Here is a 202,995-nt window from a genome sequence, read left to right on the forward strand (position 1 = left end):
TGTCCGCCAAAAAGGCCGCTCTGGCCGATGCCGCGCTGGATGAGCGTCTGCGCACCGAATGGCTGGACGTCACCCTGCCGACCCGCGCGCGCCGTCAGGGCTCGATCCACCCGGTCAGCCAGGCGACCGAGGAACTGACCGCGATCTTTGCCGAACTGGGTTTCTCTGTGGCCGAAGGTCCGCGGATCGAAACCGACTGGCACAACTTCGACGCCCTGAACATCCCCGGCCACCACCCCGCGCGGGCCGAGATGGACACGTTCTACATGCACCGCGCCGAGGGCGACAATCGCCCGCCGCATGTGCTGCGGACCCACACATCCCCTGTGCAGATCCGGTCGATGGAGAAACAGGGCGCGCCGATCCGCGTCATCTGTCCGGGCGGCGTCTATCGCGCCGACTATGACCAGACCCACACGCCGATGTTCCATCAGGTCGAAGGGCTGGCCATCGATAAGGACATCTCGATGGCGAACCTGAAATGGGTTCTGGAAGAATTCGTGAAGGCGTTCTTCGAGGTCGACGATGTCGAACTGCGCTTCCGCGCCTCGCACTTCCCCTTCACCGAGCCGTCGGCCGAGGTCGATATCCGCTGTTCCTGGGACAATGGTCAGCTGAAGATCGGTGAGGGCGACGACTGGATGGAGATTCTGGGCTCGGGCATGGTCCACCCCAAGGTGATCGCCGCCGGTGGCATCGACCCCGAGGTCTATCAGGGCTTTGCCTTTGGCATCGGCATCGACCGTCTGGCGATGCTGAAATACGGTATTCCCGATCTGCGGGCGTTCTTTGATTCCGACCTGCGCTGGCTGCGCCACTACGGGTTCGCAGCGCTGGATATGCCGAACCTGCATGGTGGTTTGAGCCGGTAAGTGTACCCGTTGGGTTTATTTCTGGCGCGTTATGTCGATTGGTGCAAAAGGCGCGCCAAAGGTATTCGGTTGTGGCAAATATTTGGATTGTTCACGCTCTCATTTGTCGCAATGCTCTTGGTTTTCGGGTTTGGCGGGGAGTTGTTCGGCTACTTGTTCACAGTCGTAGTTGTTCTTCCTGTAATGCACTTTCTGCAAATCGCCGGGGACGTTTGGTTAAAGGACAAAACTCGCCGCCAAGACGAGAATGAGCAGCTTCAGAAGACTAGAAAGCTCTTGAAAGATTTCCGGAAGTAGAATGCGCGGAGCAAAGGCCGATAGGCCGCCGCGCTATCGCCAGACCGCCCGTACGGGCTGGCGATTTGTCTCCGCAAGTACAACGCTCGAACAGCGCGCGGATTTGGCAATCATAAACCGCCCAACTCAAACCACGGATCGCCACCCCGCGGTCTGGCGACAGCGCGGCTTGTCACAATCTCGCACGGGGTTGTGACGTGACAGCGGGCGCAGGCTCGTTAGGGTTCGGCAGATGATTTACCGACTGCTCTGCCTTCTCCTGCTGACCGCCACCCAAGCCGTTGCCGTGGATACCTGCCACGATGATACCGCCTGTCAGGTCGGGGACCGCTCGTATCATGTGTTGGAGCCGGATGGGTGGGACGGCGAAACGCCTCTGCCGGTGTTGCTACATTTCCACGGTTGGGCACGGCAGGGGACCGTGGTGGTGAACCACGAGCGCATCGCCGGAGCCACAAAGCTGCGCGGTGTGCTGCTGGTGGCTCCGAACGGGTTGGGCAAAAGCTGGGATTTCTGGACCTCGGACACGGGCGACGTGCCTTTTGCTGATCGGGTGCTTGAGGATGTAGCCCAACGCTATCCGATTGACCCGGATCGCATCTATGTCTCGGGCTATTCCTTTGGCGGCGCGATGGCGTGGCGTTATGTCTGCCAGTCGGGCAATGACACTGCCGCGCTCTTGGGCATTGCAGGCACCATTCGTCAGACTGAGCACTGCCCGCAGGCCCCGGCCGAGGTGCGCCATGTGCACGGAACCAGCGATACCGTAATGGACTTCCCCTTTGGCCCGGGAGGGGACACGACCTATCCGGTGGCGCTGTGGCGGCAGAAATTCGGCTGCGAAACAGCGACGCCGCGTGGCGATTGGAGCGTGGTGCCGATCCTGACGCTCAGCCGGGTGGAGTGGACCGATTGCACGCAGGGGCAGGTTTCACTGGACACGCATCCGGGTGGGCATTTCATCCCACACGGCTGGATCGGACGGCAGCTGGACGAGCTTTTGGGCCGCACCCCTACCTATCCGTGACGCAGGGCGCTTGCACCCCGGCCCATTCTTTGTCATTGCCTGTGCCGACTGGATATCTGCCAAAAAAGGCCCCGAGCAATGAAATTCACTCTGTCCTGGCTGAAAGACCACCTCGACACCGATGCGTCGGTTGATGAGATCACTGAGGCGCTGACCGACCTTGGCCTTGAGGTCGAAGAGGTCATCAACCCGGCTGACAAGCTCAAGGACTTTACGCTGGGCTATGTGAAACACGCGGAAAAACACCCTGACGCCGACAAGCTGCGTGTCTGCAAGGTGGACACGGATGAAGGCGAGTTGCAGATCATCTGCGGCGCGCCAAACGCCCGCGAAGGGATCACTGTCGTCGTCTGTAAACCGGGCATGTATATCCCCGGTCTGGACCTGACGATCAGCGTCGGCAAGATCCGCGGCGTCGAAAGCTTTGGGATGATGGCTTCCGAGCGCGAGCTGGAATTGTCGGACGAACATGACGGCATCATCGAATTGCCCTCGGGCGAGGTCGGTGACAGGTTCGTTGATTGGCTTGCCGAGAATGACCCGTCGAAAATCGATCCCGTGATCGAGATCGCAATCACTCCCAACCGGCCCGATGCGCTGGGCGTGGAAGGCATCGCGCGTGATCTGGCGGCGCGTGGGATCGGCACTTTGAAACAGCGCGACTACGTGCCGGTGCCCGGAGATTTCGAAAGCCCGATAAAGGTGACGATTGACGACGACACGCTGGACGGCGCGCCGCATTTCACCGGCCGTCTGATCCGTGGTGTGAAGAATGGCCCCAGCCCGCAATGGTTGCAGGATCAGTTGAAGGCGATCGGTCTGCGTCCGATTTCGGCGCTGGTGGATATCACCAACTATATGACCTTTGACCATAACCGCCCGCTGCATGTGTTTGACGCGGACAAGGTGCAGGGCAACCTTCGCGTTCACCGCGCCAAAGGCGGTGAAACCCTGGTGGCGCTGGACGAGAAGGAATACACGCTACAGCCCGGCATGATGGTTATTTCCGATGACAAAGGCCCGGAATCCATCGCAGGCATCATGGGCGGTCAGGAAACTGGCTGCACCGAGGATACTGTGAACGTCTTCCTGGAAAGCGCGTTCTGGGATCATGTGCAGATCGCGCTGACGGGTCGGGCGCTGAAAATCAATTCGGACGCGCGGTATCGGTTCGAACGCGGCGTGGACCCTGAATACACGCTGGAAGGGCTCGAGCACGCAACCCAGTTGATTCTGGACATCTGCGGCGGCGAAGCGTCCAAAGTGGTCGAGGCGGGCAAAGCGCCGAACCACGCGCGTGCGTACAAGCTGGATGCCGAACGGGTGCAGTCTCTGGTCGGGATGGACATTCCCGAAAGCGAGCAGCGTCAAACGCTGACCCGTCTGGGTTTCCGTCTGGAGGGCGAGATGGCCCACGTGCCCAGCTGGCGCCCCGATATCATGGGTGAGGCCGATCTGGTGGAAGAGGTCGCACGGATCGCCTCGTTGACCAAGTTGCAGGGCAAACCCTTGCCGCGTGTCACCGATGGTATTCCCAAGCCGGTGATGACACCGACGCAGCGCCGCCAGTCCATGGCGCGGCGCACCTGCGCCGCGCTGGGTTACAACGAATGCGTCACCTATACGTTCATCGATCAGGCTTCGGCTGCTTTGTTCGGTGGCGGGGATGACGCGAGCATGCTTGAAAACCCGATCTCGTCCGAGATGAGTCACATGCGCCCCGATCTGCTGCCCGGATTGTTGCAGGCCGCAGCCCGCAATCAGGCACGCGGATACGCCGACGTCGCCCTGTTCGAGGTTGGCCCCGTTTTCCACGATGGCGAACCCGGCGACCAGAAAACCCAGATCGCCGGCCTGCTGGTTGGCCGCAACGGCCCCAAGGATGTGCACGGGGCCTCGCGCCCGGTGGATGTCTTTGATGCCAAGGCGGATGCCGAGGCCGTTCTTGCGGCGATCGGAGCACCGGCCAAGGTGCAGATTCTGCGCGACGGCGATGCCTGGTGGCATCCGGGTCGTCACGGCAAGATCTGTCTGGGTCCCAAAAAGGTGCTGGGTGTTTTTGGTGAGCTGCACCCGCGCGTGTTGCAGGTGATGGATATCAAGGGTCCGGCAATGGCCTTTACGATCTGGCCCGACGAGGTTCCCTTGCCCCGCAAGTCCGGCGCCACACGTGCCGCATTGGAATTGCGTGACTTGCAAGCGGTTGAACGTGACTTTGCCTTTGTCGTTGATGACAACGTCGAGGCGCTGACATTGGTGAACGCGGCGGCAGGTGCCGACAAGGCGCTGATCGAAGATGTACGTGTCTTTGACGAATTCATCGGCGGCAGCCTGGGTGAAGGTAAAAAATCGTTGGCCATAACGGTACGTTTGCAGCCGACAGAGCAGACGCTGAAGGAAAAGGACATCGAAGCGGTGGCCGAAAAGATCATCGCCAAGGTTACCAAGGCAACCGGCGGTGTTCTGCGGGGCTGATGCAGGACCGCCTCCGGCGGTAGTATTTCAGAAAAGATGAAGGGGCGGTGGCGCCCTTTCCGTGTTTACGGAGGACGAAAGATGCTGAACGTGTACCTCTCTGGCGAAATCCACACCGATTGGCGCGAACAGATCATCGACGGCGCGCAGGGGTTGGACATCACATTCAACAGCCCGGTGACGGACCACGCGGCAAGCGACGATTGCGGCGTTGCCATTCTGGGGGAAGAGCCGAACAAATACTGGCATGACCACAAGGGGGCGATGGTCAACGCGATCCGGACCCGAAAGGGCATTTCGGATGCCGACGTGGTGGTTGTCCGGTTTGGCGACAAGTACAAACAGTGGAACGCGGCTTTTGATGCGGGCTATGCCGCAGCGCTGGGTAAATCCATTATCGTGCTGCACGGTCCCGAGCATCAGCACGCGTTGAAAGAAGTGGATGCAGCCGCGCTGGCCGTGGCGGAAAAGCCCGCGCAGGTTGTTGAAATCCTGCGGTATGTGCTGACGGGCGCACTGCCGGGCTGAGTTTTGCAATGCGGGTGCCGGTTTCGGCACCCCGTCGATTGCGAAGCAGATCAAGCGCGTGCGGGTATGGTCTTGCCGCGCTGCACCGCCGGGCGCTGCATGAAACGGTCGACATAGGCGACGACATTGGCGTAGCCGTCCCAGCCAACAACCTCTTTCGCGCCGTAGAAGTCCAGAGCATTCAACCAGGGGGCAAGAGCGATATCGGCGATGGAGTAATCGCCGGCGATCCAGTCTTTCCCTTCCAGTTGCGTGTTGACCACGTTCAAAAGGCGTTTGGCCTCGTTGATATAGCGTTCGCGCGGTCGGTGGTCTTCGATTTCGCTGCCCGCGAATTTGTAGAAAAAGCCAAGCTGGCCAAACATTGGCCCCACGCCCCCCATTTGGAACATCAGCCATTGCGTAATGCGATGCTTGTCTGCTGCGCTTTGTCCCAGCAACATGCCTGATTTCTCGGCCAGATACAGCAGGATTGCCCCGCTTTCGAACAGGGCCAGCGGCTCACCGTCCGGCCCGTTGGGATCGATGATGGCTGGGATTTTGTTGTTTGGGTTCAGCGACAGAAACTCGGGGCTTTTGACATCCGCATCCGACAGCGTCACCAGATGGGGCTCATAGGGCAGGCCGGTTTCCTCCAGCATGATCGACGCCTTCACGCCGTTTGGAGTCGGATAGGAATACAGTTGAATCCTGTCCGGGGATTGCGCGGGCCAGCGCGCCATGATCGGATGCGGTTTGTTGTCCAGCATTGGGGGCTCCTGTTTGGCTGTCCCTGTAAAAGCTAGGGGCCACGCCTGATTTATTTAAGCCCTTGGCGATGTGCATTTCTGGTCAGGCCGTGTTTTCTGACGAACAAAGGGGAAATCCCACGAAACTCGCACCTAGACCGGAAGCCAAACTTGGCTCACAATCTGGTGACCCCCGCGAAAACCTCGCGGGTTTCTTGCTGTTGAAAGGAGATGGGCGTGGATGAGGTCGTAACACAGGTGGGTGCATTTGCCCCGCTGATCATGAGTGCCGTCAAGGCGCTTGTCGTTCTGATCCTGGGCTGGATCGTGGCTGGTGCAATCGGGGGCATGGTTCGCCGCCGGATCAATTCGACGCCGCATATTGATCCGACGCTTGGGAACTTTATGGCAAGCCTGGTCAAATGGGCCATTCTCGCCATGGTTCTGGTTGCGGTTCTAGGCATCTTCGGAATTGAAGCCACCAGCATCGTCGCCATTCTGGGTGCTGCGTCCCTGGCTATCGGCCTGGCGCTGCAAGGCACACTCAGCGATCTGGCGGCCGGTGTGATGCTGGTTGTCTTCCGGCCCTACAAGCTGGGTCAATTTGTTGATATCGGCGGCACGTCGGGCACCGTAAAGGACCTGAACCTGTTCACCACCGAACTGGTGACGCCGGACAACGTGCAAATCATTGTTCCGAACGGTCAGGCATGGGGCTCGATCATCACGAACTACTCTGCCCATGACACGCGTCGTGTCGATCTGGTATTCGGAATCGACTATGGTGACAGCGCTGACAAAGCCATGCAGATCATTCTGGATGTGGCCAAAGCGGACAGCCGCATTCACAGCGACCCGGAACCCTGGGTTCGGGTAACGAACCTGGGTGACAGTTCGGTGGATCTGACGGCACGGCTGTGGTGCTCGGCGCCAGACTATTGGGATGTCAAATTCGAGCTGACGAAAACGATCAAAGAAGCCTTTGACGACAAGGGTATTTCGATCCCTTACCCTCATTCTGTGGAGATCCAGAAACAGGGGTGACGGCTCCCGCCCGTCGATCGGGCATTCGAAAATGCCCTCCTCCCGTTGGGCCGGGCACCGCGCAAGGGCGCGGTGCCCTTTTCTTTGTTCAAACCATCGCTTTGAGTCCAACCGCGCCACGCCTGTGGCGTGGCGCTATGCCCAACGCTGGAAACCGCTTTTCAAAAACGATTTCAGGGGCAGGAGTGGTTACGACTTGACGATCACGTTGGGCGAGACGACGTCAATACCAAGGGCCTTGCCGACCGCATAGTAGGTCAGCTTGCCAGCGTGGACGTTCAGACCTTCCAGCAGATGCGGATCGTCCTGACACGCCTGTTTCCAGCCTTTGTCCGCCAGAGACAGCATGAACGGCATTGTTGCGTTGCCCAGGGCGATGGTCGAGGTGCGCGCCACCGCGCCCGGCATGTTGGCAACGCAGTAGTGCATGATGCCGTCGACGTCGTAGATCGGGTCGGCATGGGTGGTGGCTTTCGACGTTTCGAAGCACCCGCCCTGATCGATGGCAACATCGACAAGTACGGCACCGGGTTTCATCGTCGACAGCTGGGCGCGCGAGACAAGTTTTGGGGCCGCAGCGCCGGGGATCAGAACGGCACCGATGACCATATCGGCATCCTGGATCAGCTCGGCCGTGGCACCTGCGGTCGAATACTGGTTCTTGAAGGTGCCGCCAAAGACGTCGTCCAGATAGCGCAGCCGCGGCAAAGAGCGATCCAGAACGGTGACATCCGCGCCCATACCGGCGGCGATCTTCGCCGCATGGGTTCCTACGACGCCGCCGCCGATTACGACCACTTTGGCAGGGCCGACACCGGGTACGCCACCCATCAGCACGCCGCGCCCGCCATTGGCCTTTTGCAGGGTCCACGATCCGACCTGAGGGGCCAGACGACCGGCGACTTCGGACATCGGTGCCAGCAGGGGCAGGCCGCCGTTCGCATCGGTCACAGTTTCATAGGCGATGGCAGTACAACCCGATTCCAGCAGGTCATGCGTCTGATCCGGGTCCGGAGCCAGGTGCAGATAGGTGAACAGCAGCTGCCCTTCGCGCAGCATCTTGCGTTCCACGGCCTGGGGTTCTTTGACCTTGACGATCATGTCGGCGGTGGCAAACACCTCTTCCGCAGTGTCGATGATACGTGCGCCAGCCGCGACATAGGCGTCGTTGTCAAATCCCGCGCCGATGCCTGCGCCGGATTCGATCAGGACTTCGTGACCACGTGCAACTGCTTCCTGAGCAGCATTGGGCGTCATCCCGACGCGGAATTCCTGAGGTTTGATTTCCTTGGGGCAACCGATTTTCATTGGGCTCTCCGTTCATAAGCTGCTTAAATTATGTGCATTTTGTCGCGCAATTTCTGTGAAAGAAAACGTGTCAATGCGTTTTTTTTTGGAAGAATTTCGCGCAATGTGTAAAAATATCGCAAAGGACTTGCGCAAATGAGCTTGGATACGACTGATCGAAAGATTCTGGCGGCACTGCAAAAAAACGGCAGGATGTCGAATTCGGAATTGTCTGAACAGGTCAACCTGTCTCCGTCGGCTTGCCACCGGCGTGTTCAGCGGCTGGAGGTTGAAGGCTACATTCGCAACTACGTGGCGCTGCTGGATGCGCGGAAGATGAACGTGCCGACAACGGTCTTTGTCGAGATCACGCTACAGGGTCAGGCCGAAGAGGTTCTGGATGCGTTTGAAAAGGCGGTAGCCCGGATACCGGATGTGCTGGAATGCCATCTGATGGCTGGTACGGCGGATTACATTCTGAAAGTTGTGGCGGAAAACACCGAAGATTTCGCCCGCATCCATCGGCAATACCTGTCGCGCCTGCCCGGGGTGGCGCAAATGCAAAGCTCGTTTGCCTTGCGTACCGTGTTCAAGACCACTGCCTTGCCCGTCTGATTGTCATAAAGACCCGGGATAGGTGAACAGAAAAAGGTGGGTCAGGTTGAACCCAAAATGCATCATCACAGGCACCCACAGGCGTCTGGTTGCATAGTATCCCAATCCGCAGGCCAGCCCGAGAATGGAAGCAAAAACCACCAGCGCCGTACCCCCGGCGACATGGGCCAGTCCGAACAGCAGGCTGGCTGCGATCACGCTGCAAGCGGCCCCGAAGCGCGAGGAGATGGCTGATTGCAGATAGCCACGAAAGAAGGCTTCTTCCGTCAGGCAGGTCAGAAACAGGTTGGACAGGGTAAATACCAGCCACCAGGGCGGGACCGAAAATTCCGGCTGCACCGCGCCAAAGGCAAGCCCCAACAGAAACAGCCCCGGCAAGAGCAGCAACCCTGCCAGCAAAGCCGTGCGTTTGATCTGCGTTTTGCCGCGCAGCATCCGGGGCCAGGCCAGAAGAACGGCAAAGAAGACCATCGGTTTGTCCAGGTTCAGATGCAGGGTGAAACTGGCGCTTCCCGCACCTGCCTGTACCTGATCCAGAATTTTCAAATTTTCGAATCCCGGCAGCAGATGGGCACCCATGACCAGGCACCACAGGATCAACAACAGGTGTCCGGCGACAGCAGGCCACCCTTTCAGATGGGGCAGCAACGAAGCTCCGACCAGACCAAAGGCCACCGCGGCGATCGCCATGGGTGACATCAATCCTGTCGCCGAAGCAATGCTGATGAACAAAGCCAGCAACGAAAAGCCGATGCCTGTCCGCCGGGTCAGCACCATCAATTGCGCTAATATCAGAACAAGCCAGGGCCAGATCGCGGGCATCACGGAAAGAAGGAATGTCACAATCGCCTCGTCTTTGTCATGCGCACCGTGATGCCGCACCAAAACGAGGCAATGCAAGCAGCCATGGCCAAGCGCCGTGCATTGCGTCAATTCAGACGCTTGTATCCCGCGGGCCAGATGTACAAATTCAGGGGAAAGACCGTATACCCGCGCTGGACCTGATTTGTAGGCGTGACAACAGCCGCAGGACTCGTGACCCTCGCATCAATTCATCTGGTGACATCAGACGGTAACACGGGCCCGATATGGTCCGAACCCGAAGACCGAGAAGGAGCTGACCTTGGACAACGAAAACACTGGCGCCCCCAAAGACTGGCTGGAAGCCGAGCTGGAGGACACGCTGGACGAAGATTTCGAGATAGAATTCAGTGAGCCGATGCTGTCGATGGAAGTCCGCAAAATCTATCGGGAACAGCATCCGGACATGTTGGATCGCAAGGTTTACTTCCGCAACCTGCTGCGCCTGCAAGCCGAATTGATCAAGGTTCAGGACTGGGTACAGCATACCGGAGCCAAGGTCTGTATCCTGTTTGAAGGCCGTGACAGTGCCGGTAAAGGGGGCGTGATCAAGCGGATCACCCAGCGTCTGAACCCGCGCGTCGCGCGCGTGGTGGCATTGCCGGCACCCAGCCGCCGAGAGCAAAGCCAGTGGTATTTCCAGCGCTACGTACCGCATCTGCCGGCGGCGGGTGAAATCGTTCTGTTCGACCGCTCCTGGTACAACCGGGCCGGCGTCGAGCGGGTGATGGGTTTTGCGTCCGAGGACCAGGTTGAACAATTCTTTCAGGACGTTCCGGAATTCGAACGGATGCTGGTGCGGTCAGGGATCATTCTGTTGAAATACTGGTTCTCGATCACGGATGAGGAACAGCAGTTGCGATTCCTCATGCGTATTCACGATCCGATGAAGCAATGGAAGCTGTCACCGATGGATCTGGAATCCCGCATCCGCTGGGAATCCTACACAAAGGCCAAAGAGGATATGCTTTTCCGAACCAATATTCCCGAGGCCCCGTGGTACATCGTCGAAGGCAATGACAAAAAACGCGAAAGGCTGAACTGTATCGAGCATCTTTTGACAAAAATCCCTTACGAGGACGTGCCTCAAGAAAAGGTCAATCTGCCCGATCGCAAGTACAACCCGGAATACGAACGCCGCGTTTTGCCGGATGAACTATATGTACCAAAGATCTACTGAAGCAAAATCAGGCTCTGAGCCGGAATATGCGAGGCCGACACGGCCGGCCTCGCACAGGGTCAACTGATCAGGCTGCATCCATCATGCAGTCAAAGTGGAAGAAGTTGACCATTGTGATGTCACAGTCATCGACGTCGGCTGTTTCGGTACCCGCAGGCTCGGATTCCGTTTCCGGCGTGACGTCGACGGTCGGCATCATGTCGATATCATCGGTGTCCGCCACGTCCGTGTCGCCGTTCATATCGTCACCCCAGTTGAACTCGTCAAACTGCGCTTGCAGGTTTTCGAGGAAACTGGCGATTTCATCCAGGAAGGCCTGAACGTCAAAGCAGAACGTCTCGGCCTCACCGCCGTCAACCACGTCCACGTCCGGCGTTTCGGGCTCCGGTTCCTCGGTCTCGGTGACGTCGGTGTCGGGTGTTTCGGGCTCCGGTTCCTCGGTCTCGGTGACGTCGGTGTCAGGTGTTTCGGGTTCCGGCTCTTCTGTCTCGGTGACGTCGGTGTCAGGTGTTTCGGGCTCCGGTTCCTCGGTCTCGGTGACGTCGGTGTCAGGTGTTTCGGGTTCCGGCTCTTCTGTCTCGGTGACGTCGGTGTCAGGTGTTTCAGGTTCCGGCTCTTCCGGAACGGCAACTTCGTCCGGCGTGGTTGGCGGAACGGGCGGTGTGTTCGTATTGCCGTTGTCCAGCATGACTGCCGCGTCGGTTGCGGCAAAGTTCTGGGTGACCATCACCGCATCAAAACCCTGCATATCGCCGGTTTCGATACCGATCCCGATATATTTGAAATCCGGGTTCAGAATATTGGCGCGGTGGCCCGGGCTGTTCATCAGGTTCTGGTGCAACTGAGCCACGTCATCGCTGATGCCGGGCTGCCCGCGTTCGGACTGCCATGCGATGTTTTCGCCGGTTCGCCAGTTGCCCTCAAGATCGAACCCGGCGTTTTGCATCCGCTGGGTCGCACTGGAACCGCCCGAACCGGTGTGGCTGAACGTGTCTGTGTCCAGCATCCAGGTGCTGTGATCTTCGGATGAATCGTTCAGCTGCGTCTCAAGCTGAAGCGGGTTGAGCCCGCGGGATGTGCGTTCCTGGTTGATCAGCTCCAGCATCTCGCGTTCGAATGTACTTGCAGTCGACATTTTTGCCTCCGTTTGTGTTTGTGTCCTTCCGGACGGGCTCACTTAGAGGTCGGGATATCGATGGTGGTAGGGGGCGGTTCACTTCAGGCGAGTTTTGGCGGCGCGATGCTACCGGTGCGGGATTCGCTGCGCTGCAAAATGCCGGGCAAAATGTTGCTGGTGAGGAAATGGCGGCTTGCCGCACAGCCGGTACCACGAGTCGGCGGATTGAAACCGATCCCCGAAACGACAAACCCCCGGGCGATGCCTCGGGGGTCGTCAAATAGTGTCATCCAAAGCTGGACGAGACCAAAGGTCTTAGAGCAAACCTTCGCGCTGTGCTTTCTTACGTGCCAGTTTACGGGCACGACGGATCGCTTCAGCCTTCTCGCGCGCTTTTTTCTCGGACGGTTTCTCGAAATGTTGCTTAAGCTTCATTTCACGAAACACGCCTTCGCGCTGCAGCTTTTTCTTCAGGGCACGAAGCGCCTGATCGACGTTGTTGTCGCGAACACTAACCTGCATGTGGTTGTCACCACCTTTCTAGATAGAGTTGCAAGGAAATTGCAGGAGTTGGCCGTATAGCAAAGCCGCTCTAACTTGTCTAGTACTGGGCCCGACAACCGGAGAACCGCCATGACGACCACATATGAAGATGCAAAACAGCAGCTTTTGGATGCGATGCTGATCCATGTTCCCTTCGATGGGTGGTCGGAATCCAGTTTCCGCGCCTCCATTTCCGACTGTGGTCTGGATGACGGTCTGGCACGCGCGATTTGTCCGCGCGGCGCGGTGGATCTGGCGCTGGCCTACCACGCGCGCGGGGATCAGGCGATGCTGGACCGCATCAGGTCCGAGGACCTGAGCGAACTGAAATTCCGCGACAGGATTGCAGCTGCGGTTCGGTTCCGGTTGCAGGCCGTCGAGGACAAAGAACTGGTGCGCCGGGGCATGACGCTGTTTTCCCTGCCAACCCATGCGGCCGACGGTGCCAAGGCGGTTTGGCAGACCTGCGATCTGATCTGGGATGCGCTGGGCGACAGTTCGGATGATGTGAACTGGTACACGAAGCGGGCCACTTTGTCGGGTGTCTATTCCTCGACCCTGCTGTTTTGGCTGGGCGATGACAGCCCGGATCATCAGAATACGTGGGAGTTTCTGGATCGCCGGATCGCAAATGTCATGGAGTTTGAAAAGCTCAAGGCGCAGTTGCGCGACAACCCGGTGTTGAAACCGTTCCTGGCGGTTCCGAACTGGCTGGCGGGTCAGGTGAAGGCTCCGGTAAAAATGCGGGCCGATCTTCCGGGAATGCTGAACCCCCGAAAGTAGCGCGTCTTGGTGCTGGGCCTTGGCCCTGATGCCTGCTAGGCATTGGGCAAAGGAGGTGCCTATGACCCAGATGATGCGCGCTGTTGAGATCACCGAACCGGGTGGTCCCGATGTTTTGCAACTGACCGAGCGACCGATTCCCGAACCGGGTGCGGGGCAGGTCGTTCTGAAAGTGGCCTATGCCGGTGTGAACCGTCCGGATGCGTTGCAGCGCGCGGGCGCTTACGATCCGCCGCCCGGCGCCAGCGACTTGCCGGGGCTTGAGGCTTCGGGCGAAGTGGTCTCGATCGGGGCCGGGGTCGAAGGACTGTCCGTCGGGGATCAGGTCTGCGCGTTGCTGCCGGGCGGCGGCTATGCCGAATATGTCGCCACCCCTGCTGCCCATTGCCTGCCGGTTCCTGCCGGCATGGGAATGAAAGAGGCGGCCTGCCTGCCCGAGACCTTTTTCACCGTCTGGTCCAACGTGTTTACGCGGGGCGGGCTGAAGGCCGGTGAACGATTTCTGGTCCATGGCGGCTCGAGCGGGATTGGCACGACGGCCATCCAGTTGGCCAATGCCTTTGGCGCCCGCGTTTTTGCCACCGCAGGGTCGGATGAAAAATGTCAGGCTTGCGTCAAGCTGGGTGCGGAAAGGGCGATCAACTACCGCGATGAGGATTTTGTGGCCGTCATGCGGGCCGAAGGTGGGGCAAACCTTATCCTCGACATGGTCGGAGGCGACTATATCCCGCGCAACGTCAAAGCTCTGGCCGAGGATGGGCGGCTGGTCCAGATCGCGTTTCTACAAGGCCCGGTGGTCGAGCTGAACTTTGCGCTGATGATGGTCAAGCGCCTGACCCTGACCGGCAGCACCCTGCGCCCGCAAAGCGATCTGGCCAAGGCCCGGATTGCGCAGGACCTGCGCGAAGCTGTCTGGCCTCTGCTTGAGGCTGGCAAGGTTGCGCCTGTCATGGACAGCGAATTTGATCTGGCCGAGGCTGCGGCCGCCCATGCACGCATGGAAAGCTCGGGCCATATTGGCAAGATCGTCCTGAACGTGGCAGGCTGAACTCTGCGCGCGCGGGGCAGACCCGCGCGTTCACGCAACCGCGCGGCGGTACAGGTGCCATGTGGCATGGCCCAGAACCGGCATCACTATGATCAGGCCCAACAGCATCGGCAGGGCACCCACAAACAGAAGGGCCGCCACGATGAACCCCCAGGTCAAGATGACGCCGGGGTTGTGACGCAACACGCGAAACGACGTCACGACCGCCACCGGCAATCCGACTTGCCGGTCCAGAAGCAACGGAAAGCTGACGACGCTGATCGCCAGAGCGCAAAGAGCGAACACGAACCCAACGGCGAGTCCGACAACCATCATGGTCCAGCCTGCAACCGTAGTGACGGCCTGCTTGGCAAAAGTGCCAAGTGACGCGGGGGCTTCTGGTCCCATTGTATGCGTGTAAATGCTCTGCGCCACCATCAGCCAGATCAGCAGAAGCATCACCAGATAGAAGCCCAAAACCAGAATTGCGCCGAAAGCCGGAGAGCGGAATACACCGAACGCATCCAACCAATGCACCGTGCTGCCCTGTTCTCGTTTGCGGCTGATCTCATACAGCCCCACAGCTGCGACTGGACCGATCAAGGCAAAACCGGCGATCAGAGGCGCCAGAAGTGGCACCATGTTGACGTTCAGGGCAAAGCCGAACATCAAAAGTCCCGCGATCGGGTAGATCAGCACGATGAATATGGCATCCGCCCGTGTTTCGACAAAGTCGTGATACCCCGCCTTCAGGCAGGCGCGCAGATCTTGCATCGTCAATGTCTGCACCATCGGCAAATGCTTGGTATCTGCGCTTCCGAGTTTTGAAACGCTATCCGAGACATGATCACTGGCCGCCCCCAGATTCTGGGCTGCCCAACTGATCGGATTTCCGATTGTTTTAGCCATTTTCATCCCCTTTCCTGGCGAGATTTGCGCCGCGGAATGGATCCGGCATAAAGTTGTCCGTGGCCGGACCAGCCGACAACGCCTGATCGCAGTATAGCACAGTTTGGCGGAATCCTGATCAACACTCTGATATCGGACGATTGCTCCGCATCGCAGTCATGTTAGCTTGATGTCAGGCAAGAGGAGGTCAGGATGCAGACAACAGCGAAAACGGTGGTATTGCACGAATTCGGCGGGCCCGAGGTTCTGCGGATCGAAGACAGGCCATTGGGCGACCCCGGACCGGGTGAAATACGTATCCGTCATCATGCCTGCGGTCTAAACTTTATCGATGTTTATCAACGCACTGGATTGTATCCCCTGGAACTCCCCCATGCGTTGGGGATGGAGGCGGCGGGTGTCGTCGAGGCCGTTGGGGAAGGGGTAACGCACCTGCAACCCGGTCAGCGGGCCGCGTATGCGGCAGCCCCACCCGGCGCGTATTGCGAGGCCCGCGTAATGCCTGCGGCACAGGTGTGCCCTTTGCCGGATGGCATCTCTTTCGACGCTGCTGCGGCAATGATGTTGAAGGGTTTGACAGTTGAATACCTGTTTCACCGAACCACTCCGCTGAAACGCGGGGATACGGTGCTGTTCCACGCAGCGGCGGGTGGGGTCGGACTGATCGCCTGCCAATGGGCGAAGTCAGAAGGGATTACTCTGATTGGCACGGCGGGAACCGACGAGAAATGCAGCCTCGCCCGGTTCAACGGGGCCGCGCATTGCATCAACTACCGCTCTGAGAATTTCGCCGAACGGGTGGCCGAGATCACCAAAGGCAAGGGTGTGGATGTGGTTATGGATTCCGTGGGGGCGGACACGTTCGAAGGATCGTTGAACTGCCTGAAACCCTTGGGAATGATGATTTCCTTCGGCAACGCCTCGGGGCCGGTGCCGCCATTCGATATTGGTGTTCTGGGCCAGAAAGGATCGCTCAAGATCACCCGCCCCACTTTGTTCACCCATATTGCGGACCACTCCGTCTGTCAGGCAATGGCGCGCCGCTTGTTCGGCAAGGTCGAGGGCAGAGAAGTCAAGATCCACATCGATCAGCGCTTTGCACTTGACCAGATCGCCGATGCACATCGCGCGTTAGAAGCGCGGCAGACGACCGGCAGCACAATTCTGGACCTGTGAACTGAGACCCGGCTTGAAAAGCCGGGTCCAATAAGCAGGTCAGAACCGGTAAGAGACACGAACCTGCAATGTGGTTGCGTCGACATCCACATTGTTTCCGTTGAAGTTATCGAATTCGTGGTACAGCAACTCTCCACCGACGCTCACGTTCGGTGCTACGATCTGTTCATAGCCTGCGCCGATGAACCACCCGTCATCACTGCCCAAGGTGTCGGTGCTCGCTTCGGCGTAGCCTGCCGTGCCGTACAGCAGACCTTGCGGGTTTACCTTGTAGCCGGCGCGCGCTTTCAGCCGCCAGACATCTTCGACAGTTGCGGCGCCGGACAGACCCACGTCAGTCCAGTCATAGTCAAATCCGCCGCCAACGACCCAGTCGCCCAGATCATAATCATAGCCCAGGATGATACCACCGATCACGCCATCGCCATCGACACCCGACAGGCTGGTGTCTACATCGGCATAACCCAGTTGCAGACCGCCATAAAACCCGGTCCAGTTGCCCGAGGATTGTGCCATTGCCGATCCCGCGACCACGGTTGCGACAGTAGTGATGAGAGCCAATTTCAAAGTCATCTCATTTCCTTTCGATTGTCACTCTGCTCCAGTGAAATTCGGTTCACTTGTGCAGACAGTTACGATCCGCGAACGTCATCGGATCAGTGATACCTACGAACCCCTGCCCGAATTCTGCCTCTGAAACGTGAAAAGACACGCCGGGGACCTTTGAAGTCGGGCACTTCTGATACTGATGAGATAGGTAGAGATGAGAGGTCTTCAAACGATATACGGCGGCGGAACATTCCGCCGCCGACACATCTGAAGATTTAGGCGGATTATTGCTTTTGCAATTCAGCAGGGGTCTTGTCCGCGATGTTTTCCCAGTTTGCGCTTGCGCTTTCGATAAAGCCCGGGATGTCGCCTTCCCAGCGTTCCTGGATGTCTTCCGACAAGTTCAGGTACAGTTTGTTGTCGACGATTTTCCAGTGGTTCGGGTCACCGTCGAATTTGAAGCCCATGGCTGTACCAAAAGCACAATAGCCGCCATAGGCAGGCAGGTAAGCTTCCGGGTTGGCTTCGAAGGCGGCTTTGTTCTCCTCGGACGAGAAACGGTACAGCGCATCGTCGTGCAGCGTGGTGATGCGGTAGTCACCCTTGGTCGCTTCACCGACGGTGAAATAGGCAACCGGGTCATAACCCTGCATGGCCAGACCGGTCGAGCTTGCGTTGATGTCCACTCCAGCGGCCAGAGCGGATGTTGCCAGTGCAACGGACAGAGCGACGCCACCGATCAGAGATTTAAACTTGTTCATTGTTCCACCTTTCGTGAAAGGAGCCTCGTCTGTGTGCCGATCGAAGGCTCCGGATTGTTGTCCTGTGTGGCCCGTAATTGACCGTCACGACAGCGATCTGGGAAGCAGACGGATCACGTTCAAAACAATGAATCGTGATTGTGCGTCAGAGAGGAACGTCTGTTCAAAAATGCAGGCCTGACATTACGCGTCCGGTTCAAAATCCAGAACAAACGCGATGACTTTGCACGCCGCCATTTCACAAGGCCTCAGCAGCGTGCCGCTGATGCGTGTCTGATACAGGTTCATGCTGATATAGTCGGTGCCGCCCAGTTCGTGCGCAACCAGCTTGTGGGATTTCCCCTTTGCCAAATGTTGGCGCACGACGACATAGCGCCGATCCCCCGATGTACCGGTAAAACTTCCTTCGGGCAGTGCGAAAAACGCGGAAACGAAAGCGTCCGGCGGTGTCACGACTTTCCGATTTTCGGTTCAGTTCCGGCCTTGATCCGTGCGACATTGGTGCTGTGACGCCAGTAGATCATAAGGGTCAGGATAATCCCAAGGATAAAGGAGTGTCCGTTTGTCAGAACCAGTACCCAGGTCGTTGAAAGCGCGGCCGCAGCCAGCGCGCCGACCGAAGATATCCGCCAGATCGCCGCCGCCACCAGCCAGCTGAGACAGCACGCAACTCCGACGCGCCAGTCCAGCGCCAGCCAGAGGCCCAGAAAGGTGGCCACGCCTTTTCCGCCCTTGAAACCCAGCCAGATGGGAAAGCAATGACCCAGAAAGGCAAAAAGGGCTGCGATCTGCGCGGCGTCTTCTCCGGCATAAGCACGGGCAATCAGAACCGCGACCGCGCCCTTGGCCGCGTCGAACAGCAAGGTCAGCGCCGCGGCGGCTTTGTTGCCGGTGCGCAGGACGTTGGTCGCGCCGATATTTCCGGATCCGATTTCGCGCAGATTTCCCAGCCCCATGACCTTTGCAAGCAGCAGGCCGAAGGGAATGGAGCCCAAGAGATATCCAACCACCGCCCACTGGAGCAGTTCGCTAGTCGAGTTGTCGATCGGGGGCATCAGGAACTCCGGAACACTTCTTTACCTGCAACATAGGTCGAAATGACCTTACCTTGCATCCGCTGGCCGTCAAATGGCGTGTTCTGAGATTTGGATTTTAAGGCAAAGCGATCAAGCACAAAAGGCACATCCGGGTCGAACAGAACCAGATCCGCCGGGGCGCCTTCCGACAATCGGCCGCTTTCCAGACCAAGCCGTTTGGCCGGGTTCAATGCCATCGCCCGGAACAGGGTCGGCAGGTCCAACTGGTCGGCATGATACAGGCGCAATGCCGCCGGCAAGAGCGTTTCCAGCGCCACCGCGCCCGAAGCCGCCTCTTCAAACGGCAGGCGTTTGCTTTCCTCGTCCTGTGGGGTGTGCATTGAGCTGATTGTATCGATCAACCCGGTGCGAACCGCTTCGATTACAGCTTGTCGGTCATCCTCGGATCGCAGCGGCGGCTTGACCTTGAAGAAGGTGCGATAGTCGGCCACGTCCAGCTCATTCAGCGTCAGGTGGTGGATCGACGTGCCCGCAGTGATGTCCAGACCATTTCGCTTGGCCCGCTCCAGCGCGGGCAGGGCGCGGGCGGTGGTGATCTGGTCGGCGTGATAAGCGGCCCCGGTCATCTCCAGCAAGGCGATGTCGCGATCCAGCCCCATCCGCTCGGCCATTGGCGAAACAGCGGGCAGGCCACGCAGCACGGCGAACTTGCCGCTGGTGGCCGCGGCGCCATGGCTCAGGCCCGGATCCTGTGGGTGGGCAATCACCAGCGCTCCGCAGGATTTTGCATAGGTCAGGGCGCGGGAAAACACCTTGGTATTGGTGATGACGTGATCGCAATCGGTGAAGGCCACGGCGCCTGCGTCCTGCAAAAACCCGATTTCCGTCATCTCTCGCCCGTCGCGCCCTTTGGACAGCGCGGCCATCGGCAGAACATTGACCGGCGCATCCGCCTGCGCGCGCCGGGTCGCGAATTCCAGCGTTTCCGGCGTATCGACCGCGGGCAGTGTATCCGGGCGGGTGACAATGGTGGTGACACCACCGGCTGCGGCAGCGAGGCCTGCGGATTTGTAGCTTTCCTTGTGCCGTTCGCCCGGCTCACACACCTTGACGCCGATATCGACGATGCCGGGGGCGAGGCACTTGCCGCCGCAGTCGATGACCTGGGCGTCAGCGACGGGCACGTCCCCGTTGCCCTTGCCCTGAATGAGGCCGTCAGCAATGTGCAGCCAGCCGGGACTGTCCGTGCCGCTATCAGGGTCGATCAGGCGGGCATTGGTGAAGATCAAGGTGGTCATGGAATGGCCCTTTCAATCGCGGCTTTGGTGGCGGCCGGGTCTGACTGGTACTTGATCAGATGCTTGTCGCCGGTTTTGGTGACAACCTGGACGAAGCTGCCCATGATATTCACGGCGGTGATCTGGTTCAGCGGCATGCTGCGTCCGCCGGGACCGGTCAGTGCGGTGTCTGACAATTGCCAATTGGCGACCATCTCTTCCGAGGCCAGATACCAAGCGCGTATGCCAATGGCGGCAAGGCCAGCAGGCGCTCCGGTCCAGACGTAAGGATTGCCGATCAGCCACAAAACGATCATCGCACCGGCCATAGCAACAGCAGCCAGCCATGCATTTGTGCGGATATAGGCCCCTTTGTCCGGGGTGAAGATCACAGGATCAGCCATAAGATGCCTCCGATGACCAAAAGCGCGACCAGTGCCAGAATGGCCGATCCTACGCGGCGGGGGGTGTCACCCGCTGTGACGGTTTGCGGGGCGGAAAAGGGTTTGGCGCTTTCGGTTTCGATGATCCCCCCGGTCCAGTTCGTGGCTTCTTCCGTGAACAGGCCGATCAGGCGCAGGCGCGGATCGGGGTTCAGCGTCGCCGGGTGTCCGTTGAAAGCCGCGCTGCGAAGCACCATGACCCAACCGTCGACAGAGGCCAGAGCGTTCCGGTCCAACTGATCCGCAGACACGCCGCAGCCCTCGGTCAGATAGCCGTAAAGCCCGAGATCTTCGAGGTCGGAGACCGGGAAAATATCGATATGGCTGGAATCCAGCCCGTCGACCCCAAGCACCTGATCGGCGGCACCCGGTTCGCGCAGGAATTTCGCCTCTTCCGGGCGCATGTCCAGCGTGAACAGGCGCAAAACGCCGCGTTCATGGGGGGCGACGGTCAGATCGCTCATGCGGCCTCGCGCAGGTTGCGGGCCAACAGATCCATCGCCGCCATGCGGACGGCGACACCCATTTCCACCTGTTCCTGAATGACGGATCGGTTGATATCATCGGCCAGCGTACCGTCGATCTCGACCCCGCGGTTCATCGGGCCGGGATGCATCACGATCGCGTCCGGCTTGGCCTGCGCCAGCTTTGCGGCGTCCAGCCCGTAGCGGTGGTAATATTCGCGTTCCGAGGGGATGAACCCGCCATCCATCCGCTCTTTCTGAAGGCGCAGCATCATGACGACGTCAACGTCCTTGAGGCCCTCGTTCATGTCGTCATAGATTTCGGCCCCGAACTCGGCGAACTGGCTGGGCACCAGCGTCGGCGGGCCAATCAGGCGGATGCGGTTTTCCATCTTGCCCAGCAGAATGAGGTTCGATCGGGCGACGCGGGAATGGGCGACATCGCCGCAAATGGCAATGTTCAGTCGGTGCAGGCGACCTTTGGCCCGACGGATGGTCAGGGCGTCCAGCAGGGCTTGCGTGGGGTGTTCATGTTTGCCGTCACCGGCGTTCAGAACGGCGCAATTGACCTTCTGCGCCAGCAGATCGACCGCGCCGGAATGCGGGTGCCGCACCACCAGAAGATCCGGGTGCATCGCGTTCAGCGTCATCGCGGTGTCGATCAGGGTTTCACCCTTTTTGATCGAGCTGGCCTGCATCGCCATGTTCATCACATCCGCACCCAGACGCTTGCCTGCCAGTTCGAAACTGGCTTGCGTGCGCGTCGAGTTTTCAAAGAACATGTTGATCTGGGTCAGCCCCGACAGCACGTCGGAATGCTTGGTCGACTGGCGGTTCATGGCGACATAGGTCTCGGCCAGATCCAGGATTTCGGTGATATCGGATTGGGACAGATGCTCGATGCCAAGTAGGTGACGATGGGCGAAACGCATGGGCGGGCTCCTGTCTGACAATCGCGCCGCTTATAGGAAGCCGGGCGGCGCAAGGCAACCTAAGGTTCCGTACCCTCAGGCAGTTTTTCGCAACCGCCGTCGGGCAGGCATTGCTCACCCGGTTTGCACCACTTGCCATAACCGCAGTCGATGGCCTTGATCGGTACGCAGCCTTGATGCGCCGAGCATTTGAAACCGGGGCGGCATTGTGATCCGGTTTCCTCGCACAGGAACCACCCCGGACGAGAGCAGCCCCCGCCGGGCAGGCAGGCCGATCCGCGTGCGCAGGTTCTGCCATCAGCGCATGTGGTCGGTGGCGTCGTATCCAGTTCGGGTGCGCTTCGTTCACACTCGCCACGGCCATTGCAGAAACTGTCGCCGGGACAATCCAGCCGTGATGCGCATTTGTTCAGGCCAGCGGGCGCACATCTGAGTCCACCGGCAACGCAGCGTTCGAACGGACCGCAACTGCGCCCGCCGCCGCAATAGGTGCCGCCCAGTGGAATGCAATGGCCATCAAAACTGCATCTTTGCCCGCCTGAACAACATGTGCTGCCACATTTGAACTGACCCGCACGGCACTGCCCGTGTTTGTCATGAAATGTGGCCCATGCCGGATCATCGGTGACAACCAGCACTAATCCAATGATGAGGAATCGCAGAAATCTGAGCATCGCATGCCGATGGTCGGCGCGACAGAGCGACCGATCAAGCCCTATTCGCTTTCCCTCAGCCCTCAGGCGGGTAAGTTATCCCTATGGAATCGGGCTTGGACTATTATTCTGCGCAGGCGCTGCTGGAATGGCAGATCGAACTGGGTGTGACCGAGGCAATCGGTGATGCGCCGGTTGACCGGTACGCGTTGCCCGACACCACGGCCAAACCCAGGAAACCGGAAACGTCCGCCGCCGCCCCGGCAAAGCCAAGGGATGTGGACCCGGTAGAAATCGCTGGATCCGCAGCACGGGGCGCGGGATCGCTGGATCAGCTGCGCGCAGCGATGGACGCGTTCGAACATTGCGAGCTCAAGCGCGGTGCGCGGCAATTGGTCTTTGCCGACGGGACCCCCGGCGCGCGCGTGATGATCATCGGCGAGGCGCCGGGTCGCGATGAGGACCGCGAGGGCAAACCCTTTGTCGGCCGTGCGGGTCAGTTGCTGGACCGGATGCTGGCGGCAATTGATCTGGATCGTCGCGAAAACGTCTATATCACCAATGTGCTGCCATGGCGGCCCCCGCAGAACCGCGACCCCAAACCCGAAGAGATCGGGATGATGAAGCCGTTTCTGGAACGCCACGTGGCCCTGGCCAGACCCGAGGTTCTGGTTGTGATGGGGAATATCAGCTGTCAGGCGGTGCTGGGCAAACGCGGCATCACCCGCCTGCGCGGCAAATGGGATCAGGCAATGGATCTGCCGGTGATTCCGATGTTCCACCCGGCTTATCTGCTACGACAACCGCAGATGAAACGGCAGGCCTGGGCGGATCTGCTGGAACTGAAAGCGCGGCTGCGAGGTGCAACATGAAGGTTCTGGCATTCTCTGATCTGCACATGGCGCGCAACCGGGCAGCCGATCTTGTTTCCGCCAGCGCCGAGGCTGATCTTGTCATCGGTGCCGGTGATTATTGCAATTCGCGTCAGGGGCTGGACGAGGCGATGCAGATGCTGTCCGGCATTTCGACGCCGCTGGTCCTGATCCCTGGGAACGCGGAAAGTGCAGAAGAGCTGGGCAATGCGGCCCCGAACGGTGTCCATGTCCTGCATGGGTCTGGCATGACCATAGACGGCTTGCGCTTGTTTGGTCTTGGCTATGGCGTACCACCGACCCCGTTCGGAGACTGGTCCTGTGACCTGACAGAAGGTGAGGCGACCGAGATGCTCGACCGGTGTGAAACGGCGGATGTCCTGATCGTTCATTCTCCGCCCAAAGGGTATGGGGATCAGACATCGCAAGGCCTTTCGGTCGGATCGACTGCCATACGGGATGCGGTGGAACGCCTTCAGCCGGGATTTGCGTTCTTCGGTCATGTGCATGAAAGCTGGGGCTATCGCGGTTCCCTGGGGCGAACGCATTTGGCCAATCTGGGCCCGATGCCAAGTTGGTTCGAGGTGGATACGTGATCGAATTCCAGACCTTGCTGGTCTTTGTTCCAGCGGCACTGGCACTGAACCTGACGCCCGGTGCTGATATGATGTTCTGCTTTGGCCAAGGGCTGCGATCCGGGGCGTGGCCTTCGGTATCGGCAAGCGCCGGCGTGTCCGTGGGTTCGATGATTCACGTGCTGCTGGCAGGGCTTGGACTGGGCGCTGCGGTGTCGGCGCTGCCCTGGCTTTTTGAAGTGATCCGCTGGATGGGTGCCGCTTACCTGATGTATCTGGCTTGGGGTGCGGTCCGGCATGGCGCTTCGACGGGGGATACGCCTGTGCGGTCGACGCGCATGGCCTTTCGGGATGGGATGTTGGTCAACCTGACCAATCCCAAGGTCATTCTGTTCGTGCTGGCGTTCATACCGCAATTCGTCGACCCGACCGCGGGATCGGTTCTGGTGCAGTTCCTGATCTTCGGGCTGATCATCGCGTTTGGCGGGTTCTTGGTGAACGGGCTGGTCGGGGTTTTTGCCGGCGGGGCAGGCAAGGTGCTAATCGGCAACCCGCGCGCCGCGCGTATTGTTGGTTGGATCACGGGGGGTATTTTTTCCGCCCTTGCGATCCGGCTTGTCATGATGGAAAGGGCCTGACGCAAGATGTCGCGCATTGACGAAACCAAGGAGTTCATCCCCGTCAGAATTGCCGTTCTGACCGTTTCGGACACCCGATCGATGGACGAAGATCGCTCGGGGCAGACATTGGTGGACCGGATCGAAAAAGCGGGCCATGTGGTTGCGGACCGCCAGATCATCCGGGATGAGCGCGACCAGATCGCCGATCAGTTGCGGGCATGGGTGGCTGATGAGCAGATCGATGTCGTGATCTCGACCGGTGGAACGGGTCTGACCGGGCGGGACGTGACGGTCGAAGCGCATCGGGACGTGTACGAAAAAGAGATCGACGCATTCGGTACTGTCTTTACCGTCATTTCGATGGAGAAAATCGGCACTTCGGCGGTGCAGTCCCGCGCAACCGGGGGGGTTGCGGGGGGAACATACCTTTTTGCATTGCCCGGCAGCCCGGGGGCCTGCAAGGATGCGTGGGATGGGATTTTGGAAAAACAGTTCGATTACCGGCATCGCCCCTGCAATTTTGTGGAAATAATGCCCAGATTGGACGAACATCTGCGACGGAAGTAGACTGGTCGTACGTTCAATTCCGTATAACCGCTTTGTGGCTTGGCATAATTCGTGATCCGGCTACATGTTGTGGACGGCAGCTTGGTGCAACCGGGGTAACTGTTTGATGCGATTTCTACGGCAGAGTCTTGTCGGTATCTTTCTGGCGTTCCTGACGCTTGCTCTGCTGTTTGTTGCCGCGCAGATCATCATGGGTGCCGTTCAGGACGTCCTGACGCGTGAGGACCAGGCGCCCGCGGCCCGCGAACGGGTCTTCGCGGTTGCCGTACGTCAGGCCGAGGCGGAAACCGTAATCCCATATCTCGAAGCATTCGGAGAGGTCCAGAGCCGGCGCAGGCTGGAATTGCGCGCGGCACTGGGTGGCCGCGTTGTCGCCCTGGCAGAGGATTTCGTGGATGGCGGAACGGTAACTGCCGGGGAAGTTCTGGTTGAACTGGATCCGGCGGATGCCCAATCCGCGCTGGATCGGGCCAAGTCCGATCTTTTGGACGCACAATTTGAAGAACGTGATGCCGAACGGTCTTTGCTGCTGGCGCAGGACGAATTGAAATCGGCCGAGGCGCAAGCCGAACTGCGGGAACGGGCGCTGCAACGGCAACGCGATCTGGAGTCCCGAGGGGTAGGCGCGGCTGCCAGCGTGGAAGAGGCGGAACTGGCGGCTGCTTCGGCACAACAGGCCGTGCTGGCGCGTCGTATCGCGCTTGCACAGGCTGAATCTCGCGTCGATCAGGCAACGACGTTGTTGGCGCGCGCGGTGATTGCCTTGGAGGCAGCGGAACGCGATCTTGACGATATGACCATTCGGGCCGGATTCAGCGGTACGCTGACCGATGTGACGCTTGTGGAAGGGCGGTTGGTGTCGGCGAATGAAAAACTGGCTGAACTGGTTGATCCAAACGCTCTTGAAGTGGCGTTCCGGGTGTCGACGGCACAATATGTACGTCTGTTGGACGAGAATGACAGGCTGATCAACGCACCGGTCACGGTTTCGCTTGAGGTGACGGGCACCGATCTGACCGCGACTGGTCATATCAGCCGCGACAGCGGTTCTGCGGGCGAGGGTCAGACCGGACGTTTGATCTATGCGCGTCTGCAAGAGGCGTCCGGTTTCAAGCCCGAAGATTTCGTCACCGTCTCGGTTCAGGAACAACCGCTTGCCAATGTGTTCCGCTTGCCGTCTTCGGCATTGGATGCATCGGGAACGGTTCTGGTGCTGGGTGCGGATGACCGCCTGGAAAGTTTGCCGGTGCAGCTTGTCCGCAGACAGGGTGACGAGGTTTTGCTGCGGGGCGAAGGGTTGGAAGGGCGCGAGGTTGTGATCGGACGCACGCCGTTGCTTGGATCTGGCGTGCGGGTGCGCCCCTTGCGGCTTGAGGCCGGGGCAGACCCGGGCATGGTCGAACTGTCAGATGCGAAACGCGCTGAACTCGTGGCCCGGGTCGAGGCCAGCGAATTCATGCCTCAGGATGAGAAAACTCAGGTTCTCGGTCAGTTGCGCGAAGCGCGCGTCCCTTCATCTCTGGTGCGGCGCATTGAAACCAAGGCCGGGGGCTGAGCGTCATGATGCGCGAGATACCTGGCGCAGCGGGTGGCCTTCTCAGCTATTTCACACGGCACCGGACGGTGGCCAATTTGTTGTTGCTGGTGATGCTGGTTCTGGGTGCGGCAGCTATCCCGAACATGCGGGCGCAGTTCTTTCCGGATGTCATTCTGGAACGCGTTGATGTGACCGTCTCGTGGGAAGGTGCAGGCCCCGAGGACATGGATGCCGGTATCGTGCAGTTGTTGGAACCTGCGCTGCTGGCCGTTGAAGGGGTAACCAGTACCGAGGCCAGTTCCCACCCAGGTTGGACCCGCGTCAGACTGGAGTTTGAGCCGAACTGGGACATGTCCCGCGCGGTCGAAGACGTCCGGACCGCGATAGACAGTGTGACGGATCTGCCCGAAGGCTCGGAAGAACCTGAAATTCGACGCGGCGCTTGGCGGGATCGGGTAACGGATGTCGTTATCAGTGGCCCCACCGACACCAATCAACTGGCGAAGCTGACGGATGAGTTCATCAACCGTTTGTTTTCGGCAGGGGTTACGCGAACCGAAATCAGGGGCATTGCCGCGCCTCAGATCATTGTCGAGATCACAACGGCGCAATTGATCGCCAATGACATCACCATGGAAGAGATCGCGTCCGCGATTGCGGCCGAGGTCAGCACCGATCCCGCTGGTGAGGTTGAGGGCGCAGGTGCGCGTATCCGGGCCGGAACCGAAAAGAGGACCCCGGAGCAGATCGAAGACATCGCGCTGCGGACCTTTGCCAACGGGTCGAAGCTGAAGGTCGGTGATATTGCCAGGATTCGGGTCGAAGGTGTCACACGGTATCGCAGTTATTTCGTCGGCGACGATCCGGCCATGTCCATCCGGGTTGATCGGTCAAATCTGGGCGATGCGATAGACATCCAGCACACGGTCGAAGATGTTGCCCGTGAAATGCAGGCCAGCTTGCCCGAAGGTGTGAAGATTGAGCTGATCCGCACCCGCGCCCAGGCCATAACCGACCGATTGAACATCCTGGTCAACAACGGGTTGATGGGTCTTGGCCTTGTCGTCTGCCTGCTGTTCTTGTTCCTCAACGCGCGCATCGCCTTCTGGGTTGCGGCGGGTATCCCCGTGGCGATGTCGGCCGCAATCGCATTGATGTATCTGGGGGGCTTGTCGCTGAACATGGTCTCGCTGTTCGGCCTGATCATCACGCTGGGCATCGTGGTTGATGACGCCATCGTGGTGGGGGAACACGCGGATTTCCGCGCCCGGCGTTTGGGTGAGCCGCCTGTTGTGGCTGCGGAACGTGCGGCGCGGCGGATGGCCATGCCGGTTCTGGCTGCGACTGTCACGACGGTAATCGCGTTTTTCGGTCTGACCCTTGTGGGCGGACGTTTCGGAGAATTGATCCGCGACATTCCCTTTACGGTGATCGCCGTTTTGATCGCTTCGCTGGTCGAATGCTTTCTGATCCTTCCCAATCACATGGCACACGCCATCGCGCATTCGGCCAAGGAACACTGGTATGATCTGCCCAACCGGGTCGTCAATCGTGGTTTCCGTTGGGTTCGGGATCACCTGTTCCGTCCCTTGATCGCCTGGGTGATATGGGCACGCTATGTCGTCGTGGCGCTGATGATCGCGGTACTGGCCAGCCAGGTTGCACTGTTCATTCGCGGCGACGTGAACTGGCGTTTCTTCAATGCACCAGAGCGAAGTTCCGTGACCGGCGGCTTTATCATGCGCGAAGGTTCGACGCGATCGGATACGCTGGAAATGATGCGCCTTCTGCAAAAGGCGGTCAATGACCTGGGCCAGATCTATGAAGAGCGTCATGGGCGCAATCCGATCGACTATGTCCTGGCCGAGGTTGGCGGCAATGCAGGCCGCCAGCTGGCTGCTGCGGATGGCAAGGATGGCAGTTTGTTGGGTGGTATCTCGATCGAACTCATCGATGCCGATCTGCGCCCTTATTCGAGTTTCGAATTCGTCGGAGAGTTGCAGGAATTCGCGCCGCGCCATCCCAAGCTCGAAGTGATCAGCTTCCGGGGGTGGCGCTCTGGACCGGGTGGCGACGCCATCGACGTGCAGTTTTTCGGCTCTGACGTGAGCGTTCTCAAGGCGGCGTCCGAAGACTTGCAGGCCGAGCTGTCGAAATTTCCCGAAGTCTCGGCGCTGGAAGACAACCTGGCTTATGACAAGGAAGAGTTCATCCTGGACCTGACTGCACAGGGAGAGGCGCTGGGATTCCGGATTGAAACGCTTGGTCGCGCCCTGCGCAATCGCCTGAACGGTATCGAAGCGGCAACTTTCCCGGACGGGCCGCGCAGTGCCGAGATCCGTGTGGAACTGCCTGAAGGCGAACTGACGGCAGATTTCCTCGAGCGTACACTCATGCGGTCTCCTGACGGCGTTTACGTACCGCTGGCCGACATCGTTTCGGTCGAGCGTGAATCCGGTTTCTCGACGGTTCGGCGCGAAAACGGCCTGAGGGTTGTTTCGGTCTATGGCGACATCTCCGAGGATGATCCGGCCCGCGCGGCTGAAATCGAACGGGCGATGCAGGAAGAAATTCTGCCGAATATCGCTGCCGAACGGCAAGTCGAGTGGCGCATGTCGGGCCTGAGCGAACAGGAAAATGAATTCCTTGCCGAAGCCCGCACCGGTTTGATCCTGTGCCTGACAGGTATCTACCTTGTTCTGGCCTGGGTGTTCGCCAGCTGGACACGGCCAGTGGTTGTCATGGCAATCATACCCTTTGGCCTCGTTGGTGCGATCTGGGGCCACTACATCTGGGATGTGCCGCTCAGCATGTTCACGGTGGTCGGGTTGCTGGGCATGACGGGGATCATCATAAACGACTCGATCGTTCTGGTGACGACGATAGATGCGTATCAAAAAGACCGTGGTCTGGTTCCGTCCATTGTCGAAGGTACCGCAGACAGGTTGCGTCCCGTGATGCTGACCACTTTGACCACGGTTCTTGGACTTGCACCGTTGCTTTATGAAGGTTCGCAACAAGCGCAATTCCTCAAGCCGACCGTGATCACGCTGGTTTACGGGCTTGGGTTCGGGATGTTGCTGGTTCTGATTCTGGTGCCTGCCCTGCTGGCGATCCTCAATGACGTGGCGCGTCCGATGACAGCCATGCGCCGTGCCGCGCGGGCACCCGACCGGGTGGTTCGCGGGGCGCTGGCGGCAACCGGTGCCGCATTGGCTGTTTGGTTCGGCCTGACGATGATTTGGCCCGCGGTTTCAGGCGCGCCGCTTGGCGTGCTGCAAGGCCTCTATGCGGGTGGAGATGGCATTGCGGTGCTGCGAATGGGGTTGGGTGCATTCCTGGCCGGGGCGATTCTGATCGTGGTCCTGAGCGTGATCCTGTCAGGTTTGCTTTATGGGCGGCTGACAAGATCGGCCGATGCCTGATCCGCGCGGATCGCGTGTTCCAATAGGTCGATGACCCGCGCGCTCATCGGCAGGTCGCCCCGGCGTATCTGCTCGATGGCAAACCAGTGGGCATCCAGCGCGTCATCACCAGCCTGTGGTGTGCCGGACTGATAGCGGCAGGCAACGCCGACCAACAGGTAATGGGACAAAACCTGCCCCGCCTTGTCGTGACGCAGCAGATCCAGATTTCTCAGGTAGTGTGACGGTTCCGCAATCACCGAGGTTTCTTCCCGCAACTCACGCTGCGCCGCCTGCAGAACGGTTTCACCCCACTCTACGTGGCCGCCGGGGAACCCCCACAGCCCTTTGTCCGGCTGTTTGCTGCGCTGAACCAGAAGAACCTTGTCCTGATGCAGAACAACCGCCAATGCACCGATCTTGGGGGATTGGCTCATGCATTCAGCCCGCGCTACAGCCCAGAATATCCACCGCGTGGTCAGACCCCAGAACGGTGATCCGGATCTCGGACCGGTCCAGCGCAAAAGGTGCACCTGATGCGTGTATGATTTCTGCTTCGGCCACCAATGTATCCCCCTGCCTTAGAGATACGGGTTGCGAGGCCCAAAGCGAAGGATTGCCGGGTTCGATCACGGCGACTTCTCGACCGCCCGCGGACGGCATCGTCATCCGCGCCTCGATCCGCATCCCATCTTTCGTGGGCGTCAGGTTGCAGGTGGTCTTGGTGACACGGGCTTCGCGCGCGGAATAGGGCCTTTGCGCCATCGCTGCGGCAATCGCCGGGTTGCGATCAGCTTCGGCGTCCAGCGTGTGGTCGAAATCCAGGCGTTCCGGGATGCAAACGTCTTTGCAAACCCCCAAATCCATCTTGCCTTTCAGACGGACCGGTTTTGCCGGGTTGCGCGGAGTGACCTTGATGGGCAGGACCAGCTGATTTTCATAGCCAATCGATTGCAGTCCATTCTGATCAAAGATTTCGGGCGAGGGCCAGATGATTTCCACCTGGCCGACATTTCTGGATCGCTTCCAGTCGAACTCGGGCGGGATGCCGGAATCTCCTGGCGCGCGCCAGTAGGTTTTCCAGCCATCCTTGAGCGTCAGTTTCAACGCGGACATATAGGTGCCGTTGGCCGTCCGACCACCATCCAGAACATCCAGCCGAACCACGTTGTCCAAATCTTGCGCGGCAACTGGAACGGACAGGCTCAGACACGCGAGCGCGGCGACGGCGGTGGGTTTGATCGGCATCTTCATACCCCATAAATGCGCGTCGATGGCGCGGATTCCAAGTCACGATCCGGTCACCGCGCTGAAATCTGTCGAAATACGGGTTGGTCTCTTGCAAACTGGGGTGCGGCAGGGCCATTGTTGACGTGAACGGACAAAGAGATGAAGGCCCATGGACCTGACCGGAAAACTGTTGATTGCGATGCCCGGAATGGGCGATCCGCGATTCGACCATTCGGTGGTGTATATGTGCAGCCATGGCGACGATGGCGCCATGGGATTGATCGTGAACAAGCCTTCGGATCTGCGAATCAAGACGTTGCTGGGGCAACTGAACATCGCCTGCAGTATCCCGGTGATCGGAGAGCGCCTTGTGCATTTCGGTGGCCCGGTCGAGATGTCGCGCGGATTTGTCCTGCACAGCGCCGATTACGAGGCCAATCTGCATTCGATGCATATTTCCGCGGATTTCAGCATGACGGCGACGCTGGATGTGCTTGAAGATCTGGCCTCTGGCAGCGGACCACTGAATTCGATGCTGACGCTGGGCTATTCCGGCTGGGGGCCAGGTCAGCTTGAGGACGAAATCGCGATGAACGGCTGGCTGACCACCGAAGCGACGACGAAACTTGTCTTCGACGTGCCTGATGACGAAAAATGGGAAGCTGCCTTGGCGACGCTCGGGGTGGACCCTCTGACGTTGTCCGCCAGCGCAGGCCGGGCCTGATCAGCTGTCGCGTGGCGCAGCGGCGCGGCGCAGCCTGTCGTTGATTGCAGCCCCCAATCCGGTGTTCGGGATCGGAGATACGGCAATGGGTCGCCCGGTCTCGTTCAACCTGTGAAGGGCTGCAAAGAGGTTCGCGGCCGCCTCGGTCAGACGTCCTTCGACAGACAGGTTCAGGTCGCAATCCACCGCTCCAAAGCCCAGCAGAACCTCATCCCCGTGACGCGCAGTGGCGTTCAGGCGGACCGGGGCGTCGGGCGCATAATGCGACTGCAACTGTCCCGGAGCGGTCAGCAGATCGCCGGATTGGTGCAGGTGCAGGTGCAGGTTCAGCACGCTTTCGATCCGGTCCAACGCAACGCCGCCCGGACGCAGCAATGTGAGCTCTCCGGCCAGACCGACAATGGTGGATTCCAGCCCCACCGCACAGGGGCCGTCGTCCAGAACAGCCGCGATCCTTCCGCCAAGACCGGACCACACATGAGCCGCCGTCGTGGGGCTGATCTGACCCGAGGGATTAGCCGAAGGGGCCGCGACCGGTCCGTCAAAGTCGGCCAGCAGCGCACGCGCCGTCGGATGCGCAGGCACCCGCACGGCCAGAGTGTCCAGCCCGGCGGTCACCAGCGAGGAAACCCCGTGCCCTTCGCGCAACGGCAGAACCAGGGTCAGAGGACCGGGCCAGAAGGCCTGTGCCAGCTGCTCGGCCAGATCCGACCATTGCACAAAGCGCTGGGCCGCTTCGACCGAGGCGACATGGGCGATCAGCGGGTTGAAGCTGGGCCGTCCCTTGGCCTCGTAAATCGATGCGACGGCCTGTCCGTTGCGGGCATCGCCGCCAAGGCCATAGACCGTTTCGGTCGGAAAAGCGACCAGAAGACCCTGGCGCAAAAAATCGGCAGCCTGCGCGATGCCGCCGGGATCTGCCGTCAATTCCTGTGTGCCGGATGAGATCATATCTGATGACGCCGCGTTTTGGTTGCCTGGAACTTGAGGTAAGGTACGTAATCGGTTCAGGCCCACACGCTTACCGGCGCTTGCATTTGATTCCAAGCCCGCCGATGTATTCTGATCCGTTAGACCCCGAGAGAAATCATGCCATATCGCGCCCCAATCTCAGATTATCAATTTCTGCTGGACCATGTCGTCGGGTTCGACCAGGTCGCCGCCACCGAGATTTTCGAAGATGCCAGCGCCGATGTCGTCACGGCCATCCTGACCGAAGCGGCCAAGATGAGCGAAGAGGTTCTGGCCCCGTTGCAGCGTGCCGGTGATCTGGAACCGGCTCGGCTTGAGAATGGCGTGCTGCGCAGCTCTCCGGGTTATGCCGATGGCTGGAAGGCGATTGCCGAAGGCGGGTGGATCGGGATCAGCGCTGATCCCCAATTCGGCGGAATGGGCCTGCCGATGGCTGTCACCACTGCCGTGAACGAGATGATGAGCGCCGCTTGCCTTTCGCTGCAACTTGCTCCGCTGATGGCGCAGGGCCAGATCGAGGCGTTGGAACACCATGCCAGCGACGAATTGAAGTCGCTGTATCTGCCCAAAATGATTTCGGGTGAGTGGTCTGCGACCATGAACCTGACCGAAGCTCAGGCCGGATCGGATGTGGGTGCGCTGACCTCGAAGGCCGAGCCAAATGGTGATGGCACATACTCGGTGACCGGGCAGAAGATCTTCATCTCTTGGGGCGACAACGACTTTGCTGAAAATGTCTGCCATCTGGTTCTGGCCCGTCTGCCGGATGGTGTGCCCGGCACCAAGGGCATTTCCTTGTTTCTGGTGCCGAAATACATCCCCGATGCGGATGGCAATCCCGGCCTGGCCAACGACCTTAAGGTTGTTTCCGTCGAACACAAGATGGGCCTGCATGGCTCACCCACCTGCGTGATGCAATATGACGGCGCCAAAGGATGGCTTGTCGGTAAGGAACATGGCGGTATGGCGGCCATGTTCACCATGATGAACAACGCCCGCCTGGGCGTGGGTGGCCAGGGTGTGGGCGTTGCGGAAGGCGCCTATCAGCACGCTTTGGCCTATGCGCTGGAACGCAAGCAGGGCAGGACGCCTTCTGGTACGATCATCGATCATGCGGATGTGCGTCGCATGATCATGGATATGCGCGCCGATATCTTTGCCGCTCGGGCTATTCTTCTGGCCAATGCGACCGCGATTGACATGGCGAAAGCCACCGGCGACGCCGATTGGGCCGCGCGGGCCGCGTTGTTGACGCCAATCGGCAAGAACTTTGGGGCCCGGACCGGGATACGCGTGGCCGAAACCGGCGTACAGGTGCATGGCGGAATGGGCTTTGTCGAAGAAACAGGCGCGGCGCAATATTCCCGCGATGTTCGCGTGACCGCGATTTACGAGGGAACCGACGGCATTCAGGCCATGGACCTTGTTGCACGCAAAATGATGGACGGGGGCGAGGCGGCGTCGAACCTTCTGGACGAGATCGAAGAACAGGCCGAGCGCGCGCGCGCGACGATGCCCGATCTGGCCGGTCCAGTGTGGGAGGCAACAGAAACCCTGCGCGAGGCAACCGAATGGTTGGTGGCACAAGACGACATGAACGACCGATTTGCAGGCGCAACGTCCTATCTTCAGGCGTTTGCCCGGGTTCTTGGCGGGCATTATCACCTGTCCGCGGCTCTGGCCGATCCGGAAGGACCACGGGCCAAACTGGCGCGCTACTACATCAACGCCTTGTTGCCCGAGCATTCCGGGCTTCTGACGCGGGTGCAAAGCGGTGCGGGTGACCTCTTTTCGCTCAGCCCGGATGAGTTGGCGGCGTGATGGACGGGGATCGCGTATCGGGGATCAGATATCCGTGGGCTGAACCGCCCGCGCCGGGTGAAGCCGTCGAAGTTGCCGAGGGTGTACTGTGGATGCGCCTGCCTCTTCCGATGGCGCTGGATCACGTCAATATCTACGCGCTGGACGATGGCGAAGGTTGGACGGTGATTGACACCGGGCTGTCGTCAAACAAGACGCGGCGTATCTGGGAAACCCTGATGGGCGGGCCTTTGAAAGGCAAACCGATCACCCGTGTTGTGGTGACGCATCATCATCCAGACCATGTCGGCAATGCCGGGTGGTTTCAGTCGGAACACGGGGCTGAGCTGGTCACAAGCCGCACCTCATGGCTGTTCGCGCGGATGCTGACGCTGGATGTGCAAGAGACATGGCCGCAGGAAACGCTTGATTTCTATCGCAGCGCCGGCATGGCACCCGAGGTTCTGAATGCGCGGATGAAGGATCGTCCGTTCAACTTTGCCGACACGGTTTACCCCATGCCGCTGGGCTTTGCCCGGATCAAGCAGGGCGACGTGATCCGAATGGGAGGGCGCGACTGGGATGTGCATATGGGCAATGGCCACGCGCCGGAACACGCCACCTTCTGGAGCCGTGACGACAATCTGGTGTTGAGCGGCGATCAGATTCTCAGCTCGATCAGTCCCAATCTGGGCGTCTATGCCACGGAACCGATGGCCGATCCGGTTTCAGCGTGGCTGGAAGCCTGCGAGCGGTTGCAGACGCTTGCCCGGCCCGATCATCTGGTTCTGGGCGGGCACAAGCTGCCGTTTTCGGGCCTGCCGCTGAGGATGAAACAGCTGATCGACAACCACCACGGCGCGTTGGGCCGCCTGTTGAAACATCTGGATCAACCCAGAGCGGCCGCAGATTGTTTTCTGCCCCTGTTCAAACGCACGATCCGCGAAGGCGAATATGGGCTTGCGCTGGTTGAGGCGGTTGCGCATGTGAATCATCTCTACCACATTGGTGCGGTAACCCGGACGCAACGCGCTGACGGGGCATGGCTGTACCAGCGCAAAGGGTAGAAGAATGCAGGACCAGATCGAAACCTCGGCCGAGGCTGCCGAAGCCGCCGCTTTGCCGCGGTGTCACGAGGTGCACGCGGATCCCAATGCCGAATCCGGAGCCAAGGACCTGCCCGAGGGGTTGAAGAAGCCAGTTGCCAACAAAAGCCCGGCGCAATGGGCTTACGAGCGTCTGATCATGTATATCCAGAACTTTGAAAAGACGCTGGACGGCGATCACGAAGTCGCCATGGGCTTTACCGGGGGCGATGCCGGCGTTATGCGGATCGAAGGGATGGGGTATTTCGACCCCGACATGATCACCTTTTACGGGTCCGACGGAACCGGGGCCCGCACGCAATTGGTGCAGCATGTCAGCCAGTTGAACGTGATGCTGCGCGCCCTGCCCAAATCGGTCGAGGACAAACCCGCCAACCGCATCGGTTTCCGTCTGGCGGCGGATCTGGAAGACAGCTGACTTGCAATTCACGCTTGCGCGCCTTTGAATGACTGCATCAGTCCGGAGGCGCCCACGTGACAAGATTTTTTCAAGCAGTAACACATGCCTATGCAGGTGCCTGGGAACGGCGCCGGGTCTTTGTGCCAATTTATGTCGCTGTGCGCTTGCTGCTGGTGGCGCTGATCGCGCCGGGTGTGGCTGTGGCTGTCAATCTGGCGGTCTCTCTGTCAAATCAGACCGCTCTGACCGATCAGGACATTGCGATGTTCCTGCTGTCTCCGGCAGGGTTCATTGCGGGTGTTGCGGTGCTCAGTCTGTTTTTGCTGGCTGAGGTTATTGTGTTCGCGGTCATGGCCGGGTCCTTGCGTATGGGAGAAAATGACCCTTGGCGCGCAGGCAGTGCGGCACTGGCACTGAACCTGTCCCGCTTTCCGGCGCTGTTCGGATTTGCCGTTCGGTTCATCCTGCGCGTCCTGCTGCTTGCCCTGCCGTTTGTGGCCGTCGCGGGGTTGATCGCATGGTGGACGCTGACGGAATATGACATCAACTATTACCTGACATTCCACCCTCCGGCCTTTCAGGTGGCCGTGGTACTGATCGGGCTTGTCGTTCTTGCGTTGGCATGGGTGTTGATCCGCCGTCTGTCGGGATGGGCGCTGGCGTTGCATCTGGTCCTGTTCGAGGGGGCCTCACCACGCGGAGCATTTGCGAAAAGCGAACAAAAGATGGAAGGCAAGCGCGGGCGTTTGAAGATCGAGCTTGCCCTTTGGCTTGGACTGCGGCTTGTGATTGCAGCTTTGATTGCGGCGGTGGCCAGTCTGTTGTTTGCAGTTGTGCCCTTGCAGGAAGGCGGCAGCCTCAGACTGGCGTTGATCCTCAGCCTGATCATTGCGGGGCTTTGGTCCCTGGCGGGGTTGGTTCTGGCGGCGACGGCGCTGGGCGCATTGGCGGTCTTGCTGGACGGCTTCTTTGAAGCTGAGACCAAGGACGTTCCCCATCCCGAACCCCGAAGGATTCGCGTGCCGGTTCTTGTCACTGTCGCGACGGCCTTGGCCGCATTGGGCGTGGGCTTCTGGCTTGGGCAAAGCTTGCTGGAACGCGTGCAGGCGCCGGATCAAGCCGAGGTCATCGGCCATCGGGGCGCCGCGGCTTTGCGACCTGAAAACACAATGGCCTCGGTCCTGAAAGCGATCGAGGATGGAGCGGACTGGGTTGAGATTGACGTTCAGGAAACGGCGGATGATGTGGTTGTCGTGGCCCATGACAGCGATTTCATGAAGTTGGCCGGCGTCAACCTGAAGGTCTGGGATGCGACGATGCAGGATGTTGCTGATATCGACATTGGCAGCTGGTTCGGACCGGAATACGCCGCAGAGCGGACCCCGACCCTGCGAGAGGTTCTGGAAGCGGCCAAGGGCAAGTCGAAGGTTCTTATCGAGCTGAAATATTATGGTCACGACGTCGATCTGGAAAATCGGGTGATCGGCCTTGTCGAAGAGCTAGGGATGCAGAACGACGTTGCCACCATGTCGCTGAAATACCCGGCCGTGCAAAAGATGGAAAAGTTGCGGCCCGACTGGCGCTCTGGTGTGCTGGCGGCCACGGCCATTGGGGATCTGTCGGGGCTGGAAGGTGAATTTGTCGCCGTCAATGCAGGCATGGTTACACCTGGGCTGATCCGCAAAGTGCAGGACGCTGGTAAGGATATCTATGTCTGGACGGTGAATGATCCGTTGCAGATGTCCAGGATGGCCTCGATGGGTGTGGATGGTTTGATTACCGACCGCCCGGCCATGGCCAATGAGGTTTTGCGCGTCCGCGCTGAAATGGGGCCGGGCGAGCGGCTGTTGCTGTGGCTGGCAACCACCTTTGGATTGCAGGTCGATACAGAGGCAATGCGCGATGAAAGTCCTTAACATGGCGCTGTTTCTGTCTCTGCTGCCACTGTCGGCATGGGCACAGGATCTGATGCGCGGATTTGAGATGCCGGGCCACCGCGCCCTGATCGAGCAAAGCAAGGACGCCGAACTGACGCCGTTTGAAACCGATGGCTGTTCAGGCGGGTTGTCAGCCAGTTGGCGCTGGGTGGCAAAGCAATTCCCACAGGTTGGCGCGCTATATCAAGAGCACCCGCCGTGGGAGTACTGCTGCGTCATCCACGACCGGGCATATCACAATGCTGGCGGTGCAGAGACAGCCAGCGAAAGCTATGAGGCACGTCTGGCAGCAGATGACGCCTTGCACGCCTGTGTGGTGCAGCACGGAGACAACCATGCCGAGGACTATGCCGACCAGTACGACATGTCGCCTGAACAGATTCGCAGCGTGCACGCGATCACTGCGGATGCAATGTACGGGGCGGTGCGATTCGGTGGCGGGCCGTGCAGCGGCCTGCCCTGGCGGTGGGGGTTCGGGTATCCCGGTTGTTCGGTTCTCAAGTAACAGCGTCCTGCGCGCGAATGACGTGGTGACAGGCGTTCTGTTTTCTATTATCCAACAGATCAAACACGCGAATTGGGAATCTGAGACTCATGGCTGAACACAAGCACGGCGAAATGGACATCACGGTCCAAACCAAGACATTCAACGGTTTCATCAAAGCCACCACGTGGTGTGTGGTCGCCATTGCCTTCCTGTGCCTGTTCCTGGCGGTTTTCGCCTCCTAATTGTTTCGGGGGCTGACTTGCTCAGGATATTGATTGCTTGCTTGCTGGCAGCGACAGTGGCGGGCTGCGCCAATTCGAACCGACCACAGGCGGATCGGAACGAAATCGTGTCCCGGTCCTACCGTGATCCGGGGCCAGCGACCCTGACGCTGTACACAATGATCAACACACGCACCGGATCGGGCGCGCATACGTCGCTGATGATCTCGGGCAGCGAGCGGGTGATCTTTGACCCTGCCGGTTCGTTCCGGGCGGATGTGGTTCCGGTGAAGGATGATGTGCTTTACGGCATTACCCCGGCGGTCGAACGAGCTTATCGCAGCTCGCACGCGCGTGAGACGCATTATGCCCGCATACAGACCATTCAGGTGAGCCCGCAACAGGCTGAAATCGCCTTGCAACTGGCAAAGCAATCCGGTCCGGTCGCTGGCGCGTTCTGCACCAACTCGACTGCCCAACTGTTGAAGCAGGTACCGGGGTTCGAGCAGATTGATGTGACGTTCTATCCGGTGAACCTGTCGGAACAGTTCGCGCAGATTCCGGGCGTCGTGACTGAAGAATATCGGGAAAATGACGATGCGGATCTGCAAAAAGGTTTGGCGGCAAACAATGCGCGTCTCAACCAGCTCGACGCTGTCTCAACTCAGTAGATAAAGCAGACCATAGAGCGTGGCGGCCCCGGAAAAGATGGCCGCTATCACGTTTTTGCTGATCACTCCCACCGCCAGGGCAACGGCTGCCGCCGACATTCGTGGCAGATCAGGTTGCCCTTCGGTGGCAGAGGGCCAAACGACCAGCGGTGCGATCAATGCAGGAAGGATGGCCACTGCTGTATATCGCAGGTGACGCAGCAGCCAAGGCGGCATCGGGCGATCACCCACAAAACCGATAAAGACAAAGCGCAGCGCATAGCTGCCGATGGCAAGCCCGATGATAATGGCCCAGATGGTGACGGAATTGGGCTGAGTCATAACTGCGTCTTTCTACGTTCGAGGATCAGTTCCGCCTGTGCTCCGGCAATCATTCCAGCGCATCCGGCGATCAACAGGCCCAGATTGAACGGGATTACGACGGTCAGCAAAGATACCGCAATGGCCACAAGGGCCGCGACCACATGTGCAAAGGTCCGCATCATCGGCCCTATCATGGCCAGAAAGGTGATCGGCAGGGCAAAATCCAGTGCCCAGCTTTCCGGTATTTGCGCACCCAGCACTGCGCCCAGATAAGTGCCCAGAATCCAGAGCGGTGTGATCGGCGTGACAGAGCCCACGAAATAAGCCATCCGTTGCGGCACTGACAGGTCGGGCTCTTTCTCGAACCGCACGATCGAGCAGGCATAAGATTGATCCACGGTCAGGTATGCCGCAAAGGCACGCTGCCACATGGGCGCGGAACCCAGGTAAGGTGTCAGTGATGCGGAATACATCGCCATACGCAGATTCACAGCCAGCGCCGAGACTATGATGATCACGGTCGGGGTGTTGTCCTGCAACAATTGCAACGCCGCGAATTGCGCGGCACCTGCAAAAACGGTCGATGTAAAAGCCATCGTCTGGACAAGGGTCAACCCGGCTTCGGTCGCAAAAACACCGAACAGAAGGCCAAAGGGCACGGCGACGAAGACAAACGGCGTCCCATCCCGAAAACCTTTCCAGAAGTATGACTTGGATGTGGCAGAGGCCATGGCTAAATCCTATGGTGATTCATGCAGCAGTAACTGTCTTGGGAAGGGGTTGCAATTGGCCACGGAATTCGATCTGTCGGACTATCTTATCGCCCCTGATCCGGCTGCGATGCGCCTGACCCGAGCGGTCGAGGGTGTGGATCAGAACGGTGAAATCAGCCAGATATCTGTGGTCGAGGAACGCCCGCTTACGATCTTTCTCAATTCGCAGGAAATCGTGACGGCGATGACGATTGGCGATTATCCCGAATATCTTGCGCTGGGCTTTCTGCGCAATCAGGGGATGCTGCTGTCGGATGATGAAATCACGCGCGTGGAATATGACGACGACCTTGAAACCGTGATCGTCCGAACCGCGCGCGAAACATCTTATGAAGACAAACTGAAGAAAAAGACCCGCACCAGTGGGTGTGCCGTGGGTACTGTGTTTGGCGACATGATGGAGGGCCTGGAAGACGTACAACTGCCACAGGTTCAGGTGCGAACTTCCTGGCTGTATGATTTAGCCTCGAAGATCAACCGCACTCCGTCGCTGTACCTCGAAGCCGGAGCGATTCACGGCACGGTCCTGTGCCGTGAAAACCGCCCGCTGGTCTATATGGAGGACGTGGGCCGCCACAACGCCGTCGACAAGATCGCAGGTTGGATGTTGTCCGAAGGCGAGGGTGCGGTGGACAAGATCCTTTACACTACAGGTCGCCTGACATCCGAGATGGTGATCAAAACGGCTATGATGGGTATTCCTGTATTAGCGTCTCGTTCGGGTTTCACCGCTTGGGGCGTCGAGATCGCGCGCGAGGTTGGGCTGACTTTGATTGGTCGGATGCGCGGACAGCGCTTTGTCTGCCTGTCGGGCGAGGACCGCCTGTTGCGCGACGTGGATCCGTCAACCGTTGCGGTCGAAGACAAGAAGCATCGTCGGAAGAGTGCGGGATGAGCGCGATGTATTTCTTTCTCTTGATCCCACCGTTTGTGATTTCTATCGGGTTGCTTTGGCTGATGCTCCGCGCCCATCGTCGCTATGAACTCTTTAAAAAAACGCTGGTCGATGGCATGGGAGTGCTTGATGAAGACACGCTCAGTGTTTTGGGCTGGAAAAGCCGCAGGTTCGTAAGTGGCTGGGAAACCCTTGCCGTATGGATGCCTGGATGGCAGTCCGTTGGGCTAGACTACCAACTGCAACAGCAAGACCTTCAGCGCGTGGCGATACAAGGGTTGCCAAAAGCAATTGCCCACATTCCAACAGTAGAACTATCAGCGCGGATGTATCGCTTGGTGTTCTGGTGCTTTGTAGCTCCTGGAACGTTCATAGTTCTAACTTTTGGATCGGTGCACATTGCGCAATGGCTTGACGCTTCTTTGTCAATTTCACCAAGAGTTTCTTATTTGGTTCTTTTGGTTGTCTTTCTCGTTTCTGTTCTTTTGCCTATGACCAAGTTCAAAAGATGGCCTGACATCGAGGACCAATCATGACCAAACCCCTCGGCATTATCCTCGCAGGTGGACAGGCGACCCGGATGGGCGGCGGTGACAAGGGCCTGTTGCAGATCAATGGGCAAAGCTTGCTCTCACATGTGATTGACCGTTTGTCCCCACAGGTCAGTGGGCTGGCTCTGAACGCCAACGGCGACCCCGAGCGGTTTTCGGACCTGAACCTGCCTGTGCTTCCTGACACAATCGAAGGGTTTGCGGGGCCTTTGGCCGGGGTTTTGGCCGGGCTCGACTGGGCGGCAGAGCGAGGCGCGGACAGCATTGTGACCGCCGCTGCAGACACGCCATTCTTCCCGCGCGATTTAGTGGTGCGGTTGCAAGATGCGGCAGCGGGGCAGGTGCACCCTCTGGTTCTGGCCACAACCCCGCGCACCGAGGACGAGGCGCTGAAATCCGGCGGTGGCAAGCGGGTTAACCGGCATCCGACCTTTGGCCTCTGGCCGGTAGCGCTGCGCGACGATCTGCGGGTGGCGCTGACGGACGGGCTGCGCAAGGTGGTGCTGTGGACCGATAAACATGATGGGCGCGAGGCTTTGTTCGACGCCGACCCGTTTGACCCGTTCTTCAACGTCAACACGCCTGAAGATCTGGATCGTGCCCGAACACTGTTGGAGCAGGCATGAGGGTCTATGGCGTCACGGGCTGGAAGAATGCCGGCAAAACCGGGCTGATGGAACGGCTGGTGGCCGAGATCACAGGCCGGGGCTTTACGGTCTCTACGGTCAAGCACGCGCATCACAGTGTCGATGTGGATCAGCCGGGCACCGACAGTCACCGGCACCGCGTTGCGGGGGCCAGCGAGGTGCTGCTTGCCTCGGGGCAACGCATTGCTTTGATGCAGGAATTGCGGGGCGCGCCTGAACCGCCGCTGGCCGAGCTGTTGGCGCGGCTCTCGCCGGTCGATCTGGTGTTGGTCGAAGGGTTCAAGCGCGAGGTCCACCCCAAGATCGAAGCGTATCGCGCCGCGGCGGGCCATGTGCTGATGGCACCTGAAAATGGCACCATCCGCGCCGTGGCCAGCGACACTCCGCTGGATTTGGACCGCCTGGTCTATGATCTGGACGATACTGCCGGGATTGCTGACTTCATCCTGAAAGAGGTTGGTTTGTGAGCCTGTTCCAGACCTTTGCAATGGTGGATTGGTCTGGCGGAAACGACACCGGGCCGACCCCGCGCAAGGATGCGATCTGGGCCTGCATTGCACGAAACGGAAAAGCGTTTGACCCCGAATACCTGCGCAACAGGCGGATAGCCGAGCAGAGGTTGGATGCTCTGATCCGGGCCGAGCTTAAGGCCGGTCGCCGTCTGCTTCTTGGGTTCGATTTTCCTTTTGGATATCCTTGCGGCTTCGCACGGGCGATGACCGGAACGGACGATCCGCTGGTGTTGTGGGATTGGTTCGACCAACAAGTCGAGGATTCTCCGAAGGCCAACAACCGCTTTGATCTGGCGGGTCGGATCAACCTTCAGTTTGGCGGCCGTGGTCCGTTCTGGATGAATGGATTGCGCCGAGATATTAACGGCCTGCCGCGTACCAAATCGGACTATTCCAACCCGTTCCCGAACCGTCGTGTCGTTGAGACTTTGGCAAAAGGAAGCTTCACCTGCTGGCAGATGGCAGGGGCAGGCGCGGTTGGTGGCCAAGTCATGATGGGGCTGCCGATTCTGAACCGGCTTCGCCACCGGTTTGCCGGGCAAATCTCGGTCTGGCCGTTCGAGCCGCTGGATAAACCTGTTGCCTTCGTGGAAATCTGGCCGTCTTTGACCCTTGGCGCTGCACCGGATGGGCGGATCAAGGATGCCTGGCAGGTTGAACAGGTCGCCTTGACTCTGTCGCGTTTGACAGAGCAGGAGTTGGATGCGCAATTGAACGTCTCAGCGGCAGAGGAAGGTTGGATATTGGGTGTACCTCAGGACAAGCCGAACATAGCCCCGCCCCCGTTGCGGAACGATTGCTTCGCGTTGCCCGCCGGGGTCAACTGGACACCGGTGGATGAGGCGCTGGCCTGTTTGCGTGACAGGCTGCACCCGATTACCGCGTCTGAGACGATGGCGCTGACCCTGGCATGCGGGCGCGTTCTGACCGGGGATGTGGTCGCCCGACGCTCGAATCCGCCGCAACCGAATACGGCCGTGGATGGGTACGGGTTTGCCGGTCCCGCCCCTGATGGCCCACAGATCATGCCATTGGTTGACGGGCGCGCGGCGGCAGGGATCCCGTTCGACGGTGACGTGCCTGAAGGCCGGGCCTTGCGCGTGCTGACGGGGGCGGCGCTGCCCGCCGGTGTCGACACGGTCATTCTGGAAGAGGATGTCACGGTCAAGGACGGCCACATAGCCTTCCACGGCCCGCTGAAAAAAGGCGCCAACACACGGCGCGCGGGAGAAGATGTGGCCGCAGGCGATATCGCCCTTCCTGCCGGGCGCAGGCTGACCCCTGCCGATCTTGCGCTGCTGTCTGCCGTGGGGATTGCCGAAGTCAACGTGCGCAAACCGCTTCGCGTGGCCGTGGTCTCTACGGGCGATGAATTGGTCGAAGCCGGAGAGAACGCTGGTCCGGGTCAGATTTTCGACGCCAATCGCCCGATGCTGCTGTCCTTGATCGATCGTATGGGGTTCGTACCCGTGGATATGGGGCGTGTTTCGGATGATCGGGACGCCTTGCGGGATCGATTGGATCAGGCCGCAGAGCAGGCGGATGTGATTTTGACCAGTGGCGGCGCGTCAGCGGGTGACGAAGACCATGTTTCGGCCCTTTTGCGTCAGGCCGGAGCGATGCAGCACTGGCGCATTGCGTTGAAACCCGGGCGGCCGCTGGCTTTGGGTTTGTGGTCTGGCGTGCCGGTGTTTGGCCTGCCCGGAAATCCGGTTGCCGCCATGGTCTGTACGTTGATCTTCGCGCGTCCGGCCTTGGGGCTGATGTCCGGCGAAGGCTGGGCTGAACCGCAAGGTTTCGAAGTGCCTGCCGCCTTTGAAAAGCGCAAGAAGCCAGGTCGCCGGGAATATCTGCGCGCCCGAATGCGGGACGGGCGGGCCGAGGTCTTCCACTCGGAAGGATCAGGCCGGATCAGTGGCCTCAGCTGGGCTGAAGGGTTGGTTGAAATCGAGGACGGTGCGCGCCATGTCAAACCGGGCGATATGGTCCGGTTCCTTCCTTATGGAAGTTTCGGGTTGTGACGGTCACGATTTCCAGAGGGTTCGCCGATCAGGAACGCGCGCAAGCGGCGGCACTGTTCTGGCAGGCATTTGCGGCAAAGCTGGGCAAAGTCATGGGGCCGGACGAAAAAGGACTGGCTTTCTTTGAAATCGCATTGAACCCGGATTTCGCGCTGGTTGCACGGGATGAAGCGGGCCGGATGCTGGGGCTGGCAGGTTTCAAGACACGCGACGGCTCTTTTGCGGGGGGCAAAATGTCTGATCTGGCGCGGGTCTATGGCTGGTTCGGGGCGACCTGGCGCGCCTTGGTTCTGAGCGTGCTGGAGCGCGAACTGAAACCGGGCGTGTTCCAGATGGATGGTATTTTTGTCGCTGCCGAGGCGCGCGGCAAAGGAGTGGGCACGGCATTGCTGAATGCCATCAAGTCCGAGGCCCGCAACCGAGACATCTCAGAGGTTCAGCTTGATGTCATCGACACGAACCCCCGCGCCCGCAGCCTTTACGAGCGCGAGGGATTCCAGCCCCGGGGTCAAGAAAAAACCGGACCGCTGAAGTATCTGTTCAATTTCAGCAGCGCGACCAAAATGTCGTGGATTGTCGGGGCGGATTAATCAAACGTGCCCGCCACGCGACCCAGCAACATGAATGCGCGGGCCGTTCGGGTTTCACCCAGTTCACTCAGTTCCGCATCGCTTGCCGTGGGTTCGAACTCGGCCATCATCTTGTCAAACCGGCGCAGGAAATGGTGCGCGGCGTCGCGGAAAATCGGATCCTGTTTCATCCGGGCTGCCGTCAGCGCAAGTGAGGATCTGTCGCGTACCCCCCCCAGCGCCGCCACGGCGCGCCCGCGTGTGCCCTGGGCGAACTGGCGCCAGATTTCTGGTCGGGCCTTGTCGGGCCGCAGGTCATCCATGTAGATGCCTTCCTGGCTGAGCAGCGTCAGAACATCCTGCGAAGCTTGCACAAGCTGTGCCGTCTTGCGGTCCTTCAATGCAACACGCAGCGCATTGAACCCCTCGGTGTCATCCTGCGTTTCGGGGAAGTTCAGGGCGCGGATGAAAACCTCGGTACTCAGCGGCGGTGTGATCTCTTCCGCAGGTGTGCCCAGCTCCAACGAGGTCTGGTCGCCCTGAGCGGAACTCTGCGCGGCCGTTGCAGAGCGCGCTGTGCGTTTGGTCGAGAACGTTGCCAAGGCGTCTTCGGTTTTCCGTGTGGCCGCAGCGATTTCATCCAGCTTTTTTGTCACCGCAGGTTCATAGGTGCTGGAGGCGCGCTGCTGCTGCGCCACATAGGCCTGCCGGATCGCGTCGATTGCCGTTTGCAACCGCGCACTTTCCTCTCGCATCACACGGCTGGCGCGCATCGCGGTGGCCGCAACCCAGATCATCGCCACGGGCATGAACACGGCCAGAAAGGCGACGACAAAGCCGCCGTTCTGCCCCTGACCGGGCAGCACGAGAAAGACGACCGACACCACCAGCCAGATCAGGCTGAGTACCAGTGCGGCAATCTCGATTTCGGTGACAGCCGGAGTCTTCGGGCGATCATAGATGCCCAGCGACGTCGGCTTTTCGGTTTCCGGGTCAGGTTTTGGCCCCGACATTACATGCGCTCCGGTCAGGCGTACTCGATACTCAGGATTTCGTAAGAGCGCACGCCTCCGGGGGTGCGCACTTCGACACTGTCCCCTTCATCTTTGCCGATCAGGGCGCGGGCGATGGGGGATTTGATGTTCAGCAGGCCGTTTTCGATATTGGCCTCGTATTCACCAACGATCTGCCAGGTCTTTTCTTCATCAGTATCTTCGTCGACCAATGTGACTTTTGCGCCAAACTTGACCGCACCCGACAATTTTGCCGGATCGATGACATCGGCCAGCGACAGAATACCTTCCAGTTCCTTGATGCGACCTTCGATGAAGCCCTGTTTTTCGCGGGCTGAATGATATTCGGCGTTTTCCTTCAGGTCCCCCAGCTCGCGCGCCGAGGCGATGGCTTCGATGATCGCCGGGCGTTCAACGGATTTGAGGTTCTTCAGCTCAGCCTCGAGCGCGGCATTGCCCGCAGGCGTCATCGGGATCTTTTCCATACTCTCTACGTCCACGCATAAATTGAGTCGCCCCGCCGCACAGGAGCGTCGGGGCGAATGTTAGATTGGCAGTTACCTGACCCAAATGCCACGTGAATTGCAAGAGGTGACAGCGTCAGCAGCGGTCAATTCGCGACTTCGCGCCGTTTTGATTTGGGGTGGGGCCTGTGCCGATGATCCGGATGCCGCGACCTGCGCCAACGCTGCGATGGGGTGCAAAGCCAAATCATCTCAATCATATTGCACCACTTCGAACTCGATCCCGTTGTCATCGCGAAAATAGAACCGGCGCCCTGGTTCGTAATCGGCATGGTTGTGGGGCTCGAATCCTGCCTTGCGAACCTTGTCTTCGGTGGCATCGATGTCTTCGACCAGAACACCCACGTGGTTCAGCCCGCCGATCACATCATAGCTGCTTTCATCCGACTGTTTCGGGTCATCAGGTTTGTAAAGCGCCAGATACGTATGGGCCGAGCCGACATGCACGGTGTATCCGCCGGCAATTGCGGGGCCTTCCCAACGGGTCTTCCAGCCAAAGACCTTTTGCATCCAATCGGCCGAGGCTTTCGGGTCGCGGACAGTAAAGTTGGTGTGTTCAAGCGTCGCCATCATGGGATCTCCTGTGTTTTTTGGCTTGTCCCGACTCAGCTTAATTTCTAAACCTAACTTTAGGTCAAGGAATTTTTCATGAGGGTTTGATGGCGGTATCAGAGGGGCTGGCGATTGGCGCATTAGCCCGGCGCACAGGTCTGGCCGTGTCGGCCATCCGGTATTACGAAGCGCAGGGTCTGATTTCGCCCTGGCGCAACGCGGGCGGACAGCGACGCTATCAGCGGGCCGATATTCGGCGACTGAGCTTTGTCATGATTGCGCAGCAGTTCGGTCTGACCCTGCCTGAAATCCGTCAGGTGCTGTCGGGCCTGCCAGGAAACCGCACGCCGACGCCCCAGGACTGGAAGGCAATCAGTGTACAGCTGAGGGCCCATCTGGATCAGCGAATCGACACCCTGATGCGGTTGCGCGACAATCTGGATGGCTGCATCGGATGCGGGTGTCTGAGCCTGCCGAAATGCGCGCTCTACAACCCCGATGACCGGGCAAAATCGCATGGTAGCGGTCCCAGGTACCTGATGGGGGATGCACCAGAGGGGTGATGTGTCGAATAGCGCCCTTGTTACGCCGTGTTTCGATTGACCAATGTCTTTCCGACCATGTAATCAGCCGTGAAACAAAATTGCGCAGATCATGCGGTGACAGCGCCAATTCGGAAAGTTAGCTAGGGAGCCCGCGATGGCCGAGATTGAACGCGAAGCGATGGAATACGATGTGGTGATCGTGGGTGCAGGACCTGCGGGCCTGTCGGCGGCCATCCGTCTGAAACAGCTGGATGCCGACCTGAACGTTGTCGTTCTGGAAAAGGGTTCCGAGGTTGGCGCGCATATCCTGTCGGGCGCGGTTCTTGATCCCTGTGGTCTGGACGCGCTGATCCCGGATTGGAAGGAAAAAGGCGCGCCGCTGAATGTGCCCGTGAAGGACGACAAGTTCTACATGCTGGGTGAAGCAGGCCAGGTCCGCATCCCGAACTTCCCGATGCCGCCGCTGATGCACAACCACGGCAACTACATCGTTTCGATGGGCAATGTGTGCCGCTGGATGGCGGAACAGGCCGAAGAACTGGGTGTCGAGATCTTTCCGGGCATGGCGTGCTCGGAAATGGTCTATGGCGACAATGGCGAAGTCAAAGGCGTGGTAGCAGGTGTTTTTGGTCTGGAGGCAGACGGTTCCTACGGCCCCAACACCGAACCGGGGATGGAGCTGCACGGCAAATATGTCTTCCTGTCAGAAGGTGTGCGCGGGTCGCTGTCCAAGGAAGTGATCGCCAAATACGACCTGTCTGCGGGCAAAGAGCCGCAGAAATACGGTGTCGGCATGAAAGAGATCTGGGAGATCGACCCTGCCAAGCACAAGGAAGGCAGCGTGACGCACACGATGGGCTGGCCTTTGGGCAGCAACGCAGGCGGCGGATCCTTCATCTATCATCTTGAAAATAATCAGGTCTATGTCGGCTTCGTGGTGCACCTGAATTACAAGAACCCGCATCTGTACCCCTATATGGAGTTCCAGCGTTTCAAGCACCATCCCATGGTGGCCGATCTGCTGAAAGGCGGCAAGCGGGTCGCTTACGGCGCCCGTGCGATTACGGAAGGCGGCTATCAGTCGATGCCGAAACTGGTCGCGCCGGGCGTGGCGCTGTTGGGCTGTTCGGCGGGCATGGTCAACGTGCCGCGCATCAAAGGCAACCACAACGCGATGCTGTCGGGCAAAGCTGCGGCCGAGGCTGCTTTCGAAGCGATCAAGGCCGAGCGTTCGGGCGATGAGCTGACGGCTTACGAGACCGAAGTTCGCAATGGTGCGATTGGTTCCGACCTGAAAAAGGTTCGCAATGTCAAGCCGATGTGGTCGAAATGGGGTCTGACCGCCAGCCTGATGTTGGGTGGTCTGGACATGTGGACCAACACGTTTGGCTTTTCGCTGTTCGGCACGTTGGGCCATGGCAAGAACGACGCGGAATCGACCGAGGATGCCAGCAAGCACCAGCCAATCGATTATCCAAAGCCGGATGGAACGCTGTCCTTCGATCGTCTGACGAATGTCTCGTTCGCAGCGACAAACCACGAGGAAAGCCAGCCCTGCCACCTGCGTCTGGCCGATCCCGAGATCCCCGTGAAGGTCAACCTGCCTAAATACGATGAGCCGGCACAGCGGTATTGCCCGGCAGGTGTGTATGAAGTGGTCGAGGATGAGAACGGCCCGCGATTCGTCATCAACTTCCAGAACTGCGTTCACTGCAAAACCTGCGACATCAAGGATCCCAGCCAGAACATCACCTGGACCACACCGCAGGGCGGCGACGGTCCAAACTATCCGAACATGTAAGCAAAAAACGGGCAATGGCTGCGCTGTGAAGGCTCTGCCATTGCCTCTTGCCTGCCGAAGCCCTAGCTTACCCCTCAGTCAACGATAGCAAGGCAGGATTTCGGTGTTTTCCCTGGTTCGTCGCGCGGCTTTGTCCGTGCTGTTCATGTCGTCGGTCGCAGTTCCGGCCTATTCGGAAACGGGCGCCGGGTCTTATCTGGCCGGGCGGCAGGCGATTTACGAAAACGACTATTCTGCCGCTGAAAGATACTACGCTCAGGCTCTCAGGTTTGATCCCCAAAATGCGCTGTTGCAGGAAAGCGTTGTCGTTGCACGCATCGCCTTGGGGGAAGTGGCGCGCGCGCTGCCGATCGCCCAGCAGATCGAGGAAGCAAACCTGCCCAGCCAGGCTGCGCGTATGGTAATTTCGGCCAATCTGATCACCGATGGGAAATTTGACGACCTGCTGGCCCGTGACCCTGAAACACAGGGTGTTGGCCCCCTTGTTGACGGCCTGATGATCGCCTGGGCCCATCTGGGGCAGGGTGAGATGACCAAGGCGATGGAACAGTTCGATTCTGTCGCGACACAGGATGGTCTCAGGGAGTTCGCGCTTTACCACAAGGCGATGGCATTGGCGTCTATCGGTGATTTCGAAGGCGCCGAGGCGATACTTGCCGACAATGATGGAACGGTTGCCCGGTTCTCTCGTCGTGCTGCTTTGGCCCGCACCGAGATTCTGTCGCAGCTGGATCGCAACGAAGACGCCGTTCAGTTTCTGGACGATGTGTTTGTGGCGGGCAGTGACCCGACCATCGAGTCGTATTTGAGCCAGTTGGCGGCGGGTGAAACATTGCCGTTCACCCATGTCCGATCCGCTCAGGACGGCATGGCCGAGATTTTTTTCACCGTCGGTGCCGCATTGAACAGCGAAGCATCAGCCGATTACGTTCTGCTGTACGCACGCCTGGCCAGTTTCCTGCGCCCCGATCATGTGGATGCCATTTTGCTGAGCGCGGATCTGCTGGACAACTTGCAGCAATATGATCTGGCGGTTGAGGCATACCGCCAAGTCCCGGCGCACAGCAACGATCACCATGCGGCCGAATTGGGCCGCGCCGAAGTTCTGGACCGTTCGGGAAAAACCGATGCGGCCGTCGAGGTGTTGCAGAACCTGGCTGCGCAGGATCCTGATTTTCCGGGTGTGCATGTCGCTTTGGCAGATTTGCAGCGTCGACAGGAAAACTATGCCGCTGCCGTGGCCTCTTATGACACTGCGATCGCGCTGACGGATAGCGCGGCGGGTGGGAATTGGTTCCTGCATTACGCACGTGGCATCAGTCATGAAAGGCTGAAGCACTGGGATCAGGCCGAAGCTGATTTCCGCCGGGCGCTGGAACTAAACCCGGATCAACCTCAGGTTCTGAATTACCTTGGGTATTCTCTGGTTGAGCGCAAAGAAAAGCTGGATGAAGCATTGGATATGATCGAGCGCGCAGTAGCTGCGCGTCCGGACAGTGGCTATATCGTGGACAGTCTGGGCTGGGTACTGTTCCGTCTGGGGCGTTATGACGAGGCCGTCGAACACATGGAACGTGCGGTTGAGCTGATGCCGGTGGATCCGGTGGTCAACGATCATCTGGGTGACGTCTATTGGGCTGTCGGGCGCGCGCGCGAGGCCGAGTTCCAGTGGAGTCGCGCCTTGTCCTTCATCGACCCGGAAGACACCGACGGCGAAGCCGATCCGGATCGAATCCGGCGCAAGATCGAAGTCGGGCTGGATGCCGTTCTGGCCGAAGAAGGTTCGGAGCCATTGAAAGTCGCCAATGGAAATTAAGGCGTTTGCGCCCGCCAAGATCAACCTGACCCTTCATGTGACTGGCCGTCGAGACGACGGCTATCACCTATTGGATTCGCTGGTTGTATTCGCCGATCTGGGTGATCGGCTGACATTCACCCCCGGCCCCGAATTGTCCATGGACGTGCGCGGCGAGTTTGCCGGCGGAGTTCCCACGGACAGCCGAAATCTGGTCTGGAAGGCGGCAGAAGCTGTCGGTTGGACCGGTCATATTCAACTGACCAAGTCCTTGCCCCATGGGGCGGGCATTGGCGGAGGGTCGTCTGATGCCGCGGCCACGCTTGGGGCCCTGGCAGATCAGGGCCACGACCTTCCGCGGGGCCTGCCGTTGTCATTGGGGGCGGATGTCCCCGTCTGCCTGGAAGGTCGGGCGATCAGAATGCAGGGCATTGGCGATCGTTTGACGGCGGTGAACCTTCCGCACCTGCCCGCCCTTTTAGTCAACCCAAATGTCCAGGTGCCCACCGGTGCCGTTTTCAACGCGCTGGCGTCCAGAGACAACCCGCTAATGCCTGAAAGCATGCCTGAGTTTGACAATGCTGATGAGTGCGCCCAGTGGCTGCGCAATCAACGCAACGATCTGCAGGTGCCCGCCATGAACATCGCACCTGAGATCGAGCAGGTGTTGGACGAGTTGCAGATGACCAATCGCGCGCTCATGGTGCGCATGTCAGGGTCAGGATCAACCTGTTTTGCGTTGTATCCGACGATGAAAGACGCGCATTTTGCGGCCTATGAGATCGGCGCAGCCCATCCTGATTGGTGGTGCCGCGCCACGCAGCTCAGTTGAGACGTGAAACCACGTAATCGGCCAATTCGCGCAGCAGACTGCGAATATCGTGGTCAGGCAATACATCCAAAGCGGCTTTGGCCTTGTTTGCCCAACCCAAAGCGTCTTGCCGGGTTTCTTCCAGCGTGGCGTATTTGTTCATCAGACCCAGCGCCTGATCCAGATCCCCGTCCTGTTGGCGGCCCTTTTCGATCGTACGTTCCCAGAAGGCGCGTTCTTCCGGCGTGGATTGCGCCACGGCTTTGATGACGGGCAGGGTCAGTTTCCGTTCACGGAAGTCATCGCCAACATTCTTCCCGGTTGCCTTGCTGTCGCCCTGATAATCCAGCAGGTCATCGGCAATCTGGAACGCGATGCCCAGTGAATCGCCATAGTCGAAAAGCGCTTTGACCTGCGCTTCCGAGGCACCTGCGATCACGCCGCCCACTTCGGTCGCGGCTGAAAACAATGCCGCCGTCTTGCCGCGCACGACCTGAAGGTAAACGCTTTCATCCGTACGCAGATCGGTTGCAGCCGTCATTTGCAGCACTTCGCCTTCGGCAATGGTTGCAGAGGCATTGGCCAGAATATCCAGAACGCGCAGCGAGCCCGTTTCCACCATCAGCTGGAAACTGCGTGAAAACAGGTAATCGCCAACCAGAACACTGGATTTGTTGTCCCAAAGCAGATTGGCGGTCGGGCGGCCCCGTCGCTGTGCGCTTTCATCCACGACGTCGTCATGCAGCAGGGTGGCGGTGTGAATGAACTCGACCGTCGCGGCAAGGCGCACGTGATGGTCGCCGGAATAGCCAAACAGGCGTGCTGCGGCCAGTGTCAGCATCGGGCGCAGGCGTTTTCCACCTGCTTCGACCAGATGCCGCGTCACTTCCGGGATGCGTGGCGCATGGTCCGATGCCATCCGCGTGCGGATCAGCCCGTTCACGGCCTCCATCTCGCCCGCCAGAATTTCAGCGAGACGCTCATGCGGTTTTGAGATCATGTCGACGGTCATCACACTCCTGATACAAGGCTCGACTTTCGCCTCGCCTTGCCCTTACATCCATCCCCATGAAAGAACTGTTGCGCAGTACCGATCCGACAATCCTGGCCTTTGCATCCGCTCTCCTTGAGGGCGAGGATATAGACTGCTTTCAGATGGACGTAAATATGAGCATCCTCGAAGGTGGTATCGGGATTTTCCCTCGTCGGCTGATGGTTCGGTCCGAAGACCTGACCCGGGCCGAGCGTGTGATGCGCGACAACGAGATCCCGCTGGGCCGATGATGCGCTTCGACGACAATGAATTGACGTGCAACGATTTCCTTGGTGGCCGGGTGCGATTGCTGCAACCTGCGTCAGGTTACCGCGCCGGGGTAGACCCTGTTCTGCTTGCCGCATCGGTCCCTGCAAAGGCCGGGCAATCCGTGCTTGAACTGGGATGTGGCGCGGGGGCTGCCATTTTATGCCTGTCCGCGCGGGTGGCGGGGCTGCAAATGGTTGGGATCGAATTGCAACCGGCCTATGCGGATTTGGCCCGCCGCAATTCGGAAATCAACGGCTGTGATCTGGACGTGATCGAGGCTGACCTGAACGCTTTGCCTGATGACCTCCGACAGCGGCACTTTGATCACGTAATCGCGAACCCGCCCTATTACCGTTCTGGGGCGCATAGCCCCGCCAGCGACACAGGGCGAAGCATTGCACTGGGCGAAAATACGCCTCTGATCGACTGGATCACCGTTGCGGCCAAACGCCTTGCCCCTCGGGGGTTCCTGCACGTGATCCAGAAAGCCGACCGTCTTCCCGATATGCTGACGGCTTGTGAGGGGAAACTGGGTTCAATCGAGGTGCTGCCGCTCAGCGCGCGGGTGGGCCGCGAGACCGAACTGGTCATCCTGAGCGCCCGCAAAGGGGGACGCGCGGCATTTCGCCTCCATGCGCCGTTGATTCTGCACGCCGGTGAGCGCCACGAAAAAGACGGTGAAAGCTATACCGAGGCGGTCTCAGCCGTGCTTCGACAGGCCGCTCCGTTGCCTCGGAACTTGTGCCATCGGCAATGACCAGCCGAATTTGTCGGATTTGTTACAGATTCTGTGCGTCTGCAGCGTGACAGGGTGGAAACGATGTGGTCAAATTCTTACGTGACATACAGACACATAAACAAGGAGGATCGCAATGAGCGTGAGCGCACATCTGACGGAACTGAAGAAAAAGCACGAATCTCTCGGTCTAGAAGTGGAACAAGCCCAACGCTCGCCAGGTATCGATGATCTCCATATTGCTCAGTTGAAAAAGCAGAAGCTCAAGCTGAAAGAAGAGATCGAACGCCTGTCCGCTTAAGTTTTCAGGCTGGCGCGGGCCGCTATCAAGGCCCCGCCGGTGATCAGAAAGGCCGCGATCGCAAGCCCCCAGGACGGGGTCGCGATCCCGGCCACCACCAAAGCAAGGGTCGACAGTAACGGGGCCGCATAGGATGAGGTTCCGAGGATTTGGATGTCGCCTTGCTTGACGCCAATGTCCCAGACGTAGAACGCCAGCCCGACGGGCCCAAGGCCGAGTGCCAGCACCGACGCCCAGCCCAGTGCCGTATCGGGCAGTACAGTGTCTTCCACCGCCAGATGAAGCAGTCCCGAAGCCGATGCAGCCGCAAGGCAGAAAATTGCGACGGAACTGGTCGGCGTGCCCTCCAGTTTGCGTGATAGAACGGAATAGCCCGACCATGTCAGTGCGCACAGCAAGGCCAATGCGTATCCGGGCAGGTATTGGGCCTGAAAGCCCGCGCCGCCACCCCCGGCAATGATTACAGCGGCCCCTGCGAATCCAAGGCATGCCCCGATCAGGTGGCCGATACGCAGATGCTCACCCGGAAGCAGGCCCGACAGAAGCACAATGAGCAGAGGCCAGAGATAAGCGATCAGCCCGGCCTCGGCAGCCGGCGCCATGCGCAGGGCCGAAAAATACAGCGCGTGATAGCCAAATAGGCCCAATGCGCCAAACAGGTAGGTCGTCCAGGGAACTTGCTTTAGATCGCTCAAACCACCTGTCGCCGTTGCCCAGACAAGCCCAAGCGCACCACCAATCGAAAAGCAGATCGTGTTCAGCAGCAGGGGCGGCGTGGGCGCCGACCCGACAGTGAACAACGCCAGCAAGGCCCATAGCAAGACAGCCACGAAGCCGATGGCCGTTGCGCGCATTTTGGTCATGGGCGGGAAACCTCTTCAATCGGTACAATTTTGAACTCATCCGATATATGCGCGGTTTTTTCAATCTCGGTCAGGAACCAATCGCGAAACGCCGCGATCTGAGGTTTCTTTTCAGCCCCCGGCAGGCACAAAAACCGGAACCGGCCTTGTGTTTCCAGGGCCACCTTGAACGGTGCAACCAGGCGGCCTTCGGTCAGGTCCTTGAGAATCATGGCGCGTCGCCCCAGTGCCACGCCGACACCGGCAACAGCGGCATCAATCGCGTGATCGGCATTGGAAAAATGCGCGCCATGGGTCGGAGTAAAATCCACCCCCACGGCACGGAACCAAGCGGGCCAATCGCAAGGCGGGGTCAGAAAGCTGATCGAATCGTCATGGATCAGCGGGGCGTCGCGCAGGCTGTCTGGCGTGGTGAATTGTTCTGCAAGTTCCGGTGTCATGACCGGGGTCAGCCATTCCTTTCTGACGGGAACGGAATACAGCCCGTCATCGGCCGAATTCCCGAACCGGATGGCGACGTCCACGTCGTCCCGCTCCAGATCCATGTTGCGCAGCGTGGCCGAGAATTTCAGATCGATCTCGGGATGCGCCCGAGCAAATTCGTAAAGCCGCGGCGCTAACCACTTGGCGGTCAAAGCTGGGCCCGCGGTGACGGTCAGGCTTGTGTCATCTTCCTGTCTGCGCACCGCACGCCATGCGGCTTGCAAGGTGGTAAACCCTTCTGCCGCACCAGGCGCAAGGGCACGGCCCGCCTCGGTCAGTTCTACGGCGCGGTTCAGACGACGAAACAGCGGCCGCCCAAGGTGTTCTTCAAGCGACTTGATCTGAAAGGACAGGGCGGCTGGCGTCACATGCAGCTCTTCCGCCGCCTTCGAAAAAGACATGTGCCGGGCTGCGGCGTCAAAAGCACGCAACGCGGTCAGCGGAGGCAGATAGTCACTCATAGTGAAGGAAAACTTAACTGAAGTCTCAAGAAAGCTCGTTTGTCGTGTTTGTTTTTAGCCTCCATATTCACATCAGGTCAAATAAAACTGATTTGAAAAGGAGGCTGTCATGATCGAGATGACAACAAATCCCGCCGCCCAGATGGCGATCCTGCGTGCCCACCAAGAGCGCAGCAGGGTGATCTGGCAGTTTTGGGGATGGATATTCGGTTCCCGCTGATCGCAGCGCGCGCGTTCTTACGGGATCAGAAAGGGCCGGCCCAAAGGGACCGGCCCGTTTTTAGTTCACAACTCTGGATCAGACGAAGAACTGCGCACCGTTGGCCGAGATCGTCGAACCGTTGATGAACTGCGAATCGTCCGATGCCAGGAAGACCACGCAGCGCGCGATTTCCTCTGGCTCACCAAGGCGGCCGGCCGGGATTTGGCCAATGATGGACTCGCGCACCTTCTCGGGCACAGCCATGACCATTTCGGTTGCGATATAGCCGGGGCAGATCGCGTTGGCAGTGATCCCCGCCCGCGCGCCTTCCTGCGCCAGGGATTTTACGATGCCCAGGTCACCTGCCTTGGTCGCTGCATAGTTCACCTGAGCGAACTGGCCTTTCTGACCGTTGATCGAGCTGATGACGATGACACGACCGAACTTGCGCTCTCGCATGCCGGGCCAGACAGGGTGCACCGTGTTGAACACGCCGGTCAGGTTGGTGTCGATCACGTCTTTCCACTGATCAGGTGTCATTTTGTGGAATGGTGCATCGCGGGTGATGCCGGCGTTGGCGACGACCACATCGATGGGGCCAACCTCGGCCTCAACCTTTTCAATACCTGCTTTGGATTCGTCATAATCGGCGACGTTCCACTTGTAGGTCTTGATCCCGGTTTCGTCAGTGAAATTTGCGGCGGCTTCGTCATTTCCCGCATAGGTTGCCGCAACGTTGTATCCTTCGGCTTTGAGCGCCTTGGAAATTGCTGCGCCAATGCCGCGGGAACCGCCGGTAACGAGTGCTGTTCGTGCCATTTATGACTCCTTCAATTATAGTCGTCTTAGTAATGCTGTTACTCTGAGAGATGGTTGTGCGCAATATTGTTTCGTCTTGAATCTTGGATTCCGGGCGGCAATATCGTCGCATCCAACGGTTGGAACCTCAATGTAACAAAAAAAGGCGCCCACCGGGCGCCTAATTCTATTTGATTGCCAACGCGCTTAGTCGCGCTCCACACAAAGGGCAACGCCCATGCCGCCGCCGATGCACAAGGTCGCCAGACCCTTTTTCGCATCGCGACGCTTCATTTCGAATAGCAGGGTGTTCAAAACACGGCACCCCGAAGCACCGATCGGATGGCCGATGGCAATGGCGCCGCCGTTTACGTTCACGATCGACGGATCCCAGCCCATATCCTTGTTAACGGCGCAGGCCTGTGCGGCAAAGGCTTCGTTGGCTTCGACCAGGTCCAGATCGTCTACCGACCAGCCTGCTTTTTCCAGTGCCTTGCGCGATGCATAGATCGGGCCGACGCCCATGATCGACGGGTCCAAACCGGCGGTCGCATAGGACGCGATGCGCGCCAGAGGTTCGATTCCCCGCTTTTCAGCGTTTTCGGCTGACATCAGCAACGTCGCGGCCGCACCGTCGTTCAATCCCGAGGCGTTGGCAGCTGTGACCGAACCGTCCTTGGTGAAGGCTGGACGCAGTTTGGCCATGGCTTCCATGGTTGCGCCATGACGGATGTATTCGTCCTTGTCCATCACGATGTCGCCCTTGCGGGTCTTGATGGTGAAGGGCACGATTTCGTCTGCGAACTTGCCGGCCTTTTGTGCTGCTTCGGCCTTGTTCTGCGAAGCAACGGCGAATTCATCCTGCATCTCGCGGCTGATCTGCCATTTCTCTGCAACATTCTCGGCAGTCTGACCCATGTGATAGCCGTTGAAAGCATCCCACAAGCCATCGCGGATCATTGTGTCGATATACTTCATGTCGCCCATCTTGTGACCGGCGCGCAGCGCGGCGGCGTGGGGCGACAGCGTCATGTTTTCCTGACCACCAGCAGCGACGATTTCCGCGTCTCCCAGCTGAATATGCTGGGCGCCCAAAGCAACGGCGCGCAGGCCCGAGCCACAAACCTGGTTGATTCCCCAGGCCGCGCTTTCCTGCGGCAGACCGGCGTTGATATGGGCCTGACGTGCGGGGTTCTGCCCCTGGGCGGCTGTCAGAACCTGCCCCATGATGGTTTCGCTGACTTCGCCTTTTTCCACTCCGGCGCGCTCGACAACTGCTTCCAGAACGGCAGCGCCCAGATCATGGGCAGGTGTGTTCGCAAACGAACCACTGAAGCTGCCAACACCTGTTCGTGCGGCGGATGCGATTACTACGTTGGTCATATGATCAGTCCTTTACCGTCATGGGACAGCGGAATTTCTGACGGCGCAGGTCGAAAGATGTCCTCTCGAAACAAGAGCGCCCCGTGATCCCCCGCTCAAGTACTCTTGCAATAGCGTAACGCTGCACATGCAGCAACGGGCAGCTTGTCTCAGTGTCGGAAATGGTAGGAAAATGTCGATGAACAGGCAATCAACTGCCTGTTTTTGATCTGTTTTCCTGCTTCCAGGGTTCCGCAACACTGGGTGCGCCATACAAGAATCCTTGCAGGCAATCCACGCCAGTTGCCACCAAGAAAGCGGCATCCTCCTGCGTTTCAACCGATTCGGCCGTGACCAGAATTTCGAATTCACGGGCCACCGCGATCAGGGCCCGCACCAAAGTCTGGTTGTCGGGGTCGTTGCTGATGCCCCGCACGAACTGGCCATCGATTTTGGCTGCGTCGAACAGAAACTCGCGAAAATGGCGAAAGCTGAAATTGCTGGCGCCAAAGTCATCCAGCGCAAAAGCGATGCCGCGATCCTGCAAGCGGTCCATGAAGTCGACAACCAGCTCAGGCACTTGCATGGCCGAGCTTTCGGAGATTTCGAGGATCAAGCGTTCGCCCAATCCGGCATCTCGTTTCAGGAATCTGTCCAGTATTCTGGACCAGTTGGAATAACCGATCGAGCGCGCAGACATGTTGATCGACAGGCGTATTTCCGGGTTCCTCGCCAATGTGCGCAACCCAAGCTCCAACGCGACGCAGTCCAGATCGCGGCCGATAGGAGTGTTTTCGACCTGAGGCATGAATTCTCGCGCCGGGATGACGCGGCCGGTTTCGTCCAGAACCCGAATGAACCCTTCGTAAAACGCGACTCGGTACGGGGCGTGCGCCTGTATCACCGGCTGAAAAGCCAGTTTGCACTGCTTATGCTTCACTGCATCGGTTGCCATCTGCACAACCGAACGATCCCGCGTCGAAACGGCCGTATTCAACGGACTTTCCGACCCCTCAGGCAGATGTGCCAGTTTTTTATTTCCCATAAGCGCGGATTCCCATGTGTCCGGGACAGGTGTCCGGTCACAGTCTCGGGGCAAAGAGATGAATCTGCGGTTAAGGGTTCGGAAAAATTTCCGTCTCGCGGGCTCAGCGGGTGGATTGCCACGCGCGTGTCAAAGAAGCTGCCGCGCCAAGTATCGCGCCCATCGCACCTAGCGCCATCATTGCAAAACCCAATGCGATCAGGGCTGCAACGGCGCCCCCAAGGGCTGCGAGCATGGCCATCAACAGGCCGAACAGGCCGAAAAAGGTTGAAATGGTTGTCAAACGATTCATACAGACCCTCGCTCACTCACACACGGCGACTGTCGTCTGATATGGCGCTCAATGGCCGAGATTCAAGGCACAATCAGGGTGCAGCCGGCTGTTTCAAGCCTGTTCTGCTTGTCCGCTGGGCAGCTTTTTGTCCAGATGCTCAAAACCGGGCGTTCCGCGGTCTTCCGGGTGGCGCGCCAGATGCTTGGCCTTGATCTGTTCCGAACTGTCCCGGCTGCCGTCATGGCTGTACCCAGGTGGGGCAAAGCAGTAGGCCAGCCGCTGTTTCAGGGTCAAACCCGGCTGGGTCGCGTCGCGCCAGACGGCCACCCATTCGTGAAAGGCCACCCGCAGGGGATTGAAAGTGCCGATATTGTGCACCAGGCCATAGTCCACCCGGTCGTCCTCCTGCTCGGGGACGAAGGTGCCGAACAGCTTGTCCCAGATGATGAACACCCCGGCATAATTGCAATCCAGATAGCGTGCGTTGCGGCCGTGATGGGCGCGGTGGTGACTGGGGGTGTTCATTACCGCCTCGAACCAGCGGGGCATCTTGCCGATGGCCTCGGTGTGAATCCAGAACTGATAGATAAGATTGAGGCCACCGACGAACAAAACCATCGCAGGATGGAACCCAAGCAGGATCAGTGGGGCGCGTACGACCATCATGAAAGTAAACGTATAAGTCCAGGTCTGCCGCAGCGCGGTCGTCAGGTTGTAGTGCTGCGAGCTGTGATGGTTTACGTGGCTGGCCCAGACCCAGCGGATGCGATGGCCAAAGCGGTGGACCCAGTAGTAACGCAGATCGTCCAGGACAAAGCACAGGATGATAACCGGAATTGACGTACCCAGGTTCATCGGCGTGATCTGCCAAAGCCACATGAAAAACGCATAGGCGATAAAGCCCAGCAAAAAGCCCGATGCGATGTTTCCGGCCCCCATGATCAAAGAAGTCACCGCGTCGCGTGTTTCATAACGCCCGCCTTTGCCTTTGACTGCGATCCACAGAAACTCGGCCAGAATTGCTGCGATGAAAAAGGGAACGGCCCATTGCACCGCATCGGGAAAACTAATTTGGTCTGTCATGCGGGCTCCATCAGGTCACGCCAGTGATGGCGTTCGAATTCGTCCAGTCGGATGAGTGTTTTGGGCACCGAGAATTCGTGAAACAGAATCTCAAATCCTTCCGGATGATCCAGAAGATCATAGTCCAGCAGATGCCGGGCCACGGTGTCGGCCCCGAAGGACCAAAGCAACCCATTGCCTGAACTGGTGCGCACCATCGCGGCGTGGCCATCATGGGAAACCGTGACGTCGACCACATCATCGTCCGGAAAGTGACGTGCCCATTGTGATCGTGCAATGTCGGGCGTCAGCATCACTTGCTGCGATTTGCCGGTGAGATGCAATAACAGGGTGACACCAGCTATGCCGCCGACGACCAGCGTCAGTAGAATTTCAAGTGGCATTCCATCCTCCTGAGCGCAGAGTGCAAAGGAGTTGAAACTCTGTCAAAGGTGGCGTTGCGTCAGCTGTTTTCCAGCCGTTCCAGTATCTCGTGTTGCACCACACGTTCGACGAAGGGCACCAGCCCCTCGGGGCCGGATGTACGATCCTTCAGATGGATGCAGATATCCGGGCGCCGGGCGGCAATTATGCCCACCATTTCACCACGGATCGTGTCGTCAAGCCCCGCGCCCAAGATGGCGCAGGCAATTCGGGGCTCGGCATCCAGCTGTTTCCGGACCTCGTCCGTGTCATGTGCGCCCAGCCACTGAATCGGCAGATGATCCAGTTGCCGTGCCACATCACCGATCACATTTGGCAACCGTCCGATCAAAAGAACCACCGGCTTCATCGTCGCCTCCTTCCTATAAGGTCACAAACGAAAACCGGCCCAATTGGGCCGGTTCGAGTGTATCACAAACAGGCGGACGCTGCGCCATTCGTCAGCTATTGGATTCCACAAGCGTCGAGATAATCGCCTTCGCACTGTCCGAGTTCCACTCGGCGTCGCCGATCAGCCGGGCGATTTCCTGCCCTTCGGGGTTCAGGATGACCGTGATCGGCAAGGCGATGACGCCGAACTCACGGGCAGCGGCTGAACTGGGGTCCTGGTGACGGGGCAGGTTGGCGATGCCGTTCTCTTCAAAGAACTTTTTGATGCCGGCAGGCGAGTTGCGGCCCGTGGCCAGTGTCAGAACCTGAAACTTGTCGCCGCCGAACTCTTCCTGAAGTTCAGCGATCTGAGGCATCTCTTTGCGGCAGGGCGCACACCAGGTGGCCCAGAAATTCAGCAGCACATACTTGCCCTCATAATCGGCAAGCGTGCCGACACCGCCGTCATCTTCCAGCTGGAATTCGATTGATTTGGCGGGTTTCGGTTCCTTGTGCAGGATCAGACGTTTCAGGCTCTCTTCCCGCAGAGGGGCCAGCGTCTCGGCATCGGTCGCCAAGGCGGCATTTGCACCCAGCGCAAGGGCCATATAAAGGGGGATCAGACGAAATAGGCGCATATCAACTCCGGGTTTTCTTACATGACCGATCAATCCTCGAACCAGATGTGGGGCGGCCGCTTTGCCGCCGGTCCAGACGCGATCATGGAGGCAATCAACGCCTCGATCGGGTTCGATCAGCGGATGGCAGCCCAGGACATCGCAGGCTCGCGCGCCCATGCGGCCATGCTGGCAGCCACAGGCGTCTTAAGTGATAGTGACGCCGAAGCCATTCGGGAAGGGCTGCTCACCGTTTTGTCAGAAATCCAGAACGGAGAGTTCCAGTTCTCGACCGCGCTGGAAGACATCCACATGAATGTCGAGGCACGTCTGAAAGAGATCATCGGAGAGCCCGCAGGCCGTTTGCACACAGGCCGGTCACGCAATGACCAGGTCGCAACCGATTTCAAGCTCTGGGTTCGTGATCAGCTGGACGCTGCTGAGAGCGGCTTGCTGGCCCTGATCCGCGCGCTTTTGGCGCAGGCCGAGGCCGGGGCTGATTGGGTCATGCCGGGCTTTACCCACCTGCAAACGGCGCAGCCGGTGACATGGGGCCATCACATGATGGCCTATGTCGAGATGTTTGGCCGTGATCTGTCCCGCGTTCGTGACGCCCGCGCCCGGATGAACGAATCGCCACTGGGTGCTGCGGCGCTGGCCGGAACGTCCTTTCCCATCGACCGTCAAATGACGGCCGAGGCGCTGGGCTTTGACCGGCCTGCCGCCAACTCGCTGGACGCCGTCAGCGATCGTGACTTCGCGCTGGAGTTCCTGTCCGTGGCCTCGATCTGCGCCGTGCATCTGTCGCGGTTTGCCGAGGAACTGGTGATCTGGTCTTCGGCGCAGTTCCGTTTCGTTACCCTGTCGGATCGGTTCTCAACCGGATCGTCGATCATGCCGCAGAAGAAAAACCCCGATGCGGCAGAGCTGATCCGCGCCAAGGTGGGTCGGATCTTTGGCGCCAACACGGCGCTGATGATGGTGATGAAGGGCCTGCCGCTGGCCTATTCCAAGGACATGCAGGAAGACAAGGAACAGGTCTTTGACGCCGCCGACAACTGGATGCTGGCGCTGGCCGCGATGGAAGGCATGGTCAAGGACATGACCGCCAACCGCGACAGCCTGGCCGCCGCCGCCGGCTCGGGCTTTTCCACCGCGACCGATCTGGCCGACTGGCTGGTTCGGGTGCTGGGCCTGCCCTTCCGCGACGCGCATCATGTTACCGGATCGCTGGTGGCCATGGCCGAGAAGAAGGGCTGCGACCTGCCCGATCTGACGCTGGACGACATGCAATCGGTCCATGCCGAGATCACAAATGACGTCTACTCTGTCCTTGGAGTCGAGAATTCTGTAAACTCACGCCAGTCCTATGGTGGCACAGCTCCTGATCAGGTGCGTGCTCAGGTTGAACGATGGAAGGCAATGGTGTGATGACCGTGCTGCGCGCGATTCTGATTGCAGGGTCCGGCCTGATGCTGGCCGGATGCGGAGCCGATGGTGAGCCCGTTCAGCCAGCGCCCGCTCAGCCAACTGTCAGTGCAACCGTCGGTGTCGGCTCTGGCGGAGCGTATGTAGGCGGTGGCGTAGGTCTGAGCCGTGGCCCGCTGGGGATCTACCTGGGATTCTAAACCACTTTCATATTGCGCATCGGTTTTATATCCACCAACGTGAGTTGGCATGTCGGTGCGCATGTCATCCAAAGAAAAGATACTGAAATGAGAACACTAGGACTGTTTCTGGTATTTGCGGCTTTGACGGCTTGCGAACCTACATCGGCAAGACGCCCGGAACCTGCTGCAGAGCCCAAACAATCGGGCACCGGAGTTTCGATCTCGGGCTATGGCCGGGTTGGAGTTTCGACCCGAAATTAAACTTGGTCGATGGGTTCGGAATCCATTGATCCGAAGCTATCTTCTGGTCTAAGCGCGCAGACATGGATCATTTTCTCTACCGCGACGGCGCGCTATTCGCCGAGGATGTCCCTGTCTCCGAAATCGCTGCCGCGGTCGGAACGCCGTTCTACGTCTACTCCACAGCAACCTTGCTGCGGCATTTTCAGCTGTTTGACGATGCGCTTGACGGCACGGACCACCTTGTCTGCTATGCGATGAAAGCGGCCAGCAATCAGGCGATCCTGAAAACTCTGGCAAAGGCGGGCGCAGGGATGGACGTGGTTTCGGGCGGGGAATACCTGCGCGCCAAGGCGGCGGGCGTTCCGGGCGACAAAATCGTGTTCTCTGGAGTGGGTAAAACGGCGGATGAGATTCGTACCGCACTGACCGGCGGCATCCGTCAGTTCAACGTCGAATCCGAGCCCGAGATGGAAGTGATCAACGCCGTTGCACTGGAATTGGGTGTGGTTGCGCCGATTACTGTAAGGGTGAACCCGGATGTCGATGCCAAGACCCATGCCAAGATTGCCACGGGCAAGTCCGAGAACAAGTTTGGCATTCCGATTGCCCGTGCCTCGGAAGTTTACGCCCACGCTGCCAGCTTGCCGGGGTTGGAGGTGATCGGCATCGACGTCCATATCGGCTCGCAACTGACCGAACTTGAACCGTATGAGCTGGCCTACACAAAAGTAGCCGAGCTGACCGAACGCCTCCGTTCTGAAGGTCACAACATTCGGCGTCTCGATCTGGGTGGCGGTCTGGGCATTCCTTACACCCGGTCGAACAACGCACCCCCCTTGCCGATTGAATATGGTGCGCTGGTCAAGAAAACATTGGGGCATCTTGGCTGTGAGATCGAGATCGAGCCGGGCCGCCTGATCGCGGGCAACGCCGGGATCATGGTTAGCAAGGTCATCTACGTGAAATCAGGCGAAGGTCGCGATTTTTTGATCCTTGATGGGGCGATGAATGACCTGATCCGCCCGGCAATGTACGAAGCTTACCACGATATCGTCGCGGTGCAGGAACCTGTCGCCGGTGTGGAACAGCGCCCTTATGACATCGTGGGCCCGGTCTGCGAATCCGGTGACACTTTTGCCAAACAACGCAACATGCCGCCGCTCAAATCGGGTGACCTGATCGCCTTCCGCAGCGCGGGTGCCTATGGCGCGGTGATGGCCAGCGAGTACAATACCCGCCCGCTGATCCCCGAGGTTCTGGTCAATGGTGATCAATTTGCAGTCATTCGTGAACGACCAAGCTTTGACGAAATCATAAACCGCGATACCATACCTTCATGGCTTTGACGCGATGACCGCGCGGGCCTAACCCCGGAGGCCCGTCTTGTCCGACCGTTCAAACCTGCCCATTCCGCGCCTGTCCGTGTGGCTGACTCATGTCGGCATGGTGGCAGAACAGGTGTTGCGCGCGTTCTGGCCGGCGTTCTCGATTGTACTTGTTCTGCTTGCGGCTTTGATGCTCGGGCTTCAAGATGTTGTTTCCGTGGAAATTGTCTGGGCGGTCGGCGCGCTGTCCTTGGGGTCGTTTTTGACGGCTGCGGTGCTTGGCCTGAGGGGTCTCAAGTTGCCTTCGCGCGCCGAGGTTTTGATGCGGCTGGATGAGACCTTGCCGGGACGCCCAATTCAGGCCTTGATGGATGATCAGGCTATCGGTGCGGCCGATCGGGATTCCGTGGCGCTGTGGCAAGCCCACAAAGCCCGGATGGCGCAACGGGTCGCGACGGCCGAGGCCGTGAAACCAGACCTTCGGCTGGCATCGCGAGATCCTTATGCACTGCGCTACGCGGCGTTGCTGGCTTTTGTCGTAGCGCTTGTTTTCGGCTCTTTGTGGCGCGTGGGGTCTGTGGCGGACATGGCCCCGGGCACTGCTGCCGCCGGGCAGGGGCCGACTTGGGAAGGATGGGTCGAACCTCCGCGCTATACGGGCCTTCCAACGCTGTATCTTGCGGACCAAACGGATGCAGAGCTTGCCGTTCCCAAGGGTAGCCGCGTTACCTTGCGGCTTTATGGTGAGGTTGGCGCACATAGCCTGACGGAAGACAGCTCGGCCCTGGGGGCCGAGGCGGCGACCGACCCCGAGCAGGAGTTCGTGGCAGAACGCTCTGGCCAATTGCGCATCGACGGGCCAGCGGGGCGGGAATGGGCCGTTGAGATCATTGACGACACGGCACCACAGATAGCCGTGGCTGGATCGGCTGAGGCCGAGGCGGGCGGGCAGATGAAGCTGCCATTCGTCGCAGGAGATGACTATGGTGTGGTTGCAGGCTCTGCCCTGATCGAACTGGATTTGGCTGCCGTTGATCGCCGCTATGGTCTGGCGGCAGAGCCCGAACCACGCGAAGCGATCGCAGTTGAACTGCCTATGCCGATCACCGGCGACCGGGTGGATTTTGCAGAAGATCTGATCGAGGATTTCTCGCAACACCCATGGGCGCATTTGCCGGTTCGGATCACCTTGATGGCCACGGACGCGGCGGATCAGCAATCGTCTTCCGAACCTTATGTGACCGATCTTCCGGCCCGTCGGTTCTTTGATCCGCTGGCCGCTGCGGTGATCGAACAACGGCGCGATCTGCTGTGGTCGCGGTCCAATGCGCCTCGGATCGCGCAACTGCTGCGGGCTGTATCTCATCTGCCAGAGGACTTGTTTCGCTCGGAAACTGCCTATTTGCGTCTGAGGGTCGTGCTGCGGCGGCTTGAGACCTTTGATCAATACGGGCTGAAACCCGAACAGCAGGCAGAGATCGCCCAGGCGCTCTGGGATCTTGCCGTGTTGATCGAGGACGGCACGCTTGCGGATGCGCTGGAACGGATGCGGCGCGCGCAGGAACGTCTGACCGAAGCAATGAAGAACGGCGCCAGCGACGAGGAAATCGCGGAACTGATGCAGGAATTGCGCGAAGCGACGCAGGATTACCTCCAACAACTGCAACGGTTGGCCCAGCCGAACGGCGAAGATGGTGAGCGTCAGCAGGGCCAGAACGGCGAGTCCCTGCAAATGACGCAGGATGATCTGCAACGCATGATGGACCGCATTCAGGAGCTCATGGAACAGGGCCGGATGGCCGAAGCCCAGCAGGCACTGGAAGAGTTCCAGCAGATGATGGAAAACATGCGTGTGACTCAGGGCCAGGGCGGAGGGCAGCAGTCCGAAGGTCAGCAGGCCATGGAAGGTCTTGCGGAAACCCTGCGCGAGCAACAAGGTCTGAGCGATCAGGCCTTCCGTGATTTGCAGGAACAGTTTAATCCAGGTGCTCAATCCGGTGAAAGCCAGGGCAATGAGGGACGCAATGGCGGGCAAGGCCGGGGGCAAAGCCACGAAGGTCAGGGCGGTCAGGGGGAAGGCTCGGATCAGGCTGGCGAAGGCCAGCAGGGTCAAGGCTCACTTGCGGATCGGCAGCAAGCGCTAAGAGATGAGCTGAGCCGCCAGCAACAGGGTTTGCCCGGCGCCGGCACGCCCGAAGGTGACGCCGCGCGCGAGGCGCTGGACCGGGCCGGGCGCGCCATGGACGAGGCGGAACAGGCCCTGCGTGGGGATGATCTGGCCGAAGCCATCGACCGGCAATCCGAGGCGATGGAAGCCCTGCGCGAAGGGATGCGTTCGTTGGGTGAGGCGATGGCGCAGAACCAGCAGAATCAGCCGGGTCAGGGAACGCAGGATGGCGACATGCAAGCCAACAATCGCGATCCGCTGGGCCGAAATCCGGGTGCCGCCGGTTCGATTTCAACAGATGAGAATTTGCTGCAAGGCGAAGACGTGTATCGCCGGGCGCGGGAACTGCTGGATGAAATCCGGCGCAGAACCGGGGAATCGGACCGCCCCCAGATCGAACTGGAATACCTGAAACGTTTGTTGGAGAGGTTCTAGACCTCAGTTCTGGGCACCGGATCCAGCCTGTGCTTCAAGCCAGATACGCGCCTGATCCACAAGCGACACGTATGAGCTGAGCAACGGGTCGGCCTGAGGGACCGCTTCGCTGATCTGTTGGGCATTTCCATAGATCAGATACAGAACCACGCCGATGATCAGCATCAACGCGAAGCCGCGCAGGAATCCGCCCGATTTGCGGGGTGGCTGCGGGACTTCTTCCGACTCGTCAGATCGCATTGTCGAATTGATGGCTTCAACATCCGGCAGCGCGTCTTTCTGCCCTGCATCGACAGCGGTTTCCGAAGCCGAAGGCCGCTTGGGGCGCACCTTGGGTTCTGGTGGCGTATCCAGCCCCAGATCGGGCTGGCTCTCAAGGCTGCTGCCTTCCTGCGCCCGCAATTCCGCTTCGCGGGCAGCTTCCTCTTTCAGAATGCTGGCAACGGACGGATCGACATTCCCTGTAGGCGCAGCGGGTTTCTCAACTTCTGGCTTGCCTTCGGATACCGCTTCTTCAACAGGGCCCGGTTCGGCGTCCTGCGGAGCGTCGACCACGTCAAGCGATGTGTCATCCTGTTCGGGGGTTTCCGCTTTTTCGTCCGGTGCGCCTGCGGCTTCGGCAGGGTGCTTCGCTTGAAACCAGGTCTGATCACAGTTGGAACACTGTACGTCGCGGCCTTCCTCGGGGATGACCTCGTCAGGAACCTCGTACTGCGCGCTGCAATTCGGACATGTAAGACGCATGCTGCCTCCTCGGCCGGGCGAAGGGCCGATAATAGTTTTTTCAGGAATGATATTCGGTTAAGACCCAACAGCAAAGAGCGTTTTCGGTTTCGCGGGTCAAGTGTCACCAATTGGACCCGGTAGAGCCATTGAAACCATCACCATGCTCGGGCAAGAAGAGCGGCAAAATAACGGGGGCACGTGTGATCGAGCTGGAAAATGTCAGCTACACCTACGGTGGCGGCGAGTTGCTGAGTGATGTCTCGGTACAATTGCAGCCGGGTTCGTTTCACTTTTTGACCGGGCCTTCCGGGGCGGGCAAGACCACGTTGCTCAAGCTGTGCTATGGTGCCCTGCTGCCGAGCTCGGGGCGGTTGAGTGTGTTTGACCAGGATATTTCAACCCTTGATCGCGACCAGCTGGCCGTATTGCGTCGCCGCGTTGGTGTCGTGCATCAGGATTGTCAGTTCCTTGACCACATGACGCTTGCCGAAAACGTCGCGTTGCCGCTGATGGTGTCCGGGCGTTCGGAAACATCCGAGCAGGAAAACCTGACCGAGCTGCTCAGCTGGGTGGGACTTGGCGCCAGGCTCGAAGCGCTCCCGCCTGAACTGTCCGGCGGCGAGCGGCAAAGGGCCGCTCTGGCGCGTGCCGTCATATTGTCGCCTGACGTGGTTTTGGCGGATGAGCCGACGGGCAATGTTGACTGGGAAATGTCGCAACGGCTGCTGCGTCTTCTGATCGAACTGAACCGGATGGGCAAAACCGTCCTGATCGCCACCCATGATCTGAGCCTGATCCGCGCGGCCAAAAGCCAGGTACAGGCCCGTGTCCTGCGTATTTCGCAGCGCAAGCTGCAACTGGCGGGGGCGGATCTATGATCAGTCCTGATCTCAAAAATCTGTTGCGCGGTGACAAACGGGCAGACCGGGTTGTTCCCCCAACGGGATATACGGCACACCTGACTCTGTTTGTCGCGGGTGCGATGGCGTTTCTTGCAGTATTCGCACTGGCCCTGTCTCTGGCTTCGGGGCGCATTGCGGATCGCTGGGCCTCGGAACTGGCCGGAGCGGCAACCCTGCGCATCAACGCGCCAGCGGAACAGCGTGCGGCCCAGACCGAGGCCGCGCTGACCGTTCTGAGCCAGACGCCTGGCGTGGCCTCGGCCCGTGCTTTGACGCAGGAAGAGCAGGCGGCGTTGCTTGCCCCTTGGTTCGGGCCGGATCTACCGCTGGATACGCTGCCCGTGCCGCAGCTTATCGAGATCATTGAAACCGAACCGGGCATCGACGTGGCTGGGTTGCGTTTGCGACTGGGGGCCGAGGTGCCGGGCGCCGTGCTGGATGATCATACGCGGTGGCGGGAGCCTTTGGTTGATGCGGCGATGTCCCTGCGTCGTCTGGGGTGGATTTCGATCCTGCTGATCGGTGGTGCGACCGCGGCCATGATTACTCTTGCCGCCAATGCGTCGCTTGCCGCAAATGCCCAGATCATCGAAGTGCTGCGCCTGGTCGGTGCACGCGATGGGTTCATAGCGGGCGCATTCGTAAGGCGGTTTACATATCGCGCATTCTTTGGGGCATCAGTCGGTACATTGCTGGGCATGACCGGTGTTCTGATGCTGCCCGAAGCCTCGGAATCGGGTGGTTTTCTGGCTGGCGTCGGCTTTCAGGGCAAAGACTGGGCATTGCCGGTTCTTATCCCGATCCTTGGTGCCATGGTCGCGTTTTTTGCTACCTGGGCTGCGGCCCGACGCAAATTGAAGGAGCTTTCCTGATGTTGATGGCTGTTCAATGGGTTCGGTCATTGATCTTCATGATCATGATCTACGCCTGGATGCTGATCCTTGGCATTGTCTTTCTGCCCTATGCACTGTTTTCCAAGGCTGGCGCCCTGAGGGCGTGCAAGACCTACGCGCGCAGCACCATGTGGCTGGCTCGTTGGATGGTTGGCATTCGGTGTGAAGTGCGGGGTAGGGTCCCAACGAATGAAGTGGTCATAGCCGCAAAACACCAGTCTTTTCTTGATATCATCATAATTTTTGATGCCATTCCGCACGGCAAGTTCATCATGAAGCGCGAGCTTTTGTTTACACCCGTCATTGGAATGTATGCGCGGCGACTTGGCTGTATTCCGGTCAATCGCGGCAAGCGCGGTGCTGCCGTGACCAAGATGGTCAAGGATGTATCGAAAGAGTTTTCGGAACCCGGGCAGCTTGTGATTTACCCGCAAGGGACACGTGTGGCGCCCGGTGCGAAGAAACCTTACAAGGTTGGAACAGCCGTTCTTTACGAAGGGCTCGGCTTTCCCTGCGTTCCGGTCGCGACGAATGCCGGCGTCTTCTGGCCCCGAACGGGTGTCATGCGCAAACCGGGCCTTGCGATCGTCGATTTCCTCGACCCAATCGAGCCGGGTGTTGGTCGGGACGAATTCCTTGCCCGGCTGGAAGATGTGATAGAAACGCGTTCCAACGAGTTGATGCGGGAAGTGGGGTTTGATCCGGATGGAGCACATTCGTGACATCGAAACGCTTGAATCTTTGTATGGTCGGCCCGGTGCTCCGTCCTTGCGAAAGGTCGTTCATCAACTGACGCCCCTCTATCGCAAGTGGATCCTTGCATCGCGCCTCTGTTTGCTCAGCACGGTTGGTCCTGAAGGTGTGGATGGCAGCCCTCGGGGCGATGATGGCCCGGTGGTGAAAGAGCTGGATGCGAATACGCTGGCTCTGCCGGACTGGCGCGGCAACAACCGTCTGGACAGTTTGCGCAATATCGTGCGCGATCCACGTGTTTCGCTGATGTTCCTTGTTCCGGGGTCCAACAACGTTGTTCGGGTGAACGGGTTGGCGCGGGTAACGGCGGATGAGACCCTGCGGCATCAATTCGAGAAGGTCGGCAAACGCCCGGCGACCGTTATCGTCGTTGAAATCGCCGAGATATACAGCCAATGTGCCCGTGCTTTGATCCGGGCGCGCATCTGGTCAAACGGTGATGACAGCGGCGATCTTCCCACGATAGGTCAGCTTCTGTCCGAGGCATCAGACGGCGCGGAAGGCGGCGCGCAATATGACGAGGAATGGCCTGCACGCGCCGCAAAAACGATGTGGTAGATGTGGGTGTCGGCTGTGGTTCAAACCGCAGCGGCCCCGATCCTTGATACTTTTTCCACCCAGCGATCTACGCTGCCGGGCTTGGGATAGCTTGCGCCGGAAAAATAGGTGAAACGGGTTGGTTTGAAGCCGACGAACCCAAGAATCTGGTCCCGTACCTGACGGATTAGCGCCTGCCGGTATATCAGGCGCATGAACCATCCCGGGGTGTCTGACGTCAGGATGACGCGTGCAGTACGCCCAGTCAGCATGGGCGCCGGAAATCCGATCTTGGTGGTGTTCCGTGTGTCAAAGGTTCGTCCCGGAATGAACATTCGATCGATCAGTCCTTTGAGTTTGGCTGGAAGGCCGCCCCACCACATCGGGGTGGTCAGGACCAGGTGGTCGCTCCACTCAAAGTCCTGAAGCACTTGTTCCAGAACCGGCTCAAGTGGTTTGAAGTCGTGATAATTGCCCTGACCGAAATCAAAATCGAATTGCAGATCGCTCAGATGAACCAACCGTACATCGTGCCCGTTTTTGCGGGCCGCGTCTCTGTATGTTTCGGCAAATGTGCGTGACAGGCTGCTTTCTGCGGGGTGTCCGTCAAGGATGAGAATCTTTTTCGGTTGCATCGGGTATCTCCTGAAAAAATGACCGTGGTCAATTTATAGAATCAAAAAATGACTACGGTCAATAAAAATTTGACCACGGTCAGAAATTATGCGATTGAGCCGTATGCAAAAGACAATTCAGAAACGTACGATCAAGACCCGCGCCAAGCTTCTCTCGGCCGCTGAAGAGGTCATCCGCAATGGCGGATATGAAGCGTTACGGGTGGAAGAGGTCGTGAAGGCCGCTGGGGTCGCGAAGGGCACCTTTTTCGCGCATTTTCACGACAAGGATGCGCTGATGGAAATTCTGATCGCAGACAAGCTGAACGCCTGTCTGGATCAGGCCGAGGCCGGAACACCGCCCAAAACTGTTGCAGAAATCGTCACTGCGCTGGAACCGGTTCACAGTTTCATGACGTCCGAGCGATATGTATTCGATTTGTTGATCAGGTATTCCGGTGCTACGGCTGTCGCCGAAATAGGACCGGTGGCCTATTGTTTTGAGCGATATTTCCGCATCGTGATGCTGTGGCTCGAAGATGCAGAGGTGCGCAAGGATGTGCCACCCGAGTTGTTGGCCGAAGGTGTGCAGGCCTTTGCCATTCAGGCCATGTCACTAAGATTCTGCGCATTGCATTCCGCGACGACATTCACCGACAGGTTGGAGACCTATCTGGATGCCTGGTTGACCCCGACAGGCTGATCGCTGCCGGGGGCAAGGTTGTCAGCTGTGGATCGGACCGTCGCCGCAGGCCAGTGCGGCCTCGCGCACGGCCTCGGAATAGGTCGGGTGCGCGTGGCAGGTCAGGGCCAGATCTTCGGCGGATGCGCCGAATTCCATCGCCACGCAGACCTCATGGATCAGGTCGCCTGCGCCGGGGCCGATGATGTGGCAGCCCAGGATACGGTCGGTTTCCTTGTCGGCCAGGATCTTGACGAACCCGTCAGAGGCAAAGTTGGCTTTGGCGCGGCCGTTGCCCATGAACATGAACTTGCCGACCTTGTAGGCACGGCCTTGTTCTTTGAGCGTCGCCTCGGTTTCACCAACATTGGCGACCTCGGGCCACGTATAGATCACACCCGGAATGACACCATAGTTCACATGCCCATGCTTGCCCGCAACCTGTTCCGCCGCGGCCATACCTTCATCTTCGGCCTTGTGCGCCAGCATCGGGCCTTCGGTCACGTCGCCGATGGCGTAGATGCCCGGTACGTTGGTCTGCCAGTCCGCACCCACCTTGATCTGGCCGCGCGGGGTCATCTCGACGCCCAGAGCGTCCAGCCCCAGACCATCGGAATAAGGCTTGCGCCCGGTGGCCACCAGCACGGTATCGGCGTCGATCACATGCTCGCTGTCGTCCTTGAGCAGCTTGTATGTCACTTTGGCCTTGGTCTTGGTTGCTTCGGTTTTCTGCACCGCTGCACCCATGATGAAGTTCAACCCCTGTTTCTTGAGGATACGCTGGAATGTCTTCTGCACCTCAGGGTCCATGCCCGGCGTAATGTCCTTGAGGAATTCGATCACCGTTACATCTGCGCCCAGGCGGCTGTACACCGAACCCAGTTCCAACCCGATCACACCCGCGCCGATCACCACCATTTTCTTCGGGATCTTGCCCAGAGACAGCGCTCCGGTTGAGGTCACAACGACTTTCTCATCGACTTCGACACCGGGCAGCGAGGACGGTTCGGAGCCTGACGCAATGATAATGTTCTTGGTTTCATGGATTTCATCGCCAACCTGAACTTTGCCGGCCGCAGGGATCGAGCCCCAGCCTTTCAGCCAGTCGATCTTGTTCTTCTTGAACAGAAACTCGATGCCCTTGGTGTTGCCCTCGATCACCTCATCCTTGTAGGCCTGCATCTGTTTCCAATCGACCGAAGGCGATTTGCCCTTCAGGCCCATCTTGGCAAAGTTGTGTTCGGCTTCATGAAGCTGATGGCTGGCATGCAGCAGAGCTTTTGACGGGATGCAGCCCACGTTCAGACAAGTGCCACCCAGCGTTTCGCGCCCCTCGACCACAGCGGTTTTCAAGCCCAGTTGAGCGCAGCGGATCGCGCAGACATAGCCGCCGGGTCCGGCGCCGATTACGATGACGTCATAGTTTGCCATTACATTCTCCTAAACCGACCGGACGATCCGGCGCTTTCCCGACCCGATCTGGCGAGTCGGGAATATCTTTGTCAAACGGGTTCCAGCAGCTTGATCGAGATATGCGCAATGCCGCCTCGTTCATGGTGCATTGCCAATTCTTCGGATCCGAAAAATGCCTTGGCCTTGTCCAGGTTGATCACCTCGAACATCGCGATCGCATGGTCCTTCTGATCGGGGTCGCGCCAGACATGCAGGTCGCGGATACCCGCGGCCTTGCGCATCGGCTTGTCCTCGCGGAACACTTTCAGCCAGGCGTCGAAATCGGCCACATCGGCCTGCCAGAGTACATGTGTCGCCATGGTCACAGATCCATCAGCAGGCGGCGCGGATCTTCAAGCGCCTCTTTCACGCGAACCAGGAAGGTTACCGCGCCCTTGCCGTCAACAATGCGGTGGTCATAGGACAGGGCCAGATACATCATCGGACGGATCTTGATCTCGCCATTGATGACCATCGGTCGTTCCTGAATCTTGTGCATGCCCAGAATGCCCGACTGCGGGGGGTTCAGGATCGGCGAGGACATCAGCGAGCCGTAGACGCCACCGTTCGAGATTGTGAAGGTACCGCCCTGCATCTCGGCCATCGAAAGCTTGCCATCGCGGGCGCGCTTGCCCTTTTCGGCGATGGCTTTTTCAATGGCTGCAAACGACATGCTGTCCGCGTCGCGAATGACCGGAACCACCAGACCCTGCGGCGTGCCGGCCGCAACGCCCATGTGAACGAAGTTCTTGTAGACGATGTCGGTGCCATCGATCTCGGCATTGACCTCGGGCACTTCTTTCAGGGCATGGCAGCAGGCCTTGGTGAAGAAGGACATGAAGCCCAGGCGCACACCGTGCTTCTTCTCGAACTGGTCTTTGTACTGATTGCGCAGGGCCATGACTTCGGTCATGTCCACCTCGTTATAGGTGGTCAGGATCGCGGCGGTGTTCTGCGCATCCTTCAGGCGCTTGGCGATGGTCTGACGCAGACGGGTCATCCGTACACGCTCTTCGCGAGCCTCATCTTCGGCAGCAACCGGTGCGCGCGGAACCTGAGCAACGGGCGCCGGCGCAGCCGCCGCAGGTGCGGGGGCCGAAGCAGCCGCGACTGCCTTGGCGACATCTTCCTTCATGATGCGACCATCGCGACCGGTGCCGGTGACCTGATCGGCTGACAACCCGGCTTCGGCCATCGCCTTTTCGGCAGACGGCGCATTTGCAACATCCTTGCCGGTGCTTGCCGCAGCAGGAGCCGCGGCAGCAGCTGCCGGTGCAGGGGCTGCGCCTGCGGCCGCGCCCGAGATGACTGCCAGCTTGGCGGTTGCATCAACGGTTGCACCTTCCGGCGCGACGATTTCCGCCAGAACACCCGCAGCCGGGGCGGGTACCTCGACCGAGACTTTGTCGGTTTCCAACTCACACAGCATCTCGTCCTGCGCGACGCTGTCGCCGACTTGCTTGAACCAGGTCGAAACAGTCGCCTCAGTCACAGATTCGCCAAGCGTGGGCACCATCACGTCAACCGACCCGCCCGATGCAGAGGGTGCGGCCTCGGGGGGTGCTGCGGCTGTTGCCGGGGCAGGCGCGGCCGCACCTTCTCCGGCAGCAATCGTCGCCAGCAGAGCATCGACACCAACCGTGTCGCCTTCGGCGGCCACAATCTCACCCATCACGCCAGCTGAGGGAGAGGGCACTTCGACCGTCACCTTGTCAGTCTCCAGCTCACACAGCATCTCATCCATGGCGACCGCATCACCGGGCTTTTTGAACCATGTTGCAACAGTGGCTTCGGTGACCGACTCGCCAAGCGTGGGAACACGAACTTCAATCGTCATCGCTTATTTTCCTTCGAGGCTCAGCGCTTCGTTAACCAGCGCTTCTTGTTGGGCTTTGTGTTGGCTGGCCAGGCCCGTCGCGGGCGAGGCCGAGGTTGCGCGACCGACATAAGCCGGACGGGTATGTTTCGCGCCGATCCGGGACAGAACCCATTCGATATTGGGTTCGATAAAGGTCCACGCACCTTGGTTTTTGGGCTCTTCCTGACACCAGACCATTTCGGCATTCTTGAACCGTTCAAGCTCGTTGATCAGAGAATGCGCCGGGAAAGGATAGAACTGTTCGATCCGCATCAGATAAATGTCGTCGATGCCGCGAGCATCGCGTTCCTCCAGCAGGTCGAAATAGACTTTTCCGGAACACATCACCACACGTTTGATCTTGTCATCCGCCACCAGTTTGGTGTCGGAATTGCCCTTCTGTGCATCATCCCACAGTACCCGGTGGAAGCTGGATCCGGTGGTGAAATCATCGGCGGTGCTGACGGCCAGTTTGTGACGCAGCAGTGATTTCGGTGTCACCAGGATCAACGGCTTGCGGAATGTCCGGTGCAGTTGGCGGCGCAGGATGTGGAAATAGTTTGCAGGCGTCGTGCAGTTCGCCACAATCCAGTTGTCCTGACCGCACATTTGCAGGAACCGCTCCAGCCTTGCCGACGAGTGTTCGGGGCCTTGCCCCTCGAACCCGTGCGGCAGCAGACAGACCAGGCCGGACATCCGCAGCCATTTCGATTCACCCGAACTGATGAATTGGTCGAACATGATCTGCGCGCCGTTGGCGAAGTCCCCGAACTGGGCTTCCCACAGGACCAGCGCATTTGGTTCGGCCAACGAGTATCCGTATTCGAAGCCGAGCACTGCATATTCGGACAGCATCGAGTCGATCACTTCGTAATGCGACTGACCTGCGCGAATGTTGTTCAGCGGATAATACCGTTCTTCGGTTTCCTGATGAACGAATCCGGAATGGCGTTGGCTGAAGGTGCCGCGCGTGGCGTCCTGCCCTGCAAGGCGTACCGGGTAGCCCTCGGTCAGCAAGGATCCGAAAGCCAACGCCTCACCAGTGGCCCAGTCAAAGCCTTTACCGGTTTCAAACATCTGTTTCTTGTGCTCAAGCAGACGACCAACCGTCTTGTGCATGGCAAATCCGCTTGGTGCGCGGGTAAGGGCATCCCCGATTTCGGCCATGGTTTCCGGCGTGATCGCCGTCTCGCCGCGCATGTATTCGTCTTTGTTCTTGTCAAGATGCGACCAGCGCCCATCCAGCCAATCGGCCTTGTTAGGTTTATAGTCCTTACCTGCCTCGAATTCGTCGTTCAGATGAGCCTGGAAGGCCGCTTTCATATCCTCGATCTCACCCTCGGGGATCAGGCCATCCTTGACGAGGCGCTCAGTGTACAAAGACAGCGTGGTCTTATGCGTCTTGATCTTCTTATACATGATCGGGTTGGTGAACATGGGCTCGTCGCCCTCGTTGTGACCAAACCGACGGTAGCAGAAGATATCCAGAACCACGTCCTTGTGGAATTTCTGGCGGAACTCGGTCGCCACCTTGGCTGCATGAACAACTGCCTCGGGGTCATCCCCGTTCACGTGGAAGATCGGCGCCTCGACCATCAGCGCGATATCCGTCGGATATGGGCTGGAGCGTGAAAAATGCGGCGCGGTGGTAAAGCCGATCTGGTTGTTCACCACGATATGCATTGTCCCGCCGGTGCGATGCCCGCGCAGACCGCTCAGGCCAAAGCCTTCGGCCACGACGCCCTGACCGGCAAAGGCTGCATCGCCGTGCAGCAGAATGGCCATGACCTTGGTGCGGTCCGTGTCGCCCAACTGATCCTGCTTGGCGCGGACCTTGCCCAGAACCACAGGGTTCACCGCCTCAAGGTGCGACGGGTTCGCCGTCAGCGACAGGTGCACGCTGTTGCCGTCGAACTCGCGATCGCTTGAAGCACCGAGGTGGTATTTCACGTCGCCCGAACCATCCACGTCTTCGGGTTTGAAACTGCCGCCCTGGAATTCGTTGAAAATGGCGCGGTACGGTTTGCCCATCACATTGGCCAGAATGTTCAAACGGCCCCGGTGCGGCATCCCGATCACGATATCACTGAGCCCGAGCGCGCCACCACGTTTGATGATCTGCTCCATCGCCGGAATAAGCGCCTCACCGCCATCGAGACCAAAGCGCTTGGTGCCCATGTACTTGACGTGCAGGAATTTCTCAAAGCCTTCGGCCTCGACCATCTTGTTCAGGATAGCTTTGCGGCCTTCCTTGGTGAACTGGATTTCCTTGCCATAGCCCTCAATGCGCTCTTTCAGCCAGGCGGCCTCTTCCGGGTTCGAGATATGCATGTATTGCAGCGCAAAAGTACCGCAATAGGTCCGTTTCACGATCTCGACGATCTGCCGCATCGAGGCGACCTGAAGTCCCAGAACGTTGTCGATAAAGATCGGGCGATCCATATCGGCATCGGTGAAGCCGTAGGTTTTGGGATCCAGTTCCGGATGATTGCTGGCCGCGCGCATGCCAAGTGGGTCAAGGTTGGCGGCCAGATGGCCCCGGATCCGGTAGGCCCGGATCAGCATCAGCGCCCGCAGACTGTCCAGCACCGCGCGCTTGATCTGGTCATCGCTGACTTCGACACCTTTGTCGGCGGCCTTTTCCTTGATCTTCTTGCCTGCGGCCTTGGCGTCAATCTCGGCCCACTCGCCGGTCAACGCACCGGTCAGATCATCCGCTGGCATGGGCGGCCAGTCGGTTCGCGCCCACGAAGGCCCCTCGGCCTCGCGCTGAACATCAGGCGCGGCGTCACCCATGGCCTTGAAGAACTCGACCCAGGCAGCGTCTACCGCACCGGGGTTCTTGGTGTACTGCGCATAAAGCTGTTCCAGATATTCGGCATTGTGCCCCTGCATGAAGCTGGAGGCGTGAAAGGCAGTATTGGGCGAGTGTTCGGTCATTGGGCTACCTCATGTGGGTTGGGACCGTATTGATTGGTGCCTGGCTGGCTGGGGCGGGTCAGCCACCACAGCACCAGGAGGGGCGACACCACCAGAACGATAAGTGTCGGGATGACGATCAGCAATGTTGCGCGGGTAAACAAAATGTCGAGCGTTCCGCCATGCTGGAAACTCGAGGCGATCCCGATACCAAAGATCAGGACGGCAAAGGCCCCAAGGATCAGCAGGATCGGCAGCAGAGCATACAGCCCGCTGCGCCCGGTATCGTGCATCCGCCGCCACGCAACGGCCAGATGCGGGAAGAAGACGATCAGGCCGACGATGCTCTGCACCGGAGCCGAGGACGTTGCGGTGACGGATTTCACCTCATCGCTTTCGGTGATCGCGACCTGAGTGAAGAACTGCCAGTCGATGATGCCGGCAATGATGTTCCAGATCACGATGAACAGGAAAAAGAACCAGTACTCGGGCCGCGAGGCACGACCTGAGAAGGTGAAGACATTGGCAAAACAGGTGCGGATGGCGTCGGAGAAGGTCATGGTGTCACTCCTCCCTCGGGCGCTCCGAAGCGATTGCTTTGCGGATCTGATGCTACAAGCATCATGCCAAGAACGTTGGCTGCAACCAGTGCGCTTGTGATAAATCCAATAAGGAGCGCTGCGGCGATAAGCACGATGACGAACAACCCGAGAAAGAGGATGCCGAAACCGCTACCGGCTAGCAGGACTAACCCAAGCCAGTATGTCACCTGATAACCTAACCAGAGAATAATTAAAGGCATGAATGGATAGAATGCCTGACGACCCTCCTCACCAGTATCTTGCAACCGGCGGCTCATGGCCGATAGCAGAGGGACACAGGCTACCATAACGACAAACAGTTGCCAGATGCCCCAAATCTCGGCTTTCTGCCATTCAAGCTGTGTTGCTGTTACGATCGGCAAGACAAGCGCGACCGGTGCAAACCACCAGAATTCTGAGCGTGTGGCTCTGCCGGAGCAAACAAAGGTTTTCCGAAATCCGGTCGATATGGCCTGCATTGGTACCATCAATACCCACCTGCCCGGCGACACCGCCAGGCAGCGCCCGACCGCCCCCATGGGCGGGCGCTTTGCACCCACCCGCGGTCGGGCGCTGCCCTCAGCACATATGCGCTATGGGCAATCACAGCTTACCCAATCGCTTCCAGCACAGCCTCGCCCAGCTGCGCCGGGCTTTCGGCCACGACGATCCCAGCACTGCGCATGGCTTCGATCTTGTCCTCGGCACCGCCCTTGCCGCCAGCGACAATCGCGCCCGCGTGGCCCATGCGGCGGCCCGGAGGGGCTGTGCGGCCCGCGATGAAACCGGCGGTCGGCTTCTTGCGGCCCTTCTTGGCCTCATCCGCCAGGAACTGCGCGGCTTCTTCCTCGGCCGAACCACCGATCTCACCGATCATGATGATCGACTCGGTCTCGTCATCGGCCAGGAACCATTCCAGCACGTCGATATGCTCAGTCCCTTTGATCGGGTCGCCGCCGATGCCCACACAAGTGGACTGGCCCAGACCCACATCGGTGGTTTGCTTGACGGCCTCATAGGTCAGGGTGCCGGAACGCGACACAACACCGACCGAGCCGCGCTTGTGGATATGGCCGGGCATGATGCCGATCTTGCAGGCGTCGGGCGTGATGACACCGGGGCAGTTCGGGCCGATCAGGCGGGATTTGCTGCCTTCCAGCGCGCGCTTCACCTTCATCATGTCCAGCACCGGGATGCCTTCGGTGATGCAGACGATCACCTCCATCTCGGCATCAATCGCTTCGAGGATCGAATCCGCAGCAAACGGCGGCGGCACATAGATCACGCTGGCATTGGCTTCGGTCACGTGCTTGGCCTCGTGGACCGAGTTGAACACGGGCAGGCCCAGATGCTCCATCCCGCCTTTGCCGGGGGTGACGCCGCCGACCATCTTGGTGCCATAGGCAATGGCCTGTTCGCTGTGGAATGTACCCTGCGAGCCGGTAAAGCCCTGACAGATCACTTTGGTGTTTTCGTCGATGAGGACTGCCATTTTGTCCCTTTCTCTAGGCGGTGTTGGATTGATTGGGTTCAGTCGCCGGCAGAACCTGCGGCGCATAGGTAATTTTCTCGAGCGTGGCACGTCCCAGGGCCAGGTTGGCCGTGGTACGCAGGCCGCTGCTGATTTCAGCGATGCCACGCCTTACTTTTTGCCGGATCAGAGGCCAGCCTGTTGGCCGCGCGCGCGGTGCACCCATATTGTATTCGCCGGGCGCTTCGTTGCCCTGTTCGACCATGGCCGGGATCACCTGATAGATGTTGATCTGACGCGCCGCCGGCGAGGCGGACGGGTTGAACAACAAACCATCCAGCGTGATGTCAAAGGGTTTCTGGGCCAGAAAGTGCCGGGCCGCTTCGCGTGTCAGCGCATAAGCTGCACCACCGGGATGGCGCGAGCGCATCAGACGCAATTCCCGCCCCAGATGGGGCAGCCGCTTGCGCCCAAGGGCCACGTAAAGCTTCGTGCTGCGCCAGCGTTCGAACCGCACGATGTCGGCATCCTCTGGCCACCATGATGCATCATTCAACCAGTCTGCCAATTCCGGTGTCAGAAACACATCATCTTCGAGGATCAAGGCCTGTTCCGCGCCCGAGGCGATCAGCGCCTCCCATGCTTTGGCATGGCTGAGGGTGCAGGCCATGTCCTTGGTATGGAAATAGCCCCAAGGTCCTTCCGCCCGGCATTCGCGCAGGAAATCCTCACGGGTGGCGGCATCGCAGTCAACAGCGTTGACGCGCGTCGCCGACAGGTCTGCCTTTTGCAACTCCTGCTCCATCAAACGCGCCCGCCCTGTGGCGCGTTCCAAGCCTATGAGGAAGATTGGGATGGTCATCAGATCGATTGCTTCTTTCAGCCTTGCGCGGCAATGTTTTTCAGCTTGGTTTTAACCGCGATGGGGCGGGCCCGAGGCCAGCCCCACTTGAACAAGCTTACCCCTTGACCGCCTTCACGATCTTTTCGGCGCCGTCCTTCAGGTTGTCCGCCGCGATCACGTCCAGGCCAGAGGTATTGATGATCTCTTTGCCCTTCTCGACATTCGTGCCTTCCAAACGGACGACCAGCGGTACTTTCAGGCCAACTTCTTTCACAGCGGCCACAACGCCCTCGGCGATGACGTCACAGCGCATGATGCCGCCGAAGATGTTGACCAGAATGCCTTTGACCTGCGGGTCCGAGGTGATGATCTTGAACGCTTCGGTCACTTTCTCTTTGGTCGCGCCGCCACCCACGTCGAGGAAGTTGGCAGGCTCGGCACCATAAAGCTTGATGATGTCCATCGTCGCCATCGCCAGACCGGCACCGTTGACCATGCAGCCGATCTCACCATCCAGTGCGATGTAGTTCAGGTCGTACTTGGAGGCTTCCAGTTCCTTGGGGTCTTCCTCGGTCGTGTCGCGCAGTTCGGCGATGTCCGGGTGGCGGTAGACCGCGTTGCCGTCAAAGCCGACCTTGGCGTCCAGCACCTTGAGATCGCCGCTGTCCGAGACGATCAGCGGGTTGATTTCCAGCATCTCCATGTCCTTCTCGACGAAGGCTTGATAGAGCTGACCCATCAGTTTGACGCATTGCTTGACTTGCGGGCCTTCCAGACCCAGCGAGAAGGCGATGCGGCGACCGTGATACGGCATGTAACCGGTGGCCGGATCGACCGAGAAGGACAGGATTTTCTCGGGCGTCGCTGCGGCCACTTCTTCGATGTCCATGCCGCCCTCGGTCGAACAGACGAAGGAAATGCGGCTGGTCTGGCGGTCCACCAGCAGGGCCAGGTACAGTTCACGCTCGATGCCCGAGCCTGCTTCGATATAGATGCGGTTGACCTGCTTGCCTGCCGGACCGGTCTGATGCGTGACCAGTGTACGGCCCAGCATCTTTTTGGCTTCTTCAGCGGCTTCTTCAACCGATTTGGTCAGACGAACACCGCCTTTTTCACCGGCGTCGGCCTCTTTGAACGAACCCTTGCCGCGACCACCTGCGTGGATCTGTGCTTTGACAACCCAAAGCGGGCCGTCCAGCTCACCTGCTGCGGTTTTGGCTTCTTCGGCGCGCAACACGGCGCGACCATCGGACACCGGTGCGCCATAGCTGCGAAGGAGGGCTTTGGCCTGATATTCGTGAATGTTCATCGAAACTGTCCCGTCTGACTGCGTTTAATCGTTATAGGGGTGTCTAGCGGGCAAGTTTAAAGGGTTTTTTGATGCTCAATGGGTTTTTAGCGAAGATTTTCAACATTTGTGATCACGGGTTTTTAGGGTGTGATCACAAAATTTCTGATGCGGCAAAACGATTCGAAAAAACTGCGCCGCGTCAGAAAATCACATTCGAAAAAAGGGATTTGCGGCGTTTGCGCCAACATTTGCGACCGGGACGTGCGCGGACCAAAAGAAAACCGGCCCTGAAACGGGCCGGTCTGTTATTCGGACTTCAGAGCTGTTTTACGCCAGCGAGCTGTCGATGCCCTTGCATGCGTCGATCAGACCCTTCACGGCGTTCACCGAGTTGTCGAACCCTGCCTGCTCGTCTTCGTTCAGCTTGATGTCAACGATACGCTCGACGCCGCCTGCGCCGATCACGGTCGGAACACCGACATAGAGCCCGTCTACACCCAGTTCGCCGTTGCAGTAGGCCGCGCATGGCAGAACGCGCTTCTGGTCTTTCAGATAGGCTTCGGCCATTTCGATCGCCGACGTTGCAGGCGCGTAGTAGGCCGAACCGGTTTTCAGCAGGCCAACGATTTCGGCGCCGCCGTCACGGGTGCGCTGCACGATGGCGTCCAGTTTCTCTTGCGTGGTCCAGCCCATCTCGACCAGATCAGGCAGCGGAATACCGGCAACGGTCGAGTAACGGACCGACGGCACCATGGTATCGCCGTGGCCGCCCAAAACGAAGGCGGTGACGTCGCGCATCGAGACGTTGAACTCTTCCGACAGGAAATGTGCAAAGCGTGCCGAGTCAAGCACCCCTGCCATGCCACAGACCTTGTTGTGCGGCAGGCCCGAGAATTCGCGCAAAGCCCAGACCATCGCGTCCAGCGGGTTGGTGATGCAGATCACGAACGCATCGGGTGCGTGGGCTGCGATGCCTTCACCGACCGACTTCATGACTTTCAGGTTGATGCCCAGCAGATCATCGCGGCTCATGCCCGGTTTGCGGGCCACGCCTGCGGTCACGATGCACACATCCGCGCCAGCGATATCGGCATAGTCGCTGGTGCCTTTCATCGAGGCGTCGAACCCTTCCGAAGGGCCGGATTCAGCGATGTCGAGCGCCTTGCCCTGAGGCAGCCCGTCTGCGATGTCAAACAGGACAACGTCACCCAGTTCTTTGACAGCTGCGAGATGTGCGAGCGTGCCACCGATGTTCCCCGCGCCGATCAGCGCAATCTTGGGTCTGGCCATTTGGAATTTCTCCATATCCGGTCGGTATTGAAATCGCGGTCGTGCTAGTCGTTAAAACGTCAATAGGCAAGAGTTCTGCGACGTGGCATACAACCGCATACTGTTTGCAGGCCTTGCTTTGATTGCGCTAAACGGCCTTTGAGACAAGCCAAAACCGGGACTGTCACATGTTCGAATTGAACTTGATGTTTTTTGCCGTGGCGATCCCTGCCGTGATCTTTGCCGGTATTTCAAAGGGCGGTTTCGGTTCCGGCGTGGCATTTGCCTCGTCGTCGATTCTGGCCTTGATCCTGACGCCCGGGCAGGCTTTGGCCTTGATGCTGCCAATCTTGATGGTGATCGACGTGGCCACGTTGGGTCCCTATTGGAGGCGGTGGAGCTGGCCGGATTCCCGTCTGCTGATCCTTGGCGCGCTGCCCGGTGTGGCGGTGGGTGCGTGGCTTTACCGTGCAACGGATGATGATCTGTTGCGTCTGCTGATCGGTGGCATCTCGGTCGGGTTCGTAATCTGGCACATCGCGCAGTCGAAAGGGTGGGTGCGCGGGTTTGCCAGGCGATTGCCGCCGTCTTCCGGTTTGTTTGCCGGGCCGGTCGCGGGTTTCACAAGTTTCGTCAGCCATGCCGGCGGTCCTCCGGCAGCGGTCTATCTTTTGTCGCAACGCCTGACGAAAACCGAATTTCAAGCCAGTACGGTACTGGTTTTCTGGGTGATCAATATCGCGAAATTCATCCCCTATGCGTATCTGGGTATGTTTACATGGCAGACGTTATGGGCGGATTTGCTGCTGACACCCTTTGCGATCCTGGGGGCATGGCTGGGCGTCCGGGCACATTTCATGTTGTCCGAACGCCTGTTCTTCGGGCTTGCCTATGTGCTGTTGACGCTCACCGGCAGCAAGCTGATCTGGGACGCGCTTACCTGATCAGGCATTGGGTGGCAGCGCCTCGACCACCTCTTCAAAAGCCTGACCCGAAGCCACAAAGCAGGTGATCCCGTTTGGCAAAGTCACCGTGATCGTCCAACTGCCGGTTTCGTCCGAGGCAAAAAGCTCCATGACGGCGCCTTTCCGGGCCAGTCCCAAACCCCTGCGCGTTTCGCCATAGGCCTCGTGCAACCGTTCCAGCACAGCCTCTCTGGGCGCACAGTTTTGACCCTGAGCGTGCACATGTTGCGCGGCCAGGACCATGATCCCAAGCCCCATCGTCATCTTGAACACCGTCTTTTGCATGCCGCACCCTTTTTGATTCCAGCTGCCGATCAGGGTGCGTGGCAAGGGACGAAATCCGGTTAAGGGAACGCACGTTGCGTCGGGTTTGCTGCGGTGCGGCGATTTTGTGCTTGAACTTTCCTGCAAAAAATGTCCCATTCCGCGCAACTTTATTTCAATGGGAGTGGTCCATGGATCCTCGTCTGCGCCCCTATCGTTCGGTTCTCTACATTCCTGGTTCGAGGGACCGGGCCCTGGACAAGGCCCGATCTTTGCCTGTGGATGCGATCATCTTCGACCTGGAAGATGCAGTTGCAGCGGACGAAAAAGAAAACGCTCGCGAAACGCTGAAAGGGGCCTTGGCCGCTGGGGGCTATGGTGCGCGGGTCAAGATCGTCCGGATCAATGGGCTGGACACCGAATGGGGGCGTGCCGATGCCGAGGCGGTGCGCGACATGGATGCCGATGTTGTCCTGTTGCCCAAGGTGAATTCGGCGGCTGACGTGGATGCTCTGGCGGCGATCACCGGAGAATTGCCGATTTGGGCCATGATGGAAACGCCGCGCGGAATGCTGAACGCTGCCGAGATCGCGGCGCATCCGCTGATGGCCGGATTCGTGATGGGCACAAACGATCTGGCCAAAGAGCTGCAAACCCGCTTTCGCCCCGATCGCCTGCCGATGATGACTTCGCTGGGTCTGTGCCTGTTGGCCGCCAAGGCCGAAGGGCTGATCATCATTGATGGCGTTTACAACGCTTTCAAGGATGCCGAGGGTCTGGCCGCCGAGTGTGCGCAGGGCCGCGACATGGGCTTTGATGGCAAAACACTGATCCATCCGGCCCAGGTCGATGTGGCCAACACGGCCTTCGCACCATCGGATGACGAGATCGATCTGGCCCGCCGCCAAATTTCGGCATTCGAAGAGACCGAAGCGCAAGGGCAGGGTGTTGCCGTCGTGGATGGCAAGATCGTTGAAAACCTGCACGTTGCAACGGCCCGTGAAATTCTGGCAAAAGCAGAGGCGATTTCAGCTTTGCAAGCGGGGTAAGCCAGCATGGGCTTTGTTCTTCTGATCTTGGGCGTGGCACTGTGGTGGGCCGCGCATCTGTTCAAACGTGTGGCGCCTGAACGCCGTGCCGCGATGGGCGACGGGGGCAAGGGTGCAGTAGCCCTGGCGCTGGTAGCGTCGATCCTGCTGATGGTGTTCGGCTATCGCATGACCGACTTCATTTATGTCTGGGCGCCGCCGACCTTCCTGATTCACGTCAATAATCTGTTGGTTCTGATCGCGATCTTCATGATGAGCCCCGCGGGCACCAAAGGCCGGGTGCTGAACAAGTTTCGCCATCCGATGCTGGGTGGTTTCAAGCTGTGGGCCTTTGCGCATTTGCTGGTGAACGGAGATCTGGCCTCGATCATCCTGTTCGGCGGTCTTCTGGCATGGGCCGTGGTCGAAGTTGTTGTGATCAACAAGACCGAACCCGACTGGACGCCCAGTGAGCCGGGAACCTATGGCAAGGATGCCATGTTCTTTGTGGCGTCGATCGTGCTGCTGGGGATTATCGGATATATCCACGGCCTGGTCGGTCCGTCTCCGTTTGGCTCATGAGGACCTGACCCCATGGCGAAACTCTATCGTTTGTTGACCGAAGAAGACACGTCAGCCTTCTGCCACAAAGTGTCAGATGCGCTGGCGAAGGGATGGGAGCTGTACGGCGACCCGTCCTATGCCTTTGACTCAGCCAACAATGTAATGCGGTGTGCGCAGGCTGTGACCAAAGAGGTCGACGCCGACTATTCCCCCGACATGAAACTGGGACAGCAGTAATGGTAAAAACAAATCCGGGCCGATTTTTCGAGGATTATTCTGTGGGGCAGGTGTTGCATCACGCCGTGCCGCGCACAGTGACCGAGGGCGAACGCGGTTTGTATCACGCGCTTTATCCCGCGCGTCACGCGCTGTATTCTTCGGACGAATTTGCCCGGGATTGCGGTTTGCCGGAAAGTCCGCTTGATGATCTGGCGGCGTTTCATCTGGTGTTCGGCAAAACGGTTCCGGATGTCTCGTTGAACGCGGTTGCCAATCTTGGCTATGGCGAAGGCCGCTGGCTGAAACCCGTCTATGCCGGTGATACCCTGCGATCTGTGTCCGAGGTGATTGGCGTCAAACAGAATTCCAACGGGAAAACAGGTGTCGTCTGGGTCCGCACCCGTGGATTGAACCAATTGGACGAAGTCGTCATCGAATATGTCCGTTGGGTGATGGTGCGCAAGGCAGACGTGAATGCACCAGCGCCCGAAACGGTTGTTCCCGAATTGAAGAAGGCCTTGACGCCCCAGGATCTGATCGTGCCCGAAGGTCTGGATTTCTCGAATTACGATTTCGCTTTGGCCGGTGAAGCGCATCGTTGGGGCGATTATGAAATCGGAGAGAAAATCGACCACGTGGACGGCGTCACCGTGGAAGAGGCCGAACACATGCTGGCCACGCGATTGTGGCAGAACACCGCCAAGGTGCATTTCGACCTGACGTTCCGCCCGGAAGGCAGGTTGATCTATGGCGGGCACGTGATCTCGATGGCGCGGACATTGTCGTTCAATGGGCTTGCGAACGCGCAGATGATTGTCGGCCTGAATGGCGGCGCGCATGCCAACCCATGCTTCGCGGGCGACACGATCAAGGCCTGGTCCGAAGTTCTGGATAAGGCGGAAACCGGTGTTCCCGGCGTGGGTGCGATCCGCCTGCGTCTGGTGGCGACAAAGGGTGGTGATCCGTTCGTGTTGAAGAATGACGAGGGCCGGTATTTGCCGGATGTTCTTCTGGATCTCGATTATTGGGCGCTCATGCCGCAATAGGCCTGCTGACGGTAATGTGAGCCATTTGCGTGCAAGCCGTGTTAGGCTTGCACCATGCATATTCTGCGCGCGATATTGACCAGCGTTTGTCTGGCGCCGGCGGCTCAGGCCTGCGATCTGGCGCTGGCCTTGGCGGTTGATGTTTCCGGCTCGGTCGACGCCAGCGAGTTTCGTATCCAGATGGACGGGTTGGCCGCTGGTCTGCGCGACCCGATCGTGTCCGAGGCATTGGTTCGTGGTCAGGCTCAGTTGATGCTGGTGCAATGGACCGGGTCGTCGCGCCAGCAGGTCACGATCCCCTGGACTCGAGTCGACAGTTTCGCGGCGCTGGATCGTTTTGCCGATCAGGTTGCCGAAGATCCACGCATCTGGCGGAACTTCTCGACTGCGATTGGCGAGGCGCTGCACACGACGCTGGACGCGTTTGAGTCCGTATCCGATTGCAAACGGAGACTGATCGATCTGTCTGGGGACGGCGTATCCAATGAAGGCGTCGAACCGACGCAAGTTCACGCGGCTTTGCGGGACCGAGGCATTGTCGTCAATGCGTTGGCCATTGAAGAAAGTGAACCGGACCTGACGGCCTATTTCTTTGAGAATGTCATCGTGGGCGAAGGCGCTTTTGTCGTTTCGGCCTCGGGCTTCGCGGACTACCCGGAACGAATTCGCAAGAAACTGCTGCGCGAAGTGACGCAGCAAACAGCGGGCCTGAAATGACAGTCAGGAGATTCGTGATCACATGCCTTTGATCTTGAAATCGCTAACATTGATGAAGGGGAATGTTAAATGTGATCACGACAATATTTTGTGTGATCACATACCGGAATAATCCGTCAAATTGCGCTGAATTTAGTGGTTTTTGCACCCGCAGCACGTGACAGTGTCGCAAAAAACAGTAAAACGTTCGGTAGCCAACCGAAAAGGAGCCGCCATGGCCGATGTAAATCGGGGCAACCGCCCACTTTCGCCGCACCTGTCGATCTATCGTCCACAGCTGACGTCGGTCACATCCATCCTGACACGCATCACCGGAAACGCGCTACTGCTGGCGGCGCTGCTGATCGTCTGGTGGTTTCTGGCCGCAGCAACGTCGCCCGAGGCCTTCGCCGTTGCGAACGGAGTGATTACTTCGGTGCTTGGCGATCTGGTGATGGCTCTGTCCGTATGGGGTCTTTGGTATCACACGCTGGCCGGTGTACGGCACCTGATCTGGGACAATGCGATTGGGCTGGACCTTCCCACAGCGACAAAGCTGGGCTGGGCCGTTGTCATCGGATCGGTCGTGCTGACCCTTCTGACCCTTGTCATCGTCGCGTGATTGGAGGCCTGACATGCGTTATCTGACCGACCGCAAACGCGCCGCTGGCCTTGGCTCGGCGAAATCCGGCACCGCCCATTTCTGGGCGATGAAAGTCAGCTCGGTGGCTCTGCTGATCCTTGTGCCTTTGTTTGTTTTCACCTTCGGCCCGGTTCTGGGTCAGCCGTTTGACGTGGTACTTGAATACTATTCGCGGCCCTTCCCTGCCATCGTGGCAGCACTGACGCTGGCAGTTGGCTTCAAACACTTCGCAGACGGTGCGCAGGTGATGCTTGAGGACTATGTTCACGGCACGCTTGAAAAGGTCCTGATCATTCTGGTGACCTGCCTGTCCTACGGTGCGGCTGCGGCCGGTATCTTCGCCATCGCGCGCATTGCCCTCTAATTCCCGGAGCTGAAAGAAATGGCTGCATACGAATACGAAACGCATGAATATGACGTGGTCGTTGTTGGCGCCGGTGGGGCCGGTCTGCGGGCGACATTGGGTATGGCGGAACAAGGCCTGCGTACGGCCTGCGTGACCAAGGTTTTCCCAACCCGTTCTCATACCGTGGCCGCGCAGGGTGGCATTGCCGCGTCGTTGTCGAATATGGGCCCCGACCATTGGCAATGGCACATGTACGATACCGTCAAGGGCTCGGACTGGTTGGGCGATACCGACGCGATGGAGTACCTTGCCCGCGAGGCGCCAAAGGCGGTCTACGAGCTGGAGCACTATGGCGTTCCGTTCAGCCGTACGGAAGAGGGCAAGATCTATCAGCGCCCCTTCGGTGGACACACCACTGAATTCGGAGAAGGTCCTGCGGTACAACGCACCTGTGCAGCCGCCGACCGGACCGGCCACGCGATTCTGCATACACTGTATGGGCAGTCGTTGAAGAACAACGCCGAGTTCTACATCGAATATTTCGCCATTGACCTGGTCATGTCCGAAGACGGTCAATGTCAGGGTGTCGTCTGCTGGAAGCTGGACGATGGCACCATGCATGTCTTCAACGCCAAGATGGTGGTATTGGCGACCGGCGGCTATGGCCGTGCCTATTTCAGCGCCACCTCGGCCCATACCTGCACCGGCGATGGCGGCGGCATGGTGGCCCGTGCCGGGCTGGCCTTGCAGGATATGGAATTCGTTCAGTTCCACCCTACCGGCATCTACGGTTCGGGCTGTCTGATCACCGAAGGCGCGCGCGGCGAAGGCGGGTACCTGACAAACTCGGAAGGTGAACGGTTCATGGAGCGCTATGCGCCCCAGTACAAGGACCTCGCACCACGCGATTACGTTTCGCGCTCGATGACCATGGAAATCCGCGAGGGACGTGGCGTAGGGGCCGAAGGGGATCACATTCACCTGAACCTCAGCCACTTGCCTGCCGAAGCTCTGGCGGAGCGCCTGCCCGGTATCTCGGAAAGCGCCAAGATTTTTGCGGGTGTGGATGTCACGAAGGAACCGATCCCGGTTCTGCCCACCGTGCATTACAACATGGGCGGTATCCCCACGAACTATTGGGGTGAGGTTCTGAACCCAACTGCCGAGGATCCGACTGCGGTCGTTCCCGGTTTGATGGCCGTTGGCGAAGCCGGTTGTGCCTCGGTCCACGGTGCGAACCGACTGGGGTCGAACTCGCTGATTGACCTTGTGGTCTTTGGCCGGGCGGCGGCGATCCGGGCTGGTAAGGTTGTCGACGCCGAATCCCCCAACCCGGTTCTGAACCAGGCGTCGGTCGACAAGGCGTTTGACCGTTTTGATGCGGTGCGTAACGCCAGCGGTTCAATCCCAACCGCCGATCTTCGGCTTGAGATGCAAAAGACCATGCAGGCGGATGCGGCCGTGTTCCGAACCGCCAAGACCATGGCCGAAGGCGTCGAGAAGATGACGGCGATTGCCGCAAAGATGGACGACCTGAAGGTCACAGACCGTTCGTTGGTCTGGAACAGCGATCTGATGGAAACCCTTGAACTGACCAACCTGATGCCAAACGCGCTTGCCACCATCGTCGGCGCCGAGGCCCGCAAGGAATCCCGAGGGGCCCACGCGCATGAAGACTTCAGCGAGCGTGATGACGAAAACTGGCGTGTTCACACGGTCAGCCGGGTCGAGGGCAACAAGGTTGAGCTCAGCTATCGTCCGGTCATCGTTGATCCGCTGACGACCGAGGACCAAGGCGGTATCAGCTTGCAGAAAATCGCGCCCAAAGCGCGGACGTTCTAAGGGCTGGTCAGGAACAGGGGCGAGATGGCAGAGTTTTCTTCGACCGATTATTGGCAACGCCGATATGAGCGCGGCAAGACCTCGGGAGCGGGGTCTTACGGGCGTCTTGCTGTCTACAAAGCGAATTTCATCAACACGATGGTCGAGATGGAAGGCGTGGACTCGGTTGTAGAATTGGGATCGGGCGACGGAAATCAGGCGCAATTGTTTGATATCCCGAATTATACCGGTCTAGATGTCTCGGACCTCTGCGTTCGGCGCTGCAACGAAGTTTTTCGATCCCGCCCCAATTGGGTGTTCAAAAACGCCGATTCCGAGGTTGAGCCGCATGACGTTTCTCTTTCGCTGGATGTCATTTATCATCTGACCGAAGACAGCGTTTTCGAAAACTACATGCGGCGGTTGTTCGGACTGGCAAAGCGTTTTGTCGTTATCTATTCGTCTGATTTTGACCAGAACCCTTCCAACCAGCATGTGCGCCATCGCCCGTATTCCCTGTGGGTTGAAGAATTCATGCCCGGCTGGCAGCTCTATTGTGAAGAAGAGAACCCGTTTGCCGTCAAAGGGCATGCGCATGCCTCAAAGAACAGCTTTGCCGCGTTCAAAGTGTTCGAGCGGAGTTGAACGTGTGACTGGCGCAAGCACCATATCAACCCGGGAAGCCAAACAAGCCGCTTTTGATCATGTCACATGCCGGAGGGGCGTTCAAAAAAGCGCAAGTCATGGTGAAATCCCAGGCGTGCCAAGGCGTATGCTTTGCTGGTGCCCGCAATGACGGTCGAGAAACTCAAATCCGGGCAAAGCGATCCCAAGATCATCCTGATCGGCTTGAACCGCTGTGCGACGACCTCGTTTCACAAGCTGTTTCAGAACAGCGGGATTCCTTCGGTGCATTGGGAAGATGAACAGGGTCTAAACCTTGCACATCGGATGGTAACCAATATTGCCATGGGGCGCAGACCGCTGGATGGGTTTGGTGCCGTCCGGGCCTTCACCGATATCGCCTTTGTCAATTCGCGCTTCATGCTGGACGGCGCGCGGTTCTTTCGAGAGCTGCACGCGGCTTACCCCGACGCCTTTTTCTTGCTGAACACGCGCAATCGCGATGACTGGATCGCATCACGTGCCAACCATTCCGGCGGTAGGTACCTAGAGCGATGCTGCAAGGCCAATGGACAGACGGCCGACGAGGTAAAACGGGGCTGGGCGCATATGTATGACGTGCACCATTCCGAGGTCGAAGCTTTCTTTGACGACAACCCGCGCTTTCTGCGCTTTGATATCGACCGGGACGATCCGCAAAGCCTTGCGGATTGGCTTTCGCCGGATTTCGACGTGAACATCGCCCATTGGGGGCATTATAACCGAGGGGCGTCTGAATGCGCCCGGACAGGCTGAAAGGCGGCCTTGTGCTGAATGGAGAATTGACATGGTTCAACTGACCCTGCCCAAGAATTCCCGGATTACCACCGGCAAGACCTGGCCAAAGCCGGACGGCGCCACGAACGTGCGCAAGTTCCAGATCTATCGTTGGAACCCCGATGACGGGCAGAACCCGCGTGTCGACACCTATTTCGTTGATATGGATACGTGCGGTCCGATGGTACTGGACGCGCTGATCAAGATCAAAAACGAGATCGATCCGACGTTGACGTTCCGCCGGTCTTGCCGCGAAGGCATCTGTGGATCTTGCGCGATGAACATCGACGGGATCAACACGCTGGCCTGTATCTATGGCATGGATGAGATCAAGGGCGATGTGAAAATCTATCCGCTACCGCATATGCCGGTGGTCAAGGACCTGATCCCTGATCTGACTCATTTCTATGCCCAGCATGCGTCCATCATGCCGTGGCTGGAAACCAAGACCAATCGCCCTGCGAAGGAATGGAAACAATCCATCGAAGATCGCAAGAAGCTGGATGGTCTTTATGAATGCGTGATGTGCGCCAGCTGCTCGACCTCATGCCCCAGCTACTGGTGGAATGGTGATCGCTATCTTGGCCCCGCGGCCTTGCTGCATGCCTATCGCTGGATCATCGACAGCCGGGATGAAGCCACTGGTGAGCGTCTGGATGAACTGGAAGATCCGTTCAAGCTCTACCGCTGTCACACCATCATGAACTGCGCCAAGACCTGTCCGAAAGGTCTGAACCCGGCCAAGGCGATTGCCGAGATCAAGAAGATGATGGTCGAGCGCGCGGTCTAAACACAGGCCCGATTTGCGATTTTCGCATGTCCATCTTGCAAAAATAGGCGATGCAGCCCCGGCTGCATTGCCTTATTTTTTTGGCAGGGAGGAGTGATGAGCTTTAGTCAGGATCACTCCAATGAGCAAAGACACATCCAAACGGAAAAGCGACGCCCAAGACGCGCTGGAACTGCTTGAACAGGCATGGGCCTATTACACGCCCGAACCTGCGAAGGCTGACAAGGAACCAGAGCTTTTCGAATACGCAAACGCAGCCTGATACAGGCTGCAAGGCTTGCAAACTGACGGTTTATCGGCAAAGCAGAGGGATGCCTGTTCTTCTGCTTCTTCTGGCGGCCGGCGTGTTTGCCTATTTCCTCTGGCGCTCGCGCCATTCCGGGCTGACACGTGATTGCAGGTGGCGGCAGGACAAGAGCCACGGCATCTGGCGGTGCAGCTTCTGCGGTGCCGAAATCACTGCACTGGACCAACCTTTGCAGTGTTTGAAGGCGCGTGACCCCTGAAAGATAGGGCTTTCCGAGGGTTGAATAATGCGCCACTCTGCCCGGCATGACCGTTTCAGAAAACACTCTCCACCCGCCTGAAGATGCCGAAGCCCGTCGCGCGGTTTCCCCTGTCATCTGTTACCCGAACGAGGCATTGCCGCGACCGGATGTGACTTGGATGAAGTCCCTTCGCGAACGCGCAAGCAAAACGGGCGAAGTGCTGGTGCCGCCACGTGATGCACGTTGTTTTGAAGTGCCTGCCGGCCATTTCTTTCGCATCACTTCCGTCGAGGGGCCGCAGGTTGGCGATCTGAACCTCTGGAACCGAAACGACCTGTCGGAACGCTTCTATTCCGGAAAAACCCGGGCGCTGCATGGCACGCATCTGACCACCGGAGAGCGGATGTGGTCCAGTTTTCCTCATCTGCGCCCGATGGCCACGATTATTGCGGATACGCTGGAGTGGTACGGGATCGATTCCTATGGGGGGTCGGTTCATGACGTCATCGGCACGCGATGCGATCCGTATACGGGCAACCTTTTGTCCGGTACGCAATATCATCATTGTTGCCACTCCAACCTGACCCGCGCGCTTGCGGATCACCTCAATATTCCGCTGACCGAAGCCGAACCAGCGGTGCACGACGTACTGAACGTCTTCATGTGTACCGGTTTCACCCGCGACACGGGTCAGTACTTCATGAAAGCCTCACCCGTGCGCCCCGGAGATTTTCTTGAATTTTTTGCCGAGATTGATTTGCTGGGAAACCTCAGCGCCTGCCCGGGCGGGGATTGTTCCTCGGAACATTCCTCGGACACGGCTGCATGCCACCCCTTGCTGGTCGAGGTATTCGCTCCTGCCAGTGGTGATTTGAAGGGGTGGGACAGCCCTGCGAGCAATGGTTATGATCGCTCGCACGGGCGTTAGCAAAGGCAGGCACCCGTTTCCTCGTGCCTGCCCACCATCAGCTGTTGGGGAACGCAGCCTGAAGCGCGATTTCCACCATTTCACCAAAGCTGCTTTCACGTTCTGACGATGGCAGGGCCTCTCCGGTCAACAGGTGGTCGGAAACAGTGAGAACGGCCAAGGCGCGGCATTTGTGGCGCGCCGCCAGGATATAGAGTTCGGCCGCTTCCATCTCGACCCCCAGAATGCCGTGACGCACCATCTGTTCATTGAGATCTGGACGTTCGTCATAAAAGACATCTGACGAGTAAATTCCACCAACATGGGTCGGCGTTCCCTTCGCGGCGGCCGCTGTGGCGGCAGCTTGCAGAAGCCCCCAATCGGCGCAGGGCGCAAAGTTGAGCTCTTTCATGATGCCGCGCGACGGCGTGCTCAGCGTGGTTGATGTCATGGCCAGAATAACGTCACGAATTTTGACGCTGTCCTGCATCCCCCCGCAGGATCCGATGCGGATCAGGGTTTTCGCATCGTAATCGCGGATCAACTCGTTTACATAAATGGAAAGGGACGGCATTCCCATGCCGCTTCCCTGAATTGTTACGGGGTTACCCTTCCAGTTTCCGGTAAAGCCAAGCATTCCCCGAACGTTATTGACCTGTTTGGCATCATCCAAAAACGTCTCGGCCGCCCATTTCGCCCGGTAGGGATCACCGGGCAATAGAACGGTTTCAGCTATTTCGCCTTTTTCGGCGCCAATATGAATTGTCATTTTCCAAATCGCTCAGATTAGATTTCCAGATCAGAAATATCCGCGCCTGCCGTCAGCGCGTCATGCACCCATTGAGGTTTGCGGCCGCGACCGGTCCAGGTTTGATCGGGATTCTCCGGATTACGGTATTTAGCCTTTGTTTTTGTTGGCTTAACACTGCGCGACGTTTCTTCGGACAGTTCAGACAAAGAGAAGCCGAATTCTGCCGCAGCCTTTTCTGCAGCTTTCAAAGCCTCCTGACGTTCGCGTTTTTCTGCCCTGACCAAAGCTTTTTCAATGTCATTGCGCAAAGCCAAAAGGTCTTTGCGTGACATATTCTCTAGATTGATCCCCATCATTCTTCTCCATCAGATAATAATTACGGTGCACATGAGCGCGCACCGTAATTCCAATTATCAGCGTATTCCATCCCGAATTTTTCAGAGACGGAAACAGGAGAAAAAGTGCCTTGCAGCTAATTTACTCTGCGGCGAGGTTCCGAGGATCCGCCAGAGTAACAATATCGCCCATTATCGAATTGAGTTCGAAGTTTTTCGGGGTGTAGACCTTGGCCACACCCATGGTTTTCAGTTTTTCGGCATCTTCGTCCGGAATAATGCCGCCCACCACTACTGGGATATGAGATAACCCTGCCTGCCGCAGACGTTCCATGACGTCTTTGACCAGTGGAAGGTGGCTGCCGGACAGGATCGACAGTCCAATGACATGCGCGTCATCTTCGCGGGCGGCCGCAACGATTTCTTCGGGTGTCAGGCGAATGCCCTCATAGCTGATGTCCATACCGCAATCGCGGGCACGGAAGGCGATCTGTTCGGCACCGTTGGAATGGCCGTCCAGCCCGGGTTTGCCTACAAGGAACTTCAGACGCCGGCCCAGCTTGTCGCTGACGGCATCAACGGCGGCACGCAGGTCGTCCAGCCCTTCGGTCTTGTTCGAAACAGACCCCGAAACACCAGTTGGGCCGCGATAGGTTCCATAGACTTTGCGCATTTCTTCGGCCCATTCGCCCGTTGTCGCGCCGGCCTTTGCGGCGGCAACGGACGGTTCCATGATGTTTGCCCCGGTCTGTGCCGCTTCACGCAGCGCGGCCAGGGCAGCGGTTACGGCCGCTTCGTCCCGTTCTGCGCGCCACGTGTTCAGGCGGTCGATCTGTTCTTGTTCCACGGCAGGATCAACAACCATGATGCCACCGTCTTCGGTTTGCAGGGGTGATGCCTCGCCTTCGATCCATTTGTTCACACCAACAACAACGGTTTCATTGCGTTCGATCCGGTTCAGGCGTTCAGCGTTGGAATCCACCAGTCGGGACTTCATGTATTCGATCGAAGCGACCGCGCCGCCCATCGAATCCAGGTTGGCCAGTTCGGCCCGCGCGCCTTCTTTCAACTCTTTCACCTTGGCATCGACAGCGGGGTTGCCATCGAACAGGTCATCGTATTCCAGGAGATCGGTTTCGTAGGCCAGGATCTGCTGCATCCGCATCGACCACTGCTGGTCCCACGGGCGCGGCAGACCCAGCGCCTCGTTCCAGGCGGGCAACTGCACCGCTCGGGCGCGGGCATTCTTCGACAGGGTAACGGCCAGCATCTCGATCAGGATGCGATAGACGTTGTTTTCGGGCTGCTGCTCGGTCAGGCCCAGAGAGTTCACCTGCACGCCATAGCGGAATCGACGGAATTTCGGATTTTCAACGCCATAGCGTTGTTGCAGGATCTCATCCCAAAGATCCACGAAGGCACGCATTTTGCACATTTCAGTGACAAAGCGGATGCCGGCATTCACAAAAAAGGAAATCCGGCCGCAGAGCGCCGGGAAATCCTCGGCAGGTACACGTGGGCGCAATTCGTCCAGCACGGCGATGGCAGTGGCTAGGGCATAGGCCAGTTCCTGCTCTGGAGTCGCGCCCGCCTCTTGCAGGTGATACGAGCACACGTTCATCGGGTTCCATTTCGGAACATTGGTATAGCAATACTCGGCCACGTCCGCGATCATCTTGAGCGACGGCTTGGGCGGGCAAACATAAGTGCCGCGGCTCAGGTATTCCTTGATCAGGTCGTTTTGAACCGTGCCCTGTAGTTTGGATACATCCGCGCCTTGCTCTTCCGCGACGGCGATATAAAGCGCCAAAAGCCATGGCGCAGTGGCGTTGATCGTCATCGATGTGTTCATCTGCTCAAGCGGAATCTGGTCAAACAGAACCCGCATGTCGCCCAGATGACAGACCGGCACACCGACCTTGCCGACTTCACCGCGGGCCAAGGTGTGGTCGCTGTCATAGCCTGTTTGCGTGGGCAGATCGAAGGCCACGGACAGACCGGTTTGGCCTTTCGCAAGATTCCCCCGATAAAGCGAGTTCGAGGCTTTGGCCGTGGAATGACCGGCATAGGTTCGGATGAGCCAGGGGCGATCTTTCTGCGTCTGCGTCATAGCGGGGCCTCGCGCTTCAGTGGGCAATAAAATTACGTCTTAAGGTTCTAAAGCGCAATTTTCGGGACATGTCAATTCGCTGCGTTGCGGCATGTCGCAATTGTTCAGATTGTGGGCGGCTGTGATTGGTGGCAATCTGCCGCCATGACGCAAACCGTGGAACTTCCGCTTTGGCTTTTCGTGCTGATCGTGGTCTTTGCCATGGTCACTTTCGCATCGCATTTCCTGTTTCCGTCCGTCCGCTGGTTTTTCCGTCGCAGACTGGAACGCGCGGTGGCGCGCCTGAACCAGCGCCTTCAACGCCCGATCCAGCCCTTCAAGCTGGCGCGTCGGCACGACATGATCCAGCGCTTGATTTATGATCCGCAGGTCGGCCAGGCGGTTCAGCAACATGCCCGTGAAACCGGCATGCCCGAGGCCGTCGCCTCGGAGCAGGCACGTCGTTATGCCCGAGAGATCGTTCCGTCCTTTTCCGCCTTCGCCTATTTCAGCTTTGCGATCCGGTTGGCCCGCTTGCTGAGCAACACATTCTACGAGGTGCGGCTTAGCTATCAGGACGAAGAATCCGTCAGGAGCATTGACCCCGAAGCTACGGTTGTCTTTGTCATGAACCACCGGAGCAACATGGATTACGTTTTGGTCACGTATCTTGCAGCCCGACATTCTGCACTGTCTTATGCTGTCGGAGAGTGGGCCCGGGTCTGGCCGCTCAGCCGATTGATCCGGGCGATGGGGGCGTATTTTATCCGGCGCAAGTCCGGCAGCGAACTCTATCGTCAGGTTCTGTCCACCTATGTGCGCCACGCAACCGAAGCCGGCGTAACTCAAGCCATGTTTCCAGAAGGCGGGCTGAGCCTGACCGGGGCTATTGCGCGCCCCAAGCTTGGACTGCTCAAATATATTATGGATGGAACGTCGCCACAGGGGCGCGATGTGGTGTTTGTCCCGGTTGCCCTGAATTACGACCGTGTGTTGGAAGACACCATCCTGACCCGCGCAGCACTTGGGACAGAGCGACGGTTTCGCGCACGGATCGGCGTCATCACGCGCTGGATAGTGAAACAGATCTGGCGTCGTTTGATCGGCCGATACAAGCGGTTCGGTCTGGCGTCCGTCCGGTACGGCAGGCCGATCTCTCTCAGGGAATTCCGGGCTGAAGGCAGTGACGACATGATGACGGATTTGGCCCGGGCGCTGATGCAGCGTATCCAGCATGCTATTCCGCTGGTGCCGGCACCAGCGGCCTGTTTGCTGGTGCGCGACAACGGCCCGATGTCCGAAGAAGACGTGCTGTCACAAATCCGACAGATGATGGAGCGCGATGATCCGCAGACCAAGGACAATTCGCAGGCCATATCAAATGCTCTGGATCAACTGGTTGAACGCCGGATTCTGAACCGACAGGGGAATATGCTGTCCGTATCAGGTCAGCGCGGCGATCTTCTGGACTATTACGCCGCATCCGTCCCAACGGATTCAAGTTACCAGGTTTCTGCAGCCGCAAAATAGCTTTCTGCAACCGCTGGGTCATAAAATTACAATATGGCACCAAAAACGGTTGCAATATTACTCATCGACCAATATTCCAGTCTGTGAAGCGCGCGATTCTGCGTCGCGGCAAAGGCACTGAACAGAGGAGGCCGGCATGGCTTTGGACACCGAAAGTGGTATCGCGTCGTACGAGGCACCTGAAAAAGATCTGTATGAAATGGGTGAAATCCCACCCATGGGATATGTCCCAAAGCAAATGTACGCTTGGGCCATTCGCAAAGAACGTCATGGTGAGCCGAACACCGCCATGCGGCAGGAAGTTGTAGATGTTCCAACCTTGGACAGCAACGAAGTGTTGGTTCTGGTTATGGCCGCAGGGGTCAACTATAACGGCGTCTGGGCCGCTCTGGGGCAGCCGATCAGCCCGTTTGACGGTCACAAAGCACCCCACCATATCGCGGGTTCGGATGCGTCGGGCATCGTTTGGGCCGTTGGCGACAAGGTGAAGCGCTGGAAAGTTGGCGATGAGGTTGTGATCCACTGCAACCAGGACGACGGCGATGACGAGGAATGCAACGGCGGTGATCCGATGTATTCGCCCAGCCAGCGGATCTGGGGCTATGAAACGCCGGATGGCTCGTTCAGCCAGTTCACCCGCGTGCAGGCACAGCAGCTTATGCCGCGCCCCAAGCATCTGACATGGGAAGAAGCGGCGTGCTACACCCTGACGCTGGCAACCGCGTACCGGATGCTGTTTGGCCACGAGCCACACGATCTGAAACCGGGTCAGAATGTCCTGGTCTGGGGCGCATCCGGGGGTCTGGGGTCCTACGCAATCCAATTGATCAATACCGCAGGCGCAAATGCAATCGGTGTGATTTCAGACGAAAGCAAGCGTGATTTCGTTATGGGTCTGGGCGCCAAAGGTGTTCTGAACCGTCGTGACTTCAACTGCTGGGGTCAATTGCCCACGGTCAACACACCGGAATATGCCGAATGGTTCAAAGAGGCCCGCAAATTCGGCAAGGCGATCTGGGACATAACCGGCAAAGGCAACAATGTTGACATGGTGTTCGAACACCCGGGTGAAAGCACTTTCCCGGTATCGACCTTCGTTGTGAAAAAGGGCGGTATGGTCGTGATTTGCGCCGGAACATCGGGTTTCAACTGTACATTCGATGTGCGCTACATGTGGATGCACCAAAAGCGTTTGCAGGGCTCGCACTTTGCTCATCTGAAGCAGGCGGCAGCCGCGAACAAGCTGATGGTCGAGCGCCGCCTTGACCCCTGCATGTCCGAGGTGTTCACCTGGAATGACTTGCCCGAGGCCCACATGAAAATGTTGCGGAACGAGCACAAGCCGGGCAATATGTCCGTTCTTGTTCAGGCGCCGCGTACTGGTCTGCGTACCCTCGAGGAAGTCCTGGACGCAGGTTGATAACGCGCCAGGGTTGCAGACAAAAAACGCCCGCGAATCACTTTGCTGGTTCGCGGGTCTTTTGTGTTTTTCGGGCCTCTGACAATCTTTCAAATGCTTGCAATTTTGCCCATCGCTATTTTTGGGGAGTAGAAACCGGTGAATAGGCCAAAAAAGATCATACATGTTATGGTTGTGTTAACCCTTCGTTAACTGTTTCAGAGAGACCCTGATGGCGCAAAATGAGTGGATATTGGACGTATTGTCGGACCTCAATGCTTTCGCCGTTGCGAATGGTTTGACCGCGCTTGCAGAGCAGCTTGATGACACAAGACTGATCGCGGCTGCCGAGATTGCGTCCTTGAAGAACGAGGCACGAGCGCCCGCGAATGGCAACGAAGGTCGATTTGGGTCAAATCCTTCAGGATTTGGAAAACACCAACACGCTTGAAGAACTCAGCGCCGTAGCTGAGCGTTTGCGGGACGCGTTGAAGGTCGAGCACCTGACGTATCACTGGGTTGACGGTGCCGGAGATCAATACGGCTACACCACCTATTCAGACGCCTGGGATGAGCGCTACAGGGAAAAAAACTATCACCGTATCGACCCTGTGATCTTGGGGTGTTTCCAGCGGTTTCATCCGGTTGACTGGAAGTCGTTGGATTGGTCCGGCAAGGTGGCAAAGGCTTTCCTTCTGGATGCGCAAAACCATGGCGTTGGAAATCAGGGCTATTCCATCCCAATTCGGGGTCCAAATGGTCAGTTCGCCCTGTTCACAGTCAACCACAGTTGTGATGATCAAACCTGGAAGAACTTTATCTCGACTTACGGGCGAGATTTGATTCTTGTTGCGCATTACATAAATCGCAAGGCGCTGGAGTTTGAAAAAGACAGGCAGCCGGACTGCCCGCGCAGCTTGTCGCCAAGGGAAATCGACGCGATCACACTTTTGGCGTTGGGATACAGCCGCGCCCAAGTGGCCCATTCCCTGACGATTTCCGAGCATACGTTGCGCGTTTACATTGAAAGCGCGCGCTCAAAGCTGGGCGCACATAACACAACCCACGCAATCGCCACGGCACTCAGCCGGGGATTAATAGTGGTTTAAGAGGCGAACGGCCTCCACACGCAAAATTAACCACGACTCTGTACTCCCTTCGTTCCTGCACAGGACGACAAGGGGAACAAGTCATGCTGCGTTATCTATATGCCGATGAGTTACACAGATTTCCGACTCTGGCAGAGGGGATGTTCAAAGATCGTGCGGATCAGTTCAAGACCCGGTTGGGGTGGGATGTCCACGTCAACGAGAAGGGCGAAGAACGGGACGAATACGATGATCTCAATCCGCTTTATGTCATCTGGGAAGAGCCGGATGGCAGCCACGGAGGGTCGATGCGTGTATTGCCTACGACCGGTCGGGTGATGATCAATGAGGTTTTTGGTCATCTGAATGGCGGCAAGCCGATTTGCAGCCCCCTGATCTGGGAGGTCACCCGGTTCTGCCTGTCCCGAACAGCCAGCCCGCATACTGCCGGCGCCATCATGTTGAGCGGCGGTGAAATGATGGAAGGTTTCGGCCTGACGCATATTGCCGGTGTATTCGATGCCCGGATGATCAGAATCTATCGCCTGATCGGGTCATCGCCCGAGGTTCTGGGAACCCAGGGCAGCGGGCGCGATCAGATTTCAGTCGGATTGTGGCCCTATTCCGCGGATGACTGCAACCGTGTGGCAGAGCGTGCGGGCATCCCGCGCGACCTGTCTCGGATGTGGTTCAAGGCCGCATTCGGGCCGAAGAGACAGCACCGGTTCGCCCTGTCCGCTTAAGTGTCGGAAAACGCCAATCCACATCTGGTGATGGCTGGCGCAGCCCTGTAGGGTCGCGCCATGTCCTTGCCGAATGTAACGTTCTCAGATGATCAGGCCGCCGCGTATGACAGCATCGCCGAGATGCTGCGGGCAGCAGGTGTTGATCTGGAAGATGATGCCCTTCTGAAACTGCCGGGCGCAGGAAAATCCGGTGTGATGGCCGTGATCGGCAAAGCCGGCTCGGGCAAAACACTGCTGTTGGCCGAGCTGTACAAGGCACTGGCAGAGACGGGTGTTCAGATCGTGTCCGGCGATTATGAAAGCCGTAAATCGAAAGACAAGCGCAGCCTTGCCATCCTGGCCCCGACGAACAAGGCTGCAAGCGTTCTGCGATTGCGCGGCGTGCCTGCGACCACGATTCACCGAATATTGTACACGCCGGTTTATGATCCGGAATACGAGCGTATTGCGGAATGGCTGGCCGGCAATGACGAACGCCCCGATATCGAAGGTTTGACGGATGAAGCCTTGGATCGCGCGGCTGCTTTCTATCAAAACAACAAATCGATCCCCGGGGCCCTGGCCGCCGCCGGTTTGCGAGGGTCGGATTTCATCACAGGGTGGAAGCGCCGTGACGAACCACTGGATATCGGGTTTGTCGATGAAGCGTCGATGCTGGATGACCGTCAGTTCGATGATCTCAAAGAGATTTTCCCGACCCTTCTGTTGTTCGGCGACCCGGCTCAGCTGGCACCGGTAAATCAGTCCGGCAGCATGGTGTTCGAGGCTTTGCCCGAGCCCAGGAAGCTGACACTTCAGCGCGTGCACCGCCAGGATGCAGACAACCCAATTCTGGATCTTGCGCATGCGCTGGCTGACCCGGAAATGGGCTTCGAGGATTTCGAGCGACTGATCGAAGAAACAGCCCGTCGGGATGACCGGGTTGTCTGGGGCCAGCGGGTTGAGGTCGATCTGATGGCCCGAAGCCCGGTTCTCGTCTGGCGCAACGCCACGCGCATTCGTTTGATACAGGCCTTCAGGCAAGTTCACGGCGCACCGGATACAGAATTGCTGGCAGGTGAACCGCTCATTTGTGATGGGATCGAATTGCCCCTGAAACATCGCAAGAAACGGCTGGACCTTGAGGCGCGTGGGCTGATCAAAGGAGCTCAGGTGGTATATCTGGGGCCGGGACGAAAGCCGGGGTTCTCGCGTCTTCACGTGATGGGGGCCGAAGACCCTCAGGTCAGTGCCGCCTCGATCGTTCAGATCGAAAAACCGGACGAGGAAGAGCCTTTTATTCCCTACGCTGCCCGCATGGGGGCGACCTTTTTGCACGGAGCGGCCGTGACGATCCACAAGGCGCAGGGGTCACAATGGGATACGGTTCAGGTGTTCGCTCCGGACCTCTATGCCGCCGCTCGTATGGGCCGGACGGAGGCCGGACAGCCATTGTGGAAGCGTCTGGCATATGTCGCGATCACGCGCGCGCAAGAGCGGTTGATCTGGGTGGTGCGAAATCGCCTGTCAAAGCCCACGCACCCCCTGCGTGTGGATGACTTGAGGGCGATTCCGGCGGCGTCGCTGACATTGGAGGCGGAAGAGACATGAAATCCATCATCGTAACGGGTGCCAGTTCAGGTATCGGCCGGGCAACGGCCCTGCTGTTCTTGTCCCAAGGGTGGACGGTCGGGCTGTTGGCGCGCAGCAAAGACAAACTGGATGCTCTGGCAAAAGAGCATCAGGCAGCCATCGTCCTGCCTGCGGATGTGACCGACCCGAATGCGGTTGGACGGGCTTTTCGGTCTTTTACAGACCGTACCGGGCGGCTGGATGTTCTGTTCAACAACGCCGGGATCTTTGCGCCGGGCGGCACGATCGACGAGATCGCTCTGGACGATTGGTACCAAAGCGTCAACGTGAACCTGAACGGCATGTTCCTCTCCGCGCGTGAAGCTTTCAAAATCATGCGTCACCAAAATCCACAGGGCGGTCGGATCTTAAACAACGGCTCGATAGCGGCACATGTTCCGCGCCCGAATTCGGTACACTATTCGGCCACAAAGCACGCCATTACAGGGCTGACGCGCAGCCTTTCGCTGGATGGGCGTCGCTTTGGAATTGCCTGCGGGCAGATCGATATCGGAAATGCGCGCACGCAGCTGGTTCAGGGCCTTGTGGACGCGGCGCAATCCGCGGGTGAGACACCAGACCCGACGATGGCCGTGGAAGACGCCGCGCGTTCGGTTCTGCATATGGCAAGCCTGCCGCCCGAGGCCAACGTGCAGTTCATGACCGTCATGGCCACGACCATGCCCTATATCGGCCGAGGATGACGGTTACTTTTCTCGCAACAGCCGGAAGGCTGTCGAGGCGCCCCAGCCTGCCGCGATCGCTATAACCAGCGACATCAGACCGTACCAGACGGGTTGCTGGCGGGACATATTGTACAAAAAACGCTCTAGGCCAACTTTCCGGACATCAATGATCGTTTCATATTGCGAGACGACCTCTCCGCCACGGGTCAGGAAAATCCGGGCGGTATAATCGCCTTCGGTCAGGTCGGCGGGCATATCGATCGAGGTGCGGAACAGGGTCTGTTCATCCACTGCCACGGTATTTTCGCGGATCGAATACAGGTGTTCGTGTTCTCGAATTCTTATTACGGCGTCTGCAAAATCCTGTGCGCCCCGGATATGCATCGCGGCACCGACCGAGCGGATCGCGCGTTCGATCGAAATCCGGTAGCGCAGGTCTTCGGTGTCGGACAGGATGTCGTCAAAGGGTCCGCTGGTTGCGACGGCGTAAAAGCTGGGTGCAAGATCGACAAGAACACTGTCTGTGTTCACCCAGATCCCAAGCTTGCGTTCCTTGCGTCGCACGGTGACAGGCTCGGACGGACCAGCAACCGCGACGATGACTTCGACCGGAGGGCCTGAAGGGATTGGGGTTTCCCGCTTGATTGCCCCAAATATCAGAAGTTCCGATCCGTCGAATGTCGCGGTGATGGCAACCCGGTCCTGGCTGAGACCAAGGACAACCTGCTCTTCCGCCGCCAAAGCGGGCATGCAGAACAAGCACAGGGCGGCAATAAACGAACGCAACATCCTCAGTGCCCTCCACCGCTGCCAAGCGAGTAGAGCTCGGCAGGTTCAATAAGCAGATCAAGTGCCAGCTTGCCACATACGGCCAGTACCAGAGCGGCAAGCAGCACGCGCAATTGTTCCGCCGGCATGCGGGCTCCGATCACGGTTCCGATCTGGGCGCCAATGACGCCGCCCACCAGCAACAAGACCGCCAGAACAACATCAACCGTATAGTTGGTGGTGGCGTGCAGCATCGTGGTGAAGGCTGTCACAAAGATGATCTGGAACAGCGACGTGCCGACAACGACCTTGGTCGGCATACCCAGCAAATAGATCATGGCAGGAACCATGATGAAGCCGCCGCCAACGCCCATGATCGCGGACAAAACCCCAACGCACAGACCGACCAAAGCTGGCGGGATGACCGAGATATACAGGCCCGAGGTGCGGAAACGCATTTTGAAGGGCATGGCATGGACCCAGCCCCGCTGCCGACGCTTGGCAGGGGCCGCGCCGCCTTTCTTGGCTTTACGCAGGGCCCTCAGGCTTTCGACAAACATCAGGCTGCCGATGACGCCAAGAAAAACAACGTAACAGAGTGTCACCAGCAGATCGACCTGACCCAGGCTTTTGAGATAGTTGAAGACAACCACGCCCAGAGCGGCCCCAACAAGCCCGCCAACCAGCAATACCGTTCCCATCTTGAGGTCCACGGTCTTTCGTCGGAAATGTGCCAGAACTCCGGAAAAGGATGATGCGACGATCTGATTGGCTTCGGTAGCAACAGCCACCGCCGGCGGAATACCGATGAAGAACAGCAGCGGGGTCATCAAAAAGCCGCCACCGACACCGAACATGCCGGACAGGATGCCGACCATACCGCCCAACCCCAACAAGAGGAAAGCGTTTACTGAGACTTCGGCGATGGGCAGGTAAATGTGCATGGTACCGTTACTTTGCGTATGGCCGTGGCTTGCCTGTTATGGGTTGAGATTTCAAGGGTGGTAATTGTCGTGTGCCGTGGGTCAAACAACATCAAACTCCCCCGGGTTTCGCCAAAGAAAAGATCTCTTCTGGCGGTAGAAAAAGGTCAAACCCGATTTTACCGGCGACGCCCATGACAAGAAGCGCCAAAAGGATACGCAATTGTTCGGCTTTCAGACGTGAACCAATCTGCGTTCCCAATTGCGCACCCAAAACACCGCCCAGCAACAGGAACAGGGCGAGGACAACATCGACACTGTAGTTGGTCGACGCATGTATCATCGTTGTGAACCCGGCAACGAAAATGATCTGGAACAGGGATGTCCCGATAACCACCTTTGTCGGGATGCCAAGGACATAGATCATTGCGGGAACCATGATGAACCCACCGCCGACTCCCATGATCGCCGACAGAACACCAACGCCGAAACCGACCAGCGCCGGAGGTATGACAGAGATGTAAAGTCCAGACGCCGGGAACCGCTTCTTGAACGGCAGGGCGTGAACCCAGGTTCGCTGACGTCGCTTGGGGGCAGGACCATTGCCTGACTGGCTGGCCTTTCGGATGGCCGCAAGGCTTTCGATAAACATCAGGGTTCCGATGGCGCCCAAAAACACGACATAGCAAAGCTGTACCGCCAGATCGACCTGCCCGAGATGCTTCAGGAAATTGAAAACCACCATTCCAAGGGCCGCACCAAACAGCCCTCCGGCCAGCAGAACGCTTCCCATTTTCAGGTCCACGGTCTTGCGTCTGAGATGGGCCAGCAAGCCCGAAATAGACGAGGCAACAACCTGATTTGCTGATGTGGCCACAGCAATCGCCGGGGGTATGCCGATAATGAACAGCAACGGGGTGATCAAAAACCCGCCTCCAACCCCGAACATGCCGGACAGAATGCCGACAGCCCCACCGATCCCCAAAAGCAGGAATGGGCTGACAGAAACTTCTGCTATGGGAAGGTATACGTGCATACCCTCTTAGAACGGTTGCGGCATGCAAAATCAACTCTGCATGCCGCTCCGCAGCGAACAGGACTGAAACTCAATTCGGAACTGGCCTTATCAGCGCTCTTTGACGTAGGGTTCTCCGCCCGCCCGAGGTGGGATGGCTTTGCCGACGAACCCGGCAAGAATCACCACCGTCAGGATATAGGGCAGGGCGTCCATCACCTGCACGGGAATCACGACGCCACCCAGGTCGATATTTTGGAACCGCAGCGCGATTGCTTGCAGCAGACCGAACAGCAAGCAGGCCCACATGGCATGCCACGGGCGCCACTTGGCAAAGATCAGAGCGGCCAAGGCGATAAAGCCACGACCAGCGGTCATTTCCTTGACAAATCCTGCCTGCAAGGCCGTAGCCAGATAGGCGCCTGCAATACCGCACAGCACACCACAGATGGCGACAGCGGCGAACCGCAGGCCAACAACCGAGACACCGGCGGTGTCCACTGCGGCAGGGTTCTCACCCACCGCCCGCAGGCGCAGACCGAACCGGGTGCGATACAGAATCCACCACGTGGCCGGAACCATCAGGAACGCGACATAAACCAGGATCGAGTGGCCCGAGAGCAATTCGGAATAGATGGGACCAATAATCGGCACACCGCTGAGGGACTCGGCGAATGGGAAGTTGATCGGTTCGAACCGGCCCCCGCCAAACAGGGAGGGTGTCCGCCCACCTTGCTGAAACCAACTTTGCGCGACCAGGACAGTCAGGCCCGAGGCCAGAAAGTTGATGGCCACGCCCGATATCAATTGGTTGCCCCGAAATGTGATCGACGCCAGCCCGTGTAGGCCCGACAGCAACAATGAGGATGCGATACCGGCCAGCAGGCCCAGCCACACGGACCCTGTGACAGCTGCGATTGCAGCCGAAAAGAACGCTGACATCAACATTTTGCCTTCGAGACCGATGTCGAAAATCCCGGCCCGTTCCGAAAACAGACCGGCCAGACAGGCAAGCAGCAGTGGCGTGGACAGGCGAATGGTCGAATCCAGAACCTGAATGAGGGTTACGAAAAATTCCATCACTCAGCCCTCTTCCGCATACCCAGGAACAGCTTTTCAAGCGGCATGCGCACCATGTTGTCCAATGCGCCGGTGAACAGGATGACCAATGCCTGAATGACCACGATCAGTTCCCGCGGAATCGAAGCCCACAGCGCCAGCTCGGCGCCGCCCTGATACAGAAATCCGAACAAGAGCGCGGCCAGAAACACGCCGAACGGATGTGAACGCCCCATCAGAGCCACGGCGATGCCAATGAAGCCCGCGCCCTCGGTCGAGTTCATAACAAGTCGCTCGGCTTCGCCCATGACGTTATTGATGGCCATCAGCCCCGCCAGTCCGCCGGAAATCAGCATCGCGACAATCGTGATGCGCACAGGTGAAATACCGGCATAGACAGCGCCAGTCTCGGAATGGCCGTAAGCCCGGATTTCATAACCCAGACGCGTGCGCCAGATCAGTGCCCAGACAACGACGCAGGCAAGCAATGCGATGAAAAAGGTGATGTTCGCCGGGGCGCCGCGGAAAACAACGTTCTCTGCGGTCGAGAACATTTCCTGGAAAGAGGGCAGATGCACGCTTTCAGAGAACCGCGCGGTGGCCGGGTCCTGCGACCCTTGGGGGCGCATGACATTGACCAGCATGTAATTCAGGAAAGCAGCGGCGATGAAGTTGAACATGATCGTGGTGATCACGATATGGCTGCCGCGCTTTGCCTGAAGATAGGCCGGAATGGCTGCCCAGAGAGCGCCGAACAGCATCGATGCCGCACAGGCGGCAAGCAAGGCAATGCTCCAATGCGGCCAGTCGACATAAAGACAGACCATGGCCACGCCCAGCCCGCCCAGCATCGCCTGACCTTCGCCCCCGATGTTGAACATACGGGCATGGAAGGCGACGGCCACCGCAAGACCGGTAAACATGAAGTTTGTCGCGTAATATAGCGTATAGCCCCAACCATAGGTCGATCCCAGCGCACCAGTGACCATCAGTTTGACGGCTTCGACAGGGTTTTCGCCAATGGCGAGGATGACCAGCGCCGAAAGGATTGCGGCCAGTATCAGACTGATCAGCGGGATCAGAACGACATCGGCCCATTTAGGCATTTTTTCCATGTTACGCGGCCTCTCCCGCAACACCGGCCATCAGAAGGCCCAGTTCTTTTTCATCTGTCTCATGGGGCAGGCGTTCTCCCATGATATGTCCGTCAAACATCACCGCGATCCGGTCCGAGAGCGAGAAGATTTCTTCCAGTTCGACCGATACCAGCAGGATTGCCTTGCCCTGATCACGCAGCGCGACAATCTGTTTGTGAATGAACTCGATGGCGCCGATGTCCACGCCCCGCGTGGGTTGCCCGACCAGCAACAGGTCGGGGTTGCGTTCAATCTCGCGGGCGACAACGATTTTCTGCTGGTTGCCGCCCGAGAAACTCTTGGCTGCCAACCAGGGATTGGGCGGGCGGACGTCGAATTTCTCGATCTTGGCTTCGGTATCGGCGCGCAATGCAGCGTTGTCCATGAATATACCGCGTTTATAGGCCGGGTCGCGGTGATACCCGAAGGCCACGTTTTCCCAGGCGTGGAAGTCCATGATCAGGCCTTCGCGCTGCCGGTCTTCGGGCACGTGGGCAATGTGTTGCGCGCGGCGGGCCTGACCATCTGATCCGGCCCCACTCAGTGCCAGCGGTTCGCCGTTCAGCTTGATCGTGCCCTGTCCGGGGCGCATTCCACCAAGAACTTCCAGCAGTTCGGATTGACCATTGCCCGCCACGCCGGCGATGCCGACGATCTCACCTGCGCGCACGGTCAGGTCGATGTTTTTGACCCGTTCAACGCCCGCCGAATCAAAAACGCTGAGATTTTCGATCTCGAGAATGGGTTTGCCGGGCGTCGCGGGCACTTTGTCGACTTGCAGCAGAACCTTGCGGCCGACCATCAGTTCGGCCAACTCCTCGGGGCTGGTCTCGGATGTTTTGACCGTGGCCGTCATTTGCCCGCGCCGCATAACCGACACCGTGTCGGTGTTTTCCATAATCTCGCGCAGTTTGTGCGTGATCACGATGACTGTTTTGCCCTCGGACCGCAGTCGGTCGAGAATGCGGAACAGCTGATCGGCTTCGGCTGGGGTCAACACGCCGGTCGGTTCGTCCAGAATCAGAATTTCGGCCTTGCGGTACAGTGCCTTCAGGATCTCGACCCGCTGCTGCATCCCCACGCCAATCTCGTCGATGCGCTTGTCGGGATCGACGAACAGTTCGTATTCTGCCTCGAGCTCTTTCAGCTCTTTGCGGGCTTTTGCCAGTGATGGCGCCAGCAACCCGCCATCCTCGGCGCCCAGAACGATGTTTTCCAGAACTGTGAAATTTTCCACCAGCTTGAAATGCTGGAACACCATCCCGATGCCCGAGGCGATGGCCGCCTGGCTGTCCGGGATGTCGGTCTTTGTCCCATTGATCCAGATCTCACCTTTGTCGGCTTTGTAAAAGCCGAAGAGAATGCTCATCAACGTGGATTTGCCCGCGCCGTTTTCACCGATGATCCCATGGATCGTACCGGGTGCAACGCTGATCGAGATGTCTTTGTTGGCCTGAACTGGCCCAAAGGCCTTGGATATCCCTTTGAGCTCAATGGCTGGGACGGTCATGTCTTGCCCTCAACTGCCGAAAAACCCATCCAGCTGTCCGCTCGGATGGCGAAGTGGGTGGCGAGGCGGAAGGCACTCTCCCGCCCCGCGCGTAATCAGAACTGCAGTGCCGGGCAGCTGTCGTTCTCGTAATAGCTTACAACATTGATGTCGCCGTTGATGATCGCCTTGCGGGCTTCGTCGACGGCGTCGCTCATGCGAACCGAAACAAGCTCTTTGTTGTTTTCATCCATGGCAACGCCAACCCCATCTTCGGCCAGACCCATGGTGAAAACGCCGGTTTCGACGTTTTCGCCTGCTTTCATCGCTTCATAAACAGCGACGTCCACACGCTTCAGCATCGAAGTCAGCACTTTGCCTGGGTGCAGGTGATTCTGGTTGCTGTCCACACCAATCGACAGGATGTCTTCGTCAGCTGCAGTTTGCAGAACGCCTACGCCGGTTCCGCCGGCAGCAGCGTAAATCACATCAGCGCCCTGGCTGATCTGTGCTTTTGTAAGCTCCGAACCTTTTACCGGATCGTTCCAGGCAGCAGGCGTTGTTCCTGTCATGTTGGCAACGACATTGATGTCTGGGTTCACGGCCTTCGCGCCTTGGGCATAGCCGCATCCGAAATGGCGAATCAACGGGATGTCCATGCCTCCGATGAAACCAACGGTGCCGGATTTCGACGCCATGGCGGCCATCATGCCGACGAGGTAGGACCCTTCGTGCTCGGCAAAGCCAATCTGGCGGATGTTTGGAGCGTCCAGCCAAGTCACGTCAACAGCGACGAATTTGGTGTCGGGGTAGTCACTTGCAACAGCGGCCAGGGCGTCAGCGATTCCGAACCCCATGGTGATGATCGGATTTGCACCGGATTCCGCAAAACGGCGCAGGGCCTGTTCGCGCTGCGGTTCTGCCTGAATTTCGATTTCCAGATACTTGCCGCCGGTTTCATTCGCCCAGCGCTGCGCGCCGTTATAGGCGGCCTCGTTGAAGGACTTGTCGAACTTGCCGCCCAGGTCAAAGATCACCGCCGGCTCGGCCAGAACCGCTCCGGCTGACATTGCGACCGCAGCGGCAGCACCCATCAAGGATTTCATCAGGGTCATTTCAGTCTCCCAATATTATTTTGTTGGCACAGGGTCAGATTAGCCCCGTTCACCCACTTTTAGCGAGCATAACTGTTGTGATGGCGGGTATTAAGGGGGTTTGCAACCACCATGGTCAAATGAATTCTGACCAAATGGTCTAAAAAACGGGCGATTGCCGTTGGGGCAGGCGGCATTCCATTACAAGTGCATCAATTTTTTGGCCCGTTTTGCGTGCATAGTACGCCTTGCGCAGCCCGCACTGCCGATATCCGCATCGATTGTACAGGGCGATGGCCGCAATGTTGTCGGCCGCGACATCCAGAAAGGCACGCGTTGCCAGCAAATCGATCGCCTGATCATGCCATTCCTGCATGAGTCGAAGTGCCAGGCCCTGCCTTTGAAACGAAGGGTGGGTCGCAATTGTCAGCAACTCGGCTTCGCCCGCAATCACCTGAAACAGTGCAAAGCACCGGGAATCTCCGACGGCATAAGTAAAGCGGTTTTTAAGAAGGGCGGCGAATTCGTCTTCTGTCCAGCCGCGCGATTGCGAAAACGCTGCGGCATGGGTCGATGCCATCTCGTGCGGTGTCATTCGTTCAGCAGGACAGGGGGTGTATCGCGGGACGGAGCCGCATCGGCGGGCCTTACGTACAAAGGTGCAGGCGGCAAGCTGGTGCGATCCCAGTGCCGTGCGGCCAGCCGGGCGATGGCTTGTGCCAGCAAGGCAGGGTCAGAGCAGGAATACAACGGCCCGCCAAGTTCCGCTTCGGCCCGAGGCAAGAGACACGGATCGGCACCGGGCATTTTCACATAAACCTGGTCGCGCGGGGCAGGGATCGCCGGTATCTGCCCGTCTTCCGCCAGCTCACGCAAGGCATCGAAGCCGGAAACTCCGACCGCAGGGATTTTAAGCCCAAGTGCAAGACCGCGCGCGGCCGAGACCGAAATACGGATGCCGGTGAAGTTACCGGGCCCTATCCCAACGCCGATCGCGTCCAAACTGGCCCAATCACATCCGGTTTCCGCCAGCAGGTCTTCCAACAGCGGAAACAATCGTTCGGCCTGTCCGCGCGACATCGCTTCGGCACGGGACGTCACGATTTCGCCGTCGCGCAACAAAGCGGCCGCGCAATGCGCGGCCGATGTGTCAAACGCCAGAATCGTCGGGTTAGACGGCAACAGGGCGAACCTCGGTCACTTCCGGAATGTAATGGCGCAGAAGGTTTTCGATACCCATCTTCAGGGTCAATGTCGAAGACGGGCAACCCGCGCAGGCCCCCTGCATGTGCAGATAGACCACGCCGCGATCAAACCCGTGGAACGTGATATCACCCCCATCCTGAGCCACGGCAGGACGCACACGGCTGTCCAGCAAATCCTTGATCTGGTTGACGATATCAGCGTCCTCACCAGAGTGCTCGGCATGGCCCGAGGCCCCGGCGGAATCTGCGCCCATAACAGGCTGGCCGGATTGATAATGCTCCATCACCGCGCCAAGAATGGCCGGTTTGATGTGGTCCCACTGTACGTCGTCCGATTTGGTAACGGTGACAAAATCGTTGCCAAAAAACACGCCAGTCACACCGTTGACCGCAAATATGCGTTTGGCCAGAGGCGATTTTTCGCCCGCTTCCGCAGTTGGGAAATCCGCTGTTCCCGCTTCCAGCACCGTTTGGCCGGGCAGGAATTTCAACGTGGCCGGATTGGGGGTGGATTCGGTCTGGATGAACATGAGGGCGCTCCGTCTGATGTGCTTCTGATATGCGCGCAGGCGCACGGGAAGTCAAGATTTGGAACGATTCTAAATTGTGGAAGAGTATTCTAATGCGTCATCCAGACGGTCATCGCCCCAGAACAACTCTTCCCCGGCCAGAAAACTTGGTGCACCAAACAGACCAAGCGCCTTGGCGCGGGCAGATTGTTCAAACAGGGCCTGTTTTATGTCCGTGTCCCCTGCGCGGTTCATCACGCTGCTGTGCACCCCTGCTTCGTCGAGGCAGGAGGCCAGAACGCTGTCCTCGGAGATATTCTGCCCGGCGCCGAATTCGGCGCTGAAGACGGCCCGAACAAACGCCGCCCGTTCCCGATGATCCTCGATGGCCAGAACCAGACGCGCTGCCCTGAGCGAATTCTGCGGAAAAGGATCGGGCTTTGCAAAAGGAAGCCCGCGCGCCTTGCACAGACGTTCCATATCGCGCCACATGTACCGGCCTTTGGCCGGATACAGGTTGAAAGGTGAGGTGCGCCATCCCTGTTCCGCGAAAATCGGACCCAACAGGAACGAGTGCCATTCAATGGCGACGCCTTTGTCTTGCGCGGCCGCTTCGATCCGCATCGCGCTGAGGTAGGAATAGGTCGAGGCGAATTCGAACCAGAACTGTATCGTCTTCGCCATCGCCGCTCCTCAGGTTATTTCTTCCAGTTTCTCTTTGCTCAGATTACCTGGAACGATCGTGATCGGAATCGGCAGGCTACCCGAGTTCTTTGTCAGTTGAGTCACCAACGGACCGGGACCTTTCTTGTCGGTCCCCGCCCCAAGAACAAGAACACCAATCTCGGGATCGGACTGAACATGTTCGATGATCTCTGGCACGGGATCGCCTTCGCGAATGGCCAGTTCAGGTTCCACGTTCTGTTTGTCCCGCATCCATTTGGCAAACACTTCGAAATGCGCGTGGATACGTTCGCGGGCTTCTTCACGCATGGTTTCGGCCACACCGATCCAGTGATTGAACTCGTCAGGCGGGATGACGGAAAGGACCGTCACACCACCTCCGGTATGGGCAGCCCGCATTGCGGCAAACCGCATCGCGTTCAGGCATTCGCGGCTGTCATCCAGAACGACTAGGAACTTACGCATGGGTATCCTCTTTAGGTTTCCGGGATCATGCCCGACCGATCGCGCGCTGGCAACTCGGGCAAGCCTGGGGCATTGCGCTAGCGTTCGCTTGCAGCCCAATCCCAATAGAGCGCGCGGGCAAGGCGAGCAATAGGACCCACCTGAAATTGCGTATCCTCCAGCGCAGTTACCGGTGTGACCTTGCTCATGTTTCCGGACATGAAGACCTCGTCGGCCTCGTGGAAATCCTCGAAGCTCAGAACCGTTTCGTGGACCTTCACACCATCCGCGCGCAGGTTTTTGATATGCCGGGCCCGGGTAATGCCGGCCAGGAAAGTTCCGTTCGGGATCGGTGTAAAGACTTCGCCATCCTTCACCATAAAGATGTTGGCCGTCGCCGTTTCCGCTACATGCCCCATCGCATCGGCCACCAAAGCGTTGGAAAAGCCTTTCGAGCGTGCCTCTTGCAGCATTCGGGCGTTGTTGGGGTAAAGGCACCCCGCTTTGGCATTTACGACCGCGCTTTCCAGAACCGGGCGGCGGAAGCGCGTGGTCGACAGAGTGGCCGACGAGGTTTCCGGGGCCATTGGGATTTCTTCCAGGCAGATGGCAAAACCGGTGCTGTTTTCCTGCGGGACTATTGCCGTGCTGTCACCGTCGATTCCCCAGTACATCGGACGAATGTAAACGGCTGTGTCCGGGCTGTAGGCCTGCAACCCTTCGCGTACCAACTCGACCATCTGTTCGGTCGTCATGGTCGGCGTCAGCATCAAGGCTTCGGCTGACCGGTTCACCCGTGCGCAATGGGCCTCCAGATCCGGGGCCACCCCGTCAAAATACCGCGCGCCATCAAAGACCGAAGATCCCAGCCAGGCGCCATGATCCGCCGCGCGCATGATGGGTGCGTCCCCCTCATGCCATTGGCCTTGAAAATAGGTCCGGATGTTCGTGCCGGTTGCCATGACGCCCTCCTTTGATTCAGGCAAACCCTAGGAGGGCGTCAGGCGAAGGTCCAGTGCAATCAGCGTGATGCGGCGCCGACCATGCCAACGATTTCGTAGGTCTTTTGCAGGATCGGAGCAGCGATTTCACGTGCGCGCTCGGCACCGCGGGCGAGAATCCGGTCAATCTCGGCCTGATCCCCCATCAGACGTGACATTTCGGTCGAGATCGGAGCCAGTTTCGCCACTGCCAGATCGGCCAGCATCGGTTTGAACTCACCGAACTGCTTGCCGCCTACTTCGGACAGAACCTGTTCGATGGTTTGATCGTTCAGGGCCGCGTAAATATTGACCAGGTTACGCGCCTCGGGGCGGTCCTCGAGCCCTTCGGCTTCTGACGGCAGAGCATCGGGGTCGGTCTTGGCTTTGCGGATTTTCTTGGCAATCGCTTCTGCGTCATCCGTCAGGTTGATCCGGCTCATGTCAGAAGGGTCGGATTTCGACATCTTCTTGGATCCGTCCCTCAGGCTCATGACACGTGTGGCCGCACCTTCGATCACTGGCTCGGTGACGGGGAAGAAATCGACGCCGAAATCGTTGTTGAACTTGATGGCGATGTCGCGGGTCAGCTCAAGATGCTGTTTCTGGTCTTCGCCGACCGGTACGTGGGTTGCGTGGTAGATTAGAATGTCCGCAGCCATCAGAGCAGGATAGGCAAACAAGCCAAGCGAAGCGTTCTGCTGGTTCTTGCCGGCCTTGTCCTTCCATTGGGTCATGCGCTGCATCCAACCCATACGAGCAACACAGTTAAATATCCAAGCCAGTTGCGCGTGTTCCGGCACTTGGCTTTGATTAAACAAAATCGATTTTTCGGGGTTTAGTCCAGAAGCGATGTAACCGGCACAAAGCTCCCGCGTTGCATGCTGTAACTCGATTGGATCTTGCCAGACCGTGATTGCATGAAGATCGACCATGCAATAGATGGTTTCAAATTCCTCGCTTTGCATTCTCACCCAGTTCCGAAGCGCACCGAGATAATTGCCGAGGTGCAGGTTACCCGAAGGCTGTGCGCCGGAAAACACGCGGGGCGTGAACTGGGTCTCGGTCATCAAAGGGAACTCCTGTCTGGAAAAATCAGCCTCCGTCGCTTACCCATGAGGCAAAGGGACGTCAACAGCCGCGAAAGGCCATCCCAATGAGCAGTGAGCATTACACACCCGCCGTTAACCCGTTGCCGCCCGTTGTGGTGGCGCTGGTTCTGTTCATCATCGGCGTCGAACTGGCCTTCACGCTGGGATCGCGCGGTTTGATCGGAGGACCGGCGGCCGTGGGTTGGCGTCTGGACGCGATACAGCACTATGCCTTCTCGGCGGATATTTTCGATTGGATGGTGCTGAACGGGCGTTGGCCGTTCGAACATCTGGTCCGGTTCGTGACCTATCCCTTTGTATCCGCCAACTTTACGCAGGCGATTTTTGTCTGTGTCTTCGTTCTGGCGATGGGAAAAATGGTTGGTGAGGTTTTCGGTGGTGTCCCCATGCTGCTGATCTTCGTCGTCTCGGGGATTGGCGGCGCGTTGAGTTATGCCGTTTTGCTGGACCCGCGCTATCCCCTGATCGGAGGGTTTCCACCTGTTTATGGCCTGATCGGAGCATTCACGTGGTTGTTGTGGCGCAAACTGTCGCTTGTGGGGGCAAATCAGGCGAGGGCGTTTCAGCTGATCGCCGTTCTGATGGGCATTCAGTTCCTGTTTGGTCTGATCTTCGGCGGAAACGCGGAATGGGTCGCCGATCTGGGCGGGTTTGCCACCGGCTTTGGCATGTCATTTCTGGTGGCGCCGGGGGCCTGGGCCCGGATCGTCGGGCGCATCCGACGCGATTGATCAGGCCCGGCGCAAGGCGCGTTTGAACTCTGACAATTTGAACGCTCCCAGGACATGACCAAGACAGAAATACGAGACGGCGGCGACCACGATCAGGACCAAAAGCGCAAGATAGCGCCAGCCGGGAATGTCCAGCGTCCAACCCAAGAAGTGGATCAACGCAAACAAGACCGCGCCCATGCCGACCGAGGCCAGAACGATCCGTCCCGCACGTGCCCTGAAACGGTCATCGAAACGCGCTTCTTCGCCCATGCGACGTGCCCCGATCGCCAGAAGAACAACCATGGCCCAGCCGGCAGTTGACGCGGCAATCGCAGGGGCGATCCAACCCACCAGCGGAAATAGGCCAAACGCCAAGGCCGCGTTCACGACCATTGCGACCACCGCATAACGGAACGGGGAACGCGTATCCTCGCGCGCGAAGAAAAGGGGTTGCAGCAATTTTTGCAGCATGAATGCAGGCAGACCGATGCCATAAATCGCGACCGCCAGCGCTGTCGCAGCGGTATCCTCGGGACTGAACTGTCCCCGTTCGAACAGCACCGAAACCAGCGGGTTCGGGATGATCAGGAACGCCACGGTCGACGGCAGCGTCAACAGCAGCATAAATTCCCCGGCGCGGGAAAACGCGTTGCGGGCTCCTTCCTTGTCGTCGACGCGCAGGCGGCGGGACAGGTCTGGCAGCAGGACAATGCCAATGGCGATTCCGACGACGCCCAAAGGCAGTTGGTACAGGCGATCCGCGGCAAACAGCCAACTCACGGCCTTTTCAGTCTTTGATGCCACCAGTTGTCCGACCACCAGATTGACCTGCGTAACCCCCATGGCCAAGGCGGCGGGAACCGCGATGCGGACCATCCGGCGCATCTCGGGCGTCAGGTGGGGCAGGCCGGGTCGGATGCGGATACCGGCACGCTCGGTCGCCACCCAGACCAGCACCAGTTGTGCGACGCCGGCGACCGGAATGACCGAGATCAGCCATCGTATCACCTCACCGCCAGAGATGGCCCCGGCGATCAGCGCGGTGCAGGCAAAGATGTTCAGCAAAACAGGTGCCGCTGCGGCCGCTGCGAACCTGCCGGTGGCGTTTAATACCCCCGAAAACAACGCCGCCAAGGACATGAAAAGGATATACGGGAACACGACATAGCCATAGTCCACGGCCAGATCGAAACGTTCATCCCCATGGAACCCTTCGGCCGTCAGCCACACCAGACCCGGCATGAAAACCATGGCCAGCCCGACCAGCGCCAGAACGGCCACGGCCAACAGATTGAACGCATCCTGCGCGAACCCCTGGGGGTTCTCGTCTGCCTCCAGCCGTTTCGAGAACATGGGCACAAAAGCCGCGTTAAACGCGCCTTCGGCGAAAAAGCGGCGGAACATGTTCGGCAGGCGAAAGGCCGCGACGAAAGCATCCATCACCGGCCCGGGGCCGATGAAGGCGGTCAGCAGAATTTCCCGCAGAAACCCCAGTATTCGACTGGCCAGCGTCCAGAAGCCGACCGTAAACAGGCCTGAAAACAAACGGATTTGCTTCATGAGGCCGCACGCTCGGCGCCTTCGGTGATCGCCTTGCGCAGCTTGGCCTCAAGCCCACGTTGCTTGTTTTCCGAATGATATTTTAAGCCGAACATATCCTTGACGTAAAACGTATCGACCACCTGTTCGCCATAGGTCGCGATCACGGCATTAGCGATGTAAACATTCGCTGCGGCGAGGGTCCGGGTCAGATCAAACAGCAGACCCGGACGGTCGCGGGTGTCCACTTCGATGATCGTGTATATTTCAGAGCCGTCATTGTCGAAGGTGATATGCGTTGGAACGTTGAAGGCACGCTCGCGTTTCTTGATCTTGTCGCGTGATTTCAACGCCTCCTTCGCAACCACTTCGCCGCGCAGCGTCTTGTGGATCATCTGCGTAAGACGTGGCAGGCGTGAGGCTTCAAACGGGTGCCCTTCGGCGTCCTGAATCCAGAATGCATCGGTGACATAGCCGTCTTTGGTCGTATAGCTGCGCGCATCCACGACATTCGCGCCGACCAGGGCCAGCGCGCCGGCAATGCGGGCAAAGATACCGGGGTGGTCGCCCATTGCAAAACAGGCTCGGGTTGCGTCGCGATCCTCGTCCGGTTGCAGGCGGATCTCCATCGCGCCGGGGTCGCCGCTTTGTTCCAGCGCACGCAGCATGTTCGCAAACTCGACATGTGTGGCCAGATTGAGACCCTGCCAATACGGGTCATAGTGGCGCCCCGTCTCGGATTTGAGATCGGCCTTGGACCAGGCCGCCAGTTCGGTGCGCAGGGCCTTTTTTGCCTCGGCGCCGCGATTGGCGCGGTTGAGGTCCTCCATCCCGGTCTCCAGCGCGCGCTTAGTTTCGGCGTGAAGGGCACGCAAAAGCGTGGCTTTCCAGTTGTTCCAGGTGTTCGGCCCCACGCCGCGAATGTCGCAGACGGTCAGAACGGTCAACAGATCCAGCCGTTTGACGGTTTGAACTGCCTTGGCGAAATCGCGCACTGTGCGGGGGTCTGAAATGTCACGTTTCTGTGCCATGTCGGACATGAGCAGGTGATAACGCACCAGCCATTCGACCGTTTCCGAATCTGCTTTGTTCAGGCCCAGTCTTGGTGCCACCTTGCGCGCGATCTGTGCTCCAAGAATCGAGTGATCCTCGGGTCGCCCCTTCGCGATATCATGCAGCAACAGGGCGACATACAGCACCTTGCGGTTGACCCCACCTTTCAGAATCGAAGAGGCAAGAGGCAGCGATTCAATCAACTCTCCGCGTTCGATCTGGGCCAGGTTCACGATGCACTGGATGGTATGCTCGTCCACCGTATAGCTGTGGTACATGTTAAACTGCATCATTGCCACGATGGGCTCGAACTCGGGCAGGAAGGCTGACAGCACACCCAGTTCGTTCATCCGCCGCAAGGCTCGCTCTGGGTTGCCGTGTTTCAGCATCAGGTCCAGAAAGATGCGCCGCGCCTCTTTGTCATTGCGCATTTCGTCGTCGATCAGATGCAGATTTGCCGCCACCAGACGCATGGCATCCGGATGGATCAGCATTCCTGTTCGCAAGCCTTCTTCGAACAGGCGCAGAAGGTTTACCTTGTCGGACAGAAATTTGTCAGGGTCCGCTACGTCCAGACGACCGTGAACAACCCGGTATCCCGCTTTGATCCGCCGGCGTCTGCGGAAAATGCGCTCCAGCAATGGTGCGCCTTTCACGTGCAGCGCCTCAAGCTTCGTCAGAAAAATCCGCGTCAACTCGCCGACACGCGTGGCCTCGCGGAAATAGCGTTGCATGAACACCTCGACCGCCCGGCGACCGGCGTGATCTTCATAGCCCATGCGCGCTGCAACCTCGACCTGCATGTCAAAGGTCAGTTGCTCGGTGGCGCGACCCGTCACCAGATGCAGATGCGAACGAACGGCCCAAAGAAATTCTTCGGCCTGAACGAAGGTCTTGAACTCTTCCGGGGTGAACAGACCCAAAGGCACAAGTTCGGCCACGTCCTGAACGCCATAGATGTACTTTGCGATCCAGTAGAGGGATTGGAGGTCGCGCAACCCCCCTTTGCCCTCTTTCACGTTGGGCTCGACCTTGTAGCGTTCTCCCTGTTTCAGGTGCCGCTCATCTCGTTCGTTCAGTTTGGCTTCGATGAACTCCCGCTCGGTTCCTTTGAACAGCTCGGTTTTCAGGCGCCGTTCAAGCTCGTCGGCCAGCGCCTTGTCACCCGCCAGATAACGTTGTTCAAGCATTGCTGTGCGGATCGTGAAATCCTCGGTGCCCAGCCGAAGGCAGTCTTTGATCGTGCGCGAGGAATGCCCGACCTTAAGCCTGAGATCCCAAAGGATATAAAGCATCGATTCGATGACGCTTTCGGCCCAGGCCGTGATTTTATAGGGGGTCAGAAACAGCAGATCGACATCCGAAGAGGGCGCCATTTCACCGCGCCCGTATCCGCCAACGGCCAGTACGGCGATCTTTTCACCTTGTGTTGGCGTCGCAAGCGGATGCAGGCGCGTGCTGGAGACCAGCATCGCGGTTCCGACCAGCTGGTCCGTCAGGTAGGTATAGGAGCGGGTCAGCGCGCGCGCGTCGAACGGACGCTCGCTGAAGGCATCGGCAATGGCTTTGCGACCCGCTTTCTGAGCGTCGCGCAGAATGCGCACTGTTTCAGAGCGCATTTTGCTGTTGTCAGAGCTGGTCTCGAACACCTCGGCCAGCGCATCATTGACGCTGACGCTGTCAAAGATGTTTTCGGCAGGGCAAATTAGCGCGCCATCCGGCGCCATGGTCTCGCCCGATCGCTCAGAAACCGGCACCAGAGAAGCTTTGCGGGGCAGGGTCAATCACAACCACCTGTTTATTCTGAATCGTCGCTACGGCAAGGCCGCGTTCATTGGTGCCGTTCGGGCGGAGACGGAAGATACCGCCAACACCTTGGAAACCGGCATTTTGCGTCAGGGCAGCACCGGTCAGCGCATCGGATTTGCCCTGGCTGACCAAAGCACCAATCGCCGCTATTCCGTCATAGGCCAGACCGCTGATCGGATGAGGCGCTTCTCCATATGTCGCGTTATAGCGTTGACGATAGGCTTGGGCCTTTGACGGGTCGGGCAGGGCGAACCATCCCCCTTGCACGCCCGGCAGCTCCAGCGTTTGCGGGGGGATATCCCAACGGGTCAGACCGATGAATTGTGTCGTCGCCGGAGAAACGCCGGCCTCAGGCAGCAATTGCGAGAAAAGTGGCAAGGCACCCGCTGTCGTTGCCGTCATGAAAATCGAGTCCGCCCCTGTCGAATCGACGGTGGCCTTGATGGTGGGAACCGAGTTGATAACACCCTGTTGCGACCGGTCGTATCCGACCGTTCCCGCATTGTTGACCCGGCTGTTTGCCAGTGCATTGGCGATGGCAGCTTGCCCCACTCGCCCCGCGGCATCATTGCTGTGCACGATAACCGTGTTCGTTTTGCCTTGCCTGCCCGCATAATTCACCAGCCGGTTGGCGGTGTTTTCAAAGGTCGGTCCAAGTACAAATACATTGCCACCCGCAATGCTGGTGTTGTTCGAGAACGACAGGACATTCACGTTATTGTTCAGTACGGCCAGCCCGGCAGCGTTTGCCGCCTGAGCGTAAACAGGGCCGACAATGATCTTGGCGCCTTCGGCAACGGCCTGCTGGGCCACCGCTGTCGCCGTGGTCGGATTTCCTGCCGTATCGTAAACACGCAGGTCGATTTTGACGTTAGGCAGATCGGACATTGCCATACGGGCCGCATTCTCAAGGCTCTGCGCCAGCGCGGCGTCGCCCGAGCGGGGAACCAGCAAAGCAACCGAAACAGGATTCGACGTGTCAATCGAAGGGCCACCCCCAACGCCGCCGGGCTCACAAGCAGCCAGAAACGCTGCGGTCGTCAGGGCAATGGCGGCTTTCGCCAGCTTGCTTACGGGCTTGCAAACGGTAAACATCTAAATGAAAACTCCCTGATCCGGCGGCTGTGAATGCTTCTGTTCTGTTGAGCCGCGATAATAAACGTCACGCTGTGAGGGTCCAGCTTTGAATTTCCAAAAGATCAGATTGGCTGCGGGCCTGTATTTTGTTGCCACTCCGATCGGAACCGCGCGCGATATTACTCTCAGGGCGCTGGATGTTCTGGCCTCGGCCGATGTGATAGCGGCGGAGGACACCCGGAGCCTGCGGCGGTTGATGGAAATCCATGGCATCCCGCTGGAGGGTCGGCATATCCAGGCCTACCATGATCACAGCGGCGCCGGGGCGCGTGGCAGACTTATGGATGCCCTGGCGCAGGGGCAATCTGTCGCCTATGCATCCGAGGCGGGTATGCCACTGATCGCTGATCCGGGATATGATTTGGGCAAGCAGGCGGCCGAAGCCGGGCATATGGTGACCTGTGCGCCCGGGGCATCCGCCGCAATAACAGCGCTGACCCTGGCGGGCCTGCCAACGGATTCATTCTTCTTCGCAGGTTTCTTGCCTAATGCATCGGGCGCACGCCGGACCCGGATTGAGGCTTTGAAAAACATACCAGGCACCTTGGTGTTCTATGAATCCCCCAAACGCGTCTCGGCCAGCCTTGCAGATCTTGCGGATTGCCTGGGGGCAGACCGTCAGGCGGCCTTGTGCCGTGAACTGACGAAAAAGTTCGAAGAAATCCGCCGTGGAAGACTGGCCGATCTGGCGGCAGAAATTCAGGAAAAACCGGTCAAGGGTGAGATCGTTCTGCTGGTGGACCGTAGTCATTCGCAAAGTGTTAACGAATCCGACGTAGAAGAGGCTTTGAAGCGAGCTTTGGAAACCCACTCGGTTCGGGACGCAGCGGATCTTGTGTCAGAAATGTATGATCTGCCGCGCCGTCCGATTTACCAGAAAGCTCTGAAACTGGGAAAGGGATGACATGGGGCGGCGTGCAATTCAGGGCTCGGTTTCCTATCAGGCGGGGCAGTCGGCCGAGCTTCGGGTCGCCTCGGACTATGAGCGCCGGGGTTTTGCAATTGCGCATCGCCGGTGGCGGGGTGCCGGTGGTGAAATCGATCTGATTGTGCGGGATGGCGACGGGCTCGTGTTCATCGAGGTCAAGAAAAGCTCCAGTTTCGAAAAAGCTGCAGCTCGGATCAGTCAAAGACAAATTGACCGAATCTGTGCCTCGGCCGCGCAATACCTGGAAAACGAACCGGGTGGGCAATTGACCAATGTCCGATTTGACGCGGCACTGGTAGATGGCACTGGCGCGGTTCAAATCATCGAAAACGCCTTCGGTCACGCCTAAGCCCCATTGAACCCTCAGGCCTGCTGGGCCATGTATCTTGCGTGAAACTGAGGGACACGACATGAAAATCGCCTTTCAAATGGACCCGATCGGGGCCGTGGACATCAACGCCGACAGCTCATTCCGTCTGGCGGAGGAGGCGCAGGCGCGCGGTCATTCGTTGTTTTTCTATGGGCCGGATCAGCTGGCCTATCAGGAAGGTCGTATCACGGCGCACGGCCATGACATGACCGTGCAGCGGGTCGCCGGCGATCCGGCGATTCTGAGCCCCGAACGTGAAGTTGACCTGGCCGATTTCGACGTGGTCTGGCTGCGTCAGGATCCACCCTTTGACATGCATTACATCACGTCCACCCATCTGCTGGACCGCCTGAAAGGGCAAACGCTGGTGGTCAACGACCCGTTCTGGGTGCGGAACTATCCTGAAAAACTGCTGGTTTTGGATTTCCCTGACCTGACGCCGCCGACAACGATTGCCCGTGACATAAAAACGATCAAGGCGTTCAAGGAAAAGCACGGCGATATCATCCTAAAGCCGCTTTATGGCAATGGCGGTGCGGGCGTGTTCCGACTGGATGCCAATGACCGCAACCTGACCTCTCTGCACGAGCTGTTCACGGGGTTCTCGCGCGAGCCTCTGATCGTGCAAAAGTTCCTGCCGGATGTCAGCAATGGCGACAAGCGGGTGATCCTCGTGGACGGTGAACCGGTTGGCGCAATCAACCGGGTGCCAGCCGCGGGCGAAACGCGGTCAAACATGCATGTGGGCGGGCGCCCGGAAAAGATCGGGTTGTCACAGCGTGATCTGGAGATCTGCGCCGCCATCGGACCGCTGCTGAAAGAAAAAGGTCAGATTTTTGTCGGGATCGACATCATTGGCGACTATCTCACCGAAATCAACGTGACCTCGCCCACCGGCATTCAAGAGCTGGAACGGTTCGACGGCGTGAACATCGCCGAGAAGATCTGGCAGGCGATTGAAGCCAAGATCTAAGCCATGACCCGGGCGCTGATGCGAAAGCTCAGCGCCTCTGCAACATGTGGCCTGCGGATGTCGGCTGAACCGTCCAGATCGGCGATCGTCCGCGCCACCCTCAGGATCCGATGAAAGGCACGCGCCGATAGGCCGAACCGATCTGCGGCCTTCAGCAAAATGGCTTTTCCTTCTGCATCGGGTGTTGCGATCTGTTCCAGAACTTTGCCTTCGGCGTCGGAATTCTGACGCAGGTCCGGCATTCCCCGAAACCGCTCGGCCTGTATGGCGCGGGCGTTTTCAACCCGCGCGGCAACTGTCGCCGAGCTGTCGCCGGATGGGGGCAGATCAAGATCGGTGAAGCCCACAGGCGGAACTTCGATCCGCAGGTCGAACCTGTCCATCAGGGGCCCCGAGATACGGTTCAGATAATCCTCGCCGCAGCCGGGTGCGCGAGAGCAGGCGCGCGATGGATCCGTCAGGTAGCCGCATTTGCACGGGTTCGCGGCGGCCACCAGCATGAAACGGCAGGGGTATTTCACATGGGCATTGGCACGCGCCACCATGACTTCTCCGGATTCTATTGGCTGGCGCAGGGTCTCCAGAACCGTACGGGGAAATTCGGGGAACTCATCCATGAACAGCACGCCGTTATGCGCCAATGAGATCTCACCGGGCTTGGCACCTTTGCCCCCGCCGACAATGGCTGCCATCGAGGCCGTATGATGCGGTTCCCGAAATGGACGCGTGCGGTTGATGCCGCCTTCATCCAGCAACCCGCACAGGGACTGGATCATCGAAGTTTCCAACGCTTCGACTGCGGTCAGCGGTGGCAAGATGCCCGGAAGCCGTGCGGCCAGCATGGATTTGCCCGACCCCGGCGTGCCGATCATGATCAGATGGTGACGCCCGGCTGCCGCGATTTCCAAGGCGCGCTTGGCGCGTTCCTGCCCCTTTACATCGCGCAGATCCCGCACGCTGGGCGCCAGATTCACCTCGCCGGGTTGTGCCGCCGGCAAAGGGCACTGTCCCGAGAAATGGCGGACAACATCGCCCAGGGAACCCGCGCCGATAACCTGAGTGGCGTCGACCCATGCAGCCTCGGCGCTGGAGGCTTTGGGACACAGCAACATGCGATCTTCTGACGCGGCCGTCATGGCCGCGGGCAGGGCGCCGACGACAGGCACCAGAGATCCATCAAGCGACAACTCTCCCAGTGCAACTGTTCCTTCGGCGGCATCGGCTGGGATGACCTCGAGTGCCGATAACAGCGCGACTGCGATGGGCAGGTCGAAATGGCTGCCTTCCTTGGGCAGATCCGCAGGAGACAGGTTGATCGTAATTCGTTTCGACGGCAGAGCGATGGCCATCGCACTCAGCGCGCTGCGGACACGGTCGCGGGCTTCGGACACGGCTTTGTCGGGAAGGCCAACGATGGAAAAGGCCGGCAAGCCGGGCGATACGGCACATTGCACCTCGACCGGGCGGGCTTCGACGCCGTGAAAGGCAACAGTGTGGGCGCGGGCGACCATGGCAGTCCTGTTCTTGGTTAACAGGGTGTTGCTGCCATGATTGTGGTTTAAGAGTCGTTAACGGTTGCGCGCAATGCAGCGAATTTTGGCCACGCGTCGGGATCGGCAATTGTTTTGTCGCGGCAGAATGGATTGCAGAAGCCCCAGCATTTTCCATCCAACTCCAGAAATTCCGCAACGGGTTTGCCGGAATACGGGCAAACTTGGTTGATTGACGGGCCGGAGACCGGCTTGGCGGTTGAAACCCCTCCGATCGGCCAGGGCTTGGACGGCAAATCCTGACGATAGGGAAAAGGGTCGTATCTGACAGTCAGGCCCATTGCGCGCCATTGTCTGACGGCGGGGTCTGACAACAGGTCCAGGCAATAGGTCCGGTTCGCCTTGGAAACTGGCAGCCCATATCCGATGATCCGCGCTGCGACAGGTGTGTAAAACACGTCCGCCAGCGAATACGCGCCGAACAACGGGCCTTGTCCCGCACCGGACACTTTGCGTGCATGGTCCCAGAGTATTGCGATGCGTGCCAGATCTGCCAGTGTTTCATCTGAGGGGTCGAAACCCTGCCAGACGTGCAGCAATTGCATCGGGCATTCATCCCGCAAGGCACCAAACCCTGCCACCATCTCGGCGCATAGCCAGCGGGCGGTTGCCCGGGCGGCGGGATCTGATGGCCACAAGCCGGCATCAGGGTGGCGCTCGGCCAGGGTTTCAGCCATGGCCAGGCTTTCGCCCACCACAGTTCCTTCCGGCAGGCGCAGGGCAGGCACAAGTCGCGCTGGGGCCAAGGGCTCCATATCCTGTGCCATGGTGCCCGAATACAGGCCAATCATGTGGCTTCTGTAGGGAAGGTTGAATTTCTCAAGCATCAACCAGCCACGCATTGACCAGCTGGAGAAGAGGCGGTCGCCGATATACAAATCATATGTCATACGCAGACGATGCCGCAGGTTCGCAACCCGGTAAAACAGTGATTTGTGTGGGGTCTGTTCACGGAAGGTGATTGATCGTACCGACGGACCACCTGCCTGCGTCGATCAGGATATCCGTTACCGACAGGTTGTCGATTCGGTGTGAAAAGGTCTGTTGTCCGTCCAGATCAAGGGCGCGCTGCACTTGCGTGAGGATAACGCCGAAATGCGCGACGATGATTAGATCGCGGCCTGAATGTGCTGAAACAAGCGTGTCGATCGCCGCATCAACCCGATTGCGGACGTCGTTCCAGCTTTCACCTTTCGGAGCGCGGACATCGCCGGGGTTGTCCCAATATGAAAAGGCCAGTTCCGGGTCTTCGGCTTCGATTTCGGCAAATCCGCGCAACTCCCAGTCGCCAAAATGGATTTCCCGCAAGCCCGGTTTATGGGGAAGGCGTTGACGTTGACCTTGTATGGCCGTGGCGGTGTCAACCGCCCGTGACAGATCGGACGAGATCACAAGCGCCTTGGGCGGCAAATGGTCGTGCAGACGTTTCAGTGCGGCTGTATCGCTAAGGTCAGCGGGCAGGTCGGACCAGCCGACCATGGTTTTCGCATGTGTCGGCCCGTGTCGAACAAGGTGAAGGCGCATCACGGCATTTGCCCTTTCAGAACCAAGGGCAACCCGGCAGTGATCTGCACCACCAGATCGGCCTGCGCTGCAAGCGCGATGTTCAGCCGCCCCTGTGCTTCGCGAAACCGGCGGGCCAGGGTGTTGTCCGGGACAATGCCGTGGCCAACTTCGTTCGAGACGATCACGATTTGCGCAGGGCATGCACGAAGGGCGTCAAGCAGGGCGGTTTGTGCCGCTTCCAGATCGGTTTCGGCCAGCAGGTGGTTGCTCAGCCACATGGTGGCGCAGTCAATCAGGCAAATCTGATCGGGCGACAACGTGGCCAGAACCGGCCCCGGATCGAAAGGTTCTTCAACCGTGGTCCACCCGTCGCCGCGTTGTTCAAGATGGCGCTCAATCTTCTGGCGCATCTCGTCATCAAACACTTGTGATGTCGCAAGGTAAACTCGGCTTTTCCCCTGAGAAACAACCAGTTCTTCGGCGAAAACCGACTTGCCCGACGCGGCCCCGCCCAGAACCAAGGTTAAATCCGGCGACACAGTACTTACCTATAGTTGATCCGTTTGGTGCTGTTTTGCGTAATGGTCATAGGTCGGCAAAGCAAGTCTGACCAGTACCTGCAAACAGGGGAGAGGTTTATGGCACTGGATAATGCGACGGACTTTTCGATGTCCCGGCAAGCAATGAAGGCCGAGCTGCTGGATGCGGAAACCGAACTGAAACTGGCTTATGCATGGCGTGATGAGCGTGATGAACAGGCGTTGCACCGTCTGATCACCGCCTATATGCGTCTGGCGATTTCGATGGCGGCCAAGTTCAAGCGCTATGGCGCGCCGATGAATGATCTCATTCAGGAAGCAGGCCTTGGCCTGATGAAGGCCGCAGACAAGTTCGACCCAGATCGCGGCGTGCGGTTTTCGACCTATGCCGTATGGTGGATCAAGGCAAGCATTCAGGACTATGTGATGCGGAACTGGTCCATGGTTCGGACCGGGTCAACCTCATCTCAAAAATCGCTGTTTTTCAACATGCGTCGCGTTCAGGCCCGGCTGGAACGGGAAGCCGCCACCGAAGGGCAGGAATTGGACCGTCATCAGTTACACCAGATGATCGCCACGGAAATCGGTGTGCCGCTGCGCGACGTCGAGATGATGGAAGGTCGTCTGTCCGGCTCTGATTTTTCGCTGAATGCGGTGCAATCCGCTGATGAGGATGGGCGCGAGTGGATCGATGCCCTGGAAGATGACCGCGAGCAGGCAGCCGAAGCAGTTGAACACAGCCATGATACCGAACAGTTGCGCAAGTGGCTGTTGACGGCGATGAATGCCTTGAATGATCGCGAGCGTTTCATTGTGCGCGAGCGCAAGCTGCGAGACCCTGCGCGAACCCTGGAAAGCCTGGGAACCGAGCTGGGTCTGTCAAAAGAACGTGTACGACAGCTTGAGGCCGCAGCCTTTGCGAAAATGCGCAAGAACCTTGAAGCCCAGTCGCGCGAGGTGCAACACTTCATCGTATGAAACAGTTTGCGATTCTTGCGTTTGTTCTGGGTCTTACGGTTGCGGCAGCGCGACCGGGGCTGGCAGATAGACTTGTTCCCGCTGATGCCATGTCCGCGATGCGGGACGCCGATGTCTTGATATTGGGGGAAGTTCACGACAACCCGACGCATCATTTGGTGCAGGCCGAGGCGCTTGAAGCTGTTTCACCTTCGGCCGTCGTCTGGGAAATGGTCACGGAAGAGGGCGCGCAGAGACTCGCTCAGAAAGCTGTGTCAAACCCGGAAGAACTGAGCCACATTCTGAAATGGGCTGAAAGTGGCTGGCCGCCGCTCAGCATGTATTATCCGGTGTTCGAGGCGTCAGGCGCGCCGGTTTACGGGGCTATGGTTCCGCGAGCTGCCGCGCGTGCCGCGATGGAACGTGGTGCTGCCACGGCGTTGGGGGCAGACGCGGCGCGTTATGGTCTGACGGTGCCTCTATCGCCCGAAGAACAGGCCGCGCGCGAAGCCGACCAGTTGGCGGCGCATTGCGATGCGCTTCCGGCTGAAATGTTGCCCCAGATGGTAGCGATTCAACGATTGCGCGATGCTGTGCTGGCCCGTGCTGTGGTCCGTGCGATGGACGAAACCGGGGGTCCAGTTGCCGTGATTACTGGAAATGGTCACGCGCGAAAGGATCGGGGCATACCGACCTATCTTGCGCGCCTCAGACCAGGTTGGAAAGTCGTGGCCGTCGGACAATCCGAGGATGGAGCGATCGACGGAGAATTCGATATCGTGATTGATAGCCCCACGGCCGAGCGCGAAGACCCCTGTGCGGCATTTCAGGTTCAGAATTAATCGCTGGAACTACCTGCGGGCCTTGCCTAATGTCGGGGCCGACCGGGACAGGAAGGGCTGAACATGCTGTCATCCAAACGCATTCTGCTGATTATCGGTGGCGGAATCGCGGCCTACAAATCGCTGGACCTGATCCGCAGGTTGCGCGAGCGTGGCGCGGACGTAACCCCTGTATTGACGCGCGCTGCGGAAGAGTTTGTGACGCCGCTGTCCGTATCGGCTCTGGCAGGTGAAAAAGGCTATCGCGATCTGTTTGATCTCACCGATGAGGCCGAGATGGGGCATATTCAACTGTCCCGCTCTGCGGATCTGATCGTCGTGGCCCCCGCAACGGCGGATCTGATGGGCAAGATGGCCGCAGGGTTGGCCAACGATCTGGCCTCGACCCTTCTGATGGCCACGGACACACCCGTTCTGTGTGCGCCCGCGATGAATGTGCGGATGTGGACCCACCCGGCAACACAGCGAAACCTGAAGCAGCTGCAAGCGGATGGCGTGCGCTTTGTGGGCCCGAACGAAGGCGACATGGCCTGTGGCGAATACGGCCCGGGGCGCATGTCCGAGCCGCTGGAAGTTGTCACGGCGATTGAGGCTCGGTTGTCTGCGGGGCCTTTGACGGGCAAGCGGGTGCTGGTGACGTCCGGCCCGACGCATGAGCCGATAGATCCGGTCCGGTATATAGCCAACCGCTCGTCCGGGGCCCAAGGTGCCGCCGTAGCCCGGGCGCTGGCGGAATTGGGGGCCGAGGTGACCTTTGTGACTGGCCCGGCAGACGTGCCGCCCCCGGCGGGTGTGCGGGTCGTACCTGTCGAAACCGCGCAACAGATGTCTGATGCGGTTGATGCAGCTCTGCCCGTCGATGCCGGAATATTCGCGGCTGCGGTCGCGGACTGGCGTGTCGCCAGCGCGTCGGACAAGAAGCTGAAGAAAAGTCGCGATGGCCTGCCGGTACTGGAATTCACCGAAAACCCGGACATTCTGAAACGTGTTTCCGGGATGGGCGCGAACCGTCCGCCATTGGTTGTCGGCTTTGCGGCCGAGACGGACAATGTGATTGAACACGCCACGGCCAAGCGTCTGCGCAAAGGCTGTGACTGGATCGTCGCCAACGATGTCAGCCCTGCAACAGGCATTATGGGCGGGTCAGAGAATGCGGTCATCCTGATTTCGGACAACGGGGCCGAGGAATGGCCCCGTATGGGGAAAGACGAAGTTGCCCGGCGTCTGGCGGCGAAAATCGCGGACGCGTTGGCAGGCTGAAGGAAAGGCAAGGGCATGGTTGCAATCCGGGTGATCCGCGAAGACGGGGCAGACCCCGCCGTGGCGCTTCCCTCTTACGAAACCTCGGGGGCGGCCGGCGCGGACGTGCGTGCCAATCTGCCCGACGGCGCGCCGATTACGCTGGACCCCGGTCAGCGGGCGCTGGTGCCGACCGGCCTGCGCATTGAAATCCCGCAAGGGTATGAGGTGCAGGTTCGGCCCCGCTCGGGCCTTGCGTTGAAACATGGGATTACACTGCCCAACACGCCGGGCACCATTGACAGCGACTATCGTGGGCCCTTGGGCGTGATCGTGATGAATGCGGGCCAGGAACGGTTCGAGATCGCCCACGGAGATCGTATCGCGCAGCTTGTGGTCGCGCCGGTGGTGCAGGCCAGGTTTGAACTGGCTCAGGCGCTGGGCGAAACCGATCGCGGGGCTGGCGGTTTCGGCTCGACCGGGCGCGGCTGATGCTGTTGGTTTTCATCCTGGCTGCGGGGCTTTGGGGCGTCGGTTATTTCGCCGGCACGTCCCCAAAAGCGCGGGTGGTTTCCGTGAGTGTGTTGTTGGCCGGCGTCATACTGTCCCATCTGATCTTGCCGGATGGGCACCCTCTTCGCGAAGCAACGGGTGGGTCTGCGGCGCTTTGGCTGATCCTCGTGGGTTTCGCGGCGCTGGCTTTGCTGTATGGCAGAATACTCAAAGCCTTACGCAACCGCGCAGTTTCAACTTCGGAACCGGAGCCCGACATGCCCTCGGACCGATTTACCGAGGCCGAACTGGACCGCTATGCCCGCCATATCGTGTTGCGCGAACTGGGTGGGCCCGGTCAGAAAAAACTTAAGAAAGCCCGCGTGCTGGTGATCGGCGCAGGTGGTCTGGGCGCACCTGCGCTGCAATATCTGGCGGCTGCGGGTGTCGGCACGATCGGGATCATCGACGATGACGTCGTCGAGAATGCCAACCTGCAACGACAGATCATTCACCGCGACGCGGATATTGGAATACCCAAGGTCTTTTCGGCCCAGCAGGCGATGGAGGCGCAAAACCCGAACGTCGTTGTTCTGCCCTATCACCGCCGCTTGAGCGAGGAAATCGCCACTGACCTGTTTGCAGACTTCGATCTGATTCTTGACGGAACCGACAATTTTGAGACCCGGTATCTGGCAAACCGAACCGCTGTCGCGCTGGGCAAACCGCTGATTTCGGGGGCTTTGTCGCAGTGGGAAGGTCAACTGAGTGTGTTTGACCCCGCCAATGGCAGCCCCTGCTATCAGTGTATCTTCCCAGAGGCCCCGGCGCCCGGTCTGGCCCCGTCCTGTTCCGAGGCCGGTGTGATCGGCCCGCTGCCGGGCGTCGTCGGATCAATGATGGCGGTCGAGGCGATCAAGGTGATAACGGGCGCCGGCATGGCGCTGCGCGGCGAGATGCTGATCTATGACGCGCTGTACGGTGAAAGCCGCAAGATTGTTCTGACCCGCCGGGACGATTGCCCCGTGTGTGGCATGAGAAACGATTAACCTTTCTTCACATGGGTTGGGTGTTCTGGAACACCCGGCCGTGGCGACATAGCTATGGGATCAAAGGAGATCCGCATGACCAACCCGATCCTGTCCAACTGGACCACACCGTTTGAAATCGCCCCTTTTTCCGATATCTCGGATGATGATTTCTCGCCGGCACTGGAGCAGGCGATGAAAGAGCATAACGCCGAAATTGACGCGATAGCGGCAAATCCGGATACCCCCACATTCGCCAACACGATCGAGGCGCTCGAGGCTGCGGGCGGGCAACTGGACAAGGTTCTGTCGGTCTTCTTCACGATTGCGGGCGCGGACAGCAACCCCAAGCGGGAAGAACTGCAACGCGCGTTTTCCCCCAAGCTTTCGACGCATTTTTCGGGCATTTCTTCCAACAAGTCGCTGTTCAAGCGTGTGGCCGACCTATGGGCACGGCGCGATGATCTTGACCTGACTGAGGAACAGGCGCGTGTGCTGATGCTGACCCACCGGGGCTTTGTGCGTGCCGGTGCGGCTTTGGTAGGGGACGAAGACACCCGTATGCAAGAGATCAAGTCGCGCCTTGCGTCGCTGGGCACCTCGTTTACCCAGAACCTGCTGGCGGATGAGCGGGACTGGTACATGGATCTGACCGAAGGGGATCTGAACGGCCTGCCGGATTTCGTCGTGGACGCGGCGCGTGCCGCGGGGCAGGAGAAGAAAGCCAAGGGGCCGGTGGTCACCTTGTCACGGTCGCTGATCGTGCCGTTTCTGCAATTCTCGCCCCGCCGGGACCTGCGTGAAAAAGCCTATCGCGCCTGGGCCGCACGCGGCGCCAATGGGGGCGAGACCGACAACCGAGACATCGCGGCCGAGATCCTGGCCTTGCGCGAAGAGCGTGCCAAGCTTCTGGGCTATGACACGTTCGCCGACTACAAGCTGGAAACCGAGATGGCGCGCACGCCGGATCGGGTGCGCGAACTGTTGATGCAGGTTTGGGAACCGGCCAAGTCCCGCGCAGACGCCGACGCGGATGTTCTGACGCAGATGATGCAGGAAGACGGCATCAACGGCCCGCTGGAAGCTTGGGATTGGCGGTACTATGCTGAAAAGCGGCGCAAGGCGGAACATGATCTGGATGAGGCTGCGTTGAAACCCTATCTGCAACTGGATCGTATGATCGAGGCTTCGTTTGCCTGCGCCAACCGGCTTTTCGGGCTGGATTTCAAACCGTTGGACGTACCCCTCTATCACCCGGATTGCCGGGCTTGGGACGTTACCCGCGACGGGCAGCATATTGCCGTATTTATCGGAGACTACTTTGCACGAGGGTCCAAGCGGTCAGGCGCCTGGTGCAGCGCGATGAGGGCGCAGGCCAAATTCCCGAAGAAGCAGACACCGGTTGTCATCAATGTCTGCAACTTTGCCAAAGGGGATCCCGCCTTGCTGTCCTATGATGACGCGCGGACCCTGTTTCATGAATTCGGCCATGCCCTGCACCAGATGCTGTCCAACGTGACATATGAAAGCATCTCGGGCACGTCCGTGGCGCGCGATTTCGTAGAATTGCCCAGCCAGCTTTACGAACACTGGTTGGAAGTGCCCGAGGTTCTTGCCGAGTTTGCGACCCATGCGGAAACGGGCGAGCCGATGCCGCAGGAAATGCTGCAAAAGGTGCTGAAGGCGGCCAATTTCGATCAGGGATTCCAGACGGTGGAATATGTCGCCTCGGCCCTTGTTGATCTGGCCTTCCACGATGGCGAGGCACCGGCAGATCCGATGGCGAAACAGTCAGAAGTTTTGGCCAGGTTGGGGATGCCGAAAGCCATTGGAATGCGCCACGCTACTCCGCATTTCGCGCATGTCTTTGCAGGCGATGGCTACAGCTCGGGGTACTACAGCTATATGTGGTCCGAAGTGATGGATGCCGACGCCTTTGCCGCCTTTGAAGAGGCGGGAGGTGCCTTTGACCCCGAACGCGCCAAAGCGTTGGAGGACAACATCCTGTCCACTGGCGGTTCGCGCGAGGCAGAAGACCTGTATCTGGCGTTCCGGGGAAGATTGCCGGGGGTTGACGCCCTGTTGAAAGGCCGCGGTCTGATCGCGGCCTGAAATCAGTAGCCCAAAGCGCGATCCACCAGGTGCACGAAGGGCTCTCCGGCTTCGCCACGCCGGATGTTTTCGCAAATGACCTGCGCGGCTGTGACCGGGCGGGTCTCGGACGCGATATGAGGGGTCACCGTCACGTTCGGATGTGCCCAATACGGATGATCGGGGGGCAGGGGCTCGACCCGGAACACATCCAGCGTCGCGTGACCGACCTGACCCGCGTTCAAGGCATCCAGCAGCGCATCGTCATCGATCAGGGGTCCGCGACCCGGGTTGATGATCCGCGCGCCCTTGGGCAGCAGGGCCAGCGTTTCAGCATTCAACGCGTTTTCGGTGGCAACGGTGTCAGGCAGCAGCAGAACCAGTATCTCGGCCCGGGAAAGCGCGTCACGCAGACCGTCAGGACCATGCAGGCAGGTTACGCCGGGGATGTCCTTGGCGGTGCGGCTCCAGCCTGTGACCGTGAAATTCAGCGAGGCCAGGGTGCGGGCCGCGGCTTCGCCCAACGCGCCGAGGCCCAGAATGCACACCTTGCGCTCTTGCGCCAAAGGTGGGGCATCCGGGGCCCAGACGCCATCCTGGATGGTGATGTGGCGATCCATTCCCAGATGATAGCGCAGCACATGGCCCACCACCCATTCGGTCATACCTTGCGTCAGCCCGTGATCCACCATTCGCGCCAAGGGGACGGTCAGCGTGTCATTGTCCGCGATCTTTTCAACCCCGGCCCAGAGGCTCAGAACCGCCTTCAGGCGTGTAAAGGGCGAAAAATCCAGTAACCCGCCATTCGGAGCGTAGACAACGTAATCGACCTGATCCGGGTCAAATTCCGTACCGAGCCGCGCCTCAACGCCGGCCTCCGCAAGGTATCGAGTGAGCAGCGGTTCATACACGGGCCACAGGGCAGGGCGCGCGGAAAACAGAACGTTTACGGGCATCGGGGGCCTTTCGGATCAGCGGGGACGATGGATATGAGCGCTTTGGACGATGCCGAACGCGGCCATCAGCACCAGCATGGCCGATCCGCCATAGCTGACCATTGGCAGTGGGACGCCCACAACCGGTGCCATGCCCATCACCATCGACATGTTGACGGCAAAGAACAAGAAGAAGTTTAGCGCGATGCCCAGAGTAACCAGTGACGAGAACCGATCCTTGGTGGCCAGTGCGGTCGCCATACAGAACACAAGGATCAAGGCGTAGAGAATCAAAAGCGTGATGCCACCGACGAATCCGAATTCTTCTGCGAGGGTGGTGAAGATGAAATCGGTGTGTTTCTCGGGCAGGAAGTTCAGCCGGGATTGCGTACCCTGCATGAAACCGCGCCCGTTCCAGCCCCCGGAACCAAGGGCGATCTTGGATTGCGTGATGTGATACCCGGCACCCAAAGGATCGGTAGAGGGGTCAAGAAACGTGTCGATCCGGCGGAACTGATAATCCTTGAGCAACTGCCATTCGGTCCCGCGACTGTTGAACACGGCGGCGATCAGGCCCACGACGGCGGCAATGACGGCTGCAAAGTAGGCCCAGTGGACACCCGCAAGAAACATCAGCCCGCCACCGGCAGCCAACAGCAGGATCGACGTGCCGAGATCCGGCTGTTTCAGAACCAGCAGGGTTGGCAGGACAATCAGGGCCACGGGAACAAAGACCCAAAGAGGGCGCGACGTCTTGTGCGATGGCAGCCAGTCGTAATACGCCGCCAGAACCATGACCAGGGCCACCTTCATGACTTCTGAGGGTTGCAGGCGCATGAACCCAAGGTCGATCCAACGCTGCGCGCCCATGCCGATGGTGCCGAACAACTCCACGAATACCAGCAACGCGACCGACCCGAGATAGGCCAGCACGGACATGTTGCGCCAGAACCAGATCGGAACCAAAGCAATGATGAACATCGCGATCAGGCCAAGCCCGAACCGCTCCATCTGTGGTTCTGCCCAGGGTGTCCACGACCCGCCTGCAACCGAATACAGCATCAGGAACCCTGCGCTGGCCGTGCTGATCAGCAACAGGGTCAGCGGCCAGTTCATGTACAGGAATTTCCGAAACCCCGACGGCGTGGATTTCACGGCATATTCAAGATAGCTCATGCGCGGTCCTTTCCGTCGGGACGCGCTTTGGGGCGACGGTCGCCCTCGAGCCGTTTTTGCTGTTCCTTGATCCGCTCGCGGTCGGCAACCGGATATGCCTCAAGCGGCGGGGTACCGTTGTAGAGCGCCTGAAGCATGATATCGCGGGCCACCGGTGCCGCCGCCTTGGACCCGCCGCCGCCATGTTCAACGACCACGGCAACCGCGTATTTCGGATTGTCATAGGGCGCGAAGCAGACGAACAAGGCGTGGTCGCGACGCTCCCATGGCAGGTCTTCGTTGCGGATCACGCCGGCGGCACGTTCGGCCTTGGTGATGTTGCGGACCTGGCTGGTGCCGGTTTTGCCGGCCATGCGGAACTCGTCCGCGATGATGCGGCTGCGATAGGCCGTCCCACGCCGATCGTTCGAGACCGAGTACATGGCCTTGCGCACCTGTTCCAGATTGTAGGCGTTGATGTCCAGCGGTTCCCCTGCGCCCGAAGGCTGTTCGACACCGTCGATCGAACGTACAAGGCGCGGTGTCACCGATCGGCCGGTGGCGATACGAGCCGTCATGACGGCCAGTTGAAGCGGTGATGCCAGCATGAACCCTTGCCCAATGGACGCGTTGGCCGTGTCGCCCACCAGCCAATCCTGACCGTGTGTCCGCTGCTTCCATTCCTGATTGGGGGCAAGTCCAGCGGCGACCGCCGACATCGGAATATCGTGTTTGACGCCTAGGCCCAAAGTACGAGCCATTTCGGATATCTTGTCGATCCCGACCCGCAAAGCCACGTCGTAGTAATAGACGTCGCAGCTGCGTTTCAGCGACAGGTTCAGATCGACCGTGCCATGCCCGCCGCGCTTCCAGCAGTGGAACCTGCGGCTGCCGACCTTTAGATGCCCGGGGCAATACACTGTGTTTCCAGGGCCTATCACGCCGGCCTCCAGCGCGGCCAATGCGGTGACCATCTTGAAGGTCGACCCCGGAGGATAAGTGCCTTGCACGGACTTGTTGGCCAGAGGGCGGTACTTGTCCCCCGTCAATGCCCGATAATCCGCGACCGAGATACCGCGCACAAAAAGATTTGGATCAAAACTGGGTGTAGAGCTGACAGCGCGCAGGTCCCCGGTTTCGCAATCCAGAACAATTGCCGCCGCGCTTTCTCCTGCCAGCCGCGCTTGCGCATATTGTTGCAGGTCGGCATCGATCGCCAATTGCAAGTCCGCACCCGGCTGACCTTCCTGCCGGTCCAGCTCGCGCATGACCCGCCCTGTGGCATTGACTTCGACACGCTTTGCACCGGCTTTGCCACGCAGGGCTGTTTCCTGCTTGGCTTCCAACCCGACCTTGCCAATCTGAAACCTGGGAATTCGCAAAACCGGCTCGGGGTCTTCGAGCTTGCTGAGATCGTAGTCGCTGACCGGGCCGACATAGCCGACGATATGGGCGAAATCCTCATAGCGTGGGTATTGCCGTGTCAGGCCCACTTCGGGCGTCACACCCGGAAGGGCCGGGGCATTGACTGCGACTTTCGAGATGTCTTCCCAAGTGACCTGATCCGCCAGAGTGACCGGCAGGAACGGGGCTGATCGGTGCATTTCAGTCCGGGCGCGTTCGATCTCATCATCGTTCAGCGGGATGAGTTCCGACAATTTGGCAATCACCTTGTCGACGTCACCTGCGTCTTCACGCACGATGACGATGCGATAGGATGGTGAGTTCTGACCGATGATTTGACCATTGCGGTCATAGATACGTCCACGGGTTGGCGGGATAAGTCGAATGTTGATGCGGTTTTCTTCGGCCAGCAGACGGTATTCGTCGGCCTGATCCACCTGCATGAAACGCATCCGTGCGGCCAGCCCGCCGATAAAGGCCGCCTGCAAACCGCCCAGCAGCAGCGCCCGGCGTGGCAGGCGTTTATAGGCAAGGCCCTGCGACTTGGGTTTGCGTTGTTTCATGCTCCGCCCCCTACGGCTCCGGCATCCGCAGCAGACAGGCGGTGGACGCCAAATACGCTTTGGCTCAACAGCACGATGAACGGGTAGAAGGCGATTGTCAGCACAAGTTGCATAACGACTGGCCACAAAGCGGCCTGCTGCACAGACAAGATCGACAAAACGACTCTGTTCGTCAAAAAGACCATGGCAATCACCACACCGACAGACATCCATTCTCCGACAAACCCAGTGTCCTTCATACCCGGAGCGGCAGAGCGCAGATAGGCTGTGCCAAACACCACCAGCGCAGCCAGAAGGCCGGGCGGGCGTTGCAGCAACAGATCCGCCATCAGCATGACAAACGCGACCAGCAGCGTGGGCACATAGTCGGGGCGCCGCAATACCCAGGCAAAGGTCAGCGCAATCAATACATCAGGAAAAGGCCAGCGATCCGGTTGCGCATCAAGCGGCAGCAAATGCAGAAACAGAACGACAAAGGCCAGCGCAACGTAAAGGCCGCGCATGGCCCAGTTGTATGAGGCGGGCCTATCCATCGCTGACCTCATCCGGCACAAGCGCAGTTTCGGGCCGAGTTGGCCCGACGATCCCACCCGGATCCTGAATCGGCTGGGGCGAATGGAAGCGCAGAACACGAAGAAACTCGAGCCGTTCAAAATCTGCTGAAAGGCGAACGCGCAGGCGGCCGCCCGGATCTGCGGCGATCTGGCCGATCAAAAGGCCTGCCGGAAAAACGCCACCGTCGCCGGATGTGATCACCCGATCACCGGGGCGGACCAGCTCTCGGTTTTCAAGAAACTCGACCACTGGGGCCGGAGTATTGTCTCCTTTGATCAACGCGGTCTGGCCAGAAGGCTGAATCGTTGCCGGAATGGCGCTGGTGGCATCCGTCACCAGGATCACCCGAGCCGTGTCTGGCCCGACGCCGGAAATTCGGCCAACCAGCCCGATTCCATCCATCGTGGCCCAGCCATCAACGATCCCGTCGCGTTCCCCCACATTCAACAGGACGGACTGCCGAAAGGGTGATCCGCTGTCGGCCATCACAACACCCGTGATGTATGTCAGGCGCGGGTCGAGGCGGACATTGTTCAGATCCAGCAGCCGCGCATTTTCCTGCTCCAATTGCAGTGCGGCCTCTTTCCAGGCACGCATCAGGCGCAGTTCGCTGCGCAGCTCGCGGTTCTGCTCGCTCAGACGCTGGTAGCTTTGGAAATCGCGCACAAGGTTCACAGCGGCGGTCACGGGCACCATGGCCCAATCCATCGACGGTACGACCGCGTCCACCACCTGCGCGCGGAACCGCTCGACGCGCGGGCTGTCGATCCGCCAAACCAGAAAGATACCCAGCAAGCACAGGATGACGATCCCCAACAACAAGCGGCGCAGAGGGGTCGTGTAGTCATCGCGCTGTGATCGGTCTTTTGCCACAGGTTACCTTCCCGTGCTGCTCGTGCCGAATTCAGACTGCCCCTAAAAGGTGCGCGCCTCAGCTTTCGTAGTCAATCGCGTGGCGCAGCTGTTTTTCGTATTCTAGCGCCTTGCCGGTGCCCAAAGCCACACAATTCAGGCTTTCGTCCGCGATGGACACGGCCAGGCCGGTCTGTTCGCGCAGGGCCAGATCCAGATCACCCAGCAATGCACCACCGCCTGTCAGCATGACGCCGCGATCCACGATATCGGCGGCGAGATCGGGCGGAGTGGTCTCCAGCGCGGTCATCACCGCTTCGCAGATCTGCTGGACGGGTTCCGACAGCGCCTCGGCGACCTGGGCCTGGCTGATCTCGATTTCCTTGGGTACGCCGTTCAACAGGTCACGACCCCGGATATGCATCGACTGGCCGCGGCCATCATCAGGCATCCGCGCCGTGCCGATCGTCGTCTTGATGCGTTCGGCAGTGGATTCACCGACCAGCAGGTTCTGCTGACGGCGCAGGTACGAGATGATGGCTTCGTCCATGCGGTCGCCACCCACGCGGACCGAGCGGGCATAGACGATGTCGCCCAGCGACAGAACGGCCACTTCGGTCGTACCACCGCCGATGTCGACGACCATGTTGCCGGTCGGGTCGGTGATCGGCATGCCCGCGCCGATGGCGGCGGCGATCGGTTCCGCGATCAGGCCCGCGCGGCGCGCGCCTGCGGACAAAACCGACTGACGGATTGCGCGTTTTTCGACTGGGGTCGCACCGTGAGGTACGCAGACGATGATCTTGGGTTTCGAAAAGGTCGAACGTTTGTGCACCTTGCGAATGAAGTGCTTGATCATTTCCTCGGCGGTGTCGAAGTCGGCGATCACGCCTTCACGCATGGGGCGGATGGCTTCGATCGAACCGGGCGTCCGGCCCAGCATCAGCTTGGCATCTTCGCCGACGGCCAGAACTTTCTTAACGCCGTCCTTGACGTGATAGGCTACGACCGAAGGCTCAGACAGGATGACACCGCGCCCCTTGACGTAAACCAGCGTGTTCGCCGTTCCAAGGTCGATGGCCATGTCCGCTGTGAACAGGCCGCCCAGATTGCCAAAGATCCCCATGTTTCCCCTGATCCTGTATGTCGGTTTTTCTACTGCCCGCGACTCGACGGTTCCGGGACGGATGACTTATAGGGTGCCATCACGCCCGGTAAAAGGGCTGATTCCGCGACAATCAGCACCTTTCCGCCTTATTGAATGGGACTTTAGAAGGCAAAATGCTCTCTTATCAACATATTTACCACGCCGGGAATCTGGCTGATGTCCAAAAGCACGCATTGCTGGCCTGGGTGCTGAATTATTTGACGCAGAAGGACAAGCCGCTCAGCTATGTCGAAACGCATTCCGGGCGAGGGCTGTACCAGTTGGACGCGGACGAATCCATGAGGACGGGCGAGGCGGCGGCGGGAATCGAGCGCGCGAAACGAGAAGGGTGGTTCGGCCCCGGACATCCGATGGCGCGGGTTCTGGAAAACACACGGGCCCGGCACGGCGACGCGGCCTATCCGGGATCGCCGATGATTGCAGCACATCTGTTGAGGGATCAGGACAGTCTGCATTTTGCCGAGCTGCACCCCCAGGAACATGCCGCGCTGTCTTTGGCTATGTCGCCGTTCGGGGCGAAGGTGTATCGGCAGGACGGGTTTGAACTGGTGCAATCCCTGCTGCCTCCGACGCCGCGTCGGGGGCTATTGCTGATTGACCCAAGCTATGAGGTGAAGACCGACTACGATCGACTGCCCGCAGCGATTGCCAAACTGCACCGGAAATGGAATGTCGGGGTGATCGCGCTGTGGTACCCGGTTCTGAAGGACAAACGCCACGCCCGGATGATCGCGACGCTAAAAGCGCAAAACTTCCCCAAGGCCATTTGCCATGAGGTGACGTTCCCACCGGTGCGCGAGGGGCATCGGATGGTGGGGTCAGGGATGTTCATTCTGAACGCACCATTCGGCATCGAGGAAGAGACGACACGCCTGTCGCAGCTATTTGCAGGCCTCTGAGGCCAGCCAAAGAAATGCAACCGATACTCCCGCCCTGTTTGCCTGCATCAGAGATGCCGTCAAACATGTTGGGCCCGCCAGCGCGCCGCAGGCGCGCTGCCGGGCCCAAAGCTGCAAGGGTGCTCGGCGCAGCCGGGCACCCGCAGGTGCGGGAGCCCCTCACCGCGCCAATTTTGATCAGGTCAGGTCTTTGTAGCTGATTTCGCGGGCATCCGCGCCCGGGCCGGTCTTTTCCCGGCGCACGATCAGGCGGTTCAGCGCGTGGATATAGGCTTTGGCCGAAGCCACGACAGTATCCGTGTTCGCCGACTGACCCGTGGCGATCATGCCATCTTCTTCCAGCCTGACCGAAACCGTGGCCTGCGCATCGGTGCCTTCGGTCACCGCATGAACCTGATACAGCTGCAAACGGGCCGTGTTGGGGTAAATCGCACGGATCGCCTTGAAGGTTGCGTCTACCGGCCCGTCACCGTGTTCAGTTGCGATGACGTCCTTGCCGTCGACTTCCAGCTCGACCGTCGATTCCGCCTGGCCGCCGGTGCCGCAGGTGACTTTCATCGACACCAATTGCAGATAGTCGTCCGCCTCGTCCAACGTCATCAGCGCAATGAGATCGTCGTCGAACACTTCTTTCTTGCGATCCGCCAGATCCTTGAACCGCACGAAGATGTCTTTGAGTTGATTGTCGCCAACTTCAAAACCCAGCGTTTCCAGTTTGTCGCGCAGAGCCGCGCGGCCCGAGTGTTTGCCCAGAGGCAGGGACGTGCCCGACAGGCCGATATCCTCGGGGCGCATGATCTCGAAATTGTCGCGGTTCTTGAGCATGCCGTCCTGATGGATGCCGCTTTCGTGGGCAAACGCGTTCTTGCCGACGATGGCCTTGTTGAACTGCACGTTGAAGCCCGACACCGTAGCGACCCGGCGCGAGATATGCATGATCTTGGTCGTGTCGATCCCGGTGTGGAAGGGCATGATGTCATTGCGCGTGCGCATTGCCATCACGACCTCTTCCAGGGCGGTGTTGCCGGCGCGTTCGCCCAGGCCGTTGATGGTGCATTCGATCTGGCGTGCGCCACCGATGACCGCCGCCAGCGAATTCGCTGTCGCCATGCCAAGGTCGTTATGACAATGGGTGGCAAAGATCACCTCATCTGCGCCCGGAACCGTTTCGATCAGGCGTTTGATCAGGTCAGCGGATTCCAGAGGCGCAGTATATCCCACGGTGTCGGGGATGTTGATGGTGGTTGCCCCGGCCTTGATCGCGATTTCGATGACGCGGCACAGGTAATCCCATTCGGTCCGGGTTGCATCCATCGGCGACCACTGCACGTTTTCGCACAGGTTGCGCGCGTGGCTGACCGTTTCGTGAATTTTGTCCGCCATCTCGTCCTGAGTCAGGTTCGGAATGGCGCGGTGCAGTGGAGAGGTGCCGATGAAGGTGTGAATGCGGTTCTGTTCCGCGTGTTTGACCGCCTCCCAGCAGCGATCGATATCGGCGAAATTGGCGCGGGCCAGACCGCAGATGCGGCTGTTTTTGGATCGTTGTGCGATCTCGGTTACCGCTTTGAAGTCACCTTCGGATGCGATCGGAAAACCGGCTTCGATGATGTCGACGCCCATGTCATCCAACAGTTCGGCAATCTCGAGCTTTTCGTCATGGGTCATGGTCGCGCCGGGGCTCTGCTCGCCGTCGCGCAAAGTGGTATCGAAGATCAAGACGCGGTCTTGGTCGGTCACGTTGGTCATGGGAATCTCTTTCTTGTCTGTCCTAAAGCCTGTTGGCGCGCTGGCGTCCTCCTCTGAGCGGGCGCGCCGGATGGCACGCTCAGAGGCGGATTAGGATCAGTAGGCCACGCAGAACCGCGCCGCGAGGGGCGGCTTTGGCAAAAGGGATATCTGCGCAGTTGATCATGGGTCTGAGGTTATACAGACGCCGCCGGGAATGAAAAGAACCAATTTTCGACAAGTTGCGGTGCAGGGGGTTGGAAATTCCCGTCCCTTGATTGATCCGTCCATGCCGCTAGCTGGTCACAGATGGATACTGCTTTGATCATTGGTGCGTCCGGCGGGATTGGTGCGGCCGTACGCGAGCAATTGGAGGCACAGGGCGTTGCGGTGACGTGCCTCTCGCGCTCTGTCGAGGGGTTCGATCTGATGGAGCCAGATCAAGCGAGCCGGATGCTTGATCGCTTATCGGGCCCGTTCGATCTTGTTCTTGTCGCTTCCGGGGCGCTGGAAATTTCAGGCAATGCGCCCGAAAAGACCATTCGATCTGTTTCGGCAAGGGCAATGATGGACCAGTTTGCTCTGAATGCCGTAGGTCCGGCGTTGGTGCTAAGCCGGGCCCATCAGTTGTTGCCGCGACAGCGGCGTTCGGTATTTGCTGTATTGTCCGCGCGGGTCGGGTCCATTGGCGACAATCGGATGGGCGGCTGGATCAGCTACCGCGCGGCCAAGGCCGCGGTCAATCAAATCGTCCATACTTCGGCAATTGAATTGGCCCGGACCCATAAACAGGCGATATGTGTTGCGCTGCATCCCGGCACGGTCAAGACAGAGTTTACTCGGAAATATCTGGGACGGCACCCTGCCGTTGAACCCGGTGAAGCCGCGCGCAACCTGATGTCCGTGATCGGCGGGTTGCGCCCGGCGGATACCGGTGGGTTCTTTGACTGGGCCGGAAAACCTGTTCCTTGGTGAGCGATCATTCGCCAGACGGATCTGGTTGTGCCGCCTCTGAATCCGGGTCTGTCTGCTGTGCCGGAGCGTCTGCGCCGCCCTGCTGGTCCGGGGTTTGATTTGGCAAAACACCGTTTTCCCAGATACCAGTTTCTTCTTGTCCGTTGGCATAGCGCATGGTTCCGCTGCCCTGCCTCTTGTTGTCGACAAAGTTGCCCTCATAGACGTCGCCGTTCGAATAGGTCGCTATGCCTTCACCGTTGATTTTGCCTTCGGACCAGTCGCCGACATACTTGAACCCGGCAGGGGTCACGATTTCTCCTTTGCCGTGACGCTTTCCGTTCACGAAGTCCCCGGTGTAGACCGTGCCGTCAGAGTAGGTCGCCTTGCCTTTTCCCTGACGGACCCCGTTGACCCAGTCTCCGTCATAGATCGAACCGTCCGCGCGGGTCATCACACCCTTGCCGTGGCTTTGCGCGTTTTTGAACTGGCCCCTGTAGATCATGCCGGTGGCATAGGTCGCTGTACCCTGACCTTCGATAACGCCAGCGATCCACTCACCCTCGTAAGTGGAGCCGTCGGGATAGGTGATGCGGCCGTTTCCTTCCGCCAGATCGGCCACGAAATCGCCCACGTAAACCGAACCGTCGGGATAGGTCAGCTCACCCAGGCCTTCTATCTGACCCTGGTTCCAGTCGCCGGTGTACACAAATCCATCGGTTCCGGTGAACGTGCCCTTGCCATGGCGGCGATCATCGACAAAGTCGCCCTCATAGACGTCCCCTGACGCGTGAGTTACTTTGCCTTTGCCCTGACGGCGCCCCTGCACAAGCTCGCCTTCATACACATCACCATTGGCATAGGTCAGGCGACCAGTTCCGGTGATCTGGTCCTGCGTCCATTCGCCTTCGTACACCATTCCGTCAGGCATCGTCTGGGTGCCTGTGCCATCGCGCAAGCCGGCGTTGACATCGCCTTCGTAAACGCTGCCATCGGCATAGGTGATCGTGGCCTTACCTTGCCGCTGACCGTCCACCCAGTCGCCATCGTAGACATATCCGTCGGGAAAGGTCAGTTTGCCCTTGCCGTGCCGTTGCGCGTTCCTGAACTCACCCTCATAGCGCGAGCCATTGGCAAATTCAGCGATGCCCGTGCCGTTAATGGATCCGTTGGACCATTCACCGTCATAGCTGCTGCCATTGGCGTAAACGATCTTGCCGCGCCCGTCCGGCTGACCTTTGACGAACGCGCCTTCATAAACCGATCCATCCGGGTACTTGGTGATGCCCTGGCCTTGAATTTCGCCTTCCACCCACTGGCCGGTGTATTCGAACCCGTTGGGCAGCCGATACGTACCCGTCCCGTGGCGCAGGCCATTCTCATAAGTGCCCTCGTAGACGCCGCCCACTTCGTCATCCTTGACGATAATCGTGCCGTCCTGCGCAACAGCGGTCGCAGCTGCCAGGCTCATGGCCACAGCCCCAATTAAGTTTCGGATCACGTTCATTTTGGTCCTGCCTGCCGGATCATCGTTGGTTGCATCCCTGGGCGCAAAACTAGGACACCGTCGAGGGCAGGGCAACGGGTTTTGCCGCATTGGCCTTTTACTCGCGCGGTGATCTGCTAAATGGCAGTAGGACTGACGAGGCAAGAGGGCAGCATGGCCGACCGTTTCCGCATCACTCTGGCGCAACTGAACCCGACCGTAGGGGATATCGACGGCAATGCGGCCAAGGTCGTTGCCGCGTGGGAACAGGGCAAAGCGGCGGGCGCCGATCTGGTGGCGTTCCCCGAGATGTTCATCACCGGATACAACACGCAGGATCTGGTGCTGAAGCCGGTGTTTCATCGCGCGGCCATGGATGCGGTCGAGACTCTGGCCGGAAAATGCGCCGATGGACCCGCGATTGCCCTGGGTGGTCCGTGGGTCGATGATGGCAAGTTGTACAATGCCTATCTGATCCTGAAGGGGGGGCGGATCACCAGCAAGGTTCTGAAGCACCACTTGCCGAATGAGACTGTTTTCGACGAAGTGCGCCTGTATGATGCGGGTCCTCTGGGTGGTCCTTATTCGGTTGGCAACTTCCGGATCGGCAGCCCCATCTGCGAGGATGGCTGGCACCCGGATGTGGCGGAAACCCTTGAGGAAACCGGGGCCGAGTTTCTGCTGATCCCCAATGGGTCGCCCTATTTCCGGAACAAATACGATGTACGTCTGAACCATATGGTCGCGCGCGTGGTCGAAACGGGCCTGCCGCTGATCTACCTGAACATGGTTGGCGGGCAGGACGATCAGGTCTTTGACGGTGCCAGCTTCGGTCTCAACCCGGGCGGAGAGCTGGCCTTCCGGATGCCGGTATTCGACGAAGTGGTTGCGCAGGTGGATCTTGAGCGCGGCGACGATGGCTGGCGCATTGTGCCGACAGAAATCGTGCCCCAGCCGGATGTGTGGGAGCAGGATTATCGCGCGATGGTGCAGTCCCTGCGGGACTATATGGGCAAGACCGGTTTCAAAAAAGCAGTTCTGGGACTGTCCGGAGGGATCGATTCCGCGTTGGTGGCGACCATCGCGGTGGATGCCATCGGGGCCGACAATGTTCGCTGCGTGATGTTGCCGTCGGAATATACCAGCCAAGCGTCATTGGACGATGCCGAGGCCGTCGCCAAGGCGCTTGGTGTGCACTATGACCATGTGCCGATTTCGGAAAGCCGGGCTGCTGTCACCAACACGCTCGCTCCGCTATTTGCGGGGTTGGACGAAGGCTTGACCGAGGAGAACATTCAGTCGCGCCTGCGCGGGCTTTTGCTGATGGCAATCTCGAACAAATTCGGCGAAATGCTGTTGACCACCGGCAACAAGTCCGAGGTCGCGGTGGGCTATGCCACGATCTATGGTGATATGAATGGCGGCTACAACCCGATCAAGGATCTGTACAAGACCCGCGTGTTCGAAACCTGCCGCTGGCGCAACGCCAACCATCGAGACTGGATGATGGGGCCTGACGGAGAGGTCATTCGCCCGTCCGTCATCGACAAACCCCCCAGCGCCGAACTGCGCGAAGATCAGAAAGACAGCGACAGTCTGCCGGACTATCCCGTACTGGACGCGATACTTGACATTCTGGTCGATCAGGATGGCTCCATCGCGGATTGCGTCGCCGCCGGATTTGACGAGGCGGACGCGCGAAAGGTCGAGCACCTGATCTATATCAGCGAGTACAAACGGTTCCAGTCCGCTCCGGGCACACGCTTGAGCAAGCGGGCATTCTGGCTGGACCGGCGGTACCCGATCGTAAATCGCTGGCGTGATCGTCACTGAAATCGAAGCCAAACCCGTCAGTTCGGAAACAGTGAAGTTTCCGCGCTGCGCATTGTCCCCTGATCGAGGGGCAAAGCCCGTGCAACGGGGCGAAAAAGGCCATCTCTGGCTTGCTTGGGTGACATTTTTCTGACACATTTTTGCTTGGAAGTTGCCCAATGTGGGGCGGATGCGACGCATTGTTGTTGATGGCGAAGGCCAGCCGTGGTGATCGCGGCGTATCCGGGGTTGGATGTCTGAGTAAATGGTTTGGTGTTAAAATGTACGAGAATGTTGAAAGATCGCTTCATGCGCCTTTGAAATGGCGCACAATGGAATCTTTGCCGCAAGATTTGGATGAAGAAAAACTGGATGCAGCAATTGCCGATCTGTTGAATGAGCCGCGGCAGTCGGAAGATCAGAAAGCGGCCATGTTGCGGCCAGAGTTTCCGCAATTGCTTCCACAGGAAGACGTATCCGCGCAAGCGGCGCTGAAGGAAAACCGGTTGTCCGCGATCTTGCGTCAGAAATGGGCGGAACTGTCCGGCGCAGCGTAACCTTTGGCCCCGCGCTTTTAACCTCAGGCGTCTGGGTCACAGAAGCCGAAAATCGTATGTTGCGGTGGCAGTTTGTATTGCCCATGCTTTGTCTTTTGGTCTCCATAGCGGTCCAAGTGACAGAGTAAGGCTTATTGATGACCGCGCCCAAACCGACTCCTGTAGAACCTGATCTTGCCCTGCCCAAAACCGTGGATGTCGTGGTCATCGGCGGCGGAATCATCGGCGTTTCAACCGCATTGGAACTGGCAGAGCGGGGCGCTTCGGTTCTTTTGTGCGAAAAAGGGCAGATTGCAGCCGAACAAAGTTCTCGCAATTGGGGTTGGGTCCGTCTTGGGATGCGGGACCCAAGAGAGATACCCCTGATGCAGGAATCGTCGCGCATCTGGCAGACGCTCGATGACCGGCTGGACCGCAAGACAGGTTACACCCGATCCGGTATCCTTTTTGGCGCATCCGGCAAGCGGGATGCCGGCAACATGGAACGTTGGCTGCACCATGTCGAAGGATTGCAGACCGGCGCGCGGATGGTTTCGGGCGGTGAGTTGGAAGACCTTTTGCACGGCAACCAATCGGGCTTTGAATCCGCTTTGTACATGCCGAAGGACGGTCGTGCCGAACCTCAATGGACAGCCCCCGCCATTGCCGAAGCTGCGCGGGCTCGGGGCGCGGTGATCATGACGAATTGCGCCGTGCGCAGTTTGGACATTCAGGCTGGACGTATCGCCGGTGTTTTCACCGAGCGCGGCAAAGTTGCCAGCGGCCGCGTCGTTCTGGCCGGGGGTGCGTGGTCGCGCCTGTTTGCAGGAAATGCTGGGATCGAGCTGCCGCAGTTGAAGGTTCTGAATACGGTCCTGCGCACATCTCCTATCGCAGAGGGGCCCGAGGCGGCGTTGTGGTCGGATGACTTTGCGATCCGAAAACGGGCAGATGGCGGGTACACTATTGCGTCCGGTCATGAGAATACCGTGGACATCGTGCCGGACAGTTTTCGATTGGCGATTCAGTTCCTGCCGGCTTTTGTGCAGGAGTGGAAATCTCTGCGCTTTCGCCTGTCCAAACGCTGGACGATCGAAGCACAACAGAACCGAAGATGGCTGCCAACCGATGTGACACCATTCGAACAGTGCCGGATCCTGGACCCTGAGCCGTCTCAAAAAACGTTGCGACGCGCCTGGGCCAGTGCATGCAAGGGATACCCCGCTGTGCAAACAGGCGAGATCGTACAAAGCTGGGCAGGTATGATCGATGTGACGCCGGATGCCATTCCCGTCATCTCGGGCGTGGATGATCTGCCGGGAATGTACATTGCCATGGGGTTTTCGGGCCATGGTTTCGGAATCGGGCCCGGGGCGGGGCGGCTGATGGCCGATCTGGTTGCCGAAACAACGCCTTGCGTGGACCCGGCCGCCTTTCGCTTGTCGCGGTTCAGTGACGGTTCAAAAGTGCGGCCGGATCCGGGGTACTGAACGCTCAGCCCATCATCTGGTAGCTGACCGGGACAAAGCGAAAGCCTTCTCCACGGGTCTCAACATACCCGGCGCCGGGGAATGGCATGTGATAGCCGACCATAGGTACCTTGTCGGCAGCCAGCATGCCAAGAACATCGCGGCGTGCGGCAGTGGCTGCGGCCTTGTCCATGTCAAACCGGACTTCCCATTCGGGATGGGCGAAAGACCAGACATAGTGGTTGGCCAAATCCGCCGTCAGCACCAGACGTTGCCCGTTACTTTCCAGATGGTAGACCGTGTGGCCCGGTGTGTGGCCATAAGCGGCCACTGCGGTAATGCCCGAGGCAACCTCGCCTCCGTCTTCGACAAAGGTCATTTTCTCGGCCAGCGGTGTGACTTTTTCAGCGACCAGATCGCCCACGCGATTGCCTGCGTCCTGCGCAGCCCAGAAATCATACTCCGGAGACGCCGTCACGTAGCGCGCATTGGCGAAGGTGGGCGCGCCTTCGGTGGTCATGCCACCGATATGGTCAGGGTGCATATGCGTTATCACGACCACATCGATCTGATCCGGGGTCACACCCGCATCTGCCAGCGCGGCCTGTATGCCACCTTGCCCCAGACCGGTATCAAACAGAACCAGCTCTGATCCTGTGTTGACCAGTGAGGGGGTAAAGAAAAACTGTGCGACGTCTGCCGGAATGAAGTTTTCAGCCGAAACCTTGGCAAATTCATCGTCCGTCGCTCCGCCCCCAAAAATCTCTTTGGCTCCGTCGCGTGGAAAGCTGCCATCCAGCAGGGTCGTGACCGTGAAGTCGCCAATATGAAATGACCTTGCGATGGTCGAGTTTGCTTTGGTTTCCGGGCTGGCGGCCAGAACCGGTGCGGCCGCAGCTGCAAACGGCAAGGCAACGGCACTTCCCAAAGCGGCGCGGCGTGTAAGTTTTATTGTCATCTTCGTTCTCCCTGTCAGGACATCAATGTTGCAGTTAGGGCGTCGAGAGTTTCTTGCCAGTTTATACGCCATTCAGATGGGGTGCATGGATGAATAATACGTGTTAATTTTTGTTCATGGCGCGATCAGACAATAAGACAGTTCCGACAGATCAAAGCGTCGAGAATTTCCTGAAAACGGTTCAACCGGCGCGCCGTGCTGAAGACGCGCACCAGCTTGACAAGTTGTTTCGCGCCACCACCGGGTTTAAACCGGTCATGTGGGGCCCGTCGATCGTCGGGTATGGCCGCTACCATTATCGCTACAAAACGGGTCGTGAAGGGGACTTTCTGGCAACCGGTTTTTCGCCGCGCAAATCAGCTTTGGTGATTTACACCATGCCGGGTTACGCAGATTTTGCGGATCTCATGGCCAGATTGGGAAAGCACAAGCTGGGCAAGTCCTGTCTTTACGTCAACAAACTGGCGGATATCGACACGGGTGTTTTGCGCGAACTCATTCGCGCCGGACTGGACGACCTCGACAGGGTGTGGCCGGTGAAACCTTTCTGAATCACCTGATGGATCAAGCGGCGGCTGGACAAAATCGCGCCTTTGTGACAAGAGCCGCGCCAACAGGAGACACCCATGACAACCACCCGTTTCGCCCCGTCGCCCACCGGTTACATCCATGTGGGCAACCTGCGCACCGCCCTGATGAACTATCTGATCGCCCGCAAGGCAGGCGGTACGTTCATCCTGCGCATCGACGACACAGACCCTGAGCGGTCGAAGGAAGAATACGTCGATGCCATCAAGCAGGACCTGGAATGGCTGGGTTTGCATTGGGACCGGGTCGAGCGCCAGTCGGACCGTCTGGACCGCTATGCCGAAGCGGCCGACAAGCTGCGCGCGATGGGTCGTTTTTACGAAGCTTTCGAAACGCCGACCGAGCTGGATCTGAAACGCAAGAAGCAACTGAACATGGGCAAGCCGCCGGTCTATGACCGCGCTGCGCTGAACCTGTCGGATGCCGAGAAAGAGGCCCTGCGCACTGAGCGCGGCAATGGTGTCTGGCGCTTCAAGCTGGATCATGAACGGATCGAATGGACCGATGGCATCTTGGGTGACATCTCGATCGATGCGGCGTCCGTTTCGGACCCGGTGCTGATCCGTGGCGATGGTCAGGTTCTTTATACGATCGCGTCGGTGGTGGATGACACCGAGATGGGCGTCACGGATGTAGTGCGCGGCTCGGACCATGTGACCAACACGGCGACGCAAATACAGATCATCAAGGCGCTGGGGGGCACCTGCCCGCGCTTTGCCCACCATTCGCTGCTGACCGGCCCGCAGGGTGAGGCGCTGTCGAAACGTCTGGGCACGCTGGCGTTGCGCGATCTGCGCGAGCAGGGTGTGCAGCCTATGGCGCTGCTGAGCCTGATGGCACGTCTGGGCTCGTCTGACCCGGTTGAGCTGCGCTCGGAAATGGCCGAACTGATCGAAGGGTTCGATGTGAACCGGTTTGGCGCCGCGCCGACCAAGTTCGATGTGCAGGACCTGTTCCCGCTGACTGCCAGGTATTTGCAATCGCTGTCGCTGACCGATGTGGCCAGTGCCGTTGCGGATGCCGGTGTTCCCGATGAATTGGCAGAACCTTTCTGGGCAATGGCCCGTGAAAACATCACCACCCTGGCCGATCTCAAGGGCTGGTGGGAGCTGTGCCGTGACGGGGCCGATCCCCTGATCGCCGATGAAGATCGGGAATTCATTACCCAGGCGATGGCTTTGCTGCCCGAAGGCCCGTTCGATGGTGACACGTGGGGCACCTGGACCAAAGCCGTGAAAGAGGCAACCGGTCGCAAGGGCAAAGGCCTGTTCATGCCACTGCGCAAAGCGTTGACCGGCATGGAGCGCGGCCCGGAAATGGCTGCGCTGATGCCGTTGCTACAGGTGATCCGCGCGCGCGGCTAACGTGGTGGCACACCAATTTTCTGGGCCACGTCATCGGCGTGGCCCTTTTTGTTACGCCGGCTGTACGAACCGAACCGACAGACTTGTCAGGCGGTCATCGACAAAATCACGTTCGACAGGTTTGAGTTGCTGGTGGCGTGGGTAACGCGGTTCGGCGCGATCATTCAGGATCGGGGCGTCCCAGCCTGTTGTCGTCTCAAAGAATCGATCCGCGCCGTCCTCGCCGAATGCCCGCAAGTAACCCTGCACGACAACATCGATATAGCTGAGCAGCAACGGGTGGTGATTGCTGGGCTGGCTGTGCCGATCCTGCGGGACGGCGTAGACAGCTATTTCGACGTCGTGCGTCAGGGGATGTGAAACCGACTGCGTTGCAGGAATCCGGTCATACGCCCATTCCCGTTCATCCAGCGCGGCCCAGTCATTATTGGGAACATGCGCAATCATGCCTTCGATCTCTGACTTCGGGTCGGGCACGGCAGTCAGAAACGCCACGGGTCGCAGATCGGTGTGCCGCCAGGCCCGCCGCCAACCCTTCAGTCGCGCGGGGCGCGGATCGGGGAAATCATGCGTCGCGAGGTTCACGAGGCTGCCATAGCCAAAGAAATAGGGGTCGGCCATCCAAGAAGTGTCCTTTGGGTCGATTGATGTATGTCAAACCGCTTTTTTCCCGGACATGCAATAAGGTTGCATCTTGAATTTAGGGAGGCCCTCATGCGGATTACCAAAAGGACGAATATCGCTGTGCGCCTGTTGATGTATTGCGCAGCTCACCCGGACAGGCTGGTCACGAAATCCGAAATCGCCGAAGTGTGCAACATTTCGGAAAACCATCTGGCGCAGGTGATCAATCAGCTGAGCCAGCTGAACTATCTGAGCACGCAGCGCGGTCGTAACGGTGGCATGTCACTGGCGCGCCCCGCGGATCAGATACGCATCGGTGCGGTGTTCCGGCATGTTGAAGGGGCTTTGCCCATTGCCGAATGTTTCGCCGACGCGGACAACACGTGCCCGCTCACGGATGCCTGCCGGCTGAGGCTTGCGCTTCAGGACGCGGCAGAGGTGTTCTATGCGTCCCTCGACGATGTTACCCTGGATGCGCTGGTATGTGACAATGATCCGCTGCTGAGGCTCTTGCAGCCCGTGGCCTGCGTGCGCTGATTTCAATCGCTCGCGCGCAATATGCGCGCCGGACGCACCGAAAGTGGACGCAGGGCAAATGCCAGCCCAGCACATAACGTGACGCCAATCCCGGCCAGAACGATGCCGAAGGCCGATGACCAGATCACCGTGAACTCTGTGTCGAAGATGTAGGTGGCAACGGCCCAGCCGCCCAGAATGCCAACGAACAGCGCGACGCATCCCGCAGCGGCCCCAAGCAGAACGGATCGCAGGCCAAAGCTGCGCAGGATACGGCCACGGTCCGAACCCAATGTCCTGAGGATTGCTGCTTCGTATCTGCGGGCAGGTTCGCCCGCCGCCGCTGCGCCGATCAGAACCAGAAATCCGGTCAGCAGCGATACTCCTGCACCGTACGAGGTCGTTGCGGCGATGCCTGCCAGCAGGCCCGAGACACGATCAATGGCGTCGCGCACCCGGATGGCCGTGATATTGGGGAACTGGCCTGCAAGATCCCGCAGGATGGCCGCCTCGGCCTGTTCTTCGGCATAGACCGTCGCGATTAAGCTGTGCGGCGCACCGGCCAGCGCAGTGGGGTTCATCGACATGACAAAGCCCATTCCCGCGGTAGAGAAATCTACCTCGCGCAGGGACGTCAGCTCTGCCGTGATGTTACGCCCAAGGATATTGACGGTCAGTTGGTCGCCCAGGTTCAGGCCCATCTCTTCGGCTTCTTCGGCGGCAAAGCTGACCTGCGGCGCACCTGCGTAATCTTCGGCCCACCATTCCCCTGCGGTCAGGCGTGCTTTCGGTGGCGGTTGAACCGAATAGGTCACGCCGCGATCCCCTTCCAACACCCAGTGATCTCCGGCCACGTCCCGAGCGGGCTGGCCGTTGATCTGCGTGATGATCCCGCGCAACATCGGCGCGCTTTCAATGCGGCTGACCGCGGGGTCGCTTTGCAGGCGTTCGGTGAAGCCGGGCATTTGATCTTTCTGGATGTCCACGAAGAAGTACGACGGCGCGACATCCGGCAGGTTGCCCGAAATGGCGTTGCGCAGGGTACCGTCGATCTGCCCGACCGCAGCCAGCACCGACAGGCCCAGCCCCAGTGACAGAACCACAGACCCTGCGCCTTCGCGTGGGTCCGAGATGGCCGACAACGCCCATCTGACTGTGGGTCGCCCGCGGGCCAACGAAGTCCCAGCCCGGGCCAGTTTGCGAATGGCATAAGCGGCGAGGGCCAACAGCGCCAGTGCACCGACAAGCCCGCCGCCGGTCCAGACGGTAAGCCGCGTCGAGCCGCTGAACCATGATGCCAGGGCGATCAGCAACAACAGCCCGACACCCGTTGCCACGACGTAAATCAGACGTGGAAAGGGGCGGGCCGAGCTCAACGCGTCGCGAAACAACGTCGCGGCGCGCACATCTTCGGTGCGGGCCAAAGGCCAGAGTGTGAACAGGAACGCTGTGAGCAGACCGTATATTGCCGCCTCGATCAGCGGCTGTGGATAAAGGGAAAACACTGCTGGAACCGGCAATTGGCTTTCCAGCAGTGGGGCCAGAACAAGCGGCGCCAATCCACCCAACGTCAGGCCGATCGCGATCCCGAAGACGGACAGAACGCCAATTTGAAACATGTAGGTTTGAAAAATGGTGGCGCGATCGGCCCCCAAGGTGCGCAGTGTGGCAACGGTTTCCGTCTTCTGCGCCAGATAAGCACGCACGGCGGCAGAAACGCCGATGCCGCCGACGGCAAGCCCGGACAGCCCGACAAGGACAAGAAATGCGCTCAGGCGATTGACGAACTCGGATATCCCGGGGGCACCGTTGCGCGCATCCGTCCAGCGCATCCCCGTGCCTTCGAATGCCGCATCAGCCTTTGCGGATACATCCGAAAGATCTGCGTTCCGGGGCAGGATCATCCTGTATTTTGTTGAAAACAGTGTTCCGGGTTCCAGCAGACCGGACGCCTGCAATGCCTCGGTTCGGACCAGAGTGCGCGGCCCAAGGCCAAACCCATCCGCCGCGCTGTCGGGCTCGTCCACCAGGGCTGCCGTCAGGATGAACTCTTGCGCCCCAAGTGAAAACCGATCACCGACGGACAACCCAAGCCGGTCCATCAGCACAGGTTCCATCACGGCCCCGGGCAAGCCGGAACTGCCGTTCAGGGCGTCTTCCAGCGGGATCTCTGGTTCCAGCCGTACCGAGCCGACAAGTGGGTACGCGTTGTCGACCGACTTGACCTGAGTCAGTGCTCGTTCCGGATCTGTCGCGCCGGGCACAACGGCCATCGAGCGGAAATCAACAACCTCGGACATCTGGACGGATGTCTGTTGCATCCAGGCGCGCTCGGCCGGGTCGGCAAATCGATAGGTGAATTCAAGTTCGGAATCGCCCCCCAGCAGCGAGGCCCCTTCTTGCGCAAGCCCAGCCAGTATGGCTTGCCGCACCGACCCGACGGCCGCGATGGCGGCGACCCCCAACGCCAAACAGGCCAGAAAGATCCGAAAACCACTCAGGCCTCCGCGAAGCTCGCGGCGGGCGAGCCGCCCGGCCATCCGCAGGCTCATTCCGCGGCCTCCTGCCGGGTCTCTTCGGCGATCCTGCCGTCACGCAACCGAACGACCCGGTCACATCTTTCGGCCAATGAATGGCTGTGTGTCACCAGAACCAGGGTTGCATCGTATTTCCGGCGCAAACCAAACAGCAAATCAACAATTGCGGCCCCGTTGGTTTCGTCCAGATTCCCGGTCGGTTCATCAGCCAACAGGATTTTGGGGCGCGGCGCAGATGCTCGTGCCAAGGCAACACGCTGTTGTTCTCCGCCCGACAGTTGCGCCGGGTAATGATCGCGACGGTGCGACAGGCCAACGGCGTCCAGCTCTTGCTTGGCCCGGTCGAACGCATCCTTGTGCCCCGCCAGTTCCAGTGGGGTTGCTACGTTTTCAAGCGCGGTCATCGTCGGGATCAGGTGGAAGTTCTGAAACACCACCCCCATACTATCGCGTCGAAACCGGGCTAGAGCGTCCTCATCCATGTCGGTCAGCTCCTGACCCAGCGCCATGATTTGACCGCGCGTCACTTGTTCCAACCCCGCCATCAACATCAGCAGCGAAGACTTGCCCGAGCCAGAAGGCCCGATAAGCCCCAGAGTCTCGCCTTTGTCCACAGTCAACGTAATGTCATGCAGAATATCGACCCGCCCGGCATTGCCATCCAGGGACAAAGAGGCATCTTGGAGGGTGAGAACAGCAGTCGTCATGGGTCTACCCGAAAAAGGAGCGGTCTTTTGGGATATGGAGCGATCACCGCATTGCGCAAGGCTTTGATAGCAGGCCTTTTCACGTGGTGCGGTTTTGCGGCCACAGCCGAACAAGTGGTGATTGCGGCATTGGGGGACTCGCTGACTCAGGGCTATGGGCTGGTGGAGGAAAGCGGGTTTGTTCCGCAGCTTGAACGCTGGTTGCAGACGCAGGGCGCGGATGTCCGCGTCATCAACGCAGGCGTTTCGGGTGACACGACGGCGGGCGGGGCCGCACGTGTGGACTGGACCCTGACACCGGATGTGGATGGCATGATCGTTGCCCTTGGCGGCAACGACCTGCTGCGGGGGATCGACCCTGCCGTATCAAAGGCCAATCTGCGCAGGATCCTGGACGTGGCGCGGGGCGTGAATGTACCGGTTCTGCTAATCGGTATGCAGGCGCCGGGCAACTACGGGGCCGATTACAAGCAAGCTTTCGACGGGATGTACCCAGACCTGGCGAAAGAGTTCGACGTCCTCTTCACCGCCAGTTTCTTTGAAGGTCTTGCGGCAGAGGGCGACCCCGGTGCGGTATCGCAGTTCATGCAGTCGGACGGAATACATCCAAACGCGGATGGGGTGGCAAAGATCGTTGAATCACTGGGGCCGTCCGTTCTGAAGCTTGTTGATCAGGCGGGTCAAGCGGAATAGGCGCACATCCATGGGCACCTAGACGACCGTGACAACTGTTCCGATCGGGACCCGGTTGTACAAATCGATCACATGCTCGTTCAGCATTCGTATGCAACCGTTGGACACTGCCCGGCCAATGGTCTGCGGCTGCGTCGTGCCGTGGATGCGGAAATAGGTATCGACACCGTTCTGGAACAGGTACAGCGCGCGCGCGCCCAGCGGGTTATCTCCTCCGCCGGGTTGGACATAGTCATTGTCCTTGAATTTGGCGTAAGCGACGGGATCACGTTCGATCATCTCATCCGTCGGGCGCCAGGTCGGCCATTCCTTTTTCACATCGATGGTGGCCGTGCCGGTAAACTCCAACCCCGCTTTGCCGACGCCGCATCCATAGCGGATCGCCTTGCGAGGTTCCGTGACGAAGTAAAGGTAGAACGACCGGGGCGCGACCAGCAGCTGTCCTGGTACGAACTGTTTCTTGATGCGCACGAATTGCGGCGTCGGATCATACTCGACCGCCTTTTTGGCGCGGGCGATGCCCGGCAACATGCTTGCTGCTGTTCCGGCCAGAAAAATACGGCGTGTAAACATCGAAACCCTCGTCGAATGACCAATGAAACTGAAACCAATTTCATCATCATATGATATTTGGTCAATTATAGGGCAGTCATCACGTGGACGTGATGTGTCCTGTCTGCCACCCGAGGTTGTGGCGGGAAAGGGGCGAGGGGGATCCCCTCACCCGATATCAAGCTCAGGCCAGCTGGATGCTGTCGGCGCTTTCGCGGCCGTCACGACCGGCGCGCAGCTCGTACGTGACTTTCTGGTTGTCGGCCAGACCGGTCAGGCCCGAACGTTCGACAGCCGAGATGTGTACGAATACATCTTTGCCGCCCTCTTCCGGTGCGATGAAGCCGAAGCCTTTGGTGGTGTTGAACCATTTTACGGTGCCTGCTGGCATATCCGTGTCTCCTGTTTGAGTGCTGCCCACGGAGTTGCGGCAGCCTGGCGTCGTCGGTCTGTATCGATAGACTGACTGCCGATGAAGGAGACAGTAGGTCGAATAGAAAAACGTAAGCTCTTTGCATATGGCATCGGGGCGGGGGTGTGACAAGGGATTTCGTTCGATTTGTGCAAGGGCATGACCGATTTCTGCCGTGCCCACATGCGCGGGGGGCGAGTTTTCTTTTACGGTGCCCACGCCTTGCCCAGTGTCGACGAACGGGTTGAACGGCCGCATTTGGTCATCACAAATGCCGTGCAGAGTGGTGTTCATGTCACCAGATGGTCACGCGACCTTTTCGCAGCAATGCAGGGCGCGATGCGGTTTGCGTCAATCGTGATCGCTGTCCCGTCCAGTCGTCGGCGACCAAACCAGCCGCGATCCGGATGAAGATGTCTTTATCTCGCCTGCGTTTGCTTCGGCTGAATACTGGTTTGTGACGCGCGCATTCTCTGTCAACATAACGCCCACCAAAGTCATCGCGATGGATGGAGATTGTCCCGCGCCACACGCCTGCCGTTGACGCAAGGCATGCGCTTTGATTTCAGAAATGAAAGCGCCGGGCATGCCTGTTACCCATAAAGTGCGCGGGCCTCGGCGAAGGACAAAAGACGACGGTTCTTCTCGTCCCACAGGTGAAGCCGCGCATTGGCGAGGCTTTCCCGGATGGTCATTCGGTTGCTGTTTGCCAGTTCTTCATGATCGCGCAGCACTTCGGTCAGACGGTAGAACGGAATGCGGCTGTAGAGGTGGTGTACATGGTGGATGCCGATATTGGCACTGAACCACTGCAACACCGAGGGCAGGATATAGTGCGAACTTCCGTGCAGCGCCGCTTCATGCAGTTGCCAGTCTGCATCGGCGTCCCAATGCGTGTTCTCGAACTGGTGTTGTACATAAAACAGCCAAACTCCGGCCGTTGCGGCAATCAGAGTCGACGGCAGAAAGATCAGCAACATCGGCATCAGCCCGCCAAAATAGTAGATGGCCACAAGGGCAACCAGAATCGCAAGATTCGTCGCCATGGCGCTGACCCAGAACCTGACGCTGTCTGTCAGGCCCAGCGGAAGGCGGTTTTGAAACAGGAACAGATAGCCAGGGCCAAGCACGAACAAGGTGATCGGGTTTCGGTACACGCGGTACCAGAACCTGTTCAGTGGTGTTTTGGCCCGATACTCCGCCACGGTCAGGGTGTGGATATCGCCCATCCCGCGCTTGTCCAGGTTGCCGGAACTGTTGTGATGCGTGGAATGCGTGCGGCGCCAGACATCATATGGTGTCAGTGTCAGAACTCCGATGCCGCGCCCGATCCAGTCGCTGACGGCGCGGTTTTTGAAAAACGCGCCGTGCCCGCAATCATGCTGGATGGCAAACAAGCGCAACAGAAAGGCAGCATTGAGGACGGAAATCACAAAGGCCAGCCAATAGCTGACTGACAGTGACATCCAGGACAAAGCCCACAGCCCGAAAAAGGGGACAATGCTTACGCCCAGTTCAAAAGAGCTGCGCATTTGGTCCGGTTCGCGATATTTGGCAAGCGTTGTTACCCAGTCACGTGCGGCGGTGGTCTCCGGCTTGTCGCGGAGGGAGAGAGAGGGTTCAGTCATATGCCTGCCAGTCAAGTGTTTGCAGGCCACCGGATAGACGACCCCCCCGACATAGCAAGCGGTTTTTGTAAAGGTCGCTGCATTTCACGGTCACTTTTCGGTCAAAGGCCGGCAGAGGTGCCCTTTGCGTAACACTGGGCTCAAGACCTCATGCCGACACTTCGCGGCGCAGGACAATCTACAGGCTTGTCAAGTGCGGTCATCGGGCCTATACGCCTGCGGTGGCTTTCCGCCACGAGAATCAAAACCAAGAAATGCCGTGTTTGGCCCATCACGCTTCGGGGTCACATCCGGCTTAGGAGAAGCGATATGAAACTGAACGAACTGCGCGACAATCCTGGCGCCGCACCGAAACGCACCCGCGTTGGCCGTGGTCCCGGTTCCGGCAAAGGTAAAATGGGTGGCCGTGGTATCAAAGGCCAGAAATCCCGTTCGGGTGTGGCCATCAATGGCTACGAAGGCGGCCAGATGCCGCTGTACCAGCGACTGCCCAAGCGCGGCTTCAACAAGCCGAACCGCAAGGAATTCGCCGTTATCAATCTGGGCCTGATCCAGAAATTCGTCGACGCCGGCAAGCTGGACGCTTCGGCTGCGATCACCGAAGACGCTTTGGTTGCGTCCGGTCTGGTGCGCCGCAAGCTGGACGGTATCCGCGTTCTGGCCAAAGGCGAAATCAGCGCCAAGGTGAACCTTGAAGTAGCCGGTGCTTCGAAATCTGCCGTCGAGGCAGTTGAGAAAGCGGGCGGTTCACTGAAGGTCACAAAAGCTGCTGCGGCAGAGTAATCGCTTGTGAGCGGGCAAAGACCCGCTTACATAGACCTCAGAGTTTTCCAAGACGCCGTCCGAGCCGGAAAACGGTTCCGGGCGGCGTTTGCATAAGAGAGACCGATTTATGGTATCAGCAGCAGAACAAATGGCAGCCAACACAAGCTGGGCTGCTTTGGGCAAGGCCACCGATCTGCGCAACCGCATCCTGTTCACGCTGGGTTTGCTGATCGTCTATCGTCTGGGCACCTTTATTCCGGTGCCGGGGATTGACGGAGCAGCTTTGCGCGAATTCATGGAGCAGGCGGGGCAGGGCATCGGCGGCATGATTTCGATGTTCACCGGCGGGGCGCTGGGGCGGATGGGTATCTTTGCCCTCGGCATCATGCCTTACATCTCGGCCTCGATCATCGTTCAACTGCTGACATCCATGGTTCCCGCGCTCGAACAGCTCAAGAAAGAGGGCGAGCAGGGGCGCAAGAAGATCAACCAGTACACCCGGTTCGGCACCGTGGCTCTGGCCACCGTTCAGGCCTACGGTCTGGCCGTTTCGCTGGAATCGGGCGATCTGGCGACTGATCCGGGGCTCTATTTCCGCATGTCGACCATGATAACGCTGGTTGGCGGCACCATGTTCCTGATGTGGCTGGGTGAACAGATCACCGCGCGCGGGATCGGCAATGGTATCTCTTTGATCATCTTCGTCGGCATCATCGCCGAGGTTCCGGCTGCTCTGGCGCAGTTCTTTGCAAGCGGCCGCAGCGGAGCGATCAGCCCTGCCGTGATCGTTGGCGTGATCGTCATGGTAATCGCGGTCATCACCTTTGTGGTGTTCATGGAGCGCGCCCTGCGCAAGATCCACATTCAGTATCCGCGTCGTCAGGCCGGTATGAAAATCTACGAAGGCGGCTCAAGCCACCTGCCAGTCAAGGTCAACCCTGCGGGTGTCATTCCGGCGATCTTCGCCAGCTCGCTGCTGCTGCTGCCGGTCACGATCTCGACCTTCTCGTCCGGTGCTGCCAACGGGCCGGTCATGTCGTGGCTGCTGGCCAATTTCGGCCCCGGACAGCCGCTGTATCTGCTGTTCTTCGCGTCGATGATCGTGTTCTTCGCCTATTTCTACACGTTCAACGTGTCGTTCAAGCCGGACGATGTGGCGGACAACCTGAAAAAGCAGAACGGGTTCGTGCCCGGTATCCGCCCCGGCAAGAAAACCGCCGAGTATCTGGAATACGTGGTCAATCGCGTGCTGGTTCTGGGTTCGGCCTATCTGGCCGCCGTGTGTCTGCTGCCTGAAATCCTGCGGGGCCAATTTGCCATCCCGTTCTATTTCGGTGGCACCTCGGTTCTGATTATCGTCTCTGTGACCATGGACACGATCCAGCAGGTTCAGAGCCATCTTCTGGCGCATCAATACGAAGGGCTTATCGAAAAGTCCCAGCTGCGCGGCAAAGGCAAGAAACGCGGCAGGAAGGGACCCTCTCGTCGATGAATATCATTCTGTTGGGCCCCCCGGGGGCCGGGAAAGGAACGCAGGCGCGTCATCTGGTGGAAACACGCGGGATGGTGCAGCTCAGCACCGGAGATATGCTGCGCGAGGCCAAGACCAGCGGAACCGAAATGGGCCAGAAGGTTGCTGCGATCATGGACGCGGGCAAGCTGGTCACCGATGAGATCGTGATCGGCCTGATTGAAGAGAAACTGACCACCGAAAAAGGCGCCGGTTTCATCTTTGACGGTTTCCCTCGCACTTTGGCACAGGCCGACGCGCTGTCGGCTCTGCTGACCAAGCTGGGCCAGTCCCTGCATACCGTGATCGAGATGCGCGTGGATGACGATGCTCTGGTGGAACGGATTACCGCACGGTCAACCTGTGGCGGATGCGGTGAGGTCTACAACGACAAGACCAAGCCGATCCCGGCTGACGGCAAGTGCACCAACTGCGGCAAGGAAAATGACTTCGTTCGTCGCGCCGACGATAACGAAGACAGTCTGCGCACGCGGTTGATGGAGTACTACAAGAAGACCTCTCCGCTGATCGGCTATTACTACGCCAAGGGCGATCTGCGCCCCGTGAACGGGCTGGCGGACATCAAGGAAGTCACGGCGTCGATCGAGGCCATTCTCGGCTGATTTCAATATGGGCTTGACGGCACCGCCAAAAGCCCATATCGACCCCCATCCCTAAAGGGAATCAAGACCGCGTGCGGGATTCGTCCCAACCGCCCCGACCACCTAGAATAATGCTGAACCCTCTGGCCACACTGCCACGGTAAAGCGTTGTGAAAAAAGGTTCTGGAGTTACGGAACCGCAACGAAAAGGAAAGTGACACGTGGCACGTATTGCCGGCGTAAACATCCCGACTGCAAAGCGGGTACCTATCGCCCTCACATATATCACCGGTATCGGAAACACTTCGGCCAAAGCGATCTGCGAAGCCGTGGGCATTGAAGCGCACCGTCGCGTCAACGAACTGTCCGACGCCGAAGTTCTGGCCATCCGCGAGCACATCGATGCAAATTTCACCGTTGAAGGTGACCTGCGTCGCGAAGTTCAGATGAACGTCAAACGTCTGATGGACCTGGGCTGCTATCGCGGTCTGCGTCACCGCCGCAACCTGCCGGTTCGCGGTCAGCGTACCCACACCAACGCTCGTACCCGCAAAGGCCCCGCAAAGGCCATCGCTGGTAAGAAGAAATAAGGGAGGGTCTGACCGATGGCACGTGACAAGACTCGCGTTAAGCGCAAAGAGCGCAAGAACATCGCATCGGGCGTTGCCCATGTGAATTCGACCTTCAACAACACCAAGATCCTGATCTCGGACGTACAGGGCAACGCCATCTCGTGGTCGTCTGCCGGTACCATGGGCTTCAAGGGATCGCGGAAATCGACCCCCTACGCCGCTCAGATGGCTGCCGAAGACGCAGGCAAGAAGGCGCAGGAACATGGCGTTAAGACGCTGGAAGTCGAAGTTCAGGGCCCCGGTTCGGGCCGTGAATCGGCACTGCGCGCGCTGGCGGCAGTGGGCTTCAACATCACGTCGATCCGCGACGTGACACCGATTGCTCACAACGGCTGCCGTCCGCCGAAGCGTCGTCGCGTCTAAACGATTTTGAATTGAGCTGGGGCTGTGTTTCTGCACGGCCCCAGCACGTCATTTTGAACCTCGGGCGTCTGCACCTTGTTGGTCATGGGGCGCGGACAGGAATGGAGGGATTACATGATCCACAAGAATTGGGCAGAATTGATCAAGCCGACCCAGCTGGAAGCCAAGCCGGGCAATGATCCTGCACGTCAGGCCACCCTGGTTGCCGAACCGCTGGAGCGTGGCTTTGGTCTGACCCTGGGCAACGCCCTGCGCCGCGTCCTGATGAGCTCGCTGCAAGGCGCGGCCATCACCAGCGTCCAGATCGACAACGTTTTGCACGAGTTCTCGAGCGTCGCAGGCGTTCGCGAAGACGTCACCGACATCATCCTGAACCTCAAGCAGGTTGCCCTGCGCATGGAAGTCGAAGGCCCCAAGCGCCTGTCGATCAATGCCAAAGGCCCCGCAGTCGTCACCGCGGGTGACATCAGCGAAAGCGCCGGTATCGAGGTTCTGAACCGCGACCACGTCATCTGCCACCTCGACGATGGCGCTGACCTGTTCATGGAACTGACCGTCAACACCGGCAAGGGCTATGTCTCGGCCGAGAAGAACAAGCCCGAAGACGCGCCTATCGGCCTGATCCCGATCGATGCGATCTATTCGCCGGTCAAAAAGGTCGCTTATGACGTTCAGCCGACCCGTGAAGGTCAGGTTCTGGACTATGACAAACTGACCCTGAAGATCGAAACCGATGGTTCGATCACGCCGGAAGACGCACTGGCCTTTGCCGCTCGTATCCTTCAGGATCAGCTGTCGATCTTCGTCAACTTCGACGAGCCGGAATCGGCAAGCCGTCAGGACGAGGACGATGGTCTGGAGTTCAACCCGCTGCTGCTGAAGAAGGTGGACGAGCTGGAACTGTCGGTCCGTTCGGCAAACTGCCTGAAGAACGACAACATCGTCTATATCGGCGATCTGATCCAGAAGACCGAAGCCGAGATGCTGCGCACTCCGAACTTCGGTCGCAAGTCGCTGAACGAGATCAAGGAAGTTCTTTCCGGCATGGGCCTGCACCTGGGCATGGATGTCGAGGACTGGCCGCCCGACAACATCGAAGATCTGGCGAAGAAATTCGAAGACGCGTTCTAAGCGCGTCTTCCCCAATGCCCGGCCCGAAGTGGGAATATCCGGGGACAATATGGGCATTTCCGCCCCAAGGAGAGCCGGTGACACGCATCGCCGGCCAGACAAAGCAAAACGCGAAAGAAGGAACTAGAAAATGCGTCACGCACGTGGTTACCGCCGCCTGAACCGTACTCATGAGCACCGCAAGGCGCTGTTTGCGAACATGGCTGGCTCGCTCATCGAGCATGAGCAAATCAAAACGACTCTGCCCAAGGCAAAAGAACTGCGCCCGATCGTTGAAAAACTGATCACTCTGGGCAAGCGCGGCGACCTGCACGCCCGCCGTCAGGCCGCAGCACAGCTGAAGGAAGACAAAGACGTCGCCAAGCTGTTCGAAGTTCTGGGGCCTCGCTACGCCGAGCGTCAGGGCGGTTATGTCCGCATCCTGAAGGCTGGCTTCCGCTATGGCGACATGGCCCCGATGGCGATCATCGAATTCGTTGATCGTGACGTCGACGCTAAGGGCGCGGCCGACAAAGCCCGCGTTGCCGCCGAAGAGGCAGCAGACGAAGAATAAGATCTGATCCAGGGTCACGGTCGAACCTCCGTTCGGGAAACCGGACGGAGGTTCTTTCGTTATGGCATGCCGGCATGTTGCGGGGCATACCCGACCGCCGACTTGCAATTCGGATTTTGTGTCAGCATATCTGGGCCAATCGCAAAAAACGGAGCCACCATGATCCGCGTAATGCTGACCCTTGTTGCCTTGACCTGCGCGACGCAAGGAATGGCCGAAACGAAAGTTCCGCAGTCACAGGCCGAGATTTCGTTGGGATTTGCCCCGGTCGTGAAACAGGCATCACCGGCGGTTGTGAACATCTATGCCAAGATCGTCCGGCAGGGCCGGGCAAGCCCGTTTTTCTCGGACCCGTTCTTTCAGGATTTCTTTGGCCGGGGATTTGGCGAACCACGTCAGCGGGTTCAAAACTCGTTGGGTTCCGGGGTTATCCTGTCGGACGATGGGTATGTTGTTTCCAACTATCACGTGGTTGGCTCTGCGACCGAGATCCGGGTTGTCACCACGGATCGGCGCGAGTTTTCGGCCGAGGTTGTGCTGGGCCATGAGGAAAGCGATATCGCGATCCTGCGCTTGAAGGAGGCCGAAGATCTGCCCTACCTGACCCTTCGCGATTCCGACCAGGTCGAAGTCGGAGAGCTGGCGCTGGCCATCGGAAACCCGTTCGGGGTGGGGCAGACGGTATCTTCCGGCATCATCTCGGGGCTGGCGCGCACGGGCACGGCAACCGGGAATGGCCGCGGATATTTCATCCAGACGGATGCGGCAATCAACCCGGGCAACTCCGGTGGGGCGCTGATCGATGTGAATGGCCAGCTTATCGGGATCAATACCTCGATTCTGACCCGATCGGGTGGGTCAAACGGAATAGGCTTTGCCATCCCCGCCAATCTGGTGGCGCAATTCCTCAAGCAGGCGCAGCAGGGAAACGAAACCTTCGTCAGCCCGTGGGCAGGAATGTCGGGTCAACATATGAGTGCGGATATCGCGGAATCCCTTGGTCTGGCCATCCCGTTGGGCGTTGTGGTCTCTGATCTGCATGAGCTCAGCCCTTTGCGCGACGCAGGGTTCAGAGTTGGAGACGTGGTAACCCATGTGGACGGGGATGAGGTCAATTCACCCGCCGAGATGAAGTTTCGGATGTCGGTCGCCGGAGTGGGCGGAACCTCGGTTCTGACCCGTCTGCGCGGCGACCAAAGTGACCAGGTTGAGGTGGCGCTTATCAAAGCCCCCGATGTTCCGGCCGCCGAAGAAACGACGTTGAACGACAGAACCGTTCTTCCGGGGTTGGTGGTGTCCCGGGTCAACCCCGCGGTGATCACCAGGATGGGATTGCCGCTGTCGCTGACCGGTGTCGTCGTGGTGGATCCCGGCCCGTATGGCGGAAGGGTGGGATTGCGAACCGGTGATATTCTTGAAAGCATCAATGCCGATGAGATCCAGCGCCCTCGGGACGTTGAGACCGCGCTGACCGATCCGGGCCGTTACGTGCAGATAGGTCTGGTGCGCGGGGGGCGGTCCGTCTCTTTGCGGTTCCGGCTGTGACCTGTGAGTGATCTGTTCGATACCGGGGCGGCAGAACCCGCCGCTTCTCCTCACCGGCCTCTGGCTGACCGGTTGCGGCCTCGATCCCTGGCCGAGGTGATCGGGCAGGAGCAGGTGCTGGGCCCCGAGGCCCCTTTGGGTGTCATGCTGGCGGCAGGCAGTTTGTCCAGCCTGATCTTCTGGGGCCCACCCGGAGTTGGAAAGACCACGATTGCACGGCTGTTGGCACAGGAAACCGATCTGCATTTCGTTCAGATCAGTGCGATCTTTACCGGTGTGCCGGATCTGAAGAAAGTCTTCGAGGCCGCGAAAATACGCCGCCAGAACGGGCAGGGCACCTTGTTGTTCGTGGACGAGATTCACCGCTTCAACAAGGCTCAGCAAGATGGGTTTCTGCCCCATATGGAAGACGGGACAATCCTGTTGGTCGGCGCAACCACCGAGAACCCGTCATTCGAACTGAATGCCGCTGTGCTCAGCCGGTCGCAGGTGCTGGTGCTGGAACGGCTGAGCCTTGCCGATCTGGAGCGTCTGACCCAGCGGGCCGAGAAAGAGCTGGGCCACGCGTTGCCATTGACGCCTGCCGCCCGCGATGCGTTGCAAGAGATGGCCGATGGCGACGGTCGGGCTTTGCTGAACCTGATCGAACAGGTTTCGGCGTGGAAGGTGGATGCGCCGCTGGGCCCCGATGCGCTGTCTACGCGTTTGATGCGGCGGGCTGCAAAATACGACAAGTCTGGTGATGAGCATTACAACCTGATCTCGGCCCTGCACAAATCGGTGCGCGGATCTGATCCCGATGCGGCCTTGTATTGGTTCGCGCGCATGCTGACCGGGGGCGAAGACCCGCGGTATCTTGCGCGCAGGATCACACGCATGGCGGTCGAGGACATAGGCCTGGCCGATCCGCAGGCGCAGGCCATTTGTTTGCAATCGTGGGAAACCTACGAACGTCTGGGTTCACCCGAGGGCGAGTTGGCGCTTGCTCAGGCGCTGGTCTATCTTGCCCTGGCGCCAAAATCCAACGGCGCCTATGTCGGCTACAAGGCGGCAATGCGGCTGGCCAAGCAATCCGGCAGCGAGCCACCGCCCAAGCATATCCTGAACGCGCCGACCTCTTTGATGAAGGAACAGGGTTACGGCGCGGGCTATGCCTATGACCACGATGCCGAGGACGGGTTTTCCGGTCAGAACTACTTCCCCGAGACGATGAAACGCCCGGTTTTGTATCAGCCGGTCGAGCGCGGTTTCGAGCGTGAGCTAAAGAAACGCCTCGATTATTTTGCCAAGCTGCGGACACAGCGGAACAGCTAGTTACGCGGGGTCAATCGTAAAGGTTCCGCGGCGCCACAGGCGACTGGATTGAAATTGGACGCTTCCCCTGGGTCAACGCTTGCAGCGGAGGACTTGATATGCCGGTCGATCATCGAAACGCGTGGAATGCCGGTTTGTGACGCGCTTAAGGTTGAATGGGCCAACGGGTTGGATGTCATTCGCCGCGCAGGAACCGCTGGTGCGACCCGTTTCCGGGACGGAGCAGGGCAGCACGGCGACTTCTCGAACATCTGAGATCCAGAGCCAGATACCTTGACTCTTGCCGCGTTGCGCGCGACAGACGCCCATGATTTCTGGGACACGGATAAACACGCAATCCGGGCGGATCACCCGCGCGGAACAAGGGGTAATGGCATGAGTGGCGTGCAGATGATTACAGTCGCTGAAGGGGATGGGGACCAACGCGTGGATCGCTGGCTGCGCCGCCTGTTTCCGCATGTCAGCCAGGGGCGCATTGAAAAGATGTGCCGCAAGGGAGAATTGCGTGTTGACGGTAGCCGCGCCAAGGCCTCGACCCGGCTGGAGGCCGGGCAGGTTGTTCGCGTGCCGCCTTTGCCGGACGCTGATCACAAACCGGCTGAGGCCAAGCATCACATCTCGGATGCGGATGCCAAGATGATCCAATCCTGCGTGATCTACCGCGACGATCACGTTCTGGCGCTGAACAAGCCGCATGGTCTACCGGTGCAGGGCGGCAGCGGGCAGACAAGGCATGTTGACAGCCTGTCCGAAGCGCTGCGGTTCGACTATGACGAGAACCCTCGGCTGGTCCATCGGTTGGACAAGGACACGTCAGGTGTTCTGCTGCTGGCCCGCACCCGCGAAGCCGCCAAGGGTTTGACGGCCGCTTTCCGCCACCGCGATACGCGCAAGATCTACTGGGCGCTGGTTGCCGGGGTGCCGACACCGTATCTGGGTGAGATCAAGACCGGCCTTGTCAAGGCGCCCGGTCATGGCAAGCACGGTGAGGGTGAAAAGATGATCCCCGTGCATATGAACGAAATTGACAGCACTCCGGGCGCGAAACGCGCGCATACGCATTACGCAACCCTTTATCGAGTTGCCGGCCGCGCTGCTTGGGTCGCGATGGAGCCGATCACCGGACGTACGCACCAGTTGCGGGCGCATATGGCCGCAATCGGACATCCGATTATCGGCGACGGAAAATACGGCGGTTCGGGTCAGGAAAACCTTGGCGACGGATGGGGTGCGCAACTGGGTGGGATCATCAGCAAAAAGCTGCATCTGCACGCACGGCGGCTGTCCTTCCTGCATCCGGTGACGCGGAAACCAGTGACCGTGACGGCGCCCTTGCCCGAGCATATGAAGCACAGCTGGGACACGTTCGGATGGAGCGAGGATCTGGCGGCTGATGACCCGTTTGAGGCGCTGCAATGAGCGCACCCTTGCGGCTGGTCCTGTTCGACGTCGACGGTACTCTGGTCGACAGTCAGGGCAGTATCGTTCATTCCATGACCGCCAGCTTTCAGGCCGCCTTCGTGCCGGTTCCGACGCGAAAGGCGATCCTGTCCATTGTTGGCTTGTCGCTGCCGCATGCCATCGCCCGGTTGGCGCCGGAACAGCCCCTCTCGGTCCAGAACGATCTGGTCGACGGGTATAAAGAGGCCTATCACGCCCATCGTCTTGAATTGGGCGCGGCAAGTTCGCCGTTGTACCCCGGTGCGCGCGAGGCGATTGAAGCGTTGCATGCCGTGCCCGAAGTGCTTCTTGGCGTGGCAACCGGCAAGTCGCAGCGCGGGTTGGACGCATTGATCGAAGCCCATGGGCTGGAACCGTATTTCGTGACCCGGCAGGTCGCGGATCACCACCCGTCAAAGCCGCATCCGTCCATGGTGCAGACCGCATTGGCGGAAACCGGGGTCGATCCGGGTTGTGCAGTGATGATCGGCGACACGAGCTTTGACATGGATATGGCCGCGGCTGCCGGTGTTCGCGGCATCGGCGTCACTTGGGGCTATCATGACCGATCGGCTTTGACCGCAGCTTCTTGCATTGTCGAAACCTTTGACCAGTTGCCCAATGCTCTGGCTGAGATGTGGGATTGAAAGATGAGTGACTGGAAACCGAAACGCTTCTGGAAGGACAGCACCGTTGTCGCGGTTGATGGCGGCTTCACCGTCGAACTGGATGGCCGCAGGGTCAAAACACCCGCCAAGGCAGACCTGATCCTACCAACCCGCCCCATGGCCGAAGCGGTGGCAGGGGAATGGGATGCGCAGGAAAAAGAGGTTGATCCTGCCGTGATGCCGTTCACCCGTTCTGCCAATGCAGCGATTGACAAAGTCCGCATCCAGCACGGGGAAGTGGCCGACATGCTGGCCGATTACGGCGATTCCGATTTATTGTGTTATCGCGCAACCCACCCGCAGGAGTTGCAGGATCGTCAGTGCTCCGAATGGGATCCCGCCCTGGATTGGGCCGAGACCGCGCTGTCTGCCCGTCTGGTTCCGGTTGCGGGCGTCCTGCATCAACCGCAGCCGGAATCCGCCCTGGCGACATTGCGTTCTCGGGTGCACGGGCTGGATGCGTTCCAACTGGCCGCTTTCCACGATCTTGTCAGTTTGTCGGGGTCATTGATTCTTGGCTTTGCGGCCGCCATGAACTGGCGCAAACCGGACGAGATATGGCGCATTTCAAGATTGGATGAAACCTGGCAGATCGAACAATGGGGCCATGACGAAGAAGCCCATCAGGTTGCCGAGGCCAAGAAAGCGGCCTTTATGCATGCCAAACGCTTCTTTGACATATCGGTTTGATCCTAAATTCCGGTTTTTTGAGCAGATCTGTAAACAGCTTGGGGCCTGATCCATCGTTTTCGATGATCCGGCCCTTGACGTTTGTTTATGAATACGCCCAAACTCAGTGCCACTAAAGGGGAGACACCTTTGGGGTAACCTATCCGGCATCCACTTGCCGGGCAGAGCCGTCTCGGACGGGGCGGAAAATCAGGAAGAGGTAAAAATGAAAAAATCCGTAATCTTGGGCGCGGCAACGATTGCCGGTCTTGCTGCTGGCGCAGCCATGGCAGGGACCGTTGACGACGTTAAAGCACGCGGCAAGCTGAATTGTGGTGTGACCACCGGTCTGGTTGGTTTTGCTGCGCCCGACGCCAATGGCGAATGGCAGGGCTTTGACGTATCGCTGTGCCGCGCCGTTGCTGCTGCTGTTCTGGGCGACGCCAACGCTGTTGAATTCGTTCCGACCACTGGTAAGACACGTTTTACCGCTCTGGCCTCGGGCGAGATCGACATGCTGGCAAGAAACACCACCTGGACCTTCAGCCGCGACGTCGACCTGAAGTTCGAATTCACTGGTGTGAACTACTATGACGGTCAGGGCTTCATGGTTCCCAAGGCGCTGGGCGTCAGCTCGGCCAAGGAACTGGACGGCGCCCGTGTCTGCATCCAGACCGGTACCACCACCGAGCTGAACCTGGCCGATTTCTTCCGTGCCAACAACATCAGCTACGAGCCGGTTCCGATCGAAACCAACGCCGAAGCGCAGCAGCAGTACCTGGCCGGTGCATGTGACGTTTACACCACCGATGCTTCGGGCCTGGCCGCAACCCGCGCCACCTTCGAAGCGCCGGACGAGCACATCCTGCTGCCCGAGATCATCTCGAAAGAGCCGCTGGGCCCGCTGGTCCGTCATGGCGATCACGAGTGGGGCGACGTTGTCCGCTGGACGCTGAACGCACTGATTTCGGCTGAAGAGCTGGGCGTGACCTCGGCAAATATCGACGAACTGAGCGCCGGCACCGACAACCCGGAAATCAACCGCCTGCTGGGTACAGAAGGCACTCTGGGTGAAATGCTGGGTCTGGACGCTGACTGGGCGGCCAAAGCGATCAAAGCTGGCGGCAACTATGGTGAAGTGTTTGCCAAGAACATCGGTGAGGAAACTCCGATCGGTCTGGCGCGGGGCCTGAACGCACAGTGGACCGAAGGCGGCCTGCTGTACTCGCCGCCGTTCCGTTAAGGCATCAATGGAAGAGGGCGCGGGGCAACCTGCGCCCTTTTCTACAATAAATTGCTGCGGGCAGATGCAGAGCGGGGAAAACCTCGCCGAAATGAAACAGCTCGCAAGCCACGGGGATCCCAAAATATGTCGACTATGACTGACCCACCGAAAGCTGATTTTCGGTTGTCTATGCTCATAAACGATACCCGCTATCGCTCTCTTACATTTCAGGTGATTGCGGCCATCGTCATTGCGCTTTCCATCTGGTATCTGGGCAACAACCTGATCCAGAACCTCAGGGCCGCAGGGCTCAATATTTCCTATTCTTTCCTCGGCGATTCAGCCGGGTACGACATCAACCAGCGTCTTGTTGAATATGACAGTCAGTCATCGCATGCACGCGCGGCACTTGTCGGTTTGCTGAACACACTGCTTGTGGCCTTTCTGGCCTGTATCACCGCAACTGTTTTCGGTGTGATTGCGGGTGTTCTGAGACTGTCGAACAACTGGCTCGTGTCGAAGCTGATGGCCGTGTATGTCGAGATCTTCCGGAACATCCCGGTTCTGATCTGGATCATCATCATCTTCACGATCATGACGGCCGTGCTGCCGGCGCCAAGCGCGTTCCGGGGGGAAAACCCGACGTCTTCAATGCTGTTTGGGTCCTTTGCCTTTACCAATCGGGGCATCTATTTTCCGCGTCCCGAATTCGCCAATGGCCTGTTTGCATCGACAGCCCTGAACTGGTTGCTGGTCATCGCCGTCCTGATCGGATCGTGGTTCGTCAGTGGCGAAGTTGAAAAACGCGCAACCAAAAAGCAGGAAGAAACCGGAGAGCGCCCCGCGACACTGTTGCCGAAACTGGCAATCTGGCTGGTGCCTTTTGTGCTGTTGATGGTCATCATGGGCCTGACCTGGGATGTCCCCGAACTGAAGCGCTTTAACTTCAGCGGTGGAATGAATGCCGGCGGCCCCCTGATTGCGCTGTGGTTTGCCCTGTCGATCTATACCGGTGCCTTTATCGCGGAAAACGTGCGTGCGGGTATTCAGGCGATCAGCAAAGGTCAGACCGAGGCTGCCGCCGCGCTGGGCCTGCGTCAGGGACGGATCATGAAACTGGTCATCCTGCCCCAGGCATTGCGGGTCATCATCCCGCCGCTGATCTCGCAGTATCTGAATATCACCAAGAACTCGTCTCTCGCGATTGCCGTTGGCTATGCGGATATCACCGCAACACTGGGTGGTATTACTCTGAACCAGACCGGCCGGGCGATTGAATGCGTTCTTCTGCTGATGTTGTTCTACCTCACGGCCTCGCTGCTGATTTCGACGGGGATGAACATCTACAACGCTTCCGTCAAGCTGAAGGAGCGCTGAGCCATGAGCGATCAAGCAACAAACCCGATCGCCTTCGTGGCCGAAGGCACCATCCCGCCCTCACCGCCGCCGGCAAATGAGACGGGCGTCATCAAATGGCTGCGCGAGAATCTGTTTTCAGGGGTCGTCAACTCGATCCTGACAGTTCTGTCGCTGATCCTGATCTACATTCTTCTCAAGAATACCTTGCCATGGATTCTGAACGGAGTGTGGAATGCCAACTCGCTCGCGGAATGCCGCGAGATTCTGGGGGACAAGGCCGGAGCCTGTTTCGCAGTTCTGACGGAACGCTGGCCGCAGCTGATCTATGGGTTCAAGTACCCCGTCGATGCCTATTGGCGGCCGAACCTGGCCTTTGTGCTGATGCTGGTGGCGATTGCGCCGGTGCTGTTCTTTGACTTGCCTCGCAAGATGCTGTTGTTCACTGCGGTCTATCCCTTCCTGGCTTTCTGGCTGATCTGGGGTGGCACGATCCTCGTGCCTCTGGTTGCGCTTGTTGGCTGCATGGCCGCCGGTGGTGTCTTCCAGAAGCTGGGCAACAACAACTTTGCCGCCGGGTTCTTCGGAGCGATTGTGACGGCACTGGTCATCTGGAACGTCGGAGGGGCCCTGATCCCGGAAGGCGCATCAGAAAACGCGTGGCTGACGGCCGTTCCCAGCCGTGATTTGGGCGGTTTCATGCTGAACATGATGCTGGGCGTGACCTGTGTGTCGCTGTCGGTACCACTTGGGATCGCACTGGCCTTGGGGCGACAGTCGAACATGCCGCTGATCAAGTGGGTCTGCGTCATCTTCATCGAGTTCATCCGCGGCGTGCCTCTGATCACGCTGCTGTTCGTGGCTTCGGTGATGCTGGCCTATTTCTTCCCGCCTGACAGCACGGTCGACCTGTTCCTGCGCGTTGTGATCATGATCACCATGTTCTCGTCCGCCTATATCGCCGAGGTGATCCGCGGCGGTCTGGCAGCGCTTCCGCGCGGGCAGTACGAGGCCGCAGACAGTCTTGGGTTGGATTATCCGCAGGCGATGCGGCTTATCATCCTGCCGCAGGCGCTGAAGATCTCGATCCCCGGGATCGTGAACGTGGCCGTGGGCCTGTTCAAGGATACGACACTGGTTTCGGTCATTTCGATGTTCGATCTGGTGGGTATGATCCGGGGACCCATCCTGGCGTCGACTGAATGGAACGGCGTCTACTGGGAGCTTCTGGGCTTTGCCGCGCTTCTGTTCTTCGTCGTCTGTTACGGCATCTCTCAATATTCTCAGTGGCTCGAGCGTCGCCTTGCCACAGATCATCGTTAAGGAGTTCAACACATGTCTGAACTTGCAATTGACCGCGAAATCGACCGCTCCAAGATGCAGGTGAGCGACGAGGTCGCCATCGAAATCAACAACATGAACAAGTGGTACGGGTCCTTCCACGTGCTGCGCGACATCAATCTGACCGTCAATCAGGGCGAGCGGATCGTGATCGCGGGCCCGTCAGGGTCGGGCAAGTCCACCCTGATCCGCTGCCTGAACGCACTGGAAGAACACCAGCAAGGCAAGATCGTGGTGGACGGCATCGAGCTGTCGAATGACCTGAAGAACATCGACAAGATCCGGTCCGAGGTTGGAATGGTGTTCCAGCACTTCAACCTGTTCCCGCATCTGACCATTCTGGAAAACTGTACGCTGGCCCCGATCTGGGTGCGCAAGACGCCCAAGAAAGAGGCTGAAGAGAGGGCGATGCACTTCTTGGAAAAGGTGAAAATCCCCGAGCAGGCTGACAAGTTTCCCGGTCAGCTTTCCGGCGGTCAGCAGCAGCGTGTGGCGATTGCCCGCTCACTGTGCATGATGCCACGGATCATGTTGTTCGATGAACCGACATCGGCGCTGGACCCCGAGATGATCAAAGAGGTGCTCGACACCATGATCGAACTGGCCGAAGAAGGTATGACCATGCTGTGCGTGACGCACGAGATGGGCTTTGCCCGTCAGGTCGCCAACCGCGTGATCTTCATGGATGCCGGTCAGATCGTGGAACAGAATGAACCCGAAGAGTTCTTCAACAACCCGCAAAGCGAGCGGACCAAACTGTTCCTGAGCCAGATTCTGGGTCACTGACCTGCACAAAGGCTGAATAAATGAAGGCGGGGTATTGCCCCGCCTTTTTCTATTCGATCAACTCACGCGGGATGGTGAACCCCAGCACTGTCCCGGTTTGCCATCGGACCTCGGCCCAGCTGTTTATTTCGAACGACATGACGGTTGTTGCACAGGTTGGATAATCGAAAAAGCGTGTATGATTTGGCGGTTGCCGCACCAGACGGTTGGCAAAATCGGCGATCCCGGGATTGTGGCCCATCATCAAAACAGCCGGTTCCGTAGCACCTGAAAGTTCCCGCAGCATGACCATTGAATCAGCGTGGTAGAGCGCGCTGTGAAAGCTGACTTTATCGGCCTGCAAACCCATGCGATCCCATGTCTCGCGAGTGCGGGTTGATGTAGAGCTTAGGACTTCATCCGGCAACCAGCCGTGGTGACGCAACCAAGCAGCGATGGCCGGGGCCGACTTTCGTCCACGTTTGTTCAGCGGGCGGTCATGATCGCCAAGACCCGGGCTATCCCAGCTGGATTTCGCATGACGTGTCAGGATCAGAATTCGGGTCATGACGGATGAAAGGCTTTCATGTGATGGGCCGATTGTTCCGGGTCGCGTCCTGCGCCCGCGCTCAGAGGGCAGGCAAGGCGGGCCAGACACCCGCCCGCCATACAGGTCTGACCTTCAGCAGTGCCCAAATGGTCGTGGCATGCAGCGACGTCATAGAACTCCTGCGCGTTCAGCGCACTGACCGGACAGGTCGTCGTGCAAGGCGCGGCGCAGGTTTCGCAAGGCGACACGCCGGAAGGTGTTGGGATGGCGAACTCTTTGGCAAAATGCAGTGCGCCCCGATAGGAAATCATCATCCCAACGGTTTCATGCACCAATGCCCCGACCGGGCTGCTGAACGTTCGCCCAGACTTGAGTGCCCAGTCAATGAATGGCGTGTACGGAGGGCCGCCGAACGGGAAATACGCCTGTGCGCCGAGCCTTTCGGCCATCTGATCGACGACCCTTTGCGACCATCGGTCAACGGGGTCGGCCTGGTGCCATTCCGGTGAGGCTTTCAGTACGGGCCAGAATCCCGGCCCGGCCCCCAACAGGATCAGCGTGCCGGTTTCGAGGTCTTTGGCTGCAACGTGGCGAGGATGCAGTGCGCCCATGACCAACAAACCAGTATCAAGGGCGGCGCTTTCAACCTGTTCATAGGGCGTCGCGTCAGGATCAGAGGAAGGCTGTGCAAGATGTGTCATGTCTCCTCCTCCTCTCTTGCGGGGTCAGTCCGGGCGTATCAGCGACCCGGCCCCATGTTCGGTGAACAGCTCCAGCAGCACGGCATTGGGTGCGCGCCCATCAAGTATGACGACAGCCCGAACGCCGCTGTGCAGGGCGTCCAGTGCGGTTTCTGTCTTGGGTATCATACCGCCTGCAATGGTGCCTTCGCGGGTCATTTCCCTTATCTGACCGGCCTTGAGTTCGGTCACGACATCGCCCGCCGCGTTCTTGACACCGGAAACATCCGTCAGCAGCAACAGACGGTCTGCCTTGAGCGAAGAAGCGATTGCTCCGGCTGCCGTGTCGCCATTGACGTTGAATGTTTCACCGTCGCGGCCTGCACCAAGCGGGGCGATGACCGGGATTACGTCATGTGAAAACAGATCATGCAGGATCTTCGGATTCATCTCGGCAGGAGTGCCGACAAAGCCCAGCGATGCATCCGTCTGATCGCAGACCATCAGGCCTGCGTCCTTGCCAGACAGGCCTACGGCAGATCCGCCCTGATCATTGATCGCCTGTACGATGCGCTTGTTCACGAGCCCGGACAGAACCATTTCGACCACTTCAACCGTGGCCTTGTCGGTCACTCGCTTGCCGTTCACGAATTCGGATTGAATGTCCAACTTGCCCAGCATTGCATTGATCATCGGACCACCGCCGTGGACGACCACCGGGTTTACACCCACCTGGCGCATCAGAACCACGTCCCGGGCAAAGCTTTCCATCGCCTCGTCGCTGCCCATGGCGTGTCCGCCAAGTTTGATGACGACGATGGCTCCGTCATAGCGCTGCAGATAGGGCAGGGCGCTGTTGAGTGTGGCTGCGGTGGCGATCCAGTCCCGGTTCATATCTCGTGTCTTCATTGCTAAAGTCCTTCTGGAAAACCGTGTTAGGACCTTTGCCCCACGCTGCCAAGGGTGAAGCTATTCCAGATGCGCAATGATGGACCGCAGGGTCGCAATGCCGTCACCCTTTTCGGAAGAGGTAAGCACGATTTCCGGAAATGCCGCGGGATGTTTGGACAACGCGGCCCGGGTTTTTTCCAGAACCTTTTCACGATCCTTGGCTTTGACCTTGTCTGCCTTGGTCAGAACGCATTGAAATGTCACGGCGCTGGTGTCCAGCAACTTCATAATTTCGTCATCGACCGGTTTCACCCCGTGGCGCGAGTCGATCAGGACAAAGGCGCGGCGCAGTGTCTGGCGCCCGCTGAGATATTGTTTCAGCAGCTTCTGCCACTTCTCGACCACTTTCACCGGGGCGTTTGCATAGCCATAGCCCGGCAGGTCCACGAGATAGAGTTCAGGGCCTTGGGTGAAAAAGTTGATCTCTTGCGTGCGGCCGGGCGTGTTGGATGCGCGGGCCAGACCTTTCGTGCCGGTCAAGGCATTGATCAGGCTGGATTTGCCCACGTTCGAACGCCCCGCAAAACAGACTTCCAACCGGTCAGGTGCGGGCAGGCCATTCATGGCGACAACGCCTTTGACGAACTCGGACGGGCCTGCAAACAGCTTGCGGCCTCGCTCCAGGGCGAATTCATCCGGGTCTTCGGCCAGGGGGAAGGGAAGCGTGGTCATAGCACCTGCACCTCATCGTTGACGCGGATTTCGCCGCCCTGAACGACCTCGGCGTAAACGCCGAAATCCTGATGGTCCCAGCTGTTCAGGGCGCGCAGGGTGTCTGCGTCCCTCTCACCGGTTTCGGGATTGGCGGTGGTGGCCATACATCGCGTGATCCGCTCGCGGACGCGAAGCACGGCCTCGCCAATGCGCAGGTCCCGGCCCAGCCAGTCAAACTCATCCCACAACGGCAGACCTTCGAACCAGAAATTGCCGCGCCACCGAACAATGGACAGAGTCTGGCCCAGCTTCTGTTCGACTGCGCGATGCGATGCCATGTTGCACAGGCTGATCGATGGAAAGTCGCTGTCCGTCATACCGCGCCCCGGAACCCGAACGATCCGGGCAGATGCAGCGCGGTCCGCCGGCATAAGTGGCTTTACCCAGTCCAGAAAAGCTTCTTGTTCGGTGTCCGGCGCAAAATCGAGATCCGGTCGCTGCGGGTGGCGCAATGTAACCCGGTCGCCCTGCAATTCGGCCGAAATGGCCATCAACTGAGGCGCTTTTGAACCGCGGCTGAAATTGAAACAGGGTGCCCATTCCGAACCATCGGTTTTGGCGGCCTCATGAGCGACCGCCCAAACGCGATCCCCGGGCATGGTCTGCCCGGGGATGAGTGTGACTTGGCTCAGGGCTTCTCGCCCATGGCTTTTGATCGGGTGGCGCCAAAGGCTTGAGACCGTTCCGCTCATTTGTTGTCCGTTTTTGGCGTCCGCTTGAAACCGGACTTTATGTTTCCGAATACATCCGGCTTATAGCCCTGGCTGCGCATGATCAGATATTGCTGTGTAAACGTGATTGTGTTGTTCGCGATCCAGTACACGACCAGACCACTGGCGAAACCACCCAGCATGAACATGAAGACCCAAGGCATCCAGGCAAAGATCATGGCCTGCGTCGGATCGGTTGGCGCCGGGTTCAGTTTCTGCTGCAACCACATCGAAATACCCAGCAGCAGCGGCAGAATACCGATGAAGATCAGCGCCATCAGGCTGTCAGGTTGCGGCCCGGCCCATGGCAGCCAGCCAAAGAAGTTGAAGATCGAGGTTGGATCAGGTGCGCTCAGGTCCCGGAACGGGCCGAACCATGGGGCCTGACGCAGTTCGATCGTCACGAAAATCACCTTGTACAGCGAGAAGAAGATCGGAATTTGCAACAGAATTGGCAAGCAGCCTGCGGCAGGATTCACCTTTTCCTTTTTGTACAGCTCCATCATGCCCTGCTGCATTTTCTGGCGATCATCGCCTGCGGCTTCTTTTAGGGCCTCCATTTGCGGCTGCAATTCCTTCATCTTTGCCATCGAGACGTAGGACTTGAAGGCAAGCGGGAACAGGATGGCCTTTATGATCAGCGTCAGGCCGATGATTGACCAGCCCATGTTTCCAATCAGGGCATTGATGTTGTGCAGCAGCCAGAAGATCGGCTTGGTCAGGAAGTAGAACCAACCCCAGTCGATGCTGTCGATGAACTTCTGAACACCTTCCGCCTGATACTCCCGGATGGTTTCCCACTCCTTGGCACCGGCGAACAGTCTGGTCGTGACCTCTTCCGTCGTACCGGGCGCGACTGTCAGTGTCGGCAGCACCGTTTCCGTTTGATAAATTTTGCGACGTGAATCGTATTTGGCAGCGGCCTTGAAGGCTGCACCCTCGGCCGGGATCAGGGTGGTCATCCAGTAGTGATCCGTGAACCCAATCCAGCCGCCTTCTTTGACCTGATAGACCTCGGCCTGTGCGCGTTCATTGGGGTCGATATCGAAATCGCGCACATCGCCATAGTCGATCTCATCCAGAACGCCGTCAGCCATGACCATGACGCCTTCGTGAAGAATAAAGAAGTTCTTCAGGCCCGGCAGGTCACCGTCTTCGCCCATGCCGTGGCGTGCCAGAATGCCGTAGGGGGCCATGCCGACCTCGGCGTCCGTGGTGTTCTCGACCGACTGGGTGACTGAGAACATATAGTCTTCATCCACGGCAATGGTGCGGCGGAAGGTGAGGCCGTTACCATTGTCCCAAGCCAGCGTGATCGGAGTGTCAACACCCAGAGTTTCGCCCTGCTCAAGCGTCCAAAGAGTGTTCGGGCCGGGAACGTCCGTGACCGAGAGCCCCGCGCCGGGGGCCCAGCCATAAAGTGCATAATAGGCAGAGTCACTTCCAACCGGGGACAGAAGTTCGACGATCGGAGAATCCTCGGCCAGTGAAACCTTGTAATCCTTCAGCGACAGCTCATCAATTCGGCCACCGGCAAGCGACAGGCTGCCCGTCAGGCGGGGCGTGTCGATGCTGACGCGGGGCGCCTCGGGTTCGGCTTCGGCTTCAGTGGCGCTTGCAGTTGCTTCGCCGACCGTTCCGGTATCAGCGGCGCTGGGCGTCTGAACCTCATTCCCTTCGATGCTGGCGATTTCAGCCTGTTCCGTGGTTGGCGTCTGTTCCGGCGGAGGGAACAGCACGAACCAGACCAGGATCACGAGAAAGCTGAGCGCGGTTGCGAGGATGAGATTCTTGTTCTGATCGTCCATCTGGGACAGCCACCTTGAGCAGTGAAAGACACCCGCAGGGTTCAACAGAGTGCAGGCCCAAAGGTCAAGCGGAATCGCTCGTTATTTCGTCACGGATTGGTCTTCTGTGGCGCAGTTTCCGGTTCTTCAGCCCGTTTGCCGCCCGATTTTGGGCATTCCGTCGATCTTGTCGCGATGAGACGTGATCCAGTCCTCGGTTTTTTCGAAAGGCATGGGCTTGCCGATGCCAAACCCCTGAACATGGTCACATCCCAATTGCGCCATCAAGGCGTGTTCTCCGGGCGTCTCGACGCCTTCAGCAAGGGTTTCCAGATTCAGCCGTTCTGCCATGGTCAGAATTGCGCTGGCCAACTGCTGCTGGCTTGGGTCCTGGTCCGCCTTTGTCACGAAAGAACGGTCGATTTTGATCCGGGACACGTTGAACCGCTTGATTGAAGCGATCGAGGCATGCCCTGTGCCGAAATCGTCCAGATCGATACAGCACCCCATCGCGGCCAAGCCCGTGACATTGCGGGTGATTACGTCATCCGGTCCTCTGGAAAACACGGTCTCCAATACTTCGACCGCCAATCTGTCCGGGGTCAGATCGCATTGATCCAATTCCCATTTCAGGCGGTCGATCAGCCCCGGGTCGCGCAATTCGTCCGACGAGAAGTTGATGCCGATGCGTGGTACGGTCAGACCGGCGCGATCCCATTCGCGCATTGCGCAAAAGGCGTGATGCCGCATCGCCTGTCCCAGTTTGCCCATCAACTCTGCCTGTTCGGCAAAGGGCAGAAAGATATTGGGGCCCAGCACTCCCTTTGCCGGGTGTTCCCAGCGGGCCAGAGCCTCGAACCCGGACACACGCCCGGTATCCGTCGAGATCTGCGGTTGAAACCATGGTCTAATTTCACCGCTTTCCAGCGCCGCATCAAATTCCTTGCGCAGATTGGTTCTGACCTGAGCTCGGCGACGTGTTTCGGACGAAAAGGCACGAATCGTTGACGGCCCGTTTTGCTGTGCTTCTTGCAGCGCGTTGTTAGCAGCGTTGCACCAGTCTTTCGCGGTGCCGTCGGGGACATTGCTGCTGAGGCAGAAACCGATGGAGCAGGACATGTAAACTCCGGTTCCGTTCAGCATGATGGGGTCTTCGACCGCGGATTGTATTCGTCCCGACATCTGAATGCAGGTTTCCAGATCAAGCTGTTGCGTCGGGTGCAGAACAACCATCATCTTGTTTCCATCGATCCGGGTTGCGGTGTCACTGGAGCGGATCATGGACATGATGCGCAAACAGAATTGCTGCGCCACATGGTTCGCTGCTGCTTGGCCATGCAGATCGAGCATTTGCATATAGTCGTCCAGGATCACAGCGAAACAGGCCGACGTTTCACCTTTGCGGCGACTATCCCAGAGCACCTCAGCCAGAACGGTTTCGAACTGGTCATTCGGCAGCAGGCCACCCTGTTGCCGTTTCCTGTCTGCCGGGTTGGGGGCCATTGCCCCTATGCCGGCAATCATCAGGGGCAAGCCCAGCGCGACCGCGATCAAAGCGCGTTCACCGCCAAGCCAGAACGCCCCCAGGCTTGTTGCCGGAACAAAGGCAAGAACGGCTGGGCCGTATGCCACGTTTCCAAAAGCTTCAATAATACGGTCGACGAAAGGATGATTCCGCATCGGGTCCTGACCTTGGGCATGAATGGTATGCCGAGCCTAGGAAACCAGTCTGAGTCAGTCGTTAACGCAGCAGCGGTATTTCTTCCAAATTTTCTGATCTTTCGCTAGAGTTTACGGAAAGATTAACAAAATCAAAGAGTTTCGCGTCCAAAAGATGCGACGGGCGCGCATTTGTTAACGCGCGGAACATAACCTGACGCCGACCTGGGCTGTTCTTTTCCCACTGGTCGAGAATCTGTTTGACCTGCTGCCGTTGCAACCCGTCCTGACTGCCGCACAAATCGCAGGGGATGATCGGATACTGCATGGCCTTGGCAAATTTCTCGCAATCGGCTTCGGCGACGTGGGCAAGCGGGCGAAAGACAAAAAGATCTCCCTCTTCATTCACCAGTTTCGGTGGCATGGTGGCCAGTCGGCCTCCGTGGAAGAGGTTCATGAAAAACGTCTCGAGAATATCGTCGCGGTGGTGTCCCAGCACGACGGCGGAACAGCCTTCTTCCCGGGCAATGCGATACAGGTTGCCGCGGCGCAGTCGCGAGCACAGGGCGCAATATGTTCGGCCCTGCGGGACCTTGTCCATCACAACAGAGTATGTGTCCTGATACTCGATCCTGTGTGGCACACCCATGCGGTCCAGAAACTCGGGCAGGACCGTTGCCGGAAATCCGGGTTGTCCCTGATCCAGATTGCAAGCCAGAAGATCGACGGGCAACAATCCGCGCCATTTGAGTTCGTAGAGGACAGCCAGCAGCGTATAACTGTCCTTGCCGCCCGACAGGCAGACAAGCCAACGCGGCGGTGTGCCGTCCTTGTCATGGGCGGACGGGTCCACCATCCCGTATTGCTCGATCGCTTCGCGGGTCTGGCGCACGATGCGTTTGCGCAGTTTCTTGAACTCGGTGGTCGAGGGCGCGCCGGCAAAGAGCGGGTGGATATCGTCTGCATCATCAAACATGCGCTGCCCCTACAGCAGATGGCGCAACCGGGCAAGTGGCGGGTCAGCCAAGCCGCGCCAGCAGGGCGCCGGTATCCAACCCGGCTACTGCTCCGGGAATGCGGCCGCCATCGCCGGAAAGACGTGTGGCAACAAAGCCGTCAGCCACAGCGCCCGGCGCGTGACGCAGCAATTGCGAGGCCGTCAGCAGCAGTGCCGTACGTTCAGCGTACCAGCGCGCTTCGGCCTCGGGCGGAAGACCGGGCCAGCGGTTGCGATGCGCGGTCAAAGCTGCGTCATACCTTCTGTCCGTGCCTCGTACCGCATCCAACTCGGCCCCCAGAACCTCGGCGGCCAGCGGCTCACGCGTCAGGGTGCGCAGGATATCGAGGCAGATCACATTGCCTGACCCCTCCCAGATGCTGTTCAGGGGCGCTTCACGATAGATCAGGGGCAAGGGCGTGTCTTCGACGTACCCCATGCCGCCCAGCACTTCCATCGCTTCGACGACGACGACCGGGCAACGCTTGTTGTTCAGGAACTTGGCCAATGCGACGCCGATCCGGGCAAAGGCCTTGTCTTCGGGTGTCTGACCGTCAAATGCTTGTGCCACACGCATTCCCAGGGTCACTGCGCCTTCCCAGTCCAGAACAAGGTCGGACAGGACCGCTCGCATCAGCGGTTGATCAATCAATCGGCGCTGAAACGCGCTGCGGTGTTCCACCCAATGATGCGCTGCGCTGAGCGCGGCACGCATCAGCCCGGCCGGTGCCATGGCTGTATCAAGCCGCGTGTGGTGCACCATTTCCAGTATGGTGCGCACGCCCGCGCCTTCTTCGCCCAACTGATAGGCCAGCGCGTCATGATACTCAATTTCCGAGGATGCGTTGGATTTGTTGCCCAGCTTGTCTTTCAGGCGCATCAGGTGGATCGCATTGCGTTCGCCTTCGAGCCAGCGGGGCACCAGAAAACAGGTCAACCCGCCGGGCGCCTGCGCCAGTGTCAGGAACCCATCCGACATTGGCGCGGAACAGAACCACTTGTGCCCTCGCAAGCGCCAATGATCCCCGTCGCGTGCCGCAATGGTCGTATTGGCGCGTATGTCCGAACCGCCCTGTTTTTCGGTCATCGCCATCCCCAGCGTCGCGCTGGTCTTTTGACCGATCGGTTCCTTCGAAGGATCATAGTGGCGGGCCATGAGTTTTGGCTGCCAGAGCGAGGCAATGTGTTCATTGGCGGCCAGTGCAGGGATTGCTGCATAGGTCATGGTCATCGGGCAGCAATGCCCGGGTTCGACCTGTCCGGCCAAATAGACCATCGCCGCATGGGTCGCATGCCCTCCGGGTTGTCCATCCCAGGCCAGTGCGGCATAGCCCGCCGATTGGCTGATCTGCATCATCTGATGATAGGCCGGGTGAAACCGCACCTCGTCCAGGCGCCTGCCGCCGGGATCGAACAGCCGCAGCTCTGGCGGATGCCGGTTGGCTTCCCGACCCAGTTCCCGCGTTTCTTCGGTTCCGAGTGTTTTGCCATATGCCGCCAGCTCCAAAGCGCGCGCGCCCGCTGTCTTTGCTGCGTCTTGCAGGACCGGATCGGACAGCCAAAGATCGGTGCCGCCGCGCGTGGGCGGTTGGTTCAGGACATCGTGGGTTGGCAGGGTGTCGCGCGCTGGGGATTTCATAGGGACCTCGGGTTGTGCAGGTCCAACTGTTCAGGCGCGGCACTTGCCGGTCAAGTCTGACGAGGGGTCAGGACGAAGGGTCGTTATGCTTGTCGTCAGGTACCGGATCATATCCGTCGCCGCCCCAAGGGTGGCAACGGCAGATCCGGTGAGCGGCCAAGTAGGATCCTTTGACCGCCCCGTGTTTCTCCAGCGCCTCAAGCGCATAGGCGGAACAGGTGGGTTGGTAGCGACAGTTGAAACCGACCCATGGGCTGAAGATCAGCCGATACGCCCGAACAGGCAGGGCGACGATATGGGACAGGAAGGTCATTTTTCAGCCGCATGCACCTTGCGGAGCGCATAGCGCAGGTCGTCCAACAATGCGTCATAGGGGCGGTTGGCGGTAACTTCGGCACGGCCGATCAGAACGTAATCCCACCCGTCGCGGCCGGCTTCGGGCAACACGGCCCGCGCGGCTTCGCGCAGACGGCGCTTGGCGCGGTTGCGGGCCACGGCATTGCCCACTTTTTTCGAGCAGGTGAACCCCACGCGAATCCCGATGCCCTCGCCGAGGCCACGCTTGCGGGCCTGCACCATCATCGAAGACGTGCCTTGTCGGCGGGCACGCGCCGCTTTCAGAAAGTCGGACCGTTTCTTGAGAACGGTCAGGGGTGCAGATGCACAAACGGACGCCGCCGGGGGCTTGTTCCCGGGGTGGTTCCTACCAACCTCAGGGGCCTCCGGCGGCGTCATGTTCATAACCTGATCGGTGAGCGGTTTACGCGCTCAGCGATTTGCGGCCGCGTGCGCGGCGTGCATTCAGGATCTTGCGGCCGGCCTTAGTGGCCATGCGCGCGCGGAAACCGTGGCGGCGTTTGCGAACCAGGTTCGAAGGCTGATAGGTGCGTTTCATCGCTCCGTCTCCAATCTATGCGGTCGGGTGCGGCGCGGATTCGCCTGCCCGTGGTGTTCGAAGCCCGTCCTCTACTGCCAAGCGGGGGGTAAGTCAAACCCCAACGGCCAGGTTTTCGCAGCTTTTGCAACAATTCTGTAACCGGCAACGGCAAAAGGTTTCAAAATACCCGTTTATCGCCGAAATTCCTCACATTCGGTGCCACAAAGATCAAGGCCCCGTGATCCCCCTATTGCTGGCCCGTCAGTCAGCGCATCTTGGGCACAAGATGAAGCACAAAGAACCGGAAAATCTGATGTCCGACACAAGCCAGGCGCCGCGCAACGGTTTCGCACGCCACATTCCGCTGCTTGTAATCCTGAGCGTAGCCGTTGTCGGCTTTTTCACGCTTGGGGATTACCTGACTTTCGAGACCTTGCGGGACAATCGCGAGGCGCTTCTGGCGTGGCGGGACGGTCACTATTGGATCATGGCAGCCGCTTTTGTCGCCATATACATCGTCATAGTGGCCTTTTCACTGCCCGGTGCCGCGGTGGCTTCGATGACGGGCGGTTTTCTTTTCGGTCTTTTTGCGGGAACTGTTTTCAATGTCGTGTCCGCCACCATCGGTGCGTCGGCGATCTTTCTGGCGGCGCGCTGGGGCTTGGGCGAAGCCCTGACGTCGCGCCTGGAATCATCAGAAGGCACGGTCAGAAAACTGAAGGACGGTCTGCGGGAAAACGAAATCTCGGTGTTGTTTCTGCTGCGTCTGGTGCCGGTGGTGCCGTTCTTTGTTGCCAATCTCGTGCCGGCTTTGGTCGGTGTGAAGTTCCGCAATTTTCTTTTGACGACCGCGCTGGGCATCATTCCCGGAGGTATCGTGTACACTTGGATCGGGGTCGGTCTGGGCGGTGTATTCGACCGTGGGGAAACGCCTGATGTTTCGTTGCTGTGGGAACCGTTCGTGATCGGGCCGATTATCGGGTTGTGTATATTGGCCGCCTTGCCCATCGTTTTCAAAGCACTGCGCGCGAAAAGAGGCACCTGAACCATGAAAGAGTTGAAAACCGACCTCCTGGTCATTGGCGCCGGGTCCGGAGGATTGTCCGTCGCCGCGGGTGCCAGCCAGATGGGCGCGGATGTTGTCCTGCTGGAAGGGCACAAGATGGGTGGGGATTGCCTGAATTTCGGCTGTGTCCCGTCGAAGGCGCTGATCGCAAGCGGCAAAGCGGCTCATGCTCAGGCGCATTCCGTTCGTTTTGGCATCGCTGATACAATCCCTCAGGTCGACTACGCCGCAGTAAAGGATCATGTTCATGATGTGATCGCGCAGATCGAACCGATGGACAGCCAGCAGCGGTTCGAAGGCTTCGGCGTGACGGTCATTCGCGAATATGGCACGTTCATATCCCCTGAAAAGGTGCAGGCCGGGGATCATGTCATCTGTGCACGTCGCATCGTCATCGCGACCGGTTCATCACCGCTGGTGCCGCCGATTCCGGGGTTGGACACGGTGCCCTATTATACGAACGAAACCATCTTTGACTTGAGAGAGCGGCCAGATCACCTGCTGATCATCGGGGGCGGCCCGATCGGGATGGAGATGGCGCAGGCCCATATACGCCTCGGCAGCAAGGTGACGGTCGTCGAAGGGTTCAAAGCCTTGGGCAAAGACGATCCCGAGGCTGCCTCCGTGGTGCTGGATACCCTGCGCAGTGAAGGCGTGGACATCCGGGAAAACGCCATGATCGCTCAGGTGCGCGGAACAGAGGGCGCTGTGGAGGTCGTTGCCGAAAACGGTGAAATTCACCGGGGCTCTCATCTTTTGATCGCTGCCGGTCGCAAAGCCAATATCGAGCGTCTGAACCTGGAAGCAGCCGGAATTGAACGCACAAAAACCGGCATCAGAACGGATGACGCGTTGCGCACGGCCAATCGCCGCGTCTATTCGATCGGAGATGTAACGGGTGGCCTGCAATTCACCCATGTTGCAGGGTATCATGCAGGTGTCATCATTCGTTCGGCCCTGTTCGGTCTGCCGTCCAGGGCGAAAACGGCACATATCCCTTGGGCCACCTATACGGATCCAGAGCTGGCCCAGGTCGGACTGACCGAAGCTCAGGCCCGCGAGGCGCATGGAGAAAAGCTCGAAATCGCCCGCTTTGACTATATCCACAATGACCGTGCGACTGCCGAGCGCAAAACCAAAGGCTTCGTCAAGGTCATGGTCGTGAAAGGCCGACCCGTCGGCGCCACAATCGTCGGGCATCAGGCGGGTGAGTTGATCAACTTGTGGTCGTTGGCTTTGGCCAATAACCTGAAGATGGGGCAGATCGCCGCCATGGTTTCACCCTATCCGACGATCGGAGAGCTTAACAAACGTGTGGCGGGTGCTTATTTCTCGCCAAGGCTGTTTGAGAATCAGACAGTTAAACGAGTGGTCCGGTTCGTCCAGCGCTGGATTCCCTGACCTGAGGAGGGGCGCAAATTGAACTCGCTTTCGGGCCGATTTCTGATCCTGACGACGGTCTTCGTCATGTTGGCCGAGGTTCTGATCTTTGTCCCGTCGATCGCCCGGTTCCGCGAGGACTTTCTGCTGAACAGGCTCGAACGCGCGCAGATCGCCTCGCTGGCTTTGCTGGCGGACGACATGCTGGCCGAAGATCTTGAGGCAGAACTGCTGGAAAACGCAGGCGTCTACAATGTCGTGTTGCGACGGGATGAGGTTCGGCAACTGATGCTGTCGTCGCCGATTCCCGATCCAATCGCCGACACGTTCGATTTGCGGGATGCAAGCCCCTGGATTCTGATCCGGGATGCGATTAGCCGCTTTCTCAAACCCGAAAACGAAGTCATCCGGGTCATCGGAGAACCGGTCAAGGGGGCGGGCCTTCTGATCGAAGTCACCATGGATAGCATGCCGTTGCGAACGGCGATGATTGACTACGGGTTGCGTATTCTCGGTTTGTCCTTTGTGATCTCCATCATCACAGCGTTTTTTCTGTTTCTCGCCGTGCGAGTCGTACTTGTGCGGCCCATCAAAAGCGTCGTCGGCTACATGCAACGCTATGCCAGTGCGCCAGAGGACGCGCGTGGCATAATCTCGCCGAACTCGAAGGTGACGGAGTTGCGAGAGGCCGAGGAGGCACTGAAGATGCTGCAAACGGACCTGACCCAGGCGCTCAAACAGCGGGAAAGGCTGGCGCAGCTTGGGGGGGCCGTCGCCAAAGTCAGCCATGACTTGCGCAATATCCTGACGTCGGCGCAGCTGTTTACCGACCGGATCGAGGCCAGCGATGATCCGCTGGTGCGGCGGATGGCGCCGAAACTGGTGAATTCCATCACCCGGGCCGTGTCCCTTTGTGAAAGCACATTGGCCTTTGGCCGCGCGGAAGAACCCGCGCCCACTCTGACTATGGTTCCGATCCGCGCAATCGCGGCGGATGTCGCGGCCAGCGAACAACTCGCCGTCGCGGATGCCTGCGTCGAAATCGTGAACGAAGTGCCGGACGCGCTTGTGGCCCGCGCCGACCCCGAACAATTGTACCGCGTCATCATGAACCTCGTGCGCAACGCAAGACAGGCTCTGGTTGCCTCGGGAAAACCTGGCCGGATTACGATTGCGGGGTGTGAATACGACGATGCTTGGTGCATCGAAATCCGCGACACGGGGCCGGGTCTTCCCCCCAAGGCGCGCGAAAACCTGTTTACACCTTTTCAGGGTGGGGTCCGAAAGGGTGGCTCGGGTCTGGGGCTGGCAATCTCGCAGGAGCTGGTGCGCGGCCATGGCGGGGACCTGGTTTTGAAAGAGACCGGACCCGAGGGAACAGTCTTTGAAATCAGCCTTCCGCGCGGGGATATGACTTTTTGATTTTTTTTTGAAGAATCGGCTTGCACGTCTCGGGCAGCAGGTCTAAACACCGCCTCACCAACGCGGACCGATAGCTCAGCTGGATAGAGTACTTGACTACGAATCAAGGGGTCGGGGGTTCGAATCCTCCTCGGTCCGCCACTGGTTTCCTGTTGAACGTCACACGAACCTGACCCAACCGTCACAGTTGGACCAGAATCGGGATGAACGTTCGACATCGGAAGGCACCCCCAACGTTGGACAACAGTTGATTTTGACCTTTGCGTCATCAACCAACACGCCGCCCGCATTTCATACTCTCGCAGTCAGTTTGGTTTGATCCGACTGCCCTTTCGGAAATCAGGGCTGATTTGCAGACCAGACGGCGAAGCCGCCTGTTCCTGGGGATCTGCGACGAGGCGAACGCGGGAGGGGGAGGGCCGCGCCCTTACCCTGTCGGTGAAAGGCGTTTGGCTTGTCCAAATCCCGCTGGCTCAAAAATGGAAAACGGTGAGGAAGAAAGCCTGCCGCCAATTGCAGTTGTGCCATTCTGTCGAACTGCAATAAGTAAGGCCACCAAGCTGCCGTTCGCTGCGGTTGCGGAACCGGCATTCACGAACTGCAGCTTTTGCCCAAAAGCGGACCTAAAAAACTGTTTGGTGAGACAAACGTTTTCCTGTTCCAACCTCAACCAATCAATTAGTGTCTAGCAAAATCGGATTCGAGATTTTTGGATCATGGAAGTTTTCGCTGAGAAAAATGAAACGTTTATACTGTTGAACGGGATAAGCGTTCACACTGATATTCATCTCGCAGATGGCATCTTGTTTCAACCAGCGGATACCTCCCATCTAGATTTTAACAGTGCCCTTTCAGCCTGCTCGCAGCCGGATGACATAGCAGTTGTAGCGGCATTTATTCCACGAGTTAGATCTCAGTTTAGAATTAGCGCCGATTCCCCGCGAGAAACTTCCATCATTGCGTGGAACTCTTCCTGGGATGCGCTTTTGCTATCCGCCATTTTCCAGACGGAGATAGGCTTCAACCTCCAATCCAGCAGCGCCGCCTGTGACATCTCTGCGAATAGCACTCTTCGTGCGATACACCGACATATGAGCGGTTTTAATGACGCTCCACCTTACATCCTAACGAACGGCGATGGTGACTGGCTATCAAAACACTACGCAGGCGCGCGTGCGCTGCTGGAAGCAGAAAGCTTTCAAACAGCCGTGCAATGCCTCTCCACGCACCATTGGCATCCCAACCCAAGAATAAAAATGGCCATGATTTGGGCGGGAATTGAAGGAATTTTCGGTGCCAGTTCAGAAATTCGATTCAAGATCAGCCTGTACATGGCGCGATTCCTCTTTCCCGACAGTAAAGCTGAAAGGCAAGATGTCTTTGAGATGGTAAAAAGACTGTATAATGTTCGTTCTAAGGCCGTTCATGGGGGGAAGCTGAAGGGCGACCTCTCTTTGGCGGCAATCGAGTCCGCAAATCTACTAAACAACCTGCTTATCAAGTGCATCGAGACGAGGTCGTTGCCAATAGAAGCCAACCTTGCTCCTTGAATCTAGCCAAATGCAAAGTAAACATTTGAATTTATAGAGTAATCCTTTCGCAGCGAATATTATGGAACAATTCTAATCCACGCTGATGCTGCAAGATTGTGGAACTTTTGCAGTTAATGTGATACTAATAGTTGAAAATTTAGAATGAGATTATTGCTATGATAGTTTTTAATGCTTCTCGAGTGTTGCTAGCACTTATCGTCACCATTGCCTTTTTGCTTGCTTCATGTGCGCCAAAACCAATTGATCCGACTACCTCGTCAATTCTAACAAGCATGGCCAAGCGAACTGACACCTATTTCCAAGGATTGATTAAAAACTACGGGTCCCAAAAATGCCGCTATAGCTCCAAGGAGGGTCAAACCTACTGGAAGGAAATCAATGGCGATCTAAAGGTTATCGATGCAAGGTTGGCGACAATACAAAAGTTGAGCAAAATTAAGACTAATTACGCTCTATTGAAGACAGGTCTATCAACAGTCCAAGACGAGCTGAAGTACATCGACAAAAATCCCGCCAAACTTAAAAGCGGCGCTACTTCTTATTGTTTGCCGCCTGACGCGCTGACGCAAAAGTGGATTAACATAGAAAGTGCATTGAGTAATCTAAGCAAGGTTGCAAATTTTAAGTGATTTGGGAGAGACAGTATGTCGTTTTTTGATGATGAAGAAAAAGAAGATCTTGGGAAGGGATTCGCGAACCTATTGGATAGTACTTTCGGGGTGCCTGAGGCTGATGTTGCGGATCAGATCGATGCGGCATTGGCACTCGGCAAGAAATACGTTGATGCCAATATGTGGACACATCAACACGCCGAACACCACTTGGCCAGTGTTCAAGCAACTGCATCGGCGGCTCACGCTATAGCTAGACAGTTGCAGGAAATGCGTGTCAATAAAGCTCTCGTAGATATCCTTTTCGCCTTCGCAGGTGTCATCAACAACAGAATTGGGTTTCCTATTATTCCTGAGGAATAGTGAATGAATAGCGTTCTCGACACATTGCGAGCCAGGCCCCAAGAACTGGTGAAGGTCCGGTAAGAGCCCATTGCTGCCGTCGACCAAGCTTTCGCCTTTTGCATGCGCAGCACGTCGTAATCCGCGTATTCCGGACGTTCCCAGGCGCTTCACAGATGGCAGGGCAGCGGACAAAGCTGAAGTTCAACGAATCTTAGTAAAGGTCGGCTTATTGCGCAAACCAGTACAAATTTCACAGAACAGGTATCAGAGAAAGAACTCCGCCCGTTCAACTACCCAAACCATCGCGACCAGACTTGCGCACGCGGCAACGGCAGCGCGAGAGTTGAACCAGATACGGCCTGGTTGTTTACGCAGCAACAACACCAGGGGCCAGACCAATAGAACGATTATGACTTGTCCAGCCTCTACTCCAACATTGAAGGCCAGCAAGCTGTGCCAAACGTTTGGTGCATCAACTCGTAGAATTTGATGCAACATGAAGGAGAAACCAAACCCGTGCAGCAACCCAATCCCGGACGTGATGGCAAAAGCCTTCAGGTCGCCATGTCCTTTCTCTGGTGGCCAAACCGCTATCGCAGCTGCGTAGATTATTGAAATTGCTATTGCCAGTTCGACAGTTGGGATGAACCACGCTCCGCTCGGCGCGAAGCCAAAAAAACCTAAAATCAGTGTTATCGTGTGGCCCAATGTAAACCCTGTGACGCGGGCTAATAGGCTGTGTAAGTTCAATGCGCCGATGATCATGCAAAGCACAAACAGAACGTGATCGGGACCTTCCAAAATATGCCGAATACCTTCGACAAAGAAGGTCGAAGCGGCTGCGGTTGCTGATCCGGAAACTTCGACCGGGGTATGCATCAAGCCCCGTGCACGAAATGTCCGAACATCCTGCCCGTTATAGTCGAGGATCAGGTTCGCCGTTTCTTCTTGTTCAGGAAGTCCCGGATCAGAAGTATAGGATAAACTGTATGCTCCAACCTCTCCCGTCACAAAGCGCAGATGCACGTCAACCATCACCTCGCCAACATAAATCTCCTCGGTTGTTGGAAAAACAACTCTTGGCGCAAGTGCCGAGCGTGCTTCATTGAGCGTAGCAAACCCTGGCTCTTGCCCCAACGGATGTAGTCTTATCGAGACGATCTTTGATGTTTGTCGGTCACCGTCGATAGATAGCTCAAAGCTGTTTTCAGCAATACGAGCCAAGCCGGTTGGGTCTTTGTGAAATGCGGCCTGATCCAAGTAGTGCATGAGCACGCCATCTTCGATCACATTGTATGTGTACGGAGCCGGTGCAGGCAAACCGTCCGTACCTTCGGGACCGACGAGTTCTGCAACCAAGTAAGGCATCGGGAGGCGCAAATAGACATCTAGGCCATCTTCCGAATGGGCAACATGATGGATACGGACATTCTGGTTTAGATTGAAATGCGCCTCCGCTCTGCCTGAACACAAAAAGATCATGGCAAACAGGAACGTTGTATAAAACAACCTCACGATAGCCACTGAATTACCCTCCTGTTTTGGCGCTGATAATCGTCAGGTCATCGAGCATCCAATGGTCGCCATGCCGCGAAACATCTAGCAAGCCACGATAAGAAACTGCTTGCCTATGTAGATGCCCCCAATGACCTCCGCTTACACGGGCAGTCCAATTGGCGAGGGCCTGATGCTGATTTCTGTCTTCGCCGGGCGTGAAGCTCTCGACATTCAGGTCTGAAATCGCTTCGACGCGAGCCATGGCACCAGAGGGCAAGGTAACTGACAAGCCACGACGCATTTCTGCTTGAACCTTGTCGCGATTAATTGCTTCGACATATGGCTCCATCGCACCTAAGGCATTATCATCTCGCGTCTCAAGCATCGTAGTTCCGATGTTGGTCACTAGCCCTTCTATGATTTGACGCGTCGCGATGTCATCCGGCTCGGGCGCTGTCGACGGGTTGTTCAGCCAATACGTGACAATCGCAGCGGCACCGAATGCCCCGGTCAGGCCAAGCAAGATCAGACGCTGACTATTTGCACGCTGCAACGAGTAATAGGCGCATATCAAACACAGGAAACCTAAGCCGAACGCAAACGAGGGCACCTGTGTTACACCCGCGACTTTGACGACAACCGGGCTCGTCTTTGGGTTTGTCCAAGTTTTCAAGTGATTGTTCCAACTTACAACTGGATCGGATTCATAAATCTGCGATGGGACTGCCCCTGCCGGATCGGAGATGGTGATCGGAATAATATCCAGACCATCTGGAAAAAGTTCCCATGCCAGATCAACTCGGTTCGGCAAGGTCTCAACCGGATAAGAAAGGACAACGCCCAGTAACAGCGTCTTTCGGTTTGCCTCCGCCTCATCCGGAAGAACACGCAAGCCTTCGGCCCCAACTTCGATACGTGAGACCTGTATCGTTTCCGGTTTCATCGGCTTGCCGTCTACGGCGAGCGGGTTTCTAGTCGCAAGAAAGTCCGATACGCCAGACTTGATCCTGGCGACATCATCTGGAGTTAATCGCTCTGCGCCTCCCAAGCCCAGATCGGCCCAAGTTTCGAAATCTTTCAAACGCAATATGATCTCGTGCCGGACGACACGCGGCTCCATGGCCAGGAACGACATCATAGGGGACTTGTGGTGGCGGGTGAGATTTGGGTTTTCAAATTTTGTAAACCACGGATCGTTCCAATCTGGACGCATGGTCTCAGCCTGAGAAAGGTAACGATAGTCTGTCACCGGAACACCCATGTGCTCGGCCACAACGCCAAGTGAAGCCAAGGGAATCCCGTCTGAATTTAGCGGGGGAATGAACGTGATCCGTTCAGGCTTGCCATTGAACGGAAACTCCATATCCACGTAAACGACATTTTCGCTGCGTGGTCGCGGTCGATACTGAGCGCTCGCTGCTGTTTGCCGGGTAATTCTAGGGCGCACATCAATCGTATTCGTTGTGCTGGTCAGTTCCTCTTCATCTGCCCAGACTTGAAGGTTTTGACCCGTACGCTCAGCCAGCGACGTACCTGAACCATCATCTGGAATGACGAAAATGGGATAGTCGTTCAAATCGACCTCAAGGAGAACCCGCACATGATCAGGCTGTACCGAAAGCTCAACAAAGTTTGGGGCGGTTTCTCCTCCGTAGGGGGACACGAGGTCAGCAATCGATTGGTTAGCGCCAATCGCCCAACTTGCGAGCGCCGCGCCCACCCAAACCCATGTCTTGCTGCAATCGCCGACCTTAGAAATGAAACGCGACGGCAGCATAGATACCATTCTGGTCAACATCATAGGCAAACTCCCCGCTCGAGCGGTCAGTGGAGTAATCAATTCCATAGAACTGATAGCCAAACCGCAGGGACGTGTTCTCCCAGCCTTTCCAGTCAAGGCCAGCCAGAAGCAGGTATTGCAGGTCATCGCCATTCACGCCGAACCCACTCAGTTCGGCACGGCTGGCGAAGCTCCATTTGTCGTTGATTTCCATCGCATAGCGGAGCGCGATCATCGGCTCGAACCAATCCTCTGTTCCGCCCAGCGTCATACCTGGGCCGGGGCCCGAAAGGTCGATCTCTTGTTTAAGGCGGTTCCACTGTACGCCAATTGCAGCGTCTGCTGCATAGCGTCGACCCGAAGCATTGACCCCGTTCGCAAATCGGTAGGCTCCCTGAACATTTACAAAGGTCTGCCGGACATCAACATCGACGTCTACTCGTCCGCCTGGCAGGGTTCCGTCTTCGCCAAGCCTTACATAGTACACTTCCGAGATGATCCCGAAGTCGCCGTTCCAGCCTTCGTAACGTACCGAAGCTGCGCCCTGTAGCACGTCCAGTACTTCGCTCAGACTCAGGTCCAGATCGACGCTTGTTCCATCTATAGTTGATGTGCCCGTAGTGCTGAGCGGAAGGAACAGATAAGGGGTGATCGAGTGCCGCCAACCACCTTCATCATCTTCAGAACGTGCAAGAGACTGGGCGTTGGCGGCATGAGATATCGCGACAAGCAACCAACCAACACAGACCAAATAGCGAGAAATCAATGAGGTATATCGCATAGAGAGTTCCGATCAGAATTGAAAGAACCGGCGCATGTTGAAGTCGCGCCGGTCAAATTTGATATTAGTTGTCACCCGGATACGGGAACTCCTGCCCCAAAGCTTCCGAAGCTTCTTCGTAGATGGGTCTCAAGACGTCATCGACATCGTCAAAGCCACCCTTTGTGAAATCGGAAAACTCCATCACCTCCGGAGAAAGTCCTACCTTCTCAGCATATGAGGTCTTGTCAGCAGGGTTCGGCGGCTCAGCTGGTGCAGCGAGCGGCGGCGCCCAAGTGTGCTCTTCTGTTGCCGCCATCCGAACCGTAATCGCGTCTTTCGTGACATTCCAAACCATGAAGTCATCTGCCAGGCTTAGCGGACCATCATAAGTGCTGCGTATGCGTTCGAAAACATTGTTAGTTGTGTCGAAGTCATTAAAGAAATGATAGGCGACCGCCATTCTTGGCTCAATATCGCTCATGACTTTTCCGAACGCTTCGGGCGCTGTATGTACCTGAGTTCCAACCAGTAGCGCGGATTCGGGCGTAAATCCCATTTTTGCCACAAGATCTGGAACCGCTACAAAGCATTCATGGATGGCGAGGTCAGCGTTCTTAGCGTATTCCTTGAACCACTTGTTCGGATAAGTGTCTGAGCTAAAAACAAATTTTAACCCATTCCATTCCAGTGCGTAGCTGATTGCACCATCAATTGAATGGATGGCTGGAAACGTACGAATTTGGACGCCATTTTCTTCGTAAATTACCTCGTTCTCTAACCTGTAATCGAACTCATTAACCTCCATTGAATAACCGCGGAAATCAGTGACGCCTGCACGACCTGCCAGATCCCATGTGAGCATTTTTTGCATATGATCTAGTGCATATGCAGTACCAAGTTCTTCTGATGGTCCACTTGGGCCCCAAACCCGCAACGGAATATTCCGCCCCATCAATGCGCCACCGATAAACAAGTCATGCAATGCGCCGAAATGGTCGGTATGAAGATGGCCGATGAAGACCTTGTCCAAATAATTGTACGGGATTTGAAGGGAGGAAATTCGCTCGGCCGATCCCGAACCAATGTCGAACAAGAACTTGTCTCCGTTGCCCAGTTCCACAAGGAAACACGCAGCAGCCTGAGCAGCTCGCGTTGTAGGCATTCCAGTTCCACACGCGATGACCCGCATCTCGTCTTCGGCGAGATCTTCAGTATTGGGGTAGTACACATCGCGTGGACGATCACGCACCATTGTCGGAGAAACTTCCTCCGTTTCCTGCGCGTATGCTGCCGAAGGAGCGACTACATCTATTAACGCATCAGTAATCGCTTGAGGAGAAACAGCCCAAGCGCCAAATATCGCACCAATTACGAAGTGCTTGCTAAGTCTTCTGTAGTTCATAGGTTGGGCCATGTGTAATCCTCCAGTCGCTTAACAGATTGGCAAGCTGGCACTGCGGAGTTTCGCGCTCCGGCTCGCTGTTTTGGTCACAAG

210 protein-coding genes and 1 tRNA gene (1 of these 211 cut by a window edge) are annotated in these 202,995 nt (G+C 58.6%); 109 read left to right on the forward strand and 102 right to left on the reverse strand.

Annotated elements, in window-relative coordinates:
- The 4 genes from pheS to ACR0FB_RS14155 form a co-directional block, all read left to right on the forward strand.
- A protein-coding gene (gene pheS, locus ACR0FB_RS14140; RefSeq protein ID WP_171635078.1) for a phenylalanine--tRNA ligase subunit alpha crosses the window boundary here: on the forward strand, window positions 1-872 show its 3' portion. 202 nt of this gene lie to the left of the window's left edge; only the last 872 of its 1,074 coding nucleotides appear in the window; its start codon lies off the left edge, out of view; the stop codon is at window positions 870-872.
- Window positions 873-1,401: 529 nt separating this feature from the next.
- Window positions 1,402-2,196, forward strand: a complete 795-nt coding sequence (locus tag ACR0FB_RS14145) for a CE1 family esterase (RefSeq protein WP_480621394.1) — start codon at window positions 1,402-1,404, stop codon at window positions 2,194-2,196.
- A 78-nt stretch (window positions 2,197-2,274) separates the two neighbouring features.
- Window positions 2,275-4,671, forward strand: coding sequence for a phenylalanine--tRNA ligase subunit beta (gene pheT, locus ACR0FB_RS14150; protein WP_480621393.1), 2,397 nt, complete (start codon window positions 2,275-2,277; stop codon window positions 4,669-4,671).
- 81 nt (window positions 4,672-4,752) lie between these two features.
- Window positions 4,753-5,199 (forward strand): YtoQ family protein, encoded by a 447-nt coding sequence (locus ACR0FB_RS14155; protein WP_171119768.1) that lies wholly within the window; start codon window positions 4,753-4,755, stop codon window positions 5,197-5,199.
- Between the two features lie 50 nt (window positions 5,200-5,249).
- Here ACR0FB_RS14155 and ACR0FB_RS14160 read toward each other — a convergent pair whose 3' ends face one another.
- Complete coding sequence (locus ACR0FB_RS14160) at window positions 5,250-5,948, reverse strand: glutathione S-transferase family protein (RefSeq protein ID WP_480621392.1); 699 nt, start codon at window positions 5,946-5,948, stop codon at window positions 5,250-5,252.
- 210 nt (window positions 5,949-6,158) lie between these two features.
- Between ACR0FB_RS14160 and ACR0FB_RS14165 the strand changes: the two genes are divergently transcribed.
- On the forward strand, window positions 6,159-6,971 hold the full coding sequence (locus ACR0FB_RS14165) for a mechanosensitive ion channel domain-containing protein (protein ID WP_174829446.1): 813 nt from the start codon (window positions 6,159-6,161) through the stop codon (window positions 6,969-6,971).
- Window positions 6,972-7,160: 189 nt separating this feature from the next.
- Here the strand turns inward: ACR0FB_RS14165 and ald are convergent, their stop codons facing one another.
- The gene (ald, locus tag ACR0FB_RS14170; RefSeq protein WP_152456755.1) at window positions 7,161-8,279 is read right to left on the reverse strand and encodes an alanine dehydrogenase; all 1,119 of its coding nucleotides are present in this window, start codon (window positions 8,277-8,279) and stop codon (window positions 7,161-7,163) included.
- Between the two features lie 135 nt (window positions 8,280-8,414).
- On the opposite strand from ald, the gene ACR0FB_RS14175 reads away from it, so the two are divergent.
- Complete coding sequence (locus ACR0FB_RS14175; RefSeq protein ID WP_152456756.1) at window positions 8,415-8,873, forward strand: Lrp/AsnC family transcriptional regulator; 459 nt, start codon at window positions 8,415-8,417, stop codon at window positions 8,871-8,873.
- Between the two features lie 3 nt (window positions 8,874-8,876).
- Here the strand turns inward: ACR0FB_RS14175 and ACR0FB_RS14180 are convergent, their stop codons facing one another.
- A complete protein-coding gene (locus ACR0FB_RS14180; protein ID WP_171635062.1) occupies window positions 8,877-9,716 on the reverse strand; it encodes a CPBP family intramembrane glutamic endopeptidase in 840 nt (279 codons plus the stop codon).
- Between the two features lie 280 nt (window positions 9,717-9,996).
- Between ACR0FB_RS14180 and ppk2 the strand changes: the two genes are divergently transcribed.
- Window positions 9,997-10,914 carry a polyphosphate kinase 2 gene (gene ppk2, locus ACR0FB_RS14185; protein WP_371419726.1) on the forward strand — a complete coding sequence of 306 codons (918 nt, stop codon included), beginning with the start codon at window positions 9,997-9,999 and terminating at the stop codon, window positions 10,912-10,914.
- A 67-nt stretch (window positions 10,915-10,981) separates the two neighbouring features.
- Here the strand turns inward: ppk2 and ACR0FB_RS14190 are convergent, their stop codons facing one another.
- Both ACR0FB_RS14190 and rpsU read right to left on the reverse strand, forming a co-directional pair.
- On the reverse strand, window positions 10,982-12,049 hold the full coding sequence (locus ACR0FB_RS14190; protein WP_480621389.1) for a CAP domain-containing protein: 1,068 nt from the start codon (window positions 12,047-12,049) through the stop codon (window positions 10,982-10,984).
- A gap of 297 nt (window positions 12,050-12,346) precedes the next feature.
- Window positions 12,347-12,553, reverse strand: coding sequence for a 30S ribosomal protein S21 (gene rpsU, locus ACR0FB_RS14195; protein WP_005614280.1), 207 nt, complete (start codon window positions 12,551-12,553; stop codon window positions 12,347-12,349).
- Window positions 12,554-12,664: 111 nt separating this feature from the next.
- Here rpsU and ACR0FB_RS14200 point away from each other — a divergent pair, with 111 nt between their 5' ends.
- Window positions 12,665-13,357, forward strand: coding sequence for a COQ9 family protein (locus ACR0FB_RS14200; RefSeq protein ID WP_171206094.1), 693 nt, complete (start codon window positions 12,665-12,667; stop codon window positions 13,355-13,357).
- Window positions 13,358-13,418: 61 nt separating this feature from the next.
- Window positions 13,419-14,405 (forward strand): NAD(P)H-quinone oxidoreductase, encoded by a 987-nt coding sequence (locus ACR0FB_RS14205; RefSeq protein ID WP_480491831.1) that lies wholly within the window; start codon window positions 13,419-13,421, stop codon window positions 14,403-14,405.
- A 30-nt stretch (window positions 14,406-14,435) separates the two neighbouring features.
- Here the strand turns inward: ACR0FB_RS14205 and ACR0FB_RS14210 are convergent, their stop codons facing one another.
- Entirely contained in the window at window positions 14,436-15,293 is an 858-nt protein-coding gene (locus ACR0FB_RS14210; RefSeq protein ID WP_171635055.1) for a DUF2189 domain-containing protein, read from the reverse strand.
- 192 nt (window positions 15,294-15,485) lie between these two features.
- On the opposite strand from ACR0FB_RS14210, the gene ACR0FB_RS14215 reads away from it, so the two are divergent.
- Window positions 15,486-16,469, forward strand: coding sequence for a quinone oxidoreductase family protein (locus ACR0FB_RS14215; protein ID WP_171635052.1), 984 nt, complete (start codon window positions 15,486-15,488; stop codon window positions 16,467-16,469).
- 39 nt (window positions 16,470-16,508) lie between these two features.
- On the opposite strand, the gene ACR0FB_RS14220 is transcribed toward ACR0FB_RS14215, so the two are convergent.
- From ACR0FB_RS14220 to ACR0FB_RS14260, 9 genes are all read right to left on the reverse strand, one after another.
- Entirely contained in the window at window positions 16,509-17,042 is a 534-nt protein-coding gene (locus ACR0FB_RS14220) for an outer membrane protein (protein ID WP_171635050.1), read from the reverse strand.
- A gap of 260 nt (window positions 17,043-17,302) precedes the next feature.
- Window positions 17,303-17,779: a YHS domain-containing (seleno)protein gene (locus ACR0FB_RS14225; RefSeq protein WP_171635047.1), complete on the reverse strand. Its 477-nt coding sequence runs from the start codon at window positions 17,777-17,779 to the stop codon at window positions 17,303-17,305.
- 183 nt (window positions 17,780-17,962) lie between these two features.
- Window positions 17,963-18,232 (reverse strand): hypothetical protein, encoded by a 270-nt coding sequence (locus tag ACR0FB_RS14230; protein ID WP_171635045.1) that lies wholly within the window; start codon window positions 18,230-18,232, stop codon window positions 17,963-17,965.
- Window positions 18,229-18,834: a glycerol-3-phosphate 1-O-acyltransferase PlsY gene (gene plsY, locus ACR0FB_RS14235; RefSeq protein ID WP_171635042.1), complete on the reverse strand. Its 606-nt coding sequence runs from the start codon at window positions 18,832-18,834 to the stop codon at window positions 18,229-18,231. The genes ACR0FB_RS14230 and plsY overlap by 4 nt, the downstream gene beginning before the upstream one ends.
- On the reverse strand, window positions 18,834-20,114 hold the full coding sequence (gene pyrC / locus ACR0FB_RS14240; protein ID WP_480621386.1) for a dihydroorotase: 1,281 nt from the start codon (window positions 20,112-20,114) through the stop codon (window positions 18,834-18,836). The genes plsY and pyrC overlap by 1 nt, the downstream gene beginning before the upstream one ends.
- Window positions 20,111-20,497 (reverse strand): hypothetical protein, encoded by a 387-nt coding sequence (locus ACR0FB_RS14245; protein WP_171635036.1) that lies wholly within the window; start codon window positions 20,495-20,497, stop codon window positions 20,111-20,113. Before ACR0FB_RS14245 ends, pyrC begins: the two co-directional genes overlap by 4 nt.
- Window positions 20,482-21,000 carry a hypothetical protein gene (locus tag ACR0FB_RS14250; RefSeq protein ID WP_480485840.1) on the reverse strand — a complete coding sequence of 173 codons (519 nt, stop codon included), beginning with the start codon at window positions 20,998-21,000 and terminating at the stop codon, window positions 20,482-20,484. The genes ACR0FB_RS14245 and ACR0FB_RS14250 overlap by 16 nt, the downstream gene beginning before the upstream one ends.
- Window positions 20,997-21,932: an aspartate carbamoyltransferase catalytic subunit gene (locus ACR0FB_RS14255; RefSeq protein WP_050604003.1), complete on the reverse strand. Its 936-nt coding sequence runs from the start codon at window positions 21,930-21,932 to the stop codon at window positions 20,997-20,999. Before ACR0FB_RS14255 ends, ACR0FB_RS14250 begins: the two co-directional genes overlap by 4 nt.
- A gap of 59 nt (window positions 21,933-21,991) precedes the next feature.
- Window positions 21,992-22,606, reverse strand: coding sequence for a scavenger receptor class F, member 2 (locus tag ACR0FB_RS14260; RefSeq protein WP_171171233.1), 615 nt, complete (start codon window positions 22,604-22,606; stop codon window positions 21,992-21,994).
- 83 nt (window positions 22,607-22,689) lie between these two features.
- Between ACR0FB_RS14260 and ACR0FB_RS14265 the strand changes: the two genes are divergently transcribed.
- The 6 genes from ACR0FB_RS14265 (at window position 22,690) to ACR0FB_RS14290 (ending at window position 30,181) form a co-directional block, all read left to right on the forward strand.
- Window positions 22,690-23,457, forward strand: coding sequence for a uracil-DNA glycosylase (locus ACR0FB_RS14265; RefSeq protein ID WP_209834720.1), 768 nt, complete (start codon window positions 22,690-22,692; stop codon window positions 23,455-23,457).
- The gene (locus tag ACR0FB_RS14270; RefSeq protein WP_209834718.1) at window positions 23,454-24,053 is read left to right on the forward strand and encodes a metallophosphoesterase family protein; all 600 of its coding nucleotides are present in this window, start codon (window positions 23,454-23,456) and stop codon (window positions 24,051-24,053) included. Before ACR0FB_RS14265 ends, ACR0FB_RS14270 begins: the two co-directional genes overlap by 4 nt.
- On the forward strand, window positions 24,050-24,670 hold the full coding sequence (locus ACR0FB_RS14275; RefSeq protein ID WP_480621383.1) for a LysE family translocator: 621 nt from the start codon (window positions 24,050-24,052) through the stop codon (window positions 24,668-24,670). Before ACR0FB_RS14270 ends, ACR0FB_RS14275 begins: the two co-directional genes overlap by 4 nt.
- 6 nt (window positions 24,671-24,676) lie before the next feature.
- Complete coding sequence (moaB, locus tag ACR0FB_RS14280; RefSeq protein ID WP_171724296.1) at window positions 24,677-25,219, forward strand: molybdenum cofactor biosynthesis protein B; 543 nt, start codon at window positions 24,677-24,679, stop codon at window positions 25,217-25,219.
- A gap of 106 nt (window positions 25,220-25,325) precedes the next feature.
- Entirely contained in the window at window positions 25,326-26,774 is a 1,449-nt protein-coding gene (locus tag ACR0FB_RS14285; RefSeq protein WP_171724295.1) for an efflux RND transporter periplasmic adaptor subunit, read from the forward strand.
- Window positions 26,775-26,779: 5 nt separating this feature from the next.
- Window positions 26,780-30,181, forward strand: a complete 3,402-nt coding sequence (locus ACR0FB_RS14290; protein ID WP_480621380.1) for an efflux RND transporter permease subunit — start codon at window positions 26,780-26,782, stop codon at window positions 30,179-30,181.
- Here the strand turns inward: ACR0FB_RS14290 and ACR0FB_RS14295 are convergent.
- Together ACR0FB_RS14295 and ACR0FB_RS14300 are read right to left on the reverse strand one after the other, a co-directional pair.
- Window positions 30,148-30,597, reverse strand: coding sequence for an NUDIX hydrolase (locus ACR0FB_RS14295; protein ID WP_171635014.1), 450 nt, complete (start codon window positions 30,595-30,597; stop codon window positions 30,148-30,150). The two genes, ACR0FB_RS14290 and ACR0FB_RS14295, sit on opposite strands and share 34 nt — an antisense overlap.
- Before the next feature lie 4 nt (window positions 30,598-30,601).
- The gene (locus ACR0FB_RS14300) at window positions 30,602-31,414 is read right to left on the reverse strand and encodes a protein-disulfide reductase DsbD domain-containing protein (protein WP_371732240.1); all 813 of its coding nucleotides are present in this window, start codon (window positions 31,412-31,414) and stop codon (window positions 30,602-30,604) included.
- A gap of 145 nt (window positions 31,415-31,559) precedes the next feature.
- Here ACR0FB_RS14300 and ACR0FB_RS14305 point away from each other — a divergent pair, with 145 nt between their 5' ends.
- A complete protein-coding gene (locus tag ACR0FB_RS14305; protein WP_171724292.1) occupies window positions 31,560-32,114 on the forward strand; it encodes a YqgE/AlgH family protein in 555 nt (184 codons plus the stop codon).
- Here the strand turns inward: ACR0FB_RS14305 and ACR0FB_RS14310 are convergent, their stop codons facing one another.
- Complete coding sequence (locus ACR0FB_RS14310; RefSeq protein WP_171635008.1) at window positions 32,115-33,065, reverse strand: L-threonylcarbamoyladenylate synthase; 951 nt, start codon at window positions 33,063-33,065, stop codon at window positions 32,115-32,117.
- 138 nt (window positions 33,066-33,203) lie between these two features.
- Here ACR0FB_RS14310 and ACR0FB_RS14315 point away from each other — a divergent pair, with 138 nt between their 5' ends.
- The 7 genes from ACR0FB_RS14315 to ACR0FB_RS14345 all read left to right on the forward strand — a co-directional run bounded on the left by ACR0FB_RS14315 (window position 33,204) and on the right by ACR0FB_RS14345 (window position 39,708).
- The gene (locus tag ACR0FB_RS14315; protein WP_171635005.1) at window positions 33,204-34,907 is read left to right on the forward strand and encodes an acyl-CoA dehydrogenase; all 1,704 of its coding nucleotides are present in this window, start codon (window positions 33,204-33,206) and stop codon (window positions 34,905-34,907) included.
- Entirely contained in the window at window positions 34,907-35,953 is a 1,047-nt protein-coding gene (locus ACR0FB_RS14320) for an MBL fold metallo-hydrolase (RefSeq protein ID WP_209834702.1), read from the forward strand. The genes ACR0FB_RS14315 and ACR0FB_RS14320 overlap by 1 nt, the downstream gene beginning before the upstream one ends.
- A 4-nt stretch (window positions 35,954-35,957) precedes the next feature.
- A complete protein-coding gene (locus ACR0FB_RS14325) occupies window positions 35,958-36,410 on the forward strand; it encodes a DUF6173 family protein (protein WP_170346311.1) in 453 nt (150 codons plus the stop codon).
- 56 nt (window positions 36,411-36,466) lie between these two features.
- The gene (locus tag ACR0FB_RS14330) at window positions 36,467-38,308 is read left to right on the forward strand and encodes a glycerophosphodiester phosphodiesterase family protein (protein WP_171724288.1); all 1,842 of its coding nucleotides are present in this window, start codon (window positions 36,467-36,469) and stop codon (window positions 38,306-38,308) included.
- Window positions 38,295-38,834, forward strand: coding sequence for a hypothetical protein (locus ACR0FB_RS14335; RefSeq protein ID WP_171206075.1), 540 nt, complete (start codon window positions 38,295-38,297; stop codon window positions 38,832-38,834). Before ACR0FB_RS14330 ends, ACR0FB_RS14335 begins: the two co-directional genes overlap by 14 nt.
- 89 nt (window positions 38,835-38,923) lie before the next feature.
- A complete protein-coding gene (locus tag ACR0FB_RS14340; protein ID WP_050604020.1) occupies window positions 38,924-39,058 on the forward strand; it encodes an aa3-type cytochrome c oxidase subunit IV in 135 nt (44 codons plus the stop codon).
- A gap of 17 nt (window positions 39,059-39,075) precedes the next feature.
- Window positions 39,076-39,708, forward strand: coding sequence for a hypothetical protein (locus ACR0FB_RS14345; protein ID WP_480491855.1), 633 nt, complete (start codon window positions 39,076-39,078; stop codon window positions 39,706-39,708).
- Here ACR0FB_RS14345 and ACR0FB_RS14350 read toward each other — a convergent pair.
- Both ACR0FB_RS14350 and ACR0FB_RS14355 read right to left on the reverse strand, forming a co-directional pair.
- Window positions 39,697-40,029: an AzlD domain-containing protein gene (locus ACR0FB_RS14350; RefSeq protein ID WP_480491857.1), complete on the reverse strand. Its 333-nt coding sequence runs from the start codon at window positions 40,027-40,029 to the stop codon at window positions 39,697-39,699. The genes ACR0FB_RS14345 and ACR0FB_RS14350 overlap by 12 nt on opposite strands.
- A complete protein-coding gene (locus tag ACR0FB_RS14355) occupies window positions 40,026-40,742 on the reverse strand; it encodes an AzlC family ABC transporter permease (protein WP_210093352.1) in 717 nt (238 codons plus the stop codon). Before ACR0FB_RS14355 ends, ACR0FB_RS14350 begins: the two co-directional genes overlap by 4 nt.
- A 49-nt stretch (window positions 40,743-40,791) precedes the next feature.
- On the opposite strand from ACR0FB_RS14355, the gene ACR0FB_RS14360 reads away from it, so the two are divergent.
- The 6 genes from ACR0FB_RS14360 to ACR0FB_RS14385 are packed head-to-tail and all read left to right on the forward strand — an operon-like array spanning window position 40,792 to window position 46,000.
- Window positions 40,792-41,679, forward strand: coding sequence for a formate dehydrogenase accessory sulfurtransferase FdhD (locus tag ACR0FB_RS14360; protein ID WP_480491946.1), 888 nt, complete (start codon window positions 40,792-40,794; stop codon window positions 41,677-41,679).
- The gene (locus tag ACR0FB_RS14365; protein ID WP_480621376.1) at window positions 41,676-42,215 is read left to right on the forward strand and encodes a hypothetical protein; all 540 of its coding nucleotides are present in this window, start codon (window positions 41,676-41,678) and stop codon (window positions 42,213-42,215) included. Before ACR0FB_RS14360 ends, ACR0FB_RS14365 begins: the two co-directional genes overlap by 4 nt.
- Window positions 42,212-42,856: a molybdenum cofactor guanylyltransferase MobA gene (gene mobA, locus ACR0FB_RS14370; RefSeq protein WP_480621374.1), complete on the forward strand. Its 645-nt coding sequence runs from the start codon at window positions 42,212-42,214 to the stop codon at window positions 42,854-42,856. The genes ACR0FB_RS14365 and mobA overlap by 4 nt, the downstream gene beginning before the upstream one ends.
- Window positions 42,853-43,344, forward strand: a complete 492-nt coding sequence (gene mobB / locus ACR0FB_RS14375) for a molybdopterin-guanine dinucleotide biosynthesis protein B (protein WP_480621372.1) — start codon at window positions 42,853-42,855, stop codon at window positions 43,342-43,344. The genes mobA and mobB overlap by 4 nt, the downstream gene beginning before the upstream one ends.
- A 20-nt stretch (window positions 43,345-43,364) precedes the next feature.
- Window positions 43,365-45,410, forward strand: coding sequence for a molybdopterin-binding protein (locus tag ACR0FB_RS14380; protein ID WP_480621427.1), 2,046 nt, complete (start codon window positions 43,365-43,367; stop codon window positions 45,408-45,410).
- Complete coding sequence (locus ACR0FB_RS14385) at window positions 45,407-46,000, forward strand: GNAT family N-acetyltransferase (protein ID WP_480621370.1); 594 nt, start codon at window positions 45,407-45,409, stop codon at window positions 45,998-46,000. Before ACR0FB_RS14380 ends, ACR0FB_RS14385 begins: the two co-directional genes overlap by 4 nt.
- On the opposite strand, the gene ACR0FB_RS14390 is transcribed toward ACR0FB_RS14385, so the two are convergent.
- The 3 genes from ACR0FB_RS14390 to ACR0FB_RS14400 form a co-directional block, all read right to left on the reverse strand.
- The gene (locus tag ACR0FB_RS14390; RefSeq protein WP_171634986.1) at window positions 45,997-46,992 is read right to left on the reverse strand and encodes a hypothetical protein; all 996 of its coding nucleotides are present in this window, start codon (window positions 46,990-46,992) and stop codon (window positions 45,997-45,999) included. The genes ACR0FB_RS14385 and ACR0FB_RS14390 overlap by 4 nt on opposite strands.
- A 14-nt stretch (window positions 46,993-47,006) precedes the next feature.
- Complete coding sequence (gene greA, locus ACR0FB_RS14395) at window positions 47,007-47,477, reverse strand: transcription elongation factor GreA (RefSeq protein ID WP_170346321.1); 471 nt, start codon at window positions 47,475-47,477, stop codon at window positions 47,007-47,009.
- Window positions 47,478-47,708: 231 nt separating this feature from the next.
- Entirely contained in the window at window positions 47,709-48,089 is a 381-nt protein-coding gene (locus tag ACR0FB_RS14400; protein ID WP_171206067.1) for a VOC family protein, read from the reverse strand.
- Between the two features lie 86 nt (window positions 48,090-48,175).
- Between ACR0FB_RS14400 and soxR the strand changes: the two genes are divergently transcribed.
- The 4 genes from soxR to ACR0FB_RS14420 all read left to right on the forward strand — a co-directional run bounded on the left by soxR (window position 48,176) and on the right by ACR0FB_RS14420 (window position 53,041).
- Window positions 48,176-48,631, forward strand: coding sequence for a redox-sensitive transcriptional activator SoxR (gene soxR / locus ACR0FB_RS14405; RefSeq protein WP_171724285.1), 456 nt, complete (start codon window positions 48,176-48,178; stop codon window positions 48,629-48,631).
- Window positions 48,632-48,767: 136 nt separating this feature from the next.
- The gene (locus tag ACR0FB_RS14410; protein WP_171634982.1) at window positions 48,768-50,414 is read left to right on the forward strand and encodes an electron transfer flavoprotein-ubiquinone oxidoreductase; all 1,647 of its coding nucleotides are present in this window, start codon (window positions 48,768-48,770) and stop codon (window positions 50,412-50,414) included.
- A 145-nt stretch (window positions 50,415-50,559) separates the two neighbouring features.
- On the forward strand, window positions 50,560-52,230 hold the full coding sequence (locus ACR0FB_RS14415) for a tetratricopeptide repeat protein (RefSeq protein WP_480488080.1): 1,671 nt from the start codon (window positions 50,560-50,562) through the stop codon (window positions 52,228-52,230).
- Window positions 52,220-53,041, forward strand: coding sequence for a 4-(cytidine 5'-diphospho)-2-C-methyl-D-erythritol kinase (locus ACR0FB_RS14420; protein WP_171634980.1), 822 nt, complete (start codon window positions 52,220-52,222; stop codon window positions 53,039-53,041). The genes ACR0FB_RS14415 and ACR0FB_RS14420 overlap by 11 nt, the downstream gene beginning before the upstream one ends.
- Here the strand turns inward: ACR0FB_RS14420 and ACR0FB_RS14425 are convergent.
- Entirely contained in the window at window positions 53,034-54,032 is a 999-nt protein-coding gene (locus tag ACR0FB_RS14425) for a polyprenyl synthetase family protein (RefSeq protein WP_480621367.1), read from the reverse strand. The two genes, ACR0FB_RS14420 and ACR0FB_RS14425, sit on opposite strands and share 8 nt — an antisense overlap.
- 56 nt (window positions 54,033-54,088) lie before the next feature.
- Here ACR0FB_RS14425 and ACR0FB_RS14430 point away from each other — a divergent pair, with 56 nt between their 5' ends.
- The 3 genes from ACR0FB_RS14430 to ACR0FB_RS14440 all read left to right on the forward strand — a co-directional run bounded on the left by ACR0FB_RS14430 (window position 54,089) and on the right by ACR0FB_RS14440 (window position 55,360).
- Window positions 54,089-54,304, forward strand: a complete 216-nt coding sequence (locus tag ACR0FB_RS14430; RefSeq protein ID WP_152456800.1) for a putative signal transducing protein — start codon at window positions 54,089-54,091, stop codon at window positions 54,302-54,304.
- Window positions 54,301-55,080, forward strand: a complete 780-nt coding sequence (locus ACR0FB_RS14435) for a tRNA1(Val) (adenine(37)-N6)-methyltransferase (RefSeq protein WP_171634976.1) — start codon at window positions 54,301-54,303, stop codon at window positions 55,078-55,080. The genes ACR0FB_RS14430 and ACR0FB_RS14435 overlap by 4 nt, the downstream gene beginning before the upstream one ends.
- Window positions 55,081-55,195: 115 nt before the next feature.
- Window positions 55,196-55,360 carry a YdcH family protein gene (locus ACR0FB_RS14440; protein WP_083445267.1) on the forward strand — a complete coding sequence of 55 codons (165 nt, stop codon included), beginning with the start codon at window positions 55,196-55,198 and terminating at the stop codon, window positions 55,358-55,360.
- On the opposite strand, the gene yddG is transcribed toward ACR0FB_RS14440, so the two are convergent.
- From yddG to ACR0FB_RS14490, 10 genes are all read right to left on the reverse strand, one after another.
- The gene (yddG, locus tag ACR0FB_RS14445; protein WP_171119723.1) at window positions 55,357-56,223 is read right to left on the reverse strand and encodes an aromatic amino acid exporter YddG; all 867 of its coding nucleotides are present in this window, start codon (window positions 56,221-56,223) and stop codon (window positions 55,357-55,359) included. The genes ACR0FB_RS14440 and yddG overlap by 4 nt on opposite strands.
- Window positions 56,220-57,167: a transcriptional regulator GcvA gene (locus ACR0FB_RS14450; RefSeq protein ID WP_480621365.1), complete on the reverse strand. Its 948-nt coding sequence runs from the start codon at window positions 57,165-57,167 to the stop codon at window positions 56,220-56,222. The genes yddG and ACR0FB_RS14450 overlap by 4 nt, the downstream gene beginning before the upstream one ends.
- Before the next feature lie 298 nt (window positions 57,168-57,465).
- Window positions 57,466-58,188 carry an acetoacetyl-CoA reductase gene (phbB, locus tag ACR0FB_RS14455; RefSeq protein WP_171724280.1) on the reverse strand — a complete coding sequence of 241 codons (723 nt, stop codon included), beginning with the start codon at window positions 58,186-58,188 and terminating at the stop codon, window positions 57,466-57,468.
- A gap of 186 nt (window positions 58,189-58,374) precedes the next feature.
- Window positions 58,375-59,550, reverse strand: coding sequence for an acetyl-CoA C-acetyltransferase (locus tag ACR0FB_RS14460; RefSeq protein WP_170346332.1), 1,176 nt, complete (start codon window positions 59,548-59,550; stop codon window positions 58,375-58,377).
- Window positions 59,551-59,740: 190 nt separating this feature from the next.
- Window positions 59,741-60,574 carry an EAL domain-containing protein gene (locus ACR0FB_RS14465; protein ID WP_480621363.1) on the reverse strand — a complete coding sequence of 278 codons (834 nt, stop codon included), beginning with the start codon at window positions 60,572-60,574 and terminating at the stop codon, window positions 59,741-59,743.
- Window positions 60,575-60,677: 103 nt separating this feature from the next.
- Window positions 60,678-60,866, reverse strand: a complete 189-nt coding sequence (locus ACR0FB_RS14470; protein WP_171634969.1) for a hypothetical protein — start codon at window positions 60,864-60,866, stop codon at window positions 60,678-60,680.
- Window positions 60,867-60,959: 93 nt separating this feature from the next.
- Window positions 60,960-61,931: a sterol desaturase family protein gene (locus tag ACR0FB_RS14475; protein WP_480621361.1), complete on the reverse strand. Its 972-nt coding sequence runs from the start codon at window positions 61,929-61,931 to the stop codon at window positions 60,960-60,962.
- Window positions 61,928-62,314: a hypothetical protein gene (locus ACR0FB_RS14480; protein ID WP_171724278.1), complete on the reverse strand. Its 387-nt coding sequence runs from the start codon at window positions 62,312-62,314 to the stop codon at window positions 61,928-61,930. Before ACR0FB_RS14480 ends, ACR0FB_RS14475 begins: the two co-directional genes overlap by 4 nt.
- Window positions 62,315-62,373: 59 nt before the next feature.
- Window positions 62,374-62,703, reverse strand: coding sequence for a hypothetical protein (locus ACR0FB_RS14485; RefSeq protein ID WP_152456810.1), 330 nt, complete (start codon window positions 62,701-62,703; stop codon window positions 62,374-62,376).
- Window positions 62,704-62,794: 91 nt separating this feature from the next.
- Complete coding sequence (locus tag ACR0FB_RS14490) at window positions 62,795-63,361, reverse strand: TlpA disulfide reductase family protein (RefSeq protein ID WP_171634966.1); 567 nt, start codon at window positions 63,359-63,361, stop codon at window positions 62,795-62,797.
- Window positions 63,362-63,382: 21 nt separating this feature from the next.
- Here ACR0FB_RS14490 and argH point away from each other — a divergent pair, with 21 nt between their 5' ends.
- The 4 genes from argH (at window position 63,383) to ACR0FB_RS14510 (ending at window position 69,120) form a co-directional block, all read left to right on the forward strand.
- Window positions 63,383-64,771, forward strand: coding sequence for an argininosuccinate lyase (gene argH / locus ACR0FB_RS14495; protein WP_480621359.1), 1,389 nt, complete (start codon window positions 63,383-63,385; stop codon window positions 64,769-64,771).
- Window positions 64,753-64,968, forward strand: a complete 216-nt coding sequence (locus ACR0FB_RS14500; protein ID WP_224854660.1) for a hypothetical protein — start codon at window positions 64,753-64,755, stop codon at window positions 64,966-64,968. The genes argH and ACR0FB_RS14500 overlap by 19 nt, the downstream gene beginning before the upstream one ends.
- A 305-nt stretch (window positions 64,969-65,273) precedes the next feature.
- Window positions 65,274-66,539 carry a diaminopimelate decarboxylase gene (lysA, locus tag ACR0FB_RS14505; protein WP_171634961.1) on the forward strand — a complete coding sequence of 422 codons (1,266 nt, stop codon included), beginning with the start codon at window positions 65,274-65,276 and terminating at the stop codon, window positions 66,537-66,539.
- A 37-nt stretch (window positions 66,540-66,576) separates the two neighbouring features.
- Window positions 66,577-69,120 carry a TIGR02302 family protein gene (locus ACR0FB_RS14510; RefSeq protein WP_480621357.1) on the forward strand — a complete coding sequence of 848 codons (2,544 nt, stop codon included), beginning with the start codon at window positions 66,577-66,579 and terminating at the stop codon, window positions 69,118-69,120.
- Window positions 69,121-69,123: 3 nt separating this feature from the next.
- Here the strand turns inward: ACR0FB_RS14510 and ACR0FB_RS14515 are convergent, their stop codons facing one another.
- The gene (locus ACR0FB_RS14515; RefSeq protein ID WP_480621355.1) at window positions 69,124-69,864 is read right to left on the reverse strand and encodes a zinc-ribbon domain-containing protein; all 741 of its coding nucleotides are present in this window, start codon (window positions 69,862-69,864) and stop codon (window positions 69,124-69,126) included.
- Between the two features lie 182 nt (window positions 69,865-70,046).
- Between ACR0FB_RS14515 and ACR0FB_RS14520 the strand changes: the two genes are divergently transcribed.
- The 4 genes from ACR0FB_RS14520 to ACR0FB_RS14535 are packed head-to-tail and all read left to right on the forward strand — an operon-like array spanning window position 70,047 to window position 72,952.
- On the forward strand, window positions 70,047-70,724 hold the full coding sequence (locus ACR0FB_RS14520) for a cell division ATP-binding protein FtsE (RefSeq protein WP_152456816.1): 678 nt from the start codon (window positions 70,047-70,049) through the stop codon (window positions 70,722-70,724).
- The gene (locus tag ACR0FB_RS14525; RefSeq protein WP_171634956.1) at window positions 70,721-71,620 is read left to right on the forward strand and encodes a cell division protein FtsX; all 900 of its coding nucleotides are present in this window, start codon (window positions 70,721-70,723) and stop codon (window positions 71,618-71,620) included. Before ACR0FB_RS14520 ends, ACR0FB_RS14525 begins: the two co-directional genes overlap by 4 nt.
- Window positions 71,620-72,363 carry a lysophospholipid acyltransferase family protein gene (locus ACR0FB_RS14530; RefSeq protein WP_480485796.1) on the forward strand — a complete coding sequence of 248 codons (744 nt, stop codon included), beginning with the start codon at window positions 71,620-71,622 and terminating at the stop codon, window positions 72,361-72,363. The genes ACR0FB_RS14525 and ACR0FB_RS14530 overlap by 1 nt, the downstream gene beginning before the upstream one ends.
- A complete protein-coding gene (locus tag ACR0FB_RS14535; RefSeq protein ID WP_480621352.1) occupies window positions 72,347-72,952 on the forward strand; it encodes a pyridoxamine 5'-phosphate oxidase family protein in 606 nt (201 codons plus the stop codon). Before ACR0FB_RS14530 ends, ACR0FB_RS14535 begins: the two co-directional genes overlap by 17 nt.
- 20 nt (window positions 72,953-72,972) lie before the next feature.
- Here the strand turns inward: ACR0FB_RS14535 and ACR0FB_RS14540 are convergent, their stop codons facing one another.
- The gene (locus ACR0FB_RS14540) at window positions 72,973-73,566 is read right to left on the reverse strand and encodes an NAD(P)H-dependent oxidoreductase (protein WP_171171173.1); all 594 of its coding nucleotides are present in this window, start codon (window positions 73,564-73,566) and stop codon (window positions 72,973-72,975) included.
- A gap of 103 nt (window positions 73,567-73,669) precedes the next feature.
- Here ACR0FB_RS14540 and ACR0FB_RS14545 point away from each other — a divergent pair, with 103 nt between their 5' ends.
- Window positions 73,670-74,248, forward strand: a complete 579-nt coding sequence (locus ACR0FB_RS14545) for a TetR/AcrR family transcriptional regulator (protein ID WP_480491885.1) — start codon at window positions 73,670-73,672, stop codon at window positions 74,246-74,248.
- Between the two features lie 21 nt (window positions 74,249-74,269).
- Here ACR0FB_RS14545 and lpdA read toward each other — a convergent pair whose 3' ends face one another.
- The 10 genes from lpdA to mdh form a co-directional block, all read right to left on the reverse strand.
- Window positions 74,270-75,658, reverse strand: coding sequence for a dihydrolipoyl dehydrogenase (gene lpdA / locus ACR0FB_RS14550; RefSeq protein ID WP_480621350.1), 1,389 nt, complete (start codon window positions 75,656-75,658; stop codon window positions 74,270-74,272).
- Window positions 75,659-75,729: 71 nt separating this feature from the next.
- Entirely contained in the window at window positions 75,730-75,999 is a 270-nt protein-coding gene (locus tag ACR0FB_RS14555; RefSeq protein ID WP_152456823.1) for a hypothetical protein, read from the reverse strand.
- A gap of 2 nt (window positions 76,000-76,001) precedes the next feature.
- On the reverse strand, window positions 76,002-77,516 hold the full coding sequence (gene odhB / locus ACR0FB_RS14560) for a 2-oxoglutarate dehydrogenase complex dihydrolipoyllysine-residue succinyltransferase (RefSeq protein WP_171634952.1): 1,515 nt from the start codon (window positions 77,514-77,516) through the stop codon (window positions 76,002-76,004).
- A 3-nt stretch (window positions 77,517-77,519) separates the two neighbouring features.
- A complete protein-coding gene (locus tag ACR0FB_RS14565) occupies window positions 77,520-80,477 on the reverse strand; it encodes a 2-oxoglutarate dehydrogenase E1 component (protein ID WP_480485788.1) in 2,958 nt (985 codons plus the stop codon).
- A complete protein-coding gene (locus ACR0FB_RS14570) occupies window positions 80,474-81,016 on the reverse strand; it encodes a DUF805 domain-containing protein (protein WP_171634948.1) in 543 nt (180 codons plus the stop codon). Before ACR0FB_RS14570 ends, ACR0FB_RS14565 begins: the two co-directional genes overlap by 4 nt.
- A complete protein-coding gene (locus tag ACR0FB_RS14575) occupies window positions 81,013-81,525 on the reverse strand; it encodes a DUF805 domain-containing protein (RefSeq protein ID WP_480621348.1) in 513 nt (170 codons plus the stop codon). The genes ACR0FB_RS14570 and ACR0FB_RS14575 overlap by 4 nt, the downstream gene beginning before the upstream one ends.
- Before the next feature lie 122 nt (window positions 81,526-81,647).
- A complete protein-coding gene (sucD, locus tag ACR0FB_RS14580; RefSeq protein ID WP_152456828.1) occupies window positions 81,648-82,529 on the reverse strand; it encodes a succinate--CoA ligase subunit alpha in 882 nt (293 codons plus the stop codon).
- A gap of 13 nt (window positions 82,530-82,542) precedes the next feature.
- A complete protein-coding gene (locus tag ACR0FB_RS14585; protein ID WP_480621346.1) occupies window positions 82,543-83,370 on the reverse strand; it encodes a glycosyltransferase family 25 protein in 828 nt (275 codons plus the stop codon).
- Between the two features lie 97 nt (window positions 83,371-83,467).
- Window positions 83,468-84,661, reverse strand: a complete 1,194-nt coding sequence (gene sucC, locus ACR0FB_RS14590; RefSeq protein WP_152456830.1) for an ADP-forming succinate--CoA ligase subunit beta — start codon at window positions 84,659-84,661, stop codon at window positions 83,468-83,470.
- 309 nt (window positions 84,662-84,970) lie between these two features.
- Window positions 84,971-85,933 (reverse strand): malate dehydrogenase, encoded by a 963-nt coding sequence (mdh, locus tag ACR0FB_RS14595; RefSeq protein ID WP_117870353.1) that lies wholly within the window; start codon window positions 85,931-85,933, stop codon window positions 84,971-84,973.
- A gap of 167 nt (window positions 85,934-86,100) precedes the next feature.
- Here mdh and ACR0FB_RS14600 point away from each other — a divergent pair, with 167 nt between their 5' ends.
- Window positions 86,101-86,856: a sulfite exporter TauE/SafE family protein gene (locus tag ACR0FB_RS14600; protein WP_480621344.1), complete on the forward strand. Its 756-nt coding sequence runs from the start codon at window positions 86,101-86,103 to the stop codon at window positions 86,854-86,856.
- On the opposite strand, the gene ACR0FB_RS14605 is transcribed toward ACR0FB_RS14600, so the two are convergent.
- Window positions 86,857-87,162 carry a hypothetical protein gene (locus ACR0FB_RS14605; protein ID WP_171724268.1) on the reverse strand — a complete coding sequence of 102 codons (306 nt, stop codon included), beginning with the start codon at window positions 87,160-87,162 and terminating at the stop codon, window positions 86,857-86,859.
- A gap of 170 nt (window positions 87,163-87,332) precedes the next feature.
- On the opposite strand from ACR0FB_RS14605, the gene ACR0FB_RS14610 reads away from it, so the two are divergent.
- The 13 genes from ACR0FB_RS14610 to ACR0FB_RS14670 all read left to right on the forward strand — a co-directional run bounded on the left by ACR0FB_RS14610 (window position 87,333) and on the right by ACR0FB_RS14670 (window position 97,150).
- Window positions 87,333-88,190 carry an HpcH/HpaI aldolase/citrate lyase family protein gene (locus ACR0FB_RS14610; protein WP_152456833.1) on the forward strand — a complete coding sequence of 286 codons (858 nt, stop codon included), beginning with the start codon at window positions 87,333-87,335 and terminating at the stop codon, window positions 88,188-88,190.
- Window positions 88,191-88,196: 6 nt separating this feature from the next.
- Complete coding sequence (locus ACR0FB_RS14615) at window positions 88,197-88,751, forward strand: NnrU family protein (protein WP_171634936.1); 555 nt, start codon at window positions 88,197-88,199, stop codon at window positions 88,749-88,751.
- Between the two features lie 12 nt (window positions 88,752-88,763).
- Window positions 88,764-88,970, forward strand: coding sequence for a DUF1737 domain-containing protein (locus ACR0FB_RS14620; protein WP_171634933.1), 207 nt, complete (start codon window positions 88,764-88,766; stop codon window positions 88,968-88,970).
- Window positions 88,970-89,998, forward strand: coding sequence for a MaoC family dehydratase (locus tag ACR0FB_RS14625; protein WP_171634931.1), 1,029 nt, complete (start codon window positions 88,970-88,972; stop codon window positions 89,996-89,998). The genes ACR0FB_RS14620 and ACR0FB_RS14625 overlap by 1 nt, the downstream gene beginning before the upstream one ends.
- A gap of 54 nt (window positions 89,999-90,052) precedes the next feature.
- Entirely contained in the window at window positions 90,053-90,715 is a 663-nt protein-coding gene (locus ACR0FB_RS14630; protein ID WP_171171150.1) for a DUF1194 domain-containing protein, read from the forward strand.
- A gap of 214 nt (window positions 90,716-90,929) precedes the next feature.
- Window positions 90,930-91,316 (forward strand): succinate dehydrogenase, cytochrome b556 subunit, encoded by a 387-nt coding sequence (sdhC, locus tag ACR0FB_RS14635; protein WP_152456838.1) that lies wholly within the window; start codon window positions 90,930-90,932, stop codon window positions 91,314-91,316.
- A 13-nt stretch (window positions 91,317-91,329) separates the two neighbouring features.
- Window positions 91,330-91,701: a succinate dehydrogenase, hydrophobic membrane anchor protein gene (gene sdhD, locus ACR0FB_RS14640; protein ID WP_117870336.1), complete on the forward strand. Its 372-nt coding sequence runs from the start codon at window positions 91,330-91,332 to the stop codon at window positions 91,699-91,701.
- An 18-nt stretch (window positions 91,702-91,719) separates the two neighbouring features.
- A complete protein-coding gene (gene sdhA / locus ACR0FB_RS14645; RefSeq protein ID WP_171634928.1) occupies window positions 91,720-93,525 on the forward strand; it encodes a succinate dehydrogenase flavoprotein subunit in 1,806 nt (601 codons plus the stop codon).
- A 24-nt stretch (window positions 93,526-93,549) separates the two neighbouring features.
- Window positions 93,550-94,149 carry a class I SAM-dependent methyltransferase gene (locus tag ACR0FB_RS14650; RefSeq protein ID WP_171634926.1) on the forward strand — a complete coding sequence of 200 codons (600 nt, stop codon included), beginning with the start codon at window positions 93,550-93,552 and terminating at the stop codon, window positions 94,147-94,149.
- 147 nt (window positions 94,150-94,296) lie between these two features.
- Window positions 94,297-94,923, forward strand: coding sequence for a sulfotransferase (locus tag ACR0FB_RS14655; RefSeq protein ID WP_171634924.1), 627 nt, complete (start codon window positions 94,297-94,299; stop codon window positions 94,921-94,923).
- 31 nt (window positions 94,924-94,954) lie between these two features.
- Window positions 94,955-95,734, forward strand: coding sequence for a succinate dehydrogenase iron-sulfur subunit (locus tag ACR0FB_RS14660; RefSeq protein WP_152456842.1), 780 nt, complete (start codon window positions 94,955-94,957; stop codon window positions 95,732-95,734).
- A 121-nt stretch (window positions 95,735-95,855) separates the two neighbouring features.
- Window positions 95,856-95,996, forward strand: coding sequence for a hypothetical protein (locus ACR0FB_RS14665; RefSeq protein WP_210093330.1), 141 nt, complete (start codon window positions 95,856-95,858; stop codon window positions 95,994-95,996).
- A 290-nt stretch (window positions 95,997-96,286) separates the two neighbouring features.
- Window positions 96,287-97,150 carry an urea carboxylase-associated family protein gene (locus ACR0FB_RS14670; RefSeq protein WP_171634920.1) on the forward strand — a complete coding sequence of 288 codons (864 nt, stop codon included), beginning with the start codon at window positions 96,287-96,289 and terminating at the stop codon, window positions 97,148-97,150.
- 37 nt (window positions 97,151-97,187) lie between these two features.
- On the opposite strand, the gene deoD is transcribed toward ACR0FB_RS14670, so the two are convergent.
- From deoD to ACR0FB_RS14685, 3 genes are all read right to left on the reverse strand, one after another.
- Window positions 97,188-97,898, reverse strand: coding sequence for a purine-nucleoside phosphorylase (deoD, locus tag ACR0FB_RS14675; protein ID WP_171634918.1), 711 nt, complete (start codon window positions 97,896-97,898; stop codon window positions 97,188-97,190).
- 17 nt (window positions 97,899-97,915) lie between these two features.
- Window positions 97,916-98,233 carry an H-NS histone family protein gene (locus ACR0FB_RS14680; protein ID WP_171634916.1) on the reverse strand — a complete coding sequence of 106 codons (318 nt, stop codon included), beginning with the start codon at window positions 98,231-98,233 and terminating at the stop codon, window positions 97,916-97,918.
- Between the two features lie 124 nt (window positions 98,234-98,357).
- On the reverse strand, window positions 98,358-100,325 hold the full coding sequence (locus ACR0FB_RS14685) for a methylmalonyl-CoA mutase family protein (RefSeq protein ID WP_480621340.1): 1,968 nt from the start codon (window positions 100,323-100,325) through the stop codon (window positions 98,358-98,360).
- Window positions 100,326-100,469: 144 nt separating this feature from the next.
- Between ACR0FB_RS14685 and ACR0FB_RS14690 the strand changes: the two genes are divergently transcribed.
- The 6 genes from ACR0FB_RS14690 (at window position 100,470) to ACR0FB_RS14715 (ending at window position 107,382) form a co-directional block, all read left to right on the forward strand.
- Window positions 100,470-101,834, forward strand: coding sequence for a 1-acyl-sn-glycerol-3-phosphate acyltransferase (locus ACR0FB_RS14690; protein WP_171634912.1), 1,365 nt, complete (start codon window positions 100,470-100,472; stop codon window positions 101,832-101,834).
- Window positions 101,835-101,970: 136 nt separating this feature from the next.
- Window positions 101,971-103,254 carry a crotonyl-CoA carboxylase/reductase gene (gene ccrA / locus ACR0FB_RS14695; protein WP_480621337.1) on the forward strand — a complete coding sequence of 428 codons (1,284 nt, stop codon included), beginning with the start codon at window positions 101,971-101,973 and terminating at the stop codon, window positions 103,252-103,254.
- A 368-nt stretch (window positions 103,255-103,622) separates the two neighbouring features.
- A complete protein-coding gene (locus tag ACR0FB_RS14700) occupies window positions 103,623-104,342 on the forward strand; it encodes a helix-turn-helix transcriptional regulator (RefSeq protein ID WP_171634910.1) in 720 nt (239 codons plus the stop codon).
- A gap of 83 nt (window positions 104,343-104,425) precedes the next feature.
- The gene (locus ACR0FB_RS14705; RefSeq protein ID WP_171171131.1) at window positions 104,426-105,064 is read left to right on the forward strand and encodes an acyl-homoserine-lactone synthase; all 639 of its coding nucleotides are present in this window, start codon (window positions 104,426-104,428) and stop codon (window positions 105,062-105,064) included.
- A 60-nt stretch (window positions 105,065-105,124) separates the two neighbouring features.
- A complete protein-coding gene (locus ACR0FB_RS14710; RefSeq protein WP_480621335.1) occupies window positions 105,125-106,657 on the forward strand; it encodes an ATP-dependent DNA helicase in 1,533 nt (510 codons plus the stop codon).
- Window positions 106,654-107,382 (forward strand): SDR family oxidoreductase, encoded by a 729-nt coding sequence (locus ACR0FB_RS14715; RefSeq protein WP_480621333.1) that lies wholly within the window; start codon window positions 106,654-106,656, stop codon window positions 107,380-107,382. Before ACR0FB_RS14710 ends, ACR0FB_RS14715 begins: the two co-directional genes overlap by 4 nt.
- Before the next feature lie 3 nt (window positions 107,383-107,385).
- Here the strand turns inward: ACR0FB_RS14715 and ACR0FB_RS14720 are convergent, their stop codons facing one another.
- The 14 genes from ACR0FB_RS14720 to trpS all read right to left on the reverse strand — a co-directional run bounded on the left by ACR0FB_RS14720 (window position 107,386) and on the right by trpS (window position 119,740).
- Complete coding sequence (locus tag ACR0FB_RS14720) at window positions 107,386-108,153, reverse strand: TIGR02186 family protein (protein ID WP_171634903.1); 768 nt, start codon at window positions 108,151-108,153, stop codon at window positions 107,386-107,388.
- A 2-nt stretch (window positions 108,154-108,155) separates the two neighbouring features.
- Entirely contained in the window at window positions 108,156-109,076 is a 921-nt protein-coding gene (locus tag ACR0FB_RS14725) for a sulfite exporter TauE/SafE family protein (RefSeq protein WP_171634900.1), read from the reverse strand.
- A gap of 91 nt (window positions 109,077-109,167) precedes the next feature.
- Window positions 109,168-110,091 (reverse strand): sulfite exporter TauE/SafE family protein, encoded by a 924-nt coding sequence (locus ACR0FB_RS14730; protein WP_480621331.1) that lies wholly within the window; start codon window positions 110,089-110,091, stop codon window positions 109,168-109,170.
- A gap of 90 nt (window positions 110,092-110,181) precedes the next feature.
- Window positions 110,182-111,150 carry an ABC transporter permease gene (locus ACR0FB_RS14735; RefSeq protein WP_171634895.1) on the reverse strand — a complete coding sequence of 323 codons (969 nt, stop codon included), beginning with the start codon at window positions 111,148-111,150 and terminating at the stop codon, window positions 110,182-110,184.
- Window positions 111,150-112,244 (reverse strand): ABC transporter permease, encoded by a 1,095-nt coding sequence (locus ACR0FB_RS14740; RefSeq protein ID WP_171634892.1) that lies wholly within the window; start codon window positions 112,242-112,244, stop codon window positions 111,150-111,152. The genes ACR0FB_RS14735 and ACR0FB_RS14740 overlap by 1 nt, the downstream gene beginning before the upstream one ends.
- 1 nt (window position 112,245) lies before the next feature.
- On the reverse strand, window positions 112,246-113,775 hold the full coding sequence (locus ACR0FB_RS14745; RefSeq protein WP_210093322.1) for an ABC transporter ATP-binding protein: 1,530 nt from the start codon (window positions 113,773-113,775) through the stop codon (window positions 112,246-112,248).
- A gap of 95 nt (window positions 113,776-113,870) precedes the next feature.
- Window positions 113,871-114,869, reverse strand: coding sequence for a BMP family lipoprotein (locus ACR0FB_RS14750; RefSeq protein WP_171634886.1), 999 nt, complete (start codon window positions 114,867-114,869; stop codon window positions 113,871-113,873).
- Window positions 114,870-115,008: 139 nt separating this feature from the next.
- Complete coding sequence (locus ACR0FB_RS14755; protein WP_480621329.1) at window positions 115,009-115,443, reverse strand: GNAT family N-acetyltransferase; 435 nt, start codon at window positions 115,441-115,443, stop codon at window positions 115,009-115,011.
- Window positions 115,440-116,030, reverse strand: coding sequence for a tRNA (adenosine(37)-N6)-threonylcarbamoyltransferase complex dimerization subunit type 1 TsaB (tsaB, locus tag ACR0FB_RS14760; RefSeq protein WP_480621327.1), 591 nt, complete (start codon window positions 116,028-116,030; stop codon window positions 115,440-115,442). Before tsaB ends, ACR0FB_RS14755 begins: the two co-directional genes overlap by 4 nt.
- Complete coding sequence (locus ACR0FB_RS14765; protein WP_152456863.1) at window positions 116,020-116,583, reverse strand: NifU family protein; 564 nt, start codon at window positions 116,581-116,583, stop codon at window positions 116,020-116,022. Before ACR0FB_RS14765 ends, tsaB begins: the two co-directional genes overlap by 11 nt.
- 69 nt (window positions 116,584-116,652) lie before the next feature.
- Window positions 116,653-117,246, reverse strand: coding sequence for a DsbA family protein (locus ACR0FB_RS14770; RefSeq protein WP_480621325.1), 594 nt, complete (start codon window positions 117,244-117,246; stop codon window positions 116,653-116,655).
- Window positions 117,247-117,255: 9 nt separating this feature from the next.
- Window positions 117,256-117,711, reverse strand: a complete 456-nt coding sequence (locus ACR0FB_RS14775) for a universal stress protein (protein ID WP_171634880.1) — start codon at window positions 117,709-117,711, stop codon at window positions 117,256-117,258.
- A gap of 77 nt (window positions 117,712-117,788) precedes the next feature.
- Entirely contained in the window at window positions 117,789-118,652 is an 864-nt protein-coding gene (locus ACR0FB_RS14780) for a branched-chain amino acid aminotransferase (protein WP_480621323.1), read from the reverse strand.
- A gap of 59 nt (window positions 118,653-118,711) precedes the next feature.
- Window positions 118,712-119,740 (reverse strand): tryptophan--tRNA ligase, encoded by a 1,029-nt coding sequence (gene trpS / locus ACR0FB_RS14785; protein WP_171641678.1) that lies wholly within the window; start codon window positions 119,738-119,740, stop codon window positions 118,712-118,714.
- Window positions 119,741-119,826: 86 nt separating this feature from the next.
- Here trpS and ACR0FB_RS14790 point away from each other — a divergent pair, with 86 nt between their 5' ends.
- The gene (locus ACR0FB_RS14790) at window positions 119,827-120,513 is read left to right on the forward strand and encodes a rhomboid family intramembrane serine protease (RefSeq protein ID WP_171171106.1); all 687 of its coding nucleotides are present in this window, start codon (window positions 119,827-119,829) and stop codon (window positions 120,511-120,513) included.
- Here the strand turns inward: ACR0FB_RS14790 and murJ are convergent, their stop codons facing one another.
- The 3 genes from murJ to ACR0FB_RS14805 are packed head-to-tail and all read right to left on the reverse strand — an operon-like array spanning window position 120,514 to window position 125,991.
- Complete coding sequence (gene murJ, locus ACR0FB_RS14795; protein ID WP_480621321.1) at window positions 120,514-122,055, reverse strand: murein biosynthesis integral membrane protein MurJ; 1,542 nt, start codon at window positions 122,053-122,055, stop codon at window positions 120,514-120,516.
- Window positions 122,052-124,871 carry a [protein-PII] uridylyltransferase gene (locus ACR0FB_RS14800; RefSeq protein ID WP_371732237.1) on the reverse strand — a complete coding sequence of 940 codons (2,820 nt, stop codon included), beginning with the start codon at window positions 124,869-124,871 and terminating at the stop codon, window positions 122,052-122,054. The genes murJ and ACR0FB_RS14800 overlap by 4 nt, the downstream gene beginning before the upstream one ends.
- The gene (locus tag ACR0FB_RS14805) at window positions 124,831-125,991 is read right to left on the reverse strand and encodes a penicillin-binding protein activator (RefSeq protein WP_480621318.1); all 1,161 of its coding nucleotides are present in this window, start codon (window positions 125,989-125,991) and stop codon (window positions 124,831-124,833) included. Before ACR0FB_RS14805 ends, ACR0FB_RS14800 begins: the two co-directional genes overlap by 41 nt.
- A gap of 88 nt (window positions 125,992-126,079) precedes the next feature.
- Here ACR0FB_RS14805 and rsmI point away from each other — a divergent pair, with 88 nt between their 5' ends.
- The 3 genes from rsmI (at window position 126,080) to gshB (ending at window position 128,304) form a co-directional block, all read left to right on the forward strand.
- Window positions 126,080-126,937: a 16S rRNA (cytidine(1402)-2'-O)-methyltransferase gene (gene rsmI, locus ACR0FB_RS14810; protein WP_171724252.1), complete on the forward strand. Its 858-nt coding sequence runs from the start codon at window positions 126,080-126,082 to the stop codon at window positions 126,935-126,937.
- 1 nt (window position 126,938) lies between these two features.
- The gene (locus ACR0FB_RS14815; RefSeq protein WP_152456873.1) at window positions 126,939-127,310 is read left to right on the forward strand and encodes a YraN family protein; all 372 of its coding nucleotides are present in this window, start codon (window positions 126,939-126,941) and stop codon (window positions 127,308-127,310) included.
- Window positions 127,311-127,371: 61 nt separating this feature from the next.
- On the forward strand, window positions 127,372-128,304 hold the full coding sequence (gshB, locus tag ACR0FB_RS14820; RefSeq protein WP_480621316.1) for a glutathione synthase: 933 nt from the start codon (window positions 127,372-127,374) through the stop codon (window positions 128,302-128,304).
- Here the strand turns inward: gshB and ACR0FB_RS14825 are convergent.
- The 4 genes from ACR0FB_RS14825 to cobU are packed head-to-tail and all read right to left on the reverse strand — an operon-like array spanning window position 128,301 to window position 131,899.
- Window positions 128,301-129,815, reverse strand: a complete 1,515-nt coding sequence (locus ACR0FB_RS14825) for a YifB family Mg chelatase-like AAA ATPase (protein ID WP_480621314.1) — start codon at window positions 129,813-129,815, stop codon at window positions 128,301-128,303. The genes gshB and ACR0FB_RS14825 overlap by 4 nt on opposite strands.
- A gap of 47 nt (window positions 129,816-129,862) precedes the next feature.
- On the reverse strand, window positions 129,863-130,744 hold the full coding sequence (locus tag ACR0FB_RS14830) for a glutathione S-transferase (protein WP_210093315.1): 882 nt from the start codon (window positions 130,742-130,744) through the stop codon (window positions 129,863-129,865).
- 58 nt (window positions 130,745-130,802) lie between these two features.
- A complete protein-coding gene (locus ACR0FB_RS14835; protein ID WP_480491930.1) occupies window positions 130,803-131,381 on the reverse strand; it encodes a histidine phosphatase family protein in 579 nt (192 codons plus the stop codon).
- Window positions 131,378-131,899 carry a bifunctional adenosylcobinamide kinase/adenosylcobinamide-phosphate guanylyltransferase gene (gene cobU / locus ACR0FB_RS14840; RefSeq protein WP_171724248.1) on the reverse strand — a complete coding sequence of 174 codons (522 nt, stop codon included), beginning with the start codon at window positions 131,897-131,899 and terminating at the stop codon, window positions 131,378-131,380. Before cobU ends, ACR0FB_RS14835 begins: the two co-directional genes overlap by 4 nt.
- 99 nt (window positions 131,900-131,998) lie before the next feature.
- Here cobU and ACR0FB_RS14845 point away from each other — a divergent pair, with 99 nt between their 5' ends.
- From ACR0FB_RS14845 to ACR0FB_RS14870, 6 genes are all read left to right on the forward strand, one after another.
- Window positions 131,999-132,877, forward strand: a complete 879-nt coding sequence (locus ACR0FB_RS14845; RefSeq protein ID WP_480621312.1) for an RNA polymerase factor sigma-32 — start codon at window positions 131,999-132,001, stop codon at window positions 132,875-132,877.
- Window positions 132,874-133,698 (forward strand): ChaN family lipoprotein, encoded by an 825-nt coding sequence (locus tag ACR0FB_RS14850; RefSeq protein WP_480491933.1) that lies wholly within the window; start codon window positions 132,874-132,876, stop codon window positions 133,696-133,698. Before ACR0FB_RS14845 ends, ACR0FB_RS14850 begins: the two co-directional genes overlap by 4 nt.
- 63 nt (window positions 133,699-133,761) lie before the next feature.
- Window positions 133,762-134,958 carry a bifunctional phosphopantothenoylcysteine decarboxylase/phosphopantothenate--cysteine ligase CoaBC gene (gene coaBC / locus ACR0FB_RS14855; protein ID WP_480621310.1) on the forward strand — a complete coding sequence of 399 codons (1,197 nt, stop codon included), beginning with the start codon at window positions 133,762-133,764 and terminating at the stop codon, window positions 134,956-134,958.
- 15 nt (window positions 134,959-134,973) lie between these two features.
- A complete protein-coding gene (gene dut / locus ACR0FB_RS14860; protein WP_152456882.1) occupies window positions 134,974-135,429 on the forward strand; it encodes a dUTP diphosphatase in 456 nt (151 codons plus the stop codon).
- Window positions 135,429-136,478, forward strand: coding sequence for a HesA/MoeB/ThiF family protein (locus tag ACR0FB_RS14865; protein ID WP_480621308.1), 1,050 nt, complete (start codon window positions 135,429-135,431; stop codon window positions 136,476-136,478). Before dut ends, ACR0FB_RS14865 begins: the two co-directional genes overlap by 1 nt.
- A 75-nt stretch (window positions 136,479-136,553) precedes the next feature.
- Window positions 136,554-138,569, forward strand: coding sequence for a M3 family metallopeptidase (locus ACR0FB_RS14870; RefSeq protein WP_480621306.1), 2,016 nt, complete (start codon window positions 136,554-136,556; stop codon window positions 138,567-138,569).
- A gap of 2 nt (window positions 138,570-138,571) precedes the next feature.
- Here the strand turns inward: ACR0FB_RS14870 and ACR0FB_RS14875 are convergent, their stop codons facing one another.
- Genes ACR0FB_RS14875 through ACR0FB_RS14900 form a run of 6 tightly spaced genes read right to left on the reverse strand, consistent with a single transcriptional unit; the run spans window position 138,572 to window position 145,138 of the window.
- Window positions 138,572-139,504 carry a 2-hydroxyacid dehydrogenase gene (locus ACR0FB_RS14875; RefSeq protein WP_480621304.1) on the reverse strand — a complete coding sequence of 311 codons (933 nt, stop codon included), beginning with the start codon at window positions 139,502-139,504 and terminating at the stop codon, window positions 138,572-138,574.
- 15 nt (window positions 139,505-139,519) lie between these two features.
- Window positions 139,520-140,659 carry a rod shape-determining protein RodA gene (rodA, locus tag ACR0FB_RS14880; RefSeq protein WP_171634836.1) on the reverse strand — a complete coding sequence of 380 codons (1,140 nt, stop codon included), beginning with the start codon at window positions 140,657-140,659 and terminating at the stop codon, window positions 139,520-139,522.
- Window positions 140,656-142,605, reverse strand: coding sequence for a penicillin-binding protein 2 (gene mrdA / locus ACR0FB_RS14885; RefSeq protein ID WP_480621302.1), 1,950 nt, complete (start codon window positions 142,603-142,605; stop codon window positions 140,656-140,658). Before mrdA ends, rodA begins: the two co-directional genes overlap by 4 nt.
- Window positions 142,602-143,138 carry a rod shape-determining protein MreD gene (locus ACR0FB_RS14890; protein ID WP_171634834.1) on the reverse strand — a complete coding sequence of 179 codons (537 nt, stop codon included), beginning with the start codon at window positions 143,136-143,138 and terminating at the stop codon, window positions 142,602-142,604. Before ACR0FB_RS14890 ends, mrdA begins: the two co-directional genes overlap by 4 nt.
- On the reverse strand, window positions 143,131-144,033 hold the full coding sequence (gene mreC, locus ACR0FB_RS14895) for a rod shape-determining protein MreC (RefSeq protein ID WP_480621300.1): 903 nt from the start codon (window positions 144,031-144,033) through the stop codon (window positions 143,131-143,133). The genes ACR0FB_RS14890 and mreC overlap by 8 nt, the downstream gene beginning before the upstream one ends.
- A gap of 58 nt (window positions 144,034-144,091) precedes the next feature.
- Window positions 144,092-145,138: a rod shape-determining protein gene (locus ACR0FB_RS14900; RefSeq protein ID WP_039523195.1), complete on the reverse strand. Its 1,047-nt coding sequence runs from the start codon at window positions 145,136-145,138 to the stop codon at window positions 144,092-144,094.
- A 155-nt stretch (window positions 145,139-145,293) separates the two neighbouring features.
- Here ACR0FB_RS14900 and ACR0FB_RS14905 point away from each other — a divergent pair, with 155 nt between their 5' ends.
- Window positions 145,294-146,079 (forward strand): 23S rRNA (adenine(2030)-N(6))-methyltransferase RlmJ, encoded by a 786-nt coding sequence (locus tag ACR0FB_RS14905; protein WP_171634832.1) that lies wholly within the window; start codon window positions 145,294-145,296, stop codon window positions 146,077-146,079.
- A 177-nt stretch (window positions 146,080-146,256) separates the two neighbouring features.
- Here ACR0FB_RS14905 and ACR0FB_RS14910 read toward each other — a convergent pair whose 3' ends face one another.
- Window positions 146,257-147,825: a 2-isopropylmalate synthase gene (locus tag ACR0FB_RS14910; protein ID WP_171634829.1), complete on the reverse strand. Its 1,569-nt coding sequence runs from the start codon at window positions 147,823-147,825 to the stop codon at window positions 146,257-146,259.
- A gap of 288 nt (window positions 147,826-148,113) precedes the next feature.
- On the opposite strand from ACR0FB_RS14910, the gene ACR0FB_RS14915 reads away from it, so the two are divergent.
- Entirely contained in the window at window positions 148,114-148,779 is a 666-nt protein-coding gene (locus tag ACR0FB_RS14915; RefSeq protein ID WP_171634821.1) for an SDR family NAD(P)-dependent oxidoreductase, read from the forward strand.
- Between the two features lie 4 nt (window positions 148,780-148,783).
- Here the strand turns inward: ACR0FB_RS14915 and ACR0FB_RS14920 are convergent, their stop codons facing one another.
- On the reverse strand, window positions 148,784-150,265 hold the full coding sequence (locus ACR0FB_RS14920) for an MORN repeat-containing protein (protein ID WP_480621706.1): 1,482 nt from the start codon (window positions 150,263-150,265) through the stop codon (window positions 148,784-148,786).
- Between the two features lie 153 nt (window positions 150,266-150,418).
- Between ACR0FB_RS14920 and ACR0FB_RS14925 the strand changes: the two genes are divergently transcribed.
- The 3 genes from ACR0FB_RS14925 (at window position 150,419) to ACR0FB_RS14935 (ending at window position 154,082) form a co-directional block, all read left to right on the forward strand.
- Window positions 150,419-152,077, forward strand: coding sequence for an NAD+ synthase (locus ACR0FB_RS14925; RefSeq protein WP_480621705.1), 1,659 nt, complete (start codon window positions 150,419-150,421; stop codon window positions 152,075-152,077).
- 311 nt (window positions 152,078-152,388) lie between these two features.
- On the forward strand, window positions 152,389-152,613 hold the full coding sequence (locus ACR0FB_RS14930; protein WP_480621704.1) for a hypothetical protein: 225 nt from the start codon (window positions 152,389-152,391) through the stop codon (window positions 152,611-152,613).
- Window positions 152,614-152,750: 137 nt separating this feature from the next.
- Window positions 152,751-154,082 carry an NAD(P)/FAD-dependent oxidoreductase gene (locus ACR0FB_RS14935; RefSeq protein ID WP_480621703.1) on the forward strand — a complete coding sequence of 444 codons (1,332 nt, stop codon included), beginning with the start codon at window positions 152,751-152,753 and terminating at the stop codon, window positions 154,080-154,082.
- Window positions 154,083-154,086: 4 nt separating this feature from the next.
- Here the strand turns inward: ACR0FB_RS14935 and ACR0FB_RS14940 are convergent, their stop codons facing one another.
- Complete coding sequence (locus tag ACR0FB_RS14940; protein WP_480621702.1) at window positions 154,087-155,019, reverse strand: MBL fold metallo-hydrolase; 933 nt, start codon at window positions 155,017-155,019, stop codon at window positions 154,087-154,089.
- 116 nt (window positions 155,020-155,135) lie between these two features.
- Between ACR0FB_RS14940 and ACR0FB_RS14945 the strand changes: the two genes are divergently transcribed.
- On the forward strand, window positions 155,136-155,570 hold the full coding sequence (locus ACR0FB_RS14945; RefSeq protein WP_210093303.1) for a DUF1801 domain-containing protein: 435 nt from the start codon (window positions 155,136-155,138) through the stop codon (window positions 155,568-155,570).
- Window positions 155,571-155,645: 75 nt separating this feature from the next.
- Entirely contained in the window at window positions 155,646-156,971 is a 1,326-nt protein-coding gene (gltX, locus tag ACR0FB_RS14950; RefSeq protein ID WP_480621701.1) for a glutamate--tRNA ligase, read from the forward strand.
- Between the two features lie 51 nt (window positions 156,972-157,022).
- On the opposite strand, the gene ACR0FB_RS14955 is transcribed toward gltX, so the two are convergent.
- The gene (locus tag ACR0FB_RS14955; protein ID WP_171331328.1) at window positions 157,023-157,592 is read right to left on the reverse strand and encodes a gamma-glutamylcyclotransferase family protein; all 570 of its coding nucleotides are present in this window, start codon (window positions 157,590-157,592) and stop codon (window positions 157,023-157,025) included.
- 93 nt (window positions 157,593-157,685) lie between these two features.
- Here ACR0FB_RS14955 and ACR0FB_RS14960 point away from each other — a divergent pair, with 93 nt between their 5' ends.
- On the forward strand, window positions 157,686-158,132 hold the full coding sequence (locus tag ACR0FB_RS14960; RefSeq protein ID WP_170346430.1) for an RrF2 family transcriptional regulator: 447 nt from the start codon (window positions 157,686-157,688) through the stop codon (window positions 158,130-158,132).
- Window positions 158,133-158,134: 2 nt separating this feature from the next.
- Here ACR0FB_RS14960 and ACR0FB_RS14965 read toward each other — a convergent pair whose 3' ends face one another.
- Complete coding sequence (locus ACR0FB_RS14965; RefSeq protein WP_480621700.1) at window positions 158,135-160,663, reverse strand: ABC transporter permease; 2,529 nt, start codon at window positions 160,661-160,663, stop codon at window positions 158,135-158,137.
- Window positions 160,660-161,355: an ABC transporter ATP-binding protein gene (locus tag ACR0FB_RS14970; protein WP_480621699.1), complete on the reverse strand. Its 696-nt coding sequence runs from the start codon at window positions 161,353-161,355 to the stop codon at window positions 160,660-160,662. Before ACR0FB_RS14970 ends, ACR0FB_RS14965 begins: the two co-directional genes overlap by 4 nt.
- Window positions 161,356-161,382: 27 nt before the next feature.
- Here ACR0FB_RS14970 and ACR0FB_RS14975 point away from each other — a divergent pair, with 27 nt between their 5' ends.
- Window positions 161,383-162,048, forward strand: a complete 666-nt coding sequence (locus ACR0FB_RS14975; protein ID WP_171634795.1) for an arylesterase — start codon at window positions 161,383-161,385, stop codon at window positions 162,046-162,048.
- Between the two features lie 18 nt (window positions 162,049-162,066).
- Here ACR0FB_RS14975 and ACR0FB_RS14980 read toward each other — a convergent pair whose 3' ends face one another.
- The 3 genes from ACR0FB_RS14980 to ACR0FB_RS14990 form a co-directional block, all read right to left on the reverse strand.
- Window positions 162,067-162,621 (reverse strand): L,D-transpeptidase, encoded by a 555-nt coding sequence (locus ACR0FB_RS14980; RefSeq protein WP_152456903.1) that lies wholly within the window; start codon window positions 162,619-162,621, stop codon window positions 162,067-162,069.
- Between the two features lie 163 nt (window positions 162,622-162,784).
- Window positions 162,785-162,991, reverse strand: coding sequence for a cold-shock protein (locus ACR0FB_RS14985; protein ID WP_152456904.1), 207 nt, complete (start codon window positions 162,989-162,991; stop codon window positions 162,785-162,787).
- 614 nt (window positions 162,992-163,605) lie between these two features.
- Window positions 163,606-164,640 carry a fatty acid desaturase gene (locus ACR0FB_RS14990; RefSeq protein ID WP_171634793.1) on the reverse strand — a complete coding sequence of 345 codons (1,035 nt, stop codon included), beginning with the start codon at window positions 164,638-164,640 and terminating at the stop codon, window positions 163,606-163,608.
- A gap of 309 nt (window positions 164,641-164,949) precedes the next feature.
- Between ACR0FB_RS14990 and rplO the strand changes: the two genes are divergently transcribed.
- The 17 genes from rplO (at window position 164,950) to ACR0FB_RS15075 (ending at window position 180,540) form a co-directional block, all read left to right on the forward strand.
- Window positions 164,950-165,423 (forward strand): 50S ribosomal protein L15, encoded by a 474-nt coding sequence (rplO, locus tag ACR0FB_RS14995; RefSeq protein WP_480621698.1) that lies wholly within the window; start codon window positions 164,950-164,952, stop codon window positions 165,421-165,423.
- A 109-nt stretch (window positions 165,424-165,532) separates the two neighbouring features.
- Entirely contained in the window at window positions 165,533-166,897 is a 1,365-nt protein-coding gene (gene secY, locus ACR0FB_RS15000) for a preprotein translocase subunit SecY (RefSeq protein WP_171634788.1), read from the forward strand.
- The gene (locus tag ACR0FB_RS15005) at window positions 166,894-167,538 is read left to right on the forward strand and encodes an adenylate kinase (protein ID WP_152456908.1); all 645 of its coding nucleotides are present in this window, start codon (window positions 166,894-166,896) and stop codon (window positions 167,536-167,538) included. Before secY ends, ACR0FB_RS15005 begins: the two co-directional genes overlap by 4 nt.
- 200 nt (window positions 167,539-167,738) lie before the next feature.
- Entirely contained in the window at window positions 167,739-168,107 is a 369-nt protein-coding gene (gene rpsM, locus ACR0FB_RS15010; RefSeq protein ID WP_008757392.1) for a 30S ribosomal protein S13, read from the forward strand.
- 15 nt (window positions 168,108-168,122) lie between these two features.
- A complete protein-coding gene (gene rpsK, locus ACR0FB_RS15015) occupies window positions 168,123-168,512 on the forward strand; it encodes a 30S ribosomal protein S11 (protein WP_008757289.1) in 390 nt (129 codons plus the stop codon).
- A gap of 114 nt (window positions 168,513-168,626) precedes the next feature.
- Entirely contained in the window at window positions 168,627-169,643 is a 1,017-nt protein-coding gene (locus ACR0FB_RS15020; protein ID WP_117870179.1) for a DNA-directed RNA polymerase subunit alpha, read from the forward strand.
- Between the two features lie 130 nt (window positions 169,644-169,773).
- Entirely contained in the window at window positions 169,774-170,196 is a 423-nt protein-coding gene (rplQ, locus tag ACR0FB_RS15025) for a 50S ribosomal protein L17 (RefSeq protein ID WP_170687292.1), read from the forward strand.
- A 159-nt stretch (window positions 170,197-170,355) separates the two neighbouring features.
- The gene (locus ACR0FB_RS15030; protein ID WP_480621697.1) at window positions 170,356-171,741 is read left to right on the forward strand and encodes a trypsin-like peptidase domain-containing protein; all 1,386 of its coding nucleotides are present in this window, start codon (window positions 170,356-170,358) and stop codon (window positions 171,739-171,741) included.
- 3 nt (window positions 171,742-171,744) lie between these two features.
- Complete coding sequence (locus tag ACR0FB_RS15035) at window positions 171,745-173,055, forward strand: replication-associated recombination protein A (protein WP_171724229.1); 1,311 nt, start codon at window positions 171,745-171,747, stop codon at window positions 173,053-173,055.
- Between the two features lie 54 nt (window positions 173,056-173,109).
- Window positions 173,110-173,310 carry a hypothetical protein gene (locus ACR0FB_RS15040; RefSeq protein ID WP_480621696.1) on the forward strand — a complete coding sequence of 67 codons (201 nt, stop codon included), beginning with the start codon at window positions 173,110-173,112 and terminating at the stop codon, window positions 173,308-173,310.
- Between the two features lie 120 nt (window positions 173,311-173,430).
- Window positions 173,431-174,474, forward strand: a complete 1,044-nt coding sequence (locus ACR0FB_RS15045; RefSeq protein WP_171634779.1) for an RluA family pseudouridine synthase — start codon at window positions 173,431-173,433, stop codon at window positions 174,472-174,474.
- Complete coding sequence (locus tag ACR0FB_RS15050) at window positions 174,471-175,142, forward strand: HAD-IA family hydrolase (protein ID WP_480621695.1); 672 nt, start codon at window positions 174,471-174,473, stop codon at window positions 175,140-175,142. The genes ACR0FB_RS15045 and ACR0FB_RS15050 overlap by 4 nt, the downstream gene beginning before the upstream one ends.
- Before the next feature lie 3 nt (window positions 175,143-175,145).
- Window positions 175,146-175,853, forward strand: a complete 708-nt coding sequence (locus tag ACR0FB_RS15055) for an ATP12 family chaperone protein (protein WP_210093294.1) — start codon at window positions 175,146-175,148, stop codon at window positions 175,851-175,853.
- Window positions 175,854-176,058: 205 nt separating this feature from the next.
- On the forward strand, window positions 176,059-177,075 hold the full coding sequence (locus ACR0FB_RS15060; protein ID WP_171724225.1) for an amino acid ABC transporter substrate-binding protein: 1,017 nt from the start codon (window positions 176,059-176,061) through the stop codon (window positions 177,073-177,075).
- A 126-nt stretch (window positions 177,076-177,201) separates the two neighbouring features.
- On the forward strand, window positions 177,202-178,434 hold the full coding sequence (locus ACR0FB_RS15065) for an amino acid ABC transporter permease (protein WP_171724224.1): 1,233 nt from the start codon (window positions 177,202-177,204) through the stop codon (window positions 178,432-178,434).
- 3 nt (window positions 178,435-178,437) lie between these two features.
- The gene (locus ACR0FB_RS15070; RefSeq protein ID WP_480621694.1) at window positions 178,438-179,736 is read left to right on the forward strand and encodes an amino acid ABC transporter permease; all 1,299 of its coding nucleotides are present in this window, start codon (window positions 178,438-178,440) and stop codon (window positions 179,734-179,736) included.
- A gap of 12 nt (window positions 179,737-179,748) precedes the next feature.
- Complete coding sequence (locus ACR0FB_RS15075; RefSeq protein WP_171634770.1) at window positions 179,749-180,540, forward strand: amino acid ABC transporter ATP-binding protein; 792 nt, start codon at window positions 179,749-179,751, stop codon at window positions 180,538-180,540.
- 49 nt (window positions 180,541-180,589) lie between these two features.
- Here the strand turns inward: ACR0FB_RS15075 and ACR0FB_RS15080 are convergent, their stop codons facing one another.
- The 12 genes from ACR0FB_RS15080 to rpmH form a co-directional block, all read right to left on the reverse strand.
- On the reverse strand, window positions 180,590-181,087 hold the full coding sequence (locus tag ACR0FB_RS15080; RefSeq protein ID WP_480621693.1) for a SixA phosphatase family protein: 498 nt from the start codon (window positions 181,085-181,087) through the stop codon (window positions 180,590-180,592).
- On the reverse strand, window positions 181,084-181,770 hold the full coding sequence (locus ACR0FB_RS15085) for a ferredoxin (protein WP_480621692.1): 687 nt from the start codon (window positions 181,768-181,770) through the stop codon (window positions 181,084-181,086). Before ACR0FB_RS15085 ends, ACR0FB_RS15080 begins: the two co-directional genes overlap by 4 nt.
- 24 nt (window positions 181,771-181,794) lie before the next feature.
- Window positions 181,795-182,658: an acetylglutamate kinase gene (argB, locus tag ACR0FB_RS15090; RefSeq protein WP_171119631.1), complete on the reverse strand. Its 864-nt coding sequence runs from the start codon at window positions 182,656-182,658 to the stop codon at window positions 181,795-181,797.
- A 60-nt stretch (window positions 182,659-182,718) separates the two neighbouring features.
- Window positions 182,719-183,372 carry a ribosome biogenesis GTP-binding protein YihA/YsxC gene (gene yihA / locus ACR0FB_RS15095; protein WP_171634759.1) on the reverse strand — a complete coding sequence of 218 codons (654 nt, stop codon included), beginning with the start codon at window positions 183,370-183,372 and terminating at the stop codon, window positions 182,719-182,721.
- Window positions 183,369-184,106 carry an MOSC domain-containing protein gene (locus ACR0FB_RS15100; protein WP_480621691.1) on the reverse strand — a complete coding sequence of 246 codons (738 nt, stop codon included), beginning with the start codon at window positions 184,104-184,106 and terminating at the stop codon, window positions 183,369-183,371. The genes yihA and ACR0FB_RS15100 overlap by 4 nt, the downstream gene beginning before the upstream one ends.
- The gene (yidC, locus tag ACR0FB_RS15105) at window positions 184,103-185,932 is read right to left on the reverse strand and encodes a membrane protein insertase YidC (protein ID WP_480621690.1); all 1,830 of its coding nucleotides are present in this window, start codon (window positions 185,930-185,932) and stop codon (window positions 184,103-184,105) included. Before yidC ends, ACR0FB_RS15100 begins: the two co-directional genes overlap by 4 nt.
- Window positions 185,933-186,058: 126 nt before the next feature.
- Complete coding sequence (locus ACR0FB_RS15110; protein ID WP_480621689.1) at window positions 186,059-187,591, reverse strand: putative bifunctional diguanylate cyclase/phosphodiesterase; 1,533 nt, start codon at window positions 187,589-187,591, stop codon at window positions 186,059-186,061.
- Between the two features lie 61 nt (window positions 187,592-187,652).
- Entirely contained in the window at window positions 187,653-188,546 is an 894-nt protein-coding gene (ttcA, locus tag ACR0FB_RS15115; protein ID WP_480621688.1) for a tRNA 2-thiocytidine(32) synthetase TtcA, read from the reverse strand.
- Window positions 188,547-188,589: 43 nt separating this feature from the next.
- On the reverse strand, window positions 188,590-190,206 hold the full coding sequence (locus tag ACR0FB_RS15120) for an acyl-CoA dehydrogenase family protein (protein ID WP_480621687.1): 1,617 nt from the start codon (window positions 190,204-190,206) through the stop codon (window positions 188,590-188,592).
- A gap of 67 nt (window positions 190,207-190,273) precedes the next feature.
- The gene (gene yidD, locus ACR0FB_RS15125; RefSeq protein ID WP_152456928.1) at window positions 190,274-190,519 is read right to left on the reverse strand and encodes a membrane protein insertion efficiency factor YidD; all 246 of its coding nucleotides are present in this window, start codon (window positions 190,517-190,519) and stop codon (window positions 190,274-190,276) included.
- Window positions 190,516-190,941 carry a ribonuclease P protein component gene (gene rnpA, locus ACR0FB_RS15130; protein ID WP_171634743.1) on the reverse strand — a complete coding sequence of 142 codons (426 nt, stop codon included), beginning with the start codon at window positions 190,939-190,941 and terminating at the stop codon, window positions 190,516-190,518. The genes yidD and rnpA overlap by 4 nt, the downstream gene beginning before the upstream one ends.
- Window positions 190,942-190,966: 25 nt before the next feature.
- Complete coding sequence (rpmH, locus tag ACR0FB_RS15135) at window positions 190,967-191,101, reverse strand: 50S ribosomal protein L34 (RefSeq protein ID WP_005980833.1); 135 nt, start codon at window positions 191,099-191,101, stop codon at window positions 190,967-190,969.
- Between the two features lie 295 nt (window positions 191,102-191,396).
- Between rpmH and ACR0FB_RS15140 the strand changes: the two genes are divergently transcribed.
- The 7 genes from ACR0FB_RS15140 (at window position 191,397) to ACR0FB_RS15170 (ending at window position 197,478) form a co-directional block, all read left to right on the forward strand.
- Window positions 191,397-192,128, forward strand: coding sequence for a TVP38/TMEM64 family protein (locus ACR0FB_RS15140; RefSeq protein WP_152456930.1), 732 nt, complete (start codon window positions 191,397-191,399; stop codon window positions 192,126-192,128).
- Between the two features lie 3 nt (window positions 192,129-192,131).
- Window positions 192,132-193,550 (forward strand): dihydrolipoyl dehydrogenase family protein, encoded by a 1,419-nt coding sequence (locus ACR0FB_RS15145; protein WP_480621686.1) that lies wholly within the window; start codon window positions 192,132-192,134, stop codon window positions 193,548-193,550.
- Window positions 193,551-193,568: 18 nt separating this feature from the next.
- Window positions 193,569-194,951 (forward strand): sensor histidine kinase, encoded by a 1,383-nt coding sequence (locus ACR0FB_RS15150; protein WP_245218112.1) that lies wholly within the window; start codon window positions 193,569-193,571, stop codon window positions 194,949-194,951.
- A gap of 64 nt (window positions 194,952-195,015) precedes the next feature.
- Window positions 195,016-195,092 (forward strand) — tRNA-Arg (locus ACR0FB_RS15155).
- Between the two features lie 575 nt (window positions 195,093-195,667).
- Complete coding sequence (locus tag ACR0FB_RS15160) at window positions 195,668-196,501, forward strand: hypothetical protein (RefSeq protein ID WP_480621685.1); 834 nt, start codon at window positions 195,668-195,670, stop codon at window positions 196,499-196,501.
- Between the two features lie 158 nt (window positions 196,502-196,659).
- Complete coding sequence (locus tag ACR0FB_RS15165) at window positions 196,660-197,133, forward strand: hypothetical protein (RefSeq protein WP_480621684.1); 474 nt, start codon at window positions 196,660-196,662, stop codon at window positions 197,131-197,133.
- A 15-nt stretch (window positions 197,134-197,148) separates the two neighbouring features.
- Window positions 197,149-197,478, forward strand: coding sequence for a hypothetical protein (locus ACR0FB_RS15170; RefSeq protein ID WP_480621683.1), 330 nt, complete (start codon window positions 197,149-197,151; stop codon window positions 197,476-197,478).
- A gap of 246 nt (window positions 197,479-197,724) precedes the next feature.
- On the opposite strand, the gene ACR0FB_RS15175 is transcribed toward ACR0FB_RS15170, so the two are convergent.
- The 4 genes from ACR0FB_RS15175 to gntH all read right to left on the reverse strand — a co-directional run bounded on the left by ACR0FB_RS15175 (window position 197,725) and on the right by gntH (window position 202,914).
- Complete coding sequence (locus ACR0FB_RS15175; protein WP_480621682.1) at window positions 197,725-198,984, reverse strand: HupE/UreJ family protein; 1,260 nt, start codon at window positions 198,982-198,984, stop codon at window positions 197,725-197,727.
- 4 nt (window positions 198,985-198,988) lie between these two features.
- Window positions 198,989-200,758 (reverse strand): hypothetical protein, encoded by a 1,770-nt coding sequence (locus ACR0FB_RS15180; RefSeq protein ID WP_480621681.1) that lies wholly within the window; start codon window positions 200,756-200,758, stop codon window positions 198,989-198,991.
- Complete coding sequence (locus ACR0FB_RS15185) at window positions 200,709-201,518, reverse strand: hypothetical protein (RefSeq protein WP_480621680.1); 810 nt, start codon at window positions 201,516-201,518, stop codon at window positions 200,709-200,711. The genes ACR0FB_RS15180 and ACR0FB_RS15185 overlap by 50 nt, the downstream gene beginning before the upstream one ends.
- 64 nt (window positions 201,519-201,582) lie before the next feature.
- The gene (gene gntH / locus ACR0FB_RS15190; protein WP_170771292.1) at window positions 201,583-202,914 is read right to left on the reverse strand and encodes a guanitoxin biosynthesis MBL fold metallo-hydrolase GntH; all 1,332 of its coding nucleotides are present in this window, start codon (window positions 202,912-202,914) and stop codon (window positions 201,583-201,585) included.
- Window positions 202,915-202,995 lie beyond the last annotated feature (81 nt).

The organism is Ruegeria sp. P10, assembly GCF_056534925.1.

Excerpts from the sequence above, each read along its gene's own strand:
- ACR0FB_RS14145 (WP_480621394.1), top strand. The coding sequence starts at position 1,402 with ATGATTTACCGACTGCTCTGCCTTCTCCTGCTGACCGCCACCCAAGCC.
- pheT (WP_480621393.1), top strand. The coding sequence starts at position 2,275 with ATGAAATTCACTCTGTCCTGGCTGAAAGACCACCTCGACACCGATGCG.
- ACR0FB_RS14155 (WP_171119768.1), top strand. The coding sequence starts at position 4,753 with ATGCTGAACGTGTACCTCTCTGGCGAAATCCACACCGATTGGCGCGAA.
- ACR0FB_RS14160 (WP_480621392.1), bottom strand. The coding sequence starts at position 5,948 with ATGCTGGACAACAAACCGCATCCGATCATGGCGCGCTGGCCCGCGCAA.
- ACR0FB_RS14165 (WP_174829446.1), top strand. The coding sequence starts at position 6,159 with ATGGGCGTGGATGAGGTCGTAACACAGGTGGGTGCATTTGCCCCGCTG.
- ald (WP_152456755.1), bottom strand. The coding sequence starts at position 8,279 with ATGAAAATCGGTTGCCCCAAGGAAATCAAACCTCAGGAATTCCGCGTC.
- ACR0FB_RS14175 (WP_152456756.1), top strand. The coding sequence starts at position 8,415 with ATGAGCTTGGATACGACTGATCGAAAGATTCTGGCGGCACTGCAAAAA.
- ACR0FB_RS14190 (WP_480621389.1), bottom strand. The coding sequence starts at position 12,049 with ATGTCGACTGCAAGTACATTCGAACGCGAGATGCTGGAGCTGATCAAC.
- rpsU (WP_005614280.1), bottom strand. The coding sequence starts at position 12,553 with ATGCAGGTTAGTGTTCGCGACAACAACGTCGATCAGGCGCTTCGTGCC.
- ACR0FB_RS14200 (WP_171206094.1), top strand. The coding sequence starts at position 12,665 with ATGACGACCACATATGAAGATGCAAAACAGCAGCTTTTGGATGCGATG.
- ACR0FB_RS14205 (WP_480491831.1), top strand. The coding sequence starts at position 13,419 with ATGACCCAGATGATGCGCGCTGTTGAGATCACCGAACCGGGTGGTCCC.
- ACR0FB_RS14210 (WP_171635055.1), bottom strand. The coding sequence starts at position 15,293 with ATGGCTAAAACAATCGGAAATCCGATCAGTTGGGCAGCCCAGAATCTG.
- ACR0FB_RS14215 (WP_171635052.1), top strand. The coding sequence starts at position 15,486 with ATGCAGACAACAGCGAAAACGGTGGTATTGCACGAATTCGGCGGGCCC.
- ACR0FB_RS14220 (WP_171635050.1), bottom strand. The coding sequence starts at position 17,042 with ATGACTTTGAAATTGGCTCTCATCACTACTGTCGCAACCGTGGTCGCG.
- ACR0FB_RS14225 (WP_171635047.1), bottom strand. The coding sequence starts at position 17,779 with ATGAACAAGTTTAAATCTCTGATCGGTGGCGTCGCTCTGTCCGTTGCA.
- plsY (WP_171635042.1), bottom strand. The coding sequence starts at position 18,834 with ATGCCCCCGATCGACAACTCGACTAGCGAACTGCTCCAGTGGGCGGTG.
- pyrC (WP_480621386.1), bottom strand. The coding sequence starts at position 20,114 with ATGACCACCTTGATCTTCACCAATGCCCGCCTGATCGACCCTGATAGC.
- ACR0FB_RS14245 (WP_171635036.1), bottom strand. The coding sequence starts at position 20,497 with ATGGCTGATCCTGTGATCTTCACCCCGGACAAAGGGGCCTATATCCGC.
- ACR0FB_RS14250 (WP_480485840.1), bottom strand. The coding sequence starts at position 21,000 with ATGAGCGATCTGACCGTCGCCCCCCATGAACGCGGCGTTTTGCGCCTG.
- ACR0FB_RS14255 (WP_050604003.1), bottom strand. The coding sequence starts at position 21,932 with ATGCGTTTCGCCCATCGTCACCTACTTGGCATCGAGCATCTGTCCCAA.
- ACR0FB_RS14260 (WP_171171233.1), bottom strand. The coding sequence starts at position 22,606 with ATGCTCAGATTTCTGCGATTCCTCATCATTGGATTAGTGCTGGTTGTC.
- ACR0FB_RS14265 (WP_209834720.1), top strand. The coding sequence starts at position 22,690 with ATGGAATCGGGCTTGGACTATTATTCTGCGCAGGCGCTGCTGGAATGG.
- ACR0FB_RS14270 (WP_209834718.1), top strand. The coding sequence starts at position 23,454 with ATGAAGGTTCTGGCATTCTCTGATCTGCACATGGCGCGCAACCGGGCA.
- moaB (WP_171724296.1), top strand. The coding sequence starts at position 24,677 with ATGTCGCGCATTGACGAAACCAAGGAGTTCATCCCCGTCAGAATTGCC.
- ACR0FB_RS14285 (WP_171724295.1), top strand. The coding sequence starts at position 25,326 with ATGCGATTTCTACGGCAGAGTCTTGTCGGTATCTTTCTGGCGTTCCTG.
- ACR0FB_RS14290 (WP_480621380.1), top strand. The coding sequence starts at position 26,780 with ATGATGCGCGAGATACCTGGCGCAGCGGGTGGCCTTCTCAGCTATTTC.
- ACR0FB_RS14295 (WP_171635014.1), bottom strand. The coding sequence starts at position 30,597 with ATGAGCCAATCCCCCAAGATCGGTGCATTGGCGGTTGTTCTGCATCAG.
- ACR0FB_RS14300 (WP_371732240.1), bottom strand. The coding sequence starts at position 31,414 with ATGAAGATGCCGATCAAACCCACCGCCGTCGCCGCGCTCGCGTGTCTG.
- ACR0FB_RS14305 (WP_171724292.1), top strand. The coding sequence starts at position 31,560 with ATGGACCTGACCGGAAAACTGTTGATTGCGATGCCCGGAATGGGCGAT.
- ACR0FB_RS14310 (WP_171635008.1), bottom strand. The coding sequence starts at position 33,065 with ATGATCTCATCCGGCACACAGGAATTGACGGCAGATCCCGGCGGCATC.
- ACR0FB_RS14315 (WP_171635005.1), top strand. The coding sequence starts at position 33,204 with ATGCCATATCGCGCCCCAATCTCAGATTATCAATTTCTGCTGGACCAT.
- ACR0FB_RS14320 (WP_209834702.1), top strand. The coding sequence starts at position 34,907 with ATGGACGGGGATCGCGTATCGGGGATCAGATATCCGTGGGCTGAACCG.
- ACR0FB_RS14325 (WP_170346311.1), top strand. The coding sequence starts at position 35,958 with ATGCAGGACCAGATCGAAACCTCGGCCGAGGCTGCCGAAGCCGCCGCT.
- ACR0FB_RS14335 (WP_171206075.1), top strand. The coding sequence starts at position 38,295 with ATGAAAGTCCTTAACATGGCGCTGTTTCTGTCTCTGCTGCCACTGTCG.
- ACR0FB_RS14340 (WP_050604020.1), top strand. The coding sequence starts at position 38,924 with ATGGCTGAACACAAGCACGGCGAAATGGACATCACGGTCCAAACCAAG.
- ACR0FB_RS14350 (WP_480491857.1), bottom strand. The coding sequence starts at position 40,029 with ATGACTCAGCCCAATTCCGTCACCATCTGGGCCATTATCATCGGGCTT.
- ACR0FB_RS14355 (WP_210093352.1), bottom strand. The coding sequence starts at position 40,742 with ATGGCCTCTGCCACATCCAAGTCATACTTCTGGAAAGGTTTTCGGGAT.
- ACR0FB_RS14365 (WP_480621376.1), top strand. The coding sequence starts at position 41,676 with ATGAGCGCGATGTATTTCTTTCTCTTGATCCCACCGTTTGTGATTTCT.
- mobA (WP_480621374.1), top strand. The coding sequence starts at position 42,212 with ATGACCAAACCCCTCGGCATTATCCTCGCAGGTGGACAGGCGACCCGG.
- mobB (WP_480621372.1), top strand. The coding sequence starts at position 42,853 with ATGAGGGTCTATGGCGTCACGGGCTGGAAGAATGCCGGCAAAACCGGG.
- ACR0FB_RS14380 (WP_480621427.1), top strand. The coding sequence starts at position 43,365 with ATGGTGGATTGGTCTGGCGGAAACGACACCGGGCCGACCCCGCGCAAG.
- ACR0FB_RS14390 (WP_171634986.1), bottom strand. The coding sequence starts at position 46,992 with ATGTCGGGGCCAAAACCTGACCCGGAAACCGAAAAGCCGACGTCGCTG.
- greA (WP_170346321.1), bottom strand. The coding sequence starts at position 47,477 with ATGGAAAAGATCCCGATGACGCCTGCGGGCAATGCCGCGCTCGAGGCT.
- ACR0FB_RS14400 (WP_171206067.1), bottom strand. The coding sequence starts at position 48,089 with ATGATGGCGACGCTTGAACACACCAACTTTACTGTCCGCGACCCGAAA.
- soxR (WP_171724285.1), top strand. The coding sequence starts at position 48,176 with ATGGCGGTATCAGAGGGGCTGGCGATTGGCGCATTAGCCCGGCGCACA.
- ACR0FB_RS14410 (WP_171634982.1), top strand. The coding sequence starts at position 48,768 with ATGGCCGAGATTGAACGCGAAGCGATGGAATACGATGTGGTGATCGTG.
- ACR0FB_RS14415 (WP_480488080.1), top strand. The coding sequence starts at position 50,560 with ATGTCGTCGGTCGCAGTTCCGGCCTATTCGGAAACGGGCGCCGGGTCT.
- ACR0FB_RS14420 (WP_171634980.1), top strand. The coding sequence starts at position 52,220 with ATGGAAATTAAGGCGTTTGCGCCCGCCAAGATCAACCTGACCCTTCAT.
- ACR0FB_RS14425 (WP_480621367.1), bottom strand. The coding sequence starts at position 54,032 with ATGACCGTCGACATGATCTCAAAACCGCATGAGCGTCTCGCTGAAATT.
- ACR0FB_RS14430 (WP_152456800.1), top strand. The coding sequence starts at position 54,089 with ATGAAAGAACTGTTGCGCAGTACCGATCCGACAATCCTGGCCTTTGCA.
- ACR0FB_RS14435 (WP_171634976.1), top strand. The coding sequence starts at position 54,301 with ATGATGCGCTTCGACGACAATGAATTGACGTGCAACGATTTCCTTGGT.
- ACR0FB_RS14440 (WP_083445267.1), top strand. The coding sequence starts at position 55,196 with ATGAGCGTGAGCGCACATCTGACGGAACTGAAGAAAAAGCACGAATCT.
- yddG (WP_171119723.1), bottom strand. The coding sequence starts at position 56,223 with ATGACCAAAATGCGCGCAACGGCCATCGGCTTCGTGGCTGTCTTGCTA.
- ACR0FB_RS14450 (WP_480621365.1), bottom strand. The coding sequence starts at position 57,167 with ATGAGTGACTATCTGCCTCCGCTGACCGCGTTGCGTGCTTTTGACGCC.
- phbB (WP_171724280.1), bottom strand. The coding sequence starts at position 58,188 with ATGGCACGAACAGCACTCGTTACCGGCGGTTCCCGCGGCATTGGCGCA.
- ACR0FB_RS14460 (WP_170346332.1), bottom strand. The coding sequence starts at position 59,550 with ATGACCAACGTAGTAATCGCATCCGCCGCACGAACAGGTGTTGGCAGC.
- ACR0FB_RS14465 (WP_480621363.1), bottom strand. The coding sequence starts at position 60,574 with ATGGGAAATAAAAAACTGGCACATCTGCCTGAGGGGTCGGAAAGTCCG.
- ACR0FB_RS14470 (WP_171634969.1), bottom strand. The coding sequence starts at position 60,866 with ATGAATCGTTTGACAACCATTTCAACCTTTTTCGGCCTGTTCGGCCTG.
- ACR0FB_RS14475 (WP_480621361.1), bottom strand. The coding sequence starts at position 61,931 with ATGACAGACCAAATTAGTTTTCCCGATGCGGTGCAATGGGCCGTTCCC.
- ACR0FB_RS14480 (WP_171724278.1), bottom strand. The coding sequence starts at position 62,314 with ATGCCACTTGAAATTCTACTGACGCTGGTCGTCGGCGGCATAGCTGGT.
- ACR0FB_RS14485 (WP_152456810.1), bottom strand. The coding sequence starts at position 62,703 with ATGAAGCCGGTGGTTCTTTTGATCGGACGGTTGCCAAATGTGATCGGT.
- ACR0FB_RS14490 (WP_171634966.1), bottom strand. The coding sequence starts at position 63,361 with ATGCGCCTATTTCGTCTGATCCCCCTTTATATGGCCCTTGCGCTGGGT.
- argH (WP_480621359.1), top strand. The coding sequence starts at position 63,383 with ATGACCGATCAATCCTCGAACCAGATGTGGGGCGGCCGCTTTGCCGCC.
- ACR0FB_RS14500 (WP_224854660.1), top strand. The coding sequence starts at position 64,753 with ATGGAAGGCAATGGTGTGATGACCGTGCTGCGCGCGATTCTGATTGCA.
- lysA (WP_171634961.1), top strand. The coding sequence starts at position 65,274 with ATGGATCATTTTCTCTACCGCGACGGCGCGCTATTCGCCGAGGATGTC.
- ACR0FB_RS14515 (WP_480621355.1), bottom strand. The coding sequence starts at position 69,864 with ATGCGTCTTACATGTCCGAATTGCAGCGCGCAGTACGAGGTTCCTGAC.
- ACR0FB_RS14525 (WP_171634956.1), top strand. The coding sequence starts at position 70,721 with ATGATCAGTCCTGATCTCAAAAATCTGTTGCGCGGTGACAAACGGGCA.
- ACR0FB_RS14530 (WP_480485796.1), top strand. The coding sequence starts at position 71,620 with ATGTTGATGGCTGTTCAATGGGTTCGGTCATTGATCTTCATGATCATG.
- ACR0FB_RS14535 (WP_480621352.1), top strand. The coding sequence starts at position 72,347 with ATGGAGCACATTCGTGACATCGAAACGCTTGAATCTTTGTATGGTCGG.
- ACR0FB_RS14540 (WP_171171173.1), bottom strand. The coding sequence starts at position 73,566 with ATGCAACCGAAAAAGATTCTCATCCTTGACGGACACCCCGCAGAAAGC.
- ACR0FB_RS14545 (WP_480491885.1), top strand. The coding sequence starts at position 73,670 with ATGCAAAAGACAATTCAGAAACGTACGATCAAGACCCGCGCCAAGCTT.
- lpdA (WP_480621350.1), bottom strand. The coding sequence starts at position 75,658 with ATGGCAAACTATGACGTCATCGTAATCGGCGCCGGACCCGGCGGCTAT.
- ACR0FB_RS14555 (WP_152456823.1), bottom strand. The coding sequence starts at position 75,999 with ATGGCGACACATGTACTCTGGCAGGCCGATGTGGCCGATTTCGACGCC.
- odhB (WP_171634952.1), bottom strand. The coding sequence starts at position 77,516 with ATGACGATTGAAGTTCGTGTTCCCACGCTTGGCGAGTCGGTCACCGAA.
- ACR0FB_RS14565 (WP_480485788.1), bottom strand. The coding sequence starts at position 80,477 with ATGACCGAACACTCGCCCAATACTGCCTTTCACGCCTCCAGCTTCATG.
- ACR0FB_RS14570 (WP_171634948.1), bottom strand. The coding sequence starts at position 81,016 with ATGACCTTCTCCGACGCCATCCGCACCTGTTTTGCCAATGTCTTCACC.
- ACR0FB_RS14575 (WP_480621348.1), bottom strand. The coding sequence starts at position 81,525 with ATGGTACCAATGCAGGCCATATCGACCGGATTTCGGAAAACCTTTGTT.
- sucD (WP_152456828.1), bottom strand. The coding sequence starts at position 82,529 with ATGGCAGTCCTCATCGACGAAAACACCAAAGTGATCTGTCAGGGCTTT.
- ACR0FB_RS14585 (WP_480621346.1), bottom strand. The coding sequence starts at position 83,370 with ATGACCATCCCAATCTTCCTCATAGGCTTGGAACGCGCCACAGGGCGG.
- sucC (WP_152456830.1), bottom strand. The coding sequence starts at position 84,661 with ATGAACATTCACGAATATCAGGCCAAAGCCCTCCTTCGCAGCTATGGC.
- mdh (WP_117870353.1), bottom strand. The coding sequence starts at position 85,933 with ATGGCCAGACCCAAGATTGCGCTGATCGGCGCGGGGAACATCGGTGGC.
- ACR0FB_RS14600 (WP_480621344.1), top strand. The coding sequence starts at position 86,101 with ATGTTCGAATTGAACTTGATGTTTTTTGCCGTGGCGATCCCTGCCGTG.
- ACR0FB_RS14605 (WP_171724268.1), bottom strand. The coding sequence starts at position 87,162 with ATGCAAAAGACGGTGTTCAAGATGACGATGGGGCTTGGGATCATGGTC.
- ACR0FB_RS14610 (WP_152456833.1), top strand. The coding sequence starts at position 87,333 with ATGGATCCTCGTCTGCGCCCCTATCGTTCGGTTCTCTACATTCCTGGT.
- ACR0FB_RS14615 (WP_171634936.1), top strand. The coding sequence starts at position 88,197 with ATGGGCTTTGTTCTTCTGATCTTGGGCGTGGCACTGTGGTGGGCCGCG.
- ACR0FB_RS14620 (WP_171634933.1), top strand. The coding sequence starts at position 88,764 with ATGGCGAAACTCTATCGTTTGTTGACCGAAGAAGACACGTCAGCCTTC.
- ACR0FB_RS14625 (WP_171634931.1), top strand. The coding sequence starts at position 88,970 with ATGGTAAAAACAAATCCGGGCCGATTTTTCGAGGATTATTCTGTGGGG.
- ACR0FB_RS14630 (WP_171171150.1), top strand. The coding sequence starts at position 90,053 with ATGCATATTCTGCGCGCGATATTGACCAGCGTTTGTCTGGCGCCGGCG.
- sdhC (WP_152456838.1), top strand. The coding sequence starts at position 90,930 with ATGGCCGATGTAAATCGGGGCAACCGCCCACTTTCGCCGCACCTGTCG.
- sdhD (WP_117870336.1), top strand. The coding sequence starts at position 91,330 with ATGCGTTATCTGACCGACCGCAAACGCGCCGCTGGCCTTGGCTCGGCG.
- sdhA (WP_171634928.1), top strand. The coding sequence starts at position 91,720 with ATGGCTGCATACGAATACGAAACGCATGAATATGACGTGGTCGTTGTT.
- ACR0FB_RS14650 (WP_171634926.1), top strand. The coding sequence starts at position 93,550 with ATGGCAGAGTTTTCTTCGACCGATTATTGGCAACGCCGATATGAGCGC.
- ACR0FB_RS14655 (WP_171634924.1), top strand. The coding sequence starts at position 94,297 with ATGACGGTCGAGAAACTCAAATCCGGGCAAAGCGATCCCAAGATCATC.
- ACR0FB_RS14660 (WP_152456842.1), top strand. The coding sequence starts at position 94,955 with ATGGTTCAACTGACCCTGCCCAAGAATTCCCGGATTACCACCGGCAAG.
- ACR0FB_RS14665 (WP_210093330.1), top strand. The coding sequence starts at position 95,856 with ATGAGCAAAGACACATCCAAACGGAAAAGCGACGCCCAAGACGCGCTG.
- ACR0FB_RS14670 (WP_171634920.1), top strand. The coding sequence starts at position 96,287 with ATGACCGTTTCAGAAAACACTCTCCACCCGCCTGAAGATGCCGAAGCC.
- deoD (WP_171634918.1), bottom strand. The coding sequence starts at position 97,898 with ATGACAATTCATATTGGCGCCGAAAAAGGCGAAATAGCTGAAACCGTT.
- ACR0FB_RS14680 (WP_171634916.1), bottom strand. The coding sequence starts at position 98,233 with ATGGGGATCAATCTAGAGAATATGTCACGCAAAGACCTTTTGGCTTTG.
- ACR0FB_RS14685 (WP_480621340.1), bottom strand. The coding sequence starts at position 100,325 with ATGACGCAGACGCAGAAAGATCGCCCCTGGCTCATCCGAACCTATGCC.
- ACR0FB_RS14690 (WP_171634912.1), top strand. The coding sequence starts at position 100,470 with ATGACGCAAACCGTGGAACTTCCGCTTTGGCTTTTCGTGCTGATCGTG.
- ccrA (WP_480621337.1), top strand. The coding sequence starts at position 101,971 with ATGGCTTTGGACACCGAAAGTGGTATCGCGTCGTACGAGGCACCTGAA.
- ACR0FB_RS14700 (WP_171634910.1), top strand. The coding sequence starts at position 103,623 with ATGGCAACGAAGGTCGATTTGGGTCAAATCCTTCAGGATTTGGAAAAC.
- ACR0FB_RS14705 (WP_171171131.1), top strand. The coding sequence starts at position 104,426 with ATGCTGCGTTATCTATATGCCGATGAGTTACACAGATTTCCGACTCTG.
- ACR0FB_RS14710 (WP_480621335.1), top strand. The coding sequence starts at position 105,125 with ATGTCCTTGCCGAATGTAACGTTCTCAGATGATCAGGCCGCCGCGTAT.
- ACR0FB_RS14715 (WP_480621333.1), top strand. The coding sequence starts at position 106,654 with ATGAAATCCATCATCGTAACGGGTGCCAGTTCAGGTATCGGCCGGGCA.
- ACR0FB_RS14720 (WP_171634903.1), bottom strand. The coding sequence starts at position 108,153 with ATGTTGCGTTCGTTTATTGCCGCCCTGTGCTTGTTCTGCATGCCCGCT.
- ACR0FB_RS14725 (WP_171634900.1), bottom strand. The coding sequence starts at position 109,076 with ATGCACATTTACCTGCCCATCGCCGAAGTCTCAGTAAACGCTTTCCTC.
- ACR0FB_RS14730 (WP_480621331.1), bottom strand. The coding sequence starts at position 110,091 with ATGCACGTATACCTTCCCATAGCAGAAGTTTCTGTCAGCCCATTCCTG.
- ACR0FB_RS14735 (WP_171634895.1), bottom strand. The coding sequence starts at position 111,150 with ATGGAATTTTTCGTAACCCTCATTCAGGTTCTGGATTCGACCATTCGC.
- ACR0FB_RS14740 (WP_171634892.1), bottom strand. The coding sequence starts at position 112,244 with ATGGAAAAAATGCCTAAATGGGCCGATGTCGTTCTGATCCCGCTGATC.
- ACR0FB_RS14745 (WP_210093322.1), bottom strand. The coding sequence starts at position 113,775 with ATGACCGTCCCAGCCATTGAGCTCAAAGGGATATCCAAGGCCTTTGGG.
- ACR0FB_RS14750 (WP_171634886.1), bottom strand. The coding sequence starts at position 114,869 with ATGACCCTGATGAAATCCTTGATGGGTGCTGCCGCTGCGGTCGCAATG.
- ACR0FB_RS14755 (WP_480621329.1), bottom strand. The coding sequence starts at position 115,443 with ATGACACCGCACGAGATGGCATCGACCCATGCCGCAGCGTTTTCGCAA.
- ACR0FB_RS14765 (WP_152456863.1), bottom strand. The coding sequence starts at position 116,583 with ATGTTCATCCAGACCGAATCCACCCCCAATCCGGCCACGTTGAAATTC.
- ACR0FB_RS14770 (WP_480621325.1), bottom strand. The coding sequence starts at position 117,246 with ATGGCGAAGACGATACAGTTCTGGTTCGAATTCGCCTCGACCTATTCC.
- ACR0FB_RS14775 (WP_171634880.1), bottom strand. The coding sequence starts at position 117,711 with ATGCGTAAGTTCCTAGTCGTTCTGGATGACAGCCGCGAATGCCTGAAC.
- ACR0FB_RS14780 (WP_480621323.1), bottom strand. The coding sequence starts at position 118,652 with ATGGCAACCGGCACGAACATCCGGACCTATTTTCAAGGCCAATGGCAT.
- trpS (WP_171641678.1), bottom strand. The coding sequence starts at position 119,740 with ATGACCGAGACCCAGTTCACGCCCCGCGTGTTTTCCGGCGCACAGCCT.
- ACR0FB_RS14790 (WP_171171106.1), top strand. The coding sequence starts at position 119,827 with ATGAGCAGTGAGCATTACACACCCGCCGTTAACCCGTTGCCGCCCGTT.
- murJ (WP_480621321.1), bottom strand. The coding sequence starts at position 122,055 with ATGAAGCAAATCCGTTTGTTTTCAGGCCTGTTTACGGTCGGCTTCTGG.
- ACR0FB_RS14805 (WP_480621318.1), bottom strand. The coding sequence starts at position 125,991 with ATGTTTACCGTTTGCAAGCCCGTAAGCAAGCTGGCGAAAGCCGCCATT.
- ACR0FB_RS14815 (WP_152456873.1), top strand. The coding sequence starts at position 126,939 with ATGGGGCGGCGTGCAATTCAGGGCTCGGTTTCCTATCAGGCGGGGCAG.
- gshB (WP_480621316.1), top strand. The coding sequence starts at position 127,372 with ATGAAAATCGCCTTTCAAATGGACCCGATCGGGGCCGTGGACATCAAC.
- ACR0FB_RS14825 (WP_480621314.1), bottom strand. The coding sequence starts at position 129,815 with ATGGTCGCCCGCGCCCACACTGTTGCCTTTCACGGCGTCGAAGCCCGC.
- ACR0FB_RS14830 (WP_210093315.1), bottom strand. The coding sequence starts at position 130,744 with ATGACATATGATTTGTATATCGGCGACCGCCTCTTCTCCAGCTGGTCA.
- ACR0FB_RS14845 (WP_480621312.1), top strand. The coding sequence starts at position 131,999 with ATGGCACTGGATAATGCGACGGACTTTTCGATGTCCCGGCAAGCAATG.
- ACR0FB_RS14850 (WP_480491933.1), top strand. The coding sequence starts at position 132,874 with ATGAAACAGTTTGCGATTCTTGCGTTTGTTCTGGGTCTTACGGTTGCG.
- coaBC (WP_480621310.1), top strand. The coding sequence starts at position 133,762 with ATGCTGTCATCCAAACGCATTCTGCTGATTATCGGTGGCGGAATCGCG.
- dut (WP_152456882.1), top strand. The coding sequence starts at position 134,974 with ATGGTTGCAATCCGGGTGATCCGCGAAGACGGGGCAGACCCCGCCGTG.
- ACR0FB_RS14865 (WP_480621308.1), top strand. The coding sequence starts at position 135,429 with ATGCTGTTGGTTTTCATCCTGGCTGCGGGGCTTTGGGGCGTCGGTTAT.
- ACR0FB_RS14870 (WP_480621306.1), top strand. The coding sequence starts at position 136,554 with ATGACCAACCCGATCCTGTCCAACTGGACCACACCGTTTGAAATCGCC.
- ACR0FB_RS14875 (WP_480621304.1), bottom strand. The coding sequence starts at position 139,504 with ATGCCCGTAAACGTTCTGTTTTCCGCGCGCCCTGCCCTGTGGCCCGTG.
- rodA (WP_171634836.1), bottom strand. The coding sequence starts at position 140,659 with ATGAGCTATCTTGAATATGCCGTGAAATCCACGCCGTCGGGGTTTCGG.
- mrdA (WP_480621302.1), bottom strand. The coding sequence starts at position 142,605 with ATGAAACAACGCAAACCCAAGTCGCAGGGCCTTGCCTATAAACGCCTG.
- ACR0FB_RS14890 (WP_171634834.1), bottom strand. The coding sequence starts at position 143,138 with ATGGATAGGCCCGCCTCATACAACTGGGCCATGCGCGGCCTTTACGTT.
- ACR0FB_RS14900 (WP_039523195.1), bottom strand. The coding sequence starts at position 145,138 with ATGGGGATCTTTGGCAATCTGGGCGGCCTGTTCACAGCGGACATGGCC.
- ACR0FB_RS14905 (WP_171634832.1), top strand. The coding sequence starts at position 145,294 with ATGCTCTCTTATCAACATATTTACCACGCCGGGAATCTGGCTGATGTC.
- ACR0FB_RS14910 (WP_171634829.1), bottom strand. The coding sequence starts at position 147,825 with ATGACCAACGTGACCGACCAAGACCGCGTCTTGATCTTCGATACCACT.
- ACR0FB_RS14915 (WP_171634821.1), top strand. The coding sequence starts at position 148,114 with ATGGATACTGCTTTGATCATTGGTGCGTCCGGCGGGATTGGTGCGGCC.
- ACR0FB_RS14920 (WP_480621706.1), bottom strand. The coding sequence starts at position 150,265 with ATGAACGTGATCCGAAACTTAATTGGGGCTGTGGCCATGAGCCTGGCA.
- ACR0FB_RS14925 (WP_480621705.1), top strand. The coding sequence starts at position 150,419 with ATGGCCGACCGTTTCCGCATCACTCTGGCGCAACTGAACCCGACCGTA.
- ACR0FB_RS14930 (WP_480621704.1), top strand. The coding sequence starts at position 152,389 with ATGGAATCTTTGCCGCAAGATTTGGATGAAGAAAAACTGGATGCAGCA.
- ACR0FB_RS14935 (WP_480621703.1), top strand. The coding sequence starts at position 152,751 with ATGACCGCGCCCAAACCGACTCCTGTAGAACCTGATCTTGCCCTGCCC.
- ACR0FB_RS14940 (WP_480621702.1), bottom strand. The coding sequence starts at position 155,019 with ATGACAATAAAACTTACACGCCGCGCCGCTTTGGGAAGTGCCGTTGCC.
- ACR0FB_RS14945 (WP_210093303.1), top strand. The coding sequence starts at position 155,136 with ATGGCGCGATCAGACAATAAGACAGTTCCGACAGATCAAAGCGTCGAG.
- gltX (WP_480621701.1), top strand. The coding sequence starts at position 155,646 with ATGACAACCACCCGTTTCGCCCCGTCGCCCACCGGTTACATCCATGTG.
- ACR0FB_RS14955 (WP_171331328.1), bottom strand. The coding sequence starts at position 157,592 with ATGGCCGACCCCTATTTCTTTGGCTATGGCAGCCTCGTGAACCTCGCG.
- ACR0FB_RS14960 (WP_170346430.1), top strand. The coding sequence starts at position 157,686 with ATGCGGATTACCAAAAGGACGAATATCGCTGTGCGCCTGTTGATGTAT.
- ACR0FB_RS14965 (WP_480621700.1), bottom strand. The coding sequence starts at position 160,663 with ATGAGCCTGCGGATGGCCGGGCGGCTCGCCCGCCGCGAGCTTCGCGGA.
- ACR0FB_RS14970 (WP_480621699.1), bottom strand. The coding sequence starts at position 161,355 with ATGACGACTGCTGTTCTCACCCTCCAAGATGCCTCTTTGTCCCTGGAT.
- ACR0FB_RS14980 (WP_152456903.1), bottom strand. The coding sequence starts at position 162,621 with ATGTTTACACGCCGTATTTTTCTGGCCGGAACAGCAGCAAGCATGTTG.
- ACR0FB_RS14985 (WP_152456904.1), bottom strand. The coding sequence starts at position 162,991 with ATGCCAGCAGGCACCGTAAAATGGTTCAACACCACCAAAGGCTTCGGC.
- ACR0FB_RS14990 (WP_171634793.1), bottom strand. The coding sequence starts at position 164,640 with ATGACTGAACCCTCTCTCTCCCTCCGCGACAAGCCGGAGACCACCGCC.
- rplO (WP_480621698.1), top strand. The coding sequence starts at position 164,950 with ATGAAACTGAACGAACTGCGCGACAATCCTGGCGCCGCACCGAAACGC.
- secY (WP_171634788.1), top strand. The coding sequence starts at position 165,533 with ATGGTATCAGCAGCAGAACAAATGGCAGCCAACACAAGCTGGGCTGCT.
- ACR0FB_RS15005 (WP_152456908.1), top strand. The coding sequence starts at position 166,894 with ATGAATATCATTCTGTTGGGCCCCCCGGGGGCCGGGAAAGGAACGCAG.
- rpsK (WP_008757289.1), top strand. The coding sequence starts at position 168,123 with ATGGCACGTGACAAGACTCGCGTTAAGCGCAAAGAGCGCAAGAACATC.
- ACR0FB_RS15020 (WP_117870179.1), top strand. The coding sequence starts at position 168,627 with ATGATCCACAAGAATTGGGCAGAATTGATCAAGCCGACCCAGCTGGAA.
- rplQ (WP_170687292.1), top strand. The coding sequence starts at position 169,774 with ATGCGTCACGCACGTGGTTACCGCCGCCTGAACCGTACTCATGAGCAC.
- ACR0FB_RS15030 (WP_480621697.1), top strand. The coding sequence starts at position 170,356 with ATGATCCGCGTAATGCTGACCCTTGTTGCCTTGACCTGCGCGACGCAA.
- ACR0FB_RS15045 (WP_171634779.1), top strand. The coding sequence starts at position 173,431 with ATGAGTGGCGTGCAGATGATTACAGTCGCTGAAGGGGATGGGGACCAA.
- ACR0FB_RS15050 (WP_480621695.1), top strand. The coding sequence starts at position 174,471 with ATGAGCGCACCCTTGCGGCTGGTCCTGTTCGACGTCGACGGTACTCTG.
- ACR0FB_RS15055 (WP_210093294.1), top strand. The coding sequence starts at position 175,146 with ATGAGTGACTGGAAACCGAAACGCTTCTGGAAGGACAGCACCGTTGTC.
- ACR0FB_RS15060 (WP_171724225.1), top strand. The coding sequence starts at position 176,059 with ATGAAAAAATCCGTAATCTTGGGCGCGGCAACGATTGCCGGTCTTGCT.
- ACR0FB_RS15065 (WP_171724224.1), top strand. The coding sequence starts at position 177,202 with ATGTCGACTATGACTGACCCACCGAAAGCTGATTTTCGGTTGTCTATG.
- ACR0FB_RS15070 (WP_480621694.1), top strand. The coding sequence starts at position 178,438 with ATGAGCGATCAAGCAACAAACCCGATCGCCTTCGTGGCCGAAGGCACC.
- ACR0FB_RS15075 (WP_171634770.1), top strand. The coding sequence starts at position 179,749 with ATGTCTGAACTTGCAATTGACCGCGAAATCGACCGCTCCAAGATGCAG.
- ACR0FB_RS15080 (WP_480621693.1), bottom strand. The coding sequence starts at position 181,087 with ATGACCCGAATTCTGATCCTGACACGTCATGCGAAATCCAGCTGGGAT.
- ACR0FB_RS15085 (WP_480621692.1), bottom strand. The coding sequence starts at position 181,770 with ATGACACATCTTGCACAGCCTTCCTCTGATCCTGACGCGACGCCCTAT.
- argB (WP_171119631.1), bottom strand. The coding sequence starts at position 182,658 with ATGAAGACACGAGATATGAACCGGGACTGGATCGCCACCGCAGCCACA.
- yihA (WP_171634759.1), bottom strand. The coding sequence starts at position 183,372 with ATGACCACGCTTCCCTTCCCCCTGGCCGAAGACCCGGATGAATTCGCC.
- ACR0FB_RS15100 (WP_480621691.1), bottom strand. The coding sequence starts at position 184,106 with ATGAGCGGAACGGTCTCAAGCCTTTGGCGCCACCCGATCAAAAGCCAT.
- yidC (WP_480621690.1), bottom strand. The coding sequence starts at position 185,932 with ATGGACGATCAGAACAAGAATCTCATCCTCGCAACCGCGCTCAGCTTT.
- ACR0FB_RS15110 (WP_480621689.1), bottom strand. The coding sequence starts at position 187,591 with ATGCGGAATCATCCTTTCGTCGACCGTATTATTGAAGCTTTTGGAAAC.
- ttcA (WP_480621688.1), bottom strand. The coding sequence starts at position 188,546 with ATGTTTGATGATGCAGACGATATCCACCCGCTCTTTGCCGGCGCGCCC.
- ACR0FB_RS15120 (WP_480621687.1), bottom strand. The coding sequence starts at position 190,206 with ATGAAATCCCCAGCGCGCGACACCCTGCCAACCCACGATGTCCTGAAC.
- yidD (WP_152456928.1), bottom strand. The coding sequence starts at position 190,519 with ATGACCTTCCTGTCCCATATCGTCGCCCTGCCTGTTCGGGCGTATCGG.
- rnpA (WP_171634743.1), bottom strand. The coding sequence starts at position 190,941 with ATGACGCCGCCGGAGGCCCCTGAGGTTGGTAGGAACCACCCCGGGAAC.
- rpmH (WP_005980833.1), bottom strand. The coding sequence starts at position 191,101 with ATGAAACGCACCTATCAGCCTTCGAACCTGGTTCGCAAACGCCGCCAC.
- ACR0FB_RS15140 (WP_152456930.1), top strand. The coding sequence starts at position 191,397 with ATGTCCGACACAAGCCAGGCGCCGCGCAACGGTTTCGCACGCCACATT.
- ACR0FB_RS15145 (WP_480621686.1), top strand. The coding sequence starts at position 192,132 with ATGAAAGAGTTGAAAACCGACCTCCTGGTCATTGGCGCCGGGTCCGGA.
- ACR0FB_RS15160 (WP_480621685.1), top strand. The coding sequence starts at position 195,668 with ATGGAAGTTTTCGCTGAGAAAAATGAAACGTTTATACTGTTGAACGGG.
- ACR0FB_RS15165 (WP_480621684.1), top strand. The coding sequence starts at position 196,660 with ATGATAGTTTTTAATGCTTCTCGAGTGTTGCTAGCACTTATCGTCACC.
- ACR0FB_RS15170 (WP_480621683.1), top strand. The coding sequence starts at position 197,149 with ATGTCGTTTTTTGATGATGAAGAAAAAGAAGATCTTGGGAAGGGATTC.
- ACR0FB_RS15180 (WP_480621681.1), bottom strand. The coding sequence starts at position 200,758 with ATGATGTTGACCAGAATGGTATCTATGCTGCCGTCGCGTTTCATTTCT.
- ACR0FB_RS15185 (WP_480621680.1), bottom strand. The coding sequence starts at position 201,518 with ATGCGATATACCTCATTGATTTCTCGCTATTTGGTCTGTGTTGGTTGG.
- gntH (WP_170771292.1), bottom strand. The coding sequence starts at position 202,914 with ATGGCCCAACCTATGAACTACAGAAGACTTAGCAAGCACTTCGTAATT.